208 protein-coding genes, 2 tRNA genes, 4 pseudogenes and 1 riboswitch are annotated in these 230,686 nt (G+C 44.4%); of the genes and pseudogenes, 34 read left to right on the top strand and 180 right to left on the bottom strand.

Annotated elements, in window-relative coordinates:
• Positions 1–95: 95 nt before the first annotated feature.
• Positions 96–857 carry a type I 3-dehydroquinate dehydratase gene (aroD, locus tag B5G00_RS01070; RefSeq protein WP_087267171.1) on the bottom strand — a complete coding sequence of 254 codons (762 nt, stop codon included), beginning with the start codon at positions 855–857 and terminating at the stop codon, positions 96–98.
• Between the two features lie 133 nt (positions 858–990).
• Here aroD and B5G00_RS01065 point away from each other — a divergent pair, with 133 nt between their 5' ends.
• Positions 991–1,878, top strand: a complete 888-nt coding sequence (locus B5G00_RS01065; RefSeq protein ID WP_087267168.1) for a shikimate dehydrogenase — start codon at positions 991–993, stop codon at positions 1,876–1,878.
• 142 nt (positions 1,879–2,020) lie between these two features.
• Here the strand turns inward: B5G00_RS01065 and B5G00_RS01060 are convergent, their stop codons facing one another.
• The 34 genes from B5G00_RS01060 to B5G00_RS00895 form a co-directional block, all read right to left on the bottom strand.
• Positions 2,021–2,512, bottom strand: coding sequence for a MogA/MoaB family molybdenum cofactor biosynthesis protein (locus B5G00_RS01060; protein ID WP_087267166.1), 492 nt, complete (start codon positions 2,510–2,512; stop codon positions 2,021–2,023).
• A 33-nt stretch (positions 2,513–2,545) separates the two neighbouring features.
• The gene (moaC, locus tag B5G00_RS01055) at positions 2,546–3,022 is read right to left on the bottom strand and encodes a cyclic pyranopterin monophosphate synthase MoaC (protein ID WP_087267163.1); all 477 of its coding nucleotides are present in this window, start codon (positions 3,020–3,022) and stop codon (positions 2,546–2,548) included.
• 103 nt (positions 3,023–3,125) lie between these two features.
• The gene (ftsZ, locus tag B5G00_RS01050) at positions 3,126–4,280 is read right to left on the bottom strand and encodes a cell division protein FtsZ (protein ID WP_087267651.1); all 1,155 of its coding nucleotides are present in this window, start codon (positions 4,278–4,280) and stop codon (positions 3,126–3,128) included.
• 202 nt (positions 4,281–4,482) lie between these two features.
• Entirely contained in the window at positions 4,483–5,346 is an 864-nt protein-coding gene (locus B5G00_RS01045) for a cell division protein FtsQ/DivIB (protein ID WP_087267160.1), read from the bottom strand.
• 12 nt (positions 5,347–5,358) lie between these two features.
• Positions 5,359–6,618, bottom strand: a complete 1,260-nt coding sequence (murA, locus tag B5G00_RS01040) for a UDP-N-acetylglucosamine 1-carboxyvinyltransferase (protein WP_334293296.1) — start codon at positions 6,616–6,618, stop codon at positions 5,359–5,361.
• 72 nt (positions 6,619–6,690) lie between these two features.
• Positions 6,691–7,782, bottom strand: coding sequence for an FtsW/RodA/SpoVE family cell cycle protein (locus B5G00_RS01035; protein WP_087267154.1), 1,092 nt, complete (start codon positions 7,780–7,782; stop codon positions 6,691–6,693).
• A gap of 62 nt (positions 7,783–7,844) precedes the next feature.
• The gene (murD, locus tag B5G00_RS01030) at positions 7,845–9,230 is read right to left on the bottom strand and encodes a UDP-N-acetylmuramoyl-L-alanine--D-glutamate ligase (RefSeq protein WP_087267151.1); all 1,386 of its coding nucleotides are present in this window, start codon (positions 9,228–9,230) and stop codon (positions 7,845–7,847) included.
• Between the two features lie 20 nt (positions 9,231–9,250).
• Entirely contained in the window at positions 9,251–10,210 is a 960-nt protein-coding gene (gene mraY / locus B5G00_RS01025; protein WP_087267149.1) for a phospho-N-acetylmuramoyl-pentapeptide-transferase, read from the bottom strand.
• An 87-nt stretch (positions 10,211–10,297) separates the two neighbouring features.
• Positions 10,298–12,022, bottom strand: a complete 1,725-nt coding sequence (locus B5G00_RS01020; RefSeq protein ID WP_087267146.1) for a peptidoglycan D,D-transpeptidase FtsI family protein — start codon at positions 12,020–12,022, stop codon at positions 10,298–10,300.
• A gap of 148 nt (positions 12,023–12,170) precedes the next feature.
• A complete protein-coding gene (locus B5G00_RS01015) occupies positions 12,171–14,354 on the bottom strand; it encodes a peptidoglycan D,D-transpeptidase FtsI family protein (protein WP_242971245.1) in 2,184 nt (727 codons plus the stop codon).
• A gap of 12 nt (positions 14,355–14,366) precedes the next feature.
• Positions 14,367–14,849 (bottom strand): hypothetical protein, encoded by a 483-nt coding sequence (locus B5G00_RS01010; protein ID WP_087267143.1) that lies wholly within the window; start codon positions 14,847–14,849, stop codon positions 14,367–14,369.
• Positions 14,850–14,879: 30 nt separating this feature from the next.
• Positions 14,880–15,821 (bottom strand): 16S rRNA (cytosine(1402)-N(4))-methyltransferase RsmH, encoded by a 942-nt coding sequence (rsmH, locus tag B5G00_RS01005; protein WP_087267140.1) that lies wholly within the window; start codon positions 15,819–15,821, stop codon positions 14,880–14,882.
• A gap of 18 nt (positions 15,822–15,839) precedes the next feature.
• Positions 15,840–16,271 (bottom strand): division/cell wall cluster transcriptional repressor MraZ, encoded by a 432-nt coding sequence (mraZ, locus tag B5G00_RS01000; RefSeq protein ID WP_087267645.1) that lies wholly within the window; start codon positions 16,269–16,271, stop codon positions 15,840–15,842.
• 246 nt (positions 16,272–16,517) lie between these two features.
• Entirely contained in the window at positions 16,518–16,730 is a 213-nt protein-coding gene (locus tag B5G00_RS00995) for a Spo0E family sporulation regulatory protein-aspartic acid phosphatase (protein ID WP_087267137.1), read from the bottom strand.
• Positions 16,731–16,862: 132 nt separating this feature from the next.
• On the bottom strand, positions 16,863–17,960 hold the full coding sequence (gene ychF, locus B5G00_RS00990; protein ID WP_087267134.1) for a redox-regulated ATPase YchF: 1,098 nt from the start codon (positions 17,958–17,960) through the stop codon (positions 16,863–16,865).
• 28 nt (positions 17,961–17,988) lie between these two features.
• Entirely contained in the window at positions 17,989–18,639 is a 651-nt protein-coding gene (locus B5G00_RS00985; RefSeq protein WP_087267131.1) for a thiamine diphosphokinase, read from the bottom strand.
• Positions 18,611–19,294, bottom strand: a complete 684-nt coding sequence (gene rpe / locus B5G00_RS00980; protein WP_087267127.1) for a ribulose-phosphate 3-epimerase — start codon at positions 19,292–19,294, stop codon at positions 18,611–18,613. The genes B5G00_RS00985 and rpe overlap by 29 nt, the downstream gene beginning before the upstream one ends.
• A 4-nt stretch (positions 19,295–19,298) precedes the next feature.
• Entirely contained in the window at positions 19,299–20,177 is an 879-nt protein-coding gene (rsgA, locus tag B5G00_RS00975; RefSeq protein ID WP_087267125.1) for a ribosome small subunit-dependent GTPase A, read from the bottom strand.
• 154 nt (positions 20,178–20,331) lie between these two features.
• A complete protein-coding gene (gene pknB / locus B5G00_RS00970; protein WP_087267122.1) occupies positions 20,332–22,488 on the bottom strand; it encodes a Stk1 family PASTA domain-containing Ser/Thr kinase in 2,157 nt (718 codons plus the stop codon).
• Positions 22,482–23,225, bottom strand: coding sequence for a Stp1/IreP family PP2C-type Ser/Thr phosphatase (locus B5G00_RS00965; RefSeq protein WP_087267120.1), 744 nt, complete (start codon positions 23,223–23,225; stop codon positions 22,482–22,484). The genes pknB and B5G00_RS00965 overlap by 7 nt, the downstream gene beginning before the upstream one ends.
• Before the next feature lies 1 nt (position 23,226).
• The gene (gene rlmN, locus B5G00_RS00960) at positions 23,227–24,273 is read right to left on the bottom strand and encodes a 23S rRNA (adenine(2503)-C(2))-methyltransferase RlmN (RefSeq protein WP_087267118.1); all 1,047 of its coding nucleotides are present in this window, start codon (positions 24,271–24,273) and stop codon (positions 23,227–23,229) included.
• Positions 24,261–25,625, bottom strand: a complete 1,365-nt coding sequence (gene rsmB, locus B5G00_RS00955) for a 16S rRNA (cytosine(967)-C(5))-methyltransferase RsmB (RefSeq protein ID WP_087267115.1) — start codon at positions 25,623–25,625, stop codon at positions 24,261–24,263. Before rsmB ends, rlmN begins: the two co-directional genes overlap by 13 nt.
• A 52-nt stretch (positions 25,626–25,677) precedes the next feature.
• A complete protein-coding gene (fmt, locus tag B5G00_RS00950; RefSeq protein ID WP_087267112.1) occupies positions 25,678–26,610 on the bottom strand; it encodes a methionyl-tRNA formyltransferase in 933 nt (310 codons plus the stop codon).
• Positions 26,607–27,089 carry a peptide deformylase gene (gene def / locus B5G00_RS00945; protein WP_206423765.1) on the bottom strand — a complete coding sequence of 161 codons (483 nt, stop codon included), beginning with the start codon at positions 27,087–27,089 and terminating at the stop codon, positions 26,607–26,609. The genes fmt and def overlap by 4 nt, the downstream gene beginning before the upstream one ends.
• 34 nt (positions 27,090–27,123) lie before the next feature.
• A complete protein-coding gene (gene priA / locus B5G00_RS00940; RefSeq protein WP_087267107.1) occupies positions 27,124–29,349 on the bottom strand; it encodes a replication restart helicase PriA in 2,226 nt (741 codons plus the stop codon).
• On the bottom strand, positions 29,350–30,819 hold the full coding sequence (locus tag B5G00_RS00935) for a UDP-N-acetylmuramoyl-L-alanyl-D-glutamate--2,6-diaminopimelate ligase (RefSeq protein ID WP_087267104.1): 1,470 nt from the start codon (positions 30,817–30,819) through the stop codon (positions 29,350–29,352).
• A gap of 89 nt (positions 30,820–30,908) precedes the next feature.
• Positions 30,909–32,048: a Fic family protein gene (locus tag B5G00_RS00930; RefSeq protein WP_087267102.1), complete on the bottom strand. Its 1,140-nt coding sequence runs from the start codon at positions 32,046–32,048 to the stop codon at positions 30,909–30,911.
• A gap of 110 nt (positions 32,049–32,158) precedes the next feature.
• Positions 32,159–33,097 carry a tRNA-dihydrouridine synthase family protein gene (locus tag B5G00_RS00925; protein ID WP_087267100.1) on the bottom strand — a complete coding sequence of 313 codons (939 nt, stop codon included), beginning with the start codon at positions 33,095–33,097 and terminating at the stop codon, positions 32,159–32,161.
• Positions 33,098–33,157: 60 nt separating this feature from the next.
• The gene (locus B5G00_RS00920) at positions 33,158–35,779 is read right to left on the bottom strand and encodes a YfhO family protein (protein ID WP_087267642.1); all 2,622 of its coding nucleotides are present in this window, start codon (positions 35,777–35,779) and stop codon (positions 33,158–33,160) included.
• On the bottom strand, positions 35,757–36,740 hold the full coding sequence (locus B5G00_RS00915) for a glycosyltransferase family 2 protein (RefSeq protein ID WP_087267097.1): 984 nt from the start codon (positions 36,738–36,740) through the stop codon (positions 35,757–35,759). Before B5G00_RS00915 ends, B5G00_RS00920 begins: the two co-directional genes overlap by 23 nt.
• Positions 36,703–38,340: a sensor histidine kinase gene (locus B5G00_RS00910; RefSeq protein ID WP_087267094.1), complete on the bottom strand. Its 1,638-nt coding sequence runs from the start codon at positions 38,338–38,340 to the stop codon at positions 36,703–36,705. The genes B5G00_RS00915 and B5G00_RS00910 overlap by 38 nt, the downstream gene beginning before the upstream one ends.
• Positions 38,312–39,016, bottom strand: coding sequence for a response regulator transcription factor (locus tag B5G00_RS00905; RefSeq protein ID WP_087267092.1), 705 nt, complete (start codon positions 39,014–39,016; stop codon positions 38,312–38,314). Before B5G00_RS00905 ends, B5G00_RS00910 begins: the two co-directional genes overlap by 29 nt.
• Positions 39,017–39,169: 153 nt before the next feature.
• A complete protein-coding gene (locus B5G00_RS00900; RefSeq protein WP_087267089.1) occupies positions 39,170–41,821 on the bottom strand; it encodes an ABC transporter permease in 2,652 nt (883 codons plus the stop codon).
• A 4-nt stretch (positions 41,822–41,825) separates the two neighbouring features.
• Positions 41,826–42,500 carry an ABC transporter ATP-binding protein gene (locus B5G00_RS00895; RefSeq protein ID WP_087267085.1) on the bottom strand — a complete coding sequence of 225 codons (675 nt, stop codon included), beginning with the start codon at positions 42,498–42,500 and terminating at the stop codon, positions 41,826–41,828.
• Between the two features lie 477 nt (positions 42,501–42,977).
• On the opposite strand from B5G00_RS00895, the gene B5G00_RS00890 reads away from it, so the two are divergent.
• From B5G00_RS00890 to B5G00_RS00860, 7 genes are all read left to right on the top strand, one after another.
• Positions 42,978–44,879: a hypothetical protein gene (locus B5G00_RS00890; protein WP_087267082.1), complete on the top strand. Its 1,902-nt coding sequence runs from the start codon at positions 42,978–42,980 to the stop codon at positions 44,877–44,879.
• Positions 44,880–44,881: 2 nt separating this feature from the next.
• Positions 44,882–45,787, top strand: a complete 906-nt coding sequence (locus B5G00_RS00885) for a M48 family metallopeptidase (RefSeq protein WP_087267079.1) — start codon at positions 44,882–44,884, stop codon at positions 45,785–45,787.
• An 18-nt stretch (positions 45,788–45,805) separates the two neighbouring features.
• A complete protein-coding gene (locus B5G00_RS00880; protein ID WP_087267076.1) occupies positions 45,806–46,078 on the top strand; it encodes a hypothetical protein in 273 nt (90 codons plus the stop codon).
• Positions 46,065–46,613: a zinc ribbon domain-containing protein gene (locus B5G00_RS00875; RefSeq protein ID WP_087267073.1), complete on the top strand. Its 549-nt coding sequence runs from the start codon at positions 46,065–46,067 to the stop codon at positions 46,611–46,613. Before B5G00_RS00880 ends, B5G00_RS00875 begins: the two co-directional genes overlap by 14 nt.
• A 41-nt stretch (positions 46,614–46,654) precedes the next feature.
• Positions 46,655–46,903: a RyR domain-containing protein gene (locus tag B5G00_RS00870; protein ID WP_087267069.1), complete on the top strand. Its 249-nt coding sequence runs from the start codon at positions 46,655–46,657 to the stop codon at positions 46,901–46,903.
• An 83-nt stretch (positions 46,904–46,986) separates the two neighbouring features.
• Positions 46,987–49,878, top strand: coding sequence for a toll/interleukin-1 receptor domain-containing protein (locus tag B5G00_RS00865; RefSeq protein WP_087267066.1), 2,892 nt, complete (start codon positions 46,987–46,989; stop codon positions 49,876–49,878).
• 70 nt (positions 49,879–49,948) lie between these two features.
• A complete protein-coding gene (locus tag B5G00_RS00860; RefSeq protein ID WP_087267063.1) occupies positions 49,949–52,240 on the top strand; it encodes a toll/interleukin-1 receptor domain-containing protein in 2,292 nt (763 codons plus the stop codon).
• On the opposite strand, the gene B5G00_RS00855 is transcribed toward B5G00_RS00860, so the two are convergent.
• The 3 genes from B5G00_RS00855 to B5G00_RS00845 form a co-directional block, all read right to left on the bottom strand.
• Positions 52,170–53,096, bottom strand: a complete 927-nt coding sequence (locus B5G00_RS00855) for a sensor histidine kinase (protein ID WP_087267060.1) — start codon at positions 53,094–53,096, stop codon at positions 52,170–52,172. The two genes, B5G00_RS00860 and B5G00_RS00855, sit on opposite strands and share 71 nt — an antisense overlap.
• Positions 53,093–53,773: a response regulator transcription factor gene (locus tag B5G00_RS00850; RefSeq protein ID WP_087267057.1), complete on the bottom strand. Its 681-nt coding sequence runs from the start codon at positions 53,771–53,773 to the stop codon at positions 53,093–53,095. The genes B5G00_RS00855 and B5G00_RS00850 overlap by 4 nt, the downstream gene beginning before the upstream one ends.
• Positions 53,774–53,848: 75 nt before the next feature.
• A complete protein-coding gene (locus tag B5G00_RS00845) occupies positions 53,849–56,974 on the bottom strand; it encodes an ATP-binding domain-containing protein (protein ID WP_087267053.1) in 3,126 nt (1,041 codons plus the stop codon).
• Between the two features lie 244 nt (positions 56,975–57,218).
• On the opposite strand from B5G00_RS00845, the gene B5G00_RS00840 reads away from it, so the two are divergent.
• Both B5G00_RS00840 and B5G00_RS00835 read left to right on the top strand, forming a co-directional pair.
• Positions 57,219–58,682, top strand: a complete 1,464-nt coding sequence (locus B5G00_RS00840) for an aminotransferase class I/II-fold pyridoxal phosphate-dependent enzyme (protein ID WP_087267050.1) — start codon at positions 57,219–57,221, stop codon at positions 58,680–58,682.
• 24 nt (positions 58,683–58,706) lie between these two features.
• Positions 58,707–59,990: an MATE family efflux transporter gene (locus tag B5G00_RS00835; RefSeq protein WP_087267047.1), complete on the top strand. Its 1,284-nt coding sequence runs from the start codon at positions 58,707–58,709 to the stop codon at positions 59,988–59,990.
• Between the two features lie 23 nt (positions 59,991–60,013).
• On the opposite strand, the gene B5G00_RS00830 is transcribed toward B5G00_RS00835, so the two are convergent.
• The 3 genes from B5G00_RS00830 to B5G00_RS00820 are packed head-to-tail and all read right to left on the bottom strand — an operon-like array spanning position 60,014 to position 63,224.
• Positions 60,014–61,162 carry an ABC transporter permease gene (locus B5G00_RS00830; RefSeq protein WP_087267045.1) on the bottom strand — a complete coding sequence of 383 codons (1,149 nt, stop codon included), beginning with the start codon at positions 61,160–61,162 and terminating at the stop codon, positions 60,014–60,016.
• Positions 61,149–62,282, bottom strand: a complete 1,134-nt coding sequence (locus B5G00_RS00825; protein ID WP_087267042.1) for an ABC transporter permease — start codon at positions 62,280–62,282, stop codon at positions 61,149–61,151. The genes B5G00_RS00830 and B5G00_RS00825 overlap by 14 nt, the downstream gene beginning before the upstream one ends.
• 12 nt (positions 62,283–62,294) lie before the next feature.
• Complete coding sequence (locus tag B5G00_RS00820; RefSeq protein ID WP_087267638.1) at positions 62,295–63,224, bottom strand: ABC transporter ATP-binding protein; 930 nt, start codon at positions 63,222–63,224, stop codon at positions 62,295–62,297.
• A gap of 201 nt (positions 63,225–63,425) precedes the next feature.
• Between B5G00_RS00820 and B5G00_RS00815 the strand changes: the two genes are divergently transcribed.
• Together B5G00_RS00815 and B5G00_RS00810 are read left to right on the top strand one after the other, a co-directional pair.
• On the top strand, positions 63,426–64,526 hold the full coding sequence (locus B5G00_RS00815; RefSeq protein ID WP_087267039.1) for a sensor histidine kinase: 1,101 nt from the start codon (positions 63,426–63,428) through the stop codon (positions 64,524–64,526).
• Between the two features lie 13 nt (positions 64,527–64,539).
• On the top strand, positions 64,540–65,160 hold the full coding sequence (locus B5G00_RS00810; RefSeq protein WP_087267036.1) for a response regulator: 621 nt from the start codon (positions 64,540–64,542) through the stop codon (positions 65,158–65,160).
• A 196-nt stretch (positions 65,161–65,356) separates the two neighbouring features.
• Here the strand turns inward: B5G00_RS00810 and B5G00_RS19725 are convergent.
• The 6 genes and pseudogenes from B5G00_RS19725 to B5G00_RS18830 form a co-directional block, all read right to left on the bottom strand.
• Positions 65,357–65,497: pseudogene (locus B5G00_RS19725) on the bottom strand (DUF1848 family protein); the annotation flags it as partial.
• A gap of 38 nt (positions 65,498–65,535) precedes the next feature.
• On the bottom strand, positions 65,536–66,219 hold the full coding sequence (locus B5G00_RS00800) for a DUF5714 domain-containing protein (protein WP_087267031.1): 684 nt from the start codon (positions 66,217–66,219) through the stop codon (positions 65,536–65,538).
• 263 nt (positions 66,220–66,482) lie between these two features.
• Complete coding sequence (locus tag B5G00_RS00795; protein WP_087267028.1) at positions 66,483–67,163, bottom strand: vWA domain-containing protein; 681 nt, start codon at positions 67,161–67,163, stop codon at positions 66,483–66,485.
• An 82-nt stretch (positions 67,164–67,245) separates the two neighbouring features.
• Positions 67,246–68,262, bottom strand: coding sequence for a macro domain-containing protein (locus B5G00_RS00790; protein ID WP_330396286.1), 1,017 nt, complete (start codon positions 68,260–68,262; stop codon positions 67,246–67,248).
• 63 nt (positions 68,263–68,325) lie between these two features.
• The gene (locus B5G00_RS19190) at positions 68,326–68,466 is read right to left on the bottom strand and encodes a hypothetical protein (protein WP_242971242.1); all 141 of its coding nucleotides are present in this window, start codon (positions 68,464–68,466) and stop codon (positions 68,326–68,328) included.
• Positions 68,467–68,591: 125 nt separating this feature from the next.
• A complete protein-coding gene (locus B5G00_RS18830; RefSeq protein ID WP_158229560.1) occupies positions 68,592–68,765 on the bottom strand; it encodes a hypothetical protein in 174 nt (57 codons plus the stop codon).
• Positions 68,766–69,045: 280 nt separating this feature from the next.
• On the opposite strand from B5G00_RS18830, the pseudogene B5G00_RS00785 reads away from it, so the two are divergent.
• A pseudogene (locus tag B5G00_RS00785) lies at positions 69,046–69,960 on the top strand (Abi family protein).
• 164 nt (positions 69,961–70,124) lie between these two features.
• Here the strand turns inward: B5G00_RS00785 and B5G00_RS19080 are convergent.
• The 33 genes and pseudogenes from B5G00_RS19080 to B5G00_RS00615 form a co-directional block, all read right to left on the bottom strand.
• On the bottom strand, positions 70,125–71,267 hold the full coding sequence (locus B5G00_RS19080; protein WP_206423764.1) for an FxLYD domain-containing protein: 1,143 nt from the start codon (positions 71,265–71,267) through the stop codon (positions 70,125–70,127).
• 808 nt (positions 71,268–72,075) lie between these two features.
• On the bottom strand, positions 72,076–75,294 hold the full coding sequence (locus B5G00_RS00770; protein WP_087267016.1) for a type I restriction endonuclease subunit R: 3,219 nt from the start codon (positions 75,292–75,294) through the stop codon (positions 72,076–72,078).
• A gap of 14 nt (positions 75,295–75,308) precedes the next feature.
• The gene (locus B5G00_RS00765) at positions 75,309–75,881 is read right to left on the bottom strand and encodes a restriction endonuclease subunit S (protein WP_275532355.1); all 573 of its coding nucleotides are present in this window, start codon (positions 75,879–75,881) and stop codon (positions 75,309–75,311) included.
• 41 nt (positions 75,882–75,922) lie between these two features.
• A complete protein-coding gene (locus B5G00_RS00760) occupies positions 75,923–77,239 on the bottom strand; it encodes a restriction endonuclease subunit S (RefSeq protein ID WP_087267010.1) in 1,317 nt (438 codons plus the stop codon).
• Complete coding sequence (locus B5G00_RS00755; protein ID WP_087267007.1) at positions 77,236–77,901, bottom strand: hypothetical protein; 666 nt, start codon at positions 77,899–77,901, stop codon at positions 77,236–77,238. Before B5G00_RS00755 ends, B5G00_RS00760 begins: the two co-directional genes overlap by 4 nt.
• A gap of 2 nt (positions 77,902–77,903) precedes the next feature.
• Positions 77,904–79,466 carry a type I restriction-modification system subunit M gene (locus B5G00_RS00750; protein WP_087267004.1) on the bottom strand — a complete coding sequence of 521 codons (1,563 nt, stop codon included), beginning with the start codon at positions 79,464–79,466 and terminating at the stop codon, positions 77,904–77,906.
• Complete coding sequence (locus tag B5G00_RS00745; RefSeq protein ID WP_022150879.1) at positions 79,459–79,686, bottom strand: helix-turn-helix domain-containing protein; 228 nt, start codon at positions 79,684–79,686, stop codon at positions 79,459–79,461. The genes B5G00_RS00750 and B5G00_RS00745 overlap by 8 nt, the downstream gene beginning before the upstream one ends.
• A 323-nt stretch (positions 79,687–80,009) precedes the next feature.
• Entirely contained in the window at positions 80,010–80,315 is a 306-nt protein-coding gene (locus B5G00_RS00740; RefSeq protein ID WP_087267001.1) for a hypothetical protein, read from the bottom strand.
• Between the two features lie 14 nt (positions 80,316–80,329).
• Positions 80,330–81,055, bottom strand: coding sequence for a hypothetical protein (locus tag B5G00_RS00735; RefSeq protein ID WP_140403100.1), 726 nt, complete (start codon positions 81,053–81,055; stop codon positions 80,330–80,332).
• Positions 81,056–81,159: 104 nt separating this feature from the next.
• A complete protein-coding gene (locus B5G00_RS00730) occupies positions 81,160–81,435 on the bottom strand; it encodes a hypothetical protein (protein WP_140403099.1) in 276 nt (91 codons plus the stop codon).
• A gap of 44 nt (positions 81,436–81,479) precedes the next feature.
• Entirely contained in the window at positions 81,480–81,812 is a 333-nt protein-coding gene (locus B5G00_RS00725) for a hypothetical protein (RefSeq protein WP_087266993.1), read from the bottom strand.
• Positions 81,809–82,264 carry a hypothetical protein gene (locus tag B5G00_RS00720; RefSeq protein ID WP_087266990.1) on the bottom strand — a complete coding sequence of 152 codons (456 nt, stop codon included), beginning with the start codon at positions 82,262–82,264 and terminating at the stop codon, positions 81,809–81,811. The genes B5G00_RS00725 and B5G00_RS00720 overlap by 4 nt, the downstream gene beginning before the upstream one ends.
• Before the next feature lie 71 nt (positions 82,265–82,335).
• Complete coding sequence (locus tag B5G00_RS00715; protein ID WP_087266988.1) at positions 82,336–82,848, bottom strand: hypothetical protein; 513 nt, start codon at positions 82,846–82,848, stop codon at positions 82,336–82,338.
• A 68-nt stretch (positions 82,849–82,916) separates the two neighbouring features.
• Positions 82,917–83,261, bottom strand: coding sequence for a hypothetical protein (locus B5G00_RS00710; protein WP_087266985.1), 345 nt, complete (start codon positions 83,259–83,261; stop codon positions 82,917–82,919).
• A 124-nt stretch (positions 83,262–83,385) separates the two neighbouring features.
• Positions 83,386–84,066, bottom strand: coding sequence for a PoNi-like cognate immunity protein (locus B5G00_RS00705; protein WP_087266982.1), 681 nt, complete (start codon positions 84,064–84,066; stop codon positions 83,386–83,388).
• Between the two features lie 69 nt (positions 84,067–84,135).
• On the bottom strand, positions 84,136–84,588 hold the full coding sequence (locus B5G00_RS00700; RefSeq protein ID WP_087266979.1) for a hypothetical protein: 453 nt from the start codon (positions 84,586–84,588) through the stop codon (positions 84,136–84,138).
• Between the two features lie 16 nt (positions 84,589–84,604).
• The gene (locus B5G00_RS00695) at positions 84,605–85,099 is read right to left on the bottom strand and encodes a YcxB family protein (RefSeq protein WP_087266975.1); all 495 of its coding nucleotides are present in this window, start codon (positions 85,097–85,099) and stop codon (positions 84,605–84,607) included.
• 170 nt (positions 85,100–85,269) lie between these two features.
• The gene (locus tag B5G00_RS00690; RefSeq protein ID WP_087266970.1) at positions 85,270–85,503 is read right to left on the bottom strand and encodes an Imm74 family immunity protein; all 234 of its coding nucleotides are present in this window, start codon (positions 85,501–85,503) and stop codon (positions 85,270–85,272) included.
• Positions 85,504–85,507: 4 nt separating this feature from the next.
• On the bottom strand, positions 85,508–86,116 hold the full coding sequence (locus B5G00_RS00685; protein ID WP_227709045.1) for a hypothetical protein: 609 nt from the start codon (positions 86,114–86,116) through the stop codon (positions 85,508–85,510).
• A 144-nt stretch (positions 86,117–86,260) separates the two neighbouring features.
• Positions 86,261–86,452 (bottom strand): hypothetical protein, encoded by a 192-nt coding sequence (locus tag B5G00_RS00680; protein WP_087266967.1) that lies wholly within the window; start codon positions 86,450–86,452, stop codon positions 86,261–86,263.
• 91 nt (positions 86,453–86,543) lie between these two features.
• Positions 86,544–86,855, bottom strand: a pseudogene (locus B5G00_RS00675) (hypothetical protein); the annotation flags it as partial.
• Positions 86,856–86,947: 92 nt separating this feature from the next.
• A complete protein-coding gene (locus tag B5G00_RS00670) occupies positions 86,948–88,705 on the bottom strand; it encodes an ATP-dependent helicase (protein ID WP_087266961.1) in 1,758 nt (585 codons plus the stop codon).
• Position 88,706: 1 nt separating this feature from the next.
• A complete protein-coding gene (locus tag B5G00_RS00665) occupies positions 88,707–90,698 on the bottom strand; it encodes an ATP-dependent nuclease (RefSeq protein WP_162613465.1) in 1,992 nt (663 codons plus the stop codon).
• A gap of 100 nt (positions 90,699–90,798) precedes the next feature.
• Positions 90,799–91,416: a hypothetical protein gene (locus B5G00_RS00660; protein WP_087266956.1), complete on the bottom strand. Its 618-nt coding sequence runs from the start codon at positions 91,414–91,416 to the stop codon at positions 90,799–90,801.
• 11 nt (positions 91,417–91,427) lie between these two features.
• Complete coding sequence (locus tag B5G00_RS00655; RefSeq protein ID WP_087266954.1) at positions 91,428–91,844, bottom strand: hypothetical protein; 417 nt, start codon at positions 91,842–91,844, stop codon at positions 91,428–91,430.
• Between the two features lie 39 nt (positions 91,845–91,883).
• Positions 91,884–92,105, bottom strand: coding sequence for a helix-turn-helix domain-containing protein (locus B5G00_RS00650; protein WP_087266950.1), 222 nt, complete (start codon positions 92,103–92,105; stop codon positions 91,884–91,886).
• A 134-nt stretch (positions 92,106–92,239) separates the two neighbouring features.
• Positions 92,240–92,911, bottom strand: a complete 672-nt coding sequence (locus tag B5G00_RS00645; protein ID WP_087266946.1) for a zinc ribbon domain-containing protein — start codon at positions 92,909–92,911, stop codon at positions 92,240–92,242.
• Between the two features lie 187 nt (positions 92,912–93,098).
• A complete protein-coding gene (locus tag B5G00_RS00640) occupies positions 93,099–93,476 on the bottom strand; it encodes a metal-dependent transcriptional regulator (protein ID WP_087266941.1) in 378 nt (125 codons plus the stop codon).
• A gap of 11 nt (positions 93,477–93,487) precedes the next feature.
• Positions 93,488–95,224, bottom strand: coding sequence for an ABC transporter ATP-binding protein (locus B5G00_RS00635; protein WP_087266938.1), 1,737 nt, complete (start codon positions 95,222–95,224; stop codon positions 93,488–93,490).
• Between the two features lie 12 nt (positions 95,225–95,236).
• A complete protein-coding gene (locus tag B5G00_RS00630; protein WP_087266936.1) occupies positions 95,237–96,982 on the bottom strand; it encodes an ABC transporter ATP-binding protein in 1,746 nt (581 codons plus the stop codon).
• A 25-nt stretch (positions 96,983–97,007) separates the two neighbouring features.
• The gene (locus B5G00_RS00625) at positions 97,008–98,516 is read right to left on the bottom strand and encodes an ABC transporter ATP-binding protein (protein WP_087266934.1); all 1,509 of its coding nucleotides are present in this window, start codon (positions 98,514–98,516) and stop codon (positions 97,008–97,010) included.
• Between the two features lie 16 nt (positions 98,517–98,532).
• On the bottom strand, positions 98,533–99,255 hold the full coding sequence (locus tag B5G00_RS00620; RefSeq protein WP_087266932.1) for an energy-coupling factor transporter transmembrane component T: 723 nt from the start codon (positions 99,253–99,255) through the stop codon (positions 98,533–98,535).
• The gene (locus B5G00_RS00615; RefSeq protein ID WP_087266930.1) at positions 99,256–99,846 is read right to left on the bottom strand and encodes an MptD family putative ECF transporter S component; all 591 of its coding nucleotides are present in this window, start codon (positions 99,844–99,846) and stop codon (positions 99,256–99,258) included.
• Between the two features lie 209 nt (positions 99,847–100,055).
• Here B5G00_RS00615 and B5G00_RS00610 point away from each other — a divergent pair, with 209 nt between their 5' ends.
• Entirely contained in the window at positions 100,056–101,036 is a 981-nt protein-coding gene (locus B5G00_RS00610; protein WP_087266925.1) for a helix-turn-helix domain-containing protein, read from the top strand.
• A 325-nt stretch (positions 101,037–101,361) separates the two neighbouring features.
• Positions 101,362–101,706: a hypothetical protein gene (locus tag B5G00_RS00600; RefSeq protein ID WP_087266923.1), complete on the top strand. Its 345-nt coding sequence runs from the start codon at positions 101,362–101,364 to the stop codon at positions 101,704–101,706.
• An 88-nt stretch (positions 101,707–101,794) separates the two neighbouring features.
• Here the strand turns inward: B5G00_RS00600 and B5G00_RS00595 are convergent, their stop codons facing one another.
• Entirely contained in the window at positions 101,795–102,040 is a 246-nt protein-coding gene (locus tag B5G00_RS00595) for a hypothetical protein (RefSeq protein WP_087266920.1), read from the bottom strand.
• A gap of 155 nt (positions 102,041–102,195) precedes the next feature.
• Here B5G00_RS00595 and B5G00_RS00590 point away from each other — a divergent pair, with 155 nt between their 5' ends.
• Positions 102,196–102,495 carry a helix-turn-helix domain-containing protein gene (locus B5G00_RS00590; protein WP_206423763.1) on the top strand — a complete coding sequence of 100 codons (300 nt, stop codon included), beginning with the start codon at positions 102,196–102,198 and terminating at the stop codon, positions 102,493–102,495.
• A gap of 250 nt (positions 102,496–102,745) precedes the next feature.
• Here B5G00_RS00590 and B5G00_RS00585 read toward each other — a convergent pair whose 3' ends face one another.
• The 5 genes from B5G00_RS00585 to B5G00_RS00565 all read right to left on the bottom strand — a co-directional run bounded on the left by B5G00_RS00585 (position 102,746) and on the right by B5G00_RS00565 (position 106,099).
• On the bottom strand, positions 102,746–104,521 hold the full coding sequence (locus B5G00_RS00585) for a recombinase family protein (RefSeq protein WP_087266917.1): 1,776 nt from the start codon (positions 104,519–104,521) through the stop codon (positions 102,746–102,748).
• A 64-nt stretch (positions 104,522–104,585) separates the two neighbouring features.
• Entirely contained in the window at positions 104,586–104,735 is a 150-nt protein-coding gene (locus B5G00_RS19180) for an SHOCT domain-containing protein (RefSeq protein ID WP_087266914.1), read from the bottom strand.
• A gap of 402 nt (positions 104,736–105,137) precedes the next feature.
• Positions 105,138–105,383 (bottom strand): helix-turn-helix domain-containing protein, encoded by a 246-nt coding sequence (locus B5G00_RS00575; RefSeq protein ID WP_087266911.1) that lies wholly within the window; start codon positions 105,381–105,383, stop codon positions 105,138–105,140.
• Entirely contained in the window at positions 105,367–105,807 is a 441-nt protein-coding gene (locus tag B5G00_RS00570; RefSeq protein WP_087266908.1) for a sigma-70 family RNA polymerase sigma factor, read from the bottom strand. Before B5G00_RS00570 ends, B5G00_RS00575 begins: the two co-directional genes overlap by 17 nt.
• Positions 105,785–106,099, bottom strand: a complete 315-nt coding sequence (locus B5G00_RS00565) for a hypothetical protein (protein ID WP_087266906.1) — start codon at positions 106,097–106,099, stop codon at positions 105,785–105,787. The genes B5G00_RS00570 and B5G00_RS00565 overlap by 23 nt, the downstream gene beginning before the upstream one ends.
• Positions 106,100–106,325: 226 nt before the next feature.
• On the opposite strand from B5G00_RS00565, the gene B5G00_RS00560 reads away from it, so the two are divergent.
• Positions 106,326–106,676 carry a helix-turn-helix domain-containing protein gene (locus B5G00_RS00560; RefSeq protein ID WP_087266903.1) on the top strand — a complete coding sequence of 117 codons (351 nt, stop codon included), beginning with the start codon at positions 106,326–106,328 and terminating at the stop codon, positions 106,674–106,676.
• A gap of 103 nt (positions 106,677–106,779) precedes the next feature.
• Here B5G00_RS00560 and B5G00_RS00555 read toward each other — a convergent pair whose 3' ends face one another.
• A complete protein-coding gene (locus B5G00_RS00555; protein WP_087266900.1) occupies positions 106,780–107,118 on the bottom strand; it encodes a hypothetical protein in 339 nt (112 codons plus the stop codon).
• 171 nt (positions 107,119–107,289) lie between these two features.
• Between B5G00_RS00555 and B5G00_RS00550 the strand changes: the two genes are divergently transcribed.
• On the top strand, positions 107,290–107,541 hold the full coding sequence (locus B5G00_RS00550; protein WP_087266898.1) for a helix-turn-helix domain-containing protein: 252 nt from the start codon (positions 107,290–107,292) through the stop codon (positions 107,539–107,541).
• Positions 107,542–107,574: 33 nt separating this feature from the next.
• Here the strand turns inward: B5G00_RS00550 and B5G00_RS00545 are convergent, their stop codons facing one another.
• The 11 genes from B5G00_RS00545 to B5G00_RS00495 all read right to left on the bottom strand — a co-directional run bounded on the left by B5G00_RS00545 (position 107,575) and on the right by B5G00_RS00495 (position 116,587).
• Positions 107,575–108,006 carry a winged helix-turn-helix domain-containing protein gene (locus B5G00_RS00545; RefSeq protein ID WP_087266895.1) on the bottom strand — a complete coding sequence of 144 codons (432 nt, stop codon included), beginning with the start codon at positions 108,004–108,006 and terminating at the stop codon, positions 107,575–107,577.
• Positions 108,007–108,022: 16 nt separating this feature from the next.
• A complete protein-coding gene (locus tag B5G00_RS19910; RefSeq protein ID WP_070090351.1) occupies positions 108,023–108,238 on the bottom strand; it encodes a helix-turn-helix transcriptional regulator in 216 nt (71 codons plus the stop codon).
• 385 nt (positions 108,239–108,623) lie between these two features.
• Positions 108,624–109,196, bottom strand: a complete 573-nt coding sequence (locus B5G00_RS00535; RefSeq protein WP_087266893.1) for an accessory gene regulator B family protein — start codon at positions 109,194–109,196, stop codon at positions 108,624–108,626.
• 319 nt (positions 109,197–109,515) lie between these two features.
• Positions 109,516–110,553: a hypothetical protein gene (locus B5G00_RS00530; RefSeq protein ID WP_087266890.1), complete on the bottom strand. Its 1,038-nt coding sequence runs from the start codon at positions 110,551–110,553 to the stop codon at positions 109,516–109,518.
• Between the two features lie 21 nt (positions 110,554–110,574).
• Positions 110,575–111,261, bottom strand: coding sequence for an ABC transporter ATP-binding protein (locus B5G00_RS00525; RefSeq protein WP_070090353.1), 687 nt, complete (start codon positions 111,259–111,261; stop codon positions 110,575–110,577).
• 15 nt (positions 111,262–111,276) lie between these two features.
• Entirely contained in the window at positions 111,277–112,137 is an 861-nt protein-coding gene (locus tag B5G00_RS00520; protein ID WP_087266888.1) for a hypothetical protein, read from the bottom strand.
• 10 nt (positions 112,138–112,147) lie between these two features.
• Entirely contained in the window at positions 112,148–112,912 is a 765-nt protein-coding gene (locus B5G00_RS00515; RefSeq protein WP_087266885.1) for a hypothetical protein, read from the bottom strand.
• Entirely contained in the window at positions 112,905–113,216 is a 312-nt protein-coding gene (locus B5G00_RS00510; RefSeq protein WP_062807182.1) for a hypothetical protein, read from the bottom strand. Before B5G00_RS00510 ends, B5G00_RS00515 begins: the two co-directional genes overlap by 8 nt.
• A 23-nt stretch (positions 113,217–113,239) precedes the next feature.
• Positions 113,240–114,343: a hypothetical protein gene (locus B5G00_RS00505; RefSeq protein WP_087266882.1), complete on the bottom strand. Its 1,104-nt coding sequence runs from the start codon at positions 114,341–114,343 to the stop codon at positions 113,240–113,242.
• A 218-nt stretch (positions 114,344–114,561) separates the two neighbouring features.
• Positions 114,562–115,839: a sensor histidine kinase gene (locus B5G00_RS00500; protein WP_162613464.1), complete on the bottom strand. Its 1,278-nt coding sequence runs from the start codon at positions 115,837–115,839 to the stop codon at positions 114,562–114,564.
• A complete protein-coding gene (locus B5G00_RS00495; RefSeq protein ID WP_162613463.1) occupies positions 115,820–116,587 on the bottom strand; it encodes a LytR/AlgR family response regulator transcription factor in 768 nt (255 codons plus the stop codon). Before B5G00_RS00495 ends, B5G00_RS00500 begins: the two co-directional genes overlap by 20 nt.
• A 140-nt stretch (positions 116,588–116,727) precedes the next feature.
• On the opposite strand from B5G00_RS00495, the gene B5G00_RS00490 reads away from it, so the two are divergent.
• The 3 genes from B5G00_RS00490 to B5G00_RS00480 all read left to right on the top strand — a co-directional run bounded on the left by B5G00_RS00490 (position 116,728) and on the right by B5G00_RS00480 (position 119,455).
• Positions 116,728–117,054 carry a helix-turn-helix transcriptional regulator gene (locus tag B5G00_RS00490; protein WP_083262895.1) on the top strand — a complete coding sequence of 109 codons (327 nt, stop codon included), beginning with the start codon at positions 116,728–116,730 and terminating at the stop codon, positions 117,052–117,054.
• A gap of 363 nt (positions 117,055–117,417) precedes the next feature.
• Positions 117,418–117,855, top strand: coding sequence for a plasmid mobilization protein (locus tag B5G00_RS00485; protein WP_070088778.1), 438 nt, complete (start codon positions 117,418–117,420; stop codon positions 117,853–117,855).
• Positions 117,830–119,455 carry a relaxase/mobilization nuclease domain-containing protein gene (locus B5G00_RS00480; RefSeq protein WP_087266873.1) on the top strand — a complete coding sequence of 542 codons (1,626 nt, stop codon included), beginning with the start codon at positions 117,830–117,832 and terminating at the stop codon, positions 119,453–119,455. Before B5G00_RS00485 ends, B5G00_RS00480 begins: the two co-directional genes overlap by 26 nt.
• Positions 119,456–119,494: 39 nt before the next feature.
• Here B5G00_RS00480 and B5G00_RS00475 read toward each other — a convergent pair whose 3' ends face one another.
• The 3 genes from B5G00_RS00475 to B5G00_RS19170 all read right to left on the bottom strand — a co-directional run bounded on the left by B5G00_RS00475 (position 119,495) and on the right by B5G00_RS19170 (position 120,705).
• The gene (locus B5G00_RS00475; protein ID WP_164496680.1) at positions 119,495–119,917 is read right to left on the bottom strand and encodes a hypothetical protein; all 423 of its coding nucleotides are present in this window, start codon (positions 119,915–119,917) and stop codon (positions 119,495–119,497) included.
• 80 nt (positions 119,918–119,997) lie between these two features.
• Positions 119,998–120,255 carry a hypothetical protein gene (locus B5G00_RS19175; protein WP_083262894.1) on the bottom strand — a complete coding sequence of 86 codons (258 nt, stop codon included), beginning with the start codon at positions 120,253–120,255 and terminating at the stop codon, positions 119,998–120,000.
• 9 nt (positions 120,256–120,264) lie between these two features.
• On the bottom strand, positions 120,265–120,705 hold the full coding sequence (locus B5G00_RS19170) for a hypothetical protein (protein ID WP_083262893.1): 441 nt from the start codon (positions 120,703–120,705) through the stop codon (positions 120,265–120,267).
• 131 nt (positions 120,706–120,836) lie between these two features.
• On the opposite strand from B5G00_RS19170, the gene B5G00_RS00465 reads away from it, so the two are divergent.
• From B5G00_RS00465 to B5G00_RS00450, 4 genes are all read left to right on the top strand, one after another.
• Positions 120,837–120,998 carry an Arc family DNA-binding protein gene (locus B5G00_RS00465; RefSeq protein WP_083262892.1) on the top strand — a complete coding sequence of 54 codons (162 nt, stop codon included), beginning with the start codon at positions 120,837–120,839 and terminating at the stop codon, positions 120,996–120,998.
• Between the two features lie 129 nt (positions 120,999–121,127).
• Complete coding sequence (locus tag B5G00_RS00460; RefSeq protein WP_070088775.1) at positions 121,128–121,361, top strand: helix-turn-helix domain-containing protein; 234 nt, start codon at positions 121,128–121,130, stop codon at positions 121,359–121,361.
• A gap of 119 nt (positions 121,362–121,480) precedes the next feature.
• On the top strand, positions 121,481–121,660 hold the full coding sequence (locus B5G00_RS00455; RefSeq protein WP_070088774.1) for a hypothetical protein: 180 nt from the start codon (positions 121,481–121,483) through the stop codon (positions 121,658–121,660).
• Positions 121,660–122,259 carry a hypothetical protein gene (locus B5G00_RS00450; RefSeq protein WP_070088773.1) on the top strand — a complete coding sequence of 200 codons (600 nt, stop codon included), beginning with the start codon at positions 121,660–121,662 and terminating at the stop codon, positions 122,257–122,259. Before B5G00_RS00455 ends, B5G00_RS00450 begins: the two co-directional genes overlap by 1 nt.
• A gap of 46 nt (positions 122,260–122,305) precedes the next feature.
• Here B5G00_RS00450 and B5G00_RS00445 read toward each other — a convergent pair whose 3' ends face one another.
• From B5G00_RS00445 to B5G00_RS00325, 23 genes and pseudogenes are all read right to left on the bottom strand, one after another.
• A complete protein-coding gene (locus B5G00_RS00445) occupies positions 122,306–123,160 on the bottom strand; it encodes a YodL domain-containing protein (protein ID WP_070088772.1) in 855 nt (284 codons plus the stop codon).
• Positions 123,160–123,390, bottom strand: coding sequence for a transposon-transfer assisting family protein (locus B5G00_RS00440; protein ID WP_087266870.1), 231 nt, complete (start codon positions 123,388–123,390; stop codon positions 123,160–123,162). Before B5G00_RS00440 ends, B5G00_RS00445 begins: the two co-directional genes overlap by 1 nt.
• A complete protein-coding gene (locus B5G00_RS00435; protein ID WP_087266867.1) occupies positions 123,387–127,106 on the bottom strand; it encodes a DUF3849 domain-containing protein in 3,720 nt (1,239 codons plus the stop codon). Before B5G00_RS00435 ends, B5G00_RS00440 begins: the two co-directional genes overlap by 4 nt.
• 60 nt (positions 127,107–127,166) lie before the next feature.
• Positions 127,167–129,047, bottom strand: a pseudogene (locus B5G00_RS00430) (helicase-related protein); the annotation flags it as partial.
• Positions 129,048–129,151: 104 nt separating this feature from the next.
• Positions 129,152–130,966, bottom strand: coding sequence for a reverse transcriptase/maturase family protein (locus B5G00_RS00425; RefSeq protein WP_002576337.1), 1,815 nt, complete (start codon positions 130,964–130,966; stop codon positions 129,152–129,154).
• 575 nt (positions 130,967–131,541) lie between these two features.
• Positions 131,542–137,970, bottom strand: coding sequence for a DEAD/DEAH box helicase family protein (locus tag B5G00_RS19905; protein WP_140403097.1), 6,429 nt, complete (start codon positions 137,968–137,970; stop codon positions 131,542–131,544).
• 130 nt (positions 137,971–138,100) lie between these two features.
• Positions 138,101–140,182: a type IA DNA topoisomerase gene (locus tag B5G00_RS00400; RefSeq protein WP_087266859.1), complete on the bottom strand. Its 2,082-nt coding sequence runs from the start codon at positions 140,180–140,182 to the stop codon at positions 138,101–138,103.
• 89 nt (positions 140,183–140,271) lie between these two features.
• Positions 140,272–140,994, bottom strand: coding sequence for a CD1107 family mobile element protein (locus B5G00_RS00395; RefSeq protein ID WP_087266858.1), 723 nt, complete (start codon positions 140,992–140,994; stop codon positions 140,272–140,274).
• Complete coding sequence (locus B5G00_RS00390; protein ID WP_087266855.1) at positions 140,981–141,313, bottom strand: DUF4315 family protein; 333 nt, start codon at positions 141,311–141,313, stop codon at positions 140,981–140,983. The genes B5G00_RS00395 and B5G00_RS00390 overlap by 14 nt, the downstream gene beginning before the upstream one ends.
• A gap of 26 nt (positions 141,314–141,339) precedes the next feature.
• Positions 141,340–143,832 (bottom strand): C40 family peptidase, encoded by a 2,493-nt coding sequence (locus B5G00_RS00385; RefSeq protein ID WP_087266851.1) that lies wholly within the window; start codon positions 143,830–143,832, stop codon positions 141,340–141,342.
• A gap of 35 nt (positions 143,833–143,867) precedes the next feature.
• Positions 143,868–144,617, bottom strand: a complete 750-nt coding sequence (locus B5G00_RS00380; protein WP_070088764.1) for a DNA adenine methylase — start codon at positions 144,615–144,617, stop codon at positions 143,868–143,870.
• A complete protein-coding gene (locus B5G00_RS00375; RefSeq protein WP_087267632.1) occupies positions 144,614–146,989 on the bottom strand; it encodes a VirB4-like conjugal transfer ATPase, CD1110 family in 2,376 nt (791 codons plus the stop codon). Before B5G00_RS00375 ends, B5G00_RS00380 begins: the two co-directional genes overlap by 4 nt.
• A gap of 214 nt (positions 146,990–147,203) precedes the next feature.
• On the bottom strand, positions 147,204–147,593 hold the full coding sequence (locus B5G00_RS00370; protein ID WP_087266848.1) for a PrgI family protein: 390 nt from the start codon (positions 147,591–147,593) through the stop codon (positions 147,204–147,206).
• 21 nt (positions 147,594–147,614) lie between these two features.
• Positions 147,615–148,214: an MT-A70 family methyltransferase gene (locus B5G00_RS00365; RefSeq protein WP_087266846.1), complete on the bottom strand. Its 600-nt coding sequence runs from the start codon at positions 148,212–148,214 to the stop codon at positions 147,615–147,617.
• An 11-nt stretch (positions 148,215–148,225) separates the two neighbouring features.
• On the bottom strand, positions 148,226–149,098 hold the full coding sequence (locus B5G00_RS00360; RefSeq protein ID WP_087266843.1) for a VirB6/TrbL-like conjugal transfer protein, CD1112 family: 873 nt from the start codon (positions 149,096–149,098) through the stop codon (positions 148,226–148,228).
• A 20-nt stretch (positions 149,099–149,118) separates the two neighbouring features.
• Positions 149,119–149,331, bottom strand: a complete 213-nt coding sequence (locus tag B5G00_RS00355) for a Maff2 family mobile element protein (RefSeq protein WP_070088760.1) — start codon at positions 149,329–149,331, stop codon at positions 149,119–149,121.
• Positions 149,332–149,447: 116 nt separating this feature from the next.
• On the bottom strand, positions 149,448–149,678 hold the full coding sequence (locus B5G00_RS00350; RefSeq protein ID WP_087266838.1) for a hypothetical protein: 231 nt from the start codon (positions 149,676–149,678) through the stop codon (positions 149,448–149,450).
• 61 nt (positions 149,679–149,739) lie between these two features.
• Positions 149,740–149,967, bottom strand: a complete 228-nt coding sequence (locus B5G00_RS00345; protein WP_070088758.1) for a hypothetical protein — start codon at positions 149,965–149,967, stop codon at positions 149,740–149,742.
• The gene (locus B5G00_RS00340; RefSeq protein WP_242971249.1) at positions 149,964–151,799 is read right to left on the bottom strand and encodes a VirD4-like conjugal transfer protein, CD1115 family; all 1,836 of its coding nucleotides are present in this window, start codon (positions 151,797–151,799) and stop codon (positions 149,964–149,966) included. The genes B5G00_RS00345 and B5G00_RS00340 overlap by 4 nt, the downstream gene beginning before the upstream one ends.
• 107 nt (positions 151,800–151,906) lie before the next feature.
• Positions 151,907–152,425, bottom strand: a complete 519-nt coding sequence (locus B5G00_RS00335; RefSeq protein ID WP_087266836.1) for a PcfB family protein — start codon at positions 152,423–152,425, stop codon at positions 151,907–151,909.
• Positions 152,415–152,729 (bottom strand): hypothetical protein, encoded by a 315-nt coding sequence (locus B5G00_RS00330; RefSeq protein WP_242971240.1) that lies wholly within the window; start codon positions 152,727–152,729, stop codon positions 152,415–152,417. The genes B5G00_RS00335 and B5G00_RS00330 overlap by 11 nt, the downstream gene beginning before the upstream one ends.
• Positions 152,690–152,839: a hypothetical protein gene (locus B5G00_RS18970; RefSeq protein WP_164496679.1), complete on the bottom strand. Its 150-nt coding sequence runs from the start codon at positions 152,837–152,839 to the stop codon at positions 152,690–152,692. Before B5G00_RS18970 ends, B5G00_RS00330 begins: the two co-directional genes overlap by 40 nt.
• A gap of 80 nt (positions 152,840–152,919) precedes the next feature.
• The gene (locus B5G00_RS00325; protein ID WP_087266834.1) at positions 152,920–158,955 is read right to left on the bottom strand and encodes a SpaA isopeptide-forming pilin-related protein; all 6,036 of its coding nucleotides are present in this window, start codon (positions 158,953–158,955) and stop codon (positions 152,920–152,922) included.
• 506 nt (positions 158,956–159,461) lie between these two features.
• On the opposite strand from B5G00_RS00325, the gene B5G00_RS00320 reads away from it, so the two are divergent.
• Positions 159,462–159,671 carry a hypothetical protein gene (locus B5G00_RS00320; RefSeq protein ID WP_087266831.1) on the top strand — a complete coding sequence of 70 codons (210 nt, stop codon included), beginning with the start codon at positions 159,462–159,464 and terminating at the stop codon, positions 159,669–159,671.
• 75 nt (positions 159,672–159,746) lie between these two features.
• Here B5G00_RS00320 and B5G00_RS00315 read toward each other — a convergent pair whose 3' ends face one another.
• From B5G00_RS00315 to B5G00_RS00255, 14 genes are all read right to left on the bottom strand, one after another.
• Positions 159,747–160,193, bottom strand: a complete 447-nt coding sequence (locus B5G00_RS00315) for an RNA polymerase sigma factor (RefSeq protein ID WP_087266828.1) — start codon at positions 160,191–160,193, stop codon at positions 159,747–159,749.
• Positions 160,190–160,840: a sigma-70 family RNA polymerase sigma factor gene (locus B5G00_RS00310; RefSeq protein WP_087266826.1), complete on the bottom strand. Its 651-nt coding sequence runs from the start codon at positions 160,838–160,840 to the stop codon at positions 160,190–160,192. Before B5G00_RS00310 ends, B5G00_RS00315 begins: the two co-directional genes overlap by 4 nt.
• Positions 160,841–160,995: 155 nt before the next feature.
• Complete coding sequence (locus tag B5G00_RS18965; protein WP_164496678.1) at positions 160,996–161,157, bottom strand: hypothetical protein; 162 nt, start codon at positions 161,155–161,157, stop codon at positions 160,996–160,998.
• 121 nt (positions 161,158–161,278) lie between these two features.
• Complete coding sequence (locus B5G00_RS00305) at positions 161,279–161,635, bottom strand: helix-turn-helix domain-containing protein (protein ID WP_330396284.1); 357 nt, start codon at positions 161,633–161,635, stop codon at positions 161,279–161,281.
• 144 nt (positions 161,636–161,779) lie between these two features.
• Complete coding sequence (locus tag B5G00_RS00300) at positions 161,780–162,139, bottom strand: DUF6050 family protein (RefSeq protein ID WP_087266821.1); 360 nt, start codon at positions 162,137–162,139, stop codon at positions 161,780–161,782.
• On the bottom strand, positions 162,117–163,208 hold the full coding sequence (locus B5G00_RS00295; RefSeq protein ID WP_087266819.1) for a DUF6017 domain-containing protein: 1,092 nt from the start codon (positions 163,206–163,208) through the stop codon (positions 162,117–162,119). The genes B5G00_RS00300 and B5G00_RS00295 overlap by 23 nt, the downstream gene beginning before the upstream one ends.
• Positions 163,189–164,088 carry a ParB/RepB/Spo0J family partition protein gene (locus B5G00_RS00290; protein ID WP_087266816.1) on the bottom strand — a complete coding sequence of 300 codons (900 nt, stop codon included), beginning with the start codon at positions 164,086–164,088 and terminating at the stop codon, positions 163,189–163,191. The genes B5G00_RS00295 and B5G00_RS00290 overlap by 20 nt, the downstream gene beginning before the upstream one ends.
• The gene (locus B5G00_RS00285) at positions 164,078–164,863 is read right to left on the bottom strand and encodes a ParA family protein (protein ID WP_087266815.1); all 786 of its coding nucleotides are present in this window, start codon (positions 164,861–164,863) and stop codon (positions 164,078–164,080) included. Before B5G00_RS00285 ends, B5G00_RS00290 begins: the two co-directional genes overlap by 11 nt.
• Positions 164,864–164,872: 9 nt before the next feature.
• Positions 164,873–165,055, bottom strand: a complete 183-nt coding sequence (locus B5G00_RS00280; RefSeq protein WP_087266811.1) for a hypothetical protein — start codon at positions 165,053–165,055, stop codon at positions 164,873–164,875.
• Entirely contained in the window at positions 165,042–165,509 is a 468-nt protein-coding gene (locus B5G00_RS00275; protein WP_087266808.1) for a DUF6075 family protein, read from the bottom strand. The genes B5G00_RS00280 and B5G00_RS00275 overlap by 14 nt, the downstream gene beginning before the upstream one ends.
• A 249-nt stretch (positions 165,510–165,758) precedes the next feature.
• Positions 165,759–167,153, bottom strand: a complete 1,395-nt coding sequence (gene rlmD / locus B5G00_RS00270) for a 23S rRNA (uracil(1939)-C(5))-methyltransferase RlmD (RefSeq protein ID WP_087266804.1) — start codon at positions 167,151–167,153, stop codon at positions 165,759–165,761.
• Between the two features lie 169 nt (positions 167,154–167,322).
• A complete protein-coding gene (locus B5G00_RS00265) occupies positions 167,323–167,562 on the bottom strand; it encodes a hypothetical protein (RefSeq protein WP_087267627.1) in 240 nt (79 codons plus the stop codon).
• Positions 167,563–167,728: 166 nt separating this feature from the next.
• The gene (gene pcrA / locus B5G00_RS00260) at positions 167,729–169,939 is read right to left on the bottom strand and encodes a DNA helicase PcrA (RefSeq protein WP_087266802.1); all 2,211 of its coding nucleotides are present in this window, start codon (positions 169,937–169,939) and stop codon (positions 167,729–167,731) included.
• A gap of 302 nt (positions 169,940–170,241) precedes the next feature.
• A complete protein-coding gene (locus tag B5G00_RS00255) occupies positions 170,242–171,858 on the bottom strand; it encodes a Na+/H+ antiporter NhaC family protein (protein WP_087266799.1) in 1,617 nt (538 codons plus the stop codon).
• A 197-nt stretch (positions 171,859–172,055) separates the two neighbouring features.
• Positions 172,056–172,225, bottom strand: a riboswitch (Lysine riboswitch).
• Positions 172,226–172,408: 183 nt separating this feature from the next.
• Between B5G00_RS00255 and B5G00_RS00250 the strand changes: the two genes are divergently transcribed.
• Positions 172,409–173,008, top strand: coding sequence for a DUF1836 domain-containing protein (locus tag B5G00_RS00250; RefSeq protein WP_087266796.1), 600 nt, complete (start codon positions 172,409–172,411; stop codon positions 173,006–173,008).
• Positions 173,009–173,106: 98 nt separating this feature from the next.
• Here the strand turns inward: B5G00_RS00250 and B5G00_RS00245 are convergent, their stop codons facing one another.
• The 11 genes from B5G00_RS00245 to B5G00_RS00195 form a co-directional block, all read right to left on the bottom strand.
• On the bottom strand, positions 173,107–173,763 hold the full coding sequence (locus tag B5G00_RS00245; RefSeq protein ID WP_087266792.1) for a TetR/AcrR family transcriptional regulator: 657 nt from the start codon (positions 173,761–173,763) through the stop codon (positions 173,107–173,109).
• Between the two features lie 22 nt (positions 173,764–173,785).
• Positions 173,786–174,490, bottom strand: a complete 705-nt coding sequence (locus tag B5G00_RS00240) for a 4Fe-4S binding protein (protein ID WP_162613462.1) — start codon at positions 174,488–174,490, stop codon at positions 173,786–173,788.
• A gap of 14 nt (positions 174,491–174,504) precedes the next feature.
• Positions 174,505–175,008 carry an amino acid permease gene (locus tag B5G00_RS00235; protein ID WP_087266787.1) on the bottom strand — a complete coding sequence of 168 codons (504 nt, stop codon included), beginning with the start codon at positions 175,006–175,008 and terminating at the stop codon, positions 174,505–174,507.
• Positions 175,009–175,016: 8 nt separating this feature from the next.
• The gene (locus tag B5G00_RS00230; protein WP_087266784.1) at positions 175,017–175,370 is read right to left on the bottom strand and encodes an amino acid permease; all 354 of its coding nucleotides are present in this window, start codon (positions 175,368–175,370) and stop codon (positions 175,017–175,019) included.
• Positions 175,371–175,526: 156 nt separating this feature from the next.
• Positions 175,527–175,817 (bottom strand): YerC/YecD family TrpR-related protein, encoded by a 291-nt coding sequence (locus tag B5G00_RS00225; RefSeq protein WP_087266779.1) that lies wholly within the window; start codon positions 175,815–175,817, stop codon positions 175,527–175,529.
• A 190-nt stretch (positions 175,818–176,007) separates the two neighbouring features.
• Positions 176,008–176,730, bottom strand: coding sequence for a phosphatase (locus B5G00_RS00220; protein ID WP_087266776.1), 723 nt, complete (start codon positions 176,728–176,730; stop codon positions 176,008–176,010).
• A 24-nt stretch (positions 176,731–176,754) separates the two neighbouring features.
• A complete protein-coding gene (locus B5G00_RS00215) occupies positions 176,755–177,759 on the bottom strand; it encodes an acyltransferase (RefSeq protein WP_162613461.1) in 1,005 nt (334 codons plus the stop codon).
• A gap of 252 nt (positions 177,760–178,011) precedes the next feature.
• Positions 178,012–179,481, bottom strand: coding sequence for a xylulokinase (gene xylB / locus B5G00_RS00210; RefSeq protein WP_087266771.1), 1,470 nt, complete (start codon positions 179,479–179,481; stop codon positions 178,012–178,014).
• A 73-nt stretch (positions 179,482–179,554) separates the two neighbouring features.
• Complete coding sequence (locus B5G00_RS00205; protein WP_087266768.1) at positions 179,555–181,021, bottom strand: L-fucose/L-arabinose isomerase family protein; 1,467 nt, start codon at positions 181,019–181,021, stop codon at positions 179,555–179,557.
• A gap of 39 nt (positions 181,022–181,060) precedes the next feature.
• Positions 181,061–181,678, bottom strand: a complete 618-nt coding sequence (locus B5G00_RS00200; protein WP_087266765.1) for a DUF4867 family protein — start codon at positions 181,676–181,678, stop codon at positions 181,061–181,063.
• A gap of 227 nt (positions 181,679–181,905) precedes the next feature.
• Positions 181,906–182,448, bottom strand: coding sequence for a transporter substrate-binding domain-containing protein (locus tag B5G00_RS00195; RefSeq protein ID WP_087266762.1), 543 nt, complete (start codon positions 182,446–182,448; stop codon positions 181,906–181,908).
• A 145-nt stretch (positions 182,449–182,593) separates the two neighbouring features.
• Here B5G00_RS00195 and B5G00_RS00190 point away from each other — a divergent pair, with 145 nt between their 5' ends.
• The gene (locus B5G00_RS00190) at positions 182,594–183,523 is read left to right on the top strand and encodes a TIGR01212 family radical SAM protein (protein ID WP_087266761.1); all 930 of its coding nucleotides are present in this window, start codon (positions 182,594–182,596) and stop codon (positions 183,521–183,523) included.
• Positions 183,524–183,526: 3 nt separating this feature from the next.
• The gene (locus B5G00_RS00185; RefSeq protein WP_087266758.1) at positions 183,527–184,039 is read left to right on the top strand and encodes a DUF4364 family protein; all 513 of its coding nucleotides are present in this window, start codon (positions 183,527–183,529) and stop codon (positions 184,037–184,039) included.
• A 47-nt stretch (positions 184,040–184,086) separates the two neighbouring features.
• On the opposite strand, the gene nrdR is transcribed toward B5G00_RS00185, so the two are convergent.
• Both nrdR and B5G00_RS00175 read right to left on the bottom strand, forming a co-directional pair.
• Entirely contained in the window at positions 184,087–184,536 is a 450-nt protein-coding gene (gene nrdR, locus B5G00_RS00180; protein ID WP_087266756.1) for a transcriptional regulator NrdR, read from the bottom strand.
• Positions 184,537–184,547: 11 nt separating this feature from the next.
• The gene (locus tag B5G00_RS00175; protein ID WP_087266752.1) at positions 184,548–185,711 is read right to left on the bottom strand and encodes an FprA family A-type flavoprotein; all 1,164 of its coding nucleotides are present in this window, start codon (positions 185,709–185,711) and stop codon (positions 184,548–184,550) included.
• A 213-nt stretch (positions 185,712–185,924) separates the two neighbouring features.
• On the opposite strand from B5G00_RS00175, the gene B5G00_RS00170 reads away from it, so the two are divergent.
• Entirely contained in the window at positions 185,925–186,956 is a 1,032-nt protein-coding gene (locus B5G00_RS00170) for a M42 family metallopeptidase (RefSeq protein ID WP_087267624.1), read from the top strand.
• 303 nt (positions 186,957–187,259) lie between these two features.
• Positions 187,260–188,192 carry a carbamate kinase gene (gene arcC, locus B5G00_RS00165; protein ID WP_087266750.1) on the top strand — a complete coding sequence of 311 codons (933 nt, stop codon included), beginning with the start codon at positions 187,260–187,262 and terminating at the stop codon, positions 188,190–188,192.
• 86 nt (positions 188,193–188,278) lie between these two features.
• Here arcC and B5G00_RS00160 read toward each other — a convergent pair whose 3' ends face one another.
• From B5G00_RS00160 to B5G00_RS00140, 5 genes are all read right to left on the bottom strand, one after another.
• Complete coding sequence (locus B5G00_RS00160; RefSeq protein WP_087266747.1) at positions 188,279–188,749, bottom strand: threonine/serine exporter family protein; 471 nt, start codon at positions 188,747–188,749, stop codon at positions 188,279–188,281.
• On the bottom strand, positions 188,746–189,531 hold the full coding sequence (locus B5G00_RS00155; RefSeq protein WP_242971238.1) for a threonine/serine exporter family protein: 786 nt from the start codon (positions 189,529–189,531) through the stop codon (positions 188,746–188,748). Before B5G00_RS00155 ends, B5G00_RS00160 begins: the two co-directional genes overlap by 4 nt.
• Before the next feature lie 106 nt (positions 189,532–189,637).
• Positions 189,638–190,513, bottom strand: a complete 876-nt coding sequence (locus B5G00_RS00150) for an undecaprenyl-diphosphate phosphatase (RefSeq protein WP_087266744.1) — start codon at positions 190,511–190,513, stop codon at positions 189,638–189,640.
• Positions 190,514–190,523: 10 nt separating this feature from the next.
• On the bottom strand, positions 190,524–193,721 hold the full coding sequence (gene carB / locus B5G00_RS00145) for a carbamoyl-phosphate synthase large subunit (protein ID WP_087266739.1): 3,198 nt from the start codon (positions 193,719–193,721) through the stop codon (positions 190,524–190,526).
• Positions 193,721–194,794 carry a carbamoyl phosphate synthase small subunit gene (locus tag B5G00_RS00140; RefSeq protein WP_087266736.1) on the bottom strand — a complete coding sequence of 358 codons (1,074 nt, stop codon included), beginning with the start codon at positions 194,792–194,794 and terminating at the stop codon, positions 193,721–193,723. Before B5G00_RS00140 ends, carB begins: the two co-directional genes overlap by 1 nt.
• Positions 194,795–195,099: 305 nt before the next feature.
• On the opposite strand from B5G00_RS00140, the gene B5G00_RS00135 reads away from it, so the two are divergent.
• Positions 195,100–195,183 (top strand) — tRNA-Leu (locus B5G00_RS00135).
• A 252-nt stretch (positions 195,184–195,435) separates the two neighbouring features.
• Positions 195,436–195,519, top strand: a tRNA-Leu gene (locus tag B5G00_RS00130).
• Positions 195,520–195,642: 123 nt separating this feature from the next.
• Here B5G00_RS00130 and clpX read toward each other — a convergent pair.
• The 8 genes from clpX to B5G00_RS00090 all read right to left on the bottom strand — a co-directional run bounded on the left by clpX (position 195,643) and on the right by B5G00_RS00090 (position 207,558).
• On the bottom strand, positions 195,643–197,073 hold the full coding sequence (clpX, locus tag B5G00_RS00125; RefSeq protein ID WP_087266733.1) for an ATP-dependent Clp protease ATP-binding subunit ClpX: 1,431 nt from the start codon (positions 197,071–197,073) through the stop codon (positions 195,643–195,645).
• A gap of 191 nt (positions 197,074–197,264) precedes the next feature.
• On the bottom strand, positions 197,265–198,950 hold the full coding sequence (locus tag B5G00_RS00120) for a S1C family serine protease (protein WP_242971237.1): 1,686 nt from the start codon (positions 198,948–198,950) through the stop codon (positions 197,265–197,267).
• 106 nt (positions 198,951–199,056) lie between these two features.
• Positions 199,057–199,974, bottom strand: coding sequence for a glycosyltransferase family 2 protein (locus B5G00_RS00115; protein WP_087267616.1), 918 nt, complete (start codon positions 199,972–199,974; stop codon positions 199,057–199,059).
• A 98-nt stretch (positions 199,975–200,072) separates the two neighbouring features.
• Positions 200,073–201,353: an LCP family protein gene (locus tag B5G00_RS00110; RefSeq protein ID WP_087266731.1), complete on the bottom strand. Its 1,281-nt coding sequence runs from the start codon at positions 201,351–201,353 to the stop codon at positions 200,073–200,075.
• 18 nt (positions 201,354–201,371) lie between these two features.
• Positions 201,372–202,769 carry an undecaprenyl-phosphate glucose phosphotransferase gene (locus B5G00_RS00105; RefSeq protein ID WP_087266728.1) on the bottom strand — a complete coding sequence of 466 codons (1,398 nt, stop codon included), beginning with the start codon at positions 202,767–202,769 and terminating at the stop codon, positions 201,372–201,374.
• A gap of 104 nt (positions 202,770–202,873) precedes the next feature.
• Entirely contained in the window at positions 202,874–204,742 is a 1,869-nt protein-coding gene (locus tag B5G00_RS00100; protein WP_087266725.1) for a polysaccharide biosynthesis protein, read from the bottom strand.
• 21 nt (positions 204,743–204,763) lie between these two features.
• Positions 204,764–205,720 carry a glycosyltransferase family 2 protein gene (locus tag B5G00_RS00095; protein WP_087266722.1) on the bottom strand — a complete coding sequence of 319 codons (957 nt, stop codon included), beginning with the start codon at positions 205,718–205,720 and terminating at the stop codon, positions 204,764–204,766.
• 11 nt (positions 205,721–205,731) lie between these two features.
• A complete protein-coding gene (locus tag B5G00_RS00090; protein WP_087266719.1) occupies positions 205,732–207,558 on the bottom strand; it encodes a glycosyltransferase family 2 protein in 1,827 nt (608 codons plus the stop codon).
• Positions 207,559–207,708: 150 nt separating this feature from the next.
• Between B5G00_RS00090 and B5G00_RS00085 the strand changes: the two genes are divergently transcribed.
• A complete protein-coding gene (locus tag B5G00_RS00085; RefSeq protein WP_242971236.1) occupies positions 207,709–208,929 on the top strand; it encodes a D-alanyl-D-alanine carboxypeptidase family protein in 1,221 nt (406 codons plus the stop codon).
• 48 nt (positions 208,930–208,977) lie between these two features.
• On the opposite strand, the gene B5G00_RS00080 is transcribed toward B5G00_RS00085, so the two are convergent.
• From B5G00_RS00080 to uvrA, 16 genes are all read right to left on the bottom strand, one after another.
• Positions 208,978–211,380, bottom strand: coding sequence for a glycosyltransferase family 2 protein (locus B5G00_RS00080; RefSeq protein WP_087266714.1), 2,403 nt, complete (start codon positions 211,378–211,380; stop codon positions 208,978–208,980).
• Between the two features lie 16 nt (positions 211,381–211,396).
• Positions 211,397–213,883 carry a glycosyltransferase family 2 protein gene (locus B5G00_RS00075; RefSeq protein WP_087266711.1) on the bottom strand — a complete coding sequence of 829 codons (2,487 nt, stop codon included), beginning with the start codon at positions 213,881–213,883 and terminating at the stop codon, positions 211,397–211,399.
• Between the two features lie 3 nt (positions 213,884–213,886).
• On the bottom strand, positions 213,887–216,118 hold the full coding sequence (locus B5G00_RS00070; RefSeq protein WP_087266708.1) for a class I SAM-dependent methyltransferase: 2,232 nt from the start codon (positions 216,116–216,118) through the stop codon (positions 213,887–213,889).
• Between the two features lie 17 nt (positions 216,119–216,135).
• Positions 216,136–217,410 carry an ABC transporter ATP-binding protein gene (locus B5G00_RS00065; protein ID WP_087266705.1) on the bottom strand — a complete coding sequence of 425 codons (1,275 nt, stop codon included), beginning with the start codon at positions 217,408–217,410 and terminating at the stop codon, positions 216,136–216,138.
• A gap of 11 nt (positions 217,411–217,421) precedes the next feature.
• On the bottom strand, positions 217,422–218,237 hold the full coding sequence (locus B5G00_RS00060) for an ABC transporter permease (RefSeq protein WP_087266703.1): 816 nt from the start codon (positions 218,235–218,237) through the stop codon (positions 217,422–217,424).
• 95 nt (positions 218,238–218,332) lie between these two features.
• Positions 218,333–218,647, bottom strand: coding sequence for an AzlD domain-containing protein (locus B5G00_RS00055; protein WP_087266700.1), 315 nt, complete (start codon positions 218,645–218,647; stop codon positions 218,333–218,335).
• The gene (locus tag B5G00_RS00050) at positions 218,644–219,348 is read right to left on the bottom strand and encodes an AzlC family ABC transporter permease (protein ID WP_087266698.1); all 705 of its coding nucleotides are present in this window, start codon (positions 219,346–219,348) and stop codon (positions 218,644–218,646) included. Before B5G00_RS00050 ends, B5G00_RS00055 begins: the two co-directional genes overlap by 4 nt.
• A gap of 103 nt (positions 219,349–219,451) precedes the next feature.
• A complete protein-coding gene (locus B5G00_RS00045; RefSeq protein WP_087266695.1) occupies positions 219,452–219,715 on the bottom strand; it encodes an HPr family phosphocarrier protein in 264 nt (87 codons plus the stop codon).
• A 21-nt stretch (positions 219,716–219,736) separates the two neighbouring features.
• Complete coding sequence (locus B5G00_RS00040; RefSeq protein ID WP_087266692.1) at positions 219,737–221,035, bottom strand: CdaR family protein; 1,299 nt, start codon at positions 221,033–221,035, stop codon at positions 219,737–219,739.
• Positions 221,013–221,903 carry a diadenylate cyclase CdaA gene (gene cdaA, locus B5G00_RS00035; RefSeq protein ID WP_087266689.1) on the bottom strand — a complete coding sequence of 297 codons (891 nt, stop codon included), beginning with the start codon at positions 221,901–221,903 and terminating at the stop codon, positions 221,013–221,015. Before cdaA ends, B5G00_RS00040 begins: the two co-directional genes overlap by 23 nt.
• A gap of 83 nt (positions 221,904–221,986) precedes the next feature.
• On the bottom strand, positions 221,987–223,012 hold the full coding sequence (locus tag B5G00_RS00030; RefSeq protein ID WP_087266686.1) for a hypothetical protein: 1,026 nt from the start codon (positions 223,010–223,012) through the stop codon (positions 221,987–221,989).
• 2 nt (positions 223,013–223,014) lie between these two features.
• Positions 223,015–223,440 (bottom strand): hypothetical protein, encoded by a 426-nt coding sequence (locus B5G00_RS00025; protein ID WP_087266683.1) that lies wholly within the window; start codon positions 223,438–223,440, stop codon positions 223,015–223,017.
• Between the two features lie 82 nt (positions 223,441–223,522).
• Positions 223,523–224,245, bottom strand: a complete 723-nt coding sequence (locus tag B5G00_RS00020) for a ComF family protein (protein ID WP_242971235.1) — start codon at positions 224,243–224,245, stop codon at positions 223,523–223,525.
• On the bottom strand, positions 224,242–226,473 hold the full coding sequence (recD2, locus tag B5G00_RS00015) for an SF1B family DNA helicase RecD2 (RefSeq protein ID WP_087266682.1): 2,232 nt from the start codon (positions 226,471–226,473) through the stop codon (positions 224,242–224,244). The genes B5G00_RS00020 and recD2 overlap by 4 nt, the downstream gene beginning before the upstream one ends.
• 30 nt (positions 226,474–226,503) lie before the next feature.
• The gene (locus B5G00_RS00010; protein ID WP_087266680.1) at positions 226,504–227,496 is read right to left on the bottom strand and encodes a rod shape-determining protein; all 993 of its coding nucleotides are present in this window, start codon (positions 227,494–227,496) and stop codon (positions 226,504–226,506) included.
• 82 nt (positions 227,497–227,578) lie between these two features.
• Positions 227,579–230,419, bottom strand: coding sequence for an excinuclease ABC subunit UvrA (uvrA, locus tag B5G00_RS00005; RefSeq protein ID WP_087266677.1), 2,841 nt, complete (start codon positions 230,417–230,419; stop codon positions 227,579–227,581).
• Between the last annotated feature and the right edge of the window lie 267 nt (positions 230,420–230,686).

Raw genomic sequence — 230,686 nt, 5'->3', positions numbered from 1 at the left:
TTTTTTTCTTCTTATGTTACCTGGGTTATGTTACCCTTTGGCCCAGAAGGGCCAAAGGACCTCTCTCTAGACCCGAAAGGCTGTATCTAGGCCTATCAGGATAAACTTTCATGGATATTTTTCAGGATATTACGCATATTCTCCACCCCGGCCTGGCCTGGAGCAGAAGCGTTCCTTCCTGCTGCAAAAGTCAGAGCCGAACCTGTGATTTCTCCGCAGATACGGCTGAGAAATCCGGTCTCTCCCATAGACATGGTGATCAGAGGCCGGTCATATTTATCCGCCGCCTCTCTGGTCACCTCCAGAAGGGAAAGGAGGTCCTTAAACTGACCGGGCATAACCGCCATCTTTAAGATATCAGCCCCACTGTCATACATCCTGTCCAGACTCTCATAAAGAGCTTCCTTGGGCGGCGTCCCTTCAAAATGATGATTGGAGGCCACCACTTTTACGCCTTTCTCCTGAAGCTGTTTTACCAGCTCCCCAGATGACTCTTCCCGGAAAAATATTTCTACATCTGTCAGCTGGACAAGACCTGTCTCAGCTGCAGCATTCAGGAGCTTTACATAATTTTCAAAAAGAATCTCCCGGCAGCCTCCTTCTCCTGCGGTGCGGAAGGTAAAAAGAAGGGGAATTTGTCCCAGTCTGTCATTTATTGTCCTCAACATTTCCAGGACTTTTTCTACTTTCTCTCCTTCTTCATAACAATCTGCCCGCCATTCTGCCAGGTCTGGTTTCTGTCTCTGGATTTCCTCAATATCCAGAAAGATTTCTTCCCTGGTTTCCCCGGTAATGGGAATACAAATTTTCGGGATTCCCCTTCCGATTTCCATATTTCCTATCTTTACTGTTTTCATTATTCTTTCTTCCTTTCTCTCCGCCCTTTCCTTCTTGACAGCAGAGATATATCATCCTAAACTAAAATCAGCGTCCATAGAGATGAAACCAGGCCTCAAAGACCTGGAATATATACAAACAGGAGGTATTTATATGTCTGCAATTACCGGCAATACCCGTCTTACAGGTCTTTTAGGAAGCCCTGTAAAGCACAGTATCTCTCCCCTGATGCATAATTTCAGTTTCCAGTATCTTGGAATGGACTGTGTCTATCTGGCCTTTGATATAAACGAACAAACTCTGGAGAAAGCTGTTGAAGGGCTAAAAGCCCTTCAGGTCATGGGATTCAACCTTACTATGCCCAATAAAAACAAAATCCTGGAATATCTGGATGGCCTCTCCCCTGCAGCCCGGCTTATTGGGGCCGTTAATACTGTGGAAAATCAGAATGGCTGTCTCATCGGCCACAATACCGACGGAATCGGTTTTATGCGTTCCGTAAAAGAACAAGGCATTCAGATGAAAGGCCAGACTATGACCCTTATGGGAATCGGCGGAGCCGCCACAGCCATCTGTGCCCAGGCTGCCCTGGACGGAGTAAAAAAAATCCATATCTTCGCCCGAAGCGCCAGCTCTCATCTTCCCAGAATCCAGCATCTCTCTTCTGAGCTGGAAAAAGAAACTGCCTGTCAGATTTTTATTCATGATACCAAAGATCTGGATACTCTAAAAACTACAATGAAAGAAAGCCGGCTTTTTGTCAATGCCACCTCCGTTGGCATGGCTCCCCACACAGAGGGCTGCATATTGCCGGATCCTTCTTTTCTCTTTCCGGAACTGGCCGTAGCAGATATCATTTATTCTCCCTGGGAGACCAGACTGCTGACTATGGCCAAAGAAGCCGGCTGTATAGCTTTTAACGGCTATTCCATGCTTCTGTGGCAGGGAGCCGAAGCCTTTCACATCTGGACAGGACAGGAAATGCCTATGAAGCAGCTGAAAGACTATCTCCGGCAGAAAACCGGCATCTCCGGCATCTAAACATTAATCATGTACCAAGAATATTTATACATTTTATGCAAATTTGTCGAGGATAGCTTTGAGATCATAGGCTCAAAGCGGCACAGACTGAGCAATAAAATGTATAAAGATTCTTGATTTTGATCAACGTGACAGCCCCATGTCAGTTCTGACCGCAGTTTCCTGCGTCGCCACGGAGGATATCGATTCCATGTCCCAATGCTTCTATCACATACTCCAGACATTCCCTTACCGCCTTGGGGCTTCCCGGAAGGTTTACGATCAGGGTCCTTTTTCGGATACCTGCTGCCTGTCTGCTGAGCATTCCCCGTTTTGTCACCTCCATGCTGCAGGCCCGCATAGCCTCTGGAATCCCCGGTACCATACGCTGGCAAACATCCTGAGTAGCTTCCGGAGTAAAATCTCTGCTGGAGAATCCTGTCCCTCCTGTAGTCAATATCAGATCCGCCATGTCTTCATCTGCAATCCTTGCCATCTCTGCAGCCAGAAGGGCTCTCTCATCTGGAAGGATTTTCTGATATACCACCTGATATCCCTCCCGCCCCAGTATCTCGCAGATAACCTGTCCGCTGACGTCCTCTCGTTCTCCTCTGAACCCGCTGTCACTGGAGGTAATAACTGCTGCTCGTCTCATATTTTTCTCCTTTCATTTTAACGCCGTCTATTATTAAAAATGGAATTCTCCGCTTTTTCCGCCAGTCTTTTCTACCAGATGTATATCTGTGATCTCCATCCTCTTGTCAATAGCCTTGCACATGTCGTAGATGGTAAGAAGGGCTGTGGTGACTCCCGTAAGAGCCTCCATCTCCACACCGGTCTTCCCCTGGCACTTCACCGTACAGTATGCAGTGATCCGATTTTCCTCCGGTGAAAGTTCAAAATCCACATTGCATTTATCCAGCAGAAGTGTGTGGCAGAGAGGAATGAGAAAAGGTGTCTGCTTCACTCCCATAATCCCGGCGGTCCGGGCTATCCCCAGCACATCTCCCTTAGGGACCTGCTTTTCTCTGACCGCTTCCATGATTTCCTTGCTCACCAGGATACTTCCTCTGGCAATAGCTGTCCTGCTAGAGGGTTCTTTTTGAGAAATATCCACCATCCTGGCATTTCCCTGTTCATCAAAATGGGTAAATCCCTGTTCCATATCTGGCTCCTTTCCCGTTAATAACAAAGAGCTGCCGCATTAAACAACCATCAAGAATATTCCTGACATATGTTTAATACGACAGCTCTGTAATCTTACAGCTTTATCTTCTGTTTTTCAGGAAATCCGGAATCTGAATGTCCTTCTGCTGTACAGTGCTCTTAAACTGCGGCTGCTGGAAGGTTGGCTGCTGGAAAGTCGGCATCTGGTAAGATGGCTGTGGCTGCTCCTGCTGTGCCTTTCTTGGTGCCTGAGCCTTTGCTCCTCTTTCAGATTTAGAAGATTTCTTTTCTCTGGATACGCTGGCTTTTCTTGCAGTCTCATCATCCAGACCTGTTGCAATAACCGTGATCCTTACATAGTCAGCCTCTTTGTCATCATAGAGAGCACCAAAGATAATATTTGTATCCTCGCCTGTAAGGTTCTGAACATAGCTTGCTGCATCGTTGGCATCCATAAGAGAAATATCTCCGGATACATTGACGATAACATGAGAAGCTCCTTCGATGGTTGTTTCCAGAAGAGGACTGGATACAGCCTGCTGAACAGCATCCATGGCTTTGTCATCGCCTTTGCCTTCACCGATACCGATATGTGCGATTCCCTTGTCGATCATAACTGTCTGAACATCGGCAAAGTCCAGATTGATCAGAGCCGGCAGGTTGATCAGATCTGTGATTCCCTGAACTGCCTGCTGAAGAACCTCGTCTGCTTTCTTCAGAGCTTCCGGCATAGATGTACGACGGTCTACGATTTCCAGCAGACGGTCATTTGGGATAATGATCAGTGTATCTACACTTTCTTTTAATTTCTCAATTCCTGCCAGAGCGTTGCTCATACGTGTCTTTGCCTCAAAACGGAAAGGCTTTGTCACAACGCCAACGGTAAGGATTCCCATTTCTTTTGCAACTCCTGCAACTACCGGAGCAGCTCCAGTACCTGTGCCGCCGCCCATACCGCAGGTTACAAATACCATATCTGCACCCTGGATGGCCTGTTTGATCTCCTCGATGCTTTCCTCTGCTGCTTTCTCACCAATCTCAGGCTTTGCTCCAGCGCCCAGTCCTTTTGTCAGCTTTTCGCCGATCTGAATGATCGTAGGGGCCTTACACAGGGTCAAGGCCTGCTTATCTGTATTCACTCCTATAAATTCAACGCCGCCGATGGCTTCCTCCACCATTCTGTTTACTGCGTTATTTCCTGCTCCGCCTACGCCGATAACAATGATCTTTGCAGATGATTCAGCTTCATTTGTCATAATCTCTAACACGGTATTTCCTCCTTTAGCTCCCTTGTATGGTCTGAAATGCTATTTCACATTTTCTTCCTATTTTATGTTCCGGCAAAACCGGTATGTATCAGTCTGTATTATCTAGTTAATCATTACATATAGATATATAATATCTTTTTTTCTAAAATTAATCAACCGCAAATTTCACTTTTTATAAAAAAATCATATCTTACTGCTCCTGTCTGCTTCTGGTATCTGCAGAATCTGAGCCGTCGCTGTACTCCAGTTCATTCCCTGAAGTCCCAGTATCCGTTCCGCCTCCGGTTCCGTCAAAGGCGCTGCTGCTCTCTTCTTCGTCTCCGGAATCCTCCTCCTGGGTGGCGTCATCAAAGACCACTGATTCTGAATCCTCCGTGGTATTCTCCAGATGGAGGATTCCTGACATATCCTCAAGCTGGGGAAGGATCCCCACAAGACGGTTGATCTTTTCATCCATGTTCTCATCATCTCCCAGCCGGACTTCTATATCTCCGTAATACATTACCAGCTGGTTCAGATCATTAAAAGCCAGCCTGTCCGGTTTTTCTTCCATCTTTTCCAGCATTTTTCCCACACTGAGGATGGTATTCAACTTTCTCGTATTAATTCCAGTCAGCCGCTCTCCCTGAACAGCCTCTTTTACATCAATCCCTTCAATCTGGGGCACATTCTCCAGAGGCTCTTCTGTAATGATCTGTATAATGCCCTGACGGTCAAAATTTACACACTGCCCCTGAAATTCAATATAGCCGATCATTTGTTTTTCTTTCACTTGAAGAAGCAGAGTATTCCTGTTCACTCTGGAAATTGTGATACTGTCGATCATAGTCTCATCTTTTGTGCTTTTCTCTGTATTGATAAATCCCGCTAAAACAGAGTTATTCGCAATAGGCGCGTCCAGAACCATATTTTTTATCTGATCATCAGTATAAAAACTGTTGCCTTCTACCTGTACGCTGGTCACCCTGAATCCCAGGAAAAATACCAGAACAAAAATCAAAAGGATTCCCGCTACAGCTTCTATGATGATCCTGTACAGTTTTCTTCTGCTCATAAAGCGTCTCCCCTAATCTTTCTCAGTTCTTGCCCCGAGACAGTTCAAATCTCTAGAGATGTCCTCATATCCTCTCTCTATAAATTCTCGGTCTTCCACATAAGTTTCTCCCTGAGCACCCAGACCGGCTACCACAAGGGCGGCCCCTCCCCGAAGCTCTTCTGCCCTTACAATATTTCCTGAAAGCCTGCCTCCCTGAATCCTGGCAGTCTGTCCCTCCAGATGAATCTGCGCTCCCATTTTTCGGAGCTGCGGAACCACCTTGAATCGGTCTTCAAATATATTCTCTTTTATCTGGCTCCATCCCCAGGCCCGGGTAAGGACTGCCAGAAATACCGATTGAAGATCTGTGGGAAAGCCGGGATAAACACCGGTTTCCATCCACCGGACAGGCCTGTATGCCCTCTGGCTGCATAGAAACAGTTTACCACTGTTATATGCGTATTGTCCACCTATTTTCTCATATGCCCCAAGGAGGGCTCCCATTTCTTTTATGGGAGGTTCCAGAAGTATTCCTTTTCCTCTGGTAATAGCGCTGGCGCACACATAAGTACCTGCGGCAATCCTGTCTGCCGGTATGGTAAATACAGTATCCTGAAGTCTGGGAACTCCCTGTATTGTCAGGCAGGAAGTTCCTATGCCCCCTATCTTTCCCCCAGCCTGGTTCAGAAATCGGCAGAGCCATGTCACTTCCGGCTCTCTGGAGCCTCCTCTTATAACTGTGGTCCCCTGGGCGCAAACCGCCCCCAGGACAGCATTCTGCGTGGCCCCTACACTAGGTCTGGGGAAGGAAATCTCTGCCCCTTTAAGCCCCCTGGTCCTTCCATAGAGCAGCCCTTCTTCTGTCTCCACAAATTCTCCTCCCAGTTCTCTGAGAGCCTTCAGATGCAGGTCAATGGGCCTGGAGCCGATTACACAGCCACCAGGAAAAGGGAGCACCGCTTCTTTGCACCTTCCCAGGAGGCTTCCCAGCAGTACAATAGACGAACGCATTCTTTCACCCAGCTTTTTTTCTACCTGGCAGCAGCTAATATTCCGAGCCCAGATTTCCAGAGTGTCTCCCTGCCAGCTGGTTCCTGCCCCCAGGCTTTTAAGCACTTCTTCCATGAGAAGGACATCGGCTATACGGGGGCATCCCTTCAGCACAGTTGTTCCTCTATTTAAAAGAGCGGCTGCCATAACAGGCAATGCCGCATTTTTTGAACCCTGTATCCTTACTTCTCCTTCTAAAGGAATTCCCCCTTTAATCCTAATTCCGCCCAAGCCACACACTCCTCTTAATACATTCCGTTTTGCAAAACACTATCTGGAATTATTCTATGCAGGGCCTCCTGCATTGGTGATTCAATCCTTTCTCCTCCTGCTTACAGACAGGGCAATCCCCATTTCTCCCAGAAGAAACAATACCGAAGTGCCTCCGTAACTGATAAAAGGCAGAGTAATCCCTGTGTTTGGAATCGTATTGGTCACCACCGCGATATTCAATATCACCTGAATAGCCATATGAGCCATGATCCCTGCAGCCAGCAGGCTCCCGCACAGATCCTGGGCATGGGTTGCTGTGACCATCAATCTCCAGATCAGCAGGCCGAAAACCAGGATTACCAGACATCCTCCTGCAAGGCCGGTCTCTTCACATATAATAGAAAAAATCATATCATTCTGAGCCTCTGGCACAAATCCCAGCTTCTGAAGACTGCTCCCCAGGCCCTTTCCGAAAATCCCTCCGCTGCCAATGGCGTACAGACCCTGGATCGTCTGAAATCCCTTCTCGTAGGCCTCGGGATTTCTCCAGATAGCCAGACGCTCCAGCCTGTAGCTGGCCATTCCAAGAAAAATTCCGATAAAAACCACTCCAACCCCGCCGATCCCCACAAAAGGCAGGTATCTGGGATTGGATACAAAAATCAGGATCACGCCGATTCCCAGAATAATAACGGCAGTACTCAGGTTGTTGGTTCCCACCAGTCCTACGATAGGAAGAAGTATTGCCATCCGCCCTGCCATATAAAGTATTCCCCGGTTTTCTTCTTTTCCCTTTGTGATCACCCAGGCAAGAAGCAGTATCACAGCTACCTTGGCAAATTCTGAAGGCTGAAAAGATAACGGCCCCAGAGACAGCCATCTCTTAGAGCCGTTATATTCATCTCCGAAAAGCAGCACTGCCAGTGACAGCAGCAAAGAAACCCCATAGAGAAAAGGAGCCATTTTCACCAGAAAATGATAATCCATGAAAGATACCAGATACATGCCCATAAGTCCCAGGGAAGTGGCAAACAGTTGTTTTTTGAAGTAATATGCAGAGTCATGAAACTTTACTCTTCCATTGTAGGCGCTGGTGCTGTAGAGAAAGATCAGTCCGCAGACCACCAGAAGAAGTACCAGGAATATCAGAAGACCGTCTGCAGTCTTCTCTTTTTTCTTCCTGCTTTCCAAACAAGCCTCGCCCCTTTTGCACCTGTTCTTTCTAAATATATGGATTCTTTTCCTCTCTTATGTCAGTTTTCTTCTTTCATCATCCTCCGGACATATTCTTTAAATTTGTCTCCCCGCTGCTCATAATTGTCAAACTGTCCCCAGCTTGCACAGGCGGGAGAAAGAAGAACGGCGTCTCCTTTCTGGGCCTTTTGGGCACAGATTTTCACCGCTTCCTCCAGATCATCTGCCAGAATGGTATTGTAAAATCCACATTCATGGGCAGCCTTCTGGATCTTTTCTCTGGTCTGACCGATCAGGACCAGATATTTTACCTTTCCGTCAAAAGCATTTATCCATTCTTCGTATGAGGACTCCTTATCATATCCCCCTCCGATAAGCAGGGTAGGCCGTTCCATAGCCTGTATGCCCTTAATGGCCGCATCAGGATTTGTTCCTTTTGAGTCATTATAGTAAGCCACTCCGTCAATTTCCTCTACAAACTCAATCCTGTGGGGAACTGCCTTAAAGGCCATGACAGTACGGCGGATAATCTCAACAGGCACTCCTGCATACCAGGCCATAGCTGCTGCCGCCATGACGTTTTCATAATTATGTTTTCCCAGAAGATAAAGGTCTCCTGTCTTTACGATTTCTGTCTCCTCATCCTCTGTCTTCATAATGATCCGGTCTCCCTCCAGGAAGATTCCCTGGGGAAGTCTCCTTTTGCTGGAGAAAAATACCGGCGTGGCAGGACATCTTTCTGCAAACTCTCTCAGTTCTTTATCTTCATAGTTCAGGATACAATAATTTTCTTTTGTCTGGTTCACTGCAATGAGCTCTTTTACCCGGATATATTCTTCCATAGTATGATGTCTGTTCAGATGGTCTTCTGTGATATTCAAAATAGCAGACACCTCAGGAGCAAAGCTCTCTATGGTCTCCAGCTGAAAACTGCTGATTTCCGCCACCACATAGCTGTCATCCTTTGTGGAAAGAGCGGCGCCGGTATAGGCATTTCCAATATTTCCCACCACAAAAACGGAATCACTGTAAGCCTTCATGATCTCTCCCAGAAGAGCCGTAGTCGTAGTCTTTCCATTGGTACCTGTGATAGCCAGGACTCTTCCTTTCCCCATCTGGTAGGCCAGTTCTACTTCTCCCCAGATTGTTATTCCCTTTGCTCTTATCCTCTCTACTGGAGAAATGTCCTGAGGCACTCCCGGACTCATCACCGCCAGTTCCAGGCTCTCTATAACATTATCAGGAAGTTCTCCCAGAATAATCTGACAGTCACAGCCTTCCGGCAGTTTTCTTCTGACCTCTTCTTCTTTCAGTTTCTCATTGCCATCATACAGCAGGATCTGGGCTTCCACTTCTGCCAGAAGTTTCACAGCGCCCATTCCGCTGATCCCGGAACCAAAGACCAGGACATTCTTTCCTTTTAAATTTTCTCTCTGTAATTTCATGCTTTTATCTCCTTATCTGCCTATACTCCCATAAGAGCTATCAGACATAAAATAGCTGTAATTACGGAAAACACTGCCACAACTCTTGTCTCAGACCATCCGCACAGCTCAAAATGATGGTGGATAGGAGCCATCTTAAAGAATCTTTTTCCATGAGTAGCTTTAAAATAAGTTACCTGAATTATTACAGATAAAACTTCCACTACATAAACCAGTCCTACGATCAATATGAACAGGGGCATCTGAAGCATGTAAGCAGTACCTGCCACAAAACCTCCAAGGGCCAGGGAACCTGTATCTCCCATAAAAATCTTGGCTGGATAGACGTTAAAGAGCAGGAATCCCATAAGGGCGCCCACCACTGCACAGGTAATAGGTTCTATACCGCTGTTTGTCCCAATAGCCACCACAGAAAAGAATGTGGCTACGATTATAGTTACAGAAGAAGCCAGCCCGTCCAGTCCGTCTGTAAAGTTTACTCCGTTTACTGTGCCGATCACTGCGATAAACAGAACAGGAACAGCCAGGATTCCAAGATTCAGCTCATATTCCGGGAAAAACGGAATCTTCATAGCCAGAGACACGTCGGTAAAATTCACCAGATAAAAAGCAAAAATCGCTGTCACGATGATCTGGCAGGCCATCTTCTGTCCAGGCATTAATCCGTCAGAACGCTTCAGCACTACTTTCAGATAGTCATCCAGAAATCCTATAATTCCAAAACCCAGAGTTAAAAATAATATGGGAATGATCTTCGGATAATTTCCAACGAAAAAAATCGATGTCACCACTGTAGAAAGCAGGAAAATAATTCCTCCCATTGTGGGAGTTCCTGCCTTCTTTAAGTGAGACTGAACGCCTTCTGTTCTCTCTGTCTGTCCCATTTTCAATTTTCTCAGATAAGGAATGATAATGGGCCCCAAGATCACGCTGATGACAAAAGCCAGCAGCACCGGTAAAACCACGTTAAAATCTGCCATAGTACACCTCATTTTTCTATGTATTTTTTGCTCTTCCTAGTATAATGCTTTTTCTCCCGATTTTCAAGACTTCCTCCAGTATCCCTATCAGCCCTCAATTCCCATGTAGGGCAGGATGTTCTGATAAATATCTTTCATCACCGGAGCCGCTATGGTTCCTCCATAATAAACGCCCTGGGGGTCATAAATCACAACAATACCCAGAATCTGTGGATTTTCCGCAGGGGTAAACCCAAGGAAAGAAGAAATATAGCGGTTTTCGCTTCTCGGCAGAGTCTGGGATGTGGCAGTCTTGCCTCCAATGGTCCTTCCCTCTATAGCGGCGTTTTTTCCGGAACCTTCGGACACTACTTTTTCCAGGATATAGCGGACCTCCTCAGATACCTGAGAGGAAACAATTCCCTCCTGGGTCTCATAAGAAAGTTCTTCTATGAGATTCCCATCATTATCTGTCACCCGGACGCCAAAATGAGGCGTCACCCTTTTACCGCCATTAACAATGGAACTGACTGTAGTCGCCAGCTGTATAGGCGTAATCTGAAAAGACTGGCCAAAAGAAATCGTCGCCAGCTCTACCTGACCGATATCCTCTTTTTTATGCATGATCGTTCCCGCCTCTCCCGGCAGGTCGATGCCAGTCTTTTCCATAAGTCCGAATTTTTCAAAATAATGATAATAGGTTTCCGCCCCCAGGCGCAGCCCGACCTCGATAAACACAGGATTACAGGAGTTCATAGCCCCCTCTACAAAGTTTTCAGCTCCATGCCCCGTTCTTTTATGGCAGTGGATCCTTCGGTCTTCTACAATCTTATAGCCAGGACAAGAAAACTGGTCATCCAGGTCTACCACACCCTGGGACAGACCTACAGCCATTGTAATAATCTTAAAAGTGGAACCAGGCTCATAAGTATCATTAATAGTAGGGTTTCTCCACATCTGATTACAGGCGTCCTGAAATTCTTCCTCTGTCATCTGGGAAGTATCCTGATCTGTATTCAGTGTAAAAGGGTCGTTCAGATTATATTCCGGCACATTTACATTGGCATAGATTTCTCCATTCTGAGGATTCATAAGAAGTATTGAAACTCCCTGGGCCTCCTTTTCCTCCATCACCTTTAAAGCTGCCTGCTGGGCATACATCTGAATGTTTTTATCCAGACTGGTCTGAAGATTATAGCCTTCTACCGGCTCTATCCGGCTTTCCCCCAGTTCAGACAATTCCACACCTCTGGCATCTGTGGTTGTAAGAATTTTGCCGTCTATTCCCTTGAGAACATCTTCATATTTTACCTCCAGACCTACGATTCCCTGGTTGTCTCCCCCGGTAAAGCCCAGCACCTTAGAGGCCAGTTCTTCATAGGGATAGTCTCTCTTATAATCTTCGTCTACTTTTACTCCATCTAATCCATAACTTCGAATTTTATCTCCCACACTTTTTTCCACATTTGTCTCTATCCTCTCTATAGAGGAAACCGTCTCTACCCGTTTTCTGGCAATCTCTTCTGAAATCCCCAGTTCCTTCACCAGCATGGCAATGACCTTCTCCGGCTCTGTAATCTGGCTGTGGATCACAGATATGGTACAGACTGCCTTATTATCTGCAAGGACTTCTCCGTTGCAGTCCAGGATCTTACCTCTGGCCGCCTTAATATCTCTCTCCCGTTCATGGAGTTCCTGGGCCTTTTCCGAATAATAATCCGAGCGGATCACCATAAGGTAAAACATTCTCCCTGCAAGACCAAGGAGCATACAGACAAACACGCCAAAGACTATTACCGTCTTCTTTTTATGATAAGTTCTGTTTTTCTTCATAAGAGAGCCGCTCCTGCTGTCTGATCCCTGCTATTATATGCAGTTCTCCCCAAAAAAAGAAGGAGCCTGCATTAATCATATGTCAGGAATATTTATACATTTTAAATGTATAAATATTCTCGATGTTGATTAATGCCGCAGCTCCTTCTTATTCTTGGGCGGATGATCCGCCGCTGTCATCTTCCTGTCCGAAGTTTTCTAATTCCTCTGTGTCATAGACATCTTCCTCATAGGAGGGATCATTTTCATCAATCTCTGCCTCTTCATTGGTAATGCCGTCTGAATATTCATCGTTCAGCTCTGTTTCCTGAGGATCTCCATCTCCGTATCCCTGATCAAGGACTGTGCCGTAAGGATTGGATACGCCGTCCTCAACAATATCTGTAAACTTAGGCACTCCATAAAAGCCCTGCCACAATACAGTCTCCCCTGTAGTTTCCTCGTCCTGAGGGATATTCATATACGGAAGTACTTCTGACAGAATGGCCTGAGCCAGATACTGAGCGTAAGTGCTGGAAGCCTGGCTGTCCACGTTGGGCGTATCCACGACTACATAGATCAGCACTTCCGGATCATCAAGGGGTGCAAAACCAATGAAAGATACCAGATAATTGTCCTTTGTATCATCTGCCAGTTTTTCTGCTGTTCCGGTCTTACCGCCCATGGAATAGCCCTGTACCTTAGCAGACTGGCTGGTACCGCTCTCCACACTCATTCCCATATATTCCCGGACAGCAGCTGAAACCTCTTCTGAAATAGGCTCTTTCATAACGGTAGGCGTAATATTCTCCAACACTTTTCCGTCCTGGTCTGTAACAGACTTTACCAGATGAGGCTGATAATAGGTTCCGCCATTGATCGCCGCTGCCATTGCTGAAATTTCCTGTATCATGGTACAGGTAAATCCCTGTCCGAAAGCCGAAGTTGCCAGCTCCATCTCATTCATGTTTTCCTCTGAGAAAAGGATACCGGTTCCCTCTCCGGGGAGGTCAATGCCTGTACGGGTTCCAAAATTAAATTTACTCTGATACTTAAGAAATTCTGCTGCTCCCATTTTTCTGCCGATAGCCATCATACCGTCGTTGCAGGAATTCTGGATAACCTCTCCCAGAGTTTCTACACCGTGAGCATTAGGATAAACTGCGCATCTTACAAAATCTTCCCCAATCTGCTGTCCGCTGTCGCAGTAAAAAGTGTCATTTTCTGTCACTGCCCCGGATTCCAGAGCACTGGCCACTACAATAGGCTTCACTACAGAACCCGGCTCATAGTCTTCGGTGATGCAGAAATTGTTCCACATAGAGAATAGGGCGTTTTTGGTTTCCTCGTCATTCATCTCTTCGATTTTTTCCTCAGTATAGATACCAGACAAATCTCTGGGATTATTTAGATCATAGCTTCCAGAGCTGGCCATTGCAAGGATTTCTCCTGTATCAGGGTCTTCAATGATAACACCTATATTTTCTGCACCCTTTTTCTGTTCTCCCTCCACATTATTGGGACCTGCGGAAAGAGCCGTGTTTAAGGCTTCAATATACTTTTCAGCAATTCCCTGTATAGTAGCATCCAGAGTCGTAGTAAGATTTTTCCCATCTACAGCCTCTACAATGGTCTGAGCCTGATCTGTATCTTCACTGAGATAGCCGAATTTTCTGCCGTTGGTCCCGTTTAGGGTACTGTTATAGTATCCCTCAAGTCCCCAGTCTGCAGTATTTCCTGCGTCAGTAAAGCCAATGACATCACAGGCCAGATCTTCCAGCGGGTAAACTCTCTCATAGTCATCCTCAAAATAGATTCCCTGGACGTTGCTCCTCCTGGTTCTTTCCTCCTCAGATAAAGCAGCACGCTCTTCTTCATCTTCTGGAAGTTCATTGGCGGCTTCAAAAGCATTTTTATCATCCATAGAAACCTCTGTCTCCAGGATCTGATATTGGCTGGAGCTGGTTTCTTCATTGTCCAAAAGGCCCTCTATGGTTTCCCTGTCAATATTAAAATATTCTTCCAGGGCTGCAATAGTAGGCTCCCTGTAATCTTCATTATAGTTTACCGCCTGGCAGTCCAGGATCAGGTTATATACCTTTACGCTGTTGGCCAGCACCGTACCGTTCCTGTCTGTAATGGTACCTCTCCGGAATGGTATGGTCGTATTGGTATACTGCTGCTGAGACTGAGAAAGAACCTGTCTGGCATAGCGGTTTCCTTCCCTGGCATTTATTACGGTAATTCCTACCAGTAAACCGGCGAAAGCCAGCAGAGTCACTCCAAATACCCCCGCCAGCTTTCGTTTCATTTTCTTTGTTAATTTTCTTTTCTTTGATTCCTGTTTATTCAATCTTCCACCTGCTTAGTTCTCCGGGACGTCCTGATACTGCCTTACATAGCTGTTATTTCCCGGCGTATAGTACCGAATCTGGTCTTCTGTTGCATACTGCATACCCAACTCATTAATGGCCCTGTCTCTGATCTCGTCCAGGTCAACTCCAGTAATCACTTCGCTGTAATATGCATCGTTGTCTTCTTTCAGCTGATTAAGCTCCAGTTCCCTGCTGGCCACCACACTTCTCTGGGCAGTGACCTGAGCAGTAAGCTTTATATAGTGGACACAGGCTGCAGTGGCAAGGGCGCATACCAGACTTAGGAAAACAATATAACCTCTGCTGATGCTGGTGCTTTTTGCCCGGTTCCTTTTTGCCCGTCTGCTTAGTTCTTTCTTTGGCTGTTCAGGTACCTCCTCCAAGCGGCGCGCTGCATTACCGTCATCATAATACCCGGTATATCTCTGCCTTTTTCGATTATCATATTTGTTTCGGTTCCTTGTACTTGCCATGAAACTCTCCCTTTTCCGGACTCTCTGCCTCTACTTACTCATTCGCTCAAATACCCGCAGCTTGGCACTTTTGGAACGGCTGTTATTTTCCAGCTCCTCCTGGCTTGGAAGAATAGGCTTTCTGGTAATGACTTTTCCTTTTGATTTCTTCCCGCATACGCATACGGGAAAATCCGGCGGGCAGGTGCAGGGGTTTTCGTTTCTCCTGAAAATCGTTTTTACGATCCTGTCCTCCAGAGAATGGAAAGTAATGATACAGATCCTGCCTCCATCATTTAAAAGGTCGATCATATCATCCAGACTGTCTCTTAAAACATCCAGCTCCTGATTCAGCTCAATCCTGATCGCCTGGAAAGTCCGTTTGGCCGGATGGCCGCCCACAGCCCTCATTTTCATAGGGATGGCATGTTTAATGATTTCTGCCAGTTCTCCTGTGGTCTCTATATCTTTTTCCTGTCTTGCCAGGCAGATATGCTTTGCGATATTTTTTGCGAATTTATCTTCCCCATAGTCACGGATAATGCGGTACAGCTCTTTTTCGCTGTAGGTATTCACAATATCCCTGGCAGTCCGGGGATTTCTCTGGTCCATACGCATGTCAAGAGGGACATCTTCCCTGTACGTAAATCCTCTCTCCTTGTTGTCCAGCTGGTAGGAAGATACCCCCAAATCTAAAATAATCCCATCTACTGATGGAATTCCAATCTTCTGTAATTCCTTTTTCATGTTGCAATAGTTGCTGCGGATGATGGTTACATTCTCCCCGAATTCCTTTAACCGCTCACCCGCAGCTTTTATCGCAGCTTCATCCTGGTCTATACCTATCAAGCTCCCCTTGGCAGATAGCTGCTGACATACCGCATAGGAATGTCCGCCGCCTCCCAGTGTTCCATCTACATAAATCCCATCCGGTTTTACCCTTAAATTCCGGACGGTCTCTTCCAGTAATACGGATTGGTGTTTAAATTCCATTTTTTTCTCCTGGCTTTCTCAGATTACAATGCCCATATCCTGCATACCCTGTGCAATGGCATCCATATCTTCATAGTTGCTGTTCTCCAGCCATTTTTCCTTACTCCAGACTTCAATCCTTGTAAGATTACCAGTCAGCACCACATCCTTAATAAGACCGGCAAATTCCCGAAGCGTCTGCGGTACGAGAATTCTCCCCTGCCTGTCCAATTCACACATTGTTGCACTGGCTACAAAGAAACGTAAGAAGGCTCTTGCATTTTTATCATTAAGTGGTAAAGCTTTCAGCTTTTCTTCAAAGTTTTTCCATTCATCTTTGGGATAGATAGACAGACATCCGTCTAAGCCTTTGGTAAGTACGAACTCCTCTCCCAGTTCTTCTCTGAACTTGGAAGGAATGATCATTCTCCCCTTTGCGTCAATCGTATGACTGTACTCTCCCATGAACATATGAATGTCACCTTCCTTCGTGAGGATACGATTCTCCCCTTCGTGCCCTCCATGGTCCAAATGGACTGCTTCTGCCATCAGCCACCCATTTGCTACCACTTTTCACCACTTTCTACCACTTATATGCCCATTCTATACTAAACTTATAGAAAACGCAAGAGGAACGTATGTTTTCTTTCAAAAACAAAAGGCAGAAAAAGCCCCTGCAAATCGTGACTTTCTCTGCCTTTTTCCCTGTTTTCAGTTTCAGCAGCCCTTCCTGTTCCCTGTCTCCATATAGGTGATATCCATATTCTCCTGGCTGTCCGGGCTGTTGTTCCTGCTCAGATATTCTTCGATCAGACCGTCCAAAAGACGGCTGATATCCAGAATCCTGCTTTCTGTCATTCTGCCTGCTATGGCGGCATTCAGATCTTCTCTGGTATTTTCAATTTCTCTTTTTAGTTCTATCTGTGTCATTTATTAACTCCTGCAGTTCTTTCTCTCTACCACTAATCTTTCAGTACCACTACTGCGCTCACGCTGGCCGCAGATAAAACTTACATCTCAGCCTCAGGGGACTGAATGTAGGATTTCTGATTTTTACCTGTTTTATACATTAAACCGGAAAAGGATCACATCTCCGTCCTGAACCACATAATCCTTGCCTTCCATGCGGACCAGCCCTTTTTCTCTGGCCCCTGCATAGGAACCGCAGTCCAGAAGATCCTGATAATTTACGACCTCAGCTTTGATAAATCCTCTTTCAAAATCTGAATGAATCTTTCCTGCCGCCTGAGGCGCCTTGGTCCCTACCTTAATAGTCCAGGCTCTTGTCTCATCCTCTCCTGAAGTAAGGAAGCTTAACAGTCCCAGAAGTCTGTAGCTGGCCACGATCAGTTTTTCCAGGCCGGACTGTTTGATTCCCAGGTCCTCCAGGAATTCCTTTTTCTCGTCATCCTCCAGCTCTGAAATCTCCTGCTCGATTTCTGCACACAGAGCAAATACCTCGCTGCCAGTCTCTGCTGCATATTCCCGTACCTTCTGTACATGAGGATTGGACTGAGCGTCATCTGCCAGATCATCCTCTGAAACATTGGCGGCATAGATTACCGGCTTATATGTGAGGAGATTATACTCCTTCATATATCCTTCCTGATCCTCATCTTCCAGCTCAACAGTGGAAGCTGGCTTTCCATCTTCCAGATGAGCCTTTATTTTCTTTAAAAATTCCAGCTCTTTTGCTGCATCTTTATCCATTCTGGCAGTTTTTGTTGTCTTCGCGATCCTTCTCTCCAGAATCTCCAGGTCAGAAAAGATCAGTTCCAGGTTAATCGTCTCAATATCTCTCATAGGGTCAATGGAACCATCCACATGGACTACATTTTCATCTTCAAAGCAGCGTACCACATGAACGATGGCGTCTACTTCCCGGATGTTAGCCAGAAACTGGTTGCCCAGCCCTTCTCCCTTGGAAGCGCCTTTTACCAGACCTGCAATGTCAACAAATTCAATAACTGCCGGAGTCACTTTCTTGGAATGATAAAAGTCACCCAGAAGCTTCAGCCTTTCATCTGGCACTGCAACAATTCCCACATTGGGGTCTATAGTGCAGAAAGGATAGTTTGCTGACTCTGCTCCTGCTTTTGTAAGAGAATTAAATAAGGTACTTTTGCCTACATTTGGCAGTCCCACAATTCCTAATTTCATAATACTGATTCCTCTCTTTACTGTATATTCAATTTCTGTCTTTCGACATGATCATCAAAACCACCCCTGACCGGAAAGTAATCTCTCCGGTTTCGTCTTCAAGCTCATTGCTGACGCCGATTTCCTCTGAATTCAGCAGAGTATAGTCCTCCAGGGGATACTTAAATCCCTTCAGAGTGACTCCCTCCACCCTGTCTCCCATGGAAAAAAAGGAGATATATTTTCCAAACTGCTGGTCCTTTGTGATTTTTATTCCCCGGTCCAGCAGGGTAATCGCATTCTGACTGTCCAAAATCCATGGCTGACTTCCCTGCTCCAGAGGAAGCAGAAGGGATTTTAAGTTTGCTATGAAATGGTCCAGCCTTCCCCCTGTTGCTCCCAGCAGGAAAATCTTCCGGCTTTTCAGCTTCAGCGCCAGTTCCAGTCCTATTCTGGTATCTGTGGCGTCTTTTTCCGGCTTATATCTTTCCAGCGGTATATCCCGGCTCTCGTAATAGCTTAAAACTTCCGGGGAAATGCTGTCGAAATCCCCCAAAATATACTGAGGGACAATATTGTACTTATAACAGAATTCCAGGCCCCTGTCAATCCCAATGATATATTCAGGCCTGATTCTGTCAAGAAAAGACAGAGCAAAGCTGTCTTCTATCTCACCTCCGCAGATCAGCACTGTGTTCATATTCTTCTATGATTCCTTTCAAAGCTCTTACATTTTCCGGAATATCTTTTCCAAATACGGCAGAACCGGCCACGATCACATTAGCTCCTGCCTCCAGCACCTGATAGATGGTCTCGCGGTTAATGCCTCCATCCACTTCGATATACAGGTCTTTTCCCCTGCTTTCTGCCATTTCTCTCAGCCGGCGGATTTTCTCCGTACAGTAGGAGATATATTTCTGTCCTCCGAATCCCGGATTCACAGTCATTATCAGAACCATATCTGCCAGCTCAATAACATTCTCCAAAACTGAAACCGGTGTTGCAGGGTTAATGGCAATCCCTGCTTTACATCCCAGCTCATGGATCATTCCCAGAGTCCTGTCCAGGTGTGTGCATGCTTCAGCGTGGACTGTTATCATGTCAGCTCCTGCCTGGGCAAATTCTTTTATCAGATGGGTCGGTTCCTGGGCCATAATATGCACATCGAAAAAAAGGCTGGTCCTTTTTCTCAGTGAAGCCACCACTGGAACTCCCATAGATATGGTCGGGACAAAACATCCGTCCATAATGTCAATGTGAAGCCATTTTACTCCTGCCTGTTCCACCTGGGCAACTTCTTCTCCCAGACGCCAGAAATCTGCCGCCAGGATAGAAGGGCATAATTGATATTCCATAAAATCAGTATCTCCTTTTCTCTTCTAATTCTTTGTATATTTCCTGATAATTCTCATATCTCCGGGAACTGATCTTCCCCTCCTGAAGAGCTTCTTTTACTTTGCAGCCAGGTTCATGAGTATGCGTACAGCCCTGAAATCTGCATTCCCCCTCATAAGGAGCAAATTCCGGAAAACAATGTCTCAGCTCTTCCTTTTCCATGTCTTCCACATAAAAAGAGGTGAACCCAGGGGTATCCATCAAATATGTCTCCTCTCCCAGTGGTATCAGCTGAGAATGCCGGGTGGTATGCCGTCCCCTTCCCAGTTTTTTGCTGATTTCTCCAGTCTCCATCTGCACGTCAGGGGCGAGAAGATTTGTGAGAGAAGATTTCCCCGCTCCTGAAGGGCCGGCCACCGCAGTGGTTTTTCCCTCCAGTTCACGGCGCAGTTCCTGGATACCCAGTTCCTTCTGGGCGCTTGTGACCAGCACCTGATATCCACAGGAAGAATAAATCTCCACAATTTCTTTTATCTCTTCCTCATCTCCCAGGTCTTCCTTATTCAGGCAGATGATCACCGGCACATTCTGCCGCTCCATAGTGATCAGAAACCGGTCCAGGAGCATGAAGTTAGGGTTTGGTTCCCTGACTGCAAAAATCACCAGGGCCTGATCTATATTTGCCACTGCAGGACGTATCAGCTGATTTTTTCTCGGCAGGATTTTTACCAGATTTCCTGTTTTCTCTTTTTCATCTATGATTTCAATCTCCCCATAGTCTCCTACCAGAGGCTTCATTTTTTCTTTACGGAAAATCCCTTTGGCCCGACATTCATAAATGTTTCCTCCAGCAGAGGCCACGTAGTAAAATCCCCCGATCCCTTTGATAATTCTTCCCTGCATCTTACCTACCTTGTCTTTTCATTATTCTCAGTCTTGTTCATGGTGTCATTATATACTTTTTTTCTCTGAAAGGCAACAAAACAAAAACTGCCCTGGCAGGCATTTCCGGGGTTTTTCCGGTTCTGTCTGCCGGGGCAGTTCTCAAATTGCTTAATTATTGTTCACTGAATTCCAGCGGATAACTCCAAATAGTTGTGTAATTTCCGCTTTCATCCATTACATCAAAGTACAGGGTACCGGTGGACTCACCGCTCTGTCCTGTGATCTGTCCCACAGAATACTCTCCGTTCTCATCAAAGGTCAGAACCTGATCCTGAAGGATCGTAGTACCGCCCTGGGCATCCTCAGAGCCCTGTACCAGTCTCAGTCTTACCATCTGGCCTTCATAATTATCCGGCTGGCCAATCTTCAGATTGCTGACAGTTGCCCATGTGCCAGAACCTTCAGATGTCTCTGTACTTGTCTCTGTGCTGTCAGACTGGGTATCTGTCTCTTCTGGCTCTGTCAGAACTCTCAGTGTAATAATACTTCCTTGTTCAATACGCTGTCCACCCTGGGGAGACATTTCATAAACCTGCCCGTATCCGACGCCAGCGCTTTCACTGTAGCTGTACTCTACATCTGGAATCAATCCCTGATCTGTTACAATCTGTACCGCCTGTGCTTCTTCATAGCCTCTTACATCCGGAATCCTGGTCATAGTATCTCCCTCGCCAACGCTGACTGTGATGGTCACATCAGAGCCTGTATCTACAGTAGCGCCTTCTTCCGGATTCAGAGAGATTACATTTCCCACTGCCACATCTGTGCTCTTCCGCTGCTCGATAACAGGATTCAGTCCTAATTCCTGGAGCTGGGACTGTACCTGGCTGAGGCTCTGTCCGATAAGTCCTGTAGGAATAGTCACAGTCTCTGCCACTGCTTCAGCAGGACCGGTGCTCACATAATAGGTTACCTGTGTATTGGGCTCCACCTGGGTATCTGCTGCCGGGTCCTGTCTGCACACCTGACCTTCCGGAACGGTATCGGAAGCTTCTTCTCCTCCCTTACTGTATCCTAAGCTCAGATTATACAGGGCAGTCCTTGCTTCATCTTCTGTCATATTTGTCAGATTCGGAACTGTCACCATTTCCTGGGCATTGCCGGTGTCTTCCTGCTGGGTCTGATTTTCCTGGCCGCTTCCGGAACCGCCAACGATTCCTGCTGCAGATGCCACGAAATAAATGAGAACACAGATGATGACTGCACCGATGATCAGGCCGCCAATGGTCATGGCTTTCTCCAGCTTGGTGTTTATGCCGCCTCTTTCATCATCTTCATCATCGTCCTCGTCATCTTCATCCTCGTCGTAATCCTCTTCTCTTTCCTCTTCTTCCTCATAATCAGGAGTACGGGAGTATCCGCTGTTCTGGATTTCCTTCATCTCGTCCGGTGTGATCATGATCGTCTGGGCATGATTGCTGAGAGGTGAAAGGTTAACAAAGTTTCCATTAGGATCTATTAAGGAATGTTTCAGGTCATTGATCAGCTCTGCCAGAGTGCTGTATCTTCTGTCAGGGCTTTTCTGGGTACATTTTAAAATAATGTCCTCCAGGCTCCGCGGAAGGTCCGGCACATAACGGGACGGCGGGACCATTTCATCCTGAAGATGTTTAATGGCAATGGCCACTGTAGTATCCCCGTCAAAGGGAACCCTGCCGGTAACCATTTCATACATGGTAATACCCAGAGAATAAATATCGCTCTTAAAATCGCTGTATCCTCCGCGAACCTGCTCCGGAGAACTGTAATGCACAGAACCCATGGCATTAGTGCTGATGGTATTAGAGGAAGCAACTCTGGCGATTCCAAAATCAGTAACCTTTACCTTTCCGTCTGTTGAAATGATAATGTTCTGAGGCTTAATATCCCGGTGTACGATATTCCGGTTATGGGCTGCCTCCAGACCCATGGAAACCTGAATGGCAATACTTGTAGCTTCTTTAATGGTCAGTTTTCCTTTTTTGGAAATATACTCCTTCAGCGTAATCCCTTCTACCAGCTCCATCACAATGTAGTTAACTCCCTGATCCTCCCCTACGTCAAAAACGTTTACCACATTGGGATGAGCCAGGCCAGCCGCTGCCTGAGCTTCTCTCTGAAATTTACGGATAAAATTTGTATCTGCGCTGAACTCCGGCTTCAGGACCTTCATTGCCACAAAGCGGTTCAGCTTATGATCTTTTGCTTTATATACATCGGCCATGCCGCCGGACCCGATCCGGCTCACAACCTCATATCGTTCTCCTATGATTACTCCCACATTTAACATACTTCCACCTCTTTTGTGTCTGGCTGTACCAGTACCACTGCTATATTATCTTTTCCGCCGTTTTCATTGGCCAGAGAAACAAGACGCATGCCCATCTCTCTCAAATCACTGCTTGTCTCGGCAATTTTCCAGATTTCTTCGTCAGAAACCATATTGGATAGCCCATCGGAACAAAGGAGAAGTCTGCTGTTCTCCTTTAGATGGATATCAAAGAAGTCCACTTCCACCTCCGGCCCGATGCCGATGACTCTGGTAATAATATTCTTATCTGGATGATGCTTGGCATCCTCCCTTGTAATCAATCCCCTGCGGACCATTTCCTCTACTAGGGAATGATCCTTTGTAATCTGGACAATCTTGTCCTCGATCAAATATAGTCTGCTGTCTCCCACATTTGCTACATAGGCATAATCATCAACGATTGTAACAAGAACCATTGTGGTCCCCATACCCGACATTTCCTCATGGAGATTTGCCTCTTCCAGAACTTTCCGGTTGGCCTCTTCAATGGCATGCCGGATAATAATAATGGGATTTTGATTTTTATCTTCCAGAATTGAATGAAGCAGGATCTGAACTGCATAGCTGGACGCGAAATCTCCTGCTTTATGACCGCCCATACCGTCTGCAACCACAAAAAGATTCGGAAGATTTCCCACCGGCTCCTCAGAAGAAAATATGTAGTCCTGATTCACCTGGCGCTTCTGTCCCACATCTGTTACAGAATATGATTTCATCCTACGAGTCCTCTTTCTTATCAATGTAACTTTTTCTTAATTGTCCACAGGCCCCGTCTATATCGCGGCCCATTTCTCTTCTAATAGTAACATTTATTTGGTATTTTTCAAGTTTATTTTGAAAATTCGCTATAACTTTTTTGTCAGACTGGACGTAGCTCCGCTCTTTTATAGGATTCACCGGGATCAGATTTATGTGGCAGTTCAGGCCTTTTATCAGGTGGGCCAGCTCCTCGGCATCCTCCTGAGAATCATTTTCTCCCCCTACCAGACTGTATTCAAAAGTCAGCCTTCGTCCTGTCTTTTTAAAATAATTCCTGCAGGCCTCCATCAGTTCTTCCAGGGAATATTTTTTTGCAACAGGCATAAGTTCTTCCCTTTTCTGCTGGTTGGAAGCATGGAGAGAAATCGCCAGGGTGATCTGAAGATTTTCCTCTGCCAGGTCATACATTCTGGGTACAATGCCACAGGTGGAAACCGTAATGTTTCTCTGGCTGATATGAAGCCCGTTTTCGTCGCTGAGCATGTGGATAAAACGGAGAAGATTGTCATAGTTGTCCAGAGGTTCTCCTGTTCCCATCACTACCACGTTAGAGACTCTTTCCTTTGACAGTTTCTGGATCTTATAGACCTGGTCCAGCATCTCTGATGGCAGCAGATTTCTTGTCCATCCGTCTATAGTTGAGGCGCAGAATCTGCATCCCATCTTACATCCTACCTGGGAAGAAATACACACACTGTTCCCATGGCGGTACTTCATCAACACACTTTCCACTACATTTCCGTCAGGGAGTGCAAAGAGGTATTTCTGGGTTCCGTCCAGCTTAGAAGTCTGTACTTCCACAACTTTCAGAGACATAACAGAGCAGTTCCTCTCCAGCTTTTCTCTGAGGCTTACGGAAAGATTGGTCATCTCCTGAAAGCTGTCCGTCTGTTTTTTATGGAGCCATTCATAAATCTGTTTTGCCCGGAAGGGCTTTTCTGAAAGTCCTTCCATGGTCTTTTTTAATTCCGAAAGGCTCTGGGATTTTATATCTAACTGTTCCATTCGTTTTTCCTCTTTAATCTGGCCATAAAGAATCCGTCGCACTTATGGATTCCCGGTAAAAGCTGCAGATACCCTTCCGCCGTAGTCTCTCCCCTGAGCTCCGGACAGATATACGGGTCCAGACTTTCCAGTTCGTAGGGATAATGCTCGGTAAACCACCGGACATTCTCTATGTTTTCTTCCTTTCCAATGGTACATGTACTGTAGATCAGAGTTCCTTCCGGTTTCACATAAGTAGAAGCCTGCTCTAAAATCTTCCTCTGAAGGCCAACTAAGTCCCGGATCTTTCCCGGATTCAGCTTGTATTTAATGTCCTTCTTTTTCCCCATAACTCCCAATCCGGAACAGGGTACGTCTGCCAGGACCACATCTGCCTTTTCCAGAGATTCCCGGTCCAGCTGGGTGGCATCTTTCTCTGTAACCACCACATTCAGGAAGTTCTGCCGCAGAGCATTGTCCCGGATCATATCTGTTTTAGTCTGAGACAGATCTCTGGCGTCCACCCGTCCTGTCCCGTGAAGTTTGTCTGCAATGTAGAGGGTCTTTCCTCCCGGCGCAGCACACAGGTCAATGACATAGTCCCCTTCTTTTACATCGGCAATCTGAGCCGCCAGCATGGAGCTCACATCCTGTATCTGGATGCTGCCTCTGCGGAAAGCTGTCAAAGCCGGAAGATAATCATAGTGCTTCACATAATAGGCCCGTTCCACATAAGGAGCCTTCTCTACAGTTACCTGCTCCTCTTTCAGGTTCTCCAGCACAGCCTCTTCTTCTACCTGATATTCCCGTATCCGGATAGTAGCAGGCTGCTCTTCCAGAAAGGCTTCCAGCATCTTTTCTGTGGTCTCAAAATCATATTCCTTCAGAAATTTTTCTACCAGCCATACAGGCATAGAGTAGAGCACTGACAGATATTCCACCGGGGAATCTTTTCCCGGAAAATGAATGCTCCCGTATTCTCTGGCAATCTTTCTGAGGACTCCGTTTACAAATCCTGTGAGATTATAGAACCCTCTTTTTCTGGCCAGTTTTACTGCTTCATTACATACTGCGCTGTCCGGCACATGATCCATATAAAGAAGCTGGTATACACTGGAACGGAGAAGTTCCCGTATCACCGGTTTCATCTTCTCTGCAGGAACGGTGGAAAACTGATCCAGAATATAATCCAGGCGTATCCGGTACTCCAGAGTTCCTTCGCATACCCTGGTAATAAAGGCCCTTTCCTGTTTTTCCAGATACTGATATTTCTCCAGGGTACTTCTAAGTACCAGATGGCTGTACTGGCCTTCTTTGTCGATTTCCAGAAGGATATTCAGTATTAATTCTCTTAAATTTACTTTATTTGCCATATTTATCCAACCTTTTATCTGCCCTTTTGGACAGTTGCTTTTCCTGTGTTTCTCAGCCTAGAAGCTCTCCGGTGTTCAGATGAAATCCCCGCAGAAAGGCTCCTGTATCCATACGTTTCTTCCCCTCAAGCTGGACCTCTTTTATCTTCAACAGACCTTTGCCAGTCTTGACATAGAAAGCATCCTTCTCTACTCGAAGGATTTCCCCAGGCCTTCCCTCTTCTTCCTGTTCTTCCACCTGGGCCTGCCAGAGTTTCAGAGTTTTTCCCTGAAGTTTTGTATATGCGCTGGGCCAGGGATTCAGACCCCTGATGAGCTGTTCAATGGACTTTGCAGACTCATTCCAGTTAACTTCTCCCATCTTTTTACTGATCATAGAAGCATAGGCTGTAGTGCTTTCCTCCGGCTGTTTTTCTCTTACTGCCTTTCCCTCTTCCAGGTCTTTTAACACTTTCACACACAGTCCGGCTCCTGCCTGACTCAGTTTGTCAAAGAGACTTCCGCCTGTCTCATCTTCTGCCAGAGGAACAACCACCTTGTCGATCATATCTCCTGTGTCCAGTCCCTCATCCATCTGCATAATAGTCACTCCTGACTCTTTCTCCCCGTTTATCACCGCCCACTGGATAGGCGCTGCTCCTCTGTAGGCAGGAAGAAGAGAGGCATGGACATTAATACAGCCATATCTTGGAATCTCCAGGATTTCCTTTGTAATGATCTGACCAAAAGCCGCCACTACGATCACATCCGGCGCCAGTCTGCGAAGGGTTTCTGTAAACTCTGTTTCCCGGACTTTTTGGGGCTGATATACTGGAATCTGATGTTTTAGAGCTACCTCTTTCACCGGTGTGGCCATAAGGGTCTTTCCCCTGCCTTTTGGCTTATCCGGCTGAGTGACTACGCCTATGAGCTCATGGCCTGCCTGGATCAGGGCTTCCAGAGTTCCCACGGCAAAATCCGGGGTTCCCATAAAAACTATTTTCATTCTTCCTCGTCCTCCTCATAATTGGTCCGGCGCAGTTCTCCTTCCACCAGTTCTGTGTACATTTTTCCATGGAGATGATCGGTTTCATGACAAATGGCTCTTGCCAGAAGCTCGGTTCCTTCCAGGATGATTTCCTCCATATTTTCGTTAAGAGCCTTTACCTTTACATAATTTGGACGGGTAACAGTACCGCTCATGCCAGGAAGGCTTAAGCATCCCTCATCTCCTGTCTGGGAACCAGAAGTCTCTATAATTTCCGGATTGATCAGCACATGGGGGTCTTCTCCTGTGGTGTCAATAACTACCACCTGTTTTAAAATTCCCACCTGGGGAGCCGCCAGACCTACTCCATAGGCGTCATACATAGTATCAAACATATCCTGGATCAATTCCTGGATCTTGGGAGTCATCTTCTCTATCTTTCTGCATTTCTTTGTCAGGATTGGATCTCCCTGTATTCTGATGTTTCTAAGTGCCATTTTTACGGCCTCCTTTTCTTTTTCGTATTTATATTTACACATTAAAATCAAATTGTATATAGATGTTCCGGAATCCCCGATTGACCTCTATATATTTTTCCAGAGCGTTTTTGATCCTTACCAGGACTTCCCGGTCCTGATGGCGCATGTAGAGGACACGGCGGTACATGTCCTGGACTTTCGCCACAGTTTCCGGTGCAGGTCCGATGAGTATCAGATCCTTTCCCTGATATATCCGCTCGATATATTTTCTGCAGTAGTCCATGGCCTGGTTCAGCAGCTCTTCTTCCTTTCCGGCGCCTCTGACAGCTGCCATAGCTGCCCTTGGGGGATAGCCCATCAAAGATCGGTAATCCATTTCCTCCTGGTAGAACCATTCATAATCCTGGGCTGCTGCAGCCTGGATACAATAATTGTCCGGGTGATAGGTCTGAATCACAGCCTCCCCGGCTGCCCTCCCTCTCCCGGCTCTTCCTACTGCCTGAAGGAGCAGCTGGAATGTTTTCTCTCCTGCCCGGTAATCTCCGCTGCACAGAGAAAGGTCCGCTGCCAGTACGCCTACCAGAGTTACCCTTGGAAAATCATGGCCTTTTACGATCATCTGTGTCCCAATGAGAATGTCCGCCTCGCCATTTCCGAAAGCCGACAGAATCTTTTCATGATCATCTTTTTTTCTGGTAGTATCTGCGTCCATCCGCAGGACTTTCGCCCCGGGAAAACTTTTCCGGACCAGACTTTCTATCTGCTGTGTTCCTGCCCGGAATCCTCCTATATAAGGCGATCCGCATACCGGGCACTGCTTCACATCCATAGTCTCATAACCGCAGTAATGGCAGATCAGTCTGCCGTTTCTATGGGAAGTCAGGGACACGTCGCAGTGGGGACATTTCATTACATGGCCGCAGGAACGGCAGCTCACAAAACCGCTGTATCCTCTTCTGTTCAGAAAAAGGATGATCTGCTCCTTTTTCTCCAGTCTTTCCCTTATTTTTTCAGTAAGAAGACTGCTGAATACTGAACGGTTTCCTGTCTTTAATTCTTCCCTTAAATCCACGATTGATACAGCCGGAAGGGCGCTTCCGCCATACCTCTGGTCCAGGCATACCAGGCGAAAAATCCCTGTTTCAGCTCTGTAATAGCTTTCCACACTGGGAGAAGCAGAGCCCATTACCACATAGGCCCCTTCTGCCTTTCCCCTCTGTATGGCAGTTTCCCTTGCATGATAGCAGGGAGTTTTTTCACTCTTATAAGAATCCTCATGCTCTTCATCTATCAGAATCAATCCCAGTTTTGGGAAGGGCGTAAACAACGCTGAACGAGGGCCGATCATAACGGAGATTTCACCTTTCTTTGCCCGCTCAAACTGATCATACCGTTCTCCCTGAGACATTCTGGAATGGATAAGAGATACTTTTTCTCCGAATCTGGCGTAAAATCTGGACACATTCTGGTAAGTCAGGGCAATCTCCGGGATAAGGAGGATCACCTGTCTCCCTCTTTCCAGAACATGGCTGATAAGTTCCATGTAAACCTGGGTTTTCCCGCTGCCGGTAACGCCTTTGATCAGACATGGCCGGGGAGCATCTGATTCCCATTCTTCCAGGATATCCTTTACTGCCTGCTGCTGTTCTTCACTGAGGACTGCCTTTTCTTCCGGAGAAATTCTTCTTGGAAGAGGCGTTCTGTAGTCTCTCTCCCTTTCAATGGAAACCAGTCCTTCTCTCTCAAAGCTCTTCACTGCTTCTCTGCTGATCTTCATTTCCTTTACCGCAGCGGAATACTCCAATGTCTTCTTCTGGAGCAGGGCCCGCATAAGGCGTTCCTTTGCCCGGTAGTGTTTTCTCACATACTCTTCCAGCAGGCTGTCACAGACCTTCGGGTCTGCTTTGAGGCAGATATATTTTTTCTCTCTGGCAGCCGCTTTTTCCTTTACAGGAAGAACTGTCTTCAGGGCCTGGTTCATGGTAGAACCATAGTTTCTGGCTATCCACGCTGCAAGAGAAATCAGCCTGGACTCGATTTCCATTCCCTGTTCTTCCACAGCCAGGATCGGTTTTATTCTTGAAACTTCAATCTTTGGTTCCCGGGAAAGGCCTATCACATATCCGGTAATCTCTCTTCCTCCGTTTCCGAAAGGAATCCTGACCCTTTTCCCTGCCTCGACCTGGGCTGCCATTTCCGGGGGGACCAGATACTGAAAGGTCTTATCTAATTTTTCCTGAGAAATATCTACAATAATATCTGCGTATAAATCCTTCATTTATTTTCTGCTGTCTTCTTCCAGGATCTCCTGGATCAGCACTCTCTCATCCATAGGATATTTTTTCCCTTTGATCTCCTGATAATCCTCATGACCTTTTCCTGCAAGCACGATAATGTCTCCAGGCTGTCCATGGTGAATGGCATAGGCAATAGCTTCTTTTCGATCTATGATCTCCACATATTTCCCCTTGGTTTTTCCGATTCCCACTTTAATATCATCAATGATCGCCTGGGGCTCCTCGTTTCTTGGGTTATCAGAGGTAATAATAGTCAGGTCTGCCAGATTTCCGGAGACTTCTCCCATCTCATATCTGCGGAGTCTGGAACGGTTTCCTCCACAGCCGAAAAGACATACCAGCCGGTTAGGCTTATATTCTTTTAAAGTAGTCAGAAGGCTTTCCAGACTCATGGCATTGTGAGCATAATCAATCATCAGCGTAAACTCATTGGAAACCTTTACCATCTCAATCCTGCCCTTTACATGGGCGTTTTTTAAAGCCTTCTGGATATTTTCCACCGTCACGCCGAAATGACGGCATACAGCGATGGCTGTAAGAGAATTATAAACGCTGAACTTCCCTGGCAGATCGATCTCCACAGGAAAATCCATCAGACCCTTCACATTATACGCAATACCCAAAGTTCCCTTTCCGGTAACCAGACGGGTATCCTCTGCTCTCAAGTCTGCATTTGGTGAAAATCCAAATGTCTCTGCCTGGCAGGTATGTCCCTCCAGTATTTTTTCCAGATGGGGATCGTCTCCGTTAAAGATTCCTACCTTGCACTGTCTGAACAGGAGGCTCTTACAGTGGAGATAATCGTCAAAATCCTTATGCTCGTTAGGACCGATATGGTCCGGCTCAATATTCGTAAAAATTCCGATATCAAAAATAAAACCAGCTGTCCGGTGGAGCATCAGTCCCTGGGAGGAAACCTCCATGACCACGCTGTCGCAGCCCGCCTTCGCCATTTTTGCAAAATATTCCTGGATCAGATAAGATTCGGGAGTAGTATTGGCAGAAGGTATTTTCTCCTCTCCGATAACGGTCTCGATAGTTCCGATAAGTCCTGTCTTGTGACCTGCATTTTCCAGAATAGATTTAATCAGATAAGTTGTTGTGGTTTTTCCCTTAGTGCCTGTGATTCCGATAGTTTTCAGCTTGTCGGAAGGATAGTCAAACCATGCCGCCGAGATACAGGCCAGGGCGTATCTGGTATCTTCTACCTGGATCACAGTTACCTCTGGCCCTACCTGGACCGGATCCTGGGCTACCAGTACAGAAACTCCCTTCTCCGTCACCTCTGCCCCATAACTGTGGCCATCTGAGACAGCTCCTTTAATGCAGACAAAAAGGGCGTCTTTTTCTGCCTTTCTGGAATCATATATCACGGCTGTAATTTCTTTATCTAAAGTTCCCTGGATACATTGGTACTCAAGTTTTTCTAACAAATCCCTTAATTTTTTCATCGTTGAATCCCCTTTCCATATACTATCTAGGATACCATAAAAGAGGGAGAAGGGGCAACCCCTTCTCCCTGAGGAATATCCACGGAAAATTAAGTATCCTTTCTTAAAACTTTAAGATACTCTTCATATGCAAAAACACGATTTCTGGAAGCATTCGTTGTTTCCTTTAGAATTCCAAGTTCCACTAATTTTTTTACAGCGGTAGAAACAGTGTTATAGCTTAGCCCCAAAGCCGCTGACGTTTTTTTTATTTCAATAATTGGATACTGCTCAATATAATCAAAAAGTGCTCTTAAATTATCCCTTTTACGGTTTGTTTTCGGCAATTTTTCCAGATTTTTTTCATGAAGTTCTGATAATGCTTCTATAGTCACCAGAGAATCTTTTGCAGCCGCTGACACCGCCTCAAGAAAGAATGCCACCCATTGCTCATAGTTACCACTTCTTCTCACTTCTGAAATCCGGTCATAATACTCTATCTGATTTTTCTTTAGAAAGTAAGAAATATATATAACTGGTTTATCCAGCAATCCCTGCACCATTAAATACAGTAAAATAATCAATCGTCCTACACGGCCATTACCGTCTAAAAATGGATGTATCGTTTCAAATTGATAATGAATCAGTGCAATCCTGATCAATGGATCATAATCATCACCTTCATTCATATATCTTTCCAAATCTGACATTGCCCGATTCATATCTTCTACATTAGGCGGTATATATCTGGCTTCCGATAAAGAACAATTTGCTGCTCCGATCCAGTTTTGTGATTTTCTAAATTCTCCCGGATTTTTTTCTTGTCCACGAACACCAGACAATAATTTCTCATGTACCTCTCTGAATAGCCGCCCACACAAAGGTAATTTTTTTATTCTTTGCAAAGCATAAAAGCATGCATCCACATAATTGATGACATCAATAACATCCAAATTAGCAGTATTGTCCAGCTCTGGATCCAACACATCGTCCAATGTACATTGCGTTCCTTCAATCTGAGAAGAAATAAGAGCTTCTTTTCGAACATACATGGAAATAAAAAGTTCAACATTTGGTATCAGTTTTGAGGCTGTATCCAATTTTACCAGTTCTCGATTGGCTTCCACCAGTTTTTTTACCATATCACTATTTATTTCTAATGCCGGATCTGGCGGTAAAGCTGCAGGCTTAAAAGATTTATACTGTGCACTGCCTGTTAAATTATTTACCCATTCTCCTGAACGGTTCATCAAAATCACCTCTTTTTGAAATATACATAAAATTATAGCCTTCTTATTTCAAAAAGTAAACATTATTTGAAATAAATAACTTTTTGGAAGTTTCTTATTTCAATTTCTCTCTAACTGTTTTCCGGCCAGAGCCGGAACAGTTCCTGCACTGCTGCCCGATACTCCGGCAGTCTCTGGGCCTTTTTTATTTTCTTCATAGCCTTTTTGTCCTCTCCAAAAAGGCTTCCCATATAGAACCACAGTTCCTTCATTTTAAACAGCACATTTTTATCTCCGGACATGACTTTTTCATATTCCTGGCATAAAGCGTCATGAAAAGCCAGAAATTTTTCTTTATCCAGCTTCCCTTCCCCTTTGATCTCCTGTACCAGGGCCGGATTTCTCAGAAGCCCTCTTCCCATCATGACCTTTTCCATCTGAGGGAATCTCTTGCAGAAATCTTCGTAAAGCTCTGCCGTAAACAGGTCTCCGTTATAGCAGACGGAAGCTTTAGCCTTTTCCAGGGCCATTGCAAAAACTTCCAGATTAGGAGAGTTTTTGTAGTAATCTGTCTGGATTCTGGGATGGATGATCAGCTCTTTTAAAGGATATTTATTGTAGATTTCCAGAAGTTCCTCAAACTCTTCCGGCTCATCCTTTCCAATCCTGGTTTTTATAGAAATTTCCAGATCCGTTTCCCCAAAGATCTCTCCTAAAAACCGATCCAGTTCATTGGGATATTCCAGAAATCCTGCTCCCTTTTTCTTGGAAACTACCGTTCCTGAAGGACATCCCAGGTTCAGATTCACTTCTTTATATCCGTATTCTTTCAGATCCCGGCACAGTCTCAGAAAGTCTTCCGACCTGTTGGTGAGGATCTGAGGGATCAGGGTATAGCTCTGGTTATTCTCCGGCAGGATATCCCGAAGCTCCTTCGGGGTCATAGTCTTCTTCGTCCCCGGGGAGAGAAAAGGTGAAAAATATTTGTCTATTCCGGGAAAAAATCTGTGGTGGACATTTCGGTAAATGTATCCTGTAATGCCCTCCATAGGGGCGAAATAATACTGCATTTTCAGAGGCTCCTTCTTCTGCTTTTTCTATGAAAAGCTGGTTTTGACTTTCCCATCTTATCACGGCAGTTTACGATTGACAAGGTTTCTTTCCCAGCATCCCGCCAGCAGTCTCCGGCACAGCCTCCCCATCACCAGGACCGCCAGACAGACCAGTCCCCCTCCAGTGAGAAAAAGACCTGCATTTTTCCCCGGTGCCTGATAGGAAATGGAAATGCTGTGTACCCCTTTCGGAATCTTGGCTCCCAGAAAAGCTGTATTTACCTTTTTCTTTTCCACATTCTCCCCATCCACAGTAATCTTAAAATTCTTATCATAGGGAATACTTGTGATCAGATAGCCCTGCTTCTCTGTCCGGACTGCTCCTGTCAGTCTGTCTCCTCCTTCAGAAAACCAGATACCCTCCAGGGGATTTTCACAGAGTTTTTCTTCCCGCAGCTCTTCCAGATTTCCTGTAAAAATCTGGATATCTTCTATAATATAGCTGCCTTTTCCAAAAATAAAAACCGCCTTGTCTTTCTGCTTTTCTGTGGTTACTGTATAAGAAAAATCCTGATTCTTATTTGCGTATTCATAACCCTTTTCTGCCGAAAGCCGGTTGGTCTGTCCTTCCAGACGGATATACATATCTCTTTGGAGATTTTGATTTTTTACATGAAATTTTACTGCCAGAAGATCATCTGTCTCACCCCTTCCGGAAAGCTGTGCAGTTATCTCTGTCTCTTTTAAGGCATGTATCTCATATCCTTTCTCTGTTTTTCTGATCTGGATATTCTGGTTCTCTGTAACCGGCAGTTCCAGGCTGCAGGCTTTCATGGAAGAAATGGGCTTCTTTTTCCCCGGTTTTTCCTGATCTGCTTTTTCTATTACCCCGTATTGCAACAGCACGCTCTGATTATCTGGAAAAGAAAGTTCCTGGTATTCTTTCTCGCTGAGGACTCTGTCCGTAACAAAGGCCAGAGGAAAAGCCTTTTCATTTTCGTAAAGGCAGGTGTCACCTTTCTTTTTCAAAAGAGTATAGCCTGCCGGAGGCCTGTTCCCGGTCACATATCGCACACCCATCAGGTTTAGAAAAATCGGATTATCTGTTGCCGCCTCCATAAGGCAGTTCCGGAAATGCCGGTTCACCTGAAAGGTTTTATTCCGAAATCCGGCATAATCCTGATTGTAGGCGGAGGAGTATATGCTGGAAATGTTTTGCCCTATATCCCGGATCCGGTTCATATCCGCAAATTCCTGGGTGCCTCCTTCCAGTTCCTCCATACGGTACCAGCCTTTGTCTTTTTCCAATGTTTCTTTTATAAGATCTGTTTTTTCTGGCTTTATGATTTCCTCATAGTCCCCTGCCGGGAGCATTTTCTTCCACTGACTATTCATGGCCCACCCGGAGAAGAAAAGGATCCCAACGGAAAACAGCAGAGGCCACGGGAACCTGGGAAATTTTCCATATATCTTTTGAGATAATAAAAAAAAGGCCATGTCAGCCGCTACTGCCAGACCGATACCCCCAATGAGCCATTTCTGGGAAATTCCCTGGGCAGACTCCCTGAACAGGCTGTATCCAATGAGAAAAATCCCCGGTAAAACCTGAATCAGTAAATCTGCCCAACCTGATCTGTCCCTGCCTTTTCTGAGATTTTCTACATACTTCCCTGTTTCCAGACAGACCAATGGAAGAAAAGGAATAAACACTTTATCCTTCACATACAGTCCGCCGTTTAAAAGATATCCGAATACCGGAACAAACAATATAAGCAGAAGTCCTGCGGGAAGGATTTTTTTCTTCCAGCTTTCTTTTCTAAGAAGATTTCCCATAAGGCCGCCCAGGCTAAGATAGGTCAGGCCCACTCCATAAGGACTGTAAAAGAAACGAAGAGGAGATATAGAAAAGAGTCCCATTCCTTCTGTTGTATTTCCCCCACTTTCCCTTGACAGCAGCACCAGCGCCGTAGGAACCAGAAGTATCCCGCACAGGCAGACAGAAAGTATAAGGGGTCCGGTAAAACCTCCTGCTTTTTTTCCAAAGTCTTTCCAGGAAAATTTTTCTGTCTGGGCTATATAAGTCCCTGCGCCATACAACCCCAGTGCCAGAATTCCTCCCACACTGAAATAAAAGCTGGTCAGTATCATTCCTGTGGTTCCCAGGAGCAGCAGACCTTTCTTATTCTTCTGCAGAAATCTGTCTGTTCCTATAAGGGCCAGACACAGAAAGGGCATATAGTTTACAAACATGATCTGATTATAAGAGTGAAAGATCAGCGGTCCAGCCAGGGCAAACATACAGGCTGTCCAAAAGCCCGTATTGCCTCCGGAAAATTTCTTTTTTATCCATTGGTAAAACAATACCGCAGAAGCTCCGTAAGCAGCCATACTGCTTGCCATTATGTACAGGCCCATCGGCACAAAAGGCAGCAGATAGGAGAACAGGATCACCGGACTGAAAAGCCCGTAATAAGAAAAATTATAGATATTCTGTCCCCCGCCCAGGTTCCAGGCTATATCAGGAAAAAGATTTCCTGTAGCATAAAATCTCTGCCGGAAGTAATCCGGAAGCACACTGTGCTGGCTGATCCAGTCTACTCTGGAGCCGAAAATCCCGTACTGGAGGACAAAGAGCCAGCACAGTATCAGCGCAGCGGCCAGTAAGATCCCGGCTTCTTTATCTGTCTGTATTTTTTTCATCTTTTCTTCTCCTGCTTCTCTCTTCATAGTCCTCTTCACTGGATTCTTTCAATAGATAAATGGGCCGGTGCTTCGTCTCCAAATACGTTTTCGCCAGATACTCTCCTAAGATCCCCATGCAGAACAGCTGGATCCCACCCACCAGAAAAATAATACAGGCCATGGACGGCCACCCCCGTACCGGGTCCCCGAAGATCAGCGTCCGAAAAGCAATAAATCCGATCATCAGGAAAGAGATCACACAGAAAACCAATCCTATGACCGCAGCCAGAGAAAGGGGTGCCACCGAAAATCCGGTAATCCCTTCCAATGAATAAGAAATCAGCTTTCTGAAAGGCCACTTGCTTTTTCCCGCACATCGTTCCTGATTAGGGAACTCTATCCAGGCAGTACGAAATCCCACCCATTGAAAAATCCCTTTGGAAAACCGGTTATACTCGCTCATCTGCAGCACACTTTTGACCATCCGTCTGGTCATAAGCCGATAATCTCTGGCCCCGCTGACCAGATGAATCTTTGAGAGCTTATTGATCACTTTATAAAAACAGTCTGACAGAAAGGATTTCAGTTTCGGTTCTCCCTGACGGTCTTTTCGGCGGGTAGCCACACAGTCCCAGTCCTCCTGGCAAAGCTTCCTGTACATTTCCGGAAGAAGCCCGGGAGGATCCTGAAGGTCTGCATCCATAATCCCTATATAATCTCCGGAGGCATGGGAAAGGCCGGCATAAATAGCCGCCTCCTTTCCGAAATTTCTGGAAAAAGACAGGTACCTGCATCTTGGATCCCGTTCAGCCAGTTTTCTCAGCTTTATCAATGTCTGATCTACAGAACCGTCATCTACAAAAAGGATTTCAAAGCAGACTTCCTGCATTTTTTCCATAACTTTTTTTATCTCTGTGTAAAAATATTCCAATGCTTCTTCTTCATTGTAGCAGGGTACTACGATCGTAATCTTGTCCATATGCGCTGCCGCCTTTCTCTTCTGTTACCGGGAACTCCAGGATCACTTTAAATAAGTCCCCGTCAATCTCTACATGCAATGTTCCTCCCATATTTGCCGCATAAGCGGAAGCTATGGCAAGCCCCAGACCATGGCCCTGGGTGGTTCTGGCCTTATCTCCCCGGACAAACCGCTCCGTGATCTCTTCCGGGGCAAAATCCATTTCATAGGAAGCGATATTCTTGATTACAGCCTGGATCCGATTTCCCTGTCTTTTCGTTTCCATATAGACCCTGGTATTCTCTAAAGAATACTTCAGGGCGTTCTCCAGGAGATTCTGGACCACCCGGTACATTTTCAGATTATCTCCCAGGAAAGGAAGGGGCTCCTGGGAAAATTTCCGCCGGATATTTCTCCCGCTGGCTGTAATGGCATCTTCCATATCTCCCAGGGTCTGCTCCAGAAGTCGATTCATATCCAGCACCTCCATATTTAGCTGCTCGGAACCACTGGAAGCTTTAGAAAGATCAAAAAGATCCTGGATCATATCCTTTAACTGCTCCTGCTTTGCAGCAATAGCCTCCACATAATCTCTGGCCTGATCCGAAAGTTCTTCCTGTTTCAGCAGGTCCGTATAGCCCACCATAGAGGTAAGAGGCGTTTTCAGGTCATGGGACATATTGGTGAGAAGTTCCGCCTTCAACCGCTCTGCCTGGACCTGTTTTTCCACACTTTTTTTCATGGCAGACTCAATATTTTCCAGAGAATTTTCTGCTTCTTTTAAGAAAGAATGCTCCGGGATCCGGTACTCTTCGTCCAGCTTTCTACCATCAGATACCTCTTGTATCTGATGGTACAGATAACCGGCGTCTCTTGCCAGCGGATTATTGAAACAGACTCTTAAAAGCAGACAAAACACCGCCAGACTAAAGAATCCTGCCGTTAAAGTCCCCCAGTTGGTATACCAGTTCCAGGGCCCTACTGTCAGCCATAAAACTCCAGCCGTAAGGATTCCTCCTGCTCCCAGAAGGATCCGGAACTTGTGCTGAAACTGTTTTTCCAAAGATGTTCTCTTTTGGTACTGCCAGATCTGCTGCCAGATAAAAGAGGTTTTCTTTCCGATTCCAAGACAGATCTTCCTGACCGCCAGAAAAAGAGACGGGATCAGCAGGATCAGATAGAAAGACAGTCTCGTCAGATATTGAACAATATCATAAGAATCGATCAAAACATATCCCCATATGTAGATCTCTCTTCCAAAGGCAGGAAAAGCCCGGAAATAATTTAAAATGCACACAGCCAGCAGGAACACGTTGATTTCTGTCCAGATTTTGTCCGGCTTTGAAATTTTGAAATTGGATTTTAAAGGCCCTCTTTTCAGATAGTCATGAAATATAAAACCAATCCCGATACTGCAGACCACTGTCAGGATTCCCAGAATCACAGCGGCTTTAAAGCAGGAGTCTTTCAGTTCCTGCTCCACGTAATAATAAGCTTCACTTATACCTGCGTAGCATGCATATATATAGGTGAGATTCAGAAAAATCAGGACTAAAAATAATCCGGCTCCCAACAGGATTTCTTCCTGTCTTTTACTTAATCTTTTCAATTTTGTATCCAATTCCCCACACCACCTTTAAATATTTTGGATTCTTCGGCGTGATCTCAATTTTTTCCCGGATCCGCCGGATATGGACCATTACTGTATTCTCCACTCCATAGGCCTGCTCCTGCCAGACCTGAGTATAGATCTCCTCTGCTGAAAAAACATAGCCGGGATGGCTCATGAGAAGTTCCAGAATTTTATATTCTGTTGCAGTCAGGCGCACGGGCTGACCATCTACAGTAAGCTCTTTGGTATTTCTGTCCAGTATCAGACCGCCGTTTCTAAGCTGGTTTCCGTCCTCCTGTACCCTGGCTGCTCCCAGTGCAAAATATCGCCTCAACTGGGATTTCACCCTGGCCATCAGTTCCTGGGTATTATAGGGCTTGGTCACATAATCATCGGCTCCCATAGACAGTCCCAAAACCTTATCGCTTTCCTCTGTTTTAGCTGATAATATGATAATCGGTATGTTATTTTTCTCCCGGATCTTCATCAGAGCTGAAAGGCCGTTGAGTTTCGGCATCATTACGTCCAGCAGGATAAGATGGATCTCTTCCGTCATCAGACGGTCCAGAGCCTCCATACCGTCGTAAGCTTTGTATACCTTATACCCTTCCAGTTCCAGCAGTTTTCCAAGGGATTTCACGATCTCCCGGTCATCATCTACAAGCAATATATGGTAGTTATCCATTTTTCTGATCCTCCCTTTGTTTTTACAGGCACATTGTAGCAAAAGAAACTAAGAATTTATTAAAGGTATTCTTACATTTTTCTTAACATTTCTGAAACAGAAAAATCGCCGCACATCAACCTGCAAAGGCTGTTGTGCAGCGATTTTCTTTCTCTATTCACTTTCCCGGAGCCGTTCCACCACGCTCTTTTTCTGGGTCTGCCGATAGGCCGCCAGGGAAATTCCCAGTCCTAAGACCATACACAGTGGTATCATAAGGATAAAGGGCAGAGCCGTATACCGATACTGGAAACACATGATCACATCGTTCAATGCACTTACCAGATAATAGGCCCCCAGGCTTCCAAAAGCCACACTGATCAATCCTGAGATCAGGATATAATACCCGCTTTCCCAGAGGAGCATTTTCTTGATCTGTCCTTTCGTCATGCCGATGCTCTGCATAGCAGCCAGCTCCTGTTTTCGGGAGATAATCCCCGTAAGCATAGAATTGGCATAATTCAGGATTCCGATGATTCCGATCACCGCACACAGAGCATATCCTACTGTGGCCATGGAATTTACCATGCCGGAAAAGTCTTCCTCCAGACTGGACTTTGAAAGATAGCCCATAGAAGTATTTACCTGCTCTGTATAGTTTTCCAGATAACTTTCAAAAGCCGGCTGGTCTTTCTCATCCACTGTATAGGTTTTCGCAAACATAATGGCATTGGGAGATTTTTTCATATCCTCCAGAGGAACCACTACAGTCAGAGAATTAAGAGAAAAAGCATGCATATTCATGCTTGCAGGCAGCGGTTCAATAACTGCCATGACTTCATATTCTTTCTCTTCCGTATTGGTATAATGCCAGTTCACAACTTCCCCATTCTCATTGTATTCGAAAACTTCTTCTGATTCTTCTGTAGTATAGGAAAGAGTGAGCCTGTCTCCTGGTTTATAAATGCTGTCATTCTCACTGCTGTACCGGTCAAACTTCTGTACCAGTACATAATCTCCTGTGGCATATTTTTCCAGATCTATGGTTCCTTCCGCTGCTTTCAGCTTTGGCAGAAGGGAATCTGAGTAGGCGTATCTTTCCTCATCGATCTGTCCCTTACCCGCAATAGCCTCCAGAGCCTGCTCTTTTGTATCCTCGTATTCTGTATTCATCTTCCCAGCCTGATAAAGAGCCTCATACCTTTGCCGTCCAGTCTCGGTAAGGGTATGTTTCATCCCCCGGTCTCCCCACAGCTCTCCGCTTTCTAAAATTCCTGTCTGGCTGTCCGCTCCGGCAAGGTAGTTTTCATCTATGGTATAGTCCATATTCATTGGAGAAGACCTGGTAAAGTCTACACTTCCCACCATATAGTCTCCGGTAAGCCTGGTCTCCAGATACTGGTCCATACGGAAGCTTCCTACTGCAGTCATAACGATTTCCAGAAGAATCATACTCAACGATACTGACAATACCACAATGGCCGTTTTCTTTTTATTTCTCCCCAGATTTGCCAGAGCCATCCTGGATATTCTCCCGCCCTTCAACCCTTTCTTTTTTCTCCGTCGTTTCACTGTTCCATCTGTATAGCGGAGAGCCTCTACCGGGGAAACCTTTCCTGCAATCTTTGCCGGTTTCCTGCAGCTGATAAACACCGTTGCCAGGGAAAACAGAGCGCCGAAGACAAAAATCCAGGGACTGAAATAAATCCCGGCAGGGCCTTCATATCCCGAAAGACTGGTAAGAAGGGGAATCAGCATCTGGCCTGCAAAGAACCCCAGGAGCAGCCCTAAAGGAATTCCCACTGCCGAAAGTTTCCACACCTGGCGGTAGACCAGTTTTTTCAGCTGCCTCTTGGTAGTCCCCACCGTTTTCAGAAGTCCATAAAAACGGATTTCCTTTAGAATGGAAAGCTGGAAAATATTATAGATGATCAGGTATCCGGTAACCAAAATCACCAGAAAAGCCCCGGCTAAAAGGACCACAGTCCCCATATCCAGGTTTTCTGTCCGGGAGGTAAGATACGCCCAGTTTACCCCATAGCTGATTACTTTATCAGGGTCTGTTCCTTCTTCCGCCTGTCCTTCCGGCACATAGCCGGCATCCTGGATGATTTTCTGCACATTTTCCTCTATATTCCTGGCATCAGAAAAGAAAATATTACCGGCAGTGAGGCCGCATATCTCTCCTGTTTCTCTGTAATGCTCCACAAAGTCCTGTTCTGTATAGCCCCTGCTCAGCTCTTCAAAATAAGCCTGGGACACATAAAGCTCACTGGCATGGCTGATCTCGTTCCCCTGGTACCAGCCGCAGAGGATGAATTCCTGTTCTGTTTTCTCCCCCATAAATTCAAATTCCAGGGGAACTTTCTCTCCTATTTCCGCCGGTATTCCCAGAGCCTCCAGGGTAAGGGTATCTGCTGCCAGCTCTCCTTTTTCCCTGGGAAGTCTTCCCTCCTTCAGTCTGGCAAAACTCTGGTCCAGCTCTTCTTTTCCGCTTGCTACCCGGATTTCTGCCTGGCGCTGTTTTACATTTTCTGCAATTCCCACATAGATGTTATAGGAGGAAGATTTTACCAGAGGATTATCTGTGATCTTTTCATATTGTTCCCTGGTAACATTCTTTAGTCCGGCGTGAAACTTTCCTCCCACTTCCATCATAGCCTGTTCCTGGAATGCCTGCCCCATACCGATTCCCATGGAAAATACCGCAGTGAACAAAAGACTGGTCAGGCAGATAGCGCTTATGGCAAAAAGGTTCCGCATCCGGTTCTTTTTCATGCTTCTGGAGGAAAGCTTTCCGATGACTTTTCGGTTATTATTACGCATCTCCTCACCCCCTGTTCTCTACAATCCTGCCGTCTTCGATCCGGATGATCCGGTCACAGAGCTGAGCCAGTTCCTCTGAATGGGTGATCATCACAATGGTCTGAGAAAAACGGGAGTTGGTCAGTTTCAGCAGTCCCAATACCTCCTGAGAAGTCTTGGAGTCCAGGTTCCCGGTAGGCTCATCTGCTAAAAGGATGGCCGGTTTTGAGGCCAGGGCTCTGGCAATGGCCACCCGCTGCTGCTGTCCTCCGGAAAGCTGGTTGGGAAGGTTATAGATCTTGTCTTTAATCCCCAGAGTTTCTATGATTTCCTCCACATATTTTTTGTCCGGTTCTTCCCCGTCTAGTTCAATGGGAAGCACGATATTTTCGTAGACATTCAATATGGGAACCAGGTTGTAATTCTGGAAAACGAAGCCGATATTCCTTCTCCGAAAAATCGTCAGTTTTGTCTCATTAAGGCCGAAAATATCCTTTCCTCTCACAAAAACCTTTCCCTGTGTAGGGTAATCCAGGCCTCCCAGCATGTGAAGAAGGGTAGATTTTCCTGAGCCGCTGGTTCCTGCCACAGCTACAAACTCCCCTTCCTCCACAGACATATCCACGCCATCCAGAGCCTTCACCAGACTGGCGTCTTTTCCATAATATTTTTTCAGACCTACTGTCTTCAAAATTTCCATATAAGCACCTCGTTTCCATATTTTAATGCTTCTTATATTATACATAAGGTTCCTGACATTTCCTGGAAATTTCCCGATATTTTCCTGACAATTTTGTCAGTTTTCCTCGTCCAAAGAACCATTCCTTTACAAGGGAAGAAAATTAAACTCAAAATTATAATCAGTAATTACATAAAATTCTTCTTTAATTATTGCTTTTTTTAATATTTATATAATGTTTACAGAAATCAATTGACAAAATAACCAAAAATGGTAAAATAAGCATATTAATATAATTATATTCTACATGCGGGAGATAAAGGTCAGCATGGTAAAACAGAGCTGTCGCATTAAATAACGATCAAAATATTTAATGCAGCAGCTCTGTTTTTATTCTTGACAATGAGTCCGGCGGACATGCTTGCATCTGTGTCTTTGACCACTCTGCATCCCGCAGCAGTCGCCTGTAAACAGCCGAAACAGTGAGAGGAAAGATTCATGGGAGAAGTGATGGTTTTTTGTCTGACCTGGATCATCGGGTTGGCTATGATGCTTTTTTTGCTGTATTTTGTATCGAAACATAATCTTTGGTTTCGAAAATACGGCCTGACATTATTTATTGTATTTCTTGTAATTGGATTCAGCGTTTATTTTTGGGGATATTTCTGGGGGTTCGCCGTAGATGACAGCAGTTTGCTCCACGCAATTGGCAGCCTATTTCTTGCTTTATTCAGTTCTGGCCGTATCATGGTAATGGAATTGGATATCGGATCTACAAAGGCTTCGGAAAATATAGAGCTGTATCGGGCAATTTATGGTGTAGTCATGTTTTCTGCAATGGTATTGCTGGCGGTCATGGTAGTCGCTAATATAGGTGGCGGCATTATGGGCAGGCTGCGTCTTCTGTTCCTGCGGACTATAGGAAGCAGACACAATGTTTACTTAATTTATGGCGTTTCCCAGGAGTCTGTTTTTCTGGTAAAAGATATCCACAAAAAAGACCCGAACGGAACCATCCTTGTTCTATGCGGCAGAGATGAATATGCAGATGACACGGAAGACAGAAAGCATCTGGAAAACGATATTTACCGGTATGGTGCATTCAAACTTTCTTTTGCATTGGAGCGGCGAAACCTTTTCCTCTTAAAGATTGCCTCCAGATGCAGAAAACATTCCTACATTATCTGTATGCATTCTAAAAGATGGAAAAACATTAAGCTTCTGAATGAAATATGCCAGGCTGAAGACAAAAAAATTCCGGACAGGCTTCATTTATATGTATTAAGTGAGCGTGAGAGAATACGCAGGATTGCAGAAAATAATATCTATCAGAAATGGGATATTCATTGGGAGGATCCTGAAGAGCTGGCAGCCAGACAGTTAATCCTATCTAAAGAATATCTGACGGTCTTCCCCAAAAGTGACAATATCCTTGGGCGTGTGGAACGTGATTTCAATCTGGCAGTTATAGGTTGGTCCGGTACTGCGGAAGAATTGTGCAGATATCTGATCCCAGGAGTCCAGACAGCCGGAATGCATATACGAATCCAGCTTTTTGGTGCAGAAGCAGCGGAAAAAACTGCCTATTTTCAGGTCAGCAATCCGGCCCTCGGACAGGCAGTACAGCTTGATCTGTGCAGGGAAGAGCCTGACACAAAAGAGTTTTACGAATATTTTATACATACCTCCCATTGCCCGGACGGGATTTTCTTCACAGGGACTGACGCAGCCAAAAACATGGAGCTGGCTCTGCGTCTCGATGACATCCTGCAGCGGTATCAAAAGAAGGTTCCGTTGTTTGTAAAAGAAAAAAACATCAGTGAAGACAGCGGTATATTAAAAACCGAAGGGCTTGCAGGCTTCGGCTGCCAGGAACAGATTTACAGCTATGATATCCTGATCAACGAAAAACTGGATGGAATGGCCAAAGCGGTACATTGTTTTTATAAACAATACTATGGGGAGCAGGGAGATGAGAATACCTTCTGGAAAACTGCCAGTATTTACGAAAAATTTTCCAGCCGTGCCATGGCAGTCCATATTCCATGGAAAGTTTGCGCAGCAGGTTATGTGATCGTCTCCGGCCTTCCCGACGGTTCCTACGAACAGGATCTTGAAAAAAATCCAGTTCTTGTAGAAAATCTGTCTATAGGAGAGCATCTGCGGTGGGAAGCCAGCCTTTTCTGCGAAGGATGGAAAAGCGGGACACCGGAGCAGATGCCTCCCGGCTCCAACAAGGATCCGAAAAAACTGCTTCATACCTGTCTTGTCCCATGGGAAAAACTTCCTGAAGTCGGCAGGTACTATGACACTGACTACCAGTACTTGGATACGCACCTGGTAAAATCCATAGGACATATACTAAAAACTGCAGGATATGCAATGAAGAAGGAGGAGTAAATATGCGGAGCATCAATCCCAGAGATTATTACCATCCCCAGGACCAGAAAGCGCTGCGGGAGCTGCAGCAGATTCCCGGATTTTCCACTGCACTGAAGGCTTTTATGAAAATGTTCAGCGAGAATATGATCCGGGGGATTAATATGTCAAACAAAGTGCAGATCGGCCCCCGGCAGCTGCCGGAACTTTATGCATTGCTGCCGCCCATCTGTGAAGTACTGGGTATCCGGGAACCTGAATTTTATCTGGAACTGGATCCGGCAGCCAACGCATATACCATGGGTGACAGCATTATCTCTATAACCGTTACCTCCGGCCTTGTAGATCTGATGAACGAAAAACAGATCAGCGCCGTACTTGCCCATGAATGCGGACATATTGCCTGCCGCCATGTCTTATATCAAACTATGGCAAGCATGCTTCTGTCTGCCGGGGCCAATATTCTGGGAGGAAATCTTATTACCAGCGGACTTCAGCTGGCGTTTTTCCACTGGCAGAGATGCAGTGAATTCAGCTGTGACAGAGCAGCAGCTATCTATATGGACGGTTCTGAAACCGTAGCACAGGTCATGGCCCTTCTGGCATCCGGAAGCAGGGAAATGGCTGAACGTCTTGACATGGAACTTTATATGCGTCAGGCAGAGGAATACCGGGATTTTATGGACGATTCTAACTGGAATAAAATGCTTCAGTACTATGCTTTAATGAGCCAGAACCATCCCTTCCTGTCGGTGCGGGCGCTGGAGATCAAAGAATGGTGCTCTTCCCCGGTCTTCAAAAACATTATGGATTTCAAATATGAGCGGGAACCTGCAAAAATCCTGGAAAAGAACCTTTGTCCGGCATGCGGCAAACCTGTGGAAGGCGACTGGGGATTTTGCCGGCATTGCGGAAATAAATTGCATTAAAAGGAGGAAGAAAACTTTATGAAACTATTTGATGCAGAGACAGGTTATTTATTGCTGGATGAAGTTGTGGAAAGCAAAGACAGCTTCAAAAAAATCATGGAAGATGGGATCATTACAGATGAAGAAATGGAAGATCAGGTAAATCGGGTGATCGACAGGCTGAAAACAATGGAGGAAATCCTGTCTGACAATGAGAAAACTCTGGTATTGGATGCCATCAGTGAATTGGCGGTACTTTATGAGATGAATGCCAGAAGAGAAAAACAGGAGGGGGATTATGGGAACATTTAATTCAACGAAATTCGTACCGACACAGATGCAGGACTATTCGGAGGTCATCCGGCAGACCGGAGAACAGCTTTCCCAACAGGGCTATACCTTTACTACCGGGGACAGCGCTCTGGGAAATTATTTCAGCATAACTAAAGGCGGTTTATTCAAGTCGGTTTTGGGTATGAAAACTGCACTTAATGTAGAACTGACGCCTGTCTCAGGGGGCGTAAACATCGAAGCAAAAGTCGGGATTTTCGGTCAGCAGATCGTCCCTACCATGATCATGCTCTTTGTGGCATGGCCGGTATTGCTGACACAGATCGGCGGCATGGTCCAGCAGGCAAAACTGGATGATCAGGTAATCCAAATACTGGAGACCAATATCCGGCTACTGGAAGGCCAGGCTTCCACTGCTGGCAGAACAGATACCTCCGGAACCACCCAGGACAGTCAGACGGCAGGCGGCGGCCAGTCTGAGTTCTGTACGCAATGCGGCACAAAAGTACCTGTCGGTTCCAGATTCTGCAATTCCTGCGGAAGCAAGATAAGATGATTATTTAAGCCTGGAAATCGAAAACGAAGCAGGAGGAGATTATGGGAATTGGATCTAAAGTCTCGGAAAGGGATATAGAATTTATTGCCAAAGGAGTACACGAGGCCTGGCAGCAGGAACGTACCAGACAGGGCTGGAAATACGGAGAAACAACAGACAGGGCTCGCAAAACACATGAATCCATGATTCCTTATGAGGACCTGACAGAAGATGAAAAAGACCTTGACCGGCGTACTGTAAAACAGGTGATCGAAATGTTGGTTTCTCTTGGATACAGAATAGAAAAATAATGACCGAATAAAGACAGGCTTTGGAAATCCTCCCAAAAGGCAAAGCCTGTCTTTGTCACATATAACCGGGAGGAGGACAATCTTTGACCGAGAAGAGAAATATCACTGATTATCATTATGATGCCTTTATTTCCTACAGACATCTTCCAAAGGATATGGCTGTGGCAGATAAGCTCCAGAAACTTCTGGAAAAACATAAAATCGTTATCAAAGGAGAACACAGTACAGAAAAAAGAAAGCTGCGGATATTCCGGGATCAGACAGAACTTCCTACCAGCGGCGACCTGGGAGAGGATATCCGGCAGGCCCTGGCCCAGTCCCGTTATCTTATCCTCATTTGTTCCCCTAATCTGAAAGAATCCCGGTGGTGTATGGAAGAAGTCAATTATTTTAAACAGATATGGGGTAACAGCAATAACCGGATCCTCCCTCTGCTGATCGACGGTGAACCGGATGAGGTCTTCCCGGAACAGATCCGCTGGGAAAACCGGAGGACTATTGGGAAAGATGGAAAAGAGACCCTGCTGCGTGTAGAAGTGGAACCACTGGGGGCTGATATCCGGGGGGAGTCATTAAAAAAGCAGCTGCACCGCTTGAAAACAGAGTACTATCGTATTGCTGCCCCAATCCTGGGATGCCGGTTTGATGATCTGTACCGCAGGGCCCAGAGAGCAAGGCGAAGAAATGTTTCCATCGCCGTTGCTCTGATTCTCTGCGCTGCTTTGAGTTTTTCTGCTTACAGCCTGTTTATGCTGGAGCAGATTTCAAGCAGGCAATCAGCCCTTTACGAAAACGAATCTCTGCGTCTGGCCTCGGAAGCCGAAACCGCTGCAGGTTCCGGCAACCATCGTCTGGCCATACTCCTGGCCCAGGAATCTCTTCCGAAAAATTTGGAAAATCCGGAACGCCCAATACTTCCTGAAGCAGAGGCTGCGCTGAGAAGCGCCGTCACCCAGGAAATCGCCGATGAAGGAAAGCTCCCGCTGCTATCCCGGGCCGTAGTCCCTTTTAACGTAGTATCCTGGTGGATCTGCAAACCCTATGATGAAGGAAAAAAAGTCGCACTGACAGATTTCGATAATACCTATCTCTATGACACCTATAACGGCGATCTGATCTTTTCCTGTGATACAGAGCAGGTTTATTTCGACGAAAGTGCAGAAAGAGCCTCCAGACAAAAATGCCTGACAGAAGACGATAAAATATCTCTGCAACTGGATCTGTATTGGACAGACACCGGAGAAAACTATTTTTCCGGACAGTATGAAGCCCAGAATCGGGAAGATGCTTCTGTAAATCTTTTTGCCATATGGGAGGAAGATTCCCGAAACTGCTGGGTGGTAAAACAAACCTTCCCTTTAGGACAGAGAAATGGAGACGCCGTAGAATCGGAAATAGAACTGCTAGACAGAATTGATGAAAAGGGGCAAAGCCATACAGAAGAAACGCTTCCGGAAAAGATCCGGGAAATAGGGGAAAATTATCAGCATTCCTATCTCAATACGGATGACTATATCACAGCGCATTACGATTATATACCTGATGATACCGGAAGCACCGGAAATGAAGAAATTGATATTCTGGCAGAGGCACTTATGTCTAACGGCTATAAAGTGCATGGGGTCAGAGAAATGAAAAACGGAAATGTACTTGCCTTTTCCTGTGGCTTTGCTGATAATTCTGAAATCACGTATAACGGTTATCCGGAAACCGCAACCGCTGCTCTTTGGTCCAAAGAAGAAGGACGATGGCTGACAGTCCTTCCCGGGGTTGTCTATGAAGAACCGGAAAGCGGCCTTCTATATCAGCATACCTCCGTAGAATTCCGCACCTACTCCTGGGTAGAGGACAATTTCGGAATTGAATCTCTGGCAGACGAACAATATCTTATGGTCAGTGAAGACGGGGAAAGGTACGCAAATGTGGAGATGGAAGAAGAAGTCCTCTATCTGACTGTCTGGGAGGCCGACAACCTGAAGGAACCTATAATCCGGGTTTCTCTGAAAAATCATAAGGCATATTATATAACCCCTGATTTCTCTCATGTTTTTCTGCAGACACCAGATGACCGCCTTCAATTATGGTCGGCTGAAGGAAACTGCCTGGCAGAACTGGAACCGGAGGTTGCTTCAGAGGAAATCTGTCTGACCGTTGACCGGGATCACCGGCGATTAGCTGTCAGTTACCACATCGGCGAGGGGGAAAACCATATTGTGATCTACAGCGGAGAAACCGGAGAGACTTTAGATTCTTTAGACATCCGTGATCTGGGGAATTACGGGATCTCACATCTGGAGTTTGAGGGAGACTTACTATTAGCAGCTTCTTGGTCCAGATCAGCCATCATTGATCTGACAGGTGAGAAGGATGTCTCTTTTTTTGAAGATTCCAACTATGGAAGCAGAAAGGACGGTATGCTTACCTCGGACGGTTTATTGATCTGTACCTTAGAAACCAATGTGGGAAATTCCCTGGAAGCAATCTATGATCTGAATACAGGGGAAAAGCTTTTCGATTATGCCAGCGTTTTCCAATACGACGAGTCCACCGGCACATTGGCATATATTAATCATGAGAGCCAGGCTACTCTCAGCGGCTCTGTATATGTCGCACATCGGGATGAAAACGGAGCATTCCGGGAACCCATAGAAATCATTTCCCAGAATGCAAATATGGCCTTTGGCAACGGTGGCCAGAATCTGGATGGCAGTTATCTGCTGCTCAATGGAGAAAACTGCTGCGAGATCTACGATACCGATACTGGTGAGAAAGTACTGGAACTGAATTCCGGAGGTTATGGGCTTGCAAACGGATTGATCTGCGATCTGCAGAAAAACGGAAGTAAAAAGGCTTTACAATTTCCTGTCTTATCTCTGGATGAGTTGTACTTAAAGGCTGATCAGATGTTAACCTCAGAAAACGGTATCCGAAGCCTTTCCAGCAAAGAAAAAGAATTATACTATATTGTTGATTAGTCAAAGACCCCGATGCAAACATGCCCCCTTGACTCGTTGCTCGCAGGAATAAAGAGGTAAAACAATAAAAATGGATAACTATAAATATGATGCATTTATATCTTACAGGCATTTACCCCTGGATATGTCTATTGCTATAAAACTTCAAAAACTTCTGGAAAATTATCGTCCTCCAAAAACTCTGAGAAAAGCAGAAAAAGCCAAAATCCACCGTGTTTTTCGGGACCAAAGTGAACTTCCTACCAGTGGAAATCTCGGAAATGATATTCGTGAAGCCTTGATGCAATCCTGTTATCTAATCGTAATCTGTTCAGAGAAAACAAAAGAATCTGCCTGGTGCATGGAAGAAATACGCTTCTTTAAAGAGATCCATCAGGGAAAAACTGACCACATTTTAACGCTTCTGGTTTCTGGAGAGCCTGAAAATGTATTTCCCGATCTCCTCAGGCATGTAACACAGGAAATGGTCATGGATAACGGCGAGATCCTGGTGCAGGAGGAATACATTGAGCCGCTAAGTGCCGATATCAGAGCCGATACTTTGCATATGAGCCTAAGAAAATTAAAAGTAGAATTTTTGCGCTTGGCCGCTCCTTTGCTAAACTGCGGTTTTGATGAGTTATATCAAAGACACAGACGGCGTAAGAAAAAGCGGATCATCCGTGCCTCACTTGTCAGCACAGCAATCCTGGCCGGTATTTTTATCCTGACTTCAGTGTCTGTTTTACGTGCCCGTTATCAGGATATTACGGAAAATGTATTAAAAATCCGTTCTGAAATTCAAATGGACAATATGCTGAATGCCCTTCAAAGCATTAAGGAACTTAATGATACTTATCCCGGTCAGCCATATACAGAATATATCCAGGCGCTGTTAGAATCTGAATACTTAAAGGCAAATTACAGAGAGGCATTCTCTCAGCTTGGCACAATCGAAACAAATGGCAGACTTCTCGGGAAAACGCAGGACAGCAGTTGTCTGTTTAGTGCGGCTGTGAAAGAAGATGGTATTTTTCATATAGAAATCTTTAACCGGTTACTCCAGCCTCTGGACAATTTTCTCCTGAAAGGAAACGATTATACAGAGGAGTGGTTCTTTTCAGAATATGTGTCAAAAGATAAGGTTCCTGAAATCGCCTATGATGCTGAAAGACAGCAAATCACCATATGCAGAAACGGACAGAATTATATTTACGGTTCAGATGGAGCGCTTTTAGAAGAAAAAGCTGCAGAAAACCTGGATGAAACGGAGAACTCAAAAGAAAAAGCAACCCTTATTGCCTCCATCAGTGAAAATCCTTCAAACGGCCCCCTGTATATAGAATCTCCGGATGCCATATATTATCTGCAGGCTCAAAGTTCTGCAGAGCCGATAAATCTTTTAAAGAACGCCTGCCTGGTACGTCACCCTTTAACATCCGGGAATCCAGAGATTTTATTTCCTGTTTCCGCTCCGGCTGACGGATATGCATTCAGTAAAATTTATATAACACCCGATAAGGCCTATGCTATCATCCTTGCAGAGCGAGGGATTTATTATACCAATATTTACGTCTATAATCTGGATAGCGGAAAACAGTGTTTGTCTATATCTGAATTTCCGGGTACGGCGAGCATCAGCTTTGATTTTTATAGCAATTCCGGCCAGATTCTAATATATAGTGACAGTATTTTGACCCGGGCAGTTCTCAGCGGTTTTACCATTCCCCATGATAACTCCTTGACCCATTATTCAGAATTTTCTTATGAATCCGCCTCTGGCCTAGCACCGGAATATGTTTTTGACCAAGAATCTGGATTAGCGTATATTTTAGATCATGGCGAGGGAGGAAATCGAATATATGCCGTTACCTTAAAAGATATTTCTCTGTGTGATCAATGGAAAAACTTGTCGGCAGTCCATCCGGACTTTGCTGCAAAAACAGAAGAAACTTATAATGAAAATGTAAGCCTTAAACCGGAGGATAATGACTTGATAAAAAATCCTTCATCTTTTTCGGAAGAAAGTATTTCCGAATATTCCCTGACCACAAATTTTTTTCAAATCGAAGCTACCGGCACTGTTCACCGCACAGGACCTTCAGAAGCTGCATTTAGCGGCAGCGATATCGTTTTGAATGTTAAAGATTCCAACGGACAGCCATTGATACAATTCACTAATATGGATTTTGCTCACCCTTATTATAACGAATCAGATTCTATCTTTGGCTTCATAAATTATAGAACAAATAAAGTTTGCGCAGCCTACAAATTGTACACTTATCAGGAATTAATTGACTGTCTTTCTATTGTCAAGACATCTGATCTTTTAGAAGGAACAGGGAAAAACAGCTTCCCTGCCCTTCCCTGGAAGACACCGTAATATAGCCTTTCTCTTTCTGCAGGATAAGCTGGGCCAGATACAGCCCCAAACCGGTGCCTTCTTCCTGTTCCACCTGGCTGCCTCGGTAAAAACGCTGAAAGATCTTATTGAAATCCCTCTCCGGTATCCCCGGTCCCTGGTCCCGGATATTCACCTGTACATACATCTCCAGAGGCCGGACTTCTATTTTTACAGTGCTCCCGGCAGGAGAATACTTCACTGCATTTTCCAGGATATTCCCCATAGCCTCGGCAGTCCATTTGGGATTATGCACCGGAAAGCACTCGGTAAAAGGCCCTGCCTCCAGCTCTATATCCTTTTCTCTGGCCTGGGCATACACCCCGTTTATACTCTTGGCAATGGTCTCTCCCAGGGGAGCAGGATGGCTCTCAAAGGTCAGGATTCCCTGTTCCAGCCGGGAAGCCTTTACCAGATTTTTCATCAGCCACTGCATTTTTTCCGCCTGTTCCTGGTTCCGTTTCAGAAACACTTTCTGTTCTTCTTTTGTAAGCTTTTCCTCCTTTAAAATTTCTGTGTTCAGGAGAATATTTGCCAGAGGAGTCTTTAACTGATGAGAAAGGTCAGAAAGAAGGGAGGCGATCTCCCCTTTCTCCTTTCCCGCTTTCTCCCGCTCCAGAGAAGACCGTCTCAATACCCGGAACAGCTGACTGAGAAGTTTGGATTCCATCTCTTCCTTACAGTCCTCATCACCTAAAAATCCTGTCTGTTCATAGGTCTGAAGAGCTCTGGAAAACCTCCTTAGTTCCCTTCGGTAATACAGTATTGTTCCCAGACAGCAGGCCAGGCAGAGGAGGATACAGACGCCGCAGATTCCATATAAAATCCTCTCTGTCATGGCCGCTCCTCCCATATATAGCCGATTCCGTGAATGGTTTTAATAAATCTTGGTCTGGAGGGGTCTTCCTCGATTTTCTTTCTCAGCCTTCCGATATTTACCTGAAGGGTATTGGGGTTTACAAACTTTCCTTCCCGATCCCACACAGCCTCCAGGATCTGATCCTGAGTCAGCACCTGGTTCTTATTTTCCAGGAAGTATTTCAGGATCTTGAACTCCGTCACACTGCATTCCATTTCCTGCTGTGCCTTCCATACCTTGATCAGATCCGTGTCCATCACTATATCCCCGGAGCTTAAAATATGAGATTTCGCCTTTTCTCCTTTTCTTCCCAGAAGCTTTTCCAGGCGAAGCTTCAGAACCGCTACAGAAAAAGGCTTTGTCATATAGTCATCTGCCCCGCTGGACAGTCCCATGATCTCATCTGTCTCCATATCTCTGGCCGTCAGCATGAGAATGGGAACCTGGGAGCTTTCTCTGATCTTCCTGCACAGGTCATTGCCGTCCATATCCGGGAGATTCAGATCCAGCAGGATCCCCTGGGGAGCTTCCTGTAAAAAAAGCCGGTATCCCTCCTTCCCGTTCTGAGCCTGAAGAACTTCATAGCCTTCCTGGGCCAGAGAAAAGGCAATGCCCTGGCGCAGACCCTGGTCATCTTCAATGATCAATACTTTCATTTTCTCCTCCCTCTATACACCTAGTGTAATCCACTTTAAACATTCTCAGTGAAACGGTAAGGCATTTAAAGTGGATTACACTAGTTTTTTATGCTGTCTTACTACCGTTTCATAATTTCCATAGATAAAATAATAATCTGCCTGGGCCTCTCCTTCTGTATATACATAAGTACCATACATGGGAATATCACAGCCCAGCACCGTATGTCCCGCTCCAATGCTGATGCCATATCCCTGATAAGAATAGATCAATGGCATACGCATCTTTTTCCCGCCAAAGCTGATATATCTGGCCTTATGACTTAAAGGTTCCTGGTTGCCTGCCAGGATACCTTTGGCAAAAATCTTTTCTTCTTTTGGCCATTGAAAATAGGCCCAGGTTCTGGAAATTCCATCCAGCTGCCGGGGCATCTCCTGATTTTCCTCCAGCAGTTTCCGCCCCTGTCTGTCAAAAAATGTCAGGGCTCCTGTCTTCTTTCGGATCCTTACTATAAGCCTGTCTGTAGCAAGCTCCACCGTATCTTTTCCTGCCCTGGCACTCCAGTTTACCCCGGTTTCCGGCTCACTGTCCCAGTAGCCCTGAGGGAATTTTCCCTCATTTTCCCTGACAAACTGAACCCGGATCACAGTCTCTCCCAGAGGCGTCAGCCGCAGAGTTCCATATGCTCCCTTTAGTGTCAGCCAGGCTCTGCTTTTCTTTACTTCTGTAATCTCCAGTTCCCTGGGATGTATCCTTTCCTGTATCATCAGATTCTTTAAGACCTGGGTGTCCGGAATATCTCCGAAATGCCGTGGAGAAGGATTGACTGGAAGAGGTCTGGGGGCCTTCTGGATCAACCGGATATCCTCTGCCGGTTTCTCCTGACACTCTTTTTCTTTGCGGGAAATCTCTGGGCTTTTTGCTCCTGCCTTCCTACTTTCTTCTGAGGTTCCTGCTCCAGCTGCATCCCTCTTTTTTAAAGCCGGAATCTTACTGGAAACATCTCCTTTGGGCTGTCCTTCCTTCTGTATTCTGTCTGTATTTCTGTCCTGTTTTTTCTCCGGATTTTTTTCTGTTTTTTGAGTTTTTCCTTCCAGGAATTCCATATGTTTTTCTCTGGATACTGGTTTTCCGATAAGTTCTGTCAGATTTTCCCCATGAACCACTGCCAGCTCGTGAAGGGCTCTGGTAGCCGCCACATAAAGCAGTTTGACATAGCCGTCTTCCCAGGGATATTTCTCCTTCGACGGGTCGTAGAGAAGCACTGCGTCAAACTCCAGTCCCTTGGTATATTCCACTGGAAGGACCATGATCCCTTCCCCGAATTCCGCTCTTTCCAGGTCGCTCTCTGCTAAAGAAAGATGATCTTTCAGACAGCTGCTGAGCCAGGAGGCTTCCTCCTGGTCCCGACAGATCATTCCAATAGTCTCATGGCCCTCTTTCTGCCAGTTCTGGAGGATTTTTACTGTTTCCAGGACCATTTTCTCCTTCCTGCAGGGAACCAGGGACACTTCTTTTCCATGGCGCTCCACAGGTTCTACAGGATATACCGGAAAGCTTCCATGACGGAGGATTTCCGTGGCAAATCTGGAAATTTCCACAGTATTTCGGTAGCTTTTCTTCAGTATCCCGAAGGTATCACGGGGGCCGGTAAGAAGCAGTTCCTGAAGCTCTTTCCAGTCATTCAGTCCCCAGCCGAAATGTATATTCTGGGAAACATCTCCCATAACCGTATAGGTACAGCCCCTCAGACAGTAGTCCAGGACTCCGTAGGCCATCATGCCGAAGTCCTGGGCCTCATCGATGATCACATGGCTGGCTTCCCGGATGCCGTCTGTCTCTTTGATCCGTTTATAAATATAGGCCAGAGCCGCCAGGTCGTACAGGTCAAATGCACTTTCCCGGAAAGGCGCTGTTTTCCCTTTTTCCTGCTGTGTCTGGAGGAACTCCCTATAAAAATCATAGACAGATCCTTTCCAGTTTCTTCCGCCGAAATGTTTCCGGTAGGTCCGGAATAGTTCTTTTCTCTCTTCCAGTGTATAGATAGTTCCCACACAATTCAGTTCATTTTCCAGCTTTGCCATAAGAATTTTATTCAGCATACGGATCTTGCTCTGCATAGACATCAGAGGATTGTCTTTCAGATAATTTTCTATGGCTGTCCCGGACATGATCAGTCTCCTGCCTCTTTTCAGACGGATTTCTTCCCGGGGTATCTGCTGTCTTTCATATTCTCTGCAGAAATTTTCCAGATCCCGGAACCACTCCAGACTCCCCTTCAGGCAGCTGCTTTTGTCATTCTTATCTGCGGGAATGATCTGGTATTTCTCTCCGTCCCAGTCTTCATAGAGCAGCCTTACAAAGAGCTGTTCCATCGTCATCTGGGACACCCCGTATACATCCAGATCCGGCAGGACACTGGTAATATAGTTCAGCAGTATACGGTTGCTTCCGATAATATAAAAGTCCTCCGGACGAAAGGTCTCCTCATAATTATACAGAATATAAGAAATCCGGTGCATGGCCACTGTTGTCTTTCCGGAACCGGCCACACCCTGAACGATCATATTGGTCTTTGGGGATTTACGGATGATCTGGTTCTGCTCTTTCTGTATCGTTGCAATGATCTCTCCCAGAACTGCTTTTTTACTCTTTGCCAGGTATTTGTTCAGCAATTCGTCTGTAGCTACAATATCTGAATCATAAAAATCTTTTAAATGATCATTTTCAATCTCGTAGGTACGCTTCCGCCGCAGGTCAATGTTATAGGTTCCATGATCTTTTACCGTATAGCTGCATGGTCCCAGAGCGTTCTCATAATAGACAGAAGCCACCGGCGCTCTCCAGTCTATGACCAGGGGGTCTGTACTGTCTTTGGTGATTCCAACTCTTCCCACATAATAGGACTCCTCCCAGGGGATCTTGGAATCTTTAAAATCGATCCGCCCGAAATAAGGTTTTTTTCTTGCCCGCTCATATCTCAGAAGCTCCCTCTGGCTCTCCCTTAACTGGGACTGGGTATTATGGAGAAGAGACAGCCCCTCCTTGTCCTTCGGTCCATAGGTCTCTATCAAATCATGGATATCTTCCGACAGAGTCTGGATATTCTTTCTGGTCTTTTCAAGATTTTCCTGAGCTGTGTCCAGGATCAGGGCCAATTGTTTCTCTTCTGCTTCTCTGGACAGCCCTGGAACAGGGCGGAAAGTCTTCTTTTCATTCATATCTGTTGTCTCCTATTTTTTAGTATCATGCACAGAAATCCAAGGGTTTTGTACTCTGAGGGTACCACCTTCCTGCATAAAATTCAATAGGCTTCTGTCAGCTCCCGTGTGTCTGGGCCGGCTTTGTAAATTGAACTTTTCCTGTTTTTCTCATATTTATTTTGAACTTTTTATTTTTCTATTGAACTTTTAACTAAAATATACTATAATGCACTCAATCTATTGAACTTTCGGAGGAAAAACCATGTTAAAGGGAACTTTTGCAGAGCGACTAAAGACGGCAATGGACCTTCAGGGCAAAAAACAGGTGGACCTGGTCCACATAGCTTCTGAAAAAGGGGTCAAGCTGGGAAAAAGCCATATCAGCCAGTATGTAAATGGAAAGACCCTTCCCAGAGGAGATATTCTCCACTTTCTGGCGGAAACCCTCCAGGTAGATGAAGAATGGTTAATGGGAAAAGAAAAAGAAAATCAAACCTTGGGAGAAAGAGAAATGAGAGAATTCAAAAAATCATCAAAATTAGACAATGTATTATATGACGTAAGAGGACCAGTAGTAGACGAAGCAGAGCGTATGGAAGACGCAGGCATGCATATCCTGAAACTGAATATCGGCAATCCTGCCCCCTTTGGTTTTAAGACACCGGATGAAGTGATCTACGATATGCGCCGGCAGCTTACAGACTGCGAAGGCTACTCCTCTGCAAAGGGTCTGTTCTCTGCCAGAAAAGCCATTATGCAGTACGCCCAGCTAAAGAAAATCCCGAATTTATCTATAGAAGACATTTACACCGGAAACGGTGTCAGCGAACTGATCAATCTGAGTATGTCCGCCCTTCTGGACAATGGGGACGAAATCCTGATCCCTTCCCCGGACTATCCTTTGTGGACAGCCTGCGCTACTTTAGCCGGAGGAAAAGCCGTCCATTACATCTGCGACGAACAGTCAGACTGGTATCCGGATATGGAAGATATCAAAAAGAAGATAACAGACCGGACAAAGGCCATAGTGATCATTAATCCTAACAATCCTACAGGGGCCCTGTATCCAAGAGAAGTCCTTCAGCAGATCGTGGACATTGCCAGAGAGCATCAGCTTATTATATTCTCTGACGAGATTTATGACCGGCTGGTCATGGACGGGGAAGAACATGTTTCTATCGCTTCCCTGGCTCCCGACCTGTTCTGCGTTACCTACAGCGGCCTGTCAAAGTCCCACATGATCGCCGGATTCCGTATCGGCTGGATGATCCTCAGCGGAAACAAAAAAATCGCAAAAGACTACATTGAAGGCATCAAAATGCTCTCCAATATGCGTCTCTGTTCTAACGTTCCCGCCCAGTCCATTGTCCAGACTGCCTTAGGCGGCCATCAGAGCGTAAATGACTATATCCTGCCGGGAGGAAGGATCTACGAGCAGCGGGAATTTATCTACAAGCAGCTTATAGACATCCCCGGAATCACCTGTGTAAAGCCAAAGGCAGCTTTCTACATCTTTCCTAAAATGGATGTGAAAAAGTTCAATATTCTGGATGATGAGAAATTTGCCCTGGACCTCCTCCGGGAGAAGAAAATCCTGGTAGTCCACGGAGGCGGATTCAACTGGCGCCAGCCAGATCATTTCCGCATCGTATATCTGCCCCGGGTCGAGGTCTTAAAAGAATCCATGGAAAAAATGGGCGATTTCTTCAGCTATTATCATCAGTAAATGCTTTTTAGGAGACACAGACTGATGAAAGACCATAAAGAATTTTTTCAATATGTAATTCCCTCCATGCTGGCTTTCGCCCTGTCCGGAGTCTACTCCATCGCCGACGGTTTCTTTGTGGGAAATGCTATGGGGGACAGCGCCCTGGCCGCCATTAACGTGGCTTATCCTCTCACCGCCTTTCTCCAGGCCACAGGCACTGGCATAGGCATGGGCGGAGCCGTAGAATACTCCATTGCCATGGGCAGCCAAAAGCCCAGAAGAAGCCGGGAATTTTTCAGCATGGCCCTTTTTCTCCTTTTTGGGCTGGGGATTCTCTTTACTTTTCTGCTTATGGCTATAGGAGCTCCAGTGCTGAGACTTTTTGGAGCCACAGGAGAAATCTATACCCTGGGCAGAGAATATGTTTTCTTTATATCTCTGGGAGCTGTTTTTCAGGTTCTGGGCACTGGGCTGGTGCCTTTCATCCGGAATATGGGCGGCTCCGTAACAGCCATGGCGGCCATGATCGCAGGTTTTCTCACCAACATTGTCCTGGACTATCTCATGGTATGGCGTTTTCCCATGGGAATGACGGGGGCCGCCATTGCCACAGACATCGGCCAGGGAGTTACTTTCCTGGTGTGCCTGGGCTTTTTCCTGAGAAAAAAAGAAAAGCCTGTCTTCTCCTTTGGAAAGCATGCTTTTCTACTTATCAAAAAAATATTCCAGGTAGGGATTTCTCCCTTTGGACTGACTTTTGCTCCCAACATCACGCTGATCCTGGTAAATAAAAGCGCCTCTGTTTTTGGAGGGGCCATGGCTGTAACCTGCTATGCTCCCGTAAGCTATATCTGCTGCGTGGTACAGCTCCTGCTTCAGGGAGTCAGCGATGGCTGCCAGCCTCTGTTAAGCCTTTCCTATGGTCAGGGGAAAGAAGAGAAGACCCTGCAGCTTCGGAATCTGGCCTACCGCTTTTCTTTCCTGGTCAGCCTGGTATGCGTAGTGCTGCTTTTCCTCCTCCGGGACCAGGCCGGAGCCCTTTTCGGCGCCTCCCGGTCAGTCACCATAGAGATCAGCCGGATCCTGCCGGTTTTCCTGGCAGGGTACCTTTTTGTGAGCATATCCAGAGTGACTACCTCTTACTTTTACGCCACTGGAAAGGACCTAAGGGCCTATACGCTGATCTACGGGGAGCCCGTGCTTCTGGCCCTGCTGCTTCTTTTTGTGCCTGCTCTGGCAAGTATCTGGGGAACCTGGGCCAGTGTGTCTCTGTCCCAGCTGTTAGCCATGATATTGGGAATTCTGTTTATACGTATAAAGTCATAACCCGGCCAGGAGGCAGGAGATGTTTACTCTTCCTGCCTCCTGGCTTTTCCAACAGTCAGAGCCACCGCTACACAGGCCAGAGCAAAGAGAATCTGGATTCCCATTCCCTGAATCAGTGTGGTCTTCAGAGAGTCCGTCAGGGTTTCGTTAAAGCTGAGGATGGAAATATTCTGAGCATACCAGTAAGTAGGGAAAAACTGGCCGATTCTCCGGACCACTCCTGTTAATAATTCCAGAGGAACAAAAATCCCTCCCAGGAAGCAGAATCCCAGACTCAGCACATTGGCCATTCCATTTACCGCAGCCTCTGTCCTGGCCATGGAGCCTACAAAAAAGGCTGCTGCAAGTGCACCCAGCATAATGGTAAATCCATTAAGCAGGATCAGCCATTTATTAGGGCTGCTCCAGAATTCGGAAAAGCAGGTTGCTATCCCAATCCCCTCGCAAAGTATCCAGGAAAAAATCCCCACTGTGAGAAATGCCAGGAGGCTTTGGATATTCTTATTTTTCAAGGTTATGCTGGAGGCCTCCAGTCTTCGCCGGATGTCTATATTCTGATATTCCTTCTGGATAAGTCCCAGGACAAAGCAGAGGATACTAAAGTACAGATAGGGCATAAAGCGGAATACATTGTAGATTCCCAGATCTTCCCTGGAACTTTCCAGCTCTACCTGGGCCTGGATATCTGCTGTATCCAGCACATTCTCGGCGGCTTCTTCCTGGGTATATCCCCCAGCCAGATATACTCTGGCACTGTTGATAAAATTATCTACACGGCTGTTCACATAATATTCCCACTGACTTCCGGATTCGGTAACGGATTCTACTTTTCTCCCTCCCTGAATACACTCCTCGTAAAAATTCTCCGGTATGATCACTGCATAGCGGATACGTCTGCCATAAACCGCCTCTGCCAGCTCGTCCATATCATCTTCCATTATCGTCACATCATGATACTGCTCCAGATATTTCTCCAGGGCCTGGGACCACAGGCTGTTGTCCCTGTCCACAATTCCAATAGCAAGCCTTTCCTGAGAATAAGCCCCGGTATTTTCTTCTCCATTGGAAATATACACCATAGAAACTGCCACGCCGAAAAAAATGGTGCAGTACAGAATAACTGTGGATACATTTCTTTTTAGGGCGATCAGATATCCTTTATATACTTTCATATCGCATTCTCCTCATTGATAAGACTGCCGCTGCCAGAAGCAGGATTCCGAAAAAAGTCAGCAAAGACAGGCTTCTGAAATATTTTTCTCCATCTTCGTAGATCAGCACGCTGTAAAAAGCATCAGTGATTAAAGCCCCCGGATTAATCCGGTTGATGACAGGCACATATGTCTCAATGGTCTCTTTCACTCCGCTGATCATCAGATCTGCTGCAAAAGAACAGGCAAGACTTTCTGCTACGATAATACCGTTTTTCAGGTTTGTACTCCAGGTTCCCACTGTTCCTATGACCATTCCGATACTGGAAGAATAAAGGGTCGCAGCAAAACAGATCAGCAGGATTTCTCCTCCCTGTTCTCCAATGTGGATATCTCCCAGAACTGCGTCCATGTAAAAAAGCAGTACCAGAACTTCTGCGAAACTTACCAGCCAGGAAGAAAGGAGGCTGGCGGTAATGGTCTTATAACGCTTTACGCATCCTGCCGCCAGCCTGGCCCCTAAGTCAGAGGTATTTGCCTGGACGCCTACTGTATTATACATTCCCATAAAACTTCCATAGAGGCAGGTCATAGCAATCAGGGCAAAGAAATAATTCTGGGTATAATCCAGGGAATCTCCCCGGAACGTCACTGTTTCTGTATAAGCTCCCCACTCTCCCATGGCTTCTGCTGCTGCCTGGAGATTTTCCGGATGTTCTTTGGCAATCTGGGCCAGCATATGTTCATTTTTCTCATAAATCTCCAATGTCTGGGAAAGAATGCTGGTGTATGTAGAGTCCTCTCCGATGACCAGCTTCTTCTCCTCCCCTCCGTAGAAAATTCCCAGAATTTCATCGTTTTTCAGAGCTTCCCTGGCCTCCTCCTGGCTCATGGGAATAATCTGAAACCAATCCTGATCAAAACTTTCCAGGTATTTCAGAAAAGCCTCTTCTTCCTGGCTGTCTGCATTTTGGTCTGTGACAAAAGCTGCCCGGATATCCTCCATAGCATTTTCTCCTATGGTACCTCCCAGGGTAAAATGAAACAGAGTAGGCAGGATCAACGGAAAAAGCATGGTCCAGAAAATATTGGATTTCTCCCGGATATTTACCAGGATCTGTCTTTTCATGATCTGAAGCATTTTACGTCCCTCCTAATCTCTCAGCTCTTTCCCTGTAATCTCCAGGAACACATCATTTAAAGTAGGCAGCTCTGAAAAGCATCTGCCGCAGATAAGATTTTCCTCTTCCATATAGTGAAGAAGGCCCAGAAGATGACTGCCGGTTCCCTGGAAGCGCAGAGTAAGGTCTGTATCTTCATAAACAGTGGAAAATACCTGGGGCATATGGCGGATCACTTCCAGCTGCTCAGGTGTAAGATGGATACCTTCTACATGGACTTTCTCCCCGGTCTTAATCATATTTTTCAACTCTTCCTTAGTCCCCAGGGCCAGACAACGGCCCTTATCCAGTATGGCGATCCGGCTGCAGATCTGTTCCACCTCTTCCATGTAATGAGAAGTATAAATAATGGTAGAGCCCTGACGGTTCATCTGGCAGATTCCTTCCAGGATCTTATTCCGGCTTTGAGGGTCCACTGCCACCGTAGGTTCATCTAAAATGATCAGTCTGGGCTTATGGGCAATACCGCAGGCGATATTCAGTCTCCTTAAAAGCCCTCCTGACAGCTTTTGGGGCCGTTTTTTCTCATAACCCTCCAGTCCGGTGAAAGCTATGGCCTCCTCCACCAGTTTTTTCCTTTCCCTTTTATCCGGCACATAGAGACCGCAGAAATAATCGATATTTTCATAGACTGTCAGCTCATGAAATACCGCCACATTCTGCATGACAATTCCAATCTGCCGCTTGATCTCATAGCTGTCCGGCTCCATTTCCTGGCCAAAAATCTTAATGCTTCCTTTGTCAAATTTCAAAAGAGCCAGCAGACAGTTGATCACTGTGGTTTTTCCAGAACCATTTGGCCCCAGAAGGCCAAAAATCTCTCCCTCCTCTATATCCAGATTCAGATGGTCCAGGGCTACGGTGTCTTTATATCTTTTTACCAGATTTCTGATTTCAATCATAGACATGTTCCAGTCTCCTTTCCTGTAAGGTTTCACAAAATCCTGCTGCGGACTGCTCCGCTGTCTGATCCTGAATTTATCATAACAGACTTCACGGCTCCTTCACAGTGTCTCCTGTCAGAATCCTCCATGACAAATGTCACATAGGCAGTTGGGGAAAATCATGATATACTGATAAAAACGGGAAAGGGGGATTGTATTTTGAATCGTCTTACGGATAAGGCTCTGCTTCTTCTCTATTCACTGGGCTCCTGCCTGCTGCTCCAGACAGACCCTGTATATGTATGCTTCTTTTTTCTGGCCGCAGCCCTTTCTGCCTTTTTTGAAGTCTGCCCAAAGAAGCCCTTTCCTCTTCTGGCTCTGGCCCTCTATGGCCTCATAACCCTGATTTTCCCTCAGGGAGTTTTCTTCTTTCCCCTTCTGGCCTATGACTATTTTTCTGCCGTCCTCTTTTCTTCCGGCAGACTCTGGGCTCTGATGCCTCTGGGAATCCTGTTTTTCTTACCTGCCTCTAAGTATTCTTCCTTTGTCATCTATTATCTTCTCATGGGAATCTGTCTTGGAGGGATTCTGTGGTATCGCAGTGCTTCTTATGAAAAACTTTCTCAAAATTACAAGAAGGTCCGGGATGATGGAATTGAACATAATCTGTTGTTAAAGGAAAAAAATAAGACTTTGATCGAGAAACAGAATTATGAGATCTACGCCGCCACCTTAAAAGAACGGAACCGGATTGCCAGGGAAATCCATGACCATGTAGGCCATATGCTCTCCCGGGCCATCCTGCTCACCGGAGCTATGAAAACTGTCTTCCGTGACCCTTCTGCCAAAGAACCTCTGTCTCAGTTAGAAGACACCTTAAATACTGCCATGAACAATATCCGGGAAAGCGTCCACGACCTTCACAATGAGGCTGTAAATTTAAGAGAAACTGCCGAAAATCTGGTAGCAGACTTCCATTACTGCCCGGTCTCTCTGGAATATGATATAGACAATCCGCCTCCGCCTCAGGTTCGTTACTGTTTTATCGCCATTTTAAAAGAAGGGCTTTCTAATATTTCTGCCCACAGTCAGGCAGATAAAGCCTGGGTGACTATCCGGGAGCACCCGGCCATGTATCAGCTCATCATCCGGGACAACGGCGCTGGAGGAACTTTCTCTCCCGGCAAAGGGATTGGCCTGTCCAATATGCAGGAGCGTGTGGAAGCGCTGAAGGGTACCATTCATTTTCAGGAAAATAAAGGATTTCAGATTTTTGTTACGATCCCAAATAAAAAAACGGAGAATTCTATTTTAGAATAACAGGAGATGTATTATGAGAATTTTGCTTGTAGACGATGATTTTTTAATTACCACTGCCCTGAAAACCATTTTAGAGGCAGATAAAGAGATTGAAGTCTGTGGTTCCGGAAAAAGTGGAAAAGAAGCAGTATCCCTGTATGCCTCCCTGATTCCGGACATTCTTCTTATGGATATCCGTATGGAAGAGATGGACGGTCTGGCAGCTTCAAAAGAGATCCTTTCCAGGTATCCCCAGGCCAGAATCCTGCTCCTCACCACCTTTTTAGATGACGAGTACATTATCCAGGCTTTAAAGCTGGGCGCTAAAGGCTATCTTTTAAAACAGGATTACAACAGTATCATTCCTGCTCTGAAAGCAGTATACTCTGGCCAGACAGTCTACGGAAGCGAGATCACGGCAAAACTCCCGGGACTTCTGAACAATCAAAAAAGTTTTCCCTGGGAAGATTATCACATCGGTCCCAGGGAATTAGAAGTGATCGATCTGGTTGCCCAGGGGCTGAGCAACAAAGAAATTGCTGGCAAATTATATTTAAGCGAGGGAACTGTCCGGAATTATCTCAGCGCCGTACTGGATAAACTGGAACTTCGAGACAGGACGCAGCTGGCGGTGTTTTATCTGAAGAACAAATAACAGTGCCGGCTCTTTTCCAGATAGAGCAATCGGGGTGCCGCAAAATTGCCAAATTCGGTAATTTTGCGGCACCCTGTCATTTCTGCTAATATTTAATTTTTACAATCTCGCCTGTTTTCCAGGCTTCTGTTGTGGCAAATCCAATCTGTGTAGACTTTGTTCCATCGTACACTGTAACTTCCGGTTTTCTTCCGTTCATTACGCAATCGATAAATTCTTCCATCTGATGTATATTCATGGGATTTCTGACATATAGAAATCCTTCTTTCAATCTATTGATAAACCAGTCCGAATAATAGTTAGGCACGTCTGTTCTTCTGCTTACGCTTAGTATCATAACGGCTCCTCAGCATCGATTCCATCTGCTCTTTTAATTCATCGGCAGAATGGACAGCGTTTCCCAATACATTGATTATTTTGACTGCTGTAAGAACATCGGATCTTTTGCATCTCCATAGAAATCCCCAGATTTTCTTTTACAAAATCAACTGCTTTAAGAATGGAAAGATAAGAGTCACGTTTGCAGCACCGGGGACCGCCGATTTCTCCGATGGCTCCTAAAGCGCTGGCCGTCATTTTATGAGAAAGTCCAAAATTTTCCTGTCCTAAAGGTGTAGAGCCGGTAACAATGGAAATAAACATTCCTGCACTGATTCCCGCTCCACAGGCGCCCCAGAATCCACATGCTCCCCCTGGAACAGAACTTCCCCGGCTGTTCATCTCTACCAGCGCTTTTTTCAGATCCAGTTCTCCGCCGGAATTTTTATAAGCAGTCAGAAGGGCCATGCCTACCATGATATGGTGTTCCGGTCCATGGATATGGCAAAAAGGCAGCGCCATCATTTCATTGAGGATTACAACCGGATTTTTCGACGTCTGACTCATGCAGAGTCCCACAAGGCTGTCAATCCCCTGCAGATGACATTCATTGCAGACATAATGACCATTGATACATCTTGTTTTGCTCTTTTCTTTCTTATGGCACAGCTCACATTCCATTTCTATATCTTCCTGGAGATACTCCAGGGGCGCTTTACAAATTAAACATTCTTCTTTCATACGATCTACCATTCTCCCGATTGCCGGAATCCTTTGTTTTTTTCTGATTTGATTATAGCAAAAGGGCTCTGATGCTTCAATCAGAACCCCTTTATATCTTTAAGTTATAATAAATTACCGCAGACAATAATCCGAATTGCTGCCAAAGATACGTTCCATTACCTCAACCTGCTCTTTTGGGGAAATCAGTAAAGAGGATTCAATCCCAAAACCTGTTTACATCATCGAACTTTTCTGATCTAAAACAGTCATAAGATATCTATTCATATTCTATCCTGAAATTCTCTTCGCTCATATCTTTTACCAAGTCTTTCTCTGCTATTATAATCGGCATTAATTTTCTTTTTCCAATCAACCGACAATGGTGCTGCACTCGCTCTCACGCTGGTAATCTCCTCGCTGATAACCTCGTAATTGAGAGCAGTTCCAATCTGATCACAGTGATAATTTGCAGCCATAGATTCATCAATACCAAATCTTTTCGCTTCTGCCGCCGCATCAATATTAGCTCCAAGGAAAAGAAACTCCCAGCCATAACGCTCCTTTTGACGTTTAATCATACGGCTGACCTTATCATAAGTGTAATGATGACTTGCATTTTCCATGCCGTCAGTGGTAATAATAAAAAGCGTCTTCTCCGGCACATCTTCCTTCCGGGCATATTTGTGGATATTCCCAATATGATGGATCGCCCCACCCACGGCATCTAAAAGTGCTGTACAGCCGCGGACAAAATAGTCCCTTTCAGTAAGGTTTGGCACATCTGCAATGGCAATACGGTCATGGACAACTTCCGTCTGGTTATCAAACAGCACTGTAGATACTACGGCATCCCCTGGTTCCTTACGCTGCTTTTTCAACATAGAGTTGAAACCACCAATGGTATCCATCTCCAGCCCCGACATGGAACCACTACGATCTAAGATAAATACTAATTCAGTCATTTTAAAATCCTCCTGTTTTCTTTATTGTGATTTTAGTATAAGTAAAATAGGAGGATAAATGGTCGAATGGTATGCGACATTTTTATGCGCCGATCAACGGTTGGTCAAATGCAAACAGGACTTCATTTAATTCAAACACATTGTAATTTCCATTTACAAGAAAATACTCCACGATCACATCAAATTTACTGCTATAAGAAAGAGCAAATCCAGCCCGTCCAATAAAATCCTTTGTTTCATCGATATCTAATTCCAAGGCGAAGGCAAAAGCCAGCGCCGTTGTCTTGGATGGCTTGTATTCTGGGTTGTTCCGGATTTTTGAAAATAATTTTCTATCGACATTAGCCTTTTTGTAAATCTCTGAGTCCTTTTTCCCGGTACGGTCAATCAGCTTTAGGAGCGTCTCGGAAAATCCCGCATCCAAATTATTTAGAAGAGTCCCCCAATCATCAACCTCCGTTGGAGCCGGTGCTCCAACAGACATATCAAAGTTCGCTTTTGATGTCTTGGACTTATCAATCTCCCCAAAGATTTGATTACGACCCTTCAGTCGTTCACTTCTTCTCCTTGTTTTAAGCCGAGAAGTATATACACTCTCCGTACCATACTCACCAAGTATTTTGCTACGAATGTAATTTTCATCAATATAACTGCTTACGGATTTGAACAGCTTCTCTGATAGGGCAAAGGCTTCCCTTTCAAACACAACCAGATAGATCTGCATCTCATTTTCCAAAAGGAAAGAGCTGATCTCACGGACAGCTATTTGCAAGGCCAATGGCTTAGGAAAACCATAATTACCTGTGGATATCAGAGGGAAAGCAATGGACTCACACCCATGCTCCTTTGCTAACGCCAGGGACTTCCGGTAGCATGATGACAGTATCTGTTCCTCACCATGATTACCACCATCCCATACTGGGCCGACAGTATGGATCACATATCTGGCATCTAATTCAAAACCAGGGGTGACAACAGCATCACCAAAGCCGATACAGCCAATCTTCTGTCTAGCTACAAGCAGTTCATGTCCTGCCTTTTTATGTATCCCACTGTCAACTCCAAAGCCAATGACTGGATTAGGATTTGCAGTGTTCACCACTGCATCCACCTACATATTTACAATATCATTTCGTACTATTTCAAAAGGCATATCAATACTCTATCCTTTCCGTTTCACATATTCCAGTTCAATATCATATCCTAATCCCTCAAGCATCTGCACGAAGGTCTTATTTACAACTCTATACTCACAAGCAAATTGATTCGTAATTTCGTTTCTTAATTCGTCAACTTTCCTCATTGTTGTCTCCCCAATTTAATAATTTAATAACGTTATTCTATCATATTTCGTCACCCTTTACTATCCGGAAAAAGTACAAGAAAAAAAGCCGATCAGGACTCTTACATCCCAATCGGCCTCTTTTCTTATGCTTCTTCACTTCTACACTCAATCTCCGATCCGTCCAGAAATATCACCAGCAGTGTCTCATCCTCAAATACCCTGATATGATCCAGCGTTTTCAATATGGCAAGCGACTTTTCCAGTCCGCTGGTATCGCCGCCAATCTCCACTGTAATGCCCTTGATCCGGCTCGACATGTGTCACCACCTCCTGAAAATGGACGTAGAAAAAGCCCGGATCACTCCGGGCGGAATCTTTGCATATTTTCTTTTTTCTTCGAATACAATAATCGAAGGACAAAGCCGCTGGATTTGCTAAAAGCCATTGACTTTTGAGTGGATCCGTGCTAGACTCTGTCTTAGTGATCAGGTTTCAGATACTCGTGAGGACTGAGACCGGGGGAGGACCTGCGGGCCCTCCTTTTTTTATTCTGAAAACAGGAAGAGGGGAAAGCTTTGTCAAAACCGTTTCTTACATATGACCAGCAGCTTGATAAACTGCAGAATGAAAAAAAAACTTCAAATTCATGACCGGGCAGCCGCAAAAGAAATCCTAAAAAATATCGGATATTTTTCCTTGATCGGAGGATACAAAACACCGTTCATCAACCCCATGACTCGTATTTACCAGAACAATACTTCTTTTGAGGATATCTATGCCCTGTACCGGTTTGATCTTTCCCTGCGTGAACTTGTTTTCAAATATTTGTGTGAAATAGAATGTAAAATCCGGTAGCTTGTTTCCTACCATTTTTGCAGTCTCCATGGCGAACAGCAGACCGCATACCTCACTCCTGGGAATTATAATCATACAAAAAAGAATGCTGCTGATATCACCCGCCTGATCCAGATCTTATCCTACCAGGCAAATAAAAATACGGAACATAATTATGTTGTCCACCAACGGAAGGTTTACCATAACGTTCCTCTATGGGTGCTGACCAACACCCTGACTTATGGACAGATTTCCAGATTTTACGCCTTGCTCCCCTTCCAACTGCAAAGCGGTATCAGCAAAGATTTTCCAGGCGTAAATGAAAAGAACCTGGAACGTTATCTGAAAATCCTTACCCTGTTCCGGAACGTATGCGCACATAACGAGCGGCTTTATTCTTTCCGGACCCAGATTGATTTTCCAGATACAATGCTTCATCAGAAACTGAATATACCAAAAAAAGGGAATCAGTATCTTTCCGGAAAACGGGATCTGTTCGGTCTGGTCATCGCTTTCCGTTACCTGCTCCCCAAACAGGACTTTCTGGAATTTAAACGCGAATTAATCGGCATTATCAATAAGTACATAAAAAACAGCGGGCAGATCAGTGAATCTTCCCTTTTGGATATAATGGGATTCCCTGCAAACTGGAAAGATATTACCCGATACCGCATTTAAGACGGCCTCACAAGCTAGTAAAAGCACTCAAAACCTGTATCCCCGTCCGGCCACGAAAAAAGGACTTGAAATTTGTACTCCAAGCCCTCGTCTTATTTTGGCAATTCTAATGTTAGCACAGCCGATCTGAAAAAACAGTACACCTTTAGTACACTTGTCATTAATTACGAATAATATGTACCAGACTGATAATGTGGAACATATTTAATAATATAATCATTGGGATTGATTTCTCCATCAAACCATGCACTAACAGATGCCTCTTGGCCTGGTTGCCAAGAGTTAAGTTGATCTGTGTTTCCAGTTCCTACAATTACCTGCTTCTCATCATACAAATTAATCTCTGCACTAAAATACTCAAAAGTACGATCTGTAGTATTTTTCATAGATATCTTGTAGGTCTTATACCCCCATTCGTCTTCCGTTGTTTCGATTTTGAACTGCTCAGTCATTTTTTGAATCGAATCTTTTATATCAATTTGTTCCTGTGCCGCTGATGCATCCACCAAGAGATCATCCAGAGTATCCTGATATTCTTCTTTTACAACTAAGCCATAATCATCTACAAACTTTTTCAATAATATTGTTCTATTTGCGTATGTATCTGCCCATTGTGTACTAAATGTCGTATAATCCACAGTATAGAATTTAGTTGCTTCTTGAGCCTGATTTAAGTATTCTATATATTGCTTTGCGTCCGCCTCAAGCTCACTATTATCAAACGTCTGATCTGCAAAATCTCCAACCTGTTCTAATTCAAGCTCGCAGTACTTGCTGTACAGATCTGGATCTTCCCCTATAAAACCTTGCTCTGCCTGAGCGTCTGATTCAGCCCATCGAGCCATTAATCCCTTCGAAAGGCTTCTCATAAACTGACCATCTATAGATAATTCATACTCACATTTTTCTACCATCTCTGCCGAATCTTCATAATCACCAAGTTCAGCGAAAATTTCTAACGCTTCTTGAAATTTTTCTTCTTCAAACAGTTCCTTTGCAGAATTATAATTTCTAGAATCCGTGGTCAACACATAGTAGGCAATAGCTGCAACTGCAATCACTACTACTGCAACAATAATCGCAATAACTCCTCCTTTAGATAATTTCTTTCTCTCTTTTGGTTTGTTTTCTTCGGATTTAATTTTTTCTTTATTGTTTTCTTCTTTGTTTCCCTCTGAATCGTTTTTCTCCACAGCAAGTTTTTCTACCAGTTCTTCTGTTCCTGTTACCGGACAGCCACATTGAGGACAACTGCTAGCCTTATCGCTGATTTCTCTTCCACATTCTGAACACTTAATTAGAGCCAAAATGCTCCCCCCTTTATCATTTAATATTGAAATAATTATAACCTGAAGGATTGAAAAAAACAACGAAAAACTTTTTTCACATATACAGTCATGCAGTAACACTTTCACTCTCTTCTATGTACAGGCGAGTGAAAGGATATAGCCCCGTCCGGCCACGAAAAAAGGGCCTGAAGTTTTCACTTCAAGCCCCGTCTTATTTTGGCAATTATTATCATAGCTCAGTGGATCTGAAAAAACAGTACACCTTTAGTAAACCAGTTCTGCGTAACCTACCTCTTTTATAAAGGAAATCTGAACACAACAAATACGAACCGCATTCTCGTGAATAAATCCACATTATTTGTTTTCTTCCGGTTTTCCCAGACATTGTATAAAATGTCTTTTAAAACTAGCATAGCCTCCAAATCGTTATATTAAATTGCAAATATGTATTCTACTATCGCGGTTATTCTTTGAAAGATACTGTTCTGCAGCTTCCCTGGTAGGGAAGATCCGGCTTTTGCGTAACTGGATACTGCCATTGTTGTCAAACCGAACAATATAGAAATCTGAGTTCTTACGAACTATGGTTACTTCTCGAAGAATTCGATTACTTTCAATGATGAAGGCTTTGGATCCTATTTCATATTCCATATAATCATTACGCCTCCTAAGCAAGATTAAACTCAAGGGAAAGTGTCTGTTTAATCTCTTCTCGTTTCGTATCAACGATTCCTACTGTAGCGATGATTATATCATACGAACATACGTTCTATTTGTCAATAGTTCCATTTTCCTTACGAACACTACTATATCATGCCTGCAAGAATTAATCCTTCTTTCCATATGGTGTTTTCGGTTCTGCTACCATCGACAGCGACTCCTTTCCGTCAAGATCATAAGTAATCATGTTATGTCTCGGCTCGATAAAAGATGCTGAACCGCCAATACCAAAATATTTTTCAAAAAATGTCTTTAACTTATCAATGACGCCTTGCTTCTTCTTCGCCCTGGTACCAGTGCCGCCGAAGCGTGAGATCGGGGGCAGGAGTTTATCAATGTCAGTCCCGGTTGTCTTGATCTCCCCGTCCCGGAAAGCGTTCTCCATGAACTTCCGGGTGTCCTCCGGGCGCAGCCTTTCTTCCACGATAATCTCATCAAGATCTTGTTCCCGCCGCTGTGCCACGTAGTTATTCCATTCGTCCATGACGTCATCCACCTCGTTGATCCCGGCGATAAAGTTCTCGATCAGTTGTTTCTTGCTCCGCAATTCCGGACTGGCGTCTACGGCTTTACGGATCGTGATCAGCACTTCCTTATCCTCACAGTGGGTATCGTGGTACTTTTTCACGAGCATCAGGATATAATCAATGTTAATCTCGATCTGGTGGATCAGTTCCACTTCAAAGACCACGTCATCCGTGATATCCGTGCTTTCTCTCCGTTTGTGACTCCACTCGTCTCGTAAGTCCTGATAACGCCCCAGATAATCCTGCAGATCACGCTCGGAGATCCTCTCCTTGCCTTTAAAGTCATCAAAGGATATCAGAAGGTTTCGCATGCGGAGAATAGCGCCAAACAAGGCAATAAACTCTTTCTGGTTCTGCTCCCCGGTGATTCGTGGCTCCGACAATGGAAATTTCTGATTCAGTTCTTCTATCAAATCCACGTATCCCGGCATTGGCTTACCGTCTATGGATTCGTACCCGTAATAATAATCTTTAAAACTTTGTAGGAGGACGATTCCTCCCGCATTCTTATCCCCAAAAAGGGAAATGGCGCTGTCCACACGCTTTTGCAGGTTTCGGAAGCACACGACATTCCCAAAGGTCTTAATGGAATTCAGGATACGATTGGTACGGGAAAACGCCTGAATCAACCCATGCATCTTCAGGTTTTTGTCCACCCACAGCGTGTTCATAGTCGTAGCGTCAAATCCCGTGAGGAACATGTTCACGACAATCAGCAGATCCAGTTCTTTATTCTTCATACGCAGCGACACGTCTTTATAATAATTCTGGAATTTCTCACTGGAGGTGTCATAGTTCGTATGGAACATTTCGTTATAATCCCGGATTGCCTCTTCCAAAAATTCACGGGATGGCTGGTCAAGAGCAGATGTGTCTTCCGAATTCTCCTCATCCAGAATACCATCCGCTTCCTCTTCATTTGCGCCATAGCTGAAAATAGTCGCAATCCGCAGCTTCTTGGTCGGGTCTTCCGCCATCTGTTTCTGGAACTCCCGGTAATACAACTTGGCCATCGGCACGCTCGCCACCGCAAAGATGGAATTAAAACCACTGATGCGCTGTTTCCGCTTGATTTCTTCCACTTCGTCACGCTTGGCAGATGCCACTTCCTTGATATTCACCAGTGTATTATATACGTAGGTTTTATCGCCACGGTAGGTCTTCTGGTCGAAATGCTCTAGAATATAGCTGGTCACAAGGCGGATACGCTCAGGAGCCATCATGGCCTTCTCCCGGTTAATATCCCAGACCATCTCATCCGTAATCTCTTCCTCCGCCTTCATTGTCTGGACGTAATCCACCCGGAACGGGAGTACATTCTTGTCATTGATGGCGTCCACAATAGTATAGCTGTGAAGCTGGTCTCCAAATGTCTGCGCCGTAGTAAAGAATTCCGGGTTTTTTGCCCTGCCCGAATTCACGGAAAAGATCGGTGTGCCAGTGAAGCCGAACAGATGATATTTCTTAAAATGTTTCACAATCGCCGTGTGCATGTCCCCAAACTGGCTCCGATGGCACTCGTCAAAAATGATGACCACGTGTTTCGTGTACACCTCATGAACAGGATTCTTCTTGATAAAGGTTGCCAGTTTCTGAATGGTCGTAATAATGATATGGGCTTCCACGTCTTCCAGTTGCTTTTTCAAAACCGCAGTGGAGGTGTTGCTGTTTGCCGCCCCTTTTTCAAAACGATCATATTCCTTCATGGTCTGGTAGTCCAGATCCTTACGGTCTACCACGAACAGTACTTTGTCAATATACGGGAGCCTTGAGGCAAGCCTTGCTGTCTTAAAAGAAGTCAGGGTCTTGCCGGAACCTGTGGTGTGCCAGATATAACCGCCGCCTTCCACGCTGCCATATTTTTTATAATTGTTGGCAATCTCAATCCTATTAAGAATGCGCTCCGTAGCTGTGATCTGATAAGGGCGCATGACCATCAGCATATCCTCGGACGTAAAGATACAATATTTTGTCAAGATATTTAAAATCGTGTGCTTTGCGAAAAACGTCTTCGTAAAATCGATCAAATCAGGGATCACACGATTATTGGCATCTGCCCAGAAGCAGGTAAACTCAAAACTGTTACTGCTCTTGGTCTTACTTGCGCCTTTCTTTTTATGCTCCCGCTCTGCGTTCCACCGGGTACTGTTAGAATAATATTTCGTATTTGCTCCATTGGAGATAACAAAAATCTGGATGTATTCATACAGCCCACTGCCCGACCAGAAAGACTCTCTCTGGTAGCGCTCAATCTGATTGAAAGCCTCCCGGATGGCCACGCCCCTGCGTTTCAGTTCTATATGTACTAACGGGAACCCGTTGACCAGCACTGTAACATCATACCGGTTGTCGTGCTTTGCCCCATCTTTTGTACTAACCACATACTGATTGATGACCTGCAGACGGTTATTGTGGATATTTTTCTTGTCGATCAGCGTGATGTTCTTAGTCGATCCATCGTCACGACGCAGATTCTGGATATGATCCTCCTGTATCTTCCGGGTCTTTTCCACGATGTGTTCATTCGGGTTTGCTATGGCATTGTGGAAGAAGTCCTCCCATTCTGTATCGGAAAAGATATAATGGTTCAATTCCTCCAGCTGCCTGCGGAGATTACTAACCAGATCACTCTCCGTGTGAATCGGAAGGTATTCATACCCTTGTTCACACAGCATGCGGATGAATTCCTGTTCCAGGGCGGCTTCGCTCTGGTAACTGTCAGAACGCTTCTTTACCGGCTCATATTCCGTGACAACGGTATTTTCTGACGTTTCCGCCACAATATTAAAATATGGCACAGCATTTCGCCTCCTTACTTTTTCTGTAGTTCTTCAAAGGATAATAGCTTATCCCGATAGTATTCATACTGCTTCCGGCGTGCCTCGATCTCCGCCGGAAGGCCTGCAGACAGGTCGTTGCAAAGGGTGTCAAATCGGTCGAGTATATTTACAACCCTTTGTTGTTCTTCTATAGAAGGTACAGGGATTAAAATATTTAAAATTTCGTTTTTCCGTAAATTTGTCTGATCTGCTCCGTTATCATATTTCAATAGTTGAGAATTCCGATTTAATACATAATATAGATACTTGGTATTAATAAGATCGTGTCTGCGTACTGTAAATGCGCCAATTCTTTGGTTAAGTGTAAATTTATCATCTTCATCCACCAAAAAACATTTAGCCAATGCCCGGCCATTTGGTAGATCACTCATAACCATCAAAATATCATCTTTGTATAATGGACAGATTTGCTTATTTGAATATTTTTTTATTTGTCCATCTGTAGAAATAAACTTAGCATTTACCACAATATATTTTCCATTATTGACAATATTTTTTTCGTGGCCTTTCCCATTCCTAAAATCGCTAACATAAACTAAAGGTATAGTAGCATATCCAAATACATACTGAATAAGCCTAATTGCGCTCAGTTCTGTCTGTCTGTCTGTCTGTCTGTCTGTCTGTCTGTCTGTCTGTCTGTCTGTCTGTCTGTCACGAGCATGCTTCCAGTCTCGGCAAATGTCAAGAGTAAATCACGATAATATTCATATTGTTTTTGACGTGCTTCTATTTCTGCTGGCAGACCAATGTTGAGGTCAGTACATATAGATTCAAAGTTATCGAGAACCTGCACCAGGCGCTCCTGCACATCTAAAGGTGGAACTGGAACCTTATATGCAAGCACCTTTTGGAAATCTAAAGAATCCACTGTTCCGCCTTGCTTTTTCGTTTTTGTTAGAATATCTTGGCCTTTCCCCTGAATGACATGAAATGCATAGCGTGGCAAAACATCTTTATTCACAACCAGAATTTTAATATCTTGGTTAATAGTCGTTTTAAAAGGAACATATGCAACTGGAAACGTGTGTTTTAAAATTCCAGATCGAGTCACTATAGCAATACTATTTTCAGGAAACAAAGTCATAGAGGCTTCATTTATAGCCTTTTCTGTAATATGATCCTGGGTATCCGCCAAAATAGAGACTTTCATATCTTTCGATGAGATCCAAGGAATTGTTCCACCTTCCCAAAAACTCTTTTCTGCCATAGCAGGAGTCTTTCCACCAGCCCATTTACCTAAGTCAGCAAGTGGCTTCATTGGATATTCCTTATTGTGAGTAAGTAACTTATTCCTGTAAAAATCATATTGCTTTTTCCGAGCTGTAAGCTCGGCTGTAAGCTCGGCTGTAAGCTCGGCTGTAAGTAACGTGAAAGAGTCCAGCATGCGGACTATTTCACGTTGTACCTCCAGAGGAGGCACAGGCAGAACTAACGCTCTTACAATATCAGCATTTAAATTCTGAACAGCTCCGCCAAATGATGCCTTTTTCCGCATTTCGCTTTGACAACTATTGGAATTCAATAAGTGAAACAAAAAATCAGACAGATAGTTATCCGAAAAATCACTAATAGCAAGCCATCCATCATGAATACATCCATCTATTTGCAAAATATATGGTCTGCCAAAGCTCATGGAATTTGAAAGAATAAAATCTCCTTTTTTGACAGCACGAGATTTTTTGGCACCCTCTGGAGTAATTTTTTCTGCCGAAGATGTAATATATTTATCTCCCGGCTTTACATCACCAATTTTAATCCAATTCACACCTGTAGATTCTGTTGTAATGAAATTTTTTATCGGGCGTGGTGATGCCCCTCTAACTATTGTTGCACTTTCGCCAAAAGCTCTATACTCCACACCATTGGGGCAAAGTTCCGCAATCAACTCCCCTAATCTGCTCATACTTTAGTCTCCTTGCTCAAAACGGTTTGTAATCTTTTTGAAAGTTTTTGTCTTAAATCATCATCATTCTCATAAAGTACAATGTTATCACCACTAACATCAAAGTGGACTCCTTCATTATCAAAAAAACTTCTTTTACAAGTTAGAATCAATTTAATTGGATGATTACATAACTGTAGTCCTCTGGCAATTCCAGCTTCATAATAGACACCGCCACGATTACCAGTTAAATCTGCAATCAAAGCGATAGAATCCGCTATTTCTTTAGTAATTTCTCCGATAATAGAGCCATTAAATTGTTTTTCATCAATTCTCATAACTGAATAGTTCAATGACTGAATAATAGGTTTATATACTTGTTCATATGTAGAATCGCTTTCCGCAGAAAACTTCATTGCAACAAATATTTGATTCCTTTTTGTTATCGGTGGAATGGACACTTTATCATATTTTTTCTTGTACAATTGTCGCAATAATGCTACTAAATTTTCACAGCGTTGAAAGGCATCCCCCTGTTTTTTTATGCCATCAATAAGCATCCATGCTTCCTCGTTGTTTTCATTAATTTCCTCTAAAAATGCCTCAACCTCATAAACCCATTCACTGACATTAGGCTGTTTTGGATTATCAATCAGCTTTTTTAACGCTTCTTTTTCATTCATAATTACACCTCAATTTCTGCGATAATCTTATCAATCTCATCACGAAGCACTTGCTCACGCGCCACTATTTCCTTTATTTCCGCATTCAGCTTTACTATATCAATTTTCTCTCTTGTATCCTCAGCCTCAACATATGTGGTCACAGATAAATTATAATCATTGCCGGACACTTCTTCATAACTAGACAGATGTGCAAAATGCTCTACTTCTTCACGCTTTGCAAACGCATCAACAATATGATCTATATTCTCAGGCGTCAGCTTATTATTGTTTGTAACCTTAACGCACTCTCTTGTCGCATCAATGAACAGCGTCTTGTTATCTACCTTATTTTTCTTCATTACCATGATGCAAGTAGCAATAGAAGTCCCGAAGAACAGGTTACTCGGAAGCTGAATGATACAATCCACATAGTTATTATCAACCAGATATTTACGGATTTTCTGCTCGGCTCCGCCACGGTACATAATGCCAGGAAAGCATACAATGGCAGCAGTCCCATTAGATGCAAGCCATGAAAGACTATGCATAATAAATGCCATATCTGCCTTACTCTTTGGCGCCAGAACTCCGGCAGGAGCAAAACGGGGATCATTAATCAGCAACGGATTATCGTCTCCCACCCATTTGATAGAATAAGGCGGATTTGAAACAATCAATTCAAACGGCTCGTCATCCCAATGCTGCGGACTGATCAATGTGTCCTCGCAGGCAATATTAAATTTATCAAATCCCACATCATGTAAAAACATATTAATACGGCACAGGTTATAAGTGGTAATATTGATTTCCTGTCCATAAAAGCCATTCCTTATCGCATCTCTGCCCAGAATTTTTTCTGCCTTTAGCAGCAGGGAGCCGCTCCCGCAGGCCGGATCATAAACTTTATTGATCTCTGTTTTTCCCACAGTTCCAAGCCTTGTGAGCAGTTCTGAGACGTCTGCAGGGGTGAAAAATTCCCCTCCTGATTTTCCCGCATTGGAGGCATACATCATCATAAGGTACTCATATGCATCACCAAACGCATCGATGGAATGGTCTTTCACATCACCAAGTTTCATTTCTCCCACGCCATTCAGCAATTTGACCAGTTTCTCATTCCGCTTGGCTACCGTAGAACCTAATTTATTACTATTCACATCATAATCATCGAACAGTCCAGCAAAATCGTTCTCTGCCTCGCTGCCTTTCGCGGATTCTTCAATATGGCGGAACACTCGTTCCAATGTCTCATTTAAGTTTTCATCATTCGCAGCATTGGCACGAACATTGCAGAATAATTCGCTCGGCAAAATGAAAAAGCCTTTTTCTTCCACTAATCCGTCACGTGCTTCTTCTGCATCCTCGTCAGGCATTTTTGCAAAGTCAAAATCAGAGTTTCCTGCTGCTGCCTCTCCACTGTTTATGTAATTACACAAATTTTCAGAAATATATCGATAGAACATCGTTCCAAGAACATAATTCTTAAAGTCCCATCCGTCAACTGCTCCCCTCAATTCATCCGCAATTGCCCAAATAGCACGATGCAGTTCATCACGCTCTTGTTCCTTTTTAGTATCAACCATTCTCTTTTCCTCCGTTATCTTCCGGTATAAATTCCAGAATATCGTCCACACCACAATTCAAAACACGGCAGATACTTTCCACACTTTCAAGGGAAATATACCCGCCTCGTTTCAATCGCGTGATAATATTTGCGGAAAAACCCGCTTCCTGCTGCAGCTGTGCATTCGTCATGTTTTTCTCTATCAATAAATGGAATAATTTCTTATAGCTAACTGCCATATCGCACCTCCATTTTTCTGCCAGAAAATATAAGAAAAGTATATCACGCAAAAGTGAATTTTTCAATTCAGGAATACCTTTTGAAAAAGAAATTTTCTTTCAAATAAACTGTTATTCATAACAAAACGGCATTGCACTTCCAGTTAATTAAAGAAAATGCAATGCCACTTTTTTCTGATTTTGTGAAAATATATCCTTTCGTCAAAATGTATATCACTTGTTTCCTATGTCTATCCCCCTGGGTAAATCAATTTCCCTATACCCATTCTACGGAAACAGAAACACACACCTATTTTCGCTCCAAATCGGCAGAAACCTTTGATTTACTGGGCTTTTCTCGTGAGCAGAGCGACCGTCTCGTCTTTATTCACAATATCCAGACTGTACAAATCCGGATCGCTTTTGATCTGGCGTATGATGGCCGCCCATTTCTTTCCACCTGTACAGTCCTTTGTGCTGTCAGGATTTCCCGGATCTTCAAGCCTTTGCAGCGCATCATCATCAAACTGCTGGAGCAGATCCTCCACGCTGTCATACGGGCCGAGGAGCACCCCGGCTGCATCCGCCACATCGTCTGTAAGATAGGTCAATTGCTCGAGCAGCATGATTTGTTCATCTGTAAGATACATGATCATTTCCTCCGTCAGTAAACCGTAACCTTGCCGGAAGCCGAAATTGCACATTCTGCCTCAGCCGTAAATATGTCCGCTCTCAGCTTGTCCTCATATCCGGTTGCATCGATCAACTCCCACTGAGCTGCATCTGTCAGTCTCAGACAGATCTGTGCCGCCACACCCTGGCACTGGCTTTCCATCCACTGCGCACACTCTTCTGTAAAATCCCGGAGCTGCGCCTCCGTACACACGCTTTCAGAAATGAAGATGTACGTGACTGCCGATGCAGTCTGCAGTACATTTTCCTCCGTTACACTTTGTCCGTCTGTACCCTGTCCTAAGTTCCGGATATCGCTGAATACTTTGATCCCGCTCTCCGGGAAAGACTGTACGGCAAATTCTCTTACCCTGCTCTCATACAGAGGTCTGACTCCGATATTGCCGTAATCATCTTCGTAATGATATTCTCCGTCCTCATATGTCCGATATACGGTCACCACATCTGACGGTGTCCCCGACGCCGGATATGCCTCCAGGTGCTCCTTCTCCAGAGTCCCTGCTTCTGCATAAGACAGGTAGCAGAATTCCTCCTGATATTTACTCTCCAGATACGAAAGCATCGCCTCGATCGACGTGACCGCGTTCTTCTGGGTATCGGTAAGTTTATCATAATCAGCCGGCAGTCCCATCTCTTCCAACAGTTCTCTCTGCCTCTGTGTCAGTTCTGTGCTCACCTTTTCATCCTCCCTGTCCATTCCTGTTCCCGCTCCTGTGCATCCGGCTGCTGACCACAAACAGACTGATGCGAGGAATACAGCAAAAGTTCTCTTCCAAAAGGTTTTCTTTCTTATCCCCACTCTCATTCTCCTCCCCGGTAGAATCCTGCGGTACGTTCATCCGCCGCAGTGAATTCTATCTCTGCGCTGTCGAGGCGTTCCGCCGTCACAGCCGCCAGGGCGCCAAGTGCATTTCCCACACTTTTAAGCTCGGCGGCCATTGCTTCTAACTCCTTTACGAAAGCACCTTCCCCCTGCTCAAATTCCAGACGGTACGACCTGGAGCTTATCTTGGATGCAAGTTCCCGCATCCTCTCCGCCTGTATCTTCAGCATTGCCCTCTGTACTATGATTGTCATCTCTGATATCACTGTATTTCACCTCATTTCCGCCTGCCGGGAATTTACAAAAAGCCTGCAAGAGTGCTCATGATATCCCCGAACGATATGTCCGGGTATGTAAAGTTATCCGCATCCTCAATGTCCTGGATCTCCCTGCCGACAGTCTCAGAAATGTCCGGAAGCACTGCATCCAGCGCTCTCTTTATCTCTGACACCTGTCCTGAAAGCCGTGCAAGTTCCGTGCAGACCAACACGTCGTTGATCCCGATATCTGCCGTGTCAGACAGGATCTTGTTATATTCCCGGATACACTCATCCAGGAACTCGATGTAACGCTCTGTCTTATTCAATGCTGCGGACAGTTCCCCGTCCGCACATACAAGTTCTCTGCTCATTGCTGTGCCTCCCGCGCCGCGCGCTCCTGTTCTTCCCTGGCAGTATCGATCATGCTGTTGATCGAGTCTATGGATCTCTCGAGTGATGATATCCTGTTCTCGCAGTTCTGTATCTTCAGTCTGTACTCCGCAAGCTTCAGCCGTATCATCACATCCAGTCCGGTAAATGCCGCCCCTACGATCTTTGCCCCGAATCCGTTCAGAGTTCTCTGTGAGCCCTCCAGATAGAGCTGTGCTGTACGGCACCTTGAAGTTATGGATGAAAGTTCTGATGTACGGTTCAGTTTTACTGTATTTACATTGTGGAAATTACTCTGAGCCGTATCTACAGCTCCATCAAACCTGCGCAGCGACTCATACGCCCTTTCGTATTCCTGTATCTTCCGTTCCTGCTTCGCGATCTCCTGTTCGCAGGCCGCGCGGCGCCTGATAAGGTCATTTACAATATCCATCTTCTTCTCCTTCCGCTCTCCAGACTACAGTTCCTCAGATAGTCCGGGATGTTCCGGACACTGCTCGCACGCTATAGATACCTTACGATCCGCCCGGTATGTCTGTAATATTCAACCGTGACGCTGCTGCTTCCCGACAGTCTGGTGTAGTCGTCTCCCGATATCTCCAACCGGACACGTTCTCCCCGGCTGTCCGTTCCTGTCAGGTAGTAGTGGAGCGAAAAGATACCTGTATGCGCCTGGGATCTGCTGACCTGTATATCCGTCAATTGCGCCGTCTCCGGTCCGGACACAAGATCCAGAGCCGTGCTCCTCGTAAACAGTACGCCGATCACCACACATGCGGCTATGACAAGGATCCGGGCTGCTTTCACGGAAGCCTGGAACCGCCCTCTGGACTGTATGATCCGCACGATCACATAGATGCATACAGTCCAGATGGCAACTATGTCGCAGATCTCATCGATCATTACAAGAGGGCCTGTCTTCGGCATGAGCAGTCCCGCCGCGACCACGGCAAGTACAAAAATGCATAAAATAATCTCATAAGTCTGTATTTTTCTTTTCACCAACTTGTTATCCATTTGAAACTAGTCCTCTCATCTCTTGATCCACTTGTACTCTCCATTAATCTCCTGATAGGGTTTTCCGTTTATGGATCTATAAAAACAATATCGCCTTTTAGTACATTCTTCAGTTTTTCTATGGAATCACATATATCTTTCTCAGTAAGATCATTGCTGTAATCAGTCAGTTTCTTCAAAGCAATATAAGCGTCATCGTCTTTCGTTATCCTAACATTAAAACAGTTAAATTCTCCTTCAAATTGAATCATATATGGTTTCGGTATATACTGGAATTTCAACAAAAACCATCCATGATGCTCCCAAGCGTGCTTTTCCTCCTCCAGCAATATTTCGTCTCCAAACTGCCGGTGCATTTCTTTCTTTACACAGGACATTGCCGTATGCCCTGACATATATCTGCCTGACCGCATGCCATAAATCACCTTCTTTTATAAACTTTCGGTATCACAGAAATATTTTATCTCTCGTCATCAAACCGAAAAGAAAACCGCCTGTTTCTTCCGCACGTTCACGGACATATCCGTTCAGGATTGATTACTTATAATGGACCAGATCGTACGGGTAATAGGGCACATGTTCCATGCCTGTATCGTCTATATTCAATATTTTTGCCACAGCCCCGGCTTCAAAACTCCAATACCCATAATATATCTTCTGGCTGCTCTTATGCGCTTCGTAACATCCGCAGTCTTCCCTGTACCAGCAAGACAAGTATTCCTGTAGAGATTCTCTTCTATTATGAGTCAGTACCACCTTCTGCAGCAAAGAAAAATCTTTCGGAAAGATCAGATCAACGTCTTTATTATCCATTCCACTCCCTGTCCATGAGTTCAACAGAAAACCCAAAAGCCAATCGTCAATGTTTGCAGCATCCAGCATAGCTTTCGTCTCTTTTGCCAATACGATATCTTCCTCAAACAAAACTCCCAGTGAGATCATTTTCAGGTTTTTATTATAATTATCCAGTTCCCCTACTTCTCCCCAGCTTTTCAATAATTCTGCATATTCACCTTCCAAAGCCGAAAGTTCGTCCCCTCTGGAATATCTGGCTGTTAATATTCCCAGCTTTAAATCATGTATTTTTGTTTTTACTGCCAGTTGCCTCTCCGGTTTTACTTCACCATTTGCCAGCTTATCTGAGAATCTGGTTATCCTCGCCTGCTCCTCTTGCAAAAATTCATTAAAATATTCTCGATCTTTTATCTGATCTCTCATTTGCAGTCCTCTGTTCCATTCTGAAAAACTTCGGCAGCTTTGACCCTTATGGGCATCAGAAGCATCGTCTCAACAAATTCTTTTTCTCAACTGTCCTCTCCTGACAAAAGCAAGAATAAGCGCGATTACCTGAAATGCTATAGCAAATACAAGTAAAATACAACTAAGTGTCAGGTTCTCCTCTGAAATGATAGAAAACGGTGTCATAACCGCAGAATCACCTGTAAGGCTTCCGCTTGCAAGCATCCACACCCCGATCTCTACTATTGCAGTTATTATTGTAAAAAAAGCAGTGAGAACACATTCTGCTGCTGCAAGAACCTTTCCTGATTTCTTCAGCCGTTCCGAGCGGGACAGATTTTCCGCAGATACTTTATGGCTCAATTTGATCCTGACATTTGCATTGATGTCAACACAAAGGATAATAATTATTTCTACTAGTGTGAATATACCAAACAATCCCACATAAGGATTCACAAATGAACACACTACTGACAGTATTAATGGAATAAGAATATACATGAACACACCTTCCGCTTTATCTGCTCCCTATCTGACTCCTGAGATACTTAATACAATGTTCCGCATCCCCCTGTATAAATCCAGTCTTTTTTACCGGCAGGATAAGATTCCCCCGCAAACATATCACTATCATATCAGGGGTTTCCAACACTTTTTTAATATCCGACAGGGATAAACATTTTTCTTTGTCCTCTATTCTGTAAAGAATATCCTGACCTATTTCGATATGCATCAGAGGTACCGTATTCCTGTAATTTACCTGATATCTTTCTTTTTCTACTTTAATTGCCCTGCTGACCTTGAATCTTATGAGCAGCAGGAGCAGGACCGGCAGAAGTTCCAGAAACAGATAAACAAGATTTCTCCGTATGATCAACATCAAGGAAAAATACAGGAAAACCAGCGCTGTTAAGATATGCGATACTATCAGGTTTTCTCTCCACCACCGTTTCAGATATTCCGGAATACATTCTTCTGTGTATTGAAATTCACTTACAAAAAAGTTATCCATTTCTGATTTTCCCCTCTCTTAATACGCCTGTAGCCCCTGCTAATCTCCTGATAAACTTTCTGTTTATGGAGAACTTTCTGCTTATGGATCTATAAAAAGCTACGGCAAAATGTCGATATCATATCTGATATTTCATGTTTCCGGCAAATGTTCTGCAAAAACATATTTTTTTATTCAAATATAATCTGAACTGTATTTTCACTCATACTTTCCTGCACTTCCCGAATGATTTCTTCTATTTGTTCTTTACTGAGTTTCTCATTCTCATGCGGTGGCTCCCATGTTTTCATAGTGTCTGTATATACTACAAATTTTCTCCCTACAAGCATTTCTCCTTCCGCTTTTATGATATAACCATTTTCCAAATCAAATTTAACATAGTTCATACTACCTGTAATTTTCATTTTCTCACCTCTCAAAAATAACATGCTCTATACCTGTTTTCGGGTCAATTGTTGTTATCTTTGTAACATTAGGATTATTCTTAAGACGTGGCAGCTCAATATTTTCCCATATATTGCCCGGTCTTAATTCTGAACCAATGACCGCTCTTATTTCTCCTGATACCTGTTCGGCATATGCTCCAGATGCCAAGTCCCAGGCTTCCATTGTACTTGGATTATTAAAATCCCATTCCGGCATAACAATTTTTTGTTTTTCAATTGTAGATTCTAATGTAACTCCACCTCTACTTTTAGCGATATTTGCTGCATTCTCAGCTCCACCTATTCCGTCTGTTCTTCCAGACCAGAAAAAAGCCGTATCAGGTTCAGTTTTTAACTTAGGACGTATTGCATCAATATCCAGCAGTGACGAACTGCTGATTTCATCTATACTATTTTTTGATGTAATAAAACTATCGTACGCGGTAGCCTCATTTGCCCTCAATTTAACCACGGCATCCGTATCCACCTTACTGATAGCGATATGTTCATCGAGTTTAATATCCGCTAATTTCCACGCGTCTATATCCGCCTGTGTCAGTCCAGGATGATCTATATGTACTCCCTTTTCCAACTCATCCCAATACTGATTATACCGCTTTGCATCAGCAAAATTCCTCCTGATAGGTTGCGTCTGCTTCCAACAGCGGAGTGATCGTCTTTTCCCTCAGTGTTTCCACAGCTGCCTTGAACAGTTCTTTAAATTCTACGCCATCCATCATACCCTCCCGCAATCGTGTTGTACTTTGAGTTTTTTCAGCGGTGCGCCCGTAACCTTAAAAATCAGTTCGTCAACGCAGTCCGCATATCTGCCTTGCGCAAGGAGCTGATTTTTCAGTTCCACAAGGCTATGTAGCAGGATTGTCCTTTCGTGGCTATCCAGATAAATGTGGAATTTCTGTTCTCTCATACAAGCCACCTCCGTTTCTTCACTTTCATTATATGTAGGAACGGAGAGCAGCTCAAATGTGCAAAAATGTATAACTATTTCCGAGATAGCGTCAGATCATACGAAAATATTCCAATGCCTCTTTTATAGCTTTTTCTTTTTCTGGCGGGCATTTCGGCTGTCTGGAGTTTTCTGATTTCGGTAGGTTATAATTTACCCTCTCAATAATACCGCATTTCTGCTTTACCTGTGCGATATATAAATTACTGACCTTTAATCCCGTATGCTCCAGTACATACTTCTTGATTTCCTCATAAGTGGCTTTGCTCTCCGCAGCCGTCAAATCAAGCTCGTCCATTTTCACTTCTACCTCGATATGTTGGTCTGAATGAAGTTTGGACAATAAACATACCGTCTCAACATGGCACGAGAGGACAGAAAGTACGTCATTTGTCAGGCAGTTTGTCCGACTTGATCCACCGCTGTTTTGTCCTCTCGGTAGTATGTGGAAACATATCAATCAAGTAACTCATAACTCCATAAATTTTCTGGAAACCGCTCACAATTTTTTATTCCCTTGGTATTCGGTATAGCAAGCATAAGCAATCTTCTCGGTCTAGTCATTGCTACATAAGCCAAATGCATAAGTTCCTGGTCCAGAGCCCCCTCCATCAGTAATTTTGGAGTAATTGTACTCCCTGTACGGCTTTTTACATAAATTAACACAGCATCATAAGATTCTCCTTTTACTCCATGAATTGAAGAGCGGGTATACTTATCTTCTGCTTTTTTCTCAAAATATTTTCTTAGTGGTATTTGTTTAAAATTTGGTGTATTTTTATCACTCCGCTTTATCTTAAAAGTATCTTTCAAGTTTTTATCTGTTGATATTTCATAAGCATATTTGGCACATATTGCCTCAAAACCACTTGAAAAATTTTTTACCCATTCTCCAATTTCTATTTCAATATCAGGCATATCTATCAAAATATCTATTACATAATCCTTCCATGTATCTCCATTAGTATATTCTCTAATTTTCTGGTTCATCGCATATTCATCTATATCTTCATTGAAAATCATACTATATGATGCTTTTGACGCCTCTTGATAAGCTTTTTTTCTTGAACCACACTTCCATTCATATGCCGCTTTAGCAAATAATTCTATTTCTTTACTTTTCCATAAACTTATTATATCCGTATCAGAATATATCCTCCCTCTGGTTAAAACGGCAACGTTCTTAGGTAATATCTCTATCCCCATTTTGTTGCACCTATCAAGAAAGTAGTTAATAATTTCATCCTCTGAATTTTTCTTTGTCAGTAATAAAACCGGCCTTTCCTTTTCGTCTTTCCAAGCACCTATTGCATTATTGCTACCATTTCCACGCAAACTAGCAGAAAAAAATGAAGTAACATTACAGATATTCTGTGAACTTCTGAAATTCCCCGTAAGTTCTATAGTTTTCCAATTTGGATCTTCTAATTTCTGGAGCATACATTCCGGATTTGCATTTCTCCACTCATATATCGACTGATCTGGATCTCCCACTAAAAAAATTGATTTCATTCCCGATTCACTTAACAAGTCAAAAACTGCCATCTGATTTATCGATGTATCTTGAACTTCATCAATAATAATTATCGGAAATCTTTCTGCTATAGCAGATGCCACCTCCGGATATTTCTTTAATAGTTGATATGCGAATAACGCCGTTTCATTCTGAAAAACAATTCCCTTATCCGACAACATTTTTTTATATTGCTGGCATGGAAGCATCTTCGCTTTTCTTCTATCACAAATTACCTGTTCGTTTCCTTTATAAAATTTTTTATCCACTCCGTAATAAAATTGCTCTATATTGTCTACGCACCCATTTCTATGGCATTCTGACCGCCAATATTTGTATGGTATCTTCCAGTTATCAGACAATGCTATTCTTGGGCGCACCTTCCCAGCAGTATATAAATGGCCATAACGCAACACAATAAATTCATCAATAAAACTATCCACGGTTCCAATAAAATGGGGATATCCCAGTTTTCCTAAACTACCATGAATTGACTGTGCCTTTTCATATATCTCATTACTCGCTACATTTGTAAATGACAATACTGCAACACCACTGTGATAATCCTTCCAGTTATCCACATATAACAATAATTTATGCGCAACAGTATAAGTCTTCCCACTCCCTGGGCAAGCCTTTATAACTACCTTTCCCTCTGCATTCAAAAATTCTTGTTGTTCGTCAGTCATTTTCTTTACCATGCTATCGCTCCGTCACACTATAAATTGCATTTTTTAAATATTCTGGAATGACGAATTCTTTTTCAATTTGTTCTCCTTTTTTCTTTAGTTCATACTGATCACAAATAACTTGACTTATGTATTGTGCAACTGCTCCTTTACATTTATCTCTGGCTCTTATAAATAGCCATACACATGCTGCTTTTTCGCTTAATTGAGATAATAATCCAACCTTTGCTTCTAATTTGGGTCCCAAATCTGTATAACATTTTTTTAGTGCTTCTATCATATGATAAATATTTTCTTCACTACAACATAGTGCATACTCTAACGTTTTAAATGCTGTAAATACGTTTATCCCAGCACCAGAACATAGTGTTGTCAAATCATTACATCTTTCCGAAGGTTGTCCGTTTTGTAGGTTTGTGACAATTTCACTACTGATATCATCATAATCATAGTTTTTATCAATGTAGTCTTTTTCATTCTTTTTAGCGCATCTATCATCATCCGTAATAATAGATACCTTTGAAAAGCAGGTATTAACTTTATCAGATGATAAGAGATTAACAAATGGTGCAAATGCTACACTATCTACATTGACCAATTCTACTGCATACTTTTCAAAAGGTCTATCCAATGCCTTCGCCATTGCCGGAAGTAAAATTGCTTCGCTGATTCCTTCTACAAACAAAATTCCTCGTGCAAAAAACATCTGGGACTTTGTGACATCCAAGTATCTTTGTAAATATTTTTTATTTTCCTCTGTTAAGTTCGTTTGTGAGAAAGGCAAACAATATTTCTTATGCCCATACTCATACAGTAGATTAATATTTTCTATATCAATTTTAGAGGCCAATGTAGGAGAATGCGATGTATAAATAATCTGAATATTATTATCGTTCTTATTTGCATCTGATAGAAAATTATGCACCAATTCCTGTAATTGTGGATGTAGATGAGCCTCTGGTTCTTCAACTAACAAAAGATTTTGATAAACTCCGCCCTTTTCAATTGCCATATCACCGAGTACTGCTGACATAAATAACAAATTATTATATCCTAATCCATTTTGATACAGTTCAAAAGATTTATTCGCAACTTCACTAATTCTATCAGCTAATTCCTTGTCAATGTCAGTTTCACTGTCCAAAATAGAAATTTCAAAATAAATGCCCTCTGTGTCATCTTGTATTTTCTTCAAATCCGTATGTCTTTGAAAATATGCATATGCTTTTTCATAAACAGAATCAGCCTTGTTTATTAATATCCACTTAGGCTTAACCCAGGCACGTAAAGAAGATGCAATTGAATCGAATCTCGGTTCTACTAAACCAATATCAATCTGCTGATTTAAAAATTCCTGTTCAATTCTTGCAAGATTTTCATTTATTGTATTTCTCGTCTTTTTTAACTGCTCTTTTTCCAATAGATTATTATTAGCATCACTCAAAATTTGAACTAATTCCGCTCTAACATCTTCTCCTTGAACCAAATTTCTAAGTAATTGTGCCAATTTACTGTTTCTTGAAGGCTTCATCTCATTTTCCGAATCCCGTAATGCACCCAAGAATACCACATCGGTTGCCTCAAATGTATCTGAAGATAATGAATTTCCCTCTGTCCCAAATCCCCAATAAACTGACCGAACTTTTTCAGTACCACTAGGAGAGATATATTTTTCAAACCTGATATGGAAATCTCCTCCCGTACCGCTATCACTCTGTGGATTCCAAATTTCTATCATTCTACGAGGGACATCTTCCAAATACACATCAAATTGAGCATGGTTCGCCACTGTTCCATCTTCACTAACATGGAAATCCGACTTTGAAAAGAATATATCTTTTTTATATGTCACGGTTGAATAAACAATCCTTAGAGCATCTATTACAGAAGATTTACCAGAATTATTTTCTCCAATAATCGCATTTATTCCTTTATTAAAAATAAGTTCTATACCTGATTCGTCAAAAATTCTAAAATTTTTGACTATAAGTTTCTTTAGATACATATTGTTCTCCCTAATCATATTTCGAATAATTGATTGCATATTATTTAGTATACAATTGATGTTTCATTATATTTACAAATGATCAGCAAATTATATACCTCTATTTTTCTGATGCATATTTTATTTCCGAGCGGGTAATTTCTTTTATATTTATTAAAACCCATCTGGAATTGTCATTATTATAATCTTGTTTTGGAATATATCTTCCATTTTCCTTGACGTACCTTCTATATCCACTCAAACATATTGCTTGTTCTTTTTCTGGATCAGATTCCCGATATCTTAGGCTGCCTTCATACATAATATCTTTATCGTCTAAAAATACCTTCAGTACTATACCCTTTTTTTCTTTATCTCTGTATTGTATATAATCCCATACCGTATCCTCCAAAGTTGTATTAATTCCTATTTTATTCAATACCTTTTCTGCAAAATATGATCTACTAATCCAATGCCATATAACCGGTAGTAAAATGGAAAATATCAGTAAAATTACATAGTCTTTATTTGAAAATTGAGACACATCTGTTTTGAAAAAGAATTTATATAGTACTATATATACATAACTAATAACCACACTAATACCGAGCGTTGACTTATTTAATTTAGTTCCTCTGGCCTTGGCAAAATGATGAACCAGGATAGTAACAAAACCTGGATAAACATACACAAAATACTGTTCTAACAATTCAAGAACTCCTTTAACAACTTCCACCATAATAACTCCTTTCACTCATCTACAGGTGGCAATCCATCTTCAGTTGCGGGACTTGTAGCTCCTCCTCCAACTATACTTGCTTTTACAATAGTTCCTTTAACAACTTTTTTACCATCTGTAACTAATATTTTTGAATTAATCAAACTATTCGGTGTTTTAAAGGAAGAAGATATTTTTACTATCTCCCATCCTGAAGCCTTGCTTTTACCAATAATTCTATATGCACCAATTTTTCTCACACATCTCCCGTTTATTCTTTTTGGAATTCCAATCTCAACAACGGGGGCCGTACAAGTTATTGTATTCCCCTGTATTTCCGGAACTTGTATTTCTAAGTAACAGGTTTTTCTTTTGTTTATATATTTACTTGAACTCAGCTTCTTAGCTCTTACCTTGCCATAATATTTTTTCTTTTTTCTCTGTTGCATACCTGTTCTCCTTTAAACACTTTGTCTACACACATCATTTCAATTTTCCAGATATATCTTGTATCCATTTGTTAATGTAAAACTCTGCTCAAATTTGACCCCTAGTACATCTGCAATAACAATCATTTCCTCCACACTGACAGTCCCACGTTGTAACTTCTTATTAAAATTCTGTGGTGATTGCCCAATTTTCCGGGCAAGTTCTGATATACTGATATTCATTTTTTCACAAAGTTCCCGAATCATATCAGATGTTGTCATTTTCATGCCTCCATTTTTTCATTATAAACCATATGGTTGCTAAACACAATCTTATCATTCCTTTATTTTATATGTTTCCAAACAAAAAGACATCCTACAAGTCCGATTGAACTTATAGGATATCAACATACCTATTATTCCACATCCACCTTCGCCCCAGATTTGAATTCCACCTCAAACCGCTCATCGTAAACCGTGATCTTCTCTATCAGCCGCCGCACCAGCAGTTCATCATACTCCGTGACCTCGGCAGACTGCTGTTCCAGGAACTCCCGCATTTCCCTGATCCGCTGTTTCAATCCCTCCCGCTCGGCGCTCTCCACCAGTGCGTTCTGCTTCAATTCCCGCAGTCTGTCAATCTCATCCGCAACACTGTTATAATCCTTTTTCGAATTCGCCAGCTTCAGAAGTTCCTTTTGCAGTTCCAGCAGCTTGTTCTCAATCCCTTCCGATGAGGTTTCATCCTCCTGTCGGATCACTGCCTCCACGTTTTCCTGGAGAGTAGCCATCATGCTTTCTCTGTTGCCCAGCGTAAGGTTAATCGCCTGCACCACCGCCGCCTGCAGATCCGGCTCCTGAATGGTCGGTGCGTCACAGGCAGTTGGACCATGCTCCACACGGGTACAACACCGCCACACGGTGGAGTGCTTTCCACGGTTATTCCATGCAATCCGCCGGTAAATTTCGCCGCACTTTGAACAGTAGACAATACTGGATAAGGCATACTTGCTGCTGTAAACCCTCTTTTTCCGATTGGCTCCACTGTGGAGGTTCGCCCGCCGGATCATTTCCTCCTGCACCTGCATATAAAGGTCACATCCCGCACAGGCAAACCGGAAAGGTCATGAGAATATTTTTAAAAAATCTTTTTATGTCAGTAAATCTATCTGCAATAGCTTTTAAGAACCGTCCATTATTGAAATTTCTATAACATGGAAAAAGGTCAATCCACGCAAGGCAGATTGACCTATCCCGGCAAGTAACAGGCTGATGTTATCTTGCCTTGGCCTCATTATTTATAGATTCTTTGAGCTTTGAAAAACTCTCATCGCTGATAATGTGTTCAATCCGGCAGGCGTCGGCCTCTGCAGTTTTAGGGTCAACGCCTGCTGCGATAAGCTGCTCGGTAAAAAAGCAATGGCGCTCGTAGATTTTTTCGGCAACCTCGCGGCCTATATCGGTTAAATGGAGAAAGTGATCCTCGTCCATTGTGAGAAAACCGCCGTCCCGCAAGGTAGCCACTGCATGGCACACGCTGGGCTTTGACACCTCCATGTGCCGGGCCACATCTACGGAGCGTACCATACCGAGTTTCTTTTGGAGAACAAGGATGGTTTCCAGGTAGTCCTCCCCGGACGCATGAAGTTTCATTAGAACCTCCTTTACTGAGCCAGTTTCCAGCCTATGGCCTCCTGTCTGGCCGATACAAAGTCGGCATACAGGCCCTTCTGCTGGATTAGTTCTGCATGAGTACCGCGCTGGACGATATGGGTATTGTCTAACACAAGAATCTGATCGGCATTTCGAACAGTTTTCAGCCGGTGGGCAATCATGATGATGGTCTTGTCGTGGGTCAACGCCTCAATAGCCCGCTGCAATTCATCCTCATTCTCCGGGTCAACACTGCTTGTTGCCTCGTCCAAAATGATGATGGGCGCATTTTTCAGCATGGCGCGGGCGATGGAAATACGCTGTTTCTCGCCGCCGGACAAAGTGCCGCCGCCCTCGCCAATCACAGTGTCATAACCCTCCGGCAGAGCGGAAATAAAGTCATGGCAGCAAGCCTTTTTCGCCGCCTCAACCACCTGCTCATGGGTGGCGTTCGGGCAGCCAAACTTGATATTATTCTCAATCGTATCTGCAAAGAGATACACGCTCTGGAACACCATCGAGATATTCTTCATCAGGCTGTCCAGTTTGAAATCCCGTACATCCGTACCGCCTATGCTAATCTCCCCAGCGTTCACATCCCAAAAGCGGGCAATCAGATTACACATGGTTGTTTTGCCGGAGCCGGATGGCCCGACAATCGCTGTAGTCGTTTTTTCAGGAATAGATAAGCTCACATGGTCTAAAATCTTTCGAGTTGAATAGGAAAAATCCACATTATCAAAGACGATATTTGTATTCCTTGGCGTAATATCTGTACCCTTCTCGTCCATGACTGGCGTATTATCCACAGAATTTGCGGTATCAATCGAAGATGCCAGCATCTGCAACATCGTAATCTGACTACCAGCACTTTCGAGATTGTTGAACACAGTGAAGGAAAGGACAACAAAAAGGATGCCATACACAAAAGAAAATGCGTTGATCGTATAAAGATAAATGGACAGTATCAGTAAAATCGTGCTAAAAATCCGCACTATAAGCTGCTGCAGCGCAATGTAAGGAGCTACTGCATAAACCAGCTTCAAATTTCCCTTATTGCTATCCCGAATAGCAGCAGCAATGGATTGGGAACTATCCTTTTCAAAGCCAAAGGATTTTACCACACCCATGCCTTGGATGTATTCCAAAACAGCTTCTACTAATCCCCGCTGTGCGCTCTGCCTTTTTTCTGCTGTGGAAGTCGATTTTCGAGTAGCCGCTTCTGTCACCAGCAGGTAGCAGACAACCCCAACCAGAGCGACAAGTCCAAGCTGCCAATTAAAAAGAAGCAGGAACAGAATAAGAACAACGGAGTTGAAAAATCCGCCGATCATGTTGACCAATGCTACGGGTGCTGAACTTTCTACATCCCCTAATGTCGTGGTTACAATGCCGGTTATCGTGCCGATATTATTCTTGTTGAAGTAGCCCATCGGAATATAGCGGAGGCGATCACCAATCGAAATACGCTTATCAGCTACCATGCCATATCCTACTACCGTCTGCTCATTCATGGAAAAGAAGGATGAGAAAATCCGTCCGGCGATGGAAAGCATCATCATACCCAGCGCCAGCCATACAGAAGTAAGACTGTGGTTATCCGAAGCTAAAGCGTCTACAATGAAGTAGAGCGCGCCAAACTGAAATGACGCAAAAATACCGTTAAGAAAGGAAAAGAACAATGATTTTTTCAAAAGCCCTTTCCGATTGCCTGCAAATGCAAATATTTTCTTTAATGTGCCAAGCATGAAACCACCTCCTTACGCTTCATCTCTTGCACCAATGTGCGCCTGCCACATATCCTTGTAAAGCGGACAGTGGGCCAGTAATTGTTCATGGGTGCCTTGTGCTTCAATATTTCCTGCATTGACTACCACAATGTTATCTGCGCCTGTGATTGTAGAAAGCCTATGGGCAATTACAATCAGTGTCTTTCCGGCAGTTAATGCAGAAATTGCTTTCTGGACGATTGCTTCGTTCTCTGGATCAATGAAAGCTGTGGCCTCGTCTAAAATCACGCTGGGAGCGTCTTTCAGCATAGCGCGGGCAATAGCAATTCGCTGGCGCTCACCGCCGGAAAGCTGGGAACCGCTGCTGCCGACAATCGTTTCATATCCTTTATCCAGCCCACGAATAAAGCTGTCACAGCCGCTTCGGATTGCTGCTTTTTCAACTTCTTGATCAGATGCGCCAGGTTTTCCCATACGGATATTTTCACGGATACTGCGGTTAAACAGGTAGTTATCCTGGGATACATAGGAAATTTGTTCCGAAAGCTGTGACAACGGAACCTCTGTCAGCTCATGACCACCCAAAGTAATGCTGCCGCTGGTAACATCCCAATACCCGGCAATTAGTTTTGCTATCGTAGACTTGCCGGAACCGGAAGGCCCCACAAGGGCGGTCATCGTTCCGGGGCGGATGGAAAGATTTATGCCATGCAAAACTTCCTGCTGTTTATCATAAGAAAAAGATACATTCTTGAGTTCAATTTCCAAATCGTCAAACACAACAGGCTTATTGGAATGGTGAAGTTCTTCGGCATTTAAGATACTGTCGATTTCCTCTGTATTTTTTCCCAGCATAGCCAAAGAGCCGGTGAAAGAAAAAGCCTCCATGATTGGCCCTACAAGCCCAAGGGAAAAGATAACCGCCGCCATAAAGGTCACGGTTTCCAAACTGCCGGAAAGCCAAAGAGCCATACCGCCTGGAAGAACGCTTAAAAGTACGGATGGAATCACTGCATTATAAGAACACATGGTTTTCTGGCTGTTAGCCATCCATTTTATGTAGTAATCTGCATTGCCCCGGACAGCATCCGCATATTTCTCATAGGAACCTGCCGACTGGCTGAATGCTTTGACTACCTCAATACCGCCGATATACTCTACAACAGCGTCGGCCATTTTCTTGCTGGCGGCCATTGCACCTGCGCCTTCTGTGGCATAGTTCCGCATACCGATGGACATAATGACCAACCCGATAAACAGGGTTGCCAGGGAAAGGAGCGCCATCCGCCAATCCAAAACGAACAGGTACACAATGATAAACAGCGGCACCAACATATTTGAGGTCATTTCCGGCAGGAGATGGGCAAACGGCACTTCCATACCTTCTATCCGGTCAACAATAATGCTTTTATAGTGGCCGGATGGGGTGTCCAAAATCGTTCCCATTGGAACCTTTGCGAGTTTTTCCACAACACGCTCCCTCAGATCCCGCAGCGTACTATACGCCGCATTATGGGAAATTACTGTTGACAGGTTTGAAAAAAGCACCTTCCCGCAATATCCGGTCAAAGCCACAAGACATACAGGCAGATATGCAGAGAAGGCAGTCTCTCCTGCGAACATTTTAGAAATGACATTAACAACACAAAAATACGGTATCATCTGGCAGGCCACACCGAGAATTGCCAGGATAATACTGAAAACAAATTTGCCGTGATGAGCCTTCCCCCAGCTCCAAAGAGTGCCGAGGGGAGAACCCTTTTTCTGTTCTTTCACAACTTATCAACCTCCTTCTGAAATATTAGCCGACTTCCTGCGCCCGCCCCTCAGTGATTCGGATAATCTTATCACAGCATAAAGCAATCAGTTCCGGGTCATGGGTCGATACAAATATTGTCTTTCCTTCGGCCGCCAGTCTTTTCAAAAGTTCCGCTACCTCACGCATGTGGCGGTAATCCAGTCCAGATGTAGGCTCATCGAAAAGTAAAATCTGCGCCTGTGCTGCAATCGCAGATGCAATCGCTACCCGTTGCTTTTGTCCTCCTGACAAAGCCATTGGATGTTTTTCCTTGTATTCATCCAGATCAAGGCTTTCTAAAATTTTTTCGGCTGCCTTCTCATCAGGGTGTTCCATTGACAGAAGCACTTCGGAGAGAACACTGTTTGTAAATAGCTGATGGTTTACATCCTGCATAACCATATAGCAAATCTTTGTCATCTGCCGCCCATGATATGTTCTGCCTGAGACTTCAACAGTTCCTATACAGGTCTTTTCTAACCCGCATAAGCAGCGAAGAAAGGTTGATTTTCCAGAGCCGTTATCCCCAATCACTCCGACGATTTTCCCTTTTTCAATTTGAAGATGTGGTATCCGTAAATCGCAAATTTCTTCATCTTCTGGTGTCAGCTTTTTCTTTACAAAAAGATATTTTCGCGGTGTGTAGGTGAAATAGAAATCCGTAAGGCACAACAGTTCATCTCCGTCAATGCCTGTTTCCAGATTTCTCTGATCTGCGGGATTTTCATCGCCTGACTTTGAAACATTAGAGAATTGCCGGATATAGCGTTCCTCCAATGTAACAGGCCGAAGTTCATAGGATTTCAATTCCTTTTCTGTAAGCTGAGAAAATTCCTGCCTTGTCCATTTGTTGACGATACGGCCTTTTTCCATATAAACGGCCCGGTCAATAATATCTTTCAGATACCATAGGCGGTGTTCTGAAATGATGATCGTCTTGCCTTGAGATTTCCAAAGCTGCATAGCATCACGCAGATCGCGGATTGCCGCCCAATCCAAGTTTGAGGATGGCTCATCCAAAATGATGATGTCCGGTAAGAGAGCCGCCACCGATGCACAGGCAATCTTTTGTTTTTCACCGCCAGATAAGTCGAAAAGGCTGCGTCCCAAAAGATCATTTAGATTTAACTCCTGGACTACCTGCTTTTTTCTGGTTAAAATTTCCGGCTTTGGCAAGCCGATATTTTCAGGCCCAAAGACCACTTCGCCGTCTGTGTCTACGGAAAAGAATTGGCTGCGGGGATTTTGGAAAACAGACCCGACAATTCCGGCCAGATTATAAAGTTCCTGCTGCTTGATGTCTAATCCATTCACATAAACATCCCCGGTAAGCTCGCCCTTGAAAAAATGGGGGATAAGACCATTGATAAGCCTCGTCACAGTTGTTTTACCACAGCCTGATGCACCGCACAAAAGAATACATTCTCCGTCTGTAACAGACAGATTAAAATCACAAAGCCCCGCTTGGTCTAATCCTGAATAATGAAAGGTTACATTTTTTATCTCAATCATATCATCCCACTTCCACTCACACCGAAAGGTAAATATATAAAATTGACAACACTAAAGTTACTGCAATTACCACATAATCTTTGCTATGGAACCCAATCTCACAAACATTCGTCCTTTTTACCGGGGCTCCAAGACCTCTGGTGACTGCCGCCGCTGATAACTCGTCCCCGATACTGATACAGGAAAACAGCAGAGGAACTAAGCGATATTCAATCATTTTAGTTACCTTGCCGCCGCCAAAAGTAATTCCTCTCATACGCATAGCATCACGGATTGACCGGTATTCCTCTGACAATGTAGGAAAAAAGCGCATCATTACGGCAATAGAAATTGCAAGTCCTTGTGGCAGGCGCATACGGTTCATAGCAGCCATAAATTCACTGATTTTTGTTGTTGAAATGCAGTACCAGACCATAATCATCGTTGGTGCAAACTGCGTAATCATGTAGCATAGAAACAGTATCAACATGCCCGCTATGCCCCCGATGTTTTCCTGTGTAATCTCCATAAGCCATGTAGCCAAAATGAAAAGAACAGTAAATCTTGCGCCTACATGGGGTTTCCCTTCCAGGCAGACCAGAACCACAGGAATGTAGGTCATGATGGCCCGGACAATATAAGCCGGGCCATCCGTTACATCAATCATCACAACAACAGAAAACAAAATCAGCAAAAGCAGTTTTGTTCTTGGATCAAGATGGAAGCGGATATTGAGGCTTTTTCTATATCCATTTTCCATTTATACAATTCCCGCCTTTTCAAAGTTCTTCCGTACAACGGCCTTACCAATAAACGCACCGATTACTCCGCACACAAAGCAGAGCAGAATAATGACTGGATATGTAGCGGGAGTTACGAGCGTAAACAGGGTATCGGCAAAAGAGGCATCAAATCCGCCTTCAATCAGACTTTGCTTATAAGAGTCTGCCGTGAGGACGAGGGGGAGATAACTTGCGCTAACCCAAAGATTAAATACGCCGCAGCTGATAACGGTTTTTTTCCAGCTTTTATATTTCCCGGACTTGGCAATCAAATCTGCAATCACTCCTGCTGAAATACAAATAGGTGCGCCAAGAAAGCCCATACCAAAGATAAACAACAGGATTGCAACAATAACCGATGTTATTGTAAGCATCCCAAACTTCTCAATCCGCGCATAGTAGAGCATCATCGGAATACCAGTGACAATCGGGATGAGAACCGCATAGCCGGCGACGATAAACGGGGACAGAAATCCGAGATACATGATAACCATCTGCACAACCCACAGGATCGCAGTAAAGATACCAATGGTGATGAAATCTCTTGCCTTTAGTTTCTTTTCATTCATGAGAATGTCCTCCTAACCTTTTATTGTGGTTAGACTTCGCTAACCACAAAGAAGTATAACATACATGCTTTCTGTACTTCTATCCCTATATCAGCATTTTAGCCCCATATAGCAACGAGTTTTCAACTTGACAAGCAATCAAAACAAGACGATAATAATTGTGACGATTCCATACTGCAAGAATACTTTAGAAGAAAAGGGGCGGTGTAATGGGTGAAGTATTAAATCAAATGCTTGAAAACTATTTGGTTTCATCGAATGTGCAGTTGCAAAAAGGGCCAGATAGCTTGTCATTTACAATCAATTCGGCAGAGGGCATCAGTAAAACAACCCTTTTCAATATTCTGCCATACATGCACCTGATTTTCTTTGATATTCACGCTCGGTCTTTGCCGGGAGAAATCGCAGAAAATGCTGTGTATCACCCAATGCAATTTAATTATTGTGTAGGTGGCCGGATTGAGATGCTTTTGGATGATAATTCTTATATTTATCTCAAAGAAAAAGATTTTTGCATCAGTAGGCAGACCTCGCAAAGCGAATCTTATTTCCCTACGAAGTATTATCACGGTATCACCATGTATTTTGACCCTGATTTTTTCACAGAAGCCAACTCCAATATGGATAATCTTTTCAATTTGAACTTATCGCAACTGTCAGAAATCTATTTTGAAAAGAAGGATACATACATCGCAGAAGCCAGCAGCGAGATGGGTAAAATTCTTGAGCGGTTATGGCAGCTCTATGAAACACCATCTCCTTTCCACATGAAACTTTGTGTCTTAGAGTTGCTACATCTGCTATTAGATGCAAGAAATGTTGTCCAGGAAAAAACTCTCACCTTCTATACCAGCATACAAGTAGAAATTGCAAAAAAGGCAGAACAGATATTAACTGCTGATTTGAAACAGCATATTCCCATGAAGCAGATTGCACAGCAATTCGGCGTTAGTGAAACAAGCCTGAAAAACTATTTCCGTGGAGTGTATGGGAAAAATGTATCTGATTATCTGCGCGATTTGCGTATGAGCATAGCAGAAAAGTTATTGACCGAAACCAAATTGCCTATATCCGAAATCGCTTCACAAATTGGGTATACAAAACAGGGGAAGTTTGCCGAGGTATTCCGTCAACAATTTCAGATGAACCCGCTGGAATATCGGCGCTCAAAAAAATTAAAAAATATTTAGAGCAGGAGCCGAGAAATCTCTTTTGAGAAAATGTCTCGGTTCTTGCTATGTTCAAAACTATGTATAAATCAATTCTTGAAAAATAATTTCCTCCATCTGCGTTTTCAATGCATTGGCAAGCCTACCCCGCGCATGTGGTCACAGGCTTTCAGGTCTTCGGTGACGCCTGCCGCCTCCATCATACGGGGCGACATGGCGTCCATGCACTTTTATTGAGTAAGTGGTTAATCTTTTTCTCAAAAGCCTTGCTTTTCCGTCCGTGGTGTGTAAGCTGTGACTCACACGAGGCACAAGCCCAAGCACAAAAAGAAAGGTGGAAAATACAATGAAAACAGGAAAAATCACAGCGAAACTGAGGGACGCGGTTCCGGTTTGCCTTATGGTAAACGGCGAGGAAGTCAAGCGGTACAAAAACATCGAGCTGCCGGATATGCTCAAAGAGGTAGAAATGACCGACTTCCATTTCAACGTACACATGGACGGGAAGATTACCTTTGAAATCCATTATGAGGAAGGTGCACTGCCGGAGGTATTCCCGGAGGCTCGTACCAGAGTAAGCCGGGCGGCGAAGGCCGCAGCCAAAGCCGCCGCACAGGAAAGCACAGAGGTTATGGCCGTGGAGGCCGCCGAGCCGGAAATAGAGGCCGCGCCAAAAAAGCTCCGGCAGTAGATTCCGATAAGTCTGCAGCAGAATAAAACGAGAAGCCCTCGCTTCATCGGCGAGGCTTTTCTTGTTATAAAACTACTGAACTTGTGAATTACCAATTCAAATATCTTCTCAGCAAATCCTCTTGACTATTATTTTTGATCCTTCCAATCGCATATCGCAGCCATTCATCTGGCGTTGGAATATCTCCAGCACAGGGAATTTTTCTCCATTGCTCCCGTTTGACCGGATCTTTATCATTCCACCCCTTTTCAATTCTATCGGAAATTATTGCCCGCATTTCCTCAACCGAAATGTTTCTCTCTCTCGCCATTCTTTCAAAAATATGCTCCTGCATTATTCTACCTCCAGTCTTTTGTGAATAGCATTTCCATCATCTACAATAATACTATAACTGCATAAGCCCCTTTTAGGAAATATGTTGGCTACCGATTGTGACTATTATACCACCATTCTGGGACTTAGAATAGATACAGATAGGTAGGTGATGATATGGATACGCAGAAACGAATCAGAGAATTGATGGAAGAACGGAAATGGACAGACTACCGTCTGGCAAAGGAAGCAAACCTCTCCCATTCCACCGTTACAAATATGTTCAACAGAAATAACGCACCAACTCTGCCAACTTTGGAAGCAGTATGCCGTGCGTTTGGTATCACCTTGGCTCAGTTCTTTGCCGAAGGCGAAGAAGCTCAATTAACCGAAGAACAACAGAAGCTCTTTTCAAAATGGAGTACCCTGACCGACAGGCAGAAACAAATTCTTCTTGAACTGATGGATGCCATTTAAAGCACATCACTCCCACACCGGGAAAGATGTGCTTTTCTTTTTGCCTGCATCCATGCTGTCAACTCCACATACCATTTATCCAACCTGTCAACTCAACACCCCCAATATCAAAATCAACCACTCAACTCTCCGCCATTTTCCATAGTAGACCAGTTCCCCCTTACCCGTAAAATGAAAAAATCCGGGAACCGGAACCTGTCCTCTGACAAGCCCCGACTTCCGGAAACCCCTTATTTTCTACACTTTTTCACTATTCTATTCTTTGACTTTTGACATCAATACTACGCACTCCACATGTGTTGAGACTAATATAGGAACACACACCCTTTACCTCGTCACTTATATCGGAACACATTTTTTTCACTTTGTCTCCGATACTTGATGACTTCACGAATCTCTCTTTTGCGTTTCCAATTTCATTCTTAAATCCTGTTTTATATATGAAAGTAATCTTATAAGGATCTTTGTTTCCATCTTCATCTAGTCCGCCGACTATTACTTTTTCAACTATACTCTCAAATATTCCTCTGTCAAATTCTTCTAGCACTTCATTATGCGATAGTGCTTTTTTGAAATCTGAAAGCCTCCTTTGCAATGAACTCTTTTCATCCGACTGTTGCTGCAAATACTCTAGCTTTGCCCTTGTATTTGTTAGTTCAGTTTTCAGTTCTACATCCGTTTCCTCATAAATATCCTGTTCAATAATGCCTTTCAGATAATTATCAAGCAGCTTTTTTCTCTTTAAAGAAACCTTTTCAATGCTTTTCTCCAACTTATGTAACTGATCTCCAATCGAATTTTCTCCAAGTGCTTTCTCGGTTCGCTTCAAAAATTCTTCCAAAACATCTTTGTTATCATTACACAGCATCCTATAAGACTCAATAAATGCTTCTTCTATGACCTGCTCTGGAATACCTTTGCTATCCGGACAAAATCTCTTTCCTTCTTTTGTTGACTTAACGCACTGCCATATCGTCTTTTTATACTTAGAGCTACTGTGCCATCGCCTACGAGAAAGATTAGAGCCACAGAATCCGCATTCTACCATACAGCTAAACGCAAACTGCCGACTAAACTTTTCACGCTTTCCAGGAGTGACTCCACATTTCCTATTTCCGTTTCTACGTCTTCTCATCTCCTGCGCCCGTTCAAATTGTTCCTCTGTAATGATTGGTTCGTGATGATCATGTATATAATACCGATCTTCCTCCCCAAGATTTTCTAAGCGTCTTTTTGAAATCGGATCAACCGTAAAGGTTTTTCCAAGTAAAATATCTCCCTTATATTTTTCATTATTAATGATTCCCATAACGCTGGATGAAGTCCATGGATTTCCTCTGATTGTCAGATGCCCCTGCTCATTCAGTTCTCTGGCTATCATTGTGCTACCTGCCCCAGCCACATATCTATCAAAAATATACCGTACAACCACAGCACCTTCCTCATTGATTGAGATAGATTTTGTTTCCACATCATAATCATATCCCAAACAGCCTTGAAATCCTACCAATTCTCCCCGCTTCATTTTCATCTTCAAGCCCTTTTTCACATAAGCAGAAGTATTTTCAACTTCTTGCTGTGCTACAGAACTTAAAATAGTCATTAGAAATTCGCCGTCCTTTAATGTGTTAATCTTCTCAACCTCAAAATAAACAGCAATATTTCTCTCTTTCAACATACGAACATATTTCAATGTATCCAAAGTATTTCTGGCAAATCGTGGAAGGCTTTTAGCAATAATCATATCTATCTTGCCATCCATGCAATCCTGAATCAACCTCTGAAACTCGTCTCTCTTATCAACCTTTGTCCCAGTGATTGCCTTATCAGCATATATACCTGAAAATATCCATTCTTTATTATTCTTAATTAACTCTGTATAATGCGTAACCATTGAGTTATAACTTTTTATCTGATCTTCATCGTCCGTACTTACTCGGCAATAAGCCGCCACTCTCAACCGCCCAATCTTCCGTCTGGCAGAACCGTCAAATGGATCATGTGCTTTAATCAATTCAACTTCCATTTCTCCCTCCTTTTGTGTTCCTACCATAGTGTTGATTATATTATAATACAATACAGATATACCGTCAAGCCGTAATGTTGGACACGATACCATAATCTTTCATCAATCTTTTTTGTATTACATGGTACTCTGTTTCATTAATCAACTTCTTAGAAAGCAACTGCTTTAACATAGATAGCTGCATACTATATCTCAATAATTTTTTATTATCCATATATATCAGATACCCCTTTCAAAATAATACTCTCCTGCAGGCGGCTGTCGGGCACAGCCTCATTGGTATCACACCATCCTCTCGGACCGGAGCAGCTTGTCTCCGGAAGTCTCATTATCAGAAAGCAGTATCTTCGCACAAAGTCTCCGTCACTTTATCTGTGATCAGATATTTTTCGCTCGTACCTTTACTTCAATACCCAAACTGGCATTCCTTCGTTTTCAATGTCCGGCAACTTTACGCCACGATGTCGCAAAGTGCCGGACACAGGCAGTCATGGCGTATCCATCACACAGCTCCACTGTTTTCTGCGTCCTGCAGGAAAAATATGAAATTGTCAAGGTACACCTGCTCCGAAACAGCAAAAAACAGAAAGGGATATTTTCTGCCGCTTACTTCGAGCTAAATTTCAAATGCTAAAATCTTAGTGATTAACTTTGTCTCAAGCCGTCTCCGCAATGTCTCGTCTACACAGTAACGAACCTGTCTGTTCTCGTCATACATCTTTCTGGTAGACAATGCCGCTATGTAACCTTCATAGTGTTTCAGCACTGCATTGATCGCTTCAATATCTCCGTTTGAAGCCGCCCGGATCATCTGGAAAGAAGGCAGATCAAACGCTTCATTTTTTCTACTTTTCCTGCTCATTTTGATATTCCTCCATCATTTCTTTCATAAGTTCCAGCGAGCGTTTCCGATGCTCATGGACTGTGCTTCGCACAAGATTCATCATTCTGGCAATGTCTGCATCGCTCATATCCATGAAATAAGACAGCAGCACTACCTTCCGTTTGTTTTCAGAAAGCGACTGTATTGCCTCCGCAAGTAATATGTCTTTTACTTCAATGTCATATCCAAGTACCCGGAAGCACTTGTTTTCCACTGTATGCTTGTCTACGACAAAAATGCTGTCCAGTTCCTTCTGCGAAAGCTCCGAAAACAGCACTTCATGTTTCTGCCGATAAGCAATATGCCGATAATAATCAGCAGCCTCACCTTTTAGCGCCAGTTTGCATATCCGGTCAAACTGATTACGAATCGTCAGCTCATCATTGGAAGAAGATTTCCCCATAAGAGTTCACCTCCTTCCCCTTCCACCAGCACATGGATGAAGTTTCTATCTCCCTTTCATCCATAGTCCCGAATGGGTGATGCCCGATGTTCGGTTCGGGAAGAAAATTTTTCAAAAAATTTTCATATATATAAAATGCGCCCGGACAGGCTAACGAAGCCCATCGGACGCACTCTATAACTGATTCAATTATTACCCCTACTCTGATACAGGTTTTTACCATAGGTACAAGGGTGTTTGACAGAGCAGCAATAATTAAGATTTTTTTAGCTGTATATCTGATAAACGACATAACTGCCGCCCATATTTCTTCCTTAAAACCACTCTGCGCTCCAACAAAATCCCGGAAGAAAGCAAAAAAGAGTATTCAAATAACCCTTTCCGGAATTTTGTTTTTTTTATCCGAAAAAGGACTTGAATACTCTTTCTAGGTTTTAACCCCTATAAAATACCAAGCTCACACCCTTTTCACTTTTTAAATACAGGGTAATACACTATATTTATGGAGGTGAATAAACATGGATATTCCCAAGACACTCTTTGCAACAATGGTAAAAAATGCCCGGATGGATCGGCACTGGACACAGGAAGAACTTGCTGAAAAACTCGGTGTGTCTCCTACTTATCTCGGAGATTTAGAGCGCCACAAAGGTACTCCAAGCCTGCCATTGTTCTGTAAAGCCATGCGGTTATTGAATCTTTCCGCAGATGATTACGTTTATCCAAACGGAAACAGCGAGAATTCTACATATAAGCAGCTACTCCGTCTACTAACACACTGCAACGAACACCAGCTTCAGATTCTTCTGGCAACTGCCACTGCCATGCTGCAGCCTGATCTAAATGCCATTAACGATGTTAAGGAATAATTTTGGTCTAAATCTGATAAAACTCCGATATCCGCTGATATTTATTAATTGCTGACACAGAAAAGGCTCAATCCTTGTTATTGGAAAGAGCCTTTTTATCTGACTATTTTTTCATTTTTGAAAGCAGCATTTCTATGTCCGGATTGCTATTCAATACCCCCAAGCCACCTAACAACTGAATACAGTCCACATATCCTTGACAGTATGCCCGTTCTTCTTCCATAAATGCCAAGTGCTGCACAGCTTCTAAATAATTCTCTATTTGTTGTCTTTGCTCTGCATTTAGTTTTCCCATCTCTGTCTCAAAATTTGCTTTTTTTGCCTTTCTGATCTTTTCTGCTTCTTTCAGTTCCGGAAAGTGAAGATATGACTTTCTGCTCACATCTCCACATCGGAGATCATTTAAAAATGTGCTTATTTCACTCCATACTTCGTTTTCCATGTCGGTACTCCTTTCACTCTCGGCATTTGCTGCCATGCTGCTATATCTTTATTGTTGCCATTCTATAATAATTCAGCATATTTTTTCTAAAACTTCATCTTTAGAAGTATATTAGCATCCCAACTCGGTAAAATCAATTATAATACTTCAACTTTAGAAGTGAGGGATAGAATGAAGATATACTGGAACGGACAATCCAAAAATATTATTGGAAGTAGATTAAAAGAACTGCGTACTGCACAAGGCATTTCTCAAAAGACACTTGCCGCCCGATTACAGACAGAAGGGTTTGAATTTACAGATTTAACAATCCTAAGAATTGAACAAGGAAAACGCTTTGTGCCAGACTATGAAATTGTAGCTATTGCAAATTATTTTCATACATCAACAGACTACCTTTTAGGTGCTACTGACATAAAATAAGCGGCTCTGTCTTTTAGAATTGACAGCAGCCGCTTATTTTCTTTTTATTGCATTATTGAATTTATAGCCGATTCCCCACACTGTCAAAACATAAATTGGTTTTGACGGATCAGGTTCAATTTTCTTTCGTATTCTCCGAATCAGACTCATTACATTGTCCTCTGCCCTGTAATACGGCTCTTTCCACACCTGATTGTATATTTGCTCTTTAGAAAATACCTGTCCGGGATGTCGTGCCAGCAAGTATAAAATTTCAAATTCATAATTAGTTAGTTCAATACTTTCCCCGCCTGTCTCTACTATCCGATATTTTGAATCTATTACCAGATTATCATATTTTAAGTAGTTATCATTAGAGAAAGTATTTATAAGCCTTATGTATTTTCTTGATTTCAGAAACAAAAGTAGTTCATCAAGCGCCATTTCATCTTCATCATCAAATGTGGCTATTAAAACTTTCCCCACGGAATCTCACCTTCTCCTATATAAGCGTTTTTATAGCTGTAGTCTCTCTTTCTAATTGCCGCTGAAAGCTCAGCCTATAAACCTCCCCTTCAGCCGTAATTGAGTAATAAATTCTTACCTTTCCATTTACAATCTTGTTTTCCTTAACAAGCATTCCTCTCTTATTTAAAGATTTTAAAGAAGAATATATTCTGCCGGATGTTATTTCTATTCCTAGTATAGCGTCTTCCATATAACTGGACTATATGCGCAGGATAAATTTTCATTCTGCAAGGCGGAAAAAGGCGGCGTAGCGGTGGCTACGCCAACTGATGACAACGCAGCAGATGGAAATTTAGACAAGTATAGAGTCCGGTTAATTTGGAGACGCTATACTAGTGTTACTCTTGTTGCCAGCTCATATCCATATCTATCCTGTAAGGTCATTTGGTTTAGTAAAAGCAATTCCAGTAAAAATTTGTTTACGCTAAGTAAAATCATCATCGCACGACCACCGTCCCACTGTCACTTTTTATCCGCAAATCATATGCTCCTTCGCCGATTGTTCCCTGCTTGCATGCAACCGTATCCATTACATAAGAAGCGCCGTCCCACTGGACGTTTTTAATTTATATTTTTCACAAAACGAATACTCGCTTCCTGTACTTCCATTTTCCTGCCAATGCAGATATTCCTACTATCAAAACTGTGTATATAATTGAATCTCTTAAAACCATAATTCGCAGAGCTATACTTATTACAAGCAAGAAGCTGTACCAAAAAATTAATTGCCTCGATCTTTTTGCATAGAACCTACTATCGACTTTTGACAATGGATGTATCGGATTATCTACAGGAGAAAACAGAACAATTACACAAATGAAGCATAAATAAATAACAAACATACAATCCAACGAAATCACGTTGATTTTTCTTACTAGCATTGCAATATTCACGATTCCTACAAAAATCATACAGCATTTTATTTCTGTATCAGCATGATAACCGCCCGCATACGGGCGCAAAAAATATATTTCCAAAAAGGCCAAGATACTAAAACAAAATTCGTGCCACAAAACACCTGATATTGCAATTGCAAAAAAATTTAATAGTATCCAAAAAAGCTGATTTAAACCATATTGAATAATTTCCTTTTCGTTCTGATTTTCACATATTTGGTTTGATATTTTCCTGCTCCACTCACCTATCATTCAATTTTCTCCTACAGAATCTCTCTCTTTAATCATATTAGCGTCGGTGTACAAGGGGCAACACGCCTCAAACCGTGCAATTCCGGGCATTTGCTGCGTTATCTTCGCTCGGTGTACGTTCAGTACACCTCGTTCAGCTGCCTTGCAAATGACCGGAATTTCTACGGTTGAGGTCGTAGAGTCGAGAAATAGACGATTTTTGTCCTTTCAAGGCATTTGATCGACGCGTACTGGACGTACGCGGAGTGAAAATAACGCGGAAAGGGCAAAAATCAGTCATTTCTCGACCGTATTGTCCCTTTGTACACCGACGCTAACCCTACATTAAATATATCTCTTTACCTGTTTCAGCATTAACCAGCATGACATATTTTTGAGAATTATTATCATTTATCTCCAAATACCAGATTGGTTCTGCTGTATACTGCTGATCTTCATTTATGTATGCACGCTCATAAAATTTTGCCCGAGTCACTGTATAAGTAGCTTCATCTAATAAGTTTTCATACTTTGTTTCTACCGTTGCTGCGATTTCGTCAAAACCTTTTAATGGTACATTTTCCCTATCTTCCTGGAAATTATAAAGACCATACACACGCAGGCTTTCTATCCCCCGTGTAGAACAAACAGCAACCACTGGACTGGACTCTGGCGTATCATATGCAAGCGCCTGTGCCATAACCGATAATTCAGGATACACAGGAATCCCACTTACCGTCTGCCTTGCATATACGATACATACATCATCTCCACTTGTCCACTCAGGCTTTCGTTTACTCTCTTCCAACAATCCTTCAGCAACATATTGGTCTTCAATTTCCCGCAGTATATCCGCGCTCAAAGGAGAAGTCTGAAAAACTAAATTTTCTACTGTATATCCGGCATTTTCAAGAGTTTCTTTTACTTTTTGTACAGCATCCTGCTCGTTTACAACAGATTCTGTCGCAGAAGTAAATTTCTCCATATTCTCCGCATTAGTCACCCCTATTTGAGCATAATAGGTCGAATTTTTCGTTGATATTCCAAATTCAATTCCAATCCCTACATTTGTGCCGTCTGCTAAAACATAATAGTTTTCTTCTGGATATAGATTACTGGCAGGAGTATTATGCTTCTCAAGAATTTCTTTTCCTTCTATAAAATTCGCATATGCCTTTTCACTATCCACAAAATGCACACTTTCTAAAATAAATTGGGGAATCTCTTCTCCGTTCCAATTCTCTGGGACTTCTAATTCACACTGAAACCGAACTTTACCTGATGCGGATTCCTTTTCATACGTCTGCGCATACGCATTTTGAGTCAGCATAATAAGCGATAAAGCACATATACCTGAAATCATTAAGTCTTTTCTCATTTTTCTGCTCCCACTTACAAATCACGGCGTATAGCGCCCTTCTACATGTAAACTGCTTACATTTGCTTTGCTGATTACCCCTCCCTCCATCTCATATACCTCATCGCAAAGAACCTCTATATCCTCCCGATTATGACTAGCCAGAATAATCAGTTTATTTTCTTCTTTCATTTTTAACAGAAGCTCCCTGATCTCTCTTACCCCGTTTTTGTCCAGACCATTCATAGGTTCATCCAGAATCAAAATTCCCGGATCTTCCATGATGGCCTGTGCAAGAGCAAGTCTCTGACGCATACCCAGTGAATACTTTCCAACCGGTCGCTTCAATGCAGGATCCAAACCAACCTTTCTCAGAACAGAGCAGAGATAATCTTTATTCTTTTTGTTTCGCAAAGTATAAAGAAATTCCAGATTATGATAGCCACTCCAGGTCCGCAAAAAACCCGGATCCTCAATAATGATCCCCGCATCGGTCAGCATATCCTTATCTTTCCCCATCACTTTACCATTGACAGTTATCGTTCCCTCATCACAGGAAAGAAAACCGCAAATAGACTTAAACAAAACAGTCTTTCCAGAACCGTTGTGCCCTACAAGACCATAAATTTTGCCACTTTCACATAAAAGTGAAACATCCTTTAAAACTTTGTTATCTTTGAAGCTTTTACTTACATGAGATACTTCAATTACGTAATCCTGCCTGTCCATATATTTCACTCCTCGCTATATATCCTCATTTTCCCAGTTAAATTCTATTTTTTTTACCTTTATTAAAATAATGACCGTCATACACAAAATCCCTGCTATTAAAAATCCAAACATATAAGGTATAGATGGCAGCCAATAGTAACCATAATCCGGGGTTGCAATCCTTGCCAGTTCAGCCCATATCGTCGGGATAAAAAAGGCCAGTTTATGACGTATCATGGGATGTATATTCAGCACGGGAAATAGAGCGATTGTCAGGGCAAGACCACCTGCAACTGCAGCAATCTTATTCAAAAACAAACTTAGCAGAAACATCAGAACCCCAATAAATGTACAGATACAGGCACAAAGAAGAATCTCCAGCCCTATAAGCTGTAATGGCGAAAATTCAGAGAAAATCTCGTAATAAATAAACACAGAACTATCAAACTGCGTAAGAGCCCTTGTCGTTGCTGCCGTTCTCAGCAGCTTTCCCCATTCATTGCTCCATTCAATGTCCGATAAAAGAGGAAGTATTGTGCAGATGACTGCCACAACAGTAAGAACAATGGAACGGATAAAAATCCCTCCTATTTGCCCTAATGCCCAACACTTTCTTCCTACACGGATTGCATGATACATATTCACATGCTGCATAAAAGGCACATCCGAGTTCGCATAAATTACTCCAAACCAAAACATAATCAGATAAGAAAAACTACACATCGCAAATGGAAATACGCACCAAGAGGACGGGTAGTCCACTGCAACTGAAAACTGTCGGATAGCCCCTACATATGACCGGCTGACTACAATCATCAATATTACAAAAACTGTCATTTTGCTATTGGCGATTTTCATCATGGAATTTTTCCAGATATACTGTAATAACTTCATACTCCCACCTCTATAATCTGCTTTTTATTTTTTTGTCGATTCCCCAGGTAAGCAGTGCCGAAAAACACAAGCTACAGCCAAAGACTGTAAGAAAGTACTGTATATCCGTCGAAAACCGATTCAAGGTCGGATATATCAGCATTACGCTGAACCAGCCCTTTCCACGATATTCCAATAATATCTGCTGTATTAAAATAGGTGTGATCAATATCAGCATTTTATTAGAAACAAACATAGACAGAAATGAAGCCGCCAATGACAAGGTCCCTGCCAGCATTCCCATTTGCAATGCACATAAAAAAACATAAGACCAGTAGTGTTCTCCGGCAATCAGTGAACCGTACATTCCTTCCATAAAAATATCCTGTAATCCCTCTGAAGTCCAAGGTATCTTTAACCTTATAGACGCAACAAACAGAAGGCTTCCCAAAACCATAGTGATCACAGACGATCCATAAACAACCACTGCCTTGGATACCACATATTTCCATGTATTTCCTCTGTTGATGCTATATCTGGCATATTTATACTCCAAATCCTCACAAAACACAGTTGCATAAGAAAATGCACAAAAAACATAGGCAATCATGATTCCGGACATACCAACAGCGAAATCGTATGTATCCAACGCATTTCCATTTACCATTCCCTCAGTAAATGCAGAATCTTCAAGTGAAAACCACATGGATATTGCAACACCCACAATGCCTAAATATATTGGATAATTTTTTATCAGACGACGGATATCCGTTTTTAAATAATGTGCTCTATTCATCCGCTTCTCTCCTTTTGTAAACGGCTCTTTTGCTACAGAAAAAAATAAATATACAAATACCTGCAGCAAAACCACTTACATCTATCAGGAATAACATCCTTTTTTTTATTTTTCTTTGTTTCTCCTTTTCTTTAATCAGCTCTTTGCTTGTTTCTAGAATTGTATCCAATTTGTCATAAGGTATCTTCATATCTCTGATTTTTCTATATATTTCTCTCTCACATTCATTCGGAGCATTTTCTATACATTTATTAAGCCTTCTTCGTTCTTCTACAATCGAATAAGGAATTGTGGATTTATTCATAAAACATCCCTTTCGCTAATCTTTTATTGCAAGAATATTTCCTTTCCTGTTTCCGCATTAATTAAGGTTACAGATTTACTTATATTATTTTCGACTACTTCAAAATACCAGATAGGATCTGCCTTATATTTTTGTTTCTCATCCAGATATACCCTCTCATAGAATTTTGCTCTTGTTACTTCATAATCAGCATCATTCAAAATGTTCTCAAATTTTTCCTCAACCATAGCAGCAATATCCTCGAAAGGCTTCAGCGAAATTTGTTGTTCTCCCTTTTCAAATTCATAAACGCCGCTAATGTTCAGATATTCTATTCCCCGGGTAGAATATATTGCCTGAACAGGAGCATTATCCGGAGTATCGTATGCCATGCTTCTGGCAATACTCATCATTTCATGAAAAACTGGAATATCTTCATATTTTTGATACGCATAAATAAAATACGCATCATCTTCCTGGCTCCAACTTTCCTTTCTTTTTTCTTCTGTTAAATAATCTTCCTGTAAATATTGTTCTTCCATATTTTTCATTGTCTGGAAACTCAAGGGGTAACAGGCAAATATAAAGTCTTCTTGATTGTATCCCAATTCATCTATTATTTTTTTTAATTCTGTAATACATTCTTCGCCACTTTTAAAAGAAACTTCCGTTTCTTCAAATACAGCTTGATTGTCTGGATTAGTTACACCGATATTTAAATAATATTTACTATTACTGCTTCCATAAGCAATGCCTTCATTTATATCAAGACTTTCATCATTTGCAAATAGATAATAGTCTTCTGGTGCCCTCTCTTCATCTACTGGAATTTCCGGCTTTTCAATTACCTCTTTTCCTTCGCCAAACATAGACCATGCTTTTTCTCTGTCACAGCAATATAACCCCTTTACATCAGCCGCCGCTATGGATTGTCCTTTTATGTTTTCTGATATTTCCAACTTGCAATTAAACTTTACCTTCCCCGAATCAGATGTTTTTTCATACTTTTTCGGGAAACTATATTCTTCTTCCATTGAAACTATTTCTTCCTCAGTCTTTTCCTTCACCTCTGCAGCGTTCTTATTACATCCAGTTAAAACCGAACATATGCATAATATCAGACAAAACCCGCTTATTTTTTTCATCATATTCTTCCTCCTAAAATTCATCTAAAGAATACCTATACCCCAACACCTTGTTCCCTTTTGTAGAAGTTCTCTTATCCATTAACTTACACCTCCCTTTAAAATGACTGCATTGTAGCATAGAATCATTAAGTTTTTTCATGGTTGTAAAAAATCGCCCATGTTTTTGTCAAAATTAGACTTTTCATTTTGCATAAAAAAAGAGACTCCTAACAAGTCTCTTAGTTTTTAATCCGCGACATATACAAAAGAACCTGAACGCAAAATCTATTGGATGTATAATCTATTTTAATTTCTCCTCCATTGTCAATCACCACTTTCTTTACATTTTCTAATCCAATACCATGTATAGCAAGTTCTGTCTGCGTTGTCTGCAGTCCGTTTTTCTTTTCCAAAATTTTTCCCGAATAGCTGTTTTCTATAAAGATTAACAGCAGCTCTTGTTTTATTTGCATTTTTATAGTTAGTTGCTTTTCTTCCGATTTACTGGCTTCTCTTACTGCATTATCTACTAGATTCCCTAAGATCACGCAAATATTAAAATTATTCAAATACAGATCTTCCGGAATATTTATCTGAACATCTACCTGGTTCAGCGTCCTGTTTGCTTTCTGCAACATATAGTTCAACACCCCGTCTATTTCCGGGTTTCCTGTGTTTGAATATTCCTTTGGATTGAGCATAAATTCTTTCATGCCGCTTAAATATTTTATCATATCGTCATCATTATTATTTTTAGCCATTGCTGATAACTCAATAATATGATGTTTTATATCATGTCTTAGTGCCTTCACCCGCTCTTCCGATTCCCTTGCTACATCCAACTGATAAGAATAAACTTCCAGCATCTGTTTAAATACCTGCTCATTCATACGAGCAGAATAAAATTTAAGTAATGAATGATACAGATAAAAAATAAGAATATTAATAAAAAGAAGTGCCAGTGATGCAAAAATAACAATTCCTTTTATTTCATGCACAACAATAATCAGATAATATATATATGCAATACTAACAACAGGCACCATTAAAAGTGCAACCATATTTAATGCCGGTAATGTAATTTCTTTTTCGGGTTCTGTTGTCCTCTGGATAATAATTGCAATAAATAATAAAGCAAAGCTGGTAATACATTCATATACCTGATTCACCGGCTGTCCCATCGTATATTTTGTTAAAGATAAAATGACAATGCTGTCAACCAAAGCATTAATCACATATATAATAAATACAGCCAAACATTTCTTTGTTTTCTTTATGCGGTATGGAAAAAAAATCAAAAAAAGACTTGTAATGTTTGACAAAATATTCATAGCCGGAGAGGAAAATAACAAGCTTATCGCACTTGTCCATGCCCAGCCTATAATATATAAAATAGAGACATGCTTCCATACACTCTCTTCTTTTTGCACAAAAATACCAACAAAATACTTCAATGCGTAAAAACGTAATGCATTTGCCAGTAACGCTATAATACCATTAAATATTTTTAAACTCATCTGCAGCACTCTCCAAAATCTTTCTTCGTACATCTGCACGATTGATTTTACTTATATTTAGTACATCTCCATTCAGCATTTTTACCCACTCGTATGTAAATTCCTTTACATAATTTTTATTTACTAAATACGATTTATGTATTCTTAAAAAAACATTTTCTGGAATTCGTTTTTCAATCTCATTCAATTTTCCATAAAATGTTCTGATCTCTTTTTTCATTACAATATTAATGTTTCTTCCAGTACTTTGAAAATACAAAATATCTTTATACGAAATGCGATATGTACTATTTTGAGTTTGGAACTCAAATCCCACACTATTTTTTCCCGATATACGATAAATATTATCCAAAACATGATATATCTTCGCCGCTTCTATGGGCTTTACCAAAAAATCAAACGGGCGATTTTGAAAAAGCTGTAATGCATAATTTTCCTTTGAAGATATATATATCAAAAATATATTCTCTTCTTCAAGAACCTCTCTTATATATTTGCCCACCATAACTCCATCTTTCCCTGGCAATTCTATATCCAGAAAAAGAATGTTTATTTTCTCTCTTTTCAAATAATCCAACAAAGTATCTCCAGAATAAAAAACTTCTGTCACAAGTGAAACGCTCTTCTCTTTCGCATATTTCAGTATAATCTCTTCTAGCTCGGAACATGTGCTTTTTTCATCATCGCAAATTACAGTCTTCATTATTTTTCCCTCCTGAAAGTATAATACTCTCTCGGTATCATTCATGCAAGTCATCTCCTTTTTAACCTTCATTCAAAGCTGTCTTTAGATATTTATGGTATATTTTAAGCAAAATCATTGTCAAATAGATATTTAAAATCGAATAAAATTATTTTAAAACACTTACAATATGTATAGGAGGTGTCATGAATGAGGAAACTGATTTTTCAGCATTTATCAAAAATAGAATTACTGAATTACGTTGTCAAAAAGGAATCTCCGAATACACTTTGAGCTTAGCAATCGGTCGTTCGCAAGGATATATACAATCAATTAGTTCTGGCAGAATATTACCCTCTATGAATACTTTTTTAGTTATTTGTAAGTACTTCGATATTACTCCTACTGAATTTTTTGATCCATCTTTTCAGAACCCTACTTTGTTACATTCTATTATTTCAGATATTAGTAAATTTTCTGAAGAAGATTTATTATTACTTTCATCCGTTTTAAAGCGACTAACAAGGAATTAAATTCTATTATCCAATAGATGAACAAGAATTAACTTTATTTTAATCTTGCTCACCTATTTTTTCTGGTTTATATATATTTATAAGCAGCAATTTTTCAACACTATAGAGCAAGTTTCGCCTGCGTAACTCAAAACTCACTTCGTAACTTTTGCTTACTGGCAAACTTGATGGGGATTCCGCTCCCCATACCCTCGGCTTCAGCACATTTATTTAATGTGTTATCATGGCTCCTGTGAAAGACAGTCGCAGCGTGATCGGTTCCCATCACGAAAAAACAACATCTTAAAAATATTCATTTTGTTCTCTTTATGTTCTTTAAATCGGCTTATAGTATGAATACAAATTTTAGTAGAAAGGGATTTTATGGCTAGACCGAAAAAAGAAAAGGAACTGAGGCGCACCCATCCAGTGATGCTCCGCTTCACAGACGCAGAGTATGAACGTCTCCTATTCTATGCAGAAGCCGCACGGCTTCCTCTTGCAGAATATATCCGAAAACAAGTTACAGGAAAACCAGTAAAAGTAAAATATGAAATTGTGGCAGAGCTACCGGAATTGAAAAAGCTAATCGCAGAGTTTGGCAAAATCGGAAGTAACCTTAATCAGATCGCCCGCCATTTTAACAGTGGCGGTATCCATTCACAGGAAATGCGCAAAAGAATTAACCAGGGAATTTCTGACATTTATGAGATGAAGTACGAAGTTCTGAGAATGGCAGGAGACTTTCTATCCCACCCTCCGAGCGATAGTGCTGTTACGAAAGGAGATTTTTTTCATGGCAATCCTGAAGCATATCGCTAGTAAAAATGCGGATTACGGGGAGACCCAGCGCTATCTGATGTTTCAATATAACGAGGATACCATGAAACCGATTCTTGATGAAAATGGCAGACTAATCCCCAGGGAGGAATATTATCTGGACGGCATCAACTGTGATTCCTTTACCTTTGATATGGAATGTAAAGAACTAAATGCACAATACCGTAAGAACCAGACCTTTGATGAGATCAAATCTCATCACTATATTTTAAGTTTTGATCCGAAGGACACGGAGGAAAGCGGATTGACCGGAGAACGAGCGCAGCAGCTCGGTCTGGAGTATGCCCGGAAAAATTTTCCCGGCCATCAGGCTTTAGTCTGCACTCATACAGACGGACACAATCAGAGTGGCAACATTCATGTGCATATCGTTATCAATAGCCTGCGGAAACATGATGTGGAACGTCAGGATTTCATGGAACGGCCATGCGATTCCCGTGCTGGCTATAAACATCATCTTACGAATGATTATCTTTCCTATCTGAAACAGGATGTGATGGATTTGTGCCACAGAGAGCAACTGCACCAGGTTGACCTGCTCTCTCCTGCGGAAAGGAAAGTCACTGACCGAGAATATCACGCACAGCGCAGAGGGCAGAAAAAGCTGGATACATTAAATCGGGAAATGACTGCCGGCGGCATCACACCACGCAAAACGAAATTTGAAACCCAGAAAGATTTCCTCCGAAACGCCATTGAGGAAGCCGCCGCTTCCGCCCGCAGTCTGGAAGAATTTCAAAAGCAGCTTTTAGACAACTATCATATTTCACTCAAGATCAGCCGTAGGCGGTTCAGCTATCTCCATCCGGAGCGTGGGAAATACATTACGGGCAGAAACCTGGGAACACGGTATGAAAAAGAATATCTGCTGTCTGTATGGGAGAAAAATTCCAAATGCCACCAGAACCTGTCACCTGAGCCGGATACATCCGATAAACCATCTGCCTTTGCGAATCAGAACGACCTGCCTGCTTTCGTCTTTATCAAATCCGAACTCCGGCTTGTGATTGATCTGCAGAATTGTGCAAAAGCGCAGGCAAATTCTTCTTATGCCAGGAAAGTCCGGTTGTCTAATTTACAGCAGATGGCGAAAACAGTGGCCTATATTCAAGAGCATGGTTACGATACGGAAGATGATCTGAAAGCCGCTTTTGATGAGGCACAGGCACAGACCACCGAGATGCGAAAAACACTCCGTTCTACGGAAAAGAAACTTCGTGAGGTCAACGAACAAATTCATTATACAGGGCAATATCTGGCTAACAAATCAGTGTACCGGGAATTTCTTACCTGCAAGAATAAGAAGAAGTTCCGGCTGGAACACCAGACGGAGATCACTCTGTATGTAACTGCCCGGAAAATACTGAAAGAACATTCAGAAGATGGAAAACTGCCTTCCATGAAACTGTTGAAAGCAGAAAAAGAAAAGCTGGCTGCACGGAAAAGCAGCCAGTACGAAGCATACCGAAACCTCCGGGAATATGAAAAGGAACTGCATATTGTCCAGACAAACATCGACACATTTCTGGGGAAAGACCGCTCCCGGCAGACAGCGCAGGAACGAGAAAGTACACGCTCCTAAATCTCTGCCTTATATCAGAAGGCCCACTGAGATTTTTCTTTACTCCGTGGGCCTATCCTGTGTATCCTTTTTCAGTTGTTCGATTTTCTTGATATCTACATAGTGAGTCGCATATGCTTTCTCAATCTCTGGCTTTCCGCTCTTGCTGAAACGGAGCAGGATCACCGGCCTGTGTCCATGCTTTTTCTTTACGCCCCACCGCTTATAATAGCAAAAAGACGGCTTCAATCCTGTCTTTTGCGCATATCGCCGGATCTGCCCCATGATTACAGAAAGCTTCCGGAGATTGCAGGTGCATACCTGCTCCAAATACGGGATTTTCCCGAAACGCCATTCTTCATATTTCTGTTTTGGCAGTACGCCAATCTCCATCAGCACATCCACCGGTGCGGCATAGCCCCGCCGCTGGCATTGGTGGTAAACCGCAGCATGGGCTTTCCTGCTTAATTCACTATCTTTCAAGCTCACACTCTCCCATCCGGCCATTCTTTCAACTAGAGTTCATTGTAACACGAAATCCCATTTCTTCCCACAACAACTTCCTATTCCTTCTGATCCGGAATGGTATATGCTTCCACGGTGATTTTATTCCCATCCGGTTCTATCTCCACCCAATAATTCTGTATCCGACAGCCCCGGTGCCAGTCCTGAAGAGAATAGATTTCCAACGTTTTAAAATCCACCAGGCAGAGCGGAACTGCCTCTTTCTTTTCGTATTTCCATTTGCGGAACTCCAAAGATTCCAGCACTTTATTCAAGCATTTCTGACAGAGATGTCCCCGGATTGTCTCTGTTTTCATCTGATAATCCTACGGAAGTGTTACCTCTATGGAAGCCATTGTGCCTCGGAAATTACTTTCTGTGGAATAAATAATTTCTCCGGTATTTCCAAAACTTGTCGAAGTTCCATCTTCTCCATTCACTTCGTTTCCGTTTTCGTCATGGCATTTCAAGCGAAAGTCCAACACATACCAGTCATTAAGCGAAATCAATCCTATCGTATCAAATTTCCGGTAATAATCTATCAGACTGTAATCGCTGCTCCCGCAAAGATAACAGCTTCCCTGATCCTCAAGTGCGGATTGGACTCCCTCATAGCTGACATTCTCCATACCTCCGCTTCTGAGCCACTTTTCATACAGTTCATCCTTAAAATACACCCCCAAAAGCAACAGTACAAACCCACCGATCATCAGCCAGAACAGCCCCGCCCTGATCCGGTAATATTTCTTTTTCCCTTTCTCCTGCATCCTGTTTCCCCTCCCAAAATTTAGTGTACTTAAAACAAGTCCATTTATCACATCATATCACTACCTGTACTTAAAATGTACTTATCCTAACGAACTTATTTTGTACTTAAATGTACTAGACAGGAGGTATTATGGATAAAGATAAACATATCGGTTTACGCATTGACTCAGAAACGCACAAGAAGCTGAAAAGCCTTGCAGAGTTTGACGGACGCTCCATGAATGGTGAGATCCTATATCTGATCCGCCAGGCTATCGCACAGCACGAACATAAACATGGTGAATTAAAGTAAGCATTTCTGTATTACAATTTCCGTTATCATCTTCAAAAGTGGACTCATTCTAGTCCCATTGTATCATTCCATGCCGATAAGATAAAGGAAAATCGGACTCATTCTAGTCCACACAAGGAGTTTTATCGCATGGAACAAAAAATCAAGCAGACTGGTATTGACATTGGCGGGAATATCCGCCGCATCAGAAAAGAAAAAGGAATTGGACAGACTGAACTTGTCCGTATGCTCCAGCTCCAGGGCTTGAATATGACACGGGAAACGCTGGTAAAAATCGAAAGAGGAATCCAGCATATCACAGGGACACAACTCCGAGGCATCCGGGACTGCCTGGAGACAAGTTATGATGAGCTATTGAAATAGAGACTTCAATTTATGCATATGGTTCTCCCCATTTCATCATATTTTAAAAATAGTTCATTGCTATTTTTTGAAAAATCGACTATACTATGGATAAGAAAATAAGAAAGGAGTAGATGCACATGGCAACACAGAGTATTAAAAAGAACATTGTAATCCATGACAAAGACTCCGCCGCTGCTTTTGTGGAAGCACTGGAAAAAGCCGCAGCTATTGCGACAAAGCCTGCTTCCCGTAATTACAGCGTAAAGGAATTAAAAGGTACAAAAAATATCAAAGCTTTTTTCGGAGATAAATTATAATGGATTATATAGAGCTGAATCTTTTAGAAATGCTCGACACATACGGAGAGGATAAGCTACAGTCTATCCTCTCCCGTTTCATGTGTCCCCAAAATATAGATGTGGAAAATTTTATACAAACAAAGGCGATTGGCTTTGCCAGACAGCGGCTTGCAATGACCTATCTTGTTTTTTCTGATGAAGAATCACCTGATCTCGTTGGCTATTTTACACTGGCAAATAAATTTGTTTCTATCAACGGAAATGTACTAAGCAAAACTCTCCAGAAGCGTATAGGAAAGTTTTCACAATATGACAAAGAACTTGACCGTTTTCTGGTGTCTATGCCTTTGATTGCACAGCTCGGCAGAAATTTTAATCCTGCCTTATCTGCCTCGATACCCGGACAGGAATTATTATCTATTGCCTGCAGCAAAGTCCGGGAAGCTCAGTTTATTATCGGTGGGAAAGCTGTTTACATAGAATGTGCCAGCAATCCAAAATTATATGACTTTTATTCCGCTTCCCAATTTGTCCAGTTTGGTCAACGAGAGAGAGATACAGACGAAATTGCGGAAAGTCCGATATTGGTACAAATGCTAAAGTATTTCAGAGATTAAAAAAAGAGGAAGATGCCTGCCCTCCCGGCAAAACATCTTCCCTTTTCTATTTTCTTCTCCGCTCCATTTCTTCTTCCGTCGCCATCTGCGGCACAGGCTTCCCGCTCTTTCTGGCAATCTCCTCTTGCTTCAGATGGAGCCGATCCAGCACAGAAATCCGTCCTCCAATCTTCCGAGGCTTGTTCGGCAGATTATTCATACGCCCATCAATCATGTTGTAATTCTGCTCTTCCGTAATCTCGGCGCTGCGCAGATATTCCCCGTTTTCGTAGGCTTTCTGCCAGTTTTCCATCACCGGCTTTTTAGTTTTCTCCGGTTCCGGCTCTTTTGCTGGCGGGTGCAGGTACTCCCAAATCTGCTGTTTTACTGTCCCGTCAAAGCCGTGGAAAACATTGTCTGCCACCATATTCCCCGCACTGTCCAGCACCACATTGGCCGCCTGCGCCCCGTAAACGGTGTGTTCCATGAGGAAAAATTCCCGCCCGTCTATGATGATACTGTCATAGGCAAGCCAGCTTCCTTCTTTCCCCTCAATATGAAAATCTGTTGTATCATAGGAAATCAAGGCACTGGAGGAACCCAGGCGGTGAAAACCGGCAAGCACAACAAAGCCTTCTTTTTCCACATAATAGGCTGTGATCTCGCCACCGCTGTTTAAGACCAGCACATCACTGACGCTTAGGCTGTGGCAGGCAGATCTGCGGGGCGGATGCTCCCCCAGGCGCTTCCGGATCGTGTCCGGCGTATCCCCTTTCTTCATCCGTCCCAGGTAAACCTGTTCATAGTTCGCATACCGCACAGGGATATGCTGCTCCTGCAGCGTTTTATAAGAGCGGTAGCGGATCATCCGGTTTTCCGGGATATTCTTCAGTTGGTACAGGGCAAATTGGCTGATCTCCATCACGCTTCCTCCGCCGGTTCCTGCGCATAGGTTTCCAGATCCATCCCTGAGAACTCCTGATCCGTGAGCTGCTCCATTTTCTTCAGCGTACTGTTGACAAGTGCAAGCATCTCCCCATCTTCGCTGATAAATGGAAGCACCCGGCGGATTTCCTCCATGGTTCCGGTACGGGTATCCTTCTCAAACACAGCCATAACAAAATATTCCTCTTCCGCAAATCGTACTCTCATAACTCCGGTTCTCCTTTCCTGCGCCCCTGGGCTATCTTTTCAGTTTTCTCTCCCTCTTTTTGTACCTGCTGTTCCTGGGCTTTCTGTTTTGCCTGCCTCTCACGAAGCGCCGCAAGGACAGACTGGCGCACCCCGGCAGGCTTCGATGCTTCTGGTTTCTGTAGCATATTCCCCGGTCTGTCCTGTCCGCCCGGTTCTGCCGCCGGCTCTGTCTGCACCGGCTCTTTCCTCTGTTGCTCCTCTGCCAGCATTTTCTCCAGGTCTGCCATGGCTTTCTGCACCAGGGGGCTTTCCTGATAATGGGGAACCAGGTCAATCGCATCTTTCGAGATGCTCCCGGCCCGCATCAGTTCATAATCCCCGTCATACATACTCCCGTCCTCCAGCCGGAAGCCGATCCCTTTGATCCCGTTCATCCGCTCCGCCGGGATCTCTTTGTATTTCTGAAAGGCTTCCCTCAGTGTCAGGTTATCGTGATACTCTCCCATCACAGGGAACTCCATGCACTCTGCCACATAGAACGTAATTTTTGCTTCTTCCACCTCCGGCTCATACATAACTTCCGCCCTGCCCGTCTCCTGTGCCTGCTCAATTCTTGTTAACAATTTCTTTGCATTTTCTACATCCTCTGGAAGATCGTCATTCTCCCCCTCGGCAATCTCTGCCACCCATTTCCGTATGGACTCTGCTTCTCCGGAAACAAGATCAGCATAAATCATTTCCACATTTTCTTCCCTGTCCTCAACTGTATCCCGGTATTCATACAGATCAAATTCGTTTAGAAACTGATCAATATCATATGCCAGCTTCTTCAATTCTTTATCATCCAGATATTTCTCCGCATTTTTCATATATTCTTCCATAGTATAGGTTCGATTCTCAGATACTGGGGTAATATCCAGCGGAATCCCTACAATCGCCATTCCAGCTTTATGAAGGGCCGAGAAAAAATCATCTTCCCGGATATTTCCTGTGTAGAAAAGAACCACATCCAAATCAGAACCATTGTTGTATAATCCCGCTCTTGTGCGGCTGCCATAAACACGGGCAGCGTTTAGTTTTACTTCGTCCTCCAGTCCCATATCCTCAAGCTGTGCCTGTGCGTAACACAACACCGTTTCCTCTATTGCTGAACGGCTCATATCACCCAGCGCTTTTTCTTTTTCTGTTATACCGGAAGTTAGTGGCATTTCTATTTTCCCTTGTATTTCTCGCTGCCCTGCCTCTGTTACTGCCTCCATAAAGTCGTTCCAACAAACCACATGACACTGAGCTAACATAATCTTTTCTTCATTAAGGAGAGCTTCCACCGCCTCTTGAATAGAAATATCCGTGTTCTCATAAGATCCTCCGTCCAGTTCCCGGTATTTCCGATCATAAAACGTATAATCAAACCAGCCCTCTGCGGATGTCTGAATATAAAAGTAACCTTTCATCGATGGAAGTTCATACACGATATTGGTATCTTTATTATCAAGATAAAACTGCGCATGGTTATACGCATCTGCCACTTCATCATTTATCCATTTTCCATCCAATGAAGCCTTTTTCACATCCTCCACATTTTCAATCCCATTCTCACATTTGAGCAGCGTCATTCTGGAAGTAACAGGCTCCCGGCTTTCCATCCCCAACCGTTTGTCCAGGTGGTTTGGTAACAGGTGATATGCCTGGATTGCTTCATCCAGGTTTTCAAAATACTGATATTCCCGCTCTGCTTTGTCACCATAGGCGTCATTCACCACATAGAACTGCTTGATAAACGGCTCTGGCACTTTCTCATAGAGATATTCTGTGATCGCTTCCATAGCACCATCGTCAAATCCATGCTCCAGATTCTCCGCCACCAGCTTCCCGTCTGCATCCACAATAATCCCTGCCACCGTATCCCCATACCCGTCATGCTCCATCCGGAAGAAAGTCTCCCCGGCGATTTCCTTCACTTCTGCCGTGTGCCAGGTGCCAAAATGCCCCTCTACCAAAAGCCCTTTTGTCTCCGGGCCGATCTGTCCGGCCTGTTTTTCTTGCTCCTGTTCCCCCATTTCTTTCCGGGCAAGGCCGATAAAACCGTCCATGACTGCCGGATGGCTCGTCACCACATAATCGGCATTGAGATCCATCCCACGGCTGATATTCTCCGGGATTTTGAAGCGATCCGCCCATTCCTTAGTCTCTTTTGAAAACCGCCCGTCTGATCTGAGGTGCTGGACGGTACAGGCCAGCACAAAAGACACCCGTTCTGCCCCGTATGTTTCCACCACATCTGCCGCAGCTTCATGGGCCAGATGATACCCGTCAAAGTGGCTGTCAATCGCTTCTTCAATCGCTTTCTTACAGTCCAGGTTCAGCTTCCGTGAATCCAGGTAAGCGTCTGCGTTTCTATGTTCCATAGCGTAAGTAAGATCCGACAGATAGAGCGGCGGATATTCTTTTATCTGGCTTTCCAGCAGTTTCTTTCTCTGTGCATCAAATTCCGGAAGCTCTTGATACCCAAAGCTGTCCACATAGTAGGCGGTCAGCTCCTTATCTTTTTTCAGGACAACCACATCACTCACCGACAGGGAATGCCCGGTATAGTCTGCCGGATGGTCTGTATTGAATTTTGTATACAAGGCTTCCAGGGTATCCCCTTCCTGCAGTTCATCTCCGTAAACGAACTGATAATCGGCGCCGTCCACAGTGATGCCCTGTTCCTGCAGGTAAGCCATTCCCATAAAACGATAATCCGTCCCGTCCCTGTCCTCACGGAGCTGATAAATCCCATATCTGTCCTGTTCGCTCTGGAAAAGCGCTGTTTCCTGATGACGCTGGGCTTCTCTCTGGATTTCCTGCATACGTTCTACCATCTGATCAATAAACTCTCCGGAAACTCTGCGAATCGTATCCATAGAAGTGCGAAGCTCTTTCATATCCTTATCACTACTCCATCCGGCAATATAGGGAAAGGAATATTCTGACGTATCCAGACCGAAATACTGGCAGACCGTATAGGCCACGCTTTCCGCTTCTACTTCCCTTGTCAGCTTATCTTTTTTCTCGCCCATTTCCTCCATAACGTCCCTGTCATGGAGCTTTGCGTGGGTAACTTCATGGATACCGGTTTTCATGGTCTGGCTTTCACTCATGCCATTCTGAATCACGATTTCTTTATCTATACTGCTGTAAAATCCCTTTGCCCCGCTCTCAATCTCGTCAAAACGGATCGGCACCGGGGAAATATCCCGGATCGCCTGCATAAATATCTCATAGTTTTCCACACTTCCCATCAGCTCCGGCGTAGCCAGTTCCGGAAGCGGCTCCCCGTCAGTCTGGGATACATCAAATACCGTAGTGATCCGGAAGCGTGGGATTGTATATTCCACTTCCTCCATCTCCGGCGTCCCATCCGGCTTCAGCACCGGCTCCAACGTCGCCGGATCAATCTTCTCCACTTCTTCCTTTTCCCGGATCGGCGCAGGGGCAATGATCTGGATGCCTTTCTCCCCACGCTTCACCTGACGATGGAACTTTTTCTGCCATGCCTGATAACCAGCCACTAAAGTTGCATCCGGTTTCTGCAGATGGATCAGGAGCGTATTGTTAAAGCTATAACTGTGGAATTGGGACATGGTTTTCAAATATTCCATGTACATTTCTGATGTGAAAATCTCTTTGACGCCCTGCTCCAACCGCTGGGTAATCTCCTTCATTCTTTGGTTCCTGTCCTTTTCTGCCATACTGTCCTCCTTAAAGCTCCCGCCGCCTGCCACAGCAGGAACAGCCTGTTTTTCTTTTCTTTATAATTGCGGTTCTACCTTTCTCTCATGTTTTCCTATTTTCTGCTGTCCGGCAGCAATCCGCTCCTGGGCTTCTTTCAGCTTTCCAAGCACTGATGGCCTGCGGGGGGTGTCCGCCACAACCGCTTCCTCCGCCACTCTCCCGGCATCATTTATCATGCTTCCCGGCTGGTCTGCCGCCACTGTCCCGTCCTCTGTCCCAAGCGCTTCCGCTGGGCCTTTCTCGTCCATGTTCAAAAGGGAATTTAACTCTGCCAGACGCTCCGACTTCTCCGCCAGCTCCTGCTCTCTCTCAAAAGGCTTTGCCACTTCTTCCTTCGCTGTCTCCAACTGTTGCTGTAAGGTTTCCAATTTCTGCTGTGTCTCTGCCGCTTTCTTTTCAATGCCGGACAAGGCGTTGCTGATCCTCTGCAGGTTCCCCAGGGCGTCCTTTCCAATCTCCACTTTATAGCTGCACTGGCGTTTCAGCGTCACCATATATTTCTGGTTAAAGCTGTCAAACTCCGCACTCATCTGAAAACCGTAAAATTCCCCGATCTGCCCGGAAGTTTTCACCGCCTTTAGTCCGGCACAGGCAGCAATCAGCGCTGTGCCGGACTCTTTCCGGTCAGTGTATTCTTTCCCGCCAACCGTCATGGAAAACTCGTCTTTTTCTCTGCCTTTTTCCAGAAGCGGCTTCACCGCCTGGAAGTCTGCTTTCAGCCCCTCCAGCCGCTCTTTCGCCGCTGTGATCTGCAAGGGATAATTCTTCGCTATATCCGTCTCCAGACGGTATTTCTGGCTGGTATGGTTGGCTTTCATCAGCTTTAACTTGCTCACCTGGATGTCCAAATCCATCTTTTCCTTGATATAGGGATTTCCAGTGGCCAGGGCTTTGATCTCCGCATAGGACAGCGCCGCATCGTCCACATCCTCACAGGCACGGACAGGACTTTTGCTTGTCATGATCTGGCTGATGAATTTCTGCTTATTCTCCAAAATCTGCCACATATAGGCATCGAAGGTGTTTTCCGTCACATACCGGAAGATCTTTACTTTCTTATTCTGGTTTCCCTGCCGGAGAATACGCCCCTCCTGTTGTTCCAGATCTGCCGGTTTCCAGGGGCAGTCCAAATGATGGAGGGCAATGAGCCTGTCCTGGATATTTGTGCCTGCCCCCAGCTTTGGCGTAGATCCAAGGAGGATGCGCACTTTCCCGGAACGCACCTTTGCGAACAGTTCCGCTTTTTTTGCCTCTGTACCTGCTTCATGGATAAAAGCAATTTCCTCCCTGGGGATACCTTTTGCCACCAGCTTTTCCCGCACGTCATCATATACATTAAAAGTGCCGTTATTCTTCGGTGTGGAAAGGTCGCAGAAAATAAGCTGGGTAGAACGGTTCTGTGCGGTTTCCTGCCAGATGTCAAAGGCATTTTTTACACAGCGGTTTACCTTGCTGTCCGGGAAATCCGGGAGCATATCGTTGATGAGCCGCTGATCCAGGGCGCACTTTCGTCCGTCATTGGTGATCTTGAGCATGTTGTCCTCACGAGGCTCCACCAGGCCGGAGCGCACCATCTCCGCCCGGTCAGCAAAGGTACTGACCAGATCTTCCTGCTCTGGACTGGGCTTCAGCACCTCATTGATATACTCCGCTTCCGGCACCGGAAGGTGGAGCATATCCGCTGTCTGAATGTCCGCTGACTCTTTAAACAGGGAAATCAGCTCTGGAAGATTAAAAAAACGGGCAAACCGTGTTTTTGCACGGTAGCCCGTCCCTTCCGGCGATAATTCAATCGCCGTCACTGTCTCCCCAAAAGCGGCGGCCCAGGAATCGAAATGCCCTAGCCCCATCGCCTGGAGGGTGTCATATTGTAAGTAGCGCATAATGGTATAAAGCTCATAAGGTAGGAAACGCCACGCCATACTTCCTTTCGTCCGTGGTCTTGGCGTAACCCCCTCCAGAACCGTGCTTACACCTCTCGATGTACACGGCTCGCCATCTTTCATAGTTTAAGTGATTTTGTCTTTGCTTCTTCGTAGCATTTCGGGCAGAGAGCCAATGACTTCCGCCTTTTCAGTAACATCAGTTCATCAAATTCATTATCAGCGTTCAAATCTTTTAAGCGCTTTACATGGTGCATATACACTTTCACGGGGTTTGCTCCGCACATCTCGCATTGTCCGCTTTTTAAACGTCCTGCAAGACTATTCGGTTTTATCTGCCCTCTGTATTTCGGCATAATGTCTACAAATTCAGGTGCGATATTGTTATTACGCCTAAATCCTTCATTGTAAAACTCACACCGCTTTGTTCCACTCTTGGTTTTGTAATCTGCGCCAAAGTCGCCCTTTACGCTACGGTATTTCTTATACATCTTCATAACAGAAGAATTATATTTTGCCGCCAACGTCTTTAAACAGCTTCCACGCATGATAGAATGAAATTTCCCCAGATTGCATACATTGATTGCTAACCTGTAATAATTGTACAATCCTCTGATTTCAGAATTATATTTACTGATGATTGCCACATCGTCTAATGGCATAAGCGCCCCTCTGTGGAGTGGCTTCCAAATCTCTTTGCCGTTTTCGTCTTTTTTGATTTTAAACGCACCGTATTCGTGCAGTTTCGCAATCCATTTTTCTTTCGGCATATATAACTGCACTTTTCCATACCACACCCGTTGCAGACCTTTTTTCGTCCGCTTTGTGTCCTGACTTCTTGATATTCTTATGTCGTATCCAAGATACCGCACCTTTTCAGAGGAATGGGTAACGTGAGTTTTCTCCTCCGACATTGTGAGATTTAGCTTGTCTTTTAGAAATATCTTTACCTGTTCCTTGATATTTTCAGCATCCTGCTTTGAACCTGTTATTGAAATCAGGAAATCGTCAGCGTAACGGTTGTATTGAAGTCTTTTGTAATTCTCATCCATCTCGTCTAAATGTGGTGTGGACAACATCACTTTCCTTGCTTCTTTAAATGCTGCTAGGTTTGCTTCTGTGCGCTCTATTTCCAGATTTTTCTGCGCTTTCCGATAAGCCCAGCGTACCTTATCATGGTCTTTGTGGACTTTACGGCTTCTTGTATCGCCTTTGTCAAAACTCTTTTTCATCCTTGCCATGAACTCATCAAGTTCATTCAGATAGATGTTGGCAAGTATCGGACTGACACCGGAGCCTTGTGGACTGCCGGAGTACGTTTCATGGTATGTCCACTGTTCCATATATCCTGCCCTTAGAAACTTCCACATCAGCGATATGAACGCTTCATCTTTTATGCGCTTTCTCAAAAGCTGTATTGTGATATGGTGGTCGAAGCTGTCAAAACAAGCCTTAATGTCTCCTTCGATTATCCACTTTGCACCAGTGAACAGCGTTACGATTTCTTTTAACGCTGTGTGGCAACTTCTTTTCGGTCTGAAACCATGTGAATTATCAGAGAATGTCGGCTCATAGATTGCTTCAAGTATCATACGGACAACTTCCTGTAACAGTTTATCGTCCGTTGACGGAATCCCCAATGGGCGCTTTTTACTGCTGTTTTTCTTCGCAATATAAACACGCCTTGCAGGGTTCGGCTGGTATGAGTGGTCTCTCAGCTTCTGAATGAGCTTTTCAATGCGCTCCATGCTCATACCGTCAAGAGTGAATCCGTCTGCACCTGCCGTCATGCTCCCCTGAGAGGTCGCAATATTCTGGTATGCAAGCAGATAGAACTCTGGGTTGTACAGGTTACGGTATAATCTCTCGTACCTGTACTCTTTGTTTTTTGCTTTTTCACTTAAACTTTTCAATACATTTTCGGGACTTCTCATAATGCCTCACGCACCTTTCCTTATTATTTGTATTGAAGAAAGACTGTCTCCCTTCGCCATGTGGACGGCTTTCCCGTCCTCGGACTACTACGGAGACTCTGTTGCCATAGTAAATATTCAGAGTCACTTTTCTCATAGCACTCATAGCCGATTTTCGGCATTTTACCTTAGGCAATCCCCGTTTAGAACTGTAATAACATAAGCCTGTTATGATTTCGGATGTGACGTTCGTCGTTTTCCATTATCCTATGGCTGATTTACTCTGGGTATCTTGTGGATACGCATGGCCGACTCATATCCACCAGAGTACATGCGAGTATAACTTCCTTACGCATGGAGCAACATTTTGCCCAATCTCCGACTGTCATTCAGGCAGTTTAGCTTTCATCCTTATTCATAACTTTTCGCCACTACCACGCAAACACTTTGGAAGTTTCCGTGTTTCGTGCCCTCCGACATGCTACACTCCCCATCGGGTTTCCCCTTTTGGATAAGTCGGGTGACGATAGGGTGCGGATTATTCCGCTTTGATACCTTGCCCTATTACTTGCTCAAGGTAAGATTATTACAGCCCCTTACGGGCGCACCACCATACTGTTGGAAACAGGCGTCCCTGTGGCAAACGTCACCCCACGCCCGCCGGTGATCTCATCTAAATACTGGCACTTAGCGAACATATCTGAGCTTTTCTGTGCGTCCGTCTGTGCGATCCCCGCAATATTCCTCATTTTTGTATAAAGAAAAAGGTTCTTATAAAAATGGCTCTCATCCACAAACAGCCGGTCTACCCCAAGCTGCTCAAACGTTACCACATCATCTTTCCGGCTCTGGTCGTTGAGGCGCTCCAGTTTTGTCTCCAGGTTCTTCCTGGTCTTTTCCATCTGCTTTACCGTATAACGGCTCCCTTCCTGTTCCGCAGCTTCCTCTATAGCCATGGTGATCTCGTCGATCTGCTTTTCAATGGACATTGCCTGCCGCTCCCTGGACAGGGGAATCCTCTCAAACTGGCTGTGCCCGATAATGATAGCATCATAATCCCCGGTGGCGATCCGGGAACAGAACTTCTTCCGGTTGGCCGGCTCAAAATCTTTCTTTGTCGCCACCAGCACGTTGGCGTTTGGATAAAGCCGCAGGAAGTCGCTTCCCCATTGCTCGGTCAGGTGGTTCGGCACCACATACAGGTTCTTCTGCGACAGTCCCAGCCGTTTGCTCTCCATGCCGGCGGCGATCATCTGGAAGGTCTTACCTGCGCCCACGCAATGGGCAAGGAGCGTGTTATGCCCGTAAAGGATATGGGCAACGGCGTTCTTCTGGTGGGGCATCAGCGTAATCTCCGGCGTCATCCCGGCAAACTGGATATGGCTGCCGTCATACTCACGGGGCCGGATACTATTAAACAGCTCATTGTATTTCCTGCACAGCGTCTCCCGCCTGTCCATATCCCGGAAGATCCATTCCTTAAATTCCTCCCGGATCATCTCCTGTTTCTGCTGTGCCAGCATGGTTTCTTTCTTATTGAGGACTCGCTTTTCCGTGCCGTCCTCCTGCACTGTATCATAAATCTTTGTGTCCCGCAGGTTTAAGGCATCTTCCAACAAACGGTAAGCATTGGCCCCCTGGGTGCCATAAGTGGCCGTCACACGGGGATTGCGGTAGTCCGCATTTTTCCCGCTCACATTCCACTGGCCGTTGACCGGGGCATACTTCACCTCGATCTGCCGTCCAAGCAGATAATCCGGTGTGCCAAACAGTTCCCCCATAAACTGGGTGATATACGCCGGCTCGATCCAGGTAGCGCCAAGGCGCACCTCGATTTCTGACGCATCCAGGTCTTTTGGCTGCACCCGCTCAAGCGCCTGCACATTGATGGCATATTCCGGATGATTTTTCGCAAATGTTCCGGCTGTCTCCAGCTTCTCCCGCACATTTCCGGACAGGTATTCATCCGAGGTCTCCCAGCTTTCTGTCACCGGGTTTTTAAAGATCACCCCGGCCAGTTCCTCCGTCACTTCTTCCTCCGTTTTCCCGGAAAGCTGTGCCATAAAAGGCACGTCCACTTTGGCCCGTTCCCCGATAGACACCGCCAGGGCTTCGCTTGCCGTATCCACGGATGTTACCGCCTCCGGCTTCCGGATCGTCCGTTTGGTAAAGATGTCGGCTTTCCGTTTCAGGTTCCCTTCTTCGTCCAGGATCTCCAGGGAAGAGAGCAGGCAGTAGCTGCTGTCCTGGGAAAAGGCCCGCTTGTTGGCATTGCTGCTGATCAGCCCGTATCTCCCAGTAAACTTATCGTATGTCTGATTTAGCTTTTCCTGAAGGGCATGGACTTTTTCGTCACTTCCGTCCTCTAGCTGGCACTGGAGAAGCTCCTGCGTCAAGTCACGCAGCTCAATCATTCCCAGCACACGCTCCGTTGTCATAGCCGGCAGCTCCATCCGGTTCATCCGGGAATTTTCCCGGTAATACACAACACCGTCCACGTTGGCAAAACTGAAATTTTTAATGGACGGGTCTGCCGGGATGGACGTGTCAATCTCCCCTAAATCAGAATCCTCCAGTTCCATTTCCGTGATCGTGCCGTGGATATGACTGACCGCTTCCTTTAACTGCTCTCCAAGGTCTGCACCTGCTATGGGCTGGCAGACAAGCTGCGGCCCATAGGGGCCGGAAACGATCTTCTGCTCCCCCAGCACCATCTCTGGATGGTTCTGGAAATAGCGGTTGACCGTAATAAAGTTATAGGAGGTTTCTCCCTTGTCATTGGTATATTCTTCCCGCAGGATCTCATCCGTCTGTACCCACTCCGGCACTTCCTTCCCAAGTATCCGGGGAGCGTCCAGTTTCTGCAGGAACAAAATATCCGTGTTCATCCTTGTCCCGGCATTGGCCTGGAACGCATTGTTCGGCAAACGGATGGCTCCCAACAGGTCGCACCGCTGGGCGATATATTCCCTGGAACTTGCGTCTTTCTTGTCCATGGTTCCGCCGCTGCTCCCGTTGGATGTGACAAAAGCGATCACCCCGCCGGGGCGCACCTTATCAATGGTCTTTGCGATAAAATAATCATGGACAAAAAATTTCTGCCTGTCATAACGCCGGTCTATGAGCTTATAGCCTCCAAAGGGGATATTCCCTACCGCCACGTCAAAAAAGCCGTCCGGGAACTGGGTCTTTTCAAATCCATTGATGGTAATGTCTGCTTCCGGGTAAAGGAGCTTTGCGATCCTGCCGGAAATGCTGTCCAGCTCCACGCCGTACATCTTCAGGTTATCCATGCCCTCCAGCACAAGCCCCAGGAAGTTCCCGATCCCGCAGGACGGCTCCAACACATTTCCTTTCTCTAAACCCATATTTCCCAGGGCTTCATACATAGCTTTGATCACAACCGGCGGCGTATAAAAAGCGCTTAACGTGGATTCCCGTGCCGCCTTGTATTCCTCCGGGTCAAGCTCCGTATACAGTTCAATAAATTCGTCCGCCCAGGCTTCATTCCGTTCTTCAAAAGCTTCCTGCAGGCCGCCCCAGCCCACATAGCGGGATAGGACTTCCTGTTCTTCCGGTGTGGCGCTTGTCCGCCCTTCTTGCTCGATCTGATGAAGCAGCCGGATAGCGTCCATGTTGGCACGAAACTTATCTTTCGGACTCCCGGTTCCAAGGGCATCATCGGTGATACGGAAATTGACCGCCCTTTCCTGCCGTTCTGCAGCCGGGGCCGGCTCCTTTTTCTCCGGCTCCAGGGGGATATGGTAATACTGCCGGATGGTGTTGATGGTGTCCAGGGACATCACTTCTGTGGTAAGGTGCGAAAGCTCCCGCTTTACCACCGCCTGATTGTCCGTCTCCAGACGTTCCAGTACGTCAAGAATCAACTGCATCTGTTCCGGGGAAAACTCCGGATTTAAAACCGGCGCTATATCCTGCCCTTTTTCAGCAGCGGCATAAATCACATCCATCTGCTCCGGGGAAAACAGTTCAAAAGAGACGCCTGCCTGCTCCATAGTATCCTGAATGTTTTCTTCCATGGCGGCATAGGCTTCGTCCAGTTCTTCATCCGATAAAGTTGCCCCCGGCTGTCCCGGCTTTAAAATCTCTGCTCTCTCTGGCTCCTGTTTTTCTGGTTCTAATTCCGCTTCCTGCCCTGGTTCATCCATTTCCTGTGTCTCCAGAACAGGTATGTGTGTTTCCTCCTCATTCTCTGCTGCAGTTTCCGTTTCCGGAAGTGTCTCCGCATTTTCTTCTTTCTCTGCCACAGACTCCGGCGATTCCGGCTCCTCTATACCAGCCCCCATAAAATCAAAAAGGGTCAACTGCTGTCCTGTCCCCTCGATTTCGATTTCTTTCCTTTTCTCCGGAAAAATCGTATAGGTTCCCTCTATATAATCATGGATCACAGAGAGCGTCTCCGCCCGCTCCTCATACTCCGGGAAATCCAGGGGCAGGGCGGCAAGGGCAGCGGCCATCTGCGACACAAGCCTTTCCGCTGTCTCCGGTTCTTCCAGAAGCCCCGGCAGGCGTTTCCTGGCATCTTCATTCAGCAGATCCGCCTTAAATGGGCGTTCGATTTCCTCCGGCATACGGGAATAAAAACCAATGATCCTCCTGGCCAGAACCTCCCGCTCATAGACTGGCATACGGGAATAATCCCCGGCTTTCAGGTACATTCCCTGATCTATGAGCTGCTGGACACGCTTTGCCGCCTGGGGCCATTTCAGAAGTTCCGTAGCCGACGGATTTATATAACCGCCTCTGCAGAGTTTGATCCCTTTCCCGTCATAGTCTGCATGGGAATCATCCGCCCCGCTCAAGGCATGGCTGCATCCGCCGATCCCATACCGCTCTTTTAAGAAATCCGCCTTTTCCTTTGCGGTTTTCTCCTGGATAAAAAACGCATAAGTGGAAAGTCTCCCGTCAGAGTAAGGGCCTCCACCAGTAAGGAAAGAGTCAATCTCATCTTGTGTAATAAAGATTTCGTGTTCCTGCCACTGAAATCCTTCTCTTGCCTGATAGGGAACCGCTTCTTGAGCGAATTTCTGAAACTGTGCTGCTACTTTGTCTGGACGGTAATGATGAAACCGCATTAAGTCTTTGTCGGTTTCATAAGCATCTGCCAGTCCAGCCAGACGCTCATTCAGCTCTGCCAAATACTCTGGCTGTACGATCAGCTTTCCAATCCGTTCTGTCTTTTCCGGATAACCATATCCAAATTGATGTTCTGTTCCAAAAACAATCTCCGCTACACCTTCTGCCATATCACTGTGCATAAAGGCAAGTGCCTGTGCATGTTCTTTTACGGCATTTTCTCTTGCTGCATCCAGTACAGACTGCGGGGCATATTCCCCTTGCTTTAATAGTTGTTGAATCCTTCCAGACACATCCTCCCAAGACAAAAATGTTTTATCCAGAATCCGATCATGTACCGTATTCCCCACAGCAATCTGCATCCCCAGCTCGTTATACCAGACAGAATACTCTTTTCCGCCAATCACAAGCCCGATACCGCCCGTACCGTATTCCCGGCGCACAAAATCCGTATATTCCTCCGGCGTCTGCTCCATCATAAAATTATAAATGATCCGCAGATGGCTCCTGTCACGGTTGCCGCCTTTTCTTAAAACTTCATCAATCACATCTGCTGGGATCGCTGTCTCCCCGGCATACAAAGCAGCCTGCCGCTCCTCAATGGAGCGGATCTGCTGTTCTACCGTAGGCAGTTCGGGCAAAGAAAAAGCAGAGGCTGCTTCTTCCTCTGCTTCATTCAAATCCTGTTCTGTTGTTTCTTTGCTTAGCTGTATACCAATTCCGTCAGCACGGTTTCCTCCGCCATCTGTGTCAGGCTGTTCATGTGTGCTGTCCACGCCATCTGATCTGTCTCTTTGTCTGGAGCCGGATACTTCATAAGCAGCCCTTCCATCATGTTCTCCATCCGATTCTGCGCTGCCTGCTCGATCTCCTGCAGGTGGCTGTCCAGCTTCCCGCTCATCAGCAGGCTCTGGTACAGGTTCTTCTTGTATTCTTTCAGGTATGTCCTCCGCAGCATCCCGTATTTCCCGATGGCCTGCGGTTCCTCCTGAAGCGTCAGGTTCGGAAACAGGTAATCTCCCTTGCGGTGATAGGTCAGTTCCATTCGTTTTCCCTCCTTCATCATTTTCACTTTCACGAATTAACGTGTTAAATTCATCATAAGGTACTTCCTTCTTTTTTGCAACTGTTTTTTCTGGTTTTCCATGGGATTCTTCCGCCTGCTTTCTCCATTCTTCCACTTCCGCCTGCCGGATCGTCCGTCCAATATCACGGAGTATCGGTTCCACAAACTGGCTGGTGGCATTTCCCAGGAAAGCCAGGACAGACAGATCATTATAATCTGTAATGCTTGAGAAATCCGCTTCCTCCAGGTATTCCATAGGTTCTAACCCACAGCGCCGTGCCAGGGAATAAAAAGCGCTGTTTGCAAGAAGGGTACGGAACTCCACCCGGATGGTATCGTCATCCAGCCCTTCCAGGAATGTACCGGGGATGGCATACCCTATGCCGTCCATGGCTTCCTCCAGGCTGTCAGCCGCCATCTCCTCCGCAATCTGCCGCAGCGCTGCAGCCAGGTCAGAAGCCCCGTCTCCATCCAGCCCATAAGTATCTGCCAGATGGTTCAAAATCATTTCCTGCTGTTCTTCTTTCATCCGCCACAGGTACGGCGTCTTGCCGCCCCTTACCGGGTGGGTGTCTGATACGTCAAATACATACCGCAGGGCACGCCTCGGCCCGGTGTCGTCGATCAGGGCGATCCCCTTCGCTCCCCGGTTTACCCACCGGCGCATCTTCTCATTCCACACTTCCAGCTCCGCACAGGCCGTTGCGTCCGGACGCTGGGCGTGGATCAAAAGAGTATCTGAGAACGGATAGCGGTAGAGTCTGGAAGCCGTGTCCAGATACCCCATCCAGTCCCGTGGGGAACCGCTGACTTCTTTTGCCGTCTCCCGTGCCAGGAAACGGATGTCATTGATTTTTGCCATGTAGATCCTCCTGTAAATCATAAATTATCCCTGTATGGCGCTGGCTGGGGCGTCTGCTTCATACAGGTAAAAACTGTCTTGCCCCTCTTGTATAATCCCGCCCTCCCCGGTTCCCTGCCGGGGAGGATTTTCATTTTTTGTTTTTCTTTTTCGGGAACTCCAGGCGGAAACTGGCTTTTCCTTCTTCCGTATCCAGGCAGAGATACGCCGCAAAGGTTCTTCCCTTCTTCTGGGAATACAGATCCGGCACATACGTCCGCCCATCCTTTAAAAGCTCCGCCGCCATCTTTTTATCCATCCTTTTCTTCATCCCGGACAGATACCGGTTCTCTTTCCAGAGGGCAAAGGCACACTCACGGCTGCCACAGAAGAAGTTTCTCTTGCTTTCATAGACCGGGCTGCCGCACACCGGGCAGACGCCGATCTGCTCTCTGGGATAAAAACGGTTTTGCTCCTCCACGGACAATTCCCCGCACTCCAGAAGCATCCGGTCAATCAGTTCCTCAATGCCGTCCAGGAACTCCTGTCCGGGAAGCTCCCCTCTTTCAATCTGGAGCAGGCGGTTCTCCCACTCCGCAGTCATGGCGGCTGACCGCAGATACTCCGGAAGCACCGAGATCAGGTCTGCCCCGTCCTGGGTAGCCAGAAGCTGTTTCCCTTTTCTTACGGCATAACCAGAAGATACCAGTTTTTCAATAATGGACGCCCTGGTTGCCGGTGTGCCAAGCCCTTTTTTCTCTGTTTCCGCATCAAACTCCCGGTTCCCGGCAGTCTCCATGGCAGATAACAGGGTATCCTCGCTGTAGGGTTTCGGCGGTGTTGTAAAATGCTCGGATACGCTTACCGTAACCGGATGGAACTTCTGGCCTTCTACCACATCAGGAAGGAAAAATTCCTCCCCTTCTTTCCGGCTTTTTACGCCTAAATGCTTACGGAACTCTGCTTCTATTGCTTTCCATCCTATTTGCTGAATGACTTTGCCTTTTGCCGTAAATATTTCCCCGGCACAGGATACAGTGATCTCTGTTTCCTGATAAATGTATTTCTGCGCCCCGGCACAAAGCAGCCGGACACTGATGAGCTGAAGGATGTCCTGTTCCCCTTTGGACAGCTCCTGCAGCTCATATGCCTTTAGCTCTGCCGTGGGGATAATCGCATGGTGATCTGAGACTTTGCTGTTATCCATCATGCGCTCTACGTCCGGCTCCAGCGGATAGAGAGAAGAAAAGCCATATTTCTCACACGCCATTGCAACCGCCTGCCGTGCAGTCTGCCCCATATCCTCTGTCAAATACTGGCTGTCTGTCCGGGGATATGTCACCAGTTTTTTTTCATAAAGGCTCTGGGTAAAGTCCAGTGTCTCCTTTGCCGTATAGCCAAAATAACGGTTGCTCTCCCTCTGGAGCGTGGTCAGATCATACAGCTTCGGCGGAGAAACAGCCTTTTCCGTTGATACGCAGGATTCCACCACGGCTGTCCCGCCCTCACAGGCTTCCTGCAGCCGCCGGACTTCTCCGGTGTCAAACAGCTTCTCTTTTACCGCCTCCAGCCCGCCGCAGTCCAAATGGAGGTTATAGTATTTCTCTTTCTGGAAATGGGTGATCTGCTCTCCCCGTTCCACCAACATTGCCAGGGTAGGCGTCTGTACCCGTCCTACTACCAGGCGTTTAAAATATTTCGTGGTATAAGCCCTGGTAGCGTTCATCCCAATGAGCCAGTCCGCTTTCGCACGGCAGACCGACGCTTCGTAGAGGTTCCGGTATTCTGCGCCGTCTTTCAGGCAAGAAAACGCCTCCCGGATAGCAGAATCCTCCATGGAACTGATCCAGATCCGCTTGATGGGCAGACGGCTTCCGGACAGTTGATAAACCCGGCCAAAAATCAGCTCACCCTCCCGTCCGGCGTCACAGCCGTTGACCACATACTCCACATCCTTCCGGTTCAGCAGCTTCTTTAAGACTGCAAACTGCGTCTTTTTATCTTTCGCCACAGCCAGCCGCCATTCATCCGGCAGGATGGGAAGGTCAGTAAATTCCCACTTCTTATACTTTTCCCCATAGTCCTCCGGCGGCACATACTCCGCCAGATGCCCCAGGCACCAGCTCACCAGCCATCCGTTTCCTTCCAGATAGCCGTCCTGACGTTTCTTAGCCCCTAATACTTTCGCATAGGCCAGGGCCACGCTGGGTTTCTCCCCTAAAACCAAATACATCGGATACTCCTTTCCGGCTTTCGCCTGTATGAGAAAGGGCAGCCAATTCCCTGGCTGCCCCCTTCTGATACCTTTGCTTTCATCAACACTTATGCTTTATTATTTTCTTCCTCTGTGGAACCGTCCTCTTCCGGCTGATCTTCATTGACGTAAGTACCGCCGTCATAGAACTCCAAGTCCTCCCCGTCCTCCTGAGACTCCTCTTTCTTCGGCTTCACAACCTTAAAATAATAGCCGGTTCCAATCGCTCCCGCAGCCAGGACGCCAACCGCCAGGAGCGCCCCGGTATTCCTGCCGTCCTCCTCTTCCGGCTGTACCGGTTCTGATCCGGTTTCGCTCTCCGTCTCGCTTTCTGCCGGCGCTTCCGTCTCCGGGATCACCACCTGGGGCGCTTCTTCCGTCTTTGTCTCATCCAGAAACTCCGCCAGATCATTTTCATCCACCATGGAGAGCATATAGACATTTTCCGTATTGCTGGATCGGTCTAGCACTAAAAAGAACGTGTTTCCATTTTTTGTCTGTATCGTCAGGAATTCTTTCGTTCCATCCCCCGTCTTATCATCCAGCACTTCCCCGTTTCCCGGAATGGAAAAAGGCGTTTCCCCGCCCTGTGTTTCCTCCTGGGGCGTCCCTTCCGTCTGCCCCGCAGCCTCCTGCTCCGGGATCACTGTCCCTTCGTTTTCTGATACCGGTTCTGTGGCTGCCTCTGTCTGCTGTGGGTCTGGCACATAAGCAAAAGCTGTCGTAGCGGTGGAGGAAAAGATCCCTCCCGCCACCGCAAGCGCCATCACCCAGCGGTTAAATTTCTTCATGCTTCCTGTCCTCACTTTCCGGCGCTGTCTCCTGCGCCTTTTCTTCCATATCTTCTTCCGGCTCTGTGCCGTCTTTCCCGTCTGTTTCTTCTGGCCCCTCTGCCATGATGGGAATAGAAACTGTCCCTTCCTGAATCCCTTCCAGAAGCTCTAACATCTGGTGGCTGTCCAGCTTCATGGAGCGGATGGTTTTTATAATCTCCTCATTCTCAAGCTGTTCTGCCAGCAGTTTCAGTTCTTTTAAATGTTCCTGCCACTCGGCAATCTTCTTCTCCGTTTTCTGGATCTCATCCAAAACCCGGTGCAGCTTCCGGTTCATGCCTTACACCTTCCTTCTAAAAAAATTTATCCATGGATGCGTCCAAAGGCCAGGAAATGCTCCTGCCAGTAGGACGATGCTATGCTGGTATACTGGATAGGGTTCCCGCAGTGGATCATCATGTTATCGCCCACATAGATTCCCACATGGCTTGCACCCGGCGTATCGTAAGTCCCCTGGAAAAAGACCAGGTCTCCCGGCTTTGCTTCCGACGGGGAAACCTGGGAACAGTATCCCATCAATCCGTCTGTAGTCTGCCTGCCGATATTCCAGCCATTGCCGCAGTTATTGATCACCCAGCTCACGAAGCCTGAACAATCGAAACTGGTAGACGGGGAACTGCCGCCCCACACATAGGGATACCCCAGATACTTTTCCGCCTCATGGATCATGTTGGCAAATTTCTGGTCGGTCAGGGCTTCTGCCGGAATCTCATAGCCAAAATCACCACCCCCGCCTGGAAGGGTTTCTGTATCGAACAGATAATCCCTGTTTCCATATGTGCCGTTATACAAGTCATACCGGCCTTCCTCATTCTCATCCATCAGCTCCCGCAGCACGGCGTCCAGCCCATGGTTGGTGAGTGTCACATCCAGACGGTTCACTTCCTGTGTGGTTGTCACTTCCACTTCCTGGCTTCCATTATCGTCCGCAATATAAGCTTCCCAGGTCTGGTGCCCGTGGGCAGATGCAGCGGCATGGTCGCTGTAATATACATCAAACTGTACCCCGTACCGGGCGAAAGCACCCGTATCCTCCACCACATACTCTACGCCATTCATAATGACTTTTGTTCCTATTGGCACAAAAGGATTAGAAGCATCCACGGCAATGGTATGGTTGGCTGTGGGATAGACACCACTTGCCGTAGGGCCGCCGGCCCATTGCCCGCAGCAGATAGAACAACTGCAGTAACCGCTGGTTACGACCTGCCCCAAGGATTCCCCCACCCGCACCATTTTTGTTTCTGTCACGGTTTCCCGTGTGCTTTCCGTGGCAATGCTGTACTGGCGCTGAAAAATTTCCTCCACTTCATCCTTTACCTGTTCATAGGTAAATTCCCCATATTTTGCAGAAAAGTAAGAAATCAGGTGATACGGGTTGTGAGAGATTTCATCAATCTGATAGCGGTACTCGTCATATCCGGGATAGCGGCTTTCCATGCTGTTGATCTGTTCGTTCAGCGCCGCCTCCAGCGCAGAATACGCATCCTCCACTGCATAAATATCCTCGTCCGTACTCCCATAAGTGGTACTGGCAATGGTAGAAGCCGCTCCACCCTGGATGGAAGCGCCGCAGCTTGCCATCAGGGAAGCGATCATCACAAAGAACAGCATGGCTGCCGCCGCAATGCCCAGGATGCCTTTACTCCTTGCAAACACAGAAGAAGCCACGCTCCTTGCTTTAGAAGCAATGGTCTGCGTGGCTTTTACTGTCCCTGCCGCTGTCTTTTCTCCTTTTTTCGCTGCCCGGTACGCTTTCTGATACTGGCGTTTCTGCCAGAACTTCTGCAGGATTCCCTTTTTGGCCTGCTCTGCGCTCTTTACCGCCTGCGCTGTTATCTCACCGCCTTCCTGTGCTGTCTCATACAGAAGGCTTCTTGTCCCCCTTTCAAGGGAACCGGCTTCCTGAAGGCGGACGTTTCTCTTATGGAGGCCACGGCTTGTCCGGTGCATGGCATAACGGAGGGCGCTTTCTGTCATCAGCTCTGCCCGGTGGACTCCTTCCACGGCAGTGTTTTCCTGCTCTGCTTCATGGGTTTTTCCATGGACGTAAACAGCGGCGGAACCTGCCGCCGCTGAAACTGCCTTCTTTGAAATCCCCATACCGGCCCCACGCACCATGCCGTTTCCTTCATCCCCAAAGGATAAACGCTTCGCCTTCTTCTGTTCTTTCTGGATCTGCTCCCGTTTGGTTTTCCCTTTGATCTCCTCCCGGAAGTCCTCCATGGTGGCGGCATCCTCCGGTTTCCCTCGCCCTTTCCGGGCATACTCCTGCACCAGCTTTTTCTTCCGCAGGTGGGAAACCTCTGACACGGATTCCAACAACACTGACGTATCGGACGGATACCCCCGGATGTTTCCGGAGCGGAAGGACTGCTCCCGGATACTGTCATGGGCGGCAGATGCCAGATTGTCCTCCCCGGCAGGCTCCGTCTGTCCCGGTTCTGCCGTATTCCCTGTCACAGAACCGGGAAGGATTGCAGGATTAGTTCCGGCTAAATCGCCTGTCTCTACGTTCTCCCTGCCGGCGGCATGAGGAGAAATATCCACTGGCCGCCCTGCCTCCGTCTGATTCTTTAATTTCTGCCTTCGTTTCCTGCCCTCTGATGGTTGCTCCGGCTCTTTCTCCTGCCGGGAGAAGGAAACATCCTCTGCCTGTTTTAGCAGTATCCGTTCCTCCCGCTCCCGGTGGCTGACACGGACAGTCTCCCCATTGTACAGGTTTTCCTCCGTCAGTCCGTCCCGGTTCATCTTGCGGACAGTTTTATCCCTGGCTTTGTATTCCTGATCCTGCATATACAGTTACCACTCCCCATTCTTTTCAAACACTGTTAATAATTCTTTATCATGATCTCCAGGTAATCTCCCATAGTGCTGCAAGAAGCCATGTTGTTCTGCCTTACCATTGGCACAATAGAGAATTGTTGATACAATGTCCGGATAAAAGGACAATCATTGTATGTCAGCAAAAATTTTCCTTTTAAACTTACAAGAACCTCTTTTAGCCGCAAATGGTCTTTTTCACTGAAAGAATCCCTATAATACTTTTCTGCTTGAAAATATGGTGGATCAAGATAGAAAAAGGTATCTTTTTTGTCATAAAGGATAAGCAGTTTCTCAAAGTCCATCTGCTCAATCACAGTATTTTTCAATCTTTCCTGAAACTGTTCTAAATTTCTGACCGTATTAACCAATGATACCCTTGCTCCGCTGAAATCCTGCAGCTTTGCCCCGAAACTACATTTAATTAGCACAAAAAACCGGGCTGCTCTCTGTATATCCGTCAAGTCTGGATTTTGATAATTGTGCAAGGCGTCCTCAAAAAATTCACGGGAAACAAGGCACCACTTTAGTTCCTCCTGCAGTGCCTCGCCATGATATTTTATGCACCGGAAAAGATTTACCAGGTTATGGTTCCTGTCGTTATATACTTCCACTCTGTTGTCTCTTTCTCTTGCAAACAGCAACCACGCAGCTCCTCCAAACACTTCCACATATCTTGTGTAGTCTTCCGGAAACTCTGCTAAAATCTGTTTTCTTAGAAGTCTCTTTCCGCCTACCCATTTAATACAACTGTTCATTCCGTCCGCTTCCTCCCTTCCTGTTGCTCCAGGTCAGATACTTTGGTTGTCATCAACGAATACAGACGCAGGGACTTATCGAACTTGTCCTTAAAGGGGATAATGGTGCTTCCATAAAAGATCAGCCCCTCTCCCTCCCCGCTGTTCGTCACATAAGATAGCTGATGAGGTGATATGTTGAGCTGTTTCGCTAAGATCTGCCGGTCTCCCGCTGCCTGGTTAAGCATATAAATAAAATCCGAGTTTTCAAAAATGTTCTCAATTTCCCGGCTGGCAAGCAGGTCTTTAATGTTCTGTGTGATGCCTGTGGGAATGCCGCCCCACTTACGGAAACGCTTCCAGATCTCCACGGAATAAGCTGCTGTCTGCTCCTCTTTTAAAAGAAGATGGAACTCGTCTATATAGTACCGGGTAGACTTATGCGCCGCCCGGTTGACTGTCACACGGTTCCACACCTGATCCTGAACAATCAGCATCCCCAGCTTTTTCAACTGTTTCCCCAGGTCTTTGATATCAAAGCAGACGATCCGGTTGTTCAGCTCCACGTTGGTACGGTGGTTAAATACTTTTAAGGAACCGTTGACGTAGATTTCCAGAGCTGTAGCGATCCGCTGTGCCTGCACTTCTTTCTGCTGACGCAGACAATCATAGAGATCCCCCAGAATGGGCATATTTTCCGGCACCGGCGCTTCAAAATATTTCTGATACACCAATGGTAAACAGCGGTCAATCACCGACTTTTCCTCCGCTTCAATCCCGTTGCGGCTCCCCATGATCAGCTCACACAGGGACAGGATAAAATCACTCTTAAATCCCAGCGGGTTATCATCATCTGAGTAATCCAGGTTGATGTCCATGGGATTGATATAGTCATGGCTTGTGGGGGAGATATGGATTACCTGCCCACCCAGGGCATTGACCAGGGGATAATATTCCCCCTCCGGATCTCCGATAATAATATCGTCCTGGGTAACAAAAAAGGCGTTAGTAATCTCCCGCTTTGCCGAAAAGGATTTTCCAGAGCCAGGTGTTCCCAGGATCAGGCCGTTTGGATTTTTCAGCTTCTTCCGGTCAACCATAATCATGTTGTTGGAAAGGGCGTTCAAGCCATAGTAAAGGGATTCCCCTTCCATAAATAATTCCTGGGTTGTGAAAGGCACAAAAATAGCCGTAGATGTGGTGGTCAGCGCCCGTTTTATAGGGATCAGGTTCAATCCCAGTGGGAGACTGCTCATCAGCCCCGGCTCCTGCATATAATCCAGACGGCGCAGGGAACAGTTATATTTCTGCGCAATGCCCGCCGTCTGGAATACCGCATTGTCTAATTCCTGCTTCGTCTTTGCCGTATTCAGAAATACAATCGTCACCAGGAACATCCTCTCATTTCTGGACTGGAGATCTTCCAGGAGGCGCTTTGCTTCCCCGCCGTAAGTGTTCAAATCAGATGGGATGATGTCCATATCGTATCCGGAGCGAACTGCCTTTTTCTGCTCCTCGATCTTCATCCGGTTAATATCCGTCACCTTGCTTTTCACCAGTTTGATGGCTTTCATCTGGTCTAAAGACTGGATATGCAGGTTGACGATCAGGTTCCTGTCCATATCCAGAAATTCCGCCAGCATCCGGTCAGTCAGCTCCGGGGCCAGGATCTGCAGGTAGGACACTGCCCCGATGGTATTCCCCATCATAAAATCTTTCCCATTCTTAAACAGGAAACTTGTAGGGGCGATAAAGTCCTTTGTCCCCATGCCGGAACGCATTACCTGGTCGAAAGAAAACTGGAAAGGCACTTTCTCCTCCGGGTTAAATGTCTCGTACATGATCTGCAGACGCTCCCGGCCATCCAGGGGATAGGCGGATACCCCAAGCACCTTGAAGTTATTCAGGATGTCTGTCTCAATCCGCTCCAGCTTCGGCTTTGCCTCCCGGATATTCTCCGCTTCCACGCCAAAGGTAATGTACTTTGTCCGCACCAGGCCGTTATTTCCTTTGGCAAGCTGGTTTTTCAGCATCTGTGCGTATTCCATCCGCACATCATCAAAGGCGTCATGCCGGGGCTTAATCTGGATCACAGATTCAAATTCCTTCATGTTGCTGTGGTGGTTGATGAACGACAACTGGAAATGGATACTGCTGTCAAAGTAATTGAGGAAATCACACCAGTTTTCAAAAATAGCATTTTTGTCCTCATTCTGTGCCAACTGATAGTTAATGTCGTAAAAACGGATGGTTTTGGAATAATATTTATCCTGCACCCGGCAGATTCCATCCCTTGCCATTTCCCGGTAGGGAATGGACTTCTGGGCGGACAGACGCTTCTCCTCTGCCTTTTTATCTGCTTTCTTCTTTGCCCCGTTCACGGTACTACTCACAGCTTTCTGGCGGGCAGCATGTTCCGGATAGGGCTTTCCCGGTCTTTGGACACCCCGCTCAACGGATGCGCTTTTCTGTCGCTGCGCAGGCTTGCGTTTCTCTCTTTTTTCTGCTTTCTTCCGGGCCTTTTCCTCCCTTGCTGCCTGCTTTTTTGCTGCTTTCTTTGCTTTTTTCTCATAGCGGGACAGCCTGCGGTACTTCCTCTTTCTCCGCTTATCGACTACGATTTCTTCTCTTTTTCCCAAGATGATCCCCTCCTTTCCTGTCTTTCCGGACAGTCTCCGGCGGCTCCATTTCATAAAAGTTCTCCACCTCATACCTGCGGACAGCAGGCTTTAAGAATTTCACCGTCACGATATTCCACAGGATTTTCTCCAGGGGAAGCCCGTCTCTCTCATACATGGCAAACATAAATGCCGGAAGCATGAGAAGCACCATGCCGGTGGCGGCGTTGGTGGTTCCGATCCACTCCCGTGTGAGAAAATAAAAAGGCAGCCCGATGGCCGCCGCTGCTGACAGACAGATAAGCTGTCTTTTTGTCAGGTTCAAGACTACTTTGTTTTTTACTTTCGTCAGGTCTTTTGGTACACTGACAAACGCCATAAAATCACATGCCGGAGAAACTTATCCGCTGCAGTCTGCACATTTCTCCGGCTGCTCCTTTCCTCTGTTTTCCTGCAAATTTTCCATATCCAGGGAGCTTTCTACTTCATTTCCCCATACATCCCATCCAACGGACTGCCGCCTTGCAAACAGTTCAATCCGGGGAAGATCCCCCATCAGTTCTACAATACGCTTCCTGGCTTCTTCCGGTTTCTTGCTATGCTCCTGCAAAGGGCTGACAATAAGCTGGAATACTTTTTTTGATATTCTTTTGGGCTTTCCTCTTACTGCCAAAAGACAGATTTCCGCATTGGATCGAGTCCAGTATCCTAAACCAAAGAAATACCCTTTTCCTGATTTATTCTGCTTGATCCAGACAAAGGCAACTGTCTTGTAGCAAAATCCCCATGCTTTGATTACTTTAAACGCTTCTGGTAATTGAGGGAATGTCACCCACAAAAACAGCGCACAATCCTTATCGCAGATTTCCTGTACCGGCAGACTGCAGATTTCTTCTATCCCCATTGTAGAGTAATGATTCTCCGCAACTCCCTGCCCTTTTTTCATCTCATATCGCCATGGCGGATCGGCATAAATAATGTTGTATTTCTTCTGTTCCATCCCGTCGCCTCCTAATGCGCATTGAAGATCGAGCGGCTTAAACTTGCCGTTTTCATCAGGCTGAAACAGAGAATTACCGTATAAGCCGCTATTCCGAAAAGGGCTGAGTGCATGTTGTCGGAGATTTCAATGGTAGATACCAGCACCGCATAAATGCCGACACACACCATCATAAAAAATCCCTGGAATCCCAAGGCTAAAAGCCCACGGAAATAGTTGTTTCCCACCTGCCCCCATTCCCGGTTGGAAAGGGTGGCAAACGGGATCGGCGCAACCGAGGTGTAAAGGTAGATTTCAATCATACGGCCATACAAAATGACCGTGATCAGGACAGATAAAATCTTCATGCACAGGCTCACCAGCATACTTTCCAGGGCAAGCACTACCAGTTCCCCGATGTTCATAGATTCCATCGCCGTCTCCATAGCGTCCAGCATGGTTTCCACGTTGATCGCCGTATCGGAACTGATCACGCCTCCCGCCGCATTGACCACATACTGGCCCACGTCAAAGACAGCCATAGTGATCGTAAACGTATTGGATACCATCCAGACCGCTACCCACATCTTGAAGAAATACTTAAAAAACATCCAGGTGTCAATCTCGTGCATGTTATTCTTTTCCGTCAGCATGGTAATCAGCTCATAACACAGGACAAAAGTAATAATCATCCCCGCAATGGGAATGATCACCGAGTTAGAAAGGTTCTGTATCAGGCTGAAAATGCTGCCGTTCCACCCCTGGGGTGTCTGTCCAACCTGGGACGCAATCTCCCCGGTCTTATCATTGACATCGGTAAACATTGTCGTCAGGTTGGACGTCACCATCCCGGTCAGGAGATCCCTCATCCAGTTCTCGATTGCCTCAAAAATGCCATCGAACATACATGAGTCCCCTTTCTACGTCAGAATAGCCCTCCAAGCAAGGGGATCAACTGTGTTCCAATGAGGACAACCCCACCTCCGGCCATGAGCTGCTTAATTCCCTGTGACTTAGCCCCTGGATTGTCATTTCCGTATCCCTCCAGCAAGTTAATAACGCCCCATACTGCAAGGCCGGCTCCAATAGCCACCACAAGTGTCTGCAAAATAGAAATTGCCGAGCTAAAAAATGCCATATGCTACCTGGAAACCGGATTCCTTTCTGTCTTACCGGCAGAGACAAAAAAAGAGCCGCCATCTTTCCATAGCCGCTCAAATCTTCCGGGAATCCGGTTCCCTTATCCTTTCTCTTTTATTTTGCTGTTTCATTTATAATCTGTCTCTGCCTGCCGCTATCTTTTCCCGGCTCCGCCCGGATCGGCGGCCATAAGTGTATGATTTTTACCAGCGGCAGAACAGTCTTCCTTGACTTCACCAGGCGCATTTCCCAACATCCTCCAAAATAATCTTCTGGAGAATCCGGCCGGGAAAGCGCACGGACAATAGCCGCCAGAACATCAACCGCCTCTGTAAAAAAATCCATAAACTCCCCTTTCCAACTTTGCGACATTGTGTCGTAAAGTTCTGATGCTGCAAACTTTGCGTCATGGTGTCACAGAGTCCGTCGCTGCCTCCAATCGATCCATGACTTCTTTTAAAACGGAATATCTCACGCCAAATACATACCGGGCGAAATTCTCCAACTGTTCCTGGCCATATTCCCCCAGGGGCATCCGGCGCAGTTCATACCAGACCGCCCGCTTATAATAAGGGAGATCTGAAAGATACTGACAGCCGATTTTTGCCTGCATTTCTTTAAATAAATCACTCATTCACTTTCCTTTCCCTCTACTTCAAAGAGGTCAAATTCCTCTTTCATCCGCAGTTTCAACGTATGCTTCATATACGCCTCCACATCAAAGCTGTTCTTTTTGTCATAGTCCGACAACAACTTATATCTCTTGTGCCGGGTAATATCGAATTTGTCGCTGAAAAACGGGCGTACTCCACGAAGCTGCAGGATACACTTATTCCCGTCCATCACAGCAAGTTCATCCCGGCTCATCAGTTCTTTTCCGGTTTTCTGATAATTTAGGCCGTAAGACCGGCTCTGCCCACGGGTATCCGAGGTGTTATAAAGATCAATCGTCTCTTTCCCCAGCGTCTCTGAGATTTCTTTTAACGTGGTGCCCTCTTTGCCTCCCAGGAACAGCATGGTATCGCAGTTGCCGAGAATAGTTTCTGCGGCATCCTTATAAATGGTCTTTAACTGGCTCTGGGACTGCAGAATAATCGAAGCCGAGATTTCCCGGCTCCGGATGGTTGCAATCAGCTTATCAAATTTTGGAATCTGCCCGATATTCGCAAATTCATCCAGCAGGAGCCTTACATGATAAGGGAGCCGTCCTCCATGCACATCATCCGCCCTGTCGCAAAGCAGGTTGAAAAGCTGGGTATACATGATCGCCACGATAAAGTTAAAAGTATCATCCGTGTCAGAGATAATCACAAACATGGCTGTCCTCTGATCCCCCAGCATATCCAGTTCCATCTCGTCATAGCTTGTCAGCTCCCTAAGCTCCGCTATATCAAAGGGGGCAAGCCTGGCCCCGCAGGAAATAAGGATGGATTTTGCTGTCTTTCCCGCCGCCAGCTTATATTTCTTATACTGTCGCACAGCGAAATGCTCCGGCTTCTCCCGTTCCAATTCCTCAAACAGCTCGTCCACGGCATTTTTAAATTCTTCATCATCTTCCCTGGCTTCCGACGCATTGATCAGCTCTAAAAGCGTGGAGAAGTTCTGTTCTTCCTCCGGTGCTTCATAGTAGATATAGCCAATCAGTGCGCAATACAAAAGCCGCTCGGCTTTCACCCAGAAATCTTCAGAAGATTTCTCTCCTTCTCCTTTGGTATTCGCAATGATGGTGTTTACCAGTTTTAAAATATCCTTCTCACTGCGGATATACATAAAAGGATTGTAGTGCATACTTTTCTTGAAATTGATGGTATTCAGTACCTTGATCCTATACGGTTCATACACAATCTTCCCGTTTTTATCACGCTCCGGCTTCCCATCCTTCATCTTCGGGGAACCTCTCTGCAGCAGCTTCCCGCATTCCACCAGGATCGTGCCTTTCGGGTCAGTGACTACATAGGAAACATTTGGTGTCATCTGCATTAAATTTGGCTTCACATAAAATCTGGTCTTGCCGGAACCGGAGCCGCCGATCACGATCACGTTTTTATTCCTGGCATACTTTGGCAGCTTCGGACGGCTGTTCATGGTGAGCCGCTCTGTCTGCGTCAGGAGGATATTGTTCTCAAAGACCGGATCAATAAAAGGCGCTATATCCTTCTGGTTCCCCCACCGGGCGGAGCCATACTCCACGCCCTGCCGGTATTTCTTCGCATTTTTCCCTTTCAGATACACCGCCAGCTTCACAAGGCCAGCGCCTATGACGCCAATGCAGAGATCCTGGGGATGGAAGCTGGGAAAGACGTTTTGAAATGCCAGGGAAAAATTTAGAAAAAGTACCCCTAACTTTTCAATCAGGGAACCCCCGATACAGTACCGGTACAGCCATGCCACTTTATCTACGAGATAAAATACAATCCCATAAGGTAGGTTCCGGATCAGGAGCCGCTTCCAATCCACAGACGGCAGATTGCCCTTGACTGTTTCCGATAGCTTCTTCCTGCCTTTTCCCAGTAACAACGTTACGGTCTCTTTTACAGGCCCTTTATTTTTCCGTTTTACAGTTTTCTTCTTACTCAATGCTCCGGCCCACGCTCCTTCTGGCGGTTCTTCTCCCGCTCCCGGTGCTTTGCCTGCCGCTCTTTTGCCAGGGACAGCTTTTTCCGGACAGATATTTTCTTACTCTTTTTTAACTGCCAGCCTGTATATTCCTTAAACGCAGCCGTCATACACGCTTCATCTTTTGCCCCAAAAAACACATAGTATCTGGGCGGCTCCATGGAACAGTCTTTTTTCAGGCAGTAATCCACCTCATATTTCCGGGCATATTTCTCAAAGGATTTGATATTCTTATCCGTAATCTCAATATTGGAGAGTTCCTTCTTTTCCGCCTTAAGCTGTTCCATGCTGATTTTTCCACGGTAAGAAATACTTGTATCCGGATCTCCCTTTGCGGCAGATTTCTCTGCCCGCTGTTTTTCTCTCCTTTCAACTTCCTGCAGATATTTCATCAAAACATTTTTTAATATCCGGGCAGAAATTTTTCCTCCGCTGATACACAACGACACAACCTTTTCATTGACTTCATCCTGCATATCGGATCACCTTCTTTCCCTTACTTTTGTCGGCACTGCCGCAGATCCAGAAGAATCTTCTGCAGGCAGTAGCCGATACAGGGGGAGTGCTGTCCATAAGGGCAGACCTTACAATCTCCAAGCATCCCATTTTCTCTGCAGATGCTATCCTGCCTTTCCTCCGGCAAAAGGTAATAGCAGCGTTTCTTTCTGCATTTCTGTTTCCTGCTGTGCCAGAAGTAACAATAAGCACAGTCCTGGGGCTTATCCGGCGCATATTTCCCTCTATCCGTTTTCCCCGTCTGCATCCTGCCTGCCTTTCCATTCCAGTTCTTCCAGGAACCTGTCCTCTCTTGCCCCGACCACAATACAGCAGTACAGTCCAAATAAGAGCAGGAACACCAGTATCCCACCTGCAGCAATCAACCATTTCATTTCTATCCACCTCTTTTTCAACTCAAAAAGGGCGCTCATGGAAAGCCCACGGCTGTCCACAAACGCCCAATCCTATCGTATCAATCCTGTTTCTTTTTTCTTGCTTTCATCCAGACAACGGCGGCAATGACCCCCGCAAGACCCAGACCGCTGGAAATCATAAGCGCCGCAATCGGTGTGTGATCCCCGGTTTTCGGTGCATCTACCGTGGTTGTCGGTGTTTCCGGCGTCTCCGGCGTTTCTTCCGGCTCCGCCTCATCTTTCATCACAACTTTCTGAATCTCACCGGTATCTTTTACTTCAAACTCTACATCCTCCGCAATCAGATAACCTTCCGGTGCGGATTCTTCATGGAGTATGTACTTCCCAATGGGGAGCATCTCGATATAATGCGGTTCCTCCGTGGAAGTCCAGATCTCTACTACCTCGCCATTCTCGTCCAGGATGGTGAGCTTCGCTCCCGGCAGCTCCTTCCCGGCAATATCTGTCTTAGAAATCTCTACCTTTGTCACATCATCTTTCATCTCGATTTTCTGGACTTCGGCGGTGTCCTCAACGGTAAACTGGATGCTCTCCGCCGTCACATACCCCGGAGCCGGAAGCACTTCCGTCATGGTATAAGTCTGTCCGACCACCAGCTCCTTAATGATATGCGGCTCTTTGCCGGATACCCATTCATCCACAACTTCGCCATTTTCATCGGTTACAGTCAGCTTCGCTCCCTCCACTTCTTTTCCATCTGTCAGGGAAGTTTTGGTAAATTCAAAGACGGTCGGTTCATCCTCAAAGATAAATTCGTAAGAAACTGTCGCTTTATCAGAAGATTCCGCTGTAAAAGTAAACTCCTGCACCTCGTCTGTGGTGGCAAATCCTGGAGCCGGGGAAGTCTCTTTCACTACATAGGAAAATCCAATGGGCAGATCCGCCTCAAAAGTCAGTTTTCCATCCTCCCCGGTTGCTTTTTCCTCGATCACGGTTCCCGCTTCCAGAACCACATCCCCGTCTTTATTGGTAATATCCTCTTTTGCGGAAAGGGCAAACACAGCGCCCTCCAGTACCCGGTCAGTATCCTTTTCTTTCTTCAGGACAGATACTTCCGCCTTCTGGCGGTTATTCTGCCAGTCTCCATTCCAGGTAACTTCCGCTGTCTCCTGATCCACATAGGTCAGGTCAATTTCCCGGATTTCCCCGTCCAGCACATAGCCTTCCGCAGTCTCCTTTTCTTTCACATAGTATTTTCCAAGGGGAAGGCCAGACAGCTTCGCAATGCCTGTTTCATCTGTGGTAATCGTGGCAATCAGCTCATCCTTCTTATAATAATCCTCGCTCTCTCCGTCTGCCGCTTTGATGTCCTCCAGGGCATATACCTCAAAGGTTACATCTTTTAAAGCGCCGGTGATATATTCAAAGATATGGCTGATCCAGCCGCCAATGGTATCAACAAGTGTCACATCTTCCAGGAACTCGCCCTTCTTATTGATGATCAGCGTCCCTTCCGGAACATCGTCTTTCATTTCCACTTTCTGGATTTCCGCTGTATCCTCCACAGTAAAAGTGATTTCTTCCGCTTTCAGATACCCATAAGGGGCCAGCTCTTCCCGAAGCGTATAAGTCTCGCCTACTGTCAGCCGCTCAATCAGGTGTTCCTCTCCTTTCACGGAAGTCCAACTGTCTACGATATTCCCGTCTTGATCCAGGACGGTCAGTTTTGCGCCTTCCAGCTCCACGCCGGTTGTGAGATCCGTCTTTTTCACAGAAATCTTTGTCGGCTCATTTTCATATTCAGATGCCAGTTCCACCACGGGAATCTCCTGCCCCTGATACTCTGCAGTCACTTCTACCACTTTATCGGAAGAAATATACCCGTCCGGTGCAGCTTCTTCTTTGATATAATAGCTGCCAAACGGTAAGTCATTCACAAATACAGCTTTGCCGTTTTCATCAGACAATGCCTTGCCAATCAGCGTGTCCGCTTTCACAATCACTTCGCCGTGTGCCAGAATATCCTCTTTGGCATACAGCCCAAAGACTGCTCCTTCCACAGTCGCCTGCGTTTCCGCATCCTTTTTCACTACGGATACTTCCACTTTCTGGCGTTCATTCTGGAAAACAGCTTCCTGTCCGATTACAGGCGTCTCCTGGTCTTTATATGTAAAAGTCACTGTCTGCGCTTCCCCATTTAGTACAAAGCCCTCCGGGGCGGTAGCTTCCACAATCTTGTAGCTTCCAAGAGGGAGATCCGATAAGTATGCCTCCCCGTTTTCATCGGTAGTCACTGTTCCAACCAGCTCTCCGGCAGAGTATTCCAAGATACGGTTCCCCTCTGCGTCTTTCTGGAAGTCAGCGGTATAAATGTCCTCCGCAGCATACACCTCAAAGACTGCGCCTGCCAAGTTTTCTGTCTGATAGACAAAATCTTTGCTGAATCCATCCAGCACTTCGCCCTGTTTTACGATTTTCAGCTTTCCTTTTACCGGATGGTTTTCATAGACCGCCTCAATCACCACGTCCCCGGACACCGGGTCGATCTGGTAAGCGGTATCGGAATCCACGGAAATTTCAACATAGTTCTCATTCAGTGTATATCCGTAAGGCGCTGTGACTTCCTCAATCCGGTAATGCCCGATTTTTAAATTCTGGGGCAGGATCAGGTAGCCTTCCTCATCGGTGAAGAATGTCTTGTGAACCGTTGTTGTAGGATAGGTTGTCACCTGCTCAACGTATTCCTGCTTATCCAGATCATAGATCCGGAACTCTGTACCTTTGTGAAGCACCGGTTTTTTCGTCTCATCATCCTGCTTGATGATCTTCAGCTTTGCTTCAAATTCCTCGTCCAGAAGCACCCGCCATACCTGTGGCGTAGTTGGATTATGCTCTGTAATCCGCACGATAAAGTCGTCCACCGGCTTGTAATTATGGGGCGTAGTGGTCTCCCGGACAAGGTATGTACCATAAGGAAGGGCAATACTGCAGGCATATCCTTTCTCGTCCGTAAACATTTCTGTCGCCCCGTTCTCCCCGATCACCACCGGTTCTGCGGAATCGAAATCATAGCTGCCATCTTCCTTTACTGTAAGGTCAGAAAGCAGGTAGGCGGTAAATCCGGCCCCGGACAGGAGGTCAGCGTCCGTCTCCCCATTATTGGCTGCCTTGATGATCTCAAAAGGCTGCTTCTTTACCTGTTCCAGTGATACACACTCCCGCTCCACGGTTGCGGTCAGATCTCCTTCATAGCTGCACACAAGATCATGTTCACTCTCATCTGCCAGATACCCCACGGGAGGCGTGATCTCTTTGACAAAATACTCCCCAAGATACAGGTTTTCTACAGACGCTTCCCCGTTCTCGTCCGTGGTCAGCGTTGCCACCCGCTCGCCGGCTTTGTAGATCACCCCGGTTGCCCCATCCGGGTGTACAATATCTTTACGGGCATACAGGCCATACACTGCATTTTCCAGTGTGGCATCCCCTTGTGGAATTGCCTGGTTCGTCTCTGCGTCTTTTTTCTGCAGCTTGATTGTGGCATTCACACGTTCATTGGTAAACGTATGACGAAAGGTTACCTTTGCTTCGCTGTCATTGGTGTAAGAAAAGGTAAAGGAATATACCTCCTCCTGATTTCTCACATACCCCTCCGGGGCCTGGATCTCTTTCACATCATAAGAAAATCCAATGGGCAAATCTGCCGTAAAGACAGCTTTTCCGTCCTCTCCTGTCACCGCTTTCCCAATCAGCGTTCCCTTCGATACCACAACGCTTCCGTCCGCATTTTTAATATCGCTTCCCGCATACAATCCAAACACGCCGCCATCCAGAGGATTTAAGGTGTCCTTGTCCTTTTTTAATACAGAAACTTCCGCTTTCTGCCTGTCATTATGGAAGGTACTCTCGCTGAATACAGTTTCCACGTTCTGTCCGGCATAAGACAGTGTTACCGTCTTTTCCTCCCCGGCATTATAGAAATTCTCCGGGGCCTGCACTTCTTTAATGACATAGGCTCCAAGATGGAGGTTTTTCAGCACTGCGGCTCCGCCGGAATCTGTAGTCAGGTTCGCTTTTACCAGATCCCCTTTACTGTAGACTTTCGCTCCATAGGCTGTTACAATATCTGCTCCCGCATAGACGTTATACACAGCGCCCTTCTGCCTGCGGCTTTCATAACGGAAGGTTACACCATCATCTGTTATATCCGCTCCGGCCAGCACTTCCCCTTCTTTATAGATGGTCAGTTCCCCAAGCTGCTCCTGATCTGGAACTGTAACAGAAGTCGTCTGGTTTGCCACCAGGTTCACGTTATAAGAAGAAGTATTCAGGCGGTATCCGGTTGGAGCCGTGATCTCTTTTAAGTACACAGTATTCTGCGTCTTAATGATTTCTGCTACAGAAGAACCGTTTTTATCCGTTGCCGGCATCTGCGTGATCAGCTTTGTACAGTCTTTATCGCTGTAAATGCCAAACACAGCTCCAGCCAGCTTTGCGTCCGAGTGCTTAGAATCTACCTTAATCACTTCCACCTTTGCCAGCTCAATCCACTTCACCGAAAGGCTCACATACTTCTCATCTTCTACGCCTTCTCCAAACACCAGTGCAAGATCCTGTGTGTCACTTCCTGTCGTAATCTTATAGGCAGAATAGTCTTTGGTGATACTTCCCTGCATCTTTGCTGACCAGGAACCGGACACATCTTGCGTCTGTGTCAGCGGGGCTGTCAGGTAAAACCGTGTGCCGCCGGAGATGGTTACGTTTGCTCCCGCAGCACTGACCTTTCCAGTACTGACGTTATGGAGTTTTACCCCATCCGGCAGATCCAGAGTAATCGTCTGCTGGCTGGATGCCTTGAACGTAATTTCTTCTGTTCTCTGCTGTTCGCCGTCCACATAGGCACTTACATTAGCATTGGAAAAGGACATCTCCACATCCGGAATATCCGGCTGGCTCACAGCATAGTTATAAAGTTCCTTTGCCAACGCTTCCCCGGTACTGTTGGTTCCATAGAAGGCATCTTCGCTTCCATTGGCATAGGAGGCTGCCAGATGGGTAACAATAAACCTTTTGCCGGCAGAAAAATCGGTGTGGTAGTGGTTAAAGAAATAGGCCGATCCGGCCGCTTCCGTTCCGTAATAACACACCTTTGCCAGTTCCCGGTTTCCTTCCAGTTTTGTGATCTGGTATGTGCCGCTCCCCGGCCCCGGTTTTGACGGCTGGATACAGTAAGCTGTCGCCGTCACGTTCCCAAAAGACACGGTAAAGGGTGCTGTCACATAAGAGCCAAGCCCATAGTCTGCATAGTAATAATAGCTTCCCTGGGTAATGGTGACAGACTGTGACGCCCTGGCCGCCTGTGCCATGGGAGCCTGTGCCGTAAAGGTAACGCTCTCACCGTTTTCCAGTCCCTGAATATCAATGCCCTGATCCTCCGCCTGGAGAAGCACTTCCCCCAGCGTCAGTCCGCTTTCTTCATCTACTGTTTTCTGATCTTCTGTTTCCTCTAACGCCGCATCCAGAGCGTCCTCCGGCAACACTTCTGTTCCCTCCGGCAGTCCTGTCTCCGTTTCCTCCATGGTTTCTTCCACTGGCTCCGTCACTGCCTCCGTTGCTGTCTCTGTCTGCGGCTGTGGATCTGCGTCCCCGTCCTCACTATCCGGTTCTTCGCTCTCCCCGCCGGTTCCACTGCCGTCTGCATGGCTCTCCGCCTGTTTCTCCGCCACCGGCTCTTTTACAATAATGTTTCTGCAGATATGGTAAGACGGATGGCCGCTTAACGGCTCCACAAAATAGACCGCTTTGTAAGTATCTGCGTGGTTCCCGTCAAAATCCTGCCCGGCTTCATTTTTTGCTTCATGGAAAGTCACCCGGACTTTTTCATCATGGATTTCCAAGCCGGAAAAATCCGATTCCACATCAAAACTGCTTCCTGTTTCCACTTCATAATCTTCCGCTGTTACCACTTCTTCTGCATCCAGATACTCCCGCACCGTCTCCAGTGCCGGATACTGTGCTTCATATCCTGCCGGCTCCGGCTCTGCGGCATAAGTAACCACCGGCTGTACCACGGAAGTCAGGATCGTCAAAAGCGAAAGCAGACCGGAAAGTATCCTTTTTCCTTTCCCTTTCATCAACTAAACCTCTCTTTCTTTGTTCCTTGACAGTCTCACTGTGTCCAAAAAGTTCTCCTTACTTTTATCTGTCCATGGCTCCTGTCCTCCTTTCCCCAAGTTGCGCTGATAACAGCACATGAATACGGAGAAGCCCATCAAGGGCTTCCCCGCATGGTATCTGCTGTTATCCAGCCTGCATTTGGCAGGCTGAAAACTTATTTCTGAGCGTTTTGCCTGTTCTCATTCCAGACCCGTTCCTGCTCCGGTTCACGTTCCGCAGCGTTCTCTCCTGCAGGGTACGCAAAAAGGCATACTCAACCGCCGGGTATCCGTCTGGACAGGCAATGAAGTTTTCAAGGTTCAGTGAAAGGGAATATAAGAATGTGTCTTAGAATTTCACCCTCTCACCAATAAGAGGTTTCAGAGGGGAAAATATAGGGTGATAAAAAAATATTTCGTAATTTTTTCAGAAATGGTATAATTCAGAATCATAGAAAAGATTTTTAATCAAGGGAGATGGCTCCATGGGGAGAAGCAATAAAGTCTGCCCCCGATGCGGCAGAAAAATGAAACAGCAGTTTATCGGCTTGCAGCACTGCAGATGTGGTATGAGTTGGAAAAAAGACCGGGGATTTTTTGAGCGTACCCCGGATATGGTATTCTGCCTTCAGCGGAAAGTAAGCAAAGGAAAAATCAAACAGCGCCCTGTGATACGTTTTCCGGAAGATCACTAAATCCTTTATCATGGCAACAGCCACTTTGCGACACCGTGTCGTAAAGTGGCTGTGCTGTATTCTGGCAGGAACCTTTTAGAAGTATCCTCCCATGATCCCCATCGCTTTCAGTTTTTCGTTCAATTCCTTTAAAATCCGCTTTCTCCGGTTGGCAATGGTTTTCCGGCTGCACCCGCAAAGCTGCGCCGCTTCTTTTACCGTCACTTCCTCAAAAAACAGGAGATACAGAAGGTAGGCGTCTGCCTCCGTCAGATCTTCTATCACAGAGCGCAGTTTTTCCACACAAAGCTCCCGGATCACCATCTCTTCCGGGCTGTCTGCCCTCCCATCTGGTAGAACTCCTTTCTCCGACAGGGCTTCCAGGCTAAATACACCGTATTTTTGCTTTTTCTCATTCTGGTAGCGCTCTCGCCGCCGGGACTGATACCATTCCAGATAGACCTCCCTGGTGACTTCCACCACAGTCCCATCCCCGGCACGAAGAATATAACATTTCCGCTCCTTTGGGCGTTTCCCTCTCATACGGCGCACCTCCCGGAACGGACTTCTTTACCGGAAAAGATTTCTTCCTGCCCTTCCCGCATCCGCCGCAGCGCCGCCATAAGCGCCTGGGAAACCGCAGGCTGGGAAATCCCCAGTGACCTTGCAATCTCCCGCTGGGTTTCCCCATAGTAAAAATACAGGATCACAATATCCCTCTGCCGCTTTGTCAGAAGCCCCATCAGCTCCAAAATCTGCTCTTTTTCAATCAACTGCTCCAAAGGCGGCAATACCGGGGAAGACAGGAAAAACCATTCCTCGGAAACCGCATGGTAAGAAACGACCTTTCCTTTCCGGCTTGATTCCCGGTTTTTCATCAGACGATCCTCTCCCTCTAACATCAGGCGCACATACCACTCCCGTTCCTCAAAGAAAGCGGCATCCACAAAAATCTGCCGTCCGTGGCTCTCATAACAATAACTGCCGCAGCCATGTACGGAGAAAACCGTAGTATACTTCCCTACCCGGTAAAGCGCCCAGCCTTCCAAAAACACCAGAAGCTGCACATCCCCTCCATTTTCCATGCTTACCACCCGTTTCCCATGCTCCAGCAAATGCCGGGCCGTTGGAGCCTTTTCCTCTTTCTCCGGTTGTTTTACGATCCACTTTAAATCCTGTAATGTCACCATAACAGCCACCTTTCTGCCCGCAGGCTACGGGCGGCCAGATGGTAGCGCACAGGAATCCAGGTAAAAGGCAGCAAAAAAGGTTTCCGGCACACCCGTTTTTTTTAACGGGAGCCTGAAACTCCTTCTGCCGCCAGATTATCTCTGCGTCTATGTACTTACCGGTACTGCCGGATCGGATCTTTTTCTGGTTCCGTTCGGTTCCGCTTTTCTTCCAGGTTTTTTACCCTGTCCTGGTTTTCTTCCATCAGGATCGAATAATCTCCCATAGCATCATAAGGACAGCTTCTCCGGTAAATCAGGTTTTCTTCCCTGGTCAATGTTCCTTCCCTCCTTCCACAATTCCTGTGTCTGTGTTTCCAGTGTATCAGCCGTGCAGAAAAAATCCCTTAGCAGATATGGGGAAATTGCAGCCGGTTCCCCTCATATCTGTGGAACTTCTCATCCGTCCTTTCCCTCCATCCCGTCCATCAGGGCTTTCATAGTCTGGATCACAATCTTCTGTTCTTTTGGTTTCAGCCGCCGGATACGGGCAGCCGTTGTTTCCACCGGATCATTCTCTTTTTCCTTTGCCCTTCTCCCCAGCAGTTCATCAGCGCCCGTGTCCAGGACTTCCACTAGCTTTGCAAAAATCTCCACGGACATCGCCGCCTGCCCTCCCTCGATCCGGCTCACTGTGTTGACACTGATACCGGCTTTCTCCGCAAAAGTCTCCTGGGATAAATGGCTGTCTTTCCTCTTTTGCCGGATGCGTTCTCCCAACTGGATCAACCTCTGCGATCCCGCACGGTTCCCCAACACAGTCCCTCCTTCCATGATAGATTTTCACTTTGCGACACCGTGTCGCAAAGTGCCCCTGCCATAAAGACAGAAAAAAGCAGCCAGGTATATGGACTTAGCTGCTTTCGTAACTCTCTCATTCACTTGTTCTTCTGTAAAATTTCACACGGCTTTTGCCCTCATAAGCCTTGAGATCCCGGCGAAAACCATTTTCACCAGATAAAAGGCTGCCATCAAAAGACGCCAGGCCAGGACAAACCCACCGATCACACCGCCGATCAGCAGGTTGAATATAAACATCCCTACCGTACCGCCAATATCAAAGCCTTTCGGGATGATCCACAGGAACATCTTATGTACGCCAAATGGGATTCCCATAAATATCCACAATTTCAGGTAATCGCACTGCCCATTCTCCACACAGAGGGGATAGAACAGCGCCGCCAGGATTGCCGCCGCCCCTACCGGAGCAATCACTTTTTTGACAAACTCATACATCTCAGCCACCTCCGTACAGATCATGGTTCACTTCCGCCTGGTAGTAATGATTCATCGTCATAGACGAATTATAAAGTGTCGTCAAAAGATACGCCCGGATATTCGCCACTTTGGACGTATTCCGGTGCAGGCTGAACAGGACATACTCGATATGGGAATACGTCAGCTTTAAAAACCGGTTCTTAACCACGGACACCGGCTTGTCTGCCCCTCCGATACGCACCACAGTATCATCCGGCAGCATCAGGATTTCCACCATAAGTTCCACAAGCTCGTCTACATCCTCTTTCTCCCTTCTGTCCACAAAACACTCATAATCAATGTTGTCCTGTATTAACGTGCGATAGGTTTCCATCTTTTCCATCATATCTTCCCCAATAGGGCGCACTTCACCTGCATAGGAGGATAGATTAGATTGGATAGGATCAGTCTCACTATAATCAGTCTTAATAATATCAGTATTATTAGATTGTGATTTTGGAACTTCTTGAGTTGTGATTTTCACTATCCTTGAAGTATGATTTTCACCATTCTTGAATTGTGATTCTGGAAATTCTTGATTTGTGGTTTTCACAATTCCTGAATTGTGATTTTCACCATTCTTGAATTGTGATTCTGGAAATTCCTGAATTGTGGTTTTCATTATCCTTGAATTGTGATTTTCACTATTCTGCGTATTTTCAAGGTTTTCCGATGCTTTTTCCTCCTGCTCAAAGGAATGTTTTTCCTTCAACATAAAGTTTTTCACATAGATTACATTTGGTTTTCCCAAACCCAAACGTTTCTTTTCAATCAATCCAATCCCTTGATTACTGTCCAGTTCTTTCATCAGCTTCACAGCTTTCTGCGTTCCGCAATTCAGAAGCTCTGCTATTTCTTCCACGGTAAAAATAATATATACCCGATCTTCCTCGTCAAACCAGCGGTTCTTAATGCTAAGGCTCATACGGTCTAACATCAGACCGTACAAAACCTTTGCTTCACAGGAAAGGGATTTAAAACATTCTGCGGTAAACAGTACTTTCGGGACACGGTAAAAGCTGTACTGTTCCGCTTCCATTCCACGGAAATAATCAAACTGTATTTCCTGCATCTGTTTCCTCCTCCTTTTCCTGTTTCCATTGTTCCAGAAGCGAATAGATCACTTCCTCAATCTGCGTTTTCGTATATGCCGGCGGGAAGTAATCCCGGATCTTCTTTGAAGAGATCGTTACGCTCTGGCCGCCGTTCTCTTTCTTTACCAAAAGCGCATAGATACTTCCTTCTGACAGTGTTCCTTCCTCACTCATAGCTTTGAGCTGTCCTGCCTGTACCGGAGATGGATAAGCGCCAATGTTCCCCGCTGCTCCCAGCACCATCTCCTGTTCTTCCGGTTTCAGAAAAGATAAGCGCTCCCCGGCTATCATCGCAACCCTGCCTGTATCCACCAGCTCCAGAAACCCGTCAATCAGGCTTGCAAGCCGGATATATCTCTGCACTGTCCGTCCACTGTCCCCGGCTTTCTCTCCCACGGCATCTGCCGTATGTTTGTCTCCTTTGCTTCCCTGGTGTTTCAGCGCCTCATATTTCATCTTGTAGGCTCTGGCTTTCTCGCTGGGTAGAAGGTTCTCCCTTTGGATATTGGTATCCACCATAAGCACCGTGGCAGCGTCATCGTCCAGATTCCGGATAATCACCGGCATTTCTGCCTTTCCTGCCAGCTCGCAGGCCCGCCATCTCCGGTGTCCAGCCACCACTTCATATCCATCAGCGCAAGGACGCACAATCCCCGGCTGGATCACGCCGTGCTGAATGACACTTTCCACTGTCTCCTGCATTTTTTCATCATCCAGTACCTTAAACGGATGGTTTTTAAATGGCCGGAGCTGGCTCAATGGAACAGTGGTATAAGTTCCCTCCACATTGTTATCTTCTGCTCCAAACAGTTCGTCATAGGAAGTCAGCCTAATCTTCTCTGCGCTCTTACTTTTCATCCCCTAGCACCTCCCCGGTCAGATGGCGGTATCCCTCTGCCACAATCCCTTTTGGATCATGAAGATAGATACTTTTTCCTTCTGCTGTTGTCTCTGCCGCCCGTACAGACATAGGTATACAGTTCTCAAAGATATGAATGTTATTTCCGTATACCTCACGGATCTGCCCGGAAATATCCCGTGCAAAGTTTGTCCGGCGGTCAACTTTTGTCAACAGAATCCCCAGAATGGACAACCTGGGATTCAGCCGTCTATGTACCTTGCCGATAGTCTTGATAAGCTGCTGCAGACCCTTTACCGGAAGATAAGCCGCCTCCACCGGGATCAGTACGCTGTCCGCCGCTACCAGAGCATTGATGGTAATCATCCCCAAAGAGGGCATACAGTCGATCAGGATATAATCGTAATCTCCTTTTACCCCATCCAGATACAGGCGAAGCACCTGTTCCCGGCTCATGACGTTTACAAGGGAAGTCTCCAGTCCGGCAAGCTCAATATTAGCGGGAATAAAGTCAATCCCTTCCTCATGGTGGATAATCCCCTCTCCCGGTTCCACATCCTCGTCATTGATAACCTTCTCCATGATAGTGACTAAGGTTACATCCAGTTCATCCGGCTCCCGGATGCCTAAACTCACTGCCATACTGCCCTGGGCATCCGCTTCTACCAGAAGCACCTTTTTCCCGGCTCTTGCCAGACCAATACCTAAATTTACACACGTCGTTGTTTTTCCGACACCGCCCTTTTGGTTTGCGATTGCGATAATTCTGCACATATCTCTTACCTACCTTTCTTCCTCTTTCTTTTCTGTCTTTTCCACTTCCGCATAGGAGCGGAAATATCGGTTCGTCCCCTTATTAGAAAATATCTCCGATACGGAGAGAACCCGGATCTCCGGGTGGCTCTCCAGCAGACGTTTAAACCAGCGAATATCCTTCACGGTTCCCTGTAGCCTAATCTTCAGCATAAAACATCTCCTCCCAATCCACATAGAAGCAGTAATCCGGATAGCGGATTTTGATTGCTTCCCAAAAATATTTAGCGTCCCCTGTGCAGAATATATCGCTGACGGAATAAAGCCGTGTCTCTGTAATCTGTTCTTCCGTATCGTCATACTCATCCGTTGTAGGTGTTCCGTCTGTGTAAAGGTTAAACGCCAAACGGACAATCCGTTCACTGCCGCTGGTCTGCCAGCCTTCCTGCAGACACTCCGGCTTTATAAATCCCGTTTCAAAGTCATAGATCCGGTTTACGTTCCGTCTGGTATCTTCCGACAGTCCCAGGCAATAAATAAGCGTTTTGTGATACGAATCCTGATACGGGCATTTTGAAAGATAGGTATTGTAAAATTTTTCATGTTCCTTGTTTTTGAAAGTGATTTTTCTTTCCTGTTTTGCTCCTGTCGCTGTGTTCTTTGCCATTTGTTTTTCCTCCTGAATTTTACAATTTTGTATAAAAAATAGGGACACTCTGCTGCAAGTATCCCTATCTTCTATCAATGTATTGATAGCTCTATATTCACTTTCATAATCCAGGATTTTTTGTGTTCCCCGTACCGAGGTCTAAGGCAACCACAACGGTTACTTTGTTTACAAGTACCTTTTCCTTGTGATTTTCCTCTAATCTGTTGAAACTGAAAAAGTCAACAAAGTGCGTAAATTCAAGGATTTCTAGGTATGTTTCCTTTGTAGTCTTACCACAGTCTCCACATGAACCGTCTGACAAAACTGATCCACGCAGCAAACCTTTTCCACCCTGTACCCATTTGCCAGAAACATCTCCAGATCCCTGGCCAGACTGGTAGGCTTACAGGAAATATAGACCAATTTGTCCACCCCATACTGAATGATCTTGGGCAGAGCTTTGGGATGGATTCCATCTCTTGGAGGGTCCAGGACAATGAAGTCCGGTTTTTCTTCCACCTGGTCCAGAACCTTCAGCACGTCCCCTGCAATAAATCTGCAGTTTGTGATCCCGTTGAGAGCAGCATTTTCTTTTGCGGCTTCCACCGCTTCTTCCACGATTTCCACTCCGATAACTTCTTTTGCCACTTCTGCCAGTATCTGAGAGATGGTGCCGGTTCCGCTGTACAGGTCAAAGACTGTCATGTCTCTGGTGTCGCCAATATATTCCCTTGCTGTATTGTAAAGGACCTGGGCGGCATAAGAGTTGGGCTGGAAGAAAGAAAAAGGTGTAATCTTAAACTTCAATCCCAGGATTTCCTCGTAGAAATAGTCCTTTCCGTAAAGAAGTCTGGTTTCGTCGCTTCGCACCGTATCAGAAAGGGCATCATTGATTATATGAAGGATTCCCACGATCTTACCTTCCAGGGGCAGATCCAACAGTCTTCTGGTCAGCTCTGAAAAATCCGGATTTTCCTGGCTGGTAGTAACCAGATTTACCAGAATCTCTCCGGTAGTATTTCCCCGGCGGAGGAGAAGGTGCCTGAGAAAACCGGTATGCTGCATTTTATGATAGTAAGTAAAGCCCTGTTCCCGGCAGTATTCCAGAACACAGCCAAGGATTTTGGTCATATCTTCATGGACCAGCTTACAGTCCAGGGCATTCAGTACGTCATAGGTGCTGCCTTTTTTGTGCAGGCCCAGGGACAGGGGACCGTCCTTGTACTCATCTCCAAAAGAGAATTCCATCTTATTTCGGTAGGCAAATTCCTGGGGACTTCCTTTTATCCCCTGGAATATGTAGTCCGGACAGCCCTTCTCGTCTGTCTGCCCGCCTTTGATCAGGGCATCATCCAGAAGCTCCTTTACCTGGTCCGCCTTCATCTTTAACTGCTCTTCATAGGGCATGGTCTGGTACATACATCCGCCGCAGGCCGGAAAGATACTGCACATCGGATTTCTGGTCTCCAGAGGCGATTTTTCCAGCACTTCCAGCAGCCTTCCCTCTATTTTTTTCCCTTTTTTCTTATTGATCACAAACTGGACCTTCTGACCGGGAATCCCGTTTTTTACCGTAACCTTTCCTTCTTCCAGACAGACTCTTCCTTTGTTTGGAAAATCTACTTTCTCAATTATTCCCTGATAAATTTCGCCTTTCTTCAAACCCTCTTTTCCTTTCTTTTATTAATTCCTCTTATATCTGTACGAATAATACTTTCCTGATCTTGTGCAGCTGTCCGGCAAAATCCGGGCTCTGAATATTACAGAGCTCTGCCGGACTTGTCCCACAGAAAAAGAAGCCCCGGTCTCCCGAAGCTCCTTATTGTCTTTCTTACTTTTCTTCTTTATCTTCGTCCTCATCCTCGTCCTCGAAGTAATCATCGAAGTCCTCATCGAAATCTTCTTCAAAGTCTTCCAGATAATCCGGGGTAAAGAAGCGGTAAACTGCGTATGCGATACCTGCAACCGCTGCTACTGCACCGATAATTGCCAGGACCCATAATACCGTATTCTTGTTTCTTTCCTCTTCTCTTTTCTGTAAAGCTGTCATTAAATCCTCAATACGATTCATAGCCTGCACCATCCTCTCTTTTTACAGCCTTGCTGCAAATGTATTGCTATCTGCTGTATCTGCCCTACAGCTTCTGTCTTTTAGATATTATACCACTCTAAAAGGAATTTTACTATCCTTTCTTCGTTTTTTCCAAAAGGAATTTTTTCAATTCTCTGATTTTGCCTTAAACTTTCTTTAATTTTGCAAAAGAGGCAAACATCTTTTTAATTCCCACTTTATCGAAGTTTACCGTCACTTCATAGTCACGGCCTCCTTCTGCAATATCGGTGACCACCCCTGTTCCGAATTTTATGTGCTTCACCGTATCTCCCACTCCATAGTCCAGGCCTTCCGCATGTTTTACCTCGAATTTCTTCGGTATAAATGCCGGCTGCTTAAATGCCTGCTTCAGCTGCCGCATAGAGGTTGGAAGGGGGATGTCAATATTTTTCTTTTCCTGAACTTCTCTTCCCAGATCTACCAGTTCCCTTGGAATCTCACGGATAAAGCGGGAAGTCTTATTATACTGGGTCTCTCCCCGGATCATTCTCTGCTGGGCACAGGTAAGGGTCAGTTCCTTCATAGCCCTTGTGATCCCCACATAGCAGAGACGCCTTTCCTCTTCAAGCTCTGTAGGGTCATCTGCGGTTATAGTCATATAGCTGGGGAAAATGCCGTCTTCCATTCCAGCCAGAAATACATAGGGAAATTCCAGACCTTTGGCACTGTGCAGAGTCATCAGGAGAACCTGATTATTATCGCCTTCTACTGTGTCGATATCTGCGATCAGCGCAACCTCTTCCAGGAAACCGGAAAGGGTAGGATCCTCATTTTCCTCTTCATAAGATACGATCTTGGTGATCAACTCGTTAATGTTCTCAATACGGGCTTCTGATTCCTCTGTGCCTTCTGCTTTCAGTTCTTCCACATAACCTGTATCCTCAAGGATATCTTCCAGGAGCGCAGAAGGTGACAGATATTCCGCCTTGCTCCGCAGAGTCTGGATAAAGGTAACAAAGGGCTGGATCTTTGATGCGGCCCTTCCCACTCTGTCCATACATTCTGGTTCTCTTAAAGCATCGTAAAAGCTCATTCCTCTTTCAGAAGCATAGTCCTGTACCTTTCCCAGGGTAGTGGCTCCGATTCCTCTCTTAGGCACATTAATGATCCTCCGGACAGCCAGATCGTCCCTGGCGTTGTCTACGGTTTTTAAGTAGGCCAGCAGATCCTTGATTTCCTTTCTGGCGTAGAAGTTCACTCCTCCCACCAGCTTATAAGGAATATTTGCCATAAGGAATTTTTCCTCGAAAAGGCGGGACTGGGCATTGGTCCTGTAAAGAATGGCAAAATCTCTATACTCTCCATCGTGCTCCCGGACTTTTCTGCTGATCTCCCCTCCGATATACTCTGCCTCTTCATAGGCGTTCATGAATTGACGGAAATGGATCTTTTCTCCCTCTTCATTTTCTGTCCACAGAGTTTTGCTCTTTCTGCCCACATTGTTCTGTATTACCTGATTAGCGGCGTTGAGGATATTCTGAGTAGAACGATAATTCTGTTCCAGCTTAATGACCAGAGCCTGGGGGAATACTTTTTCATAGCCCAAAATATTGCCAATATTGGCCCCCCGGAATTTGTAGATAGACTGGTCATCATCTCCCACTACACAGAGATTCTTATACTTTTCCGCCAGAAGACTGACAAACTTAAACTGGGCGGTGTTTGTATCCTGATACTCGTCCACCATGATGTATTTAAAACGTTCCTGGTAATAATCCAGCACTTCCGGACAAGAGCGGAAAAGCTCCACAGTCTTAACGATCAGATCGTCAAAGTCCAGGGCGTTGTTTTTCTTCAGCTCTTTCTGATACTCCTTATAGGCCAGGGCGATTTTCTTTTTGGAAAAATCCCCCATCACATTGAGCTCATACTCTTCCGGTCCTATAAGCTCATCCTTTGCAGAGGAAATTGCCGCCAGAATAGTTCTTTCCTTAGTAATCTTTGTGTCAATCTCCAGCCGCTTGCAGATTTCCTTCATAACCGTTTTCTGGTCGTCTGTATCATAGATGGTAAAGTTATTATCAAAGCCCAGACGGTCTATATATCTTCTCAGGATCCGCACACAGCTTGAGTGAAAAGTGGAAACCCAGATGCTTTCTGCCCCGAATCCTACCAGCTTGTCCACTCTTTCCCGCATTTCCCCTGCTGCCTTATTGGTAAAGGTAATCGCCATGATATTCCAGGGATTGACTCCCTTCTCTTCGATCAGATAGGCAATCCTGTGGGTCAGCACCCTGGTTTTTCCTGAACCGGCTCCCGCCAGGATCAGCACAGGTCCTTCTGTATGAAAAACAGCTTCTCTCTGCTGTGTATTTAATGTATCATAGATACTCATTTCTGAAATCCTCCCTTTTATTTTCCCAAAAAGGAAACGTTTGTTCCTATAATATACCACAAAACAGCGGTCCAAGTGAATATTTATTTGCCCACTAGTCATTGTTCGGCTAGTATATCATATTTGTCTGATCTCATGCAAGTCTGGGGAAAGACCCTCTGGAAGAAAACACGAATTCTCCAGCCTGAAGCCTTTGGAAATCCCACCCACCTGTTTACTGCAGCTGTGCTGTTACAAAAAAATCCCCGCCCAAACAGCGAGGATTTTATTATCTGAATTTCATAGCTTCCGTTTGTATTCTGTCAGCCCGGAACTTTCTGGCTCTTTTTAATAATAAACAGAACTGCCAGCAGAAGAAGGATTCCCATAGGAAGCGGAATCCAGGGCACTTTCACAAATCCGGCTATAATATAAGTAATAAAGCTGATGACCGCAGCCAAAACAGCATAGGGAAGCTGTGTTGACACATGATTTACATGGTCACACTGAGCTCCTGCAGAAGCCATGATGGTGGTATCCGAAATGGGCGAACAATGGTCACCGCATACAGCCCCTGCCATACAGGCTGAGATAGAAATGATCATTAATGTAGGATCGGAATTTTCAAACACTTTTACTACAATAGGAATCAGAATACCAAAGGTTCCCCAGGAAGTCCCTGTGGCAAAAGCCAGGAAACATCCGATCAGAAAAACGATGGCCGGCAGGAAATTCATCAGACTTCCTGCTGCAGATTCCGTAGCTATCTCCACAAATTCTGCAGCTCCCAGACTATCTGTCATAGCTTTTAAGGTCCAGGCAAAGGTAAGGATCAGGATAGCCGGAACCATAGCCTTAAATCCTTCCGGTATGCACTCCATACAGGAGCGGAATACCAGTACTCTTCTCGCACTGTAAAAAATTACCGTAATAATCAGGGCGATCAGACTGCCGATAGACAAGGCTATAGATGCATCACTCTGAGAGAAGGATTCTACAAGACTGGTGCCGCTGAAAAATCCGCCGGTATAGATCATTCCCACAATACAGCAGATTACCAGAACGATTACAGGGAAGACCAGGTCGATAACCTTTCCCTTAGGATTGGGTTTCAATGCAGATGCGGCTTCATCCAAACGTTTCCCGGAAGTGTAGATATCTCCCTTCATAGCATTGGCCTCGTGGACAGCCATAGGTCCAAAATCTACTTTCATCAATACAATGGCAAACATCATCACAATGGTCAGCAAAGCATAATAGTTGTAAGGGATCGCCCGGATAAAAATGGCAAATCCATCTTCCCCTTCTACAAACCCGCTGACTGCTGCTGCCCAGGAAGACACTGGGGCGATAATACATACCGGAGCCGCCGTGGCATCAATAAGATAGGAAAGCTTTGCCTTGGATACATTGTGCTTATCCGTGATGGGCCGCATAACGCTTCCCACTGTAAGGCAGTTGAAATAATCATCTACAAAAATCAGGATTCCCAGAATGATTGTTGCAATCTGGGCTCCTACTCTGGTCTTAATATGGACTCCGGCCCATCTTCCGAATGCGGCAGAGCCTCCTGCGCTGTTCATCATGGAAACCATAGATCCCAGAATAACCAGGAAAATCAGGATTCCCACATTATAGGGATCTGAAAGAACACTGATAAATCCATCTTCCACCAAATGGACCACAGTTCCTTCAAATCCGAAATTGGAGTAAAACAGCGCTCCTACGAGAATTCCTACGAAAAGGGAGCTGTACACTTCCTTTGTGATAAGCGCCAGCACAATGGCCACTACAGGCGGCAGCAGAGACCAGATTGTGGCATATACCGCCGGCTCCTGCACTTGTTCCCCCTCAGCGGCAAATACCGTCACTGACCATAAAACTGTCAGGAACAGTGACAGGACCAGACCTGTTCCAAATAATCTCTTTCTGTTTTTCATAATCTTATCCTTTCTGATTGTATAGTATCCCGTCTGTTTATTCCGGGACTTTCTCCTCGGCGTACAATGGGTCTTTCCTTTGTACTTCAAGAGTAAACGAAAAGAAAACCATGAGCCTTTTCCGAAATGGATGCGCCCATGGTCTTATAAATTCTTTTCCTGTATCCTTTGTCCTGCCTAAACAAAATTCAGAGAAAGAAACGGATAGCGCTCCACTTTTCGTGACAGAATACGGTATATTATACAGTATTCCAGGAAGACCTCCCGGGCGGATAGTCTTCCTTCGGCAGCTTCCCCTTTCCTCTTCTGCGGCTGTCCCCGCCCTGTGCAGAAGGCTACTCTTGAAACCTGCGCCTCTATCGTCTCACTGGTTTTAACCAGATTTGATTTCCTTTTGTGTTATCATACCATTATTTATCTTGTATGCCAATACAAAAAGCGACAAATTTTACGATTTTCCCCCATCTCTTCCGGCATACCAGGAAATCCTTACGGAAAATCATTTACAAATAGTTTTCAAAACTATATAATAAGGAGCAGAGGTGATAAAATGACAATTGATACAAAAGACATATTAAACAGCATACTTTCCAGCATATCCAGAATTGATTATATTAAGCCGGAAGAGATTCCCGGTATTGATCTATATATGGACCAGGTAACTACCTTTATGGAGGAACATCTCCGTTCTTCCAAACGCCACAGAGAGGACAAGATCCTGACAAAAACCATGATCAACAACTATGCCAAAAACGACCTTCTTCCTCCTCCGGTAAAGAAAAAATATTCCAAAGAGCATATGCTGATGCTGATTTTCATCTATTATTTCAAAAATATACTGTCGATCAGTGATATCCAGAAGCTTCTGGGGCCTCTTGCTCAGAAATACTTTCCCGGGGAGGGCAGCATCGATCTTACAGCCCTTTATGAGGAAATTATGAAGCTGGAGGTGGAACAGATAGAACCCCTTGCTAAAGATGTGACCAGAAAATTTTCCCTGGCAAATGACTCTTTTCAAGATATTTCTGAGGAAGAAAAAGAATTTCTTCATAAATTTGCTTTTATCTGTATGTTAAGTTTTGATGTGTATGTAAAAAAACAGGTCATTGAAAATCTCATTGACCAGATGTCCGAAGAAGGAACTGATTAGAATCTTTTCTATTATTACAAAAGGACCGCCCTTAGGCCGCATATATCAGGAATCTTTCAAGCTCCTATACGGCACAAAGGGCAGTCCCTCTGTATTTTTTAAATTATATTCTTATGATTTTCCATAATTTTTTCTACAATCTCTCTGCCTTTCCTGCCGGCCTCTTCAATAACCTGGACATCCCCCTTAAAATGCCACATTCCAAGAGATGCTTTCAGAATGATTTCCGGGATTGTTCCCTCTATTAAAGGTTTCATTCCCTGATAGAGCACTAAAGACCTTTCCATGCTGGCAGATACGTAATTTCCATACCACCCCATTTTCTCTGTTTCCTCATCGCTCATCCAGGGGCAGTACTTGTCCCGTATGCATATATAGGTCTCTACCCCAGTCTCTATATGCACATCCAGAAGAATGTCCTCTCTCAGGATATCCTCATAGAAAGAGCGGTAAGGCGTCTGAGACAGTGCCGTATAATTCAGACAGATTAACGTAGCTGAATAGAGGACTGGCGTCTCATGTCTGTTTACATACATCTTCGTATAACCTGCCAGTCGGTGGAAAATACGTCTTACAATCTCTACCGCCATCTCTCTTTTGCTTTTAAAATGGTAAGCAGTAAGCCCTACACTGATATGTACCTTAGATGCAATCTGCCGAATGCTGGTTTTAGTATAACCCTGGGTCAGAAATAATTCCCTGGCTATCTGAAGAATTTCCTCTTTTTTGCTGTCGATTTTTTTTTCTGTACTCATTTATAATATTTCCTTAAGAGAATTACGGCTGAAATCCTTTGGCTATGGCATCATTTGGGCAGTTCATAGCACATCTTCCGCACTCCAGACATCCAAAATGATGTATAAAATATTTTCCCTCTTCGTTAGGGAATATTACATCCTCCATACAGACTTCTTCGCAAGTACCGCATCCAACACATTTTTCCTGATCGATTTCATAGGCCCATGGACGTTTGGAAGCTCCTCCGAAAGAAAATCTCAGTCTGCACACTTCATCATCTTCCGGCAGATGGAAGATTTCTCCGTCACCCCTGTCCAGCACAAAGATCCGGAACATATCTAAGTCCTTATGATAGAGAGCCTTTGTCCCCGGATTCAGCTCCCAATATCTTTTGTAGATTTCCTGGTTTTCCTCAGGGGGCAGCTCTCTGACATGAGCGCTGATCCGTACACTTGCAGAAAGACGCTTCACAGTTTCTCTCACAATAACGCCCACAATATACGGATTCTTTTGAAGTTCATAATACACAGGTTTTCCTTTTGCAAGACCAATGAAAAAATCCCCGCTGTCATCCAGCTGATGGACTTCCAGACCTCTGGCTGTAGGCGTCCTGACATCCAAAGATGTGGTCCCTATGATCATATAGCCCACTTCTTTTACAAACTGAAAGGCCGCATTTTTAATCTCTTCATTTGTATTTTTTTCTGTAAGCCCAAGACAGGGCTTTGGATTAAACATACTCATAACTGCCTCCTCCATCACGCTTCTTCATAACTGATATTTATCTCAATCTTATGGAATTTTGCCCGTATAATCGGATAGATGCACGCAATAGCCAGATAAACAAAAATTCCGATAATATGCCCTACCTGGATTTCCAGACATTCATAATATACAAAGGCCGCGCTGACCAGCACTCCAAGAATACATAAAAATGTATAAGCGTTGTCATTAATATGGAACTGAGAGCGCTTCCATATTTCCGGGATTTTTTTAGGCATTGTGATAATGGCAAGGCAGAGGATAACCTGCACACAGTTTGCAAGAGTATTCCCTATATTGGCAACATCGCCGATATTCATGCCGCTTAAAATGATAATAGAGCAAAGCACATAAATCGTCAAGATAATAAAATGAGGAGTTCCAAACCGCTCATTACGCTTTGCAAATACCGCTGGCCACCATCCGTCTTCTGCTGCTTGAGCAATAGGAGCCTGGAGCCAGCCAAGACAGGCATTTAATGAGGTAATCAAAGCAAACATTGCACCGCCTACCATGAAAAAATATATAAAGGTGTTGGAAGGATGTGATTTGCTACAGTAGACAGGTTCTGGCCTGCTACTTCTTCCACAGGAAATACACCTGCTGCTGCAGACATCACACCGGTAAAACCTCCGGTAAAAAACTGTTCTTCAGAAAAATACCCTGGCTCCAGATGGATAAAACCAAAGCCTGCAAAAACCAGGAGGGCTAAAATCAAAATGATCACCATAGCATACTGGACCTTTGCAGCTACCTGGATTCCCGTCAGATTTAGAACTACAAATACTGTGAGAATTGCAAAGGCAACCAGCTTTCCATTAATCTCAGGAAAAGCAGAAAGTACATAATCTGCAAAAGATATAGAATATGTAGCTGCTCCAAAGAAATAGCTGACGAATACTACAGAATAATTTTACCTTATTAAAAAAATAAAGCAAAAGCCCAAAATATCTTCATAATGCAAAGAAGGACCGGCCACTCCAGGCTCGGTCCTTCTTTGGTGAATCAACTTTATCCCTTATTCTTTTGAAATCCTGTCAAATACCATATCATAACCGTCGTTTCCATAATTCAGGCTTCTGTTCACGCGGCTGATGGTAGCTGTGGAAGCCCCTGTCTTCTCAGATATCTCCAGATAGGTCTTCTTCTCTTTTAACATCTTAGCTACTTCAAATCTCTGAGATAAAGATAAAATCTCATTTACTGTGCATACGTCCTCAAAAAACTGGTAGCATTCTTCTCTGCTCTTCAGGCTGAGTACTGCGTCAAACAGTGAGTCAACTGCTTCTGTATGAATCTTTTTGCTCATATCACATATCTCCTTATATCAATTTCGCACCCATGACAAGAGAATAACGTTCAAGTTTTTCACTGCTTTGCCGTACTGTTTCATTAACGCTTTAGCAGTTATATCTCCTATCACTTTCATATATATTAGCACAGTAAATTCTTAAAGTAAAGAACAGACTTCGACTTTCTCCACATTATTTATGAAAATTCTATAAAATTTTGTCTTTATTGACATATTTCTTAAATTCATCAACGTTTCTATTGACAATAAGCTCCTCTGGAAATCCCATTTCATCTAAAATCCTCTGGACATAGTCATGACATCCTACCAAAGTATCCGTGTGGGCATCACTGTTTACGATTACTGGAGCCTGGTATTCTCTGCAGTATTTCAGCATAATCCTGATGTTTTCTTCCCCACCCTGTCTGCCGCACCGGGGGTCCAGAGAATTATTATTTACTTCCAGCAGAACTCTATGTTCCTTAGCGCTCTGGACTAAGGCAAGATAGTCTACTTCATATCTGGCATCGTCAGGATGTCCGATTATGTGCAGATAGGGATTCTTCATAACTTCCAGATAAGCATTGGTATTCTCTTCCCTGGTTCCGGGCTTTATACAGGGCACATGCATGCTGGCAATAACGATATCCATTTTTTCCAGGGTCTTTTCTCCCATGTCCACATGGCCCTCATAATCCATAATATTCAGCTCAGTGCCCATATAAAGTTCTACTCCATACATTTCCCGGTCCACCATTTTCAGATTTTCAAAATAAAAAAGCTGACAGGTTCCAGGCATTTTCATAGAGTGTTCTGTAATCCCCAGAAGTTCCAGGCCTTTCTCAGAAGCTGCTTTTGCCATTTCCCGGATAGTGCTGTAGGCGTGGCCGCTGGCAATGGTATGGGTGTGTGCATCTAAAACATATTTCATATTATTCTCCTTCCTTTCCTAACATCAAACTACATATTTTCTCAAAGGCGGAATCATGATCATAATCTGTGCCGCCACACAGGACAAAACAAAGGTCAGAATCCAAAAGATCAGGATCCCTGCATACCCGATTCTTAAAGGAGTTATATGCAGAAATTTATAGAAGAAATTCAGAAATACCGGATGTATCAAATAGATACCAAAACATAGACCTCTGTGGACAGAAAACCAGGATCCAGAAACATTTGCTCTGGATACAGCCAGGAAGATCCCCATAGACATCAGGACGATCCAGGGTGAATCGTATGAGACCGGAAAAAGTTGTAAGCAAAAACCATTAACGATCAGTATTACTCCCATCACAGCGGCTACTGCTCCTCCGATTTTCCAGCTCCATTCCACACAATCCCTAAGATAATACCCTGCCACATAATAGAACAAATATATTCCGGCAAAAGGATAGGTAAATCCCAGATAGAATCCTGTTAGCTGTTCTGCAAAAGGCAGTATGCTGCTAAAGCAAAAGCCCAGCAGTAAACCATATTCTAAAAGCCGTTTTCCCCCATAGGCAATAACCACCTTTAAAAGAGGAGTAATGAGATAAAGACCAATCAATTCATATAAATACCACATATGGGCCCAAGTATTTCCCGACAGCGTCATGAGGAATCCTTTTCCTACCATGGTCAGGGAAAAGGTCCGTTCAGTCATGACCAGTTCCATAACAGCGAACACTGTTCCGAAAATAAGAAGAGCCAACAGGATTCTCCGCACATAATGCTTCAGCAATCTTTCAATGGTAATCTTCTTTTCCGGAGTCAAAAATAATGCTCCTGAGATCATAAGGAAAATAGGAACACCTGCTGTCATCAGATTTTTTACGGTTTCATACACGATTTTCTGCCCCTGATTCATCTCTACGGCTATGGTATCGGACACCCCTGAAACCACATGGAGCATTACTACCATGGCTATCGCCGTCCATCTGAGGATATCCAAATACCCCAGTTGTTTTTTTTTCTCGTCCATAATTGTCTCCTTCTTGTTCATCAGACATCCTTTTTCTTCTGATGAAGCATTTTTAATAGCCTTCCCTCCCCGGCTTTACAGCTATTTTAATACATTTTTCCCGCCGCCACAAGGAGCCAAATATAAAGTCCGTTATCTGGCAATTATCTGCCGGCACAGGCACAGCAGCCATTTGCCCGATGTATTGCGCAAAAAAACAGCAGAGCTGTTCCTCCTGAAAGGATACAGTTCTGCTGCTTCTTTTTACCTGTATCAGATAATCTCGTTAAACAGTTCTTTTACCGTAGGATAGATTTTTACAAATTTCTGATATCTCTCCTCGTATTTTGCAGCCAGTTCCGGTTCAGGCTCTACTGTATCAATAACCTTCACGATTTTTTCAGCTGCTTCTTCTACTGATGCAAACTCTCCGTTGGCTACTGCTGCCAGCATGGCTCCCCCTAAGGCCGGGCCTTCCTCAGATTCGATAACATCCACTTTAATGTTCAGGATATTGGCGATCATCTTTTTCCACAGAGGGCTTTTGGCTCCGCCGCCGCAGATCTTGGTCCGCTCAATCTGGATACCCAGAGATTTGGCAACCTCAAAAGAGTCCCTGATAGCGAAGGCTACGCCTTCCAGAACTGCCTGAGTCATATCTGCTCTGGTGCTGTCCATGGTCAGTCCGATAAAGGTTCCTCTGGCATTAGGATTATTGTGAGGAGACCGCTCTCCCATGAGATAAGGCAGGAAGAAGACGTTATTCTCTCCCAGCTTCTCAATCTTTGCCTGTTCTCCGCTGTAGTCCTTTGTGCCGATGATCTCGTCCATCCACCATTTATTGCAGGAAGCTGCACTCAGCATACAGCCCATCAGATGATAGTGACCGTCTGCGTGAGCAAAGGCATGAAGGGCATTATTGGGGTCTACGCCGAATTCTTTGCTGGAAATAAAGATGGTTCCGCTGGTTCCCAGGGAAATGTTGCACATTCCGTCACCAACTGTACCGGTTCCTACTGCAGCCGCAGCATTGTCTCCGGCTCCTGCCACAATCTTGCAGGTCTCCGGGATGCCCAGCTCTTTCGCCAGCTCAGGTTTTAATGTGCCTACTGTTTCATAGCTTTCGAAAAGCTTCGGCATCTGTTCCTCTGTAACTCCGCAGATATCCAGCATCTCTTTGGACCAGCAGCGGTTCTTCACATCCAGAAGAAGCATTCCAGATGCGTCGGACATATCACAGCTGTGGGTTCCGGATAATTTATAAGCCAGATAATCCTTTGGCAGCATGATTTTTTTAATCCGTTTAAAGTTCTCCGGTTCGTTTTCCTTTACCCAGAGGATTTTTGGCGCGGTAAAGCCGGCAAAAGCAATATTGGCTGTATACTGGGACAGTTTATCCTTGCCGATCACATTATTTAAATAATCTGTCTCTTTTCCTGTTCTTCCATCATTCCAGAGAATTGCAGGACGGATTACCTGGTCCTTTTCGTCCAGGATCACCAGGCCGTGCATCTGTCCGCCAAAGCTGATGCCGGCTACCTGACTCTTATCGCAGTCAGCAGTAAGCTCTTTGATTCCTTCCAGGCTCTGCTCCCACCAGTCTTCCGGATTCTGTTCAGACCATCCCGGATGAGGGAAAGAAAGGGGATATTCTCTGGAAACGATCTTCTGGATCTTTCCTTCTCCATCCATGAGCAGCAGCTTCACGGCGGAAGTTCCTAAATCTACTCCAATGTATAACATATTTTCTCTCCTTTACTGAATGGGGACTGCCGCAAGATACGACAGCCCCTGTGATTCATGTCCTTTTCAACTTTTATGCAAATGGATTTTCTGTTGGATACAGAACGCCCTTCGGCTGATTGTAGTTAATTTCTTCTACATCAACACCGAGATACTTGAATACCTCATACAGAGCTTTTCCATAGTGTCCAAAAGCAACAGCTCCGTGATGCGGGTAATTCTTTTCTACCAGAACATGACGGTAGAAACGTCCCATCTCAGGAATAGCAAAAATACCGATGCCGCCAAAGCTCTGTGTTGCCACAGGAAGAACTTCACCATGAGCAATGTAAGCCCGAAGCTTGCAGTCAGAAGTGCTCTGAAGACGGTAGAAGGTAACGTCACCTGGAATAATATCTCCTTCCAGAGTTCCCTGTGTAACTTCTTCCGGAAGATTTCTTGCCATGATCATCTGATATTTCATAGTGCAGGAAGTCAGTTTTCCGGAAGTTGTATTTCCGCAGTGGAATCCCATAAAGGTATCTTTCAGTGTATAGTCATATTTACCTTTGATCTCGCTGTCATAGATAGATGCAGGAACCGTATTGTTAATATCCAGAAGAGTAACGGCGTCCTGGCTGATCACAGTACCGATGTACTCGCTTACAGTACCCCAGATATCTACTTCACAAGATACAGGGATTCCTCTTCCTGTAAGACGGCCGTTTACATAGCAGGGAACAAATCCAAACTGAGTCTGGAATGCAGGCCAGCATTTTGTAGTCAGAGTCACATATTTTCTGGAACCTTTGTGAGCTTCCACCCAATCCAGCAGAGTAATCTCATACTGAGCCAGTTTTGGCAGGATTTCTGGCTTCATATTGCCTTCTCCCAGTTCCTTCTCCATGTCTTTGGCAACTTCCGGAATACGTGGATCTCCTTCATGATTCTTGAAGGCTTCAAAAAGATCAAGCTCAGAGTTTTCTTCAATCTCAATTCCCAGGTCATAAAGTCTCTTAATAGGAGCGTTGCAGGCCAGGAAGTCCTGAGGACGTGGTCCAAAGCTGATTACTTTCAGATTCTTTAATGCTACTATAGCTCTTGCGATAGGAATAAATTCTTCAATCATATCTGCTACTTCTGCAGCAGTTCCTACCGGATACTCAGGAATGTATGCTTTTAAGTTACGCAGCTTCAGGTTATAGCTGGCATTTAACATACCGCAGTAAGCATCGCCTCTTCCCTGTACAAGGTCTCCTTCTTCAGCTGCTGCCACTACCATACATGGTCCATGGAAATATTTTACTAACAGAGTCTCTGCTGTCTCTGGTCCGAAGTTTCCAAGATATACTACTAAAGCGTTGCATCCGGCTTCTCTCAGTTCTTTCAGAGCTTTCTGCATGTCCACTTCACTTTCTACAACTGTTGGACATTCGTAAATTTCTCCTTTGTAAGCAGCTACTACTGCTTTTCTTCTGTTCTCAGACAGTGTCATCGGGAAACAGTCACGGCTTACGGCCACGATACCCATTTTTACTTCTGGCATGTTCTGTAAATTCATTCTTCTTTACCTCCTGATTAAATTTGTATATTTTTCTGTCTATCCTACAGACAGATTTGCACCTTTTAATCCCACAAAAGCACCTTCGATACCGGCTTCTTCATGGGCAATGAGCCATTTGTTTCTTGCAAACAGCAGCTTGTCCTCCTTTGTATTGTTCTGAGCCGCTGGTGCATCTGTGTTAGTTCCCTTTGGAAGGATCACTGCTGCCCGGAATTTATTTCCGTTTACATTGCAGGGCGCATAGTGAAGCGTTGTGGCATACACTTCGATGACAGTTCCTGCCGGAATCAGGAAGGCTTCCATCTTTCCAGTGTCATATGTACCGTCTTCCTCAATATCCTGCTCTTTTCCCAGGATCAGGATCATATCTGTCTGGGCCACGTTCACCTCAGAATCTCTGTGGTACTCTACTGCATTTAAAAGTACATTATTTCCATTGCAGTAGCCCACCTGGACAGGCATTCCTCCATAAAGGCTGTAGCCAATCTTCTCCACGCAGGGACAGGCTTCCAGTTTCTCATCAGAGGCCACATATACCACATCATCTGGCTGAGGGGTCTCTTTCAGAGCTTCCAGCAGATCGGAAACATCGATTCCCTGAATTACTTTTCCGTAGGTCTGAAAGGCTTTATCTGTTACCTTCAAAATTTCCATCTGGGACTTACCTCCTTAATTAGTTTAGTCATTAAACTATATCTTTATGCTACCATCTCTATAGAAAAAAAGCAAGTTATTTTTTCGGAAAATCTCTTCTTTTTGCTGTTATTCAATCATGCAGCTGACCCCTGTACAAAAAGAAAGCAGACCTGTCATGCCAGAACATTTGATTCTCTGACTATAACAGGTCTGCGCTTTCAGGCAGCTCCAAAGCTCTCTTTAAATTATATCGTAATATCTTTTCCAAAATATTTATTGGAAAGCTCTGAAAGAGTTCCGTCTTCTTTCAGTTCTTCCAGATTTTCTTCCAATGTATCTGCCAGAGAGTTTCCCTTTCTGGTAAATGCCGCAATCTGGTTTTCTTCCTCTTCTGCCCCAATCTGGTCCTGCACAGAAGAAAGATCCAGATAGGGCTTTGTATGTCCGTAATGTATGGTATTCCACTGACTGATGCCCACGGAAGACAGTACACAGTCATAGACCTCCCCATCCAGAGATTTCAGCAGATTTTCTTCTGATGTGTCTACGATTTCCAGTTCCATATTCATTTTATCCGCCAAAAGCCCTGCCAGTTCTACCTCAAAGCCTTCCGGCTGATTATTTTCCGAAGAAAGATAGCACATTTCTTCAATGCCAAGATGCATCCCCACCCGCAGCACGTCATTTTCCAGGGTTTCCCTGTTTCCAGCTAGAAAGCATCCAGACAAAGACGGAAGAAGCAGCGTGAGCAGAAGTAAAAAAATTCCTCTATTAAATACTCTTTTCATACAGTTTTCTCCAATTATTTCAACCTGTCATGAAAACAATATCATGTAACCTCCCCTTTGTCAATGCGCCGAAGAATACCCGGCACTTGTAAAAGATTTTTTCAGATGGTATGATAAAGGAAATATTTCAGGGGAGAATGAAACTATGGAAAGCTGGAATGGAAAACCTTATCACTCTTTTGATTACATGCTGAAGGAACGCTTTTCCTGCAAGATATATAAGACAGCTCTCAACGGAGGCATGACCTGTCCCAACCGGGACGGCACCCTTGGAGAACGGGGCTGCATCTTCTGCAGTCAGGGAGGCTCGGGAGACTTTGCAGGAGACCGCCGGGACTCTATCACAGAACAGATCAACAAGCAGGCGGAAAAACTGGCTCAGAAAAGAAATGCATCTGCTTTTATTGCTTATTTTCAGGCCTACACCAATACCTACGCCCCTGTGGAATATCTGAGAAAAATCTATACAGAGGCCATAAATCATCCTCAGGTAGCGGCTGTTTCTATTGGCACCCGCCCGGACTGTCTGGGTCCAGATGTACTGGCTCTTCTGGAAGAGCTGAATCAGATAAAACCGGTATGGATAGAGCTGGGGCTTCAGACCATTCATGAAAGGACTGCAGCATATATCCGCAGAGGATATCCTCTCTCCTGTTTTGAAAAGGCTGTGAAAGCTCTTCGGCAGCGGGATCTGGATGTCATAGTCCATACCATTCTGGGACTTCCCGGTGAAAGCCGCCAGGATATATTGGAAACTATGGAATATCTGAACCGTCGGGATATCCAGGGGATAAAGCTCCAGCTTCTTCATGTACTGAAAGGGACTGATCTGGCACAGGACTATCTGGAAGGCAGATTTTCCGTCTATACCATGGAAGAATATCTGGACATCCTTATTGATTGTCTGGAACACCTTTCCCCTGATATCGTAATCCACCGTCTCACAGGAGACGGACCAAAAGATCTGCTTATGGCACCTCTGTGGAGCAGTAAAAAACGAACCGTCTTAAATACCCTGCATCATGAATGTAAAATCCGTCATGCTTATCAGGGAAGATTATATAAGGAGGACTAAACTATGGCAGAACCTCTCACACTGTATAAACTGATGATCCTTTATATGCTGGAAAAATCGGAATTTCCTCTGACAAATGCTCAGATTTCTGATTTCATACTGGATAAGGGCTATACCACTTACTTTCATCTCCAGCAGGCCCTCTCGGAGCTCACAGACTCAGAACTTATCAAATCCACAACCGTCCGGAACTCTTCTTATTTCCGTATTACGCCCCAGGGCAGGCAGACACTGTCTTACTTTGAAGACCAGATTTCCGACGGCATTAAATCAGACATTACTGATTTCTTTAAGGAAAATATTATTAAAATACGGGAGGAGCTTTCTGCTGTGGCTGATTATTATAAAGGCCAGAAGGAAGGCTATCAGGTCCGCTGCCGTCTCAGTCAGGACAAGCTCTCCCTGGTAGACCTGACCATTGCCGTACCTACTGAGGAAGCTGCCAAAGCTATATGTATCAACTGGAAAGAGAAAAGCCAGAGTATCTATGAAAACCTCATTGAGTTTCTTCTGTAAAAAAGCAGCCGGCTGTCCTTTTCTACCCATGACAGCCGGCTGCTTTTTTATTTCATTACTTTTTTCAGTTCATCCATAAAGGTATCGATATCCTTGAATTCCCGGTAAACAGAAGCAAATCTTACATAGGCCACTGCATCCAGTTCCTTCAGCTTTTCCATAACGATCTCGCCGATCACAGTGCTGGGGACCTCCCGTTCCTCTTTATTGAAAACTTCCGTTTCAATCTCATCAATAAGCTCTTCTATTCTCTTCACGGGAATAGGCCTCTTATAGCAGGCACGCATAACTCCATTCTGCAGCTTTCCCCTGTCAAACTCTTCTCTGCTCTGATCTTTCTTGATCACAGTCAGGGGAATGGTCTCAATTTTTTCATAGGTAGTAAAACGCCTGCCGCACTCGTCGCACTGACGCCGTCTCCGGATAGAATTATTGTCCGGTACAGGTCTGGAATCAATGACCCTGGTATTATCCTGATTACAAAACGGGCACTTCATACTGTTCCTCCTTATGCAAGAACCGCCTTTGCCAGTGTTTTCATATTTTCTTCGTCTGCATCCTTCATCACAGACTTAATCGTAACTACAGGCTCGCAGATCTCTATATCTTTCATACCTTCAAAGTATGCCTTCATCAATTTTCCTGCCATAGGCGCCCAGGAACCATTTTCCACGATTCCCACTTTTCTCTTCTTATAAGTTTTAATCTTCAGATGATACAGGAAATCCTCCATGCAGGGGAACAGGTTTCCATCATAAGTCACGCCCATAACAATCAGACGGCTGTAACGGAATGCGCTGGAAATGGCTTCTGCCATGTCATCTCTTGCCAGGTCAAATACCTTTACATTTTCAGCTCCGTTCTCTTTAAGGATTTCTGCCATTCTGGCTGCAGCTTTTCCGGTATTTCCGTGAATAGACGCATATGCCACTACCACGCCTTCTTCTTCCGGTTCGTAGCTGCTCCAGGTGAGATACTTGCCGATATAGTATCCCAGGTTTTCTTTCAGAACAGGTCCATGAAGAGGGCAGATTGTCTGGATATCCAGAGTAGCGGCTTTCTTCAGAAGGGCCTGAACCTGGCTGCCATATTTTCCTACAATATTGATAAAGTATCTTCTGGCCTCATCGTCCCAGTCTTCTTCCACATCAGAAGCACCAAACTTTCCAAAGCCGTCTGCAGAGAATAAAATCTTTTCTGTCTGCTCATATTCCACCATAACTTCCGGCCAGTGGACCATAGGAGCCATGAAGAACTGCAGGGTATGATTTCCAAGACTAAGGGTGTCTCCTTCCTTTACCACTACACTTCTGGGAGCGAAATCCAGAGTAAAGAACTGAGGAAGCATGGAAAATACTTTGGCATTTGAGACTACCTGCATATTTGGGTATTTCTCTGCCAGAAGCTGGATATTTGAAGCATGGTCCGGCTCCAGATGGGATACCACCAGATAATCTGGTTCTCTTCCGTCCAATACTTTCTCCAGGTTGTCCAGCCACTGCTGGGTCCTTCTTTTATCTACTGTATCCATAACCGCAATCTTCTCATCTAAGATCACGTAGGAATTATAGGTAACGCCATTTGGTACCTTGTACTGGCTCTCAAACAGATCAATATCTTTATCATCTACGCCAATATACACAACAGAATCTGAAATTTTCATATCATACATAAATCTGTTCCTCCTTGGGGCTGCAAATTCATCAATCTCGCTGCAGACCGCAGAATTACGGCCTTTTGCGGAAATAATTTCATACCGCCTCTATTATATATGGGTTGAAAGAAATTTTCCACTGGTTTTTATAGAAAATTTCTGTTCCAGAGGAAAATCTTGACGGAATCAGCCGGGAAGAATAAAATGTATCCTGAGACAGGAGGTATCAAAATGGAAGAAATCATAAAATATATTTTAGAACAGGTTCAGAATCTTCTGGCTATTGACAGTCCCACAGGTTACACTACAAATGTGACGGACTATCTTATGACAGAATATAAAAGGTTAGGCTATACTCCTCAGAAAACCGTAAAAGGCGGCGTTCTCACAGATCTTGGGGGAAAGGAAACAGACAATGCTGTGCTCCTGGAGGCCCATGTGGATACTCTTGGGGCTATGGTCTCTCAGATAAAATCCAACGGACATCTGGCGGTTTCTCCTCTGGGAGGAATGAACGCCAACAATGCCGAGGCTGAGAACTGCCGGATCATCACCCGGTTCAACGGCATCTACGAAGGCACCTGTCAGCTGACAGACGCTTCTATCCATGTAAATGGAAAATACGATGAGACTTCAAGAAGCTTTGATGTCATGGAAATCCTTCTGGACGAAAAAGTTTCTTCCAGGGAAGATGTTCTTGCCCTTGGCATCATGGAAGGGGATATCGTGGCTTTCGAACCCAGGAGCCGCATTACGAAAAGCGGTTATATCAAAAGCCGTTTCCTGGATGACAAACTCAGTGCTTCTATTCTGCTGGGTTATGCAAAGTATCTGAAAGAAAACCAGATTACCCCTGAAAGAAAAATCTATCAGCATCTGACCGTATATGAAGAAGTGGGACATGGAGGAGCCGCTTCTGTTCCTCAGGGTGTCACAGAACTTCTGGCTGTGGACATGGGCTGTGTGGGAGAAGGTTTAAACTGCCATGAACATCAGGTATCCATCTGTGCCAAAGACAGCGGAGGTCCTTACAGCTATGATCTGGTATCTCAGTTAATTGCCGTGGCCAAAAAAGAGAACCTGGATTTTGCTGTGGATGTATATCCTCACTACGGTTCCGATGCAGAGGCAGGACTGAAGGCAGGATATGACGTCCGTCACGGACTGATCGGTCCTGGAGTCTATGCATCCCATGGATACGAAAGAAGCCATGTGGAAGGCGTAAAAAATACCTTTCTTCTGTTAAAAGGATATTTAGGATAAGTATAATTTAATTTTTATTAAGAGAATTTCTAATTATTTTATAAAAGGGACATAATTTACTCATATTTTTTCCCTATAATAAATCTTGGATAGTTGATAAACCACTCACTATCTCCCCCCTCAAGTTGAAAAAGCCCGGTACATTATGTATCGGGTTTTTTTCTGTTGCTTTTCTTAGTTTCAGCAGATATAATGTTCTTATCTGCTTCTTTTGACCGGAACAGGCTGTCATAAGAAGAAACAGGGTGCATAGGTTTCAAGGAATGCGAGCAACACTATCATAAAAGAAAGAGGTATGACACTATGACAAGAAAAAAAGTAGTAGTGGCTTTAGGCCATAGAGCGCTGGGCACTACCCTGCCGGAACAGAAGACCGCTTTGAAGGCTTCCGCAAAAATCCTGGTTGATCTGGTAGAAGCCGGAGCTGATATTATCATTACCCACAGCAATGCTCCTCAGGTAGGCATGATCCATACTGCCATGAATGAATTTGGAAAGGTACACCCCGACTATACTGCGGTTCCCATGTCTGTATGTTCCGCTATGAGCCAGGGTTACATTGGTTATGATATCCAGAACACTCTTCGTGCAGAACTTCTCCGCAGAGGTATCTACAAGCCAGTAAGTACCATTCTCACTCAGGTAACTGTAGATCCATATGACGATGCCTTCCATGAACCGGTGAAGATCATCGGACGGACTCTGACAGAAGAAGAAGCTGAAGCTGAAGAGCACAAAGGAAATTATGTAGTGAAAACAGCAGAGGGATACAGAAGGATCGTAGCTGCTCCCCAGCCGGAAAAAATCGTGGAAATCGATGCCATCAAAGCCCTTTCTGATGCAGGACAGATTGTTATCGCCTGCGGCGGCGGCGGAATCCCTGTGCTGGAAAGAGATGAGGAGCTTATCGGCGCCAGCGCAGTTATTGAAAAAGACCTTGCCAGCGGCAGACTGGCCCAGGAACTAAACGCCGATGAACTGCTGATCCTTACCAGTGTAGAAAAAGTTTCTGTAAACTACCGTTCTGACTCTGAAGAATATCTTTCTCAGATTACTGTCCAGGAAGCAAAGACTTATATGGAAGAAGGTCATTTCGGAGATAACACTATGCTGCCAAAGATTCAGGCATCTGTTGAATTTGTAGAAGGCCATCCGGACAGACGAGCCGTGATCACTTCTATCGGAAAGGCTAAAGAAGGCTATCTGGGTAAGACCGGAACTATTATTACAGCATAAATTTTTCTGTAAAAAGCCAGGAGAGCAGGTATAAAAAATACCGAATCTCCTGGCTTTTCTATGGAATAGATATCATATCTGATATTTCATCTGTCATTGATTTTGTTCTTATTTTTCTGAAAAATCCCATTAATGGTCTTCTGGGGAATCTCAAAGACAAGGATAATTCCCAGGACCATGGCAATCGCAACTCCCAAAGTCTCCCTTCCGTAGTGGAGGCTCAGTTTATTATTTTCCAGAAGGCTGTAGTAAATTGTTCTGTAAATGCCGATTCCCGGCACCTCTGGAAAAATTCCTGCTATAAGAAATAAAGTAACCGGACATTTTCTCACCGTACTTCCGATTCTGGAAGCAAGCGTAATAAATACAGTAGCGACAAAATTTCCCACTATGGCCCCTGCACCCAGTCCATGGACAAAAATCCAGCAGATAAGCCATCCTGTCCCTCCGATAAATCCGCAGAGAGGATAGTGCTCTCTTGGAACGGAAAATAACACCGAAAAGGCTACAGTCCCGATTCCTGCCGCCAGGAACTGCAAAACTCCTTCTGCGATCATAAAAGTATCCCTCCCGTCAGATTATAGTAAAGAAAATACATGATTCCCACACCCATAGCCACTCCAAGAGCCACCATAAGGGCATCCAGGAACCGGACCCCGCCGCCGATATAGTCACCGTCAGCAAAATCCCGAATTGCATTTACCAGAGAGACTCCAGGAACAAGAGGCATAATAGAACCTACCAGAATACTCCCTGGCGTTTTTCCCAAGCCCAGGCGGTAAAAAAGCACGGCAAAAAAGGAGACACAGAATCCTCCTGCCAGATTCTTCACGATCTTAGAAGTTTTTTTCTCCCTTTTCTCAAAGATAAGGAGAAGGCCGTAAAGGATAAAGCCTGACAAAAAGGCCGCAGCCATATCTTCCAGCCCTCCTCCGAGAAGATAGCAGAAAGAACCGGAGCCGATCCCAGATGCTGCCGTCCGAACAATTCCCCGTTTTCCCGGCATGTGCTTGATAACCTCCAGCCGTTCTTTAGCTTCCTGCAGAGAATATTTTTTCTCTTCAATCTCTCTGGAAAGCTGGTTTACTGCCGCTATCCGATGAAGTTTTGCTCCGCTGATGGGAATATGTTTTACACTGGCATATATCTGCCCCTCCTGATTCTCCGCCGTAATAAAGATTCCTGTGCTCAGCACAAAGGTGCTGCATTTTTCAATGCCAAAAGCTCTGGATATTCTCTGTATGGTCTCCTCTACCCGGAAAATCTCTGCTCCGGCATCCAGAAGGATCCTGCCGGCTTCCATAGCCAGGTCCAGCACTTCTTTGTCATAGTTTTCCACAGTCCCGCCTCCTATCCTCTAATCTTTACTAAAAATCTGAAAAGGAAAAAGCGGAACCGCCTCTGCAGTCCCAAAAGACTTTTTGAAACGATTCCGCATATTCAGCTTACCTGAAAATTGTAAAAAACAAGATTACGATAATACCTAGTACAATCCTGTACCAGCCGAACACTTTAAAATTGTGCTTTTTAATATATCCCATAAGGAATTTAATAGCCAGAATAGATACCACAAAGGAAACCACCATACCTACCAGCAGGATCACAACTTCCCAGGAAGTAAAGTTCATGCCGAATTTTACTATTTTCAGAAGACTGGCGCCAAACATTACAGGAATGGCAAGGAAAAAGGTATATTCCGCTGCCACTGTCCTGGAGGCTCCTACCAGGATACCACCGATAATAGTAGCTCCTGACCGGGACGTTCCCGGAATCAGAGACAGGACCTGGAAGATGCCGATAAACAAAGCGGTCTTCCATGTGATTTCGCTGATAGAATTATATTTTGCCTGGCGTTTCTCATTGTAGTCTTCCACGATCAGGAACATAACACCATATACGATCAGCATTACGGAAACCACAAACCAGTTATTGAATTTTTCCTCAATAAAATCGTTAAATGGCAGGCCGATAATAATTGCAGGGAGACAGGATACCAGTATTTTAAACCACATGATCATCTTATCGATTTTTACAAACCGGCACAGGACTCCCGCCGCCTTTTCTACCTTGGTCACATTCTCATGTTTCGGTTTTTTATTCCGGAAAGGCCACAGATCTTTCCAGTATAGGACCACTACTGCCAAAATAGCGCCTAGCTGGATGACTACCATAAACATATCCCAGAATTCCTGAGACACATTCAGCTTTACAAATTCTTCCACCAGGATCAGATGGCCCGTGCTGCTTATGGGAAGCCATTCTGTAATACCTTCCACAATGCCCAGGAAAATGACCTTTAATATCTCAATAAAGCTCTCCATTTTTTACTCCTTAGATTTCGGCAATATCCACCAGTTTCAGTTTCTGAATATCTGTGTTTTCCAGACTGGTTACCAAAGCCTCCGCTGTATCCAGGGCGGTGAGGACATTTACTCCGGTCTCGATAGCGTTTCTCCGGATAATAAAGCCGTCCTTAGCCTTCTCCACGCCCTGAGAAGGAGTATCGATAACCAGATCAATCTTATGAGCCAGAATCAGGTCCATAAGGTTTGGTGAAGGCTGCTCGATCTTATTGGTACGGATGGCCTTCACGCCATTTTCATTAAGAACCTTAGCTGTGCTTCTTGTGGCATAGATTTTATATCCCAGATTCTGGAATCTCCGGGCAATGGGGATGATATCCTGTTTATCTTCATCCCTTACTGTAATGATCATATTCTTATGCTTTGGCAGGTTCACGCCGGCTCCCAGGAATGCCTTATACAGAGCCTCATTAAAGCTCTCGGAAATACCCAGGCACTCTCCTGTAGACTTCATCTCCGGTCCCAGGCTTACATCTGCTCCCCGGATTTTTTCAAAGGAGAATACCGGCATCTTAATTGCATAGTGTTTTGCTTCAGGCTGAAGTCCCGGAGTATAACCCAGATCCTTCAATTTATGACCCAGGATTACCTGTGTGGCAAGAGGAACAATGGGGATTCCCGTTACCTTACTGATATATGGTACAGTACGGCTGGAACGGGGATTTACCTCGATAACATACACGTCTTCTCCGCAGACAATGAACTGAATATTGATCATTCCCAATACGTGAAGGGATTTTGCCAGTTTCCAGGTATAGTCCTCAATTGTGCGTTTAGCGCTGTCGCTGATTGTACGGGCAGGATATACGGAGATACTGTCTCCGGAGTGGATACCGGCTCTCTCAATATGCTCCATGATTCCCGGAATCAGGATATCTTCTCCGTCACATACAGCGTCTACTTCTATTTCTTTTCCCTGGAGATATTTATCTACCAGAATAGGATGTTCCTGAGCAATCCGGTTAATAATACCAATATACTGGTCTACATCCTCGTCGTTAATTGCAATCTGCATGCCCTGTCCACCCAGAACATAGGAAGGGCGAACCAGCACCGGATAGCCCAGCTCGTTAGCTGCACGGATAGCTTCGTCTGCAGTATATACTGTATGTCCCTTGGGTCTTGGAATATGACACTCTTCCAAAATCCCATCAAAAAGCTCCCGGTCTTCTGCCGCATCTACATTTTCTGCAGAGGTTCCCAGAATCTTCACACCCATTTTAATAAGGGCTTCTGTAAGCTTGATGGCTGTCTGTCCGCCAAACTGAACCACGGCACCGTCTGGTTTCTCTATATCTACCACATTTTCCACATCTTCCGGTGTAAGGGGCTCGAAATACAGCTTATCTGCAATATCGAAGTCTGTACTTACCGTCTCCGGATTGTTGTTGATGATAATGGTCTCATATCCTTCTTTTTCAAAGGCCCAGGTACAATGTACGGAACAGAAGTCAAACTCAATTCCCTGTCCGATACGGATAGGTCCGGAGCCAAGAATCAGGACTTTCTTCTTATCTGTAGTTCCGTCTGCCTCATTTTCTCCTCCGTATACAGAGTAATAATACGGGGTAGTTGCAGCAAATTCTGCTGCACAGGTATCTACCATTTTATAAGAAGCGGTAATTCCCCATTCTTTTCTCAGTTTATGGATTTCCTCTGCCGTCCTGCCAGTAAGCTGTCCGATCACATTATCCGGGAACTCGATTCTTTTTGCCTCTCTCAGCAATTCTTCTGTCAGCTCCTGGTCTTTTAAAGCATTTTCCATTTCTACCAGGATAGCCAGCTTATCAATAAACCAGATATCAATTTTGGTGATATCATGAATAGCCTCGTAAGAAATGTTTCTTCTGATTGCTTCTGCAATCCTCCAGATACGCATGTCATCTACAATATGAAGTTCTTCCAGCAGTTCTTCCTCTGTGAGACCAGTAAAATCATAGGACATCAGAGAGTCCACATGCTGTTCCAGAGAACGGATGGCTTTCATCAGAGCGCCTTCAAAATTATTGCAGATACTCATAACCTCGCCAGTAGCTTTCATCTGGGTGGTAAGAGTTCTCTTGGCGCTGATAAATTTATCAAAAGGCAGTCTCGGGATCTTCACCACACAGTAGTCCAGCATAGGCTCAAAACTTGCATAGGTCTTTCCTGTGATGGCATTCTTAATCTCATCCAGGGTATATCCCAGAGCAATCTTTGCAGCTACTTTCGCAATTGGATATCCAGTAGCTTTGGAAGCCAGCGCAGAAGAACGGGATACACGTGGGTTTACTTCGATTACGCAATACTCAAAGCTTTCAGGGTTCAGGGCATACTGTACATTACAGCCTCCTGTGATCCCCAGCTCTGTAATGATATTCAGGGCAGAAGTTCTCAGCATCTGGTATTCTTTATCTCCCAGAGTCTGAGAAGGAGCTACGACGATACTGTCTCCTGTATGAACACCTACAGGGTCAATATTTTCCATGTTGCAGACTGTAATACAGTTTCCTGCACTGTCCCGCATTACTTCATATTCGATTTCTTTCCAGCCGGCAATACAGCGCTCCACCAGAACCTCTCCCACACGTGAAAGACGGAGACCGTTCTCCAGGATCTCAATAAGCTCTTCTTCATTATTGGCAATACCGCCGCCGCTGCCTCCCAGAGTATAAGCAGGACGAAGCACCACCGGATAACCAATCTTATTACTGAAAGCCACACCGTCTTCCACATTCCGTACTACCAGAGAAGCAGCAATGGGCTCTCCGATTTTTTCCATGGTGTCTTTAAATTCCTGACGGTCCTCTGCTTTCTTGATAGTCTCGGAAGTAGTTCCGATCAGGCGGACATTGTGCTCTTTTAAGAAGCCTCTCTCTTCCAGCTCCATAGCAAGATTCAGTCCTGCCTGTCCTCCAAGGGTAGGAAGCACGCTGTCCGGTTTTTCTTTCAGGATCAGCTGCTCTACAACTTCTACTGTAAGAGGCTCGATATAAACTTTATCTGCAATATCTTTATCTGTCATAATGGTGGCAGGGTTGGAGTTCAGCAGAACAACCTCGACTCCCTCTTCCTTGAGAGAACGGCATGCCTGGGTTCCTGCATAGTCAAACTCTGCTGCCTGTCCGATTACAATAGGGCCGGAACCGATCATCAATACTTTTTTAATATCCGGATTTCTTGGCATTACTCTGTCACCTCCATCATTTTAATGAAACGGTCAAATAAGTAGCCGGAGTCCTGAGGACCAGGGCAGGCTTCTGGATGAAACTGTACAGTAAAAATATTTTTTCCTACATATTTCAATCCTTCATTCGTCTTGTCATTTACATTTTCAAAAGCCGGAACTGCGATTTCCGGATTCAGAGTTTCTGTATCTACTACATAACCATGGTTCTGAGAGGAGATGTATACTCTTCCTGTTTCCAGGTCTTTTACCGGGTGGTTTCCGCCTCTGTGGCCGTATTTCATTTTCTTAGTATCTGCACCTGTGGCCAGAGCCATAAGCTGATGTCCAAGGCAGATAGCAAAAATCGGCACCTGAGAGTCATACAGTTTTTTGATTTCTTTAATGATCTCTGTACATTCCTTGGGATCTCCAGGTCCGTTGGAAAGCATAATGCCGTCCGGCTGGTCCTTCAGGATTTCCTCTGCCTTTGTAAAGGCCGGATAAATAGTAACCTGGCATCCTCTCTTATTTAAGGACTCTGCGATATTCTCCTTGGCGCCAAAGTCCATAAGAGCTACCTTGGGGCCCTTGCCTTTGAGAACGGATTTTTCCTCGCAGGTAACTTTCTCCACCACTTTTCCTGTGGTATATGCATGAAGTTTTGGAATTACTTCCTCCAGTTTAAAGTCCGGATCCGTAGTGATCATACCATTCATGGTCCCCTTCTCCCTGAGGATTTTCGTAAGGGCCCTGGTATCGATTCCTGCAATACCTGGTATGTCATATCGTTTCAAAAAGTTCTGAATTGTATCTTCACAGCGGAAGTTGCTTGGAATACGGGATAATTCTCTTACAATATATCCGTCGGGCCATGGTCTCAAAGATTCCTGGTCCTCATAGCAGATGCCATAATTGCCAATTAAAGGATATGTCATGCAGACTGCCTGTCCGGCATAAGAAGGGTCTGTAAGTACTTCCAGATAACCAGTCATAGATGTGTTAAAAACAATCTCACTGATGACTTCTTTTCTGGAGCCAATGCTGGTACCTGTAAAGACAGTTCCGTCTTCCAGTATCAAAAATGCTTTCATTCTCTCACCTGTCTCCCTTTCTGTTTTTATTTATGTTTTCATAATGCCAGGTAAAAAGGTCATGTATTTCAGACTTTCATGAAAATCCATGAATCCGGGGCCTCAAAAACGTCCCTGACACTGCTGCTTCCTAAAAAGCCCTAAAATTCCCCAAATTGTAAAAAGTGTATCATAATGCACTATTTTTTTCAACCTTTTTTGCAGAATCAATTTCGTAAAACTTTTTTCATTTTTTTCTTGACAATTTAGTACAAATCGTATAATATATATTTTGCGCTTACGAAAACGCAAAAATTCATAAAAATGCAGGAGTGGCGGAATTGGCAGACGCGCAGGCTTCAGGTGCCTGTGGTAGCAATATCGTGTGGGTTCAAGTCCCATCTCCTGCACGCTTTGAGAATCTCAGTTATCAGATACTGAGATTCTTTTTCGTTCCACAGAAAATTCCCCGGACTACCCTATAAAAAACCTCCGAGCTATCCTTAAAATCCCAGATATTCCTATAAGCTTTCACTTTTTTCAAACTTTCAAAAACCTTTGGTTAATTCTGAAAATAAATTTCAAATTTTCTGTTGACATTTATCTCTTTATCGTGTATTATATGTTTTGTGCTCAGGAGCACACAATAAAATATCAGAAATGCAGGAGTGGCGGAATTGGCAGACGCGCAGGCTTCAGGTGCCTGTGGTAGCAATATCGTGTGGGTTCAAGTCCCATCTCCTGCATCTTTTTTTTGCTACGATTTAGCTCAGCACAGAGAATATAAAAATAGCCTCAGGGAAGTTTACTTACCTGGGGCTATTTCTATATTCTCGTATTGAGCGTTTCGCTCAAGCTATCCGCTTCTTTTAATGCATCTCCAGCTGAGGCATCTCCTGTCCTCTCAGAAGGATCTTAGGTCCTCCTGTGTGCTGGATATATTCTTTTGTAATGATTACTTCTCCGATGCTGTCATCCTTGGGGATTTCATACATGATATCCAGCATATATTCCTCCAGTATTGCTCTCAGTGCTCTTGCGCCTGTGTGTTTCTCCATGGCTTTATCTGCAATGGCCTCTAATGCTCCCTGTTCAAACTCCAGCTTTACCTCATCCATAGCCAGAAGCTTCTGATACTGTTTCAGGATAGCATTTTTTGGCTCCTTAAGGATTTCTACCAGCATATCCCGGGTAAGTCCCTTTAATGCGAAGATAACAGGAAGACGGCCTAAAAATTCCGGGATCATTCCGAATTTTCTCAGATCATCTACCGTTACCTTCTCCAAAAGGCTGTCATCATGGTCATATTTATCCTTCAGATCCGCCTGAAATCCAATGGATGCAGTCTTATTCAGACGTTCTTTTATGATTTCTTCCAAATCCGGAAATGCGCCGCCGCAGATAAATAAAATATTTTTTGTATCTACTGTTGTAAGAGGAACCATAGCATTTTTACTGTTTGCGCCCACCGGTACCTCTATCTCGCTTCCTTCCAAAAGCTTCAGCATTCCCTGCTGAACGGCTTCGCCGCTGACATCTCTCTGGTTAGTATTTTTCTTCTTGGCAATCTTATCAATCTCATCAATAAAGATAATTCCGTGCTCTGCTTTCTCTACATCATTATCGGCGGCAGCCAGAAGCTTGCTGACTACGCTTTCGATATCGTCACCGATATAACCAGCCTCTGTAAGTGAGGTTGCATCTGTAATGGCAAGGGGCACGTCCAGAAGGCGGGCCAGGGTCTTCACCATGTAGGTCTTCCCGCTTCCTGTAGGCCCTATCATCAGCATATTTGACTTTTCAATCTCTATATCATCATTGCTTTCTGCGAAGACTCTCTTATAATGATTATAGACAGCTACAGACATTACCTTCTTAGCATGTTCCTGTCCGATCACATATTCATCCAGGCTTGCTTTTATCTTATGCGGCGCAGGAATGCTCTGAATATCAAACACCTTCGGTGCTACCTTCTCTTTGGGCTGTTCCTGTCTTTTTTTCACTTTCTGCCTGTTGGGAATCTGGTTCTGAAGGGAACTTAAATCGATCATGCTGATATTCGGCATGTTGGGAATATTTTTCATCAGCTCATCATAGTTAATGGTGCTGTTATTCATAGTGTCAAAACTGCGCTGCATGCAATCTGTACAGATGTGGATATTATTGGGCAGATCGATCATTTTTCCTGCCTTGCTCTCCGGACGTCTGCACATAAAACATATTTTTTCGTAAGTATCCTTTTTTCCTTTATCTTCTTTATCAGAAGAAGTGGTTTCTAAATACTCTTTATCATCTGACATAACTGTTCTCGCTCTCTTTCCATTATAAAAACTATCCTGAGATTTAAACTATTTGATTCCAGTATCTTATCATAAATCCCTGTATCTAACAAGTAAACTTTTTATAAATAGACACAGACGGCAGCCCGAAACCTGCGTCTGTTCCCGGCTGCCGTCTGTCTGCTTTCTTTAATTTTCCCCATTAAATATGATTACTGTCCGTTCTGGCTATCCTGAGCAGAACTCTGGGCATCACTTCTGGCTCCTAATGTTACCGTAACTGTCTGTTCCTGGTACTGTCCGCCTTCAGCCCGGGATATGACTATCTCTACCTGCTCTCCTGCCTGATAGTAGGACAGCTGATTGGTCAGATTATCATAAGTCTGTACCGTAGTTCCGTCAAACTTCTGGATGATATCACCCTGCTGGATTCCAGCCTCTGCCGCTGGTCCGCCTTCCTCAACACTGCTGACAAACACACCAACCGGCATATTATACATCTCCTCGGTATTGCTGGTCACATTGATACATGTGATTCCCAGATATGCTGCCTGGCTTTCATCTTCAACTTTCTGCCTTGTTTCTCTGTTCATCAGTTCATCCAGGATTGGCTCTGCACGGCTGATCGGAATGGCAAATCCCATACCTTCTACTGAGCTGGATGCGATTTTAGAAGAGTTGATACCCACTACTTCTCCATTCATATTCAGAAGAGCTCCACCGCTGTTTCCAGGGTTAATAGCCGCATCTGTCTGGATAAAGGTCCCATCTACATCATCAGAACTTACCTGTTTATTCAAAGCGCTTACATAACCGGAAGTAACCGACTGTCCATATCCTAAAGCATTTCCAATAGCCACTACCTGCTCACCTACTACCAGGTCATCTGAGCTTCCCAGATTAGCTATTGCGATTTCATTAAGGACATCTTCCGGAATGTCTGAAAGGTTTACAGAAACTACTGCCAGGTCGTTATCCACATCTGTACCCTTCACCTGTGCAGTTACTGCTGTGCCGCCTTCCAGGTCTGTGCTGCTTCCTGAATCAGAGCTGGTATTTTCCACATCACTTTGAGAGCTGGCTGCTGTTCCATCCTGGTTTGTAAAGCATACGCTCAGGCTGGTGGCGCCTTCTACCACATGATTATTCGTTGCAATCAATAACTCTGTATCATTCTGCCCTACGATGATGCCGGAACCACTGCTTTCAGTTTCCTGTTCCTGGGTTCCTCCGCCATAATTAAAGAAGTATCCGTAGTAATTTGGAATCTCCTGTACGCTGATACTGGTAATTGCTACAACAGAAGGCATAACATTGGCAGCCACCTGAGCAACACTTCCCTGGGAAGAAGAATCAGAAGATGCTGTACTGCTATTTGTCAGCTGAGCCTGGGCAATCTGTGTATTTTCTTCCGGCGTCAGCTGATCGCCTACATAATTTACTCCCTGGAAAACAACTCCTGCTACCAGTCCGAACACTGCTGCACAGGCTGCTGCGAATCCAAGCTTTCTGGCAGCTCCTGAAGTATTCTTTTTCTTTTTTGCTTTCTTTTCTGGCGGGACAGGGGTAGCAAACTGATAAGAAGAATAACTGTTTTTCTTTTCTCCTGCTGGTTCCCTGGCAGTGTTATCTGCTGTTTCCTCTGTACTTCTGTTTTCCGTTCTTGGCTCAGAAGCTTTCCTGTAAGTACGGGCATAATAAGGATTTTCCTCACTAGGCGCTTCCTGGGGTTCCTGCATATTCTGCTGTTGAGAATCTGTTTCACTTTCCTGAGAATTTCTCATAACAAAGGATTCTCCTTTTGTATAAGATTCTTCATTTTGATTTTCCACAGGTTTTTCCGTTCTGTTATCGGGCTCTGTACCTGTGCCATTTATATTTTTAAATTCGTCATTCATAATTTATGCTTCCTTTCCTCAGATTATCTCTTTTTCTTTTTACATGACTAAGTCTATCAGTCAATTGTGTTCAAATTGTGATAAAAAAAGTAAGAAAAAGTGAAATTTAATTCTTTTTTTCCCAGTAATCCGGGCTCATGGTAAACTTCATCACCAGTCGCCTGGGTAATTTTCGATAGTTTTTTCCCATTCTGTATCCCAGAAATTTAAAGGCACTGCTGAAGACCAGCTGAGGGAAGAGCCAGGGTCTGCCTTTCTTTATAAGATAGCGGCAGGTACTTTTTACCAGGCGGATTCCCTCCCCCTCCGAAGGAACATCCTTGAATATCTCCGGATGATCTGCCTGGGATACTGCAAGGTCAAAGTTCCGCTTAAACTGCTGTAGCCAGGTATAATTGTGTGAGTGGATCACCTGGGCATCTGCGGCATAGAACACAGCATATCCTGCCTTTATCAGATTTCCGGCCATGATCATATCCTCGTTAAAAATCGTGGGAAATGTAAAACCACCCATTTTTTCATAAGCCTCTTTACGATATGCAGCGCACACATTAGAACAGAAAAAAGTTTTAATTCCCAGTATGGGAATGTCTTTTCTGGTCTTTCTCCTGCTTTTCTCAGGATAATTAAAAGAACGGGTATATCGCTCAATAAGCCTGCAGTCCTTATCCGGAAGCTGTCTGCCATAGACCGCCCCCACCTCAGGGTCTCTGAAAGGTTTGAGAAGATTCTCTATGGTACATGTATCTGCCGGTACCGCATCTTGCGTAAAATATATCAGAAATTCACTGTCTGCCATTTCCGCCGCCTGGGCTCTGGTTCTACCATGATCAAATTCTTCTTTAGAAATATGGATGACTTCTGCCTGCTCCATTCCTCGGAGCACAGAATCTTTCCAGAATTTCTTCTCTGTATTCATAATAAGGATTTTATCCGGGGGGAGCGTCTGCTTCTTCAGACCTTCCATAAGTCTGAGAAATTTATCTCCCGGTTTATAGGTAGGGATAATTACTGTAACGCTCATATCTTTTCTCCTCTTTGTAGATTTCAGTAGCTTTTTGTATACGAAAGAAAAGGAAGGGCCTTCCAGCACCTCCCTTTTCTCTCCCAAAAACTTATTCCTTAATAGTATTCTTCTTCAATATCATAACTGCTGTCATCCTCTGTATTATAGCTGTAGCTTTCTGCAGAGGAATCCTCATAACTGCCGGTATCTTCTGAGCTGTCGCTGCTGTCTTCAGAGGATTCTCCATCATCCAAGAGATACTTTCTCTCATCTGCAACATAACTCTCCCCGAATCCGGTGCGGTCTACCACAAAATCACTGCGGATAGTTACTGTCTCAGAGGGCTGATAATCCTCATCGGAAAACAGAAATTCATGGAGATATTTTACATTTGTTTCCAAAGTAGTAGGAATAATGCAGTCCAGTCCTGTAACTGGCACTGTAAGGTCTCCTCCCATTACATAATCTACAGGAAATCCGGTATTTTCTCCCATACTATAAGTCAGGATACTGGTTCCCAGACGGATCAGCTGTGACTTGGAGAAATTTGTCTGTATAAGGGGAAATACCTGATCCACAATGTCATTCAGGGTAGTCAGACCGGCTGATTTCGCCTTTTCTGCCAGAAGGTCCAGTACCAGGCGCTGCCTTTCTGTCCTGCCCTGGTCTCCCGAAGCAGTCTGACGGATACGGCAGTAGGCTGTAACCTGAACTCCATTGAGATGATAGGTTCCCAAAATCTGTGACTGGTCCTCCGGTGCAGGATCCGGTTTTTCAATTGGGGTATAATCCATCCCTGTCTGTTGGGAAGTTTCTACACAGTGATTGTTCATATGTTCAATTTCTTCATAGGACATTGGAATATCCAATCCGCCCAGGCAGTCTACCACTGTAGCCATAGCGCTGAAATCCACAGCTACATAGTTCTCAATGTCCAGATCCATGTTAGTATTCATCATATTCACCGCCTGCATGGGGCCACCCCGGAGATAGGCAGAATTGCATTTATTATAAATACCATTACCGTATTCATCCTCATCTACCCGCATATAGGTGTCCCTGTACAGAGATACCAGGCGCACTTCCTTGGTATCATTATTGATGCTGGCTATGATGGCCGTATCACTGTTTCCATAGGCTCCCTCGTCCTCTGCACGCTTATCCACTCCAAACAGGGCAATGTTCGTATAGCCGCTGAGCACTTCGCTTCCCGCTACAGACTCATTAATCTGCACTTCCTGTTCATCTGCCGCCTGAGTAAAGTTCAGGCTGTCCATTCTTTTATTAATCTGAGTATATAAAAATAGAACTCCAACCAGCAGGATCAGTACAAGAATCTCAACTCCGAAAAGGATTTTTCTACCTATGTGTCTCTTCTTTTTTTTCATCTTAGACATCTTCGTTCCCCTTTATCACTAATACGCATTTTTATTTACAAATCCTTTAAAAAAGGTCAAAAATAAAATCTTTACATCCAGTCCCAGTGTCCAGTTTTCAATATAGTAAAGATCATATTCTATTCTTTTTCGGATAGAAGTATTTCCTCTGTATCCGTTTACCTGAGCCCAGCCAGTAATTCCCGGACGTACCTGATGTTTGATCATATATCTGGGAATCTCTTCTTTGAATTTTTCGACAAAAAAAGGCCTTTCCGGTCTGGGGCCTACCAGACTCATCTCCCCTTTTAATACATTAAAAAACTGAGGCAGCTCATCAATGCTGGTCTTCCTCATAAATTTACCGAATCCGGTTACCCTGGGGTCATTCTTTACTGTCCATCGGGTTTTTTCCTTCTCCGGTGCCTGAACTTCCATAGAACGAAACTTGTACATCATAAATGGCTGATTATGAAGTCCTACTCTCTCTTGCTTAAAAATCAGAGGTCCCGGAGACGTAAGCTTGATCATAATTGCAGAAAAAAGCATCACCGGTGAAAAAATCACAATAGCAACCAGAGCGCCTACAATGTCCATGACCCGTTTTAAAAACGCATAATAAGTATTTGTCAGCGGTACATGTCTTATATTGATCACCGGAAGTCCCAATATATCCTCTGTATATGGCTTAGTCGGTATAACTCTATTATAATCAGGAATAAACTTTGTATGCACTCCTGACTTTTCACACAAAGCTACGATTTCTTCCAGACGGCTGTATTCATTCAGTCCCAGAGTAATTGCAATCTCATCCAGGCGGCTCTGAGGCAGGATTACCGTCAGATTTGCAATCCTTCCCAGCACCTTTACTCCTTTATACTCTGTTCCCGCTTCAATATGGTCGTCCAGGATTCCTCGTATCTTATATCCCCACTGTGGATTTGCAATGATCCTGTCTATATATTCTTCTGCCGCATGGCTGTATCCAACGAGAAGGATATGCTTAAGATTATAGCCTTTCTTCCGCATACTCATCAGAAAGTACCGGATCAGATTTCTGAGTCCTGTCTCCATCAGGATATTCACACAGTAGAAAATTGCCAGGAGTTCTCTGGAAAAGTGCATCATCTTAATAAGATACAGCACTCCAAGGATCAGGGCGATCCCAACAGTATTGGCTTTGACAATATTCCACATTTCCAGTCTTCTGCCCTGGACCCTCTTAGGAGTATACAAGTTGAATATATAGTATAAGAGCAGATATACCGGCACGATAGGCAGTATAGCCACAGCATAAGTCCTGAAGGGAAGCCCTCCTACTTCCTGGTCCATAAACAAAAATTTAATCACCCAGGCAATAAAGTAGGCTGCTACAATAACAAAAGCATCCAGCACCACGTGGAGGCGGTTAAAATGCTTTTGATTTTCTTTTATCAAGGTATTATCACCCTCTACTTAATCATGTAACACATGTAATATTTTCTTAATAATATATCACACTTCTACTAAGAACGCAATAATTGATTAAATCCACACATTTGTTATTTATTTGTGGTGATCACGTAGGTCGGGACAACCTTCTGTACAGCTTCCTTAATCCGGGGGCTGTCCTCCCTGCTAAGCTTATCCAGAATTGCCAGCTGTTTCTTAAACTCTTCCTCATCAAATTCAATGGGCTTTCCGATATGAATGAGCTTGTTGTCTGTATCCTGGAGACCCTCTTCGCTCATAAGCAGTTCTTCATACAGCTTTTCTCCCGGACGGAGACCTGTAAATTCAATTTTAATATCTTCCCCTACCTTATAGCCGGAAAGTTTGATCAGATTTGTGGCCAGATCCAAAATTTTTACCGGTTTTCCCATATCCAGAACAAAGATTTCTCCTCCCTTGGCATAAGCACCTGCCTGCAGCACCAGGGAAACAGCTTCCGGAATGGTCATGAAATACCGGATGATATCCGGATGAGTAACCGTTACCGGCCCTCCTGCTGCTATCTGTTTTTTAAACAGAGGAATTACACTGCCGTTGCTTCCCAGCACATTTCCAAAGCGTACCGCCACAAAATTGGTTTTTGAATGTCTCGCAAACATCTGAACGATCATCTCACACATCCGCTTAGAAGCACCCATGATGTTTGTGGGGTTCACAGCCTTGTCTGTAGAAATCAACACAAATTTCTCTGCCCCGTATCTGTCTGCCGCCTCTGCTGTCTTAAAGGTTCCGAACACATTGTTTTTGATTGCTTCATTGGGGCTGTCTTCCATAAGGGGAACATGTTTATGGGCTGCCGCATGATAGACAATGTTTGGCCGGTATTTATCAAAAATGTTATTCATTCTGTGGGTGTTTCTCACAGAACCGATCAGCACCTCCAGATTTAGCTCAGGAAATTTTCTTTTTAATTCCTGCTGAATCTCATAGGCATTATTTTCATAGATGTCCAGGATGATCAGCTGTTTTGGATTATGAGCTGCAATCTGTCTGCACAGCTCGCTGCCGATAGAGCCGCCTCCTCCAGTTACCATTACGGTTTTATTCTGTACATATCCCATGATCTCATCCAGATTTACCTGAATGGGTTCCCTTCCAAGAAGATCCTCGATCTGGACTTCCCTCAGCTTAGATACGCTTACATCTCCATTGATGAATTGATAAATGCCTGGAATAATCCTTGTCTTACACCTGGTCTCTTTACAGATATCCAGTATCTCTTTCATCTTCACATTCCCGAGAGAAGGAATGGCCACAATAATCTCCTGAATATTATATTCCTCAACTTTATCGGGAATATCCTCTCTGGTACCTACGATAGGAACTCCTCTGAGATATTTTCCCTGTTTTGCCGGATTATCGTCAATGATACATTTTACTTTCAGGTTCAGATATCTGCTTTCCTCTGTTTCCTTTAAAATTGAACTTCCTGCAGCTCCTGCACCGATAAGCATAACATTGACTCTTTTCTTTCCGCCCCCGGTAATGTCCGTCATCTTTTCGCTAAGGATATTTAAAATAACATAAGAAAAACGCACACAGCTGGTACCCATGACCATAGCAAAATAGTAGATCAGGTAGGAGGATCTGGGCAGTGTCAGTTTCAGCAGACATGCGCAGGTTACCTGTATTGCAGATGCTGCTGCATTACCCAAGATAATATTGACCAGCTCACTGGAGCTGGCGTGTCGCCACACACTCCTGTACATTTTTGCGACAGCAAACACAATCAGGGTTATCATTGTATTTGGCACTGTATAACGCAGAACCTGCTCCATATCCGAAACCGGAATACTGTTGAAGCTGAACTCATACCGGATAAAAAGCCCCAGAAAAGAAGCAATCTGTATAGTAAGAATGTCCAAAAGCATAAGGAGAAAAACCTTGCTTGACATAATTTGACCCTTTTTCCATTTCATAGTAAATTCCTTCCTTTGTACTTACTTCATAAGAAATTTTCCCAGATTTCTGTATAGCTCCATCTGTATTTTCAGATACTGCAAAGGCGAATCCGCCCGGAATTTTTTTCTTCTGTTTTTTAAAGAAATCGTGACCCCGTTTTTCAGCCCCGCCACATACTCTCTCCCAAAGCCCTTTACGGTAAAAAAAGCAGTTTTAACAGCAAAGCCCAGAAGGAGCAGCGGAGAATTCCAGATGATCTGGAGAAGGGGCATATTTTTATAAATAAGATACACATTGTTTCTGGAAGAGTACCTGACCTTAAACAGATTATATCTGGATCCAGTGGTTCCGCTTCCTACATGAAGGACTTTTGCTTTGGGACAGAACCAGTTTTCATAGCCCAGGAGTTTTCCTCTGTATCCTATATCCATATCTTCCAGATAGGCAAAATGCTCTTCGTCAAACAGCCCAGTCTTATCTAAAAGTTCCCGGCGGTAGACAGCCGCCCCTGCACAGGATGCAAAAATTTTCTTTTCCCTCTCATAGGCTTTTTCCTGCTTACCTTTTCCATCTGCAAAAGCCCAGCCCAGGGCGCAGTAATAGTTTCCCGCATCATCAATCTTATCCTTATTCTTCATCTGGAGCAGTTTTCCCTGGCAGGAAAAAGCTCTGGGTTTTTCTTCGATTGCCCGGATCAGTTCCCCTACAAAGTCTTTATCTGCAATGGTGTCATTATTGAGGAGTATCACATAGGGACTGGAGGAATTTCTGATCCCCTCGTTCACTGCTCCACAAAATCCTGTATTTTCCTTCAAGGCTATCAGTCTCACCCAAGGATATGCTTTCTCCACATACTCCTGGCTTCCATCCTGGGAACCGTTGTCTATCAGCAGTACCTCAAAATCCCGGAAGCTCTGTACTTTCATAGCTTCCAGGCAGTCTTTTAAATATCTTTTCCCATTATAATTAGGGATTATCACCGAAACCTTACACATGTTCCTACCTTTCAGTCTTTTGGGCGCAGAGAGTAATTCCACTTGGCAAGAGAAAGATTTTTATTGTAATAAGGATCTCCCTCCTTTAAAAGTTTCTCCCATCTGCAGCGCATAAATTCTATTTCTGTCTGAAATCTGCGTATTTTCTCTTTATTGTCTTCTGCCCCCCGGCTTTTTGATTCGTAATGATATAATTCTACATAGGGGTCATATACTACCAGATATCCCAGTTCCCTTACCCGCAGACAAAGGTCTACATCATTAAAAGCCACACTCAGAGTTTCCTCAAATCCCTGAACTGCTTCAAACACCTGTCTTTTCATCATCATACAGGCTGCCGTCACTGCACTGAGGTCTTGTATGATGGAGGCTTTATGCATATAGCCAGACCTCTCTCTTGGCATATCCACAAACATATGGCCGGCAATTCCTCCAATGCCTATTACTGTTCCGGCATGCTGAATAGTGTTATTTCCATAATACAGCTTTGCACCTACAACTCCGGTGTCTTCTCTCTGGCAGAATCCCAGCATTTCCTCTATCCAGTCGGAAGTAATCACCTCTGTGTCATTATTAAGGAAAAGAAGATATTCCCCTTTTGCCTTCGAAGCCGCATAATTATTGATAGCAGAATAATTAAATTCTTTCTTCCATCTGAGAAGCCGTATTTTGGGATTCTCAGACAGCTGTCTGTAATAATCAAAAATTTCCTGAGAGGTACTGTTATTCTCCACAATGAGAATTTCGTAATTACTGTATATGCTCCTTCCTAATATAGAAGTTATACACTTTTCCAGATCCTCTCTGGCATCTTTATTGGGAATGATAATGGAGACAATGGGAGTGCCGATAACCGGATACTTCACTCTGTAAAATCCATAGTCCTTTGTCTGTGTCACAGTTCCTGTAAGGCCGCTTCTTTTTAAATTGTCTTCTATTGCCCTTTTTCCAGCCTCAAAAGCATATAGCTTACTCTCCGGATTATCCGCAGTGGAGGACTCATGAGTCCTCCAGTGATAAAGGATTTCCGGTATATGGCAGATTTTCTCTGCTTTCTCTGTACAGCGGAAAATAAAGTCGTAATCCTGAGCACCGTCGTAGTCTCGGCGGAATCCTCCTGTTTTCTCCAGAATACTCTTTTTTACGACAAAAAAATGACAAATATAATTATTGGATCTTAACAGATCAGGGCTGAAATCCGGCTTCAGGTGGGGCTGAAAATGCTCCAGTTCCTCTCCTCTTACCTTATCCTCATCTGTATAGATAACCTCTGTATCCGGCTCTCTCTCCAGAGCGCTGGCAACTTCATACAAAGCGTTGGGTGCCAGCAGGTCATCATGATCCAGCAGTCCTACATAGTCCCCTGTAGTCATTGCCAGAGCTTCATTGGTATTTTCTGCAATCCCCTTATTCTCCTCCAGTTTTTTCCACCGGATTCTTTCATCTTTCCTGGAATATTCCCTTAAAATATATTCCATTGAGGCATCCTTGGGACTGGCATTTACAATACAAAGTTCCCAATTTTCATAGGTCTGTTCCAATACTGAGTCCATCATCTGACGCAGAAACTTTTCCGGAGTCTGGTAAGCCGGTACAGCTATACTGATCTTAGGCGGATTTTTCCATTTTCTTTTTCTCTGTTTTTCCAGTTCTTCCGGGTCCGGTCTGTATTCCTCATACCAGGGACCATAGGGTATCTCCTCAGGCTCAAAACGTTCATGAAGCCTTATCCAGAATTCTTTAAAACCAAAATGTTTCAGATAACGAAACCCCTTCTGAATGGTATATGGCGAAAGCCTCCCTAAAATTCTCCCCCATTCTAATTTTCCAGTAGGCATTACCCTTCACCTGCCTTTCCTGTTCTCATTCATCTGCTTATTCTAACACATTTTCTGTTTAAAGAAAACCTTTATTGTGCTATAATGAGCGGGAACTGCCCTGACCGGGCCGCCTTTTCATATTTCATTTTATATAAAGGAGGAACTTTTGTGAAGAAAAATATATTGCTGAAGCCTCTTTGCTGTGTTCTGTCGGCTTTTATCCTTATGCTGAGCTTCTATTCTCCGGTGGAAGCAGCAGAATTTCCCGCAAGCTGGCCCCAAGCCCCTGAAATCGCCGAAGAAACCGGTGTTCTGATGGAAGCCTCTACAGGACAGGTTCTATTTGATAAGGGAATGGACGAAATCCGTTATCCTGCCAGTACCACCAAGATCATGACGACTCTGCTGATCCTTGAAAATATAGAAGACCTTAGCCAGACCGTAACCTTTACTGATGTGATCACTCCTGATCTGGAGCCCGGAAACTCTACGATAAACGCCCAGGTCGGAGAACAGCTTACCGTAGAGCAATGTCTCTACGCCATTATGCTGGCCTCTGCTAACGAGGTTTGCACCCAAATGGCCGTTTATGTGGCCGGATCTGTTGAAAATTTTGTAAGCATGATGAACCAGCGAGCTTCTCAGCTGGGCTGTCAGAATACCCACTTTGTAAATGCCAATGGCCTGCCTGACCCCAATCACTATACTACTGCCCATGACTTAGCCTTGATCCTGGCTGCAGCAATCCAAAACGAAGATTTCTGCCGTATCTCTGGCTCCGCCACTTACACGATTCCTACCACCAACATGACTTCATCTCCCAGGAATCTTGAAAATTCAAATGCCCTTATCAACGATAGCGAATATCATTACGACGGTGTCATAGCGGGCAAAACAGGTCATACAGAGGCAGCCAAAAATACTCTGGTCACCGCCGCCGCCCGTGACGGCATGACTCTTGTATGTGTAGTTCTCCGTTCCGATGGTGAAAACCGTTTTATAGATACGGTCAGTCTTTTCGACTATGGATTTGAAAATTTCCACCTTTCTCCAGTTTACTGGCTGAACAGCGAGGAACCTGCAGGATATGTGGTCCTGCCTAAAGGGGTGGAGAGCAATGTACTCACTGTCAAAGACAGCGACAGTGGAGATACAAGAACACGTACTTATTCCTATCAGGGGGTAGATCTGTACAGTGCTCAGATCAGCCTTCCGGTAAGTTTTGAGCAGGAAGCAGATATCCCGTCCTCCTCCTTCTATCAAATCCGTGGATGGGATTATGTTCTGCCTGGCATGGGTGTAATCTTAGCACTTAACAGTATTGTGGAGATAGTACTTATCATGGTAGCAATTAAGGAAAATCGCAAAAAGAAATCTGCCCGGCGCTGAAAAAAACAGGACCATTCTTTTTTTGATGGAATGGTCCTGTTTTGTATCTTATTCATTTCTTTTACGCAGAGAACAATCGCCTCTTTTTAAAGTCAGATTTTTATTGTAAAAAGGATCTCCTTTTTCCAGGATGTCCGGCCACTTTTCCTCAAATCTCTGTACTTCTCCTGCGAATCGTTTTTTCTGAGCTTCGGTTTCTTCCCTTCCTCTAGACTTTGATTCATAATGATAGAGCTCTGCATAGGGTGTAAAGACTACCAGCTTTTCGGCTTGTCTTACCTTCATACAGTAATCTACATCATTAAATGCCACCTGGAAACCTTCATCAAATCCTTCCAAATTTTGAAACAGTTTTCTCTTTGTCATCATGCAGGCAGCTGTCACTGCACTGTAATCCTGAACGCTGACTAATCTGGCAAAGTATCCGTATTCCTCTCTGGCAAACCCACAGAAAATGTGTCCGGCTACTCCTCCCAGGCCAATAACAACGCCTGCATGCTGAACAGTGTCATCAGGATAATACAATTTTGCTCCTACCGCGCCTACGTCTTCCCTCTGACAGATACCTAGCATTTCTTCTATCCATTTTTCAGATATGAGTTCCACATCGTTATTTAAAAATAATAGATATTCCCCTTTAGCATAAGTTACAGCAAAATTATTAATAGCTGCATAATTAAATTCTCTTTTCCAAGTAAGTACCTGTATATTTCCATACCGTTCTTTCACTTTTTCATAGTATGCAAAAGTCTCTTTTTTCTCGCTGTTGTTCTCTACTAGAATAATCTCATAATTGTCATATGTTGTTTTCTCATAAATAGATTTTAAGCACTTATCAAGATCCTCTATGTGGTCTTTGTTGGGAATAATAATGGAAACAACAGGGTGACCTGATATAGCATACCTTGTTCTATACCGTCCAAGCAAAGGCGTCATTTCTACCTCTGCCTGAATCCCCATTCTTTCGTAATGAGCCTCCAGCGCCTTCCTTCCCGCCTCAAAAGCATACATTTTACTTTCCGGATTTCCTGCTGTAGATGCAGGATGATTTCTCCAATGATAGAGTATTTTAGGAACGTGCTGGATATTTTTCGCCTGCTCACAGCAGCGAAGTATAAAATCATAATCCTGAGCCCCATCGTATTCTTTTCGGAGCATGCCAGCCTTATTCACTATTTCTCTCTTTACTGTAAAAATGTGACAAATATAATTATTAGAACGCAGCATATCCAGATTAAAATCCGGTTTGAAATGGGGTTCATAATAATGTCCTCCATCCATGGTAACTTTATCCTCATCTGTATACACCACATCAGTGCCGGGGTTTTCATTTATTGTGTTTACTATCTCAAACAGTGCATTGGGCGCCAGTGTATCATCATGATCTGAAAACATGATGAAATCTCCTGATGCCATCTCAATAGCACGGTTCGTATTTTCTGAAATCCCATCATTTTTTTCCAGTCTCTTGTATCGAATCCTGGACTCTTTCCCATATGATTTTTTTATAAATTCTTCTATCTTTTCATTATCGCTGCCGTCTGCCAGACACAGCTGGAAATTTCCATATGTCTGTCCTATAATAGATGCCAAAAGCTCATCTAAGTATGAGATAGGCGTATTGTACAACGGGATAACAATACTGATCAAAGGAGCATAGGAGAATCTTTTTCTCCTCTGCGCATCCAGTTCGGCTTCGCTGAGTTGGTTTTGAGCAAGCCACTTCTCATAAGAATAGGGGCGGTTCTTCTGAGCTTCTATTTTCTTTACAAGCTTTTTCATAAATCCCGCTATCCCATAGGTACGAATATACTGCAGTCCCTTATTATAATATCCCCTGACTTGTCCGCCTGCAATCTTAGACTTTTGCAGGCTTATGTTCCGGATTGTACGGCACTTTCCACCCTCAAATACTATTCTGATGCTTTTTTCCTGTTCAAAAGGGATTTCTGCTAAAAATCCAGTAAATTTTCCCACGTCCCATTCATGGAACTGTTCCTGCACATCCCGGCGGTTCACCTGCTCTATTTTGCATTCCAGTTTATTTCCTCTGCTGTCTGTAACGTAAATATTCAAAGGAGAATGATAAACGGCCCAGCCGCTGACTACACATATCTTTTTTTGAAAATCTATATCCAAATAGTCAATATAATATTGGGGCATATTTTTTTTTCGCTGAATATCCGCAGCTTTTCCTGAAAACCAACGGTATCTTTTCCCATCCTTGCAAATAAACACCAATATTTTTTTATATGCTCCTAGATTTTCCGGAAGTTCAATTTCAACTGTAGATAAATTTTTTTCTTTTGTTAAGACAAAATTATCCTGCCTTTTTTGATCCAGGTACACTTCCAGTCTGCATTCCTTTGGAAGATATCCCTGAATAAAATATTTATTTTTATCTGCCAGGCTAAATCTGTCTCTGACTACCTCTATCATTTCCCTTTCCATAAAATCTCCTTATCGTTTACTCATCAGCTGTCCGCAAAGAACAGTCTCCTTTTTTCAGTGTCAGATTTTTATTGTAATAAGGATCTCCTTTTTTCAGGATTTCCGGCCATTTCTTTTCAAATCTGTGTACTTCTCCAGCAAAGCGCTCCATCTGTGCCGCAGTCTCTTCTTTACCTCTGGACTTTGATTCATAATGATATAGTTGGGCATAAGGAGTAAATACTACCAATTTTTCTTCTTTCCGCACCTTCATGCAATAGTCTATATCATTGAAAGCCACCTGGAATTTTTCATCAAAGCCTTTGACCTTCTGAAACAATGCTTTTTTCGTCATCATACAAGCTGCAGTCACTGCACTGTAATCCTGAGCGCTAACCAATTTCGCACAATAACCATATTCTTCCCGCCCTGCGCCGCAGAAAATATGTCCTGCTACACCGCCAAGTCCAATGATCACTCCAGCATGCTGGACTGTGTCATCTGGGTAAAATAACTTTGCTCCTACGATACCTACATCCTCTCTTTGGCAATATCCCAGCATTTCCTCTATCCAGCCTTCAGTTATGATCTCCACGTCGTTGTTTAAAAATAAAAGATATTCACCTTGGGAATACGACACTGCATAGTTATTAATTGCGGCATAATTAAATTCTTTTTTCCAGGTAATAACCTTGATATTTTCTTTCAGATTATGCAGCATCTCATAATAGGCAAAAGTCTCCTTTTCCTCGCTGTTATTTTCTACAACAATGATTTCATAGTTATCATAAGTGGTTTTTTCCCAGATAGATTTTAGGCATTTGTCTAAGTCTTCCACATGATCTTTATTAGGAATGATGATAGAGACTTTAGGGCGCCCCGTTACAGTATAGATTGTCCTGTACCTGCCAAACAACGGGGTAAGTTCCACTTTAGCCTGTATTCCAAGTCTCTGATAATGTGCCTCCAAAGCTTTTCTTCCAGCCTCAAATGCATACATCTTACTCTCTGGCTTTCCTGCAGTAGAGTTAGGATGGGAACGCCAATGATACAAGATTTTAGGGATGTGGACAATTTTCTTTGCTTTTTCACAGCATCTTAAAATCAGGTCGAAATCCTGAGCACCGTCATATTTCGGGTCAAATCTTCCAGCAGCCGCTAAAAGTTCTCTTTTCACAACAAAAATATGACAGATATAATTACTGCTTCTTAAAAAGTCAATATTATAATCCGGTTTAAAGCTGGGATCAAAATAGTCCTTGCCATCCATTGTAACCTTATCTTCATCAGTATAAATAATATCCGCATCTTTGTTTTTATTGATAGCTTTTACTATTTCAAACAAGGCATCTTTTGTTACCACATCATCATGATCAGATAACATGATAAATTCCCCGCTGGCCATATCAATAGCAGCATTTGTATTTTCAGAGATTCCCTTATTTCTTTTCAATTTTTTATAGATAACTCTGGGCTCTTTTCCGTATTTCTTTGTAATATATTTCCCCACATTTTCTTCAGAGCTTCCGTCTGCAAGACAGATTTCCAAATTTTCGTATGACTGATCCAGCAAAGATTCCATGATCTCTCTCAAATATTTTAAAGGCGTATTATATAAAGGGATAACCACACTAATCTTAGGCCTGTAGGAAAACTGATGTTTTCTCTGGCGTTTAAGTACAGGTTTTGTTGCGCTGTGCTGTTTAAACCACAAATTATAATCCCCGTACTGAGGATTCATTTGTACTTCCAGATAATTATAGAAAGCTTTCCAGCCATATTTTTTAATGTATTCCCTGTTCTGCCCAAACTTCTCTCTTCCCAGGGCATTTAAAAGCCGCCCTTGTCTGGAACTGTCAAATTCTGCTTTTTTCAGATCCACCGGTATTCGCTTTTTCACATATTTATTATCTATACATATAAGAATACGACGCTCCTGATTTTTTTCCCGGTCTATAGTAATCAGAAAGCCCGACTCATAATCCCGATTTTCCAACTGAAATTTCTGGTTCACATCAGGACGCACCATTCTCCGAATTTCACAATCCAGTTTCTCATGGTTTTCTTTTTCCACCCAAATAGTTTCTCCTCTTTCCGGATCAAAGGCCCATCCTCTTATGCTCCCTTTCTTTTTCTGCACAAGAATTTCATCCAGATTATAAAAAATTGTATTTCCATACTCCTTTTTTATCTTCTGGACTTCCACTGAATAAATTTCCTCTTCCCCCTGGGAAAAAGCTGCAAAAAGCCCAATTTCTTTATATTGTTTTATAATTTCTTCCAGATTTGAAATGTATACAGCAAATCCTGAAACATCTGATACTGAAGGATCTCTCAAAGCCTTACCCACATCTTCTCTGCAGACTTTTTCCAGTCTGCAGGGTATCTCAGTATTCTTATCCCCACGCACCTGAATGGAATATGGTCTTCTGTCTTTAAAGACACACCAGCCTTCTATTTTATATTCTTTTTCTTTTCCCATCTCTATCTGTGCTTTATCAATGTTTTTCAGTAAATCACTCATTTTTTAATCCTTTTTAATCGTTTTATATAACTTCCATACTTTTGTATTTTCCATCTGTTGGATTTTCTGTGAAGCCTTTTCAAGTTGATACTGCAGCTTTCTCACATCATCTTTCAGTCTATCCCGTTCTCTTACCAGCTGAAAAGATTCTTCCACAAAATTTCCAACTACTTCCTGGCAGGGGTAGATTTCCATCTCTACAGAAACAGCCCCCCCTCCTTCCGGAAGCACTGCTGATACAAAATACGGATCCATTGTCTGAAATCCGTAAAATCCATTTCTTCCGGCAGTTCCGTTAGATTCACACCTTATTTCCTTTATAGTGCCGTCTTTCATCTCTAGGGCCATTTTTATCACTTTAACTGCACAGGCTTGTTCGCAGGGGTCCAGACGGATTCTTTTTACTCCATCCGGCATGGGAATCCTTTTTCTCAAAAGTCCCCCCTGACGATGTATGCTAAAAGAAAACTCTTCATGAAAATCTTCTCCCAGGTCAAAATAAATCCTGGATGTTTTACTGTTATGAAGTTTTCCCAAAAAATCGGTTCCCTGGATATCCAGTAAAGTACCTGGTGATATTTTTTCATACATATGCCGAATTGGAATATGGTCCCCCAAAATATATTTCTGGAAGTTTTCCTCCATGGTCTCATATGTCTTCTGTTCCTTTGTTCCAATACCATATAAAACAAAAAGGTCCAGCTTTTGAGCTTTTTCTCTGGCTGTGCTGGTATATAAATAATATTTGATCACTCTGTATATTTGATACTTGATGGGAATCGGAAAAGAAAAACTCCATTCATAGTCCAGCATGATCCATTTTTTTTCTGACCAGAGGATATTTCCGCATACAGGGTCCAGATTTGTATATTCCGGACAGAGCTGTCCTTCTGGAATTTCTACTTCGCCAAAAACCTTTGTAAATGCTTCTGTCTTAGAATATGGTATCTTCCCGGTGTGCTGTAAAGTATCCAAGTACTTTGTAATAGTTTCCATGAACATACTTTCTTGATTTTTCTGAAGCATCTCGTCCAAAACATTTTCTAAGGTCTTTCCCGTTACATATTCCAGTTCTATACCATTTTGTACTGGAATACACCGATTCAGTTCAACAGGTGAGTCTGCATACACCTTTTCTAGTCTCTTAGATGATTCTTCTATATTTTTCAGATGTTCTTGTCCCTCAGGACTCTCTGCCAGCTTATAGACTTTCCTCTTTCCATCTCTTTTCTCATATATTTCCGTGCGTATGGAAAAATCTTCTGCTCTTTCGTTGGAATATTTCACATAAATACAGGAGCTATCCGCCTGTTTCTTTTCTTTTTGCAATATGGTCAAATAAGAATTAGAGTACAGAGAGAATAATCCTTCCTGTATAATTGTATTATAAACATTTGTCTCATTAAAGAGTCGGATCCTCTCTCTGTCATAATTATAATTAATCTCTTTCAGATCTCCCTCTGCAGGCATCCATCTGTCAGAAAAAATAGACATAGGAAATTTATAATCTGGATAGGGATAATAGAATTCACTGTTTTCTATCCCAGCTTCCAGAAAAATCTGTTCCAATTCCCTTCTTGTAAAAGTGCGCACACCTTTTGTTCTGGGATATCCTTCCATTCCTTCAAAGTAAAGCCCTGTATGGTCTTCTGTACAGCCCGCCCAATATTTTAATCCCAGTTTATTTTCAATAGCAATAACTATCTTTCCATTATCACTTAAATGAGAGGAAATGATTTTCAGCATATCTACATAAGGATTATTGGTGCCGATATAACCTTCTGAATACTCAAAAACTCCTATAAGCGTAATATAGTCATAAGTTTCTTCCAGGCTTTTTTCTATATCTTGGAAATTTCCCACTAAAATTTCAATATTATCATAATCTTTGTGCCTGTATGCATTTACCAGGCTTCTCTTTTTGGAAAGATCTACACAGGTCACTTTTCCTGCCTTTTTTGCCAAAGCTCCAGTCACTGCTCCACATCCAGAACCGATCTCCAGTACCTTATGTTCTTTGTTAATAGGCAGCCAGCTAATAATATTTTCTCTTATATGAGAAAAGTGGTAAAGCAGCGGCCATTTTTCTCTGGAGTCTATAATTTTATTAAATTCTTTTCTGGAATAGTTCTTCGATACTTCCAATAATTCATCTTCTACCTGTCCGTCACTGTACAAGTCCACCCCAGGATAAAAGCGGTAGTCCAATGCTACCTTGCCAATCTTCTCCTTCATATTCTGTTCCCCTTACATTAATATTCTACTTCTACTTTAGAATTCATATCATAAAAGCCTACCGTATTTTTACTGGATATCACTGTTATATTGCAGATATCATAAAGTCTGTGGAACACGCAGAATTCACCATTTTGATATCCGGTACACCCCAATGACAGCAAATATTCCCCACCCTGGAGATTCATCTCCTGACTAAAGGAGACTACTAACTGATTGCCTTGATCCTGTGGGGGGATATCTGCTTTTTCATACATAGTATTTGTTCCTGTTATCTCTGTTCCCTGAATATTCTTAAATGTATATGCCAAAATTGGCTCTGTCACCTGGCTGAAAAATTTCACTTTCATTTTTATGGTAAAAGAAGAACTTTTTGTAATTGTATTGGTAGGCATCCCTCTGTCATCCAAAATAGTGAAATCTACAATTTTTGCTTCTCCTCCTCCATATTCCAGCTTCTCTGGATTCAAAGGATAGGTTTTTCTCCATTTCTCATTTTCTGATAATTCTTCTCTAAATTCTTCTTTCTCAGAAATTTCTTCCTCATGTTCTTCTGCCTGCCCTACAAGCAGCCGCTTATAGAGGTCTACCATTTCCTTAGGATTTCCCTCTGCCATCTTTTCCCCTTGGTTCAGCAGAACAACTCTATCACAGTATTTACTGATACTCCCCAGGTCATGGCTGACAAAAAGAATCGTCTTTCCCTGCTTTTTAAAGTCTTCAAATTTCCTATAGCATTTAGCCTGAAAAAAGACATCCCCAACCGACAGTGCCTCGTCCACGATCAGGATTTCCGGTTCTATGTTTATTGCCACAGCAAAAGCAAGACGCACAAACATACCGCTGGAATAAGTTTTCACGGGCTGGTATACAAAGTCTCCAATATCTGCAAATTTCAGGATATCATTCATTTTCCTGTCTATTTCTTCCCTGGAAAAGCCTATCATGGTTCCATTCAGATAAATATTTTCTATACCCGAATATTCCATGTTGAAGCCAGCCCCTAACTCTAACAGAGCTGAAATCCTTCCATTCACCTGCACTTCTCCTCCACTGGGATTCAATACTCCGGTGATAATCTTCAATATAGTAGATTTTCCGGAGCCATTTGTTCCGATAATCCCTACGGTTTCTCCTCTGCTCACAGTAAAAGAAACATCTCGAAGAGCATAATGCTCTTTATATCTTTTTTTTCTGGACAAACCAAGTGATTCTTTTAACCGGTCTATAGGTTTATCATATAATCGATATATTTTGTTTAAATGATTCACTGCTATTGCAACTTCTGACATATCTTATCTCCTTAAAGTACATCTGCAAAATGTGGTTTAAGTCTTTTAAAAATCACTGTGCCTAATATAAAAAGAATGATCGTCAGGCACCAGAAATAAATTCCCCATTTCCAATGGGCAGTAAGCCAGGTCCTTCCCAACATAGAATCTCTGTATCCAGATACAATATAATATATCGGATTAAATTTAAACAGTTTCATCAACATAGGGTACCCGTTCAGCATATTTAAATCCCACATAATAGGCGTCATCCAGATTCCCACCTGAAGAATGATACTGATAATCTGGGTTAAGTCTCTGAAAAAAATCACAACGGCACTGGTAATATAGTCCAGAGCCAGAGCAAAAACAAATGTACAGAATGAATAATATATCAGCTGTATCGTATGCACTGTGGGGATATACCCGTAAAAAGAGCACAGAAGCAGTGCAAATGCCACAAAAAAGCAATGTACAAACATTGCAGAGATCACTTTTACCATTGGCAGTATACTGATCTTAAATACTACCTTTTTCACCAGATAATTATACTCTAAAAGGGCATTTGTACCTCCATTTAATGCATCCTGAAAGAAAAACCATGGCACAATTCCCGATACCAGATACAGCACAAAGGGGTAGTCATCTGCATTTCCGGCCCTTAAACCTACACTAAATACAAACCAGTAAACTAAAATCGTAACAATTGGCTGAACGAAGGCCCAAACAATTCCCAGATAAGAACCGGCATACTTTGTTTTAAAGTCATTTTTTGCCAAGCTAAATATCAACTGCCTGTTATGGTAAAGTTCTACCGGAAGTTCAAACACCTTTTTTAGTTTTGTCATTTATTCTAACCCTGCCTTTTATTTTATTCCATAATAGTATTAGTTTAGTTTACACTATTTATCTACATAAATCAACTAACCCACTTCATATTTTCTTAACATATTGGTAATATCTCCAAAATCCTCTCAGCTAAAAATACCCCTGCACAGGCAAAGCCTGCCACAAAAATCAAGCTTTTCTTTCTAATTGCCAGAAATACAGCCACCGCAAGCCCTACAAATCCTGAGAAAGGTGATTCTGTAGCATAAAGAATTGCCGGAAAAGTCATAGCGGTAAGACATGCGTAAGGAATATAATATAAAAAAGAACGTATATAAATATTCGAAATTTTTCTCTGGATCAATGTCAAGGGCAGCATACGAATCAGATAAGTCACCCCTGCCATAACAAATATATATGCATATATCATGCCTGTTCCTCCTTGATTGGAAATAGTACTGCTCCGATTCCGGCAGCAGCCACAGTACAGATAATGATAGTAAATCCGGAGGAAATATTCCGAAGGACCGGAAGGTAGTAGAAAGCACTGCTAAATACCAATGATACTGCCACTACCAGAAGCACTTCTTTGCTCTCTTTCGCTACAGGAACCACTATCGCTATGAACATGCCATAAAGGGCTACTCCCAAGGCACTGATCATAGCGGCAGGAAGAATCGTGCTGGCAACAGCTCCTGTCAGAGTTCCTCCCACCCATCCGATTACAGGCAGAAGGATCAATCCATACATATACTTACTTCCCACAGTTCCCGGTTTGGAACTTGCCACTGCAAAAATCTCATCTGTATTTCCATAGGCGATCAGCATCCGTTGGAATGTCTTTACTGAACTGTCCAATTTCTGAGAAAGAGAAACTGACATCAGAGCATATCTGATATTGATTACCAGCTGGGTAAGGGCCATCTCCACTAAAGACGCTCCTGAAACTATAACTGTCAGGCCTGCAAACTGTCCTGCAGACGTAAGGTTCATCAGAGAAATCAATACTGCATGGAAAGGTGAAATCCCATCCTGCACCGCCAGCATTCCAAAAGAAAAGCTCACAGAAAAATATCCAAGAGCAATGGGAATGCCGTCACGCAGCCCAGCTCTTATCTTATTATGTACCATAACACGTCTTTTACCTCCAATTTTCCTTTGTAATCCTTATTACGAGAAAAGCTGCCATATTAAACGAGCTTTGCACTCTTTGTTTAATACAGCAGCCTGCATCTTATTCTCCTAATCCGCTCTCTATAGCAGCGACCAGAGTTTCTAAAGCAGTTTCCTCGTCTTCTCCCTGGCAGACCAGTTCAATTTCATCTCCACATTTTACACAGGCCCCCAAAACACTGAGGACGCTTTTAGCGTTTGCAGAGCCCCCCGCAAAACGGAAAGTGATCAGAGATTTAAACTTCATAGCTTCTTTGCAGAGTATTCCTGCCGGACGCAGATGCAGCCCGGTAGGGTTCTTTATCGTTACCTTCTGACTGACCATTGTCTCACTTCCTATCTTCTCTTATTCTTCTGACTGTCTCTCAGCAGATGGAGTCAGGTTGACTCTTACTGTGACCTCATCTACCAATTCATAGCCCTCAGGAAGTGTTACATTTACAGGAACCTCCTGCTCTCCCTCTTTGGTATACTTTGAGGTGTCTATGGACAGCTTTATATCATCTTCCTTTAGATTTTCCAAGTCTTCATCAGAACCTCTTACACGGACAGTCACGCTGTCATCCATGATAACTGCTGTCATATTTTCTGGCTGTTTGCTTCTATCAATTTTAGTAGATGGTATCACATATTCCTTACTGTCATAAGGCAGAATCGTCACTGAAACGATTACGGAACTGCTGATATCTCTGGCAAGCATAATGTCATCTGGAAGCAGGTCCTCAATATCCACAGTCTGCTCAAAATCCGCATTTTTACCAGAAACATCTACCTCAGAGGCAGGAATGGTTATTGTGTTACCGTTATCCTCCAGCTCTTTCAAAGCCTCCTCTGTCCCTGCCACACTCAGCGTATTTGGGACTGTAGTAATATCAGATACCTGATATCCATCTTCCGGAGTTCCTGATGATTCTACCTGAATGTTAATATCTGTCTTCACTCTCCACAGATCAACATCCACACTTACCGTATTATTTTCAGCTCCCTGGAGATTCAGATAAGACATCTGAGTATCTGTCAGTTCGTCACCGTTTTTGTCATATATATGCAGAGGAGCGGAAATACTGCCGCTTTGGTCCATACTCGAAACATCTACATCAGCTACCACCCGGTCCAGCTTGCTGATCAAATCTTCCGGTCCTGAAATTGTCACTTTTTCCGGATTTACTGTAAGCTTTCCAACTTCATATCCTGATTCAGGCCTGGTGTTTCCTACGGAAGCAGATATGGTCATAGCCTGGGTTGTAAGATCATCGGTTTCTATAGGAATATTTGCCGGCATAACAGTAATATTTTCATCAGAGACTCCTGGACAGATTACCCGCACAGGTACCATATAAGGAGTTGTATCCATTGATATGATCTGGGTCATGTCTGCTTCTGCAGTAATACTGTCTCTGTCAATTTCTCTGAGCACAGAGCTTTCGGCCTGAATCCTGACCGTTACTGTATCACTGCCTTCTACCAGAAGAGGTATCCGCAGGTCACTGGTAAGATAGGATTCATTCACTATTGTAACCGGCACCTCCCAGTAAGTTTCTGACCTTACAGGATCTTCGATGTTTACTACCAAAAGCCACAACAGAATAGCAACTGCCAGAGAAAGGATTTTCAGAGTAAATTTATTCATCAGATTTCTTTTCATTTTTCACCAAACCCTTCCACAGTCTGCGCTTTACTTTTTCCTGCTTTGTCTTATTCTGTTCTTCTTCCAGAATCTGTCTCAGCTCCTCCTTATTCAGTCCCACATGAATTTCTCCGTTTTTAGTTACAGAGACTCTTCCGGTTTCCTCGGAAACAATGATTGTCAGAGCATCGCTGACCTCACTGATACCCACACCTGCACGATGTCTGGTTCCCAAATTTTTGTTCAACTCCAGATTATCCGACAAAGGAAGATAACAGGTGGCCGATACGATCCTGTCTCCCCGTATGATCACTGCTCCATCATGGAGAGGGGTATTATGTTCAAAAATATTGATCAGCAACTGACTGCTCACAAGAGAGTCCAGTGCAATTCCTGTTCGAATATACTCATTGAGCACTGTTTCTTCTTCAATAACGATCAGCGCCCCTGTCTTTACAGCTCCCATTTCAAAGCTTGCTCTTACAATCTCGTTAGCTGTTCTGTCACTGAATCGTCCTTCTGTCTCTTTTTTGCTGGTATCAAAGGGGATAAGATTGCTGACAATTTTCTTATGTCCTAATTCTTCCAGGGCTTTACGCAGTTCTGGCTGAAAAATAACAAGAATCGCTGTAATTGCATAACCGCCGGCATTGTAAACCAACCATAAAATCGTATTCATTTCCAGCAGAGATGCTATCAATATGAATACTAACACAGTTAAAATACCCTTCAGCAGCGAATATGCCCTGGTATTTCGAATCCACAGCATAAACTGATAGACAAAAAAGGCAATCAGCAGGATTTCCACAATATCATTCCATTGTATATTGTTCGGCAACGTCCACTGCCCTAAATAGTCATGGATAGACTTTAAAAAGCCGCTCACATCACTTCTCCCCCTTTCCTGCCGGAGTTCTCAGAACTACAAGGCCAAAAACATCCAGCATTCTCAATCTCAGAATCTATACTCTATAAGTCTTTTAATGACTCCTCCAACTGTTTTTCGAAGTCAAAAGACTCTCCCTCAACTCTCTCCACAGGAGCGGTTTCCTCATCGTCACTCTTTTCTCCAGGCTCTGAAGAAATATTTTTAATACTCTTTTCTGCTCTGGTTATAAAGGACTTGGGAACAGCTTTTACATAATATACATATTCATCATCTTCAAACTGTGTAATCTCGCTTCTGGAATAATCCACACCCAGAGCTGCAAACTCAATAATGAGTCCCACTACTGCTGCCAAAACTCCTGACAGGATCACACCGCCTATATTAATATTGACATTTAAAAACATTCCGCCCAGAATCATGATCAAAATATATACCACTGCGCCTGCAGCAACACCTATCCTCCAGGAATAATCTGCTGATGTTCTGGAAATCAGGTATACCACCATCAGCACCACAACAAAGGCCAGAATATTCAGCCACATCTCCTGGTTGTTAATAAGGGCATCCAGAAGGATCTGAAATTTCTGGACGGATTCCGTTTCTTTGCCCTGAAGAACTGTACTTCTGTCACTGACTGTTTCCATAAAGTAGTATAAAATCACACCACAACAGGCAGGAACCGCACAGGAAGGGCCTCTCAACAGACCGCTCCCTACTGGAACTGCTGCCGGCATATGGAGTGTAAATGCCGCCGGTGTTAAGATCAGCGCTACATTGTCCTTAGATGTGAATCTCAGGAACAGGATCATAAGGAGCAGAAGGAGCAAAGCTGAAAAAGCCGCTACTTCAACACCTATACCATAACAGTGAGCAATTATCATAATGCACCCCAGAATAGTCATTCCGTTCAAAGGCAGCACAGCACATATCAGTGATAAAATCAAAGTTATAAAAATATTATCTAGAGCCTCTAAAAACCCAAGCGTGGAGTTTATACCCTGAAATACAACAAAAGCAAGAAGGAACTTCAGAAGAGGAAGAATCCAGGTTTCATGCTCCCCGTAAAAATTTTTTATTTTTTGTTTAGTCTCCAATAATGTTGTCACGGTCACCTTCTCCTTCCTGTAATCCTATCATTTCTTTTCTCTTCTCTGTCATATATCTTTTTTATCTGTCCCAGTCCTTTATAATATTCCTGTATTCCTTTCTGAGCTTTTGCATATTTTACTGTACAATAAATATACGTAAGCACACTGTAAACCACCAGCAGGATAATATACCCGCCTAGTGCACCCACTACCAGAAGCGTAAGGTTCATCCGATGTATATTGTTCATCAGATATTCACTTTTATATCCGGCCCATCCTAACAGGAGCAGTCCATAGGCCACGGTGGTAAGAAAAAAATTCTTGATCAAAGCCAGGCCTATGTAATCGCTTCTATAATAATTGCTGATAGCCAGATGCTGCTTTCCCTCACCTGATTCATATGCAGCCAGTTTATGCATTTTCTTTATTTTCTGGACGTCAAGCATAAAATTTCCTCTTTCCTTATATTCTGATACATACTCATACTTACTGCATTATAACATACCCCTGGGAAGTGAATCAAGAGTTTTAGGCCCCAGAGCCGATAGCAATTACCAGAAAATAGACTCTGTCTGCCCCTGCCTTTTTCAGTATTCTTGCAGCCTCGTCCACAGTGGCTCCAGTAGTATAAATATCGTCTACAAGCAATACATTCCCACCCTCCAGTCTGCCTTTGGAAATAAAGGCATTATTCAGATTCGCCTTCCGTTCTGCCGGTCCCAGATCCTTTTGAGGACGGGTATTTACTTTTCGTTTTAATAATTTTTTATTCACAGGCAGAGCCAGTCTTTTTCCCAAAGCTTCTGCTATGAGTTCTGCCTGGTTATACCCTCTCTTTTCCAAGCGTTTTCTGTGAAGGGGTACAGGTACTATAATATCTATTTTCCAACGGCTTATCTGCTCTTTTGCCCAAAGAGCTCCCAGCTCTCCGTAAAATGTTCCATATTCCTGTCGTTTTTCATATTTTAATTTGTATAGGGATTCCTGAAGAAGTGTACTATAGGGAAAAATTCCTATTCCCTGTTCAAAGAAATGTCTTCGGCTGCTACAGTCCCTGCAGTATTCCTGTCCGGGATCACTCAGTGGTCTGGAACACTTATAGCACCTTGGTCCTGTTACAGGTTGCAATTTTTCCCTGCAGCTGTCACAGATTTTCTGTCCCCGGAAGCCGATTATGTTATGACACACTGGGCAGTGCCGGGGATACAGAATATCCAGAAATGTATTCATTATTATTTTTTTATTTTTCACTGAATCTCCCTGATTCTTACGTCCAAAGCTGTATATCGATTTTGTTCCATCTGATTGCTTTCCATATCAAAAAAGGTTCTTTCATCTCCCACAAGAGTCACGCATTTTCTGGCTCTCGTAACAGCGGTGTAAAGGAGATTTCGGTTCATCAGCATCTTAGGACCCTGAAGAAGGGGAATCACTACTGCAGGATACTCACTTCCCTGGGCTTTATGTATGGTAATGGCATAGGCCAGCTCCAGTTCTTCCAGCTGCTTAAAAGAGTATTCCACGAATCTTTTCTCTTCAAATTCAACGGTTACTGTTTCTGCAAACAGGTTAATCTCCCGGATGATTCCAGTATCTCCGTTAAAAACTCCTACACCCTTTTCAACAGGTATACCGTAATTTCCCCTGATTTCCCACTCCAGCTGATAATTATTCTTTATCTGCATTACCTTATCACCTTCCCGAAAGAGCCCCTGTCCATGCTCTTTTTCCTTTTTCTCCGCCTCCGGAGGGTTCAAATACTGCTGCAGTATCACATTTAAGCGCTCCACTCCCAGCAGACCCTTTTTCATAGGGGTAAGGACCTGAATCTCATATGGAGAGGCTTCTACATACTTAGGAAGTTTCTTCTGGATCAGAGTTATGACAATACTGATGATCACATTTGCATCATAGCGTTTCAGAAAGAAAAAATCCCTGCTCTTATTGTCAAGTATCACCGGTATTCCCTGGTTGATCTTATGAGCGTTCACCACAATATCGCTCTGGGACGCCTGCCGGAAGATTTTCACCAGTTCTACCACTGGAAACTGCCCTGAAGAGATAATATCTTTCAGTACGCTTCCTGGTCCTACACTTGGGAGCTGGTTTACGTCTCCCACCAGGATCAGGCGGGTTCCGGAAACAATTGCAGAAAGAAGGGCATGCATCAGAAATATATCTACCATAGACATTTCATCAATGATGATCACATCTGCCTCCAGAGGATTCTGGGCATTTCTCTCAAATCGGATGCTCTCCTGAGCCTGTTCAGGACCGCCGCTCAGTTCAAGAAGCCGATGTATGGTCTTCGCCTCATACCCGGTGGCCTCCGTCATCCTCTTAGCGGCCCTGCCTGTAGGCGCCGCCAGACATATATCCAGTTCTTCCATTTCAAAGTATCGGATAATGGCATTGATCGTAGTAGTCTTACCAGTCCCCGGACCTCCTGTGACAACCAAAAGTCCATTTTTCACTGCTTCCCGTACTGCCTCCTGCTGTTTTTCATCCAGCTCTATTCTGGCAGCTCTCTGTATCCTCTGAATCTTTTCATCCAGGATGTCCTCCTGCACAGTATCCTGAAGGTTTAATGTATGGAGCATCTGGGCTACATGAAGCTCTATCTGATAATAGGAAGAAGCATACACTGCCAGTTCTGCCGGCTTTCCTTCTCTGCATATCTCCCGGATCACTATCTTTCTGTCAATGGAAAGATCCGTCAGATGTTTCTCCATATATTCTTGTTCTACTCCCAGCAGCTCTTTGGCCCGGCCAAGCAGTACTTCTTTTGGCAGATAAACATGGCCTTCTCCTGATGCCTGAAGTAATATGTATAGAATACCGCTTCTGATGCGGTAATCTGAATCTGTATGGATTCCAATCCTGGCGGCAATCTCATCTGCGATCTTAAAACCTACCCCGGGAATGTCCTCTGCCATTTTATAGGGATTCTCTTTCAGTATTCCGTACATCTCCTGCCCATACTGCCGGTATATTTTCATTCCCAGGTTCTGAGTAATCCCATATTGCTGAAGGAACATCATGGCCCTTCTCAGATCCGCTTTTTCTTCCACCTGTTCTGCAATCTCTCTTGCCTTTCTTTCACTGATCCCTTTCACTTCCGCCAGTCTTTCCGGTTCTTCCTCAATGATCCGCAGCGTATCATCTCCAAACTTTCTTACGATTCTGGCTGCAAGGGCCGCTCCTATCCCCTTAATAGCGCCTGATCCCAGATAGCGTTCCATTGCCAGAGAATCCTGTGGTATCACAGACTCATAGGAGCTTACAGAAAACTGCTTTCCGTAGGAAGGATGTCTTGTATAAACGCCTTTTGCCCGTATGGTCTCACCTTCATTAAGAAAGCGGAAAGTTCCCACACAGGTTATTTCCTCTCCCTCTGAAACCAGACAGGCCACTGTATATCCATTATCCCGATTCTGAAATATGATATGGTCTACATATCCTTCTATTGTTTCTTCCACACTTCTTCCCTTCCATACCGTGTTTTAAGATTATTTTCCTTCCAGCTTACTCATAAGCTCCATATACTGACCAGTACCGATAGCCACTGCAAGGGCCGGCTCCTCTGCGACTACAGTATTAATCCCTGTTTCTTCCTCGATCAGCTGCTCCAGTCCTCCCAGAAGGGCCCCGCCACCGGTAAGGACAATTCCTCTCTCCGCCACATCAGCAGCAAGTTCCGGCGGAGTTTTTTCAAGAATACTGTGTATAGTCTCCATAATCTGAGTTGCAGCGTCTTTTAAAGCCTCTCTGATTTCTTCGGAAGTTATCGTAATACTTTTGGGAAGGCCGGTAATGGTGTCTCTTCCCTTTACCTCCATGGTCTTTGGCTCTGGCTGGGAATATACAGTACCAATCTGGATTTTAATATCCTCTGCAGTACGTTCACCGATCATCAGATTATGTTTCTTTCTCACATAGCGCATAATGGCCTCGTCAAAGTTATCCCCTGCCACCTTGATAGAAGTGGAAACTACAGTTCCTCCAAGGGAGATAACTGCCACATCTGTAGTTCCTCCTCCGATGTCTACAATCATATTCCCAAAAGGCTTGGTGATGTCAATGCCAGCGCCTATGGCTGCTGCAATAGGCTCTTCAATAATAGATACTTCTCTGGCACCTGCCTGATAAGTGGCTTCTTCCACCGCCTTTTTTTCTACCTCTGTAATTCCGCTGGGGGCGCAGATGCTGATCCGGGGCTTCCGAAATGCCCTTTTTCCTATGGCTTTGGATATGAAATACTTCAGCATCTTTTCCGTAACCTCATAGTCAGAGATCACTCCCTGGCGCAGCGGACGCACTGCCACAATATTTCCCGGCGTCCTGCCTATCATCTGACGTGCCTCTTCCCCTACAGCTCTGATCTTATTGCTGTCTTTATCATATGCAACTACGGAAGGCTCTTTCAGCACAATCCCCTTTCCTTTGGCGTATACCAGGATACTGGCTGTGCCTAAATCGATTCCAATATCTGAAGCTGCCATTTACACTGCCCCTTTCTAATTTTCTGTTATTCAACATTCAACATTTATTATATCCAACTTGTCCCTCGTTGAAAAGGGCCAATCATCTCAAATATTTTGACACATAACGACCCGTATAGGAAAGAGGATTTTTCGCAATCTCCTCAGGAGTTCCGCTGGCAATAACTGTGCCTCCCTGATCTCCCCCCTCCGGGCCTATATCAATAATATAATCCGCTGTCTTGATCACATCCAGATTGTGTTCAATTACCACTACTGTATTTCCTCCCTCTGACAGTCTTCGGAGGATTTCTATAAGCTTGTGCACATCTGCAAAGTGCAGACCTGTAGTAGGCTCGTCCAGAATATAAATTGTCTTGCCCGTTCCTCTTTTACTCAGTTCTGTAGCCAGTTTGATACGCTGAGCCTCGCCGCCTGAAAGCTCTGTAGAAGGCTGTCCCAGTCTGATGTAAGAAAGGCCCACATCATACAAAGTCTGGATCTTCCTCTTAATAGAAGGGATATGGTCAAAGAATTCCAGAGCCTCTTCTACTGTCATATTCAGAACATCATAGATACTTTTCCCTTTGTATTTTACCTCAAGGGTTTCCCTGTTATACCTTTTTCCATGGCACACCTCACAGGGGACATATACATCAGGAAGGAAATGCATCTCAATTTTCAGGATTCCGTCACCGCTGCAGGCCTCGCACCTGCCGCCCTTTACATTAAAGCTGAATCTGCCTTTTTTATAGCCTCTGGCTTTTGCATCAGAAGTAGCGGCAAACAAGTCCCTGATCTGGTCAAAAACTCCTGTATAAGTTGCCGGATTAGAACGAGGGGTACGCCCGATAGGGGACTGGTCAATATTGATCACCTTGTCAAGCTGCTCTACGCCTTCAATACATTTATGTTTGCCGGGAATGGTCCTGGCATGGTTCAGCTTTCTAGCAAGGCTTTTATATAATATCTCATTGACCAGAGAACTTTTCCCAGAACCGGATACGCCGGTGACACAGGTCATCACTCCCAAAGGAATCTTTACATCTATATTTTTCAGATTGTTTTCCGCCGCTTTTCTTATGGTCAGATATCCTGTTGGTTTTCTCCGTTCCTTTGGAACGGGAATCTTCTTCTTGCCGCTCAGATACTGGCCGGTGATGGAGTTAGGATTTTCCATGATCTCTTCTGCCGTACCGATAGCCACCAGTTCCCCTCCATGTTCTCCCGCGCCGGGCCCGATATCTACGATACAATCTGCCTCTCTCATGGTATCCTCATCATGTTCCACCACAATCAGAGAATTGCCCAGATCCCGCAAATGCTTTAAGGTCGCCAGAAGCTTGTCATTATCCCTCTGGTGAAGGCCAATACTGGGCTCATCCAGAATATAAGCTACCCCTACCAGCCCGGATCCAATCTGGGTGGCCAGGCGGATTCTCTGTGCTTCTCCTCCTGACAAAGTACCTGTGGCTCTGGACAAAGTCAGATATTCCAGCCCAACATTGACCAGAAATCCTACTCGGGCCCGAATTTCCTTCAGCACCTGCTCTCCGATCATTTCCTGGGTAGGCGTCAGTTTCAGTTCATCCATGAATCTCTGGAGACTGCTGATAGAAAGAGAAGTTACCTCATGGATATTTTTATCTCCCACAGTTACCGCCAAGGCCTCAGGCTTCAAACGTTGTCCCTTGCAGGAAGGACAGGGTGTAATCCTCATAAAAGTTTCATACTCCTGTTTTATAGAATCTGACCCGGTTTCCTTATAGCGTCTTTCGACATTTTTAATAAGGCCTTCAAAAGCCACGTCATAAACCCCTTCTCCACGCTGGCCTTTGTAATGTACCTTTACTTTTTTCCCATCAGTTCCATGTATAAGAATATCCTGGACTTTCTGGGGATATTGTTCAAAGGGAGTGTTCAGGTCAAATCCGTATTCTTCTGCTAAAGCATCCAGGATTGCCCTGCTAAAACTCCCTTTATCTGTACAGGACTGCCAACCCAGGACTGTAATTGCTCCTTCCTGTATACTTAGAGTTTTATCTGGTATCATCAGATCTACATCAAATTCCATCTTATACCCCAGGCCATAGCAGGAAGGGCAGGCCCCGAAAGGATTGTTAAAGGAAAAGCTCCGAGGCTCGATTTCATCAATACTGATTCCACAATCCGGGCAGGCAAAGCTCTGGCTGAAATTCAGGATATTCCCATCCATAGTATCCACCATCAGACGGCCCTCTGCCAGATTCAGCACCGTTTCAATAGAATCTGTGAGACGTTTCTCTATTCCTTCTTTTACAATAAGGCGGTCCACCACGATCTCGATGTTATGTTTTTTGTTCTTATCCAGCTGGATCTCTTCGCTGAGCTCATAGAGGTTTCCGTCAATCTGAACCCTCACATATCCGCTTTTTCTGGCCTGTTCCAGGAGTTTGGCATGAGTTCCTTTCCTTCCTCTTACCACAGGAGCCAGAAGCTGGAGTCTGGTCCTCTCAGGAAGCTTCATAAGCTGGTCCACCATCTGATCCACTGTCTGTTTTTTTATCTCACGTCCGCATTTCGGACAGTGGGGAATACCGATCCTGGCATAAAGAAGACGGAAATAATCATAGATTTCCGTCACTGTCCCTACCGTAGAACGGGGATTTCGATTCGTTGATTTCTGGTCAATCGATATTGCCGGAGAAAGTCCCTCGATACTTTCCACATCCGGTTTTTCCATCTGCCCTAAAAACTGCCGGGCATAGGAAGAAAGAGATTCCATATATCTTCTCTGTCCTTCTGCATAGATCGTGTCAAAAGCCAGTGAACTTTTTCCTGAACCGCTGAGCCCCGTCAGTACCACCAGCTCATTTCTGGGAATATCCACATCCAGATTTTTTAAATTATTTTCATTAGCACCTCTAATTTTTATAAACTGTCTGGGCTGCATTTTCACTGCCATATTCATTCCTCACTATCTTTTCTATATTATCTTCTTTTCCCGCCCCATTACACTGTAAAGCAGGGAGCCAGACGAATATTCCTGTTCTTTTACATAAGTGCAATTAGCAAGTCCGTATTTTGGTTATTTATTGTTTGCTGTACCAGTATATCATATACGTCTGGTTAATTCAAACATTTGTTCTGTTATTTGTTTAAAAAGTAAATATTCAGCCATATGTCTTAGAAATGCTGCAAAAAATGGAGCTGCCCTAGAGCAGCTCCAAAA

Source organism: Blautia sp. An46, from assembly GCF_002161645.1.
Taxonomy (GTDB): Bacteria; Bacillota; Clostridia; order Lachnospirales; family Lachnospiraceae; genus Blautia; species Blautia ornithocaccae.
Note: the sequence above shows the minus strand (reverse complement) of the source record. Positions and strands in the feature narration are given on the sequence as shown.

Bases quoted from the DNA above. Each gene is read 5' to 3' on its own strand.
- B5G00_RS00850 (WP_087267057.1), bottom strand. From the start codon at position 53,773: ATGAAAGTATTGATCATTGAAGATGACCAGGGTCTGCGCCAGGGCATT.
- B5G00_RS00640 (WP_087266941.1), bottom strand. From the start codon at position 93,476: ATGAAACTTCATGCGTCCGGGGAGGACTACCTGGAAACCATCCTTGTT.
- B5G00_RS00825 (WP_087267042.1), bottom strand. From the start codon at position 62,282: ATGCTTCAGATCATGAAAAGACAGATCCTGGTAAATATCCGGGAGAAA.
- B5G00_RS00355 (WP_070088760.1), bottom strand. From the start codon at position 149,331: ATGGCATTTTTTAGCTCGGCAATTTCTATTTTGCAGACACTTGTGGTG.
- B5G00_RS00300 (WP_087266821.1), bottom strand. From the start codon at position 162,139: ATGATCTGTACGGAGGTGGCTGAGATGTATGAGTTTGTCAAAAAAGTG.
- B5G00_RS00880 (WP_087267076.1), top strand. From the start codon at position 45,806: ATGAAACTATTTGATGCAGAGACAGGTTATTTATTGCTGGATGAAGTT.
- B5G00_RS00550 (WP_087266898.1), top strand. From the start codon at position 107,290: ATGAAGATATACTGGAACGGACAATCCAAAAATATTATTGGAAGTAGA.
- B5G00_RS00610 (WP_087266925.1), top strand. From the start codon at position 100,056: ATGGGTGAAGTATTAAATCAAATGCTTGAAAACTATTTGGTTTCATCG.
- B5G00_RS00855 (WP_087267060.1), bottom strand. From the start codon at position 53,096: ATGACAGAGAGGATTTTATATGGAATCTGCGGCGTCTGTATCCTCCTC.
- B5G00_RS00900 (WP_087267089.1), bottom strand. From the start codon at position 41,821: ATGCGTAATAATAACCGAAAAGTCATCGGAAAGCTTTCCTCCAGAAGC.
- B5G00_RS00070 (WP_087266708.1), bottom strand. From the start codon at position 216,118: ATGAAGGAGAAGATTGGCAAGGTAGCATTGGACTACCGCTTTTATCCT.
- B5G00_RS00635 (WP_087266938.1), bottom strand. From the start codon at position 95,224: ATGCTTGGCACATTAAAGAAAATATTTGCATTTGCAGGCAATCGGAAA.
- B5G00_RS00715 (WP_087266988.1), bottom strand. From the start codon at position 82,848: ATGGATAACAAGTTGGTGAAAAGAAAAATACAGACTTATGAGATTATT.
- arcC (WP_087266750.1), top strand. From the start codon at position 187,260: ATGACAAGAAAAAAAGTAGTAGTGGCTTTAGGCCATAGAGCGCTGGGC.
- def (WP_206423765.1), bottom strand. From the start codon at position 27,089: ATGGCACTTAGAAACATCAGAATACAGGGAGATCCAATCCTGACAAAG.
- B5G00_RS00110 (WP_087266731.1), bottom strand. From the start codon at position 201,353: ATGTCTAAGATGAAAAAAAAGAAGAGACACATAGGTAGAAAAATCCTT.
- B5G00_RS19170 (WP_083262893.1), bottom strand. From the start codon at position 120,705: ATGCAGGAGAAAGGGAAAAAGAAATATTACCGGATCAGGGCGGGGCTG.
- B5G00_RS00620 (WP_087266932.1), bottom strand. From the start codon at position 99,255: ATGGAAAATGGATATAGAAAAAGCCTCAATATCCGCTTCCATCTTGAT.
- B5G00_RS00680 (WP_087266967.1), bottom strand. From the start codon at position 86,452: ATGAGAGAACAGAAATTCCACATTTATCTGGATAGCCACGAAAGGACA.
- B5G00_RS00560 (WP_087266903.1), top strand. From the start codon at position 106,326: ATGGATATTCCCAAGACACTCTTTGCAACAATGGTAAAAAATGCCCGG.
- B5G00_RS00175 (WP_087266752.1), bottom strand. From the start codon at position 185,711: ATGTATGATATGAAAATTTCAGATTCTGTTGTGTATATTGGCGTAGAT.
- moaC (WP_087267163.1), bottom strand. From the start codon at position 3,022: ATGGAACAGGGATTTACCCATTTTGATGAACAGGGAAATGCCAGGATG.
- B5G00_RS00320 (WP_087266831.1), top strand. From the start codon at position 159,462: ATGGGGAGAAGCAATAAAGTCTGCCCCCGATGCGGCAGAAAAATGAAA.
- B5G00_RS18970 (WP_164496679.1), bottom strand. From the start codon at position 152,839: ATGAAATGGTTGATTGCTGCAGGTGGGATACTGGTGTTCCTGCTCTTA.
- B5G00_RS00140 (WP_087266736.1), bottom strand. From the start codon at position 194,794: ATGAAAGCATTTTTGATACTGGAAGACGGAACTGTCTTTACAGGTACC.
- B5G00_RS00295 (WP_087266819.1), bottom strand. From the start codon at position 163,208: ATGCAGGAAATACAGTTTGATTATTTCCGTGGAATGGAAGCGGAACAG.
- pknB (WP_087267122.1), bottom strand. From the start codon at position 22,488: ATGTTAAATGTGGGAGTAATCATAGGAGAACGATATGAGGTTGTGAGC.
- B5G00_RS00100 (WP_087266725.1), bottom strand. From the start codon at position 204,742: ATGAAATGGAAAAAGGGTCAAATTATGTCAAGCAAGGTTTTTCTCCTT.
- B5G00_RS00665 (WP_162613465.1), bottom strand. From the start codon at position 90,698: ATGTATCTAAAGAAACTTATAGTCAAAAATTTTAGAATTTTTGACGAA.
- priA (WP_087267107.1), bottom strand. From the start codon at position 29,349: ATGAAGGATTTATACGCAGATATTATTGTAGATATTTCTCAGGAAAAA.
- B5G00_RS00385 (WP_087266851.1), bottom strand. From the start codon at position 143,832: ATGCAGGATCAGGAATACAAAGCCAGGGATAAAACTGTCCGCAAGATG.
- B5G00_RS00285 (WP_087266815.1), bottom strand. From the start codon at position 164,863: ATGTGCAGAATTATCGCAATCGCAAACCAAAAGGGCGGTGTCGGAAAA.
- B5G00_RS00480 (WP_087266873.1), top strand. From the start codon at position 117,830: ATGGCAATCCTGAAGCATATCGCTAGTAAAAATGCGGATTACGGGGAG.
- B5G00_RS00170 (WP_087267624.1), top strand. From the start codon at position 185,925: ATGGAAGAAATCATAAAATATATTTTAGAACAGGTTCAGAATCTTCTG.
- B5G00_RS00250 (WP_087266796.1), top strand. From the start codon at position 172,409: ATGACAATTGATACAAAAGACATATTAAACAGCATACTTTCCAGCATA.
- B5G00_RS00735 (WP_140403100.1), bottom strand. From the start codon at position 81,055: ATGGACAGGGAGGATGAAAAGGTGAGCACAGAACTGACACAGAGGCAG.
- B5G00_RS00965 (WP_087267120.1), bottom strand. From the start codon at position 23,225: ATGAAATCATATTCTGTAACAGATGTGGGACAGAAGCGCCAGGTGAAT.
- fmt (WP_087267112.1), bottom strand. From the start codon at position 26,610: ATGAAAATAGTTTTTATGGGAACCCCGGATTTTGCCGTGGGAACTCTG.
- B5G00_RS00330 (WP_242971240.1), bottom strand. From the start codon at position 152,729: ATGGAAAGGCAGGCAGGATGCAGACGGGGAAAACGGATAGAGGGAAAT.
- B5G00_RS01045 (WP_087267160.1), bottom strand. From the start codon at position 5,346: ATGAGCAGAAGAAAACTGTACAGGATCATCATAGAAGCTGTAGCGGGA.
- B5G00_RS00190 (WP_087266761.1), top strand. From the start codon at position 182,594: ATGGAAAGCTGGAATGGAAAACCTTATCACTCTTTTGATTACATGCTG.
- B5G00_RS00530 (WP_087266890.1), bottom strand. From the start codon at position 110,553: ATGAGAAAAGACTTAATGATTTCAGGTATATGTGCTTTATCGCTTATT.
- B5G00_RS00690 (WP_087266970.1), bottom strand. From the start codon at position 85,503: ATGAAAATTACAGGTAGTATGAACTATGTTAAATTTGATTTGGAAAAT.
- B5G00_RS00455 (WP_070088774.1), top strand. From the start codon at position 121,481: ATGGCAACACAGAGTATTAAAAAGAACATTGTAATCCATGACAAAGAC.
- uvrA (WP_087266677.1), bottom strand. From the start codon at position 230,419: ATGGCAGTGAAAATGCAGCCCAGACAGTTTATAAAAATTAGAGGTGCT.
- aroD (WP_087267171.1), bottom strand. From the start codon at position 857: ATGAAAACAGTAAAGATAGGAAATATGGAAATCGGAAGGGGAATCCCG.
- B5G00_RS00570 (WP_087266908.1), bottom strand. From the start codon at position 105,807: ATGGGGAAATCTTCTTCCAATGATGAGCTGACGATTCGTAATCAGTTT.
- B5G00_RS18830 (WP_158229560.1), bottom strand. From the start codon at position 68,765: ATGTCGAGCCGGATCAAGGGCATTACAGTGGAGATTGGCGGCGATACC.
- B5G00_RS00400 (WP_087266859.1), bottom strand. From the start codon at position 140,182: ATGTATTTGGTTTTAGGGGAGAAACCCAGCGTGGCCCTGGCCTATGCG.
- B5G00_RS00120 (WP_242971237.1), bottom strand. From the start codon at position 198,950: ATGAATGACGAATTTAAAAATATAAATGGCACAGGTACAGAGCCCGAT.
- B5G00_RS00390 (WP_087266855.1), bottom strand. From the start codon at position 141,313: ATGAACCGGAAGCTGCACCGGGTTTTGGATGAGATCCAGAAAACGGAG.
- B5G00_RS00490 (WP_083262895.1), top strand. From the start codon at position 116,728: ATGAATGAGGAAACTGATTTTTCAGCATTTATCAAAAATAGAATTACT.
- B5G00_RS00275 (WP_087266808.1), bottom strand. From the start codon at position 165,509: ATGGCAAAGAACACAGCGACAGGAGCAAAACAGGAAAGAAAAATCACT.
- B5G00_RS00905 (WP_087267092.1), bottom strand. From the start codon at position 39,016: ATGGATAACTACCATATATTGCTTGTAGATGATGACCGGGAGATCGTG.
- B5G00_RS00315 (WP_087266828.1), bottom strand. From the start codon at position 160,193: ATGAGAGGGAAACGCCCAAAGGAGCGGAAATGTTATATTCTTCGTGCC.
- B5G00_RS00750 (WP_087267004.1), bottom strand. From the start codon at position 79,466: ATGGTTGATACTAAAAAGGAACAAGAGCGTGATGAACTGCATCGTGCT.
- clpX (WP_087266733.1), bottom strand. From the start codon at position 197,073: ATGTCAGATGATAAAGAGTATTTAGAAACCACTTCTTCTGATAAAGAA.
- B5G00_RS00615 (WP_087266930.1), bottom strand. From the start codon at position 99,846: ATGAATGAAAAGAAACTAAAGGCAAGAGATTTCATCACCATTGGTATC.
- B5G00_RS00595 (WP_087266920.1), bottom strand. From the start codon at position 102,040: ATGCAGGAGCATATTTTTGAAAGAATGGCGAGAGAGAGAAACATTTCG.
- B5G00_RS00730 (WP_140403099.1), bottom strand. From the start codon at position 81,435: ATGACAATCATAGTACAGAGGGCAATGCTGAAGATACAGGCGGAGAGG.
- ychF (WP_087267134.1), bottom strand. From the start codon at position 17,960: ATGAAATTAGGAATTGTGGGACTGCCAAATGTAGGCAAAAGTACCTTA.
- B5G00_RS00920 (WP_087267642.1), bottom strand. From the start codon at position 35,779: ATGAAAAAAATACAGACAGATAAAGAAGCCGGGATCTTACTGGCCGCT.
- B5G00_RS00830 (WP_087267045.1), bottom strand. From the start codon at position 61,162: ATGAAAGTATATAAAGGATATCTGATCGCCCTAAAAAGAAATGTATCC.
- B5G00_RS19175 (WP_083262894.1), bottom strand. From the start codon at position 120,255: ATGAAAACAGAGACAATCCGGGGACATCTCTGTCAGAAATGCTTGAAT.
- ftsZ (WP_087267651.1), bottom strand. From the start codon at position 4,280: ATGACAAATGAAGCTGAATCATCTGCAAAGATCATTGTTATCGGCGTA.
- B5G00_RS00115 (WP_087267616.1), bottom strand. From the start codon at position 199,974: ATGAGCGTTACAGTAATTATCCCTACCTATAAACCGGGAGATAAATTT.
- rsmH (WP_087267140.1), bottom strand. From the start codon at position 15,821: ATGGAATTTAAACACCAATCCGTATTACTGGAAGAGACCGTCCGGAAT.
- B5G00_RS00225 (WP_087266779.1), bottom strand. From the start codon at position 175,817: ATGAGCAAAAAGATTCATACAGAAGCAGTTGACTCACTGTTTGACGCA.
- B5G00_RS00710 (WP_087266985.1), bottom strand. From the start codon at position 83,261: ATGCGGTCAGGCAGATATATGTCAGGGCATACGGCAATGTCCTGTGTA.
- B5G00_RS00200 (WP_087266765.1), bottom strand. From the start codon at position 181,678: ATGGAAATTTTGAAGGTAACAGATAAAGCCTTTCAGACCTACGGAAAA.
- B5G00_RS00010 (WP_087266680.1), bottom strand. From the start codon at position 227,496: ATGGCAGCTTCAGATATTGGAATCGATTTAGGCACAGCCAGTATCCTG.
- B5G00_RS00040 (WP_087266692.1), bottom strand. From the start codon at position 221,035: ATGAAAAGAAATCTGATGAATAAATTTACTCTGAAAATCCTTTCTCTG.
- rpe (WP_087267127.1), bottom strand. From the start codon at position 19,294: ATGGAATATCAATTATGCCCTTCTATCCTGGCGGCAGATTTCTGGCGT.
- B5G00_RS00220 (WP_087266776.1), bottom strand. From the start codon at position 176,730: ATGAAATATGTTTTAGATGCACACACCCATACCATTGCCAGCGGCCAC.
- B5G00_RS00655 (WP_087266954.1), bottom strand. From the start codon at position 91,844: ATGCAACAGAGAAAAAAGAAAAAATATTATGGCAAGGTAAGAGCTAAG.
- B5G00_RS00585 (WP_087266917.1), bottom strand. From the start codon at position 104,521: ATGGAAGTTGAATTGATTAAAGCACATGATCCATTTGACGGTTCTGCC.
- B5G00_RS00075 (WP_087266711.1), bottom strand. From the start codon at position 213,883: ATGAGTGATTTACTGAAAAACATTGATAAAGCACAGATAGAGATGGGA.
- B5G00_RS00345 (WP_070088758.1), bottom strand. From the start codon at position 149,967: ATGAGTGATTTATTTAAAGAAATGCAGGCAAAAATCGGCTGTCAGTAT.
- B5G00_RS00055 (WP_087266700.1), bottom strand. From the start codon at position 218,647: ATGATATATGCATATATATTTGTTATGGCAGGGGTGACTTATCTGATT.
- B5G00_RS00840 (WP_087267050.1), top strand. From the start codon at position 57,219: ATGTTAAAGGGAACTTTTGCAGAGCGACTAAAGACGGCAATGGACCTT.
- B5G00_RS00510 (WP_062807182.1), bottom strand. From the start codon at position 113,216: ATGAATAAATCCACAATTCCTTATTCGATTGTAGAAGAACGAAGAAGG.
- B5G00_RS00705 (WP_087266982.1), bottom strand. From the start codon at position 84,066: ATGAGAGATCAGATAAAAGATCGAGAATATTTTAATGAATTTTTGCAA.
- B5G00_RS00240 (WP_162613462.1), bottom strand. From the start codon at position 174,490: ATGAGTATGTTTAATCCAAAGCCCTGTCTTGGGCTTACAGAAAAAAAT.
- B5G00_RS00695 (WP_087266975.1), bottom strand. From the start codon at position 85,099: ATGGATAACTTTTTTGTAAGTGAATTTCAATACACAGAAGAATGTATT.
- B5G00_RS00370 (WP_087266848.1), bottom strand. From the start codon at position 147,593: ATGGCGTTTGTCAGTGTACCAAAAGACCTGACGAAAGTAAAAAACAAA.
- B5G00_RS00535 (WP_087266893.1), bottom strand. From the start codon at position 109,196: ATGATAGGTGAGTGGAGCAGGAAAATATCAAACCAAATATGTGAAAAT.
- B5G00_RS00425 (WP_002576337.1), bottom strand. From the start codon at position 130,966: ATGAGAAGTCCCGAAAATGTATTGAAAAGTTTAAGTGAAAAAGCAAAA.
- B5G00_RS00795 (WP_087267028.1), bottom strand. From the start codon at position 67,163: ATGACTGAATTAGTATTTATCTTAGATCGTAGTGGTTCCATGTCGGGG.
- B5G00_RS00700 (WP_087266979.1), bottom strand. From the start codon at position 84,588: ATGTATATTCTTATTCCATTAATACTGTCAGTAGTGTGTTCATTTGTG.
- mraZ (WP_087267645.1), bottom strand. From the start codon at position 16,271: ATGTTCATGGGAGAGTACAGTCATACGATTGACGCAAAGGGGAGAATG.
- B5G00_RS00310 (WP_087266826.1), bottom strand. From the start codon at position 160,840: ATGGTGACATTACAGGATTTAAAGTGGATCGTAAAACAACCGGAGAAA.
- B5G00_RS00590 (WP_206423763.1), top strand. From the start codon at position 102,196: ATGGATACGCAGAAACGAATCAGAGAATTGATGGAAGAACGGAAATGG.
- B5G00_RS19905 (WP_140403097.1), bottom strand. From the start codon at position 137,970: ATGGCAAAAATCAATGACATCCGTTTCCTGGCACGGGAGACGGCAAAA.
- rsgA (WP_087267125.1), bottom strand. From the start codon at position 20,177: ATGCAGGGAAGAATTATCAAAGGGATCGGGGGATTTTACTACGTGGCC.
- B5G00_RS00520 (WP_087266888.1), bottom strand. From the start codon at position 112,137: ATGAAGTTATTACAGTATATCTGGAAAAATTCCATGATGAAAATCGCC.
- B5G00_RS19180 (WP_087266914.1), bottom strand. From the start codon at position 104,735: ATGGATAATAAAAAATTATTGAGATATAGTATGCAGCTATCTATGTTA.
- B5G00_RS00065 (WP_087266705.1), bottom strand. From the start codon at position 217,410: ATGTCAGAAGTTGCAATAGCAGTGAATCATTTAAACAAAATATATCGA.
- carB (WP_087266739.1), bottom strand. From the start codon at position 193,721: ATGCCAAGAAATCCGGATATTAAAAAAGTATTGATGATCGGTTCCGGC.
- B5G00_RS00255 (WP_087266799.1), bottom strand. From the start codon at position 171,858: ATGAAAAACAGAAAGAGATTATTTGGAACAGGTCTGGTCCTGTCACTG.
- rsmB (WP_087267115.1), bottom strand. From the start codon at position 25,625: ATGGCAAATAAAGTAAATTTAAGAGAATTAATACTGAATATCCTTCTG.
- B5G00_RS00890 (WP_087267082.1), top strand. From the start codon at position 42,978: ATGGGAGAAGTGATGGTTTTTTGTCTGACCTGGATCATCGGGTTGGCT.
- B5G00_RS00150 (WP_087266744.1), bottom strand. From the start codon at position 190,513: ATGGAGAGCTTTATTGAGATATTAAAGGTCATTTTCCTGGGCATTGTG.
- B5G00_RS00915 (WP_087267097.1), bottom strand. From the start codon at position 36,740: ATGGACAAGATTACGATCGTAGTACCCTGCTACAATGAAGAAGAAGCA.
- B5G00_RS00465 (WP_083262892.1), top strand. From the start codon at position 120,837: ATGGATAAAGATAAACATATCGGTTTACGCATTGACTCAGAAACGCAC.
- B5G00_RS00925 (WP_087267100.1), bottom strand. From the start codon at position 33,097: ATGCAGTATTATTTCGCCCCTATGGAGGGCATTACAGGATACATTTAC.
- B5G00_RS00160 (WP_087266747.1), bottom strand. From the start codon at position 188,749: ATGATCGCAGAAGGAGTTTTGCAGTTCCTGGCGGCAGGAATCGGGACT.
- B5G00_RS00895 (WP_087267085.1), bottom strand. From the start codon at position 42,500: ATGGAAATTTTGAAGACAGTAGGTCTGAAAAAATATTATGGAAAAGAC.
- B5G00_RS00875 (WP_087267073.1), top strand. From the start codon at position 46,065: ATGGGAACATTTAATTCAACGAAATTCGTACCGACACAGATGCAGGAC.
- B5G00_RS00195 (WP_087266762.1), bottom strand. From the start codon at position 182,448: ATGAAAAGAGTATTTAATAGAGGAATTTTTTTACTTCTGCTCACGCTG.
- B5G00_RS00365 (WP_087266846.1), bottom strand. From the start codon at position 148,214: ATGGAACAGAAGAAATACAACATTATTTATGCCGATCCGCCATGGCGA.
- B5G00_RS00450 (WP_070088773.1), top strand. From the start codon at position 121,660: ATGGATTATATAGAGCTGAATCTTTTAGAAATGCTCGACACATACGGA.
- B5G00_RS00060 (WP_087266703.1), bottom strand. From the start codon at position 218,237: ATGACAAAACTAAAAAAGGTGTTTGAACTTCCGGTAGAACTTTACCAT.
- B5G00_RS00745 (WP_022150879.1), bottom strand. From the start codon at position 79,686: ATGGCAGTTAGCTATAAGAAATTATTCCATTTATTGATAGAGAAAAAC.
- B5G00_RS00860 (WP_087267063.1), top strand. From the start codon at position 49,949: ATGGATAACTATAAATATGATGCATTTATATCTTACAGGCATTTACCC.
- B5G00_RS00185 (WP_087266758.1), top strand. From the start codon at position 183,527: ATGGCAGAACCTCTCACACTGTATAAACTGATGATCCTTTATATGCTG.
- B5G00_RS00500 (WP_162613464.1), bottom strand. From the start codon at position 115,839: ATGAGTTTAAAAATATTTAATGGTATTATAGCGTTACTGGCAAATGCA.
- B5G00_RS00810 (WP_087267036.1), top strand. From the start codon at position 64,540: ATGAGAATTTTGCTTGTAGACGATGATTTTTTAATTACCACTGCCCTG.
- B5G00_RS00575 (WP_087266911.1), bottom strand. From the start codon at position 105,383: ATGAGCAGGAAAAGTAGAAAAAATGAAGCGTTTGATCTGCCTTCTTTC.
- B5G00_RS00985 (WP_087267131.1), bottom strand. From the start codon at position 18,639: ATGAACACAGTGCTGATCTGCGGAGGTGAGATAGAAGACAGCTTTGCT.
- B5G00_RS00845 (WP_087267053.1), bottom strand. From the start codon at position 56,974: ATGAATGAAAAGAAGACTTTCCGCCCTGTTCCAGGGCTGTCCAGAGAA.
- B5G00_RS00625 (WP_087266934.1), bottom strand. From the start codon at position 98,516: ATGATTGAGATAAAAAATGTAACCTTTCATTATTCAGGATTAGACCAA.
- B5G00_RS01065 (WP_087267168.1), top strand. From the start codon at position 991: ATGTCTGCAATTACCGGCAATACCCGTCTTACAGGTCTTTTAGGAAGC.
- B5G00_RS00755 (WP_087267007.1), bottom strand. From the start codon at position 77,901: ATGAATGAAAAAGAAGCGTTAAAAAAGCTGATTGATAATCCAAAACAG.
- B5G00_RS01060 (WP_087267166.1), bottom strand. From the start codon at position 2,512: ATGAGACGAGCAGCAGTTATTACCTCCAGTGACAGCGGGTTCAGAGGA.
- B5G00_RS00740 (WP_087267001.1), bottom strand. From the start codon at position 80,315: ATGTATCTTACAGATGAACAAATCATGCTGCTCGAGCAATTGACCTAT.
- B5G00_RS00660 (WP_087266956.1), bottom strand. From the start codon at position 91,416: ATGGTGGAAGTTGTTAAAGGAGTTCTTGAATTGTTAGAACAGTATTTT.
- B5G00_RS00600 (WP_087266923.1), top strand. From the start codon at position 101,362: ATGAAAACAGGAAAAATCACAGCGAAACTGAGGGACGCGGTTCCGGTT.
- B5G00_RS00670 (WP_087266961.1), bottom strand. From the start codon at position 88,705: ATGGTAAAGAAAATGACTGACGAACAACAAGAATTTTTGAATGCAGAG.
- rlmN (WP_087267118.1), bottom strand. From the start codon at position 24,273: ATGGAACAGTTAGATATAAAATCCCAGAGCCTTTCGGAATTAAAAAAG.
- B5G00_RS00050 (WP_087266698.1), bottom strand. From the start codon at position 219,348: ATGGTACATAATAAGATAAGAGCTGGGCTGCGTGACGGCATTCCCATT.
- B5G00_RS00360 (WP_087266843.1), bottom strand. From the start codon at position 149,098: ATGTTCGATGGCATTTTTGAGGCAATCGAGAACTGGATGAGGGATCTC.
- B5G00_RS00080 (WP_087266714.1), bottom strand. From the start codon at position 211,380: ATGGAAAGGGAAATGATAGAGGTAGTCAGAGACAGATTTAGCCTGGCA.
- B5G00_RS00380 (WP_070088764.1), bottom strand. From the start codon at position 144,617: ATGAACAGTTGTATTAAATGGGTAGGCGGAAAGAGACTTCTAAGAAAA.
- B5G00_RS00235 (WP_087266787.1), bottom strand. From the start codon at position 175,008: ATGTTTGCTTTGATTACCTCATTAAATGCCTGTCTTGGCTGGCTCCAG.
- B5G00_RS00505 (WP_087266882.1), bottom strand. From the start codon at position 114,343: ATGATGAAAAAAATAAGCGGGTTTTGTCTGATATTATGCATATGTTCG.
- B5G00_RS00435 (WP_087266867.1), bottom strand. From the start codon at position 127,106: ATGGCAGAAAAGGACAGGAACCAAAGAATGAAGGAGATTACCCAGCGG.
- B5G00_RS00245 (WP_087266792.1), bottom strand. From the start codon at position 173,763: ATGAGTACAGAAAAAAAAATCGACAGCAAAAAAGAGGAAATTCTTCAG.
- B5G00_RS00325 (WP_087266834.1), bottom strand. From the start codon at position 158,955: ATGAAAGGGAAAGGAAAAAGGATACTTTCCGGTCTGCTTTCGCTTTTG.
- B5G00_RS00205 (WP_087266768.1), bottom strand. From the start codon at position 181,021: ATGAATTTACAGAACATGCCAGAAGTAAAAATGGGTATCGTGGCCGTA.
- B5G00_RS19190 (WP_242971242.1), bottom strand. From the start codon at position 68,466: ATGAGGAAAGTTGACGAATTAAGAAACGAAATTACGAATCAATTTGCT.
- B5G00_RS00725 (WP_087266993.1), bottom strand. From the start codon at position 81,812: ATGAGCAGAGAACTTGTATGTGCGGACGGGGAACTGTCCGCAGCATTG.
- nrdR (WP_087266756.1), bottom strand. From the start codon at position 184,536: ATGAAGTGCCCGTTTTGTAATCAGGATAATACCAGGGTCATTGATTCC.
- B5G00_RS00485 (WP_070088778.1), top strand. From the start codon at position 117,418: ATGGCTAGACCGAAAAAAGAAAAGGAACTGAGGCGCACCCATCCAGTG.
- B5G00_RS00995 (WP_087267137.1), bottom strand. From the start codon at position 16,730: ATGACACAGATAGAACTAAAAAGAGAAATTGAAAATACCAGAGAAGAT.
- B5G00_RS00025 (WP_087266683.1), bottom strand. From the start codon at position 223,440: ATGCTTGACGTCCAGAAAATAAAGAAAATGCATAAACTGGCTGCATAT.
- B5G00_RS00565 (WP_087266906.1), bottom strand. From the start codon at position 106,099: ATGTCGTTTATCAGATATACAGCTAAAAAAATCTTAATTATTGCTGCT.
- B5G00_RS00395 (WP_087266858.1), bottom strand. From the start codon at position 140,994: ATGAAGAAATTTAACCGCTGGGTGATGGCGCTTGCGGTGGCGGGAGGG.
- B5G00_RS00265 (WP_087267627.1), bottom strand. From the start codon at position 167,562: ATGAATCGTATTGAGGATTTAATGACAGCTTTACAGAAAAGAGAAGAG.
- B5G00_RS00525 (WP_070090353.1), bottom strand. From the start codon at position 111,261: ATGGACAGGCAGGATTACGTAATTGAAGTATCTCATGTAAGTAAAAGC.
- murD (WP_087267151.1), bottom strand. From the start codon at position 9,230: ATGAAATTACAGAGAGAAAATTTAAAAGGAAAGAATGTCCTGGTCTTT.
- B5G00_RS00460 (WP_070088775.1), top strand. From the start codon at position 121,128: ATGGAACAAAAAATCAAGCAGACTGGTATTGACATTGGCGGGAATATC.
- B5G00_RS00930 (WP_087267102.1), bottom strand. From the start codon at position 32,048: ATGAACCGTTCAGGAGAATGGGTAAATAATTTAACAGGCAGTGCACAG.
- B5G00_RS00720 (WP_087266990.1), bottom strand. From the start codon at position 82,264: ATGGATATTGTAAATGACCTTATCAGGCGCCGCGCGGCCTGCGAACAG.
- B5G00_RS00650 (WP_087266950.1), bottom strand. From the start codon at position 92,105: ATGACAACATCTGATATGATTCGGGAACTTTGTGAAAAAATGAATATC.
- B5G00_RS00835 (WP_087267047.1), top strand. From the start codon at position 58,707: ATGAAAGACCATAAAGAATTTTTTCAATATGTAATTCCCTCCATGCTG.
- B5G00_RS00215 (WP_162613461.1), bottom strand. From the start codon at position 177,759: ATGGACGAGAAAAAAAAACAACTGGGGTATTTGGATATCCTCAGATGG.
- mraY (WP_087267149.1), bottom strand. From the start codon at position 10,210: ATGGCAGATTTTAACGTGGTTTTACCGGTGCTGCTGGCTTTTGTCATC.
- B5G00_RS00820 (WP_087267638.1), bottom strand. From the start codon at position 63,224: ATGATTGAAATCAGAAATCTGGTAAAAAGATATAAAGACACCGTAGCC.
- B5G00_RS00335 (WP_087266836.1), bottom strand. From the start codon at position 152,425: ATGCAGGATGAAGTCAATGAAAAGGTTGTGTCGTTGTGTATCAGCGGA.
- B5G00_RS01010 (WP_087267143.1), bottom strand. From the start codon at position 14,849: ATGGCAAGTACAAGGAACCGAAACAAATATGATAATCGAAAAAGGCAG.
- B5G00_RS00290 (WP_087266816.1), bottom strand. From the start codon at position 164,088: ATGAAAAGTAAGAGCGCAGAGAAGATTAGGCTGACTTCCTATGACGAA.
- B5G00_RS00870 (WP_087267069.1), top strand. From the start codon at position 46,655: ATGGGAATTGGATCTAAAGTCTCGGAAAGGGATATAGAATTTATTGCC.
- pcrA (WP_087266802.1), bottom strand. From the start codon at position 169,939: ATGAGTATCTATGATACATTAAATACACAGCAGAGAGAAGCTGTTTTT.
- B5G00_RS19910 (WP_070090351.1), bottom strand. From the start codon at position 108,238: ATGGAAGACGCTATACTAGGAATAGAAATAACATCCGGCAGAATATAT.
- B5G00_RS00350 (WP_087266838.1), bottom strand. From the start codon at position 149,678: ATGGATTTTTTTACAGAGGCGGTTGATGTTCTGGCGGCTATTGTCCGT.
- B5G00_RS00885 (WP_087267079.1), top strand. From the start codon at position 44,882: ATGCGGAGCATCAATCCCAGAGATTATTACCATCCCCAGGACCAGAAA.
- B5G00_RS00645 (WP_087266946.1), bottom strand. From the start codon at position 92,911: ATGCAGGTGCAGGAGGAAATGATCCGGCGGGCGAACCTCCACAGTGGA.
- B5G00_RS00555 (WP_087266900.1), bottom strand. From the start codon at position 107,118: ATGGAAAACGAAGTATGGAGTGAAATAAGCACATTTTTAAATGATCTC.
- B5G00_RS00090 (WP_087266719.1), bottom strand. From the start codon at position 207,558: ATGCCTACTGGAAAATTAGAATGGGGGAGAATTTTAGGGAGGCTTTCG.
- B5G00_RS00495 (WP_162613463.1), bottom strand. From the start codon at position 116,587: ATGAATGATACCGAGAGAGTATTATACTTTCAGGAGGGAAAAATAATG.
- B5G00_RS00095 (WP_087266722.1), bottom strand. From the start codon at position 205,720: ATGTGTAAGGTTTCGGTGATAATCCCTAATTATAATGGGAAAAGATAT.
- B5G00_RS00935 (WP_087267104.1), bottom strand. From the start codon at position 30,819: ATGAAAAAATTAAGGGATTTGTTAGAAAAACTTGAGTACCAATGTATC.
- B5G00_RS00440 (WP_087266870.1), bottom strand. From the start codon at position 123,390: ATGAGAGTACGATTTGCGGAAGAGGAATATTTTGTTATGGCTGTGTTT.
- B5G00_RS00045 (WP_087266695.1), bottom strand. From the start codon at position 219,715: ATGGTCAGTCAGAAGGTAACGATAAAGAACCCTACCGGGCTGCATCTG.
- B5G00_RS01020 (WP_087267146.1), bottom strand. From the start codon at position 12,022: ATGAAGAAAAACAGAACTTATCATAAAAAGAAGACGGTAATAGTCTTT.
- B5G00_RS00445 (WP_070088772.1), bottom strand. From the start codon at position 123,160: ATGGAGATCAGCCAATTTGCCCTGTACCAACTGAAGAATATCCCGGAA.
- B5G00_RS00760 (WP_087267010.1), bottom strand. From the start codon at position 77,239: ATGAGCAGATTAGGGGAGTTGATTGCGGAACTTTGCCCCAATGGTGTG.
- B5G00_RS00280 (WP_087266811.1), bottom strand. From the start codon at position 165,055: ATGCTGAAGATTAGGCTACAGGGAACCGTGAAGGATATTCGCTGGTTT.
- B5G00_RS00515 (WP_087266885.1), bottom strand. From the start codon at position 112,912: ATGAATAGAGCACATTATTTAAAAACGGATATCCGTCGTCTGATAAAA.
- xylB (WP_087266771.1), bottom strand. From the start codon at position 179,481: ATGTTATACATTGGAGTAGATTTAGGAACTTCCGCCGTGAAGCTGCTG.
- B5G00_RS00800 (WP_087267031.1), bottom strand. From the start codon at position 66,219: ATGAAAGAAGAATGTTTAATTTGTAAAGCGCCCCTGGAGTATCTCCAG.